Here is a 208,804-nt window from a genome sequence, read left to right as displayed (position 1 = left end):
AAAAGTTTAGCGAAGGCCGTGAGTCGTTCCACCGAGGATCCGTTTCTTCCGTACCGGCTTTATCCCCTTTCGATTGCTCACATGATGGCAGGTGATAAGCAACTCGCGATCGAAGCAATATCAGACGCTACTGAAATGCGCCCCTACTGCAGACACTTTTGGTTAGTGAAGGCGTGGATACTCAGGAAGTCCGGAATGCACCCCAAAGCAGAAACTGCTGCAGAACGTGCGGAAGCGCTGTCAGAAAAAGCGGATATCCTCGCACAAAATCTTCATCTGCCTGACCCCATCAGAGAGGCTATAGGGTTGCCAGGTGAACCGATCCAAGCATAGAGGCTTAGATGGGTTACTAGAGCGTAGGCTAATAATCGAATGGCAGATATGTAAGACGTTCTCGCCTTTCGATATTCTACCACGACCCAACCTAAAGCTCGCTATCTACATTCACCGCGGGCGACGAGTTGCGTCATTTTTCAGGGTCGCTTTGGGCTCGAAGCTGTCACCTGCCACTTTTTGTTGGATACGGGTTATCAATGCGGAGCGGATATTGCGGCGACGGGTTCAATTCACATTGCTGACTGGTATTCCCCAATTTAGGACCCTTCTTAGGCGGTTAAGGAAGCAGTTGGGGGCGAGACCCTCACAATCGAGACCAAATTGCCTAACAGCAAAACAAATATGGCAAAAGGCGGGGCATTCTTATCCCGGCAATGCTAAGCTTAAGGGACATCGCTAAGTCTTCCATTTTATCCGACAAATGAGCCTGTACATTGAGACGATTTCTTGCTTTCGCGGTGTTTTCAACTGCAAGTTCAACTAGTCCATCCAATGCTCAAAGCGTGGACCCTGATGCCTCTGAGGCTGCAGCGCGAGCGGCTTTGTCCGTCTTGAGTATCGCCGCCACCCCAAACGAGACTCTATCCTCGTTTTCTTTTCTTGATGCTTCCGGAGGTGCCAAGAGTCTACGCTCGACGCAACTGCGAGGAGGTTACAAGCCACTTGAAAACGGGCTGTATGTAGAGGGTCTTGTTGCCTATCAAAAATATAACCCGGTACTCTTCTTTCCAGAGATCGCCCCCGGCACTGAGTTGGATGTAACTTGGTCAAGCGTGGCAGCAACGGTCGGCATCGGTTGGGAATTTCCATTGGTAAACGAGTGGAAAGTTCGTCCGGTCGGACATCTTTCACTTGGCCAAGTGACTGCGGATGCTTTTCTTGGCGGCTTTCCATTGCTGCGTTCGGCATCTAGCTCCAACGATTTGATCGACGGAGACTTAAACGCATTCGGGGTTGGTGCTTCGCTTGGTATCTTCCGAGAGGCGCAATTTGGATCGTGGCAGGGGGAATATCGTATCCGTCAAACATTCTTGGATTTTAACCCGATCAACGAGCCTGAGGCTGGGAACGCAAGTGCGAGTTCAAACCAAACAACCCTGTTCTCACGTCATCGCTATCCGCTGGAAAACGTCAATCTCTTCGAACTCCCAACACAACTCGTTCTGGATGCTGGTGTTGTGCTGTATCACGGCGACAGTGCAACCGTTCTTGGCACCGATTGGCTGGCCACAGCTGGCGTAGGACTTGAGATTGATACTCGCCTGACCGGTCTGCCAGCCGTTCAAGCGGGACGTGTGATGTTAAACGGTGTAGTTGCCGAAGGATTTTCCGGTTTTTCGATAGGCTTCGGTCTGCGGTTCTAGGTCGGGGCCTGATCCTGTCACAAAAAATCGGTTGTCTGATGCTTAGCAATTATTTCACTCAAACGCGCCCAGCGATCATGTCGGCAGCTTTTTCAGCAATCATAATCACCGGCGCGTTGGGGTGTCCGGTGTTCATTTGCGGCATCACAGACGCATCGGCAACGCTCAACCCTTCAAGCCCGTGCACTTTCAAGTCAGGAGCTACGACGCAATCATCGCTTTGCCCCATCCTGCAACTGCCAACGGGATGAAAGGACGTCGACGAAATCTCACGAATGTCCGCAAGAAGTTCTTCGTCGCTCTGGGCGTCCGCCCCCGGAGATATCTCAACCGGATTAAGCTTCGAAAAGGCTTCCTGTGATACAATCTTCCGCGCTTCCTTGATGATCGAGCGCATCAGATCGACATCCGCCGGGTCGCTTAGATATCCAGGATCGATAATGGGCCGATCCAATGGGTCGTTTGATGCAATAGTCACACGCCCTCGACTCCAAGGACGGGTCGGAAAACCAGAGATTGTGAAACCGTGGCGATCCGGTGGGCGATACTCCGGGGCTCCCAAGCTTATGAAATATGGGATCATAAGCAGTTCTATGTCGGGAATATCGACATGGGGCCCGGATCTCAGAAACGCACCAGACTCAAAGTGGTTCGTTGTCAGGGGACCGCGCGACTCCTCCGAGTAGAGGCGCTCAACCTCTGCCGCTTGCTCTGCGCTTCGGCCATAGAAGGTCAAAGGCTGATCGATTTCCCAACGGGCGCGGTAATGGAAGTGATCCTGCAGATTTTCACCCACGCCGGGCAGGTCATGCTTTACCCGGACTCCGACATCGTTCAAAAGGTCTGCAGGGCCAACTCCTGAAAGTTGCAATATCTGAGGTGAGCCTACGGCCCCCGCCGCCAAGACGGTTTCCTGTGCAGTTGCATGGTTCAGTTCTCCCTTGGCAAGATAATTCACACCGGTCACAGAACTGCCCTTAAATTGCAACGACATAACCGTCGCACCGGTCACAACGGTCAAGTTGGGACGCCCCATCGCCGCGGAGAGGTATGTCTGCGCGGTGCTGCCCCGCCTGTTCTCTTGCAAGGTCGCGGGGAAATAACCACAGCCGTCCAGTTCCATGCCATTCAGATCGCCATTAAATGGAATCCCGGCCTGCTGGCAGGCTTCTATAAATGTCTCGGTTAAGGGCGACCGCTCGCCTGGCTTAGTCACAGTCAGCGGGCCGCCGTCCCCATGGATCGACGGATCTCCATCGATTTCCCAATTCTCAGCCTTCTTGAAATAGGGCAGCACACCGTCCCATCCCCAGCCCGTTGCGCCCATTTGGGACCACGTGTTGTAGTCTGCCGGATGCCCGCGCAGGTATATCATGTAGTTTATCGAACCAGTGCCGCCGATACATCGACCGCGCGGATAGGCGATCTGGCGTCCCGAAAGTTCGCCCTGCGGAGTTGTCCGAAAGGCCCAATCGAAACGTGTATTAGTGAGAGCGCCAAATTTTGCGGGTGTGGAAACCCGGGGGTCGTCGTTCGATCCACCGGCCTCTAATAACAAAACGGAACGCTTCACATCTTCGGTCAAACGAGCGGCGAGGACGCATCCAGCACTTCCGGCGCCAACGATAATAACGTCAAAACTATCCGTCATGACAAAACCCCAAACTACCAATCTGGAAAGAGTGGCGGACAGTCTGCCCTTTATCAAGCAACACATTTTGCGGAGGTTGGGTATGTCCGCTTTGGGCTCATAGCCGACGTACGCTGCTATCTGAAGCAATGACCGTTTGGAGCAATCTGCTGCACTTTCCAAAGTCTGCTTTCCGCGCATCTCTGCCGTTCGTGGCCAGCGCAGCAATTGCCCCTACTCCAGCACCTCATTTCCGTCGCGAGCAGCCGCACGCCTTTCGGCTAGACGTTTGGCCATGTTGTACTCGTCACTGCCGCGTTCGAAGCGGCTTTCATAGAAGTCGAGCACCATTGCGTTTTCCTTGGCGGTCAGCAAACCACCAGTAGAAAGCCCTTCAATAATGCTGCGACGTTGCTGGTCCGACATTTTCCCATAGTAGATTTCCGTGATTTTTTCGTTCGTATGGCCGAGGTTTAGGGACCAGGCTTTGCGGTCTTTGGGAGAGGTGCAAAGCTCATCCCCAAGTGCCTTGAGTGTATCACGAACGGAGTGCGGTGTGCATTTGCGTCCGATCTGGGAGGTGGCGAGATCAAAGGCACAACTCACGGCTGAGGAGGATTTCATAGGGGGTACGGGGCTGATCTCTGGACCTCGTTGTTTCAGATGTGCAAGCTCAGGGAAGATAGCGTCGTCTTGGGTGAAGCCCAGTACAAATAACTCCGAAAGCCAGGATACAAGGACCTCTTGGAAGGCTTCAGTACGCGGGAAGAAAACACTGCGAAAGCTCTTCCCATTCTTCGCGCGCATTTCTAAGGCGTCCTGAACCAGCTCCCCTTTATAAAGGTCAATATGTTTCAGTCTCAGGGTAGAGAGCGCTGCGGCACGTAACCCACTGGTGTAAGCACAAGCCACCATGGCACGATCACGACGCTCTGCAATTGTGCGATCTGGCATCTTCTCCAACATCTTTTCCGCCTGCTCGATCGTCAGATAGTCGCGATCATCACGCGGCAGGGTTTTGGCGTGTACCGCCTTTGGAAGCTCCAGATAGAGCGGGATGTTTTGACTCAAACGCTTGTAGCCATCCTGAAGCCGTAGCCATTCGAAGAACTGGCGAACCTGCGAAGCGTGGTGCCGGATGGTAGAGTTACCCAAACCGCCATGCTCTTTGAGCGTTTGGCCAAGATTGACCAAATGATCACGAAAGTCTGCGGCGTCCTTTGGCGTGACCTTGTCGAAGGCTTTGCCTCCTAGGAAAACCTCCAGCATGCGGATGCTCCGCAGATGGGCGCGTTTGGTCGAAGTCTCGAAGCGCCCAGCATAGATTTGCCACTCATGCACGATCCGATCGTTTGTCGGATACCAAACCGTCTCGCGAAAGTCGGGTTTATTCCCGGTATCAGCTGGGATCTCACAATTACTTTCGTCTATCAGAGCCAGGCTGGTACCCGACATTAGGCATTTTTCTATGCTGTCGTATTCTGACGCTTTCAGTAACTTTGTTACCTGGGCATCGCACGTAGCGCAGACACCCACCGCCATGAACCTATAACTGGAGGTTGTCATCAGCGAGATCGACTGAGGAGCGGGATAACCTGCGCTGCCGCAGCTCAAACAATTGAACTCACCCTGTTTTAGTTTAGCGAGCGGTTTGCGCTTCTGGCCATTGTGGTAGCGTTGCAGCTCAGCCCCACGAAAAACAAAAGGGCGCAGATCGTCTGATTTCCGCAGGCCGGATTTCATCCAGTCGGTGATGGCATTACGGCGAACATTGTAGATTTTGCATAGTTCATCTACCGAATAGACTTGGTCCTGGCAGACCTTCACCTTGTAGTGGGCCCGTGTCATGCTTCGTGCCCTGCCTTGCGACTTTTCTTTTTGGTTTGGCGTGATGCTTCAGCCAGTTTTTTCTCAAACGCGAGCAGGCTGGATAGGCGCCAGCGACTGCTGTTTGGGGGCAGTTTGATCGGTGCAGGTAGAACACCAAGCTCCACGCGTTTCCAGACTGTTTGGCGAGCGATGCCGAAGCGTTTGCCTGCCGTGAGTTGATGGAAAGCCATCCGGAATCTCTTGTTATTCGCCAGCAGGTGGAAGCGTTGGAAGACGCGATGCCAGACAAGCCTGGCATCGCCGTGTCCTTCTGCCGCACCCTGATCGAAACCACATGTAAAACCATTCTGGTAGATCGTGGCCAAGCACCAGATGGCGCTTGGGAAGCTCCAAAGCTCATAGCTGAAACAACCAAATTTCTACACCTCGGCATTCACGATGACGGGCACACTGACCCCACTTTGAAGAACGGAGCAGAGAAGCTGTTGCGTGGGGTCAACTCGATCATCGATGGCGTCATGGAAATCCGCAATGCCCATGGAGCGGCGGCTCATGGATCAGATGCCTACGCACCGATGCTCGACGCGCGCTATGCTGAAATTCTCGCCCGAGCGACAGATGCTGTCGTCGGGCTATTGTTCAAGACCCATCTAAACGGCTCAGGTAAAGCACCGCTGGCGCGTTTGCGATACGGCGATCACAACGACTTCGACGAATGGATCGACAGTGATTTCGGACCGTTCGAAGTGCTCGAAACGCCACTCGTCGCAAGCGAAGCTTTGTTTCGAACTGATAACAACGCCTATCGGGCAGCGCTTGTCGTCTTCAAACAAGAGCAGGACACCATCCAAGAACAGCTGGTGGAAAACCCTGATGGAGTGGAGGTCCAGGCATGAAGGAAGATATCGTCGAACAGGCCGCCCTAGGTTGGTTTGAATCTCTTGGCTACGATACCGCGCGTGGTGCTGATATCTCTGTTGGCGCAGACTACCCCTTGCGCGAGTCATACGAAGACGTCGTGCTTTTACCCCGTCTCAAGGCGGCGTTACGCAAACTGAATCCAAACTTGCCTGAGGATGCCATCGGACAGGCGGCGACGCTTGTGTCCCGCCCTCCAGAACCAACGCTTGAACAGAACAACCGCTGGTTCCATCGCTTGCTGGCGGATGGCGCGGACGTTGACTATCGAACTGTGGAAGGCGAAACGCGCGGCGACAAAGCGAAGTTATTCGACTGGCACAATTTGTCTGCGAACGACTTTCTGGTGGTTCGCCAGCTCACCGTAAGGAATGGTGAACATACCCGTCGACCCGATCTCGTGATCTTTTTGAACGGCCTGCCGGTCGCCGTGATTGAACTGAAAGACCCCACAAACGAAGAAGCGACTCTCTGGACAGCGTTTGATCAGCTCCAAGACTACAAATCCGCAGTCCCCGCGCTCTTCGCTTACAATGAAATCCTTGTCGTCAGCGATGGTGACCAATCGCGAGTTGGCTCTCTCACAGCCGATCAGGATCGGTTTACGCCTTGGCGTTCGATCAAAGACGATGGGTATCCAGGCGCGCCGACGCTGGAAACCGTGATCACAGGCCTGTTTCGCCGAGATGCTTTGCTGGACTACTTGGCTCACTGCATTGTTTTCGAAGAAGACGAACGTACCGGTCGTATCATCAAAAAGATTGGCGGTTATCATCAGTTTCGCGCGGTTCGCAAAGCGCGCGAACGGGTGACACTGTCCCTCAAGCCGGAAGGAGATGGACGTGGCGGCGTCGTCTGGCACACGCAGGGCTCCGGCAAGAGCCTGACCATGCTGATGCTCTCGGGCGCATTAATTGGGGATACAGCGGCCTGCTTCTCTTCGCCGAGCCCTGCCTCCGGCCCGACTGTGCCGGCCTTTTCTAGTCAATTCGAAGCGAACGTCAATCGGAGATGGGGCGTTTTGAGAAAAACTTGCGCTCCTCACTCCAATGTGGCCGCTGTGCTCTCGACCCTGTGTGGCCTGTTAGCTTGGTGAGACGGGATGCGCCCAGTTCAGAAATCCAGGCCTAGGTCGATTGTCCGGTAGGAATGGGTCAGCGCGCCGGAAGAGATATAGTCCACTCCGGTGGCGGCGATTGCTGCAACCGTTTCACGGGTTACGTTGCCCGACGCCTCGGTTACCAGACGTCCGTCGACCATCGCGACCGCTTTTGCCAGGGTTTCCACGGACATATTGTCCAAAAGAACCACATCCGCGCCACCCACATCCAGGACCTCGGACAGTTGATCCAGGCGGTCGACCTCGATCTCGACCTTCATCATGTGTGAGGCACGGGATTTCGTAGCCCGCAGAACGGCGGCGATCCCACCGGCGGCGGCAATGTGGTTGTCCTTGATCAGGATTGCATCTGACAGCGAAAAACGGTGATTGAAACCGCCACCATGCAGGACCGCCTGTTTTTCGACCAGACGCAGCCCGGGCGTGGTCTTGCGGGTGCAGGTGATGCGCGCCTTTGTACCTTTGGTTTCCGCCACAAGGGCCGCTGTTTTTGTCGCCACGCCAGTCAAACGTCCGGCAAAGTTCAGCGCGACGCGCTCTCCGGACAGGATCGAGGCGGCGCTGCCCCTGATTTCCATCAGCGTTTCACCTTTGGCGCACCGCTGACCGTCGACGACAAGCGAGGTAATCTGAAGTGATGGGTCGACCAGACGGAAAGCCAGTTCCGCGACCTGCATTCCGGAAACAACAGCGTCTTCGCGCGCGTTGAGACGGGCCGTGTACTGCGTTCCTGCCGGAATAACGGTCAGGGTGGTGATGTCGCCATTGGAGCCGAGATCCTCCATCAATGCAGCCCGGACAAGGGGCTCCAGGATCATGTCAGGCAATGTCGGGATTGTCATTGTAGAACCTTTGCGATGCGGTCGCGCAGTGTCACGGCTTCGCCGAGTGTCAAAGCTGATCGTTTGCCGGGGCCGGGATCTGTCTGTGGAAAATCGGACCGAAAATGCGCGCCGCGGCTTTCTTCGCGCATCAGCGCGGCTGCGGTAATCAGGGTGGCGGTTGCAGTCATGTTCAGAAAACTGGCCGATGCCGCGTTTTGGCTTTCGAGCCTGGCGATTTCGGACAGCGCCCGGTGCAATCCCTTGCCGTTCCGAACAACGCCCACGTACTCCGTCATTACCCGCCGCAGAATTGAAACCGCTGGGACCTCTGTTTTCGGGTCACCTTTAGCCGGGTCAATCGAGACCTCAGGGCAAGGCTCCGCTGCCGTATTCGCTGCGATGTCTTGGGCGCAGGTGCGGGCAAAGACCAACGCCTCCAGCAACCCGTTTGAGGCGAGGCGATTGGCTCCGTGCAGGCCCGTGGATGCGGCTTCGCCACACACCCAAAGCCCTGTGAGGGTGCTGCGGCCGTTAAGTTCTACTTCAACACCCCCCATGTGGTAGTGAGCTGCGGGCGTGACAGGGATCGGTTGGGAAACGGGATCCACCCCATTGCGAATACAGGCGTCGGTCACGGCCGGAAATTGCGTTGTGATTTCCACACCAATGGCCGCCCTTGTGTCCAGCGCAGGCTTCTTTCCGGATTGCGCCTGCAAGTAAACTGCCCGGGCAACAATATCTCGGGGTGCCAGATCACCATCGGCATGAACCCCTTCCATGAAGCACTTCCCGGCTTTGTCGATCAGAACCGCCCCTTCACCGCGCAATGCCTCGGTGGCCAGCGGCGTTGGATCTTCGCCGACATCCATTGCGGTCGGATGAAACTGGACGAACTCAGCATCAGCTATTCGCGCCCCGGCACGGGCGGCCATGCCGATCCCCTGCCCGCGGATACGCGCCGGATTGGTGGTTTGGGCGTATAACCCCGCGGACCCGCCAGTCGCCAGAACGTGTGCGGCCCCGCGCAGAAGCACTGGTTTGGCGCCGTTGTCGGCGGCAGCAGTCAGGTAGACGCCGCTTACATGTTTGCCGTCGCTTTCCAGCCCGATGGCCTGAACCCCTTCGATCACCTGAACCGACGGGGTCCGGCGCAATTCGGCAATCAGAGCACGCATGATTTCAGCGCCTGCCTGATCCCCTTTCACCCGCACCACGCGTGCAGCGGAATGAGCGGCCTCGCGGGATTGAATATAGGCCCCGTCCGGCGTGCGATCGAAATCAGTACCCAGATCAGTCAGATCCAGAACATGGTCGCGGGCAGAGCGGGTCACGTATTCGGCAACCTCACGCAGAGCGGACCCGGCCCCGGCACGGATGGTGTCTTCGGTATGGGCTTCAGGACTGTCACCCGGAGCCATGGCAGCGGCGACCCCGCCTTGTGCCCAAGCGGAACTGGCCCCTGACCCCAGCGGCTCGGGCGAAATCATGACAACGGGTCGTGGTGCCAGTTTCAACGCGGCGTAAACGGCGGCCAGCCCGGCGCCGATAACGACCACCCTTGGAGTCACAATTTCCTGCATCGGCTGGGTCAAATACCCAGCTTGCGGGACAGGTCGATCATTCGCTGCACGGACAACCGCGCCTTTTCGGCAATGCTCGCGTCAACCTCGACCTGACCGGTCATCGTGTCGAGTGCATAAAGCACCTTTTCCAGCGTGATCTTTTTCATGTACGGGCACATATTGCACGGCCCGACAAATTCGACTTCGGGCAATTCATCGGCGATGTTCGACGCCATCGAACATTCCGTGATCAGCAGTGCTTTCTCGGGCTTTTCTTCGGTGACATACTTGATGATGCCGCTCGTCGATCCGGAGAAGTCGGCCTCATTCACCACGTCCGGCGGACACTCAGGATGCGCAATCAGGCGCGTACCGGGATTCCATTCCCGGAAATCGCGCAGATCGCTGGCGCTGTATTGTTCGTGAACGATGCAGGACCCTTCCCACCAGACTACGTTCTTTTGCGGCACGTCACGTGCCACGTTCTGGGCCAGGTACTGGTCCGGCGTCATGATGACCGTTTCACTGTCCTGCGCGGCCACGATCTGCGCCGCGTTCGACGAGGTGCAGCAGATGTCGGATGCGGCTTTGACCTCGGCGGTCGTGTTCACATAGGACACAACCGGTGCGCCAGGATAGCGGCGGCGCATTTCCGCGATTCCCTCGGCTGTAATGGACTCGGCAAGCGAACATCCCGCCTCCATGTCCGGCATCAATACCGTTTTTTCCGGGCTGAGGATCTTGGAGGTTTCCGCCATGAAATGCACACCACATTGCACGATCCCATCTGCCTCGACCTCGGTCGCCTTGATCGCCAGTTGAAGGCTGTCACCCCCAAAATCCGAGATGCCGTGAAAAATCTCTGGCGTCATATAGTTATGGCCCAGGACGACCGCATTCCGCTTGGCTTTCAGATCATTGATCGCCTTCACGTAAGGGGCATAGATCGCCCAGTCCGCCGGGGACACAACGCGGGACATGCGCGCATAAATGTCTGCCATACTGGCGGCCAGTTCCGGCGATGGGCTGAGGTCATATTTTTCGGAAAGATGCGCGCGCTGCGCGGGTAGGTCGAACACGGGACTGTTTTTCTGCCTGATGACGTCGTGAAGCTCTGATTATTCGATTTTCTTCAGAATGGCTACCGTCAACGTGAACCGGCAAAACTGACCCAAATTTTCTGCGATGGATGGCCAAGGCGGTTGCCAATCGCCCGCAGTTTTCCTAGCCTGACGCAAAGGTAACAACCAACAAAAGGAGGGCACGAGCTGAACATGCGTATCATCCGCCGACTTCAGCACGGTCCCCGTTTCGCCCTGTAGATCCGTTTACAGGGCCGACCCGAGACACCTTTCATCGACGGTCTGCTCAAAGCCGCTGTGCGGCCATACCTTCTGGGTGCGAGATTTCCATGACTGTCATCAACATCAATGCCTTGGGCGTGACCCTTGGCGCGACTTTATTTTCTGACCTCAACCTGACCATATCGAAAACCGACCGGATCGGTCTGGTGGCCGCAAACGGACGCGGCAAGTCCACGCTGTTTGCATGCCTGTCGGGCGACCATGAGCCAACAACCGGAGAGGTTACCCGCGCTCGCGGCTTGCGAGCCGTACACGTAAAACAGGACATTCCGACCGGTGCGCTGGCGCACAGCTTGCACGATTGGGTCCTGGCGGGCCTGCCACCAGAGCAGGCGGTTTATGAAAGCTGGCGCGCGGATGTCGTGCTGGATGAGCTTCAGATCCCCTATGAGTTGCATCACAGGCCGCTGCGCGATCTGAGCGGCGGATGGCAGCGCACTGCCATGCTGGCCGCGGTCTGGATCACCAGACCGGACCTGCTGCTCTTGGACGAGCCGACCAACCACCTTGACCTTAACCGGATTGCGCTGCTGGAAAACTGGCTGGGCGCGCTGCCACGCGACGTGCCGGTTGTGATCGCCTCGCATGACCGGGCGTTTTTGGATGCCACGACCAATCGTACCTTGTTTCTGCGCCCCGAAAATTCCCGCGTGTTTTCGGCGTCATACTCATCGGCCCGTGCAGCCCTTGCAGAATCTGACGCAGCCGATGAGCGGCAGCAAGCCAATGAACTGAACAAGGCCCGGCAGCTTCGTCGTCAGGCGGCAAAACTGAAGAACGTTGGGGTGAATTCCGGCTCTGATCTGTTGCTGACCAAAACCAAACAGCTGTTACTAAGGGCCGACAAGCTGGAACAGTCAATCGGTCACGTTCACCACGAACAATCTGCAGGCGATATCCGGCTGGCGAACAGCGGCACCCATGCCAAGGCGCTTGTCTTTTTGGATGATGTGCCTGTTCGCTCGCCAAACGGGCAATTACTTTTCAAGACCGGCCGGAAGTGGATTGCGCGCGGGGACAGAGTTGTGATGCTTGGCGCGAACGGTGCTGGCAAGTCACGTTTAATCCAGATGATACAGGCAGCTCTGGCAGGGGCCGAAGATGGCATCAAATGCGCAGCGTCTATTGTTCCCGGCTTTTCCGATCAGCATCTGAGCCAACTGGATGATGCGGAAACTCCTTTGGCTATGGTGGTGGCACAGTTTTCCATCGGCGATCAGAGGGCGCGTTCGGTCCTGGCCGGGGCTGGAATTGACTACCAGATGCAAGACACAAAAATTGGAGCTTTGTCCGGTGGCCAAAAGGCCCGGCTGGCGATGCTGGTGCTGCGGCTAAAGGCACCTAACTTCTATTTGCTCGACGAACCGACCAATCATCTGGACATCGACGGGCAAGAGGCGCTTGAGGCCGAACTGACGGAACATGACGCAACCTACCTGCTGGTCAGTCACGACCGAAGTTTTCTGCGGAATGTAGGAAACCGGTTCTGGAGGATCAAAAACCGGAAACTTGAAGAAATAGACAGCCCTGACACGTTCCTGTCTGACCAAAGTCAAGGTGGCGCGGACGACTGACGAACATTCTATTTTGCGTGCGTTTCCACGGCGCGGCGCTGCACTGCAGCGCCGTGTTGGCTCGCAACGCGTTCAATTCGCTGGTTTTCGCCTGAATGCCTTCCCACAAGGGAGATTCCAGTTGTAGTTTTTGGGTTTATCAATAATAAAAGCCGGAAAGACAGACGCCTAGGAAAAGTATCGATAAAATGGATCAATCGACCCCCACCTGGACCCGCGAGGCCGCGCAAGCCTTGTACGACATGCCTTTGATGGATTTGCTGTTTCGCGCTCAGACGGTTCACCGCGAAAACTTTGATCCAAACAAGATCCAGACATCCAAGCTGCTCTCGATCAAAACCGGCGGATGCGCCGAAGATTGTGCATATTGTTCTCAGTCCGCTCGAAACGGCTCGAAGCTGTCGGCGTCAAAACTGATTGAGGTTCAGCGTGTTCTGAACGAGGCGCGCAAGGCAAAGGATGGCGGCGCGACTCGGTTCTGCATGGGAGCCGCCTGGCGCGAGCCCAAGGAACGGGACATGGACGCGCTTGTGGCCATGGTAGAGGGTGTGCGCGACCTTGGCATGGAAACATGCATGACGCTCGGCATGCTGGACGACAACCAGGTCGTCCGTTTGCGGGATGCCGGTCTGGACTATTACAACCACAATATCGACACGTCCGAACGGTACTACTCCGAAGTGATCACAACCCGCACTTTCGCGGACCGGATCGATACGATGAACCGGGTTCAGGAAGCCGGAATCAAGGTCTGCTCGGGTGGCATCCTTGGCATGGGCGAGGAAATTCAGGACCGCGTCGATATGCTGGTGACGCTGGCCAACATGTCCCCTGCGCCCGACTCCGTGCCGATCAACATGCTGATGCCACAGGAAGACACACCGTTGGCCGATGCCAAGCCAATCGATCCGATCGACTTTGTACGCGCAATTGCAACCGCCCGCATCATGATGCCAAAATCCTATGTGCGTCTGTCCGCTGGCCGCAGTGAGATGAGCGATGAGATGCAGGCGATGTGTTTCCTGGCCGGAGCAAACTCGATCTTTGTGGGCGAAACCCTGCTGACCGCTGAAAACCCCGAGGAAGATACTGACGCAGTCCTGTTTGCCAAACTGGGTTTGCAGGTCGAAACCGTGGCCGGGCAGAGCTGCGTGGAAGCGGCTGAATGAAGGCATTTGACCGCCTGAAATCCATGCTGGATGTTCTGAACAACCGGCACCGCTATAGGGTGCTCGCACCTCGTTGCGGCCTGGATTTCGCCTCCAATGACTATCTGGGGCTGGCGCAGTCTCCAATGCTGAAGGTGGCGGCGCAAGACGCGCTGGACCGCGGAGTTCCGCTGGGGTCCGGCGGGTCGCGCCTGTTGCGGGGCAATCACCCTGAGCATGAAGCGCTGGAACAGGAAGCCGCCGCTTTCTTCCATGCCGAATCCGCCTTGTTCATGGGCGGTGGGTTTCAGGCAAATCAGGCGATCTTTTCCACCCTGCCCGCCGCAGAAGATCTGGTTCTCTATGATGCATTGATTCATGCCAGCGCGCATGAAGGCATGCGCATGGGCCGCGCCACGACTCTGGAGTTCGCACATAACGATGTCGCCGATGCGCGGCGTGTCATCGCCGAGTGGCATTCGGCCGGAGGCTCCGGTCAGATCTGGATTGCCGTTGAAAGCATCTATTCCATGGAAGGCGATTTTGCGCCTCTGGCAGAGCTCTCGGAGCTGGCCCGCGCCAATGACGCGATCCTTGTTGTGGACGAAGCCCATGCCACAGGCGTATTCGGCCCGCAGGGCAAAGGGCTGGCGCATGGCTTGAACGCGGAACTGCTGACGCTGCACACCTGCGGCAAAGGGCTTGGTGTTGCCGGCGGGTTGATTTGCGGATCAAGGGTGATGATCGACGCCCTGATCAACCGCGCGCGCCCTTTCATCTTTGCAACCGCCCCCTCCCCCTTTAACGCAGCGCTGGTGCGGGCAATGATCAGCGTGCTGAAGGCGGATAGCTCGCTGATTGATGCGGCGCAGGAACGTCTGCGGCATGCCCATGCAGAAGCACGGCGTTTTGGCGTGCCGAACGACGTTCTGAACAGCCAGATCATACCCGTCATTCTGGGGGATGACGGGCGAACAATGGAAATGGCGGCCACGCTCGCAGAACACGGATTCGATGTGCGCGGTATTCGACCGCCGACCGTGCCGCGCGGCACTTCGAGATTGCGTATCTCTATCACCGGCAATGTCAGCAAGGCGGAAATCAGCGCCCTGTTCGAAACACTGAACCGTTACCAGAGGAAAGCGGCATGAGCGCTGTCATCGTGACAGGAACCGACACCGGCGTCGGCAAAACGGTCTTCGCCGCAGGCCTGACGGCGGCGCTTGGCGCCAGCTATTGGAAACCAGTTCAATCCGGGTTGGAGGATGCAACCGACAGCGAAATCGTTGCAACTCTCTCGGGGGCTGAAGTGCTGCCGGAAGCCTATCGGTTGAACATGCCTGCATCTCCGCACCTGTCCGCCGCGGATATGGGTGTCGAAATCGACCTGTCGCAGCTTGCGCTGCCGGAGGTTGACGGCCCGTTGGTTGTTGAGGGCGCAGGCGGGGTCATGGTGCCGCTAAACCGTAGGCATTTCTTTCTGGACCTGTTCACCCACTGGCAGGCGCCGGTGGTGCTTGTCGCGCGTACCGCGCTTGGAACGATCAACCATACGACCCTGTCCCTGATGGCGCTGCGCAACGCGGGCTGCACCGTGGTCGGCGTGGCCTTTATCGGCGATGCGGAACCCGAAGTAGAACAAACCATCGTCGAAATGTGTAACGCCCGCCATCTGGGCCGGCTGCCGCTAATCGACGATCTGTCACACGACACGCTGTCAGCGGCCTTTGAAGCCATCGATGTCAACGCTATCCGGAGCGTCATGTGACCCCACTGGAATTCGACGCACGCCATCTATGGCATCCCTACACCAATGTGTTGAACCCCGGCCCGATGCACCTCATCACCGGGGCCGAGGGCGTCTGGCTTACTCGGGAAGACGGCACACAGATGATCGATGCCATGTCGTCATGGTGGTGCGCAGTTCACGGACATCGGCACCCTGCCATTATCAGCGCAATGCAGGATCAGCTGGCGCGAATGCCGCATGTCATGTTTGGCGGCCTGACGCATGAACCCGCCGTGGAACTGGGCCGCAGGCTGATCAGCCTGTTGCCGGATGGTCTGGACCGCATTTTTTTCGGCGACAGCGGTTCGGTCGCGATCGAAGTCGCCCTGAAAATGGCTGTGCAATATCAGATGGCCATGGGTCGTTCCGAGCGCACGGAATTCGCCACCATTCGCGGCGGTTACCATGGCGACACCTGGAAGGCGATGAGCGTTTGCGACCCCGTCAACGGTATGCACGGGCTGTTTCGGGGCGCATTGTCGATACAGCATTTTTTGCCCCGCCCACAGATCACTTTGGATCAGGACTGGTCTGACGACACGGTCCTCAATGGCCTTGGCGCGCTTGAGGAGTTGCTGGAAACCAAAGGCAATCGAATTGCCGCACTGATCCTGGAACCGGTGGTTCAGGGCGCGGGCGGCATGTATTTTTATCACCCGATCTGGCTAAAGCGCGCGCGGGCGCTGTGCGATGCATACGGGGTTTTGTTGATTTTCGACGAAATCGCCACGGGCTTCGGCCGCACCGGCGAATTGTTTGCGATGCATCTGGCTGACGTCGTGCCGGACATTCTTTGTCTTGGTAAAGCGCTGACAGGTGGTCATATCACTCTGGCGGCCACGGTCGCCACTGAACCTGTGGCTCGTGGGATCGGTGAAAGCGAAGCCAGTGTGCTGATGCACGGCCCCACCTATATGGCCAATCCGCTGGCCTGTGCCGCCGGTGCCGCCAGCCTTGACCAACTTTCCCGGCGCGACTGGCGCGCCGAGGTGCACGCAATCGCACAGCAGATGGCACATGAACTCGCCCCCGCGCGGAATTTGCCCGGAGTGGCGGATGTCCGGGTTCTGGGCGCAATCGGTGTCATCGAGATGGAGAATTGGGTTGATCCCTCTATCGCGCACAGGAAGGCGCCGGAAACCGGTGTCTGGCTGCGCCCGTTTGCGCGGAATATCTATTGCATGCCACCCTACATCATCTCACCGGACGAGTTGAGCAAAGTCACCGCTGCGATGGTGGCGTTGGCCAGGGAATCGTAATGAAACGCCAGTGGTTATCCCGGTCGGAACAATCATCGCTGATCCTTGTTTTTGGTGGCTGGGCGCTGGGTGCGGCCCCGTTTGCAGAACTGACGGGACAGGACGACGTCCTGCTGGTGGATGACTACCGTCACTTGGATGATGCCCTGCCCGAACTCGCGCAATACGACCGCGTTGATCTGATTGCTTTTTCTTTCGGTGTCGCGTCCGCCGCGCATTGGATGGCAATGACTGGCTTTTCACCCGCGCGTCTTGTCGCCGTCAGTGGAACGCTGTCGCCAGCGGATGTGGAAACCGGAATAGCGCCCCAAATGATACGCGCGACAGCCGATGGCCTTACGGCAGACAGTTTTTCGAAATTTTGCCGTCGCGCCGGTTTGCAAGGCCCCGCTCCTGCCCTGAACATCGAGGCCGCACAGGCTGAGCTGCATTGCATCATTGATCGGGGTCCAGCCCCGGAACGTGCCTTTGATCGCGTCTGGATACCCGAAAAGGACCGGATCATCCCGACCGGCGCCCAAAAGGCAGCATGGGCGCGGCAAGGCAAGGCTGTTCGCCCCGTCTCGGGGCCACATGTTCCGTTTCGGGCCGGGCAAAGCTGGGCGGAGTGGATCACATGATGGCGCATTCGACAGACCGGGTTCAGCGCAGCTTCAGCCGTAGCTTTGACACCTATCACCAGGCCGCGGGTCCTCAGGGGCGGATCGCAGAGCGACTGGTAACGGACCTGCGCGATTGCGGCGCGCCGGGTCACTTTTCCTCAGTCCTGGAACTTGGCTGCGGTACCGGGCTTTTGACACAAAAGCTGCGCGAAGCATTTGTCATTGGGGACCTGACCCTCAACGATCTGGCGCCCGAAGCCGGGCTGACTGCACAAACGGCCGCCGCCACGTTCCTATGCGGGGACGCGCTGCAGGTAGACTGGCCCGACCGGCCTGATCTGATCACCTCTGCCTCAATGATCCAGTGGCTGGCGGATCCGGCTGCACTTTTGCGCAGAGCCGCAGACGCGCTTGCGCCGGGTGGTTGGCTGGCAGTCTCGGGCTTTGGCCCAAAGCAGTATCATGAGCTTGCTCAAATCGGCTCGTCCGCAGGGGCACCGGGTTTGTGCCGTTCCGAGGATCTGGTTGCTTCAGTCCAAACTGAAATGGAACTTGTGACATCGGGCGAGCATGTGCAGCAACTGCACTTCGCGTCACCGCGTCTTGCACTTAAACATCTGCGTCAAACCGGGGTCAACGGGCGGGCCAAACAGTTCTGGACCAAATCCGATCTGTTGCGGTTTTCAACAGATTACACCCGCCGGTTCGGGACCGACGCCGGCGTACCCTTGACCTATCATTCAGTCTGGATCGTCGCACGAAAACCGGTCTAAGTCACCTTTGTGCCCGGACCGAACAAGACAGATGGCCTAGATGTAGGAATTGGCAATCAATTGCTGGGTATAGGCATGATGGGCAGATCTGCTTCGCAGTTGCTCGACGCTCAGATGCTCGACGATCTGGCCAGCGTTCATCACGGCAATGTGGTCACACAAATGCCCGACAACCGCCAGGTCATGGCTGACCATAAGATATGTCAGGGATCGCTCGGCGCGTATGTCGGTCAACAGATTGAGAATCTCGGCCTGAATTGAAACGTCCAGCGCGCTGGTCGGCTCGTCCAGCAAAAGCACATCCGGCTCGGCCGCAAGCGCCCGTGCAATTGCAACCCTTTGGCGTTGGCCACCTGACAACTGATGCGGATACCGAAAACGAAACCTGTGGCCCAGATCCACATTGGCCAGAAGATCCTCGATCCGGCGGTCAATGTCGGTCATGCCGTGCAGACGCAGGGTTTCAGACAGAACCTGATCGACGGTCTGGCGGGGGTGAAGCGAGGCATAGGGGTCCTGAAAGACCATTTGAACCGTCTGATAGAACTCGCGCGAGCGATGTCGGCCCAGTTCGGCACCGTTGACATGCATTCTGCCGGACCAGCCGGGTACAAGGCCGGACAGCGCCCGCAATATTGTCGACTTGCCCGAACCGCTTTCGCCGACAAGGCCCAGGCTTTGCCCTTGTGCGACAGAAAGCGAGGCGCTGCGCAAGGCGTCCACCCGATCCCTTCCCGTTCCGAACCAGACGTTCAGATTGTGTATGTCAATCATGCTCATGACTTGACCTGTCCGCTGACTGAAGGCGCATCGGCCCAGGCTTCGTCCCTGTTCAGAACCGCAAGCCGTTCATGCGGCTCATCCAGCCGGGGCAAGGCATTCAGAAGTCCCTGAGTATATGGGTGTTTGGCCTCAGACAGCTTGTCGGCATCGCAGACTTCGACAATGCGCCCCGCAAACATGATCAGCACCCGGTCGCAGAATTCCGCCACCAGGTTCAGGTCGTGACTGATAAAGATCAGCCCCATTCCACGCTCGCGCACTAGATCGTCCATGATATTCAACACCTGACGCTGGACCGAAACATCCAGCGCGCTCGTCGGTTCGTCGGCAATCAGGATCTCGGGATTTGCGGCCAGCATCATGGCGATCATGATCCTTTGCCCCATGCCGCCGGACATCTCATGCGGATAAGCGCGAAGTACCCTTTCCGGGTCTCGGATTGCAACGGCGTCCAGCATTTCCAGACTGCGCGTTCGGGCAGTGGAATGCCCGGCGCCGGTGGATTGGCGATAGGCCTCGATCATCTGCGCACCGATGGTCATCACGGGGTTCAGGCTGAACTTGGGATCCTGCATGACCATGGAAATCTTGCTGCCGCGAACAGCGCGCATCTTGGGTTCGGACAACCTCAGCAGGTCAATGTCGTGCAGCTTGATATGGTCCGCCTCGACAAGACCCGGGCTGCGCACCAGGCGCAGGATTGCCCGCCCAGTCATGGACTTCCCGGACCCGCTTTCGCCGACGATCCCCAGTCTTTCCCGCCCAAGGCTGAAACTGACCCCGCGCACTGCGTCAAACACGCCCCTGCGGGACGGAAACCGAACCCAGAGGTTCTGCACATCCAGCAATTGTTCGCTCATCCCTGGCCCCCTTGTTTAGGGTCAAGAATGTCACGCAATCCGTCGCCCAGCAGATTGAAGGCGAGCGATACGATGAATATCGCCAGCCCCGGCATGGTGGCGACCCACCAGTGATCCAGGATGAAACGGCGCCCCTCGGAAATCATCGCACCCCATTCCGGGCTGGGCGGTTGCGCGCCGAGACCCAGAAATCCAAGACCGGCCGCCGCAAGAATGATCCCTGCCATATCCAGCGTGACCCGAACGATGAGTGAACTGATGCACAACGGCCAGATGTGGCGCGTGATGATCCGGAACGGACCGGCCCCTTGCAGCCTAATGGCGCTGATATAGTCCTGCGATCTGATCGTCAGCGTCTCGGCCCGAGCCAACCGTGCATAGGGCGGCCAGGCAGTGAGCGATATTGCAAGAACTGCGTTTTCGATCCCCGCGCCCAGACCGGCCACAAAGGCCAGTGCCAGAACCAGCCGGGGAAAAGCCAGAAATATATCGGTAATCCGCATCAGGACAAGGTCGGCGATTCCGCCGACATATCCTGCCACGGTGCCAACCAGAAGCCCAAGAACCGGCGCGATAAGAGCGACAAGTGCCACGATGTAAAGCGTTATTCTCGCACCGAAAATCAGGCGGCTGAGGATATCGCGCCCGAGGCTGTCCGTCCCCAGCAGATGTCCTTCTGTCCCAAGCGGAAGCAGACGTTTGCCAAGGTCCTGAACATACGGATCATGCGGTGCCAGAAGTGGCGCGAACAGGGCGGTCAGCACCAGCGCCACAATGATGACCAAACCGATCATAGCCATGACATTGCCGCGCAACGTGAGCCATCCGTTATATATGGAGGCGAGGCGGGCCTGTACCCTGCTTTCCGGTTCTTCCGAGAGAAGCCATTGTCGTAGCGTTTGAGTGGTCATTTGGCCCTCGGGTCCAGAACTTTGTAAAGCAGATCGCTTGTGACGTTCAGCAATATGAAGCAGAAGCCGACAACCACGGTTCCACCCAGAACGGCATTCATGTCCGCACTCAGAAGCGCCGTGGTGATATAGCTGCCGATGCCCGGCCAACTGAAGATGATTTCGGTCAGCACGGACCCTTCCAGCAATCCCGCATAAGACAGGGCTATGACGGTGATCAGTTGCACACGGATGTTGCGAAAGGCGTGACGCCAGATAACGATACGTTCGGGCAATCCTTTTACACGGGCGGTCAGGATGTATTCTGCGCTGAGTTGCTCCAGCATGAAACTGCGAGTCATGCGGCTGATATAGGCCAGCGAATAATAGCCCAGCAGCAGCGCGGGCAGGATAATATGGCTGACGGCATTCCAGAAGACCGTCATGTCGCCGGCAATCAGGCTGTCGACAAGGATCATACCCGTACGCGTCGGCACGATGTCCTCGTAGAAGATATCCAGACGCCCCGGGCCACCGACCCATCGCAACTTGCCGTAGAATATCATCAATCCCATCAGGCCCAGCCAGAAGATCGGCATTGAGTATCCCACCAACGCGATGATGCGGGCAATCTGATCGATCCAGCTACCCCGGTTGACGGCCGCGACAATGCCTAGCGGCACGCCGACCAGAATACCCGCCAGAACACCCAGGGTGGCCAATTCCAGTGTTGCGGGAAAAACCCGCTTGATATCTTCAATCACTGGGCGCGCGTTAAGATAGGAAATTCCAAAATCCAGCCGGGCGACGTCGGACAGGTAGTACCAGAACTGGACAAGCAAAGGCTTATCCAGCCCGAGCATTTCATAAGTTTCCTGATAAACTTCCTGCGTGGCGCGTTCACCCACTATCGCAATCACCGGGTCGACCGGCATCACCCTTCCGATGATGAAGGTCACAAATAACAATCCCAGCATCGTCACCAGAATCGATCCGATCGTCAGAACGGTTGTTTTTAAGACGTGAATGAGAGGCGCGAGCCCGCGCCTCTCGGAATATGTCATGTCGCTCATTACTTGGTTACGACAAAGTAACCGGCTTCGGACACCGCACCGCCAAGGTTCCAGTTGGTGACGTTGCCGCCGATCCCGGATCTCTCAGTCCTTTGGAACATGATTGCAAAGGGCGAAGTCTGGCGGAATATGGCCTGGATTTCCTCGTACATCTCGGCCCGTTTTGCCGTGTCGGGTTCAATCTTGGCCGCATCGGTCATTGCCGTCAGTTCTCCGGGGTTCCAGGAATTGCGCCAAGCAAGAATCCCGGTGGCCTTTGCTTCGTCCGAATTGTCAGGATTCCAGGCAAAGGTTCCGGCATTGGTCTGCGGATCGGGGTAATCCGGCCCCCAAGCGCCAAGATAGGCGTCCAGTTCACGGGCGCGATACCGGGTCAGCACCTGCTTGGCGGTCCCAACAGTGATCTTCATGGTGATCCCGGCCTCGGCCAGCGTGTTCTGGATGGACTGTGCGATCTCGATACGTTCCTGCGCCTCGCGCACACCGACTTCGAACTCAAACCCGGAAACACCGGCCTCGGCCAGCAACGCCTTGGCTTTTTCCGGATCATAGCTGAACGGATTGTCGTCGACCGATCCCATGTAGGTTGCCGGCAGGAAGTTCTGGTGAACCGCCCAGTCACCCTTGAGGAAACTATCGGCCATCGCTTCATAATCGATCAGGTACTTTATGGCCTCCATGACCTTTGGGTTCGACAGTTCGGGGTGTTTCTGGCTCAGCGAGAAATACATGATCTGACCGCTCAGGGCCGCGTACATTTCCAGATCGGCGTTCGACTCGACCGCGGCCATGTCTTCAGGGTTCAGGTTGCGTGCGATGTCGATATCGCCTGCCTCCAGCAACAACCGCTGCGACGCGCTTTCCTGCACATGGCGGGTGATGACGCGTTCCATGGCAGGGGCACCGCCATAGTAATCAGGGTTGGACTGCAGCGAATAGCTCTCATTCGGTTTCCAGCCTGTCAGCATGTAGGGACCGGAACCCGCCGAGTTTGTCGCCAGCCAGGTGTTGCCCATGTCGCCATCCACGGCGTTGGCTTCGACGGTCTTCATATCGACGATGGCGCCGACACCGGCTGTCAGGCAGTTCAGCACAAAGGATGTCGCGTATTTCTTGTCCGTGGTAATCAGCAGCTTGCCATCTTCCACGCGGATCATCTGATCAACGTTTTCAGGGGTGAAACCGAACTGAGTGAGGATGAAGGCCGGTGTCTTGTTCAGCTTGATGACACGGCGCAGCGAGTACGCCGCATCTTCCGCCGTCACCGGGTTGCCGGAGTGGAACTTGACGCCCTCGCGCATCGTGAAGGTGATCGTCTTTCCGTCCTCGGACACGTCCCATTTGGTCGCAAGATCCGGCTGATACCCGGCGTCCAGATCAAGCGGATCGTAATTGACCAGCTTGCCATAAATGTTGCGCGTCATCTCCATGCCGGTGAATTCAAACGACTGTGCCGGATCGGCTGTCGTGATGTCATCGATACGCATCGCCATGACCAGCATGTTGGGCGGCGTTTCGGCAAACGCGGCCGGTGCACCCACAGCCAGTGTCGCCGCAAAAGCTGCGGTGCCGACAAGTTTGGAAAATAACTTCATAGTCTAACTCCCTGTTGATTATGCTCGGGTCTACCCGCCCCAGGTGTCGGTCAGCACGCGCAGCCAGTTTCCGTTGGCTATCTTCGTGATCCGATCTTGTGTGTATCCATGGACCTCCATCGCATTCAGCAATGCAGGCAGCTTTTCTGCGCCGTCGAGGGCATTGGGCACCGTCGCCCCGTCATAGTCCGAGCCCAGGGCCACAGTGTCTTCGCCCATGACGTTGATCATATGATCGATATGGGCCAGAACCTGATCCAACGGCACATCCGGGTCGCGACGACCGTCTGCGCGCAGGAACTGGGCCGCGTAATTTATCCCCACGACACCGCCCTTTTCGCCAATTGCGCGCATTTGCGCGTCGGTCAGGTTCCTGGAATTTGCGCAAATGGCATGGGCACAGGAATGTGTGGCCACCAGCGGCGCATCCGACGTTTCGGCGACATCCCAAAACCCCGCTTCGGTGATATGCGACAGGTCCACAAGAACACCAAGCGTGTTGCACCGTGCGACCAGCGACCTTCCCGCTTCGGTCAGTCCACCACCGGTATCAGGTGATCCGGGAAAGCGGAACGGAACGCCGTCGCAAAAGATGTTGTTGCGGCTCCAGACCGGGCCAAGCGACCTGAGGCCAGCCGCATAGAACAGATCGAGCGCTTTCAGGTCCGGATCAATCGCCTCGGCCCCTTCCATATGCATGATTGCGCCGATTTCGCCGGACTCGCAGGTTAGGCGCAACTCCGCCGCGTTCTTGCAAATGCGCAGCGCCCCGCGTTGCTCAAGCTGAACAAGACTGCTTGCCAATGCAACCGATCGTCTCATCGCCGCATCTTGTGGCAATTCGGGTGGCAACGGCACGTCATAGGTCGCTCCGGCCATCAGGCCATCATAGTCGATCGTATCGTTTTCGGATGGCCCCCAAATGGCGAAGAAACCGCCCAGCAATCCGCCGGCCTTCATTCTTGGACGATCAAGATGCCAGTCCCCGTTTCCGGAACAAAAAAGCGCAAGAGGATCCGAGGCATTCGAACCGGCAATTTTGCTTAAAACGTCATTGTGCCCGTCAATGGCGAATGGCGGCATCTCGAAAACCCTGGACTACGTGTTCTGAGCATGGTTCCGCTGGTTAGTATCAATTTGCAACAAAAAAATCCAAAACTCCGGAAATGTCTTTCGGAGGGATTGCAATAAAATGAATGCCTTCTGGGGACGCCAACAGGTTATAGGGCGGTTTTTGCCTTTGTCTGCCCATCAGCCCTCGGATGCAGATCATCAATAATGATCACGTGCTGATGAGGCTCATCGCCCTGTAGATGTGGGTGATCCTGCGGCAAATCCGGGTGGTCGTGACGGACAGGTCGGCCGTCATCGGCCGGCCATAGTCGCACGGCCGCCAGAAGGCCGAACAAAGCCAGAGCAGACAGTGAGATCATGGCGACAACGGTGCCGAACACGGTGATCAGCCAGCCCGACGCAGGGTAAAATACCAACCAGCAGGCGTGGGACAATGTGAATTGGGCTGCAAAGATTGCCGGGCGGTCTTCAGGATGTGCTGACCGTGTAAGCAGCCGCCCTGTCGGTGTCAGTATTGCGGAATATCCCGCACCAACCAGAAGCCAGCCGACCATCAGAGCGGTTTGGGACAGCGGCGTTGCCAATGATGTCAGCGCCAACGTGAACAGGGTCAGATTGCTTAGCACCGCCCCTGACAGCATCACCTTTCGGTCGGGCACGCTGTTCAGCAGGCGCGGAAGGGTCAATGCGGTCAGCATTGAACCTGCCCCGAACGCCGCCAAGACAACCGCGACAGCGCTTTCCGACAGGCCCAGATCCCCACGCACGATGACAACAGTGTTGACGATGACCATCGCGCCGGTGGCCGAGGCGACCCAGTTCAGCGCCAGCAAGCCGCGCAGGCGCGGCGTTCTGAGATATAGCCGCATCCCGCGCGTTGTCCGATCGTAAATGCCGCGCGGCTTTGCCGGCTTTGGCGACGGCAGAAGCACCGAGACAACCAGAAGCGCCGAAGCGACAAACCCGATTCCGGTGCCCCAGAACAGGTTGTCAAAGCTCATCACGGTCAGCAGCGCCGCGGCGAGCATCGGGCTCAGCAGGCTTTCCATGTCAAACGCAAGACGGGACAGCGACAGCGCCTTGGTATAGTCTCGTTCATCAGGAAGAACGTCGGGGATCGTGGCCTGAAAGGCGGGTGTGAACCCGGCCGATGCCGATTGCAGGACAAAGATCAGAACGTAGACCTGCCAGACCTCTGATACAAATGGAAGGGTCATGGCAACCGCGGCCCGGATCAGGTCGAGGACCACCAGCATTCGTCTCCGATCGACGCGCTCGGCAAATGCCGCCGCAATCGGAGCGATCGTGACATAGGCCACCATTTTGATGGTCAGTGCGGTTCCCAACACCAGCGCCGCCGAATCCCCTGCCAGCTGGAATGCAAGCAAGCCAAGTGCAACAGTGGCCAGACCTGTGCCCGAAAGCGCCACGATCTGGGCGAAGAAAAGATGGCGATAGGTGCGATTTCTAAGAACTGAAAGCATCGGATTACAGGTACTTGCTGATTGTTTTCAACTCTTCCACGGCTCCTTCCGGATCGTCGCCACCCGTCAGACAATGATCGATATGATCATGGATCAAAGCTCGTTTGGCGTTTGTGATCGCTTTCTCGACCGCGTGCAATTGTTGGGCGATGTCGGAACAAGGTTGCTGCAGTTCCAGCATCGAAACCACTTTGGACAGATGCCCTTCGGCCCTTTTCAGTCGCGCAATGATTGCCGGATGGGTTGAGTGGATGTGTGTCATGTTGCGAACCTTATCCTCCCCCGGAGGATATCGTCAATCAATCTATCTTTCTTGTCGAACGGGTCCCGATACTTCGACAAATGGCCACCGTCGGAACAGTTGCGGGCCGTCGAACAACTTCATTTCCACTGTTGAATGCCCGCCTTATGGCTTCTTATGGCTCTGTCCCTGATGACACGTGAGCCCACCTGAAACGCGGCCCAAAATCCCGCGCTGCTCCACTATTTTCGTTGAGCTAGAAATTCTCAGCCGATAAGTCTCTTGCATCGCGAATACAAAGGTCAGTTTCTTGGCAAACCCACTCTATGACAGCCTGCTCGGAATTCATGCGGACAAAGACACACCGTTCCTGCATCTTGCGGATGGCAGGGTGGTTTCTTATCGCCGCTTTCTGAATACAGCGGCGCAGATCGCGAATGTCACTGCGCGGATGGGGTTGCAACCCGGTGATCGGGTCGCTGTGCAGGTCGAAAAAAAGCCCGAGGCGCTTGCCCTTTACGCTGCCTGTGTTCAGGCCGGGTTGGTGTTTTTGCCACTCAATACGGCCTACACGGTCGAGGAACTGACCTATTTCATCGAAAACAGCGGCGCATCTCTGGTCGTATGTGACGAACAGAACGAGGACCAACTGAAGTCTGTCAGTACTCCGATGGGGGCCAGCGTTGTGACCCTCAATGCCGATGGCGGTGGCACATTGATGGAACAGGCCGCCGCCATGCCGAACAGCTTTGCAACTGTGGATCGTACAGGAGACGACCTGGCGGTCTTTCTGTACACCTCCGGCACAACTGGCCGGTCCAAGGGGGCAATGCTGACGCAGAACAACCTGCTGTCCAATGCCCGGACGCTGGCAAAGGAATGGCGGTTCTCGTCTGACGATGTGTTGATGCACGCGCTGCCGATCTTTCACGCTCACGGGTTGTTCGTGGCGACCAATGTCTCTCTGATCGCTGGCAGCCGCATGGTGTTCCTGCCCAAGTTCGATCTGGACAACATCATCACACTGATGCCGACGACCACGACGATGATGGGTGTTCCGACTTTTTACACGCGACTGCTGAATGACCCGCGTTTCACCAAGGAACTGACCGCACATATGCGCCTGTTCGTCTCAGGATCGGCCCCGCTGCTTGCCGATACGCACGTTCAGTTCGAGAACCGCACTGGCCATCGCATTCTCGAACGCTATGGCATGACCGAAACCAGCATGAATACGTCCAACCCCTATGACGGTGAACGGCGGGCCGGGACAGTGGGTTTTCCACTTCCGGGGGTCGAGCTTAAGGTGTGCGACGCAGAAGGCAGTCCGTTGCCCCAGGGCGAGATCGGCGTGATCGAGGTGCGCGGCCCCAACGTGTTTTGCGGATACTGGCAGATGCCGGAAAAAACTGCCGCCGAGTTGCGAGAGGATGGTTTCTTCATCACCGGCGATCTGGGGCGGATTGACGAAGACGGTTATGTCCACATTGTCGGGCGCAACAAGGATCTGATCATTTCGGGAGGCTACAACGTCTATCCAAAAGAAGTTGAACTGGCGCTGGACGACCAGCCGGGTGTTCTGGAAAGCGCAGTCATCGGTGTGCCGCACCCGGATTTCGGTGAAACCGTGGTCGGTGTGATTGTTGCGGAACCGGACGCGCACCCCGATCTGGAAGCGATACAGGCCGCGATCAGCAGCGGTCTGGCCCGCTACAAACACCCACGAAAACTGATCCAACTGGATGAGTTGCCGCGCAATACGATGGGCAAAGTTCAGAAGAACGCGCTACGCGCGCAATTTAAAGACCTGTTCGCGGGCTTGTGACACGATCACCCCGCAAGAGCCCTAGGGGCCTTCGCGTACCATCGGCAGAACCTCAACCCAACCGCTGTGAAAAGAAGATTCTGAGGTCTTCAAGATGAGTCTGAACACCCCTCTCAGGTGATGTTGGGCACCACCATCGTTGGAATTGTCGAGCGTCTCAGCACCCGTTTGACGACCGTCCCGATGAAGGTGTGTCCGGTGCCCTGCTCGTGCGTGCCCATGACAATCAGGCCGCAATCCAGCTCGCGCGCGCGCTGCAGGATGGACTCGGCGGGATGCCCGTCAACCAGCTCCACCGAGGCGACAGACGCGTAAGCCTCCTTTCCTTCTTCGGTTAGGGTTTTCACGAACTTCTGCTGGTTCTCTTTCAGCAGTTCCTTCACCGAAGCGTGGCGGTCCCGGATCGCTTTTTTGCGCGATGCATCATCCTGAATGAACATTCGCATCGTCACGATGGCGTCCTGTGTCAGAGGCTCGGTCACGTGCAAAACATGGACTTTCGCCCCATGGGCGCGCGCCATGCTCAGGGCATGGCGCAACGCATTGTTGGCGTTTTCGGACAAATCCGTTGCGAACAGGATGTCTTTGATCTGAGGTAACATGGTTCAGTTCCTTTCTGTCCGCACTCAATACCCAAGCGCCCGCGGCAGCCATAGCGAGATTTCGGGAAAGAACGCTATGATGAAGATGGCGACCGTATTGATGAAGGCAAAGGGCAGCGCTGCAACGGAAATCTTCTCGATTGATATATTGGATATACCGGATGCGATGAAAAGGTTTTCGCCCAATGGCGGGGTTTGGAAACCGATCCCCAGCGTACACACCATCACGACACCAAAGTGGATTGGGTCGATGCCAACGCTGTAGGCCACAGGCAGCATCACCGGAACCAGGATAAGAATGGTTGCCAGCGTTTCCATGAACATGCCAACGAACAGCAGGAACAGGATGACCAGCGTCCAGATCACATAGATGTTGCTTGTGACGGAAAGCATGCCTTCGGCGATCAGCGCGGGGATCTGGTTTTCGACCAGAAGCCGACCAAACACCGTTGCCGTGAACATGATCAGCAACACGCGCCCCGTCAGCCATGTTGTGGTTTCAAGCGAGGTGAACAGCTTTTCCCAGCTGAGTTCGCGGTAGATGAATGCGCCCACAACCAGTGTGTAGAAGATCGCGACGATCGCCGCCTCGGTCGGGGTGAAGAAGCCCGAATAGATGCCGCCCAGGATCACCACCGGGGCCATCAGGGCCCAGAAGCCGCGATACATTTCGCACCAGATATGGCGCATGGACCAGCCCTCGGTCGTCCCCTTATAGCCGCTCTTTTTGGCCAGGATGTAGTTCATCAGCAAAAGGCTGCCAGCGATCACGAAGGCGGGCATGAAACCGGCGATGAACAGTTTCGGGATGGACACGGTCTGGAAGGTGCCATGTTCGGCAACAGCTTCTGGCGGGGCTGGCATGCCGAGCGCGGCAATGCCGAAGATGATCAGCGGGATGGACGGCGGAATGACAATCCCCAGCCCGCCGGACGATGCAGTGATCGCCGAAGCATAGTTGCGTCCGTATCCCCGATCTATCATGGCTGGGATCATCAGCATGCCGACGGCGGCGGTTGTCGCCGGGCCTGAACCCGATATCGCGCCGAAGAACAGGCAGGCAAAAACCGTTGCCGCCGACATACCGCCGGTGAAGGGACCAGCAAAGCTTTCGGCAACATTGATCAGTCGCCGTGACAGGCCCGAGGCTTCCATTAATGCGCCCGCCAGAATGAACGCCGGCAGGGCCATGAGCGGGAATGAACCCACGGACGTAAAGGCGATTTGGACAAATTTGATCGGATTCTCGTCCAGGACGAGAAAGGTGATCATCGTCGAAACGCCAAGCGCGACCGTTATCGGCGCGCCGATGAACAACAGCAACAGGAAGCCGCCGAACAGGATATATACGATTTCACTGCCCATTATTTTGCCTCCCCAATGTCAGTGTGGTCCACGTCAGCGCCCAGGTCTGCGCGGACTTCTTCCAGATCAATCGCGTCAGGATCACGCAGATCTTCGTCCAGAATGATTTTCTTGTAGTTCACCTGAAGGATACGAATGGTCATCAGGGTGAAGGTGATCGGCAAAACGATGTAGACCCAGCTTAGGTGGAACCCCAGGGTCTGGGATGACTGGAACCGGTTCATGCGGTTGAAGATGAAGTCGATCGCCAGGTAGACGAAGTAGACATTGAAGCAGATCCAGAACAGATCCGCGAAAGCCTCGATATATTTGATCGCGCGAGGGGGCAGAAACTTGAACTGAAACGTGACGCGGTTATGCGCACCCATCTTGGCCGCATAGCTGGCGCCGAAAAACACGAACCAAACGAACATATAGACGGACAGCTCTTCAACCCACGAGAAAGAAAAGTTGAATACTGTCCTTACGACCACCTGCAAAAACAAAAGACATACAAAGACTGCCAGAAGAAACCGACAGATGTAGCTTTCTATGTTGTCGACTATTCCCCAGAAGTTTTTCATCGGTCCCTCTCCCTCAGAATGGAAAGCGCCAGTCAGGCGCTTTCCTTTGTTTTATACTATTTTCATTCCGAAACGGGGTCGCGGCCGATGGCGGCCAGAACGGCGTTCAGCTTTTCAACACCACCGATGCTTTCATAGAACTTCGGCCAGACCGCTGTGGTTGCCAGTTCGATGAACTCTGCCTCGTCGTTTTCGGGAACATGAATTTCCATGCCCTTTTCGACCAGCAGCGCTTTGATCTCGGCTTCCTTGTCGCGCAGGAATTGGGCCGAGGCCTGGGTTGCATACTGCCCGGCTTCCAGTACGGCAGCCTGATCTTCGGCCGACAGACCCTGGAATACCTGCTCGGAAATGATCAGAGGCTCGATCGAGAAGATGTAACGGATTTCAGTCACATAGTCCTGAACTTCGTAGAACTTCATCGCGTTGATCGTGGTGTAGGGGTTGTCCTGACCATCAACAACCTTGGTTTGCAGACCGGCAAAAGTTTCCGACCAGGCCATCGGTGTCGGGCTGATGCCCCACGCCTTATAGGTGTCGATCATGATCTCGTTCTTGGGAACGCGGATGACCAGACCTTCCAGATCCGCAACCGATTTTACCGGCTTCTTGGAGTTCGTCAAAACGCGGAAACCGGTATAGGTCCAGGCGATGATGCGTACGCCTGCATCATTGATCGTGTTTTCGGTCAGTTCCTGCCCAATGGGGCCCTGGGTCAGGGTTTCGGCGTCCTCCAGGCTGAGGATGACGTAAGGCAGTGTGAACACACCTACGGTCGGCGAGAACGGCGTGACGTTGTTGATCGCCAGCAGCGACATGTCCAGCGTGCCGATTGCTGCTTCGTTCACGGTGTCCTGTTCGGACCCGAGCTGGCCGTTCAGAAACAGAGTTGCGGTGTGATTGCCACCCGACAGTTCCTCGAGTTTTTCCTTGAAGGCAAGGCCAGTTGCCTCCTGGCTGGAACCGCCGCTGTCGCCCACGGCAATCTTGAAGTTCTTCGCCATGGCCGGCGCGGCAAAGGTCGCGGCGGCAAACGTGGCAGCCAACGCGACAGATGAGAATGATTTGATGAGTTTCATAAGTCCTCCACCTTATTTGTGACGATGGCATCGCATTCCTACGCCTGTGAGTATGGCGCAAACTGGAGTCACCGGTGGGCGAGTTATAAGTTGCAAAAACGGTTGAGGTAATACAAAGTAATCTACGTAAAGTTCGACAAAAGGAAACCTTTCAATTCCAAAGAAACTCGCCATTACGCGCATCTCGGATGTGGACATTCGCTTGCTGCAGATTTTTCGTACCGTGGTTGCCTGCGGAGGGTTCACCGCCGCCGAATTTGAGCTCAACATCGGGCGTTCAACTATCAGCAAACACATCTCGGATCTCGAAACCCGCCTGAACCTGAAACTATGCCATCGCGGGCCCGCCGGGTTCTCGCTGACATCCGACGGCCAGCATGTCCTGAAGTCCGCAGACAGCCTGTTTGCCTCAATCGACAGATTTCAGAACATTATCGGTGAGGTTCGCGCCGAAATGGCGGGAAAGTTGAAGATTGCAATCTTTGACCGGTCTTCCTCCAACCCGGATGCCGAAATGTCCGAAGCTATTCGCCTGTTCCGAAACCGGGCGCCGGGCGTCACGCTAGATATTTCGGTCGAACCGCCCAACGTGATCGAAGAAGGTGTCATAAACGGTCGATTCAATCTGGGCATCGTCCCCTTGCACCGCCAATCGCCGATGTTGAACTATTCGCCCCTGTATACCGAAGACATGCGCCTGTTTTGCGGCCAGAATCACGAGCTGTTTCAGCGCGCAGAAACCGAGTTCAAGTTAAGTGAGCTTCGAAAGTACACCTACGCGGGCCTGAGCTTTAACTCACCCAACATGTCGATCCATCAAAAACTGAAACTGAGAAAGTCTGCCTTTGTCCAAAGCGAAGAAGCGTTGGCACTTCTCATCCTTTCCGGTTGCTATCTGGGCTTCTTGCCGACCCATCAGGCACAGCCGTTCGTGGAAGCTGGTCAAGTCCGGGAAGTCCGTTGCGAAGCTGCGGAATATATTTCAAGCATGGCCGCAATCGTGCGCAAAAGCGCTTCGCAAGGGCGCAGGTTGAACGTGTTTCTTGAGTGCCTGAAAGACGCTCATGACAGGTAGGCTATGAAATGCCGGTCCGGTTACTTTATTCGACCACCCAAAGTTAGCGGGATCGGATTCTTCACCATTGAGAGCACGGTGCCCGATTGGTTGGAGCAAGCAGTGTGTCAACTTGTTCAAAGCTCGGGCTCTTGGCATAATTTTATTTCGTTTCCGCCATAGTTGGCGAAACTTCATGACAAGGCTGGCGCAATAAGTTAAGTGTTCCCAAAAGACCAAAATACAATTTCCCGGTGAACTTTGTGGAACAAGTAACCTTTACGTTCGAGATGGGTGTGGTTTGCGCCCTGTTGGCCTTCACCGTTTTCCTGTTTGTCTCCGAAATCGTAAGAATTGACCTTTCCGCCATACTGGTTTTGGTCATCGTCGGCCTTCTCAGTTATGCGCCCGGGCTGGAGAACCTGGCAAATGTCTCTCGACTGTTCGACGGGTTCGCGTCCAACGCCGTTATTTCAATCATCGCGGTCATGATCGTCGGTGCCGGATTGGACAAGACCGGCATCATGAACAAAGTGGCCGCCGTCATCCTGAAATACGGCGGCACAGCCGAGAACCGGGTTTTGCCGATCGTGTCAGGCACTGTCGGAGTGATCTCGTCTTTCATGCAGAATGTCGGCGCGGCGGCCTTGTTTTTACCGGTTGTCAGCCGAATTTCCTCAAGGTCCGGCATTCCGCTGTCGCGACTGCTGATGCCGATGGGTTTTTGCGCCATTCTGGGCGGCACCATGACTATGGTCGGTTCTTCCCCACTGATCTTGCTGAATGACCTCATTCTGACGGCAAATGACGGGTTGCCCGAAGGGCAGAAAATCGAACCGTTTGGACTTTTCTCAGTCACTCCAATCGGTATGGCCCTGATCCTGACAGGTATCGCATATTTTCTATTGCTGGGGCGCTGGGTACTGCCGACTGAAGGCGCGTCTGATGCAACAGGGACCGGGCAAGGCACCCAGGAATATCTTCAAAGGGTCTACGGCCTCAAAGCAGACGTTTTTGAGGTCATCGTCCCCGAGGACAGCCCCCTGGTGGGGCAGATTCTGGCCGATATCAACCACGAGAACCACCTTTACATCATCTCGACATTCTATCGCGGGAAAACCTCGATGGTGCAGGTTCTGACCGCCGAGATTGCCGCACCTTGCCGGCTGGCCATCATCGGGCGTCGCTGGGTGGTCGAGGAGTTCGCGCAGAAGTTCGGTCTGACTGTTCTGCCTGAACTGGATATCTTCGTCGAAGAGTTTGCACCCACCAATGCCGGGATCGCAGAAGTTGTCGTGACCCCGGACAGCAAGCTGATCGGCAAATGCCCGCGCGAGCTTTTGTTCCGCAAGACCTATGGCATGTCGTTGCTGGCGATCCATCGCGGGGAAGAAACGCTCAGCCATGTCGAGACGGATGATCACGCGTCAACCCAAATCGGCCTTGAAGCATTTCACGCCGGTGACATGCTGGTCGCGCATACCCGATGGGACAACCTGATGCGGATCAAGCGCGATCCGGATTTTGTCGTTGTGACCACGGACTTTCCGCAGGACGAGTTGCGGCCGCAAAAGGTCGGTTGGGCGCTGGCCTTTTTCGCCATTTCCTTGTCGCTGATCCTGTTCACCGACGTCCGGCTGTCGCTATGCCTGCTGACCGGAGCGGCCGGCATGATGCTGACCCGCGTGTTGAGTGTGGACGAGGCATATCGCGCAGTTGGGTGGAACACCGTTTTCCTTCTTGCCTGTCTCATTCCACTTGGTCAGGCCGTACAGAATACCGGGACGGCCGCATGGATTGCGCAGCAGATCATGACCATTCTGGACGGCTGGCCCATTTGGGCGCTTCAGGCTGGGGTGGCAATACTGGCCACAGCTTTTTCGCTGGTAATGTCGAATGTCGGGGCAACCGTCTTGCTTGTGCCCCTTGCGGTTTCAATCGCGGTTGCCGCAGGGGGCAATCCGGGGGTCTTTGCGCTGACCGTTGCCATATCGACCTCGAACAGTTTCATCATTCCGACCCATCAGGTGAATGCGCTGATCATGGGTCCGGCAGGCTACAAGGTCATGGATTTCGTGCGATCCGGCGGAGTCATGACAGTCCTGTTCCTGTTCGTGTCTCTGTTCATGCTCAACGTCCTGTATTGATCTACGGGCATTTCAGTGACGGCCTTGCAGGTCTTTTTCCTCAGACGGACGTGATTTTGAACACAAGCACCTGCGACCACTGGATATGGCAGGATGTGGTTCGGAACCCATTTCGACGATACATATGCAGATCGTGTCGGGCTTTCTCGAAGCACTCCGTGTAAAATGGATCATTGGCGAAATGACCGATCACGGGGTTGAGCATGATCAGGATCGTCTTTCGGGTGATGCGGCAAAACTCGTCCAGTATCAGCATCCAGTCCTGAGGGTGGCAATAGTGCTCGATCGACTGCATGCAAATCAGCACATCCTTTGATTTGTCTGCCAATGGATAGGGCGTGCGCCCGGCGTCAAACAGAGTCATTGGAATATCGATTGCTTCGATAATCGGGCGATAGGGCCAGTCGTGTACCTTGTGGTCTTTTGGGATCTGAATGCCGTGATTGTCGGTTTCGCAGACAAACGTCTCGTCGTTCAGGCGACGATGCGTGGACGCCAGTTCAGTTTGTTTGTTGTTGAGCATGTTGGGAAAATCATTGCCCAAAACGGTATGGCCAAAGTGCCGGGCAACCTCGAGCATACCGCCATGCGCCGTCGACATCTCGAATATGTCCTGCGGTTCTTCGGGGTACATCAACTCGGGAAGGTAAAGCTGGAACCTGTTCCAGCACCTTCGGATGTTGTTGGCACGATTGATATATTTCCTTTGGACGCGGATCTGCTCAAGCTCGGTATTGTCACCATTGGAATACGGCGTGAGAAGTTCAGCGGGTACCGGATGGTCGAACAGATGGCCGTTATCGCCCATGACCCGTTCAGCACGAACTCGTTTTTCAAGCCTGCGCTTTTCTGCAGCCGTGAACTCTTCCGACATGTATTGGTCCCATCCTTCTGTACCGCGACCATTCGGGTGTTCTCGACGCCCGAGCGCCGGTACCCGCCCCATTTGGTACAGAACCCGTGCAGCAGACAACACCAAAACCCAGGTCGTGTGTGGTAGTTCTGAGGAATTGTCGCCGAGACGGCACGCAAAGCCGAACCGATCGGGTTCAGTGCCCGCCGAAATACGCTTCGAGCAGCCTTTTGTCGTTCCGCAGTTCGTCCGCAGTGCCGGACGTTTGCATGCGGCCGGACTCGAGCACGTAAATACGGCTGGCCAGCGACAGGGCGAAGTTGGCGTTTTGTTCGGTGATGACCACGGTCAGGCCGTATTCCTTGTTTAACTGACGCACGACCTCGGCGATCTCAAGGCAGATTTTCGGGGCCAGACCGATTGTTGGCTCATCGACCAACAGCAACTCGGGGCTGGTCATCAGGGCCCGTCCGAAGGACACCATCTGCCGTTCGCCGCCGGACTGGGTCGAGGTTTCCTGCCTTTCCCGCTCGGCCAGCCGTGGGAACAGCTTGTGGACCATGTCCAGATTGCTTTCGATATCCTCGCGGGCAGTATAGGCGCCCACCATCAGGTTGTCGCGCACCGACATATAGGGAAACAGGTTGAACCGCTCGGGCGCGTAACCGACGCCGTGGCGCACGATTTCGGCCGGTGATCGGCCTGCAAGACTGTGGCCGCGCAGCCGGATATCGCCTTCCGTTCTGACCATCCCCATTATGCTGTCCAGCAGGGTGGACTTACCCGCACCGTTCGGACCGACGACGGCAACGATCTCGCCCGGCTGGACCGTGATCGAGATGTCAGTCAGCGCCTGCGCCTTGCCGTAGAATGCGGACAGGTTTTCGATTTCCAGATAGGACATCAGGCGCCCCCCAGATACGAGGCCTGCACGGCCTTGTCATTCATCACTTCGGTGAATGTGCCTTCGGCGATCATCGTTCCCCGCTCAATTGCAATGGCACGGTCGATCAGGGGTTCAAGCGCGGGCAGATCGTGGCTGACGATCAGAAAAGTCATGCCGTCCTTGCGCATGGACTGGATGAGGTCCGAGATCTGCGCGATTTCCCCCACCGTCAAACCGGCAAACACCTCGTCCAGCAGCATCACACGCGGCGCGGTGGCCATGGTGCGCGCCATTTCCAGCTTACGCAGATCGCCCATGGCCAGTTCGGACGGTGTCCGTTGCAGGTCAGCCTCGGTGAAGCCGACGCTCAATGCCAGTTCCCGTTCCCGATCCGTGTCAGGGGATTTAGTGATCATGCGCCAGATGTTGTCAGGCATCAGGCCCACGCGGATATTCTCGGCCACGTTCATGTCGCCGAAGGGCCGCGGGATTTGATACGTGCGGCTGACGCCCGCCCGAATGCGCCGGGACGTGGGCAGGGCCGATATCTCCTGCCCGAAAAGTTCGATCGTGCCGCTGTTCTGTCGCAGCTCGCCCATGATCTGGCTGAACACGGTGGTCTTGCCCGCCCCGTTCGGACCGATCAGACCCAGAGATTCCCCTTCTTTGAGGGAAAAGGACAGACCATTCGTGGCCACCAGCCCGCCAAAGCGTTTGATCAGATGGGAAACTTCCAGCGCCACAGTCACGCCACACCCCCTTTCCGCAGCCGGGTGAATCCGCGCCGCACCAGTTCCACCAGCCCTTTGGGTTGGTACATGTAGAGGATCAGCGCGATGGCGCCGTAGACAAAATACCGCTCGGCCCCCGGCAGGACCGGCCGCAGGTATTCCAGCAGGAAGGTCATGAAGAATGCGCCGATCATCGGCCCAATGATGGTCGATGTACCGCCCAGCAGTGCGGCAACGATGATGGTAAACAGGAAGTTGATGTCAAACAGCGCACGCGGGGCCAGTGATCCCAGATAGTGCACATAGAAAGCCCCGCCCAGCCCTGCGATAAACGCGCTGGTCAAAAAGGCAAACGCTTTCAGCCGGGTGGTGCTGAGCCCCGAGCCGCGCACGCTTTCCTCGTTCATGCCGATCGCTGCCAGCGCTGTTCCCAGCCGGGTTTTCATCAGCAGCCACATGCTGACGGCGACGCTCAGCATCAGGGCGGTCGACAGGTAGTATCCGTTTGCTGCGCCCCGCGTCAGGGTCTGGATACCAGACATCCCGCGTGTGCCGCCAGTCAGATCCGGACGGATCACCTGCACCAGCTGATACAGCAGCTCCATGAAGGCCAGTGTAACCAGTGCGAAATAGCTTCCGCGAATACGCAGCGCAGGCAGCAGCACCAGCAGTCCGGCTGCCATGGTGACCAGCACCGCGACCGGGATCGAGATTTCAACCGGCACATCAAACCGTTTGGTAAGAATGGCGGTCGTGTACGCTCCGATGCCGATCAGGAAAGGGTGGCCAAAGCTCACATATCCTGTTCGCCCGGACAGCACGTCCCAACTGATCGCGAAGATCGCCAAGAAGTTGGCAAAGATCATCGTACGCAGTGTTCCGTTGGAAACGACCTGAGGCAACAGGAACATACCCGCAATCAGACCACCCCAGAGGGCAAAGTGAAACCAGCGCAGCCCCATCTTTATAACTCCTCACGGCCAAACAGGCCCTGCGGGCGGGTCACCAGAACACCAATGATCAGCAGCATGGTGAAGACACCGCGCAACTCGGGCGCAAGGGTCGCCACCACGATGACTTCAAGAAAGCCGACGATGTGTGCGACAACCAAGGTCCCGATGATCGACCCAATTCCGCCCACGATGACAACGGCCACCGAGATGATCAGCGGGGCGACCCACATGGATGGCGAAAGCTGCGTGTAACTGGCGAAGAACACACCCCCAAGTGCCCCCAATGCCCCCGAGATGCCCCAGGTGATCAGGTTGATCCGGTCCGGGTCGATCCCCGAGATAGCAGCCCCCTTGGCGTCCATCGAAACCGCCTGCATTGCCCGCCCGGTGTGGGTGAGCCGCACGAAAGCGTATAGCCCCAGAAGGATGGCCCAACTAATGAGCGTTGCAATCAGGATGTTGTATGTGACGGACGCTCCGGCAACGTTGATCACTCCGGGCACGATGGGCAGCAGGATCTTACTGCTGTCGCCAAAGACCAAAACGATCCCGGCCTGTATCACGACCGCAAGGATCAGCGTCGATATTTCGACCGCCACATGATCACCTTTGAGCGTCTTCACGATCAGGCGGTACTTCAGAATACCCATCAGAACGCCCAGTGCGGCGGCCACGACAACGCCCATGAGCTTGGGCATCCCCAGCGTTTGCGATACCCAGAAGTAGATGTACCCGCCGACCATCAGATAGGCGCCATACGCCAGATTCAGAACACGCCCTATGCTGAAGATCAGCGTGAAACCCATTGCGATAAGCGCATAGAGACCACTGAGCAAAAGCCCCTGGATCAGTATCTGCAACATTGAGGTATCCCTGGCTGCGGGCGCACGCTGTCGCGCGCCCGGTTCAAGCTATGTGAACGACCGGATCAGTTTTTGACCCAGCTGGGCAGGGTAAACTCGCCCGTCGCGTATTTCTCTGGATACACAACAGCGGCGGTTCCGTCCTCGTACCACTGCACGACAACCATGGACGGTGCGGCGTCATCAAACGGCTCGGACAGATCAAAGCGGATGTTGTGCGGATAGGTGCGGCCGGTCACGGGTTCGACCTCATCATCGCCCCAGAAGGCATAGCGCAACCACAGCTGACCATCCATCTCCAGAACCAGATCCTGCTTCTTCATCGCATCGGCCCAGCCTTCGACATTGTCGAAACCGCCAGCCTCTTCGGCAGCAGCCATGGCCTGCTTAAGACCGTGATAGGCGTTGAAACCGTTGAAATGCGGCAGCAGCGGGCGGCTGTCATACTTGGCCTGATAGGTGTCGACAAAAGCCTGGCTTGCCGGATCCAGCCTGAACCCGACCGAAGGGATCGGGGACAGGGTCGAAATGCCGCCGCCGGCGCCGCCCGTGTCTTCCCAATACTCCATTCCAAGCGCGGATACGTTGACGCCCGTCATCGCCATCGGCACTTGCAATTTCACATATTGCGACGACACAACCTGAGAGTTAACGGACGAAACCTGATAGATGAAGTCGGCCCCTGTATCCTGCGCACGGCTGAAGATCGGCGCGAAATCGACAGTGGCCACGTCATACGTAATGATATCCTTGACCTCGATCCCAGCGACCGGTGCAAGCGCTTCGGTCACAAGTCCGGTGATCGCTTCGCCAAAGGCGGTGTCCTCGGCCAGAATGACAACGGAATCCCAGCCCATCTTTTCCTTCAGGACATCCGCGCCGAAATTGATGTAAAGCGTGGCCAACGCCTCGTCCGAGGCGATGTTCATGAAATAGGGCGCCATGCCTTCGGGGTCTTCGACCACCATGTCGATGATGCCGATATAGGATGTCCAGGTGTCCAGCGTCGGAATGCGGTATTCCTGCATCCGGGGCAGCCAGCCAAGCGACACATCGTCGATCGAGCCCGATATGATGAAATCAACCTCTTCGGTCTCGGCCAGGTATTCATAAGCGCGCACGCCTTCGGTCGGATCCTGCCCGGTATCGGCAGAGACCAGTATGATCTGCTCGCCCATCACGCCGCCATTGGCGTTAAGCTCCTCAATCGCGACTTCTGCCCCGCGAAGGGTCGACAGCCCGGTGTCCGAGGAAAGCGACCCAATAAACCCAACCTTAATTTCTGCTCCGGCCGTCGAGGCCATGAGCGCGATGCATGTTCCGCTAAGTAGCGCTGTCTTGATCATCAGTTTTGCTCCCTGTGTCTCATTATGCCGTTCTTGTATTCTGTATACAGTACACAAGAAGATGGATCGATCAAATCCTTTCTTGAAAACTCATGTTCAGAATCCGCCGATTTTACCGCTTTCATCGTGGATCACGGCGTCCACATCGATTTCCACCATCAGACCGGGTTGGGTCAGGCCTGCCTGAACAGCGGTCAGAACCGGATCGATACCCTTGAAAATCTCTCCGTGCACACGCGCGAATTCACCCGCTTTTGACAGATCGGTCAGGTATGCGCGCACCCGGCCCACATGGCGCAACTCTGCCCCGACAGCCTTAAGCGCGTCTTCGGTACGGGACAGGATATACCGTGTTTGCGCGCCCACATCGCCCGGCGCATGAATACGCCCTGTTGGTTCAATCGCGGTCGTCCCTGCGACCCAGACAAATGGTCCGATCCGCTTTGCGCGGGAATACGATGCGACCTCTTCAAACCGCCCGCCGGACTTCCACGACCGAAGGGTCACAGACCCAGCCTCAGCCGGATCGCATCAGCTGCTTCTTGCAGCCCTGCCTGTTCCTGGTCCGTCAGGCGCAGTTCCTCGACCTCGACCAGTCCACTGGCGCCAAGATGTGCGGGCACGCCCAGCACCACGCCATCAATTCCATATTCGCCCTGCAACATCACAGACACCGGAACCGGACCGGACCGAGCGCCCCTGATGTGATCGATCAGTTCAATCGAGGCATGGGCCGGGGCAATCGTCGCCGAACCGGATTTCTTGAGCGCGACGACCTGCCCGCCGCCTGTGATCGCGTCCTGTACGCATGCTTCAATTTGATCCGGTGACAGAAAGACCTCAAGCGCCCGCCCCTTGATCCGGGCGCGGCTGGGGATCGGCGCCATTTCGTCACCGTGACTGCCAAGGGTAAAGGCCTCGACATCAGCGGGAGAGACCCCCGCGGCCATGGCAAGTGCGTTGCGGAACCGGCTGCTGTCCAGTGTTCCCGCCATGCCCAGAACCTGTTCGCGCGCGAAGCCTGTGGCCCGCAGCATCTCGACCGTCATTTCATCCAGAGGATTTGTTACGACAATCACGATGGCGTTTGGTGCGGCTGAACGGATCGCTTCTGCCGACTGGCGCATCACACGCGCGTTCACATCTATCAGGTCAGCACGGGTCATGCCCGGGCGGCGTGCGCGCCCGGCGGTTACGACGACCACCTCGGCACCTGCCACCAGATCCAGAGATTCCCCTCCGACGCATCGGACACGGGCACCAGTGATGCCGGATGTGTGATTGAGGTCCAGCGCTGTCGAAGCTGCCAGACCCGGAGCAATGTCGATCAGGGCGATTTCATCCGCGATATCCGCCATCGCTGCCAGATGTGCGATATTGCCACCAACGCCGCCTGCACCGATCAGCGCCAGCTTGCCCAGCCTGCGGGCCTTGCGCGGTGCCCGCGCAGGCGCAACCCATTTGGGTGAACGACGATAGAGCACGCGGCGCATGGAAACGGCGCCATCTGTACGTGGTGCCTGTGGCCGCTCCAGCGGTCCGTCCACCAGGGTGATGCCGATGCGCTCCGCCGTTTCCCGGGCCAGCGCCGTGACGATGTCGCCGGGCAGAACTTCGAACACGATCCTGCCACTTCGGCGCGCGTCCTCGACTGCGTCCGAGCCTATGACCCGCGAAGCAGCCATCAGCCTGCCTGCCCGTCCACCGCCTCGATGGCGCGGGTTGCCGCTTCGACGGCGGTTTTGACCGAGTTTTCCGACCCCGAGATGAACAGGCGGCCAAACCGGCCCACGGCGCGCACTTCGACGATGTCGATCTCGGCTGCCTTTTCCGCCTCGTTCGCGGCGATCGAGATGTAGGCGGCTGGCGCGCATTCGACGATCCCCAGTGTTTGTCCGGGAACGATGAGAGCGCCCTTGCGCCATTTGTTCAGCAATTGCGCCTGATAAGGTTCAACGCTTGTGATGATCTGAGTCGAACTGATTGCGGGTTTCAGACGGTCCGACATCGAAGCCCCAAGTTCGGCCAGCATCGCATCGCGGGCCGCAGACACCTCGGCATTTGAAGGTGAGCGCAGGATAAAAAACCCGAACTCTCGTTCCACCATCTGCGTTGTTGCCTCTACCGAAGACGCCTTGAGCGCGCGATCGATCAGCGAAAACACCCCGTTGCCCGGTGCAAACTCTCCGATCAGCACTGTGTCCCCGGACAAAGGCACCGAGCCCTGCACCGTCGCGCCGTTGTAGGCCGCGAATTTCGGTTGCAGGTTGTCGATCTGCATCAGCGCCCGGATCGTGATCTCGCTCATGCGCCATACTCCTCGTAAATGTCGCGCCAGGGTCTGCTTTCATAAGCAACCCGCTTGATGTTGATGAGATGCAGGGCCGTCACGTTGTCCGACGTGATCGACCCTGACCACGTGCCAGTGCCCAGCATGAAAGACGGCTCCAGATCTGTGGAATAGCCCATGCCACCCATGATCCCTGGCGTGTTCACCAGCACGCGTCCCGTGGGTACGGTGGCAAAGCGGGCGACAACCTCGGGGTCGTCCGAATGGATGACCGAAGAATGTCCCCAACCTTCGAACCGCGCGATGGACTGCGCCAGTTCGATGCCGTGGTCGGTGGATTTCGCCTCGTAGAAAGCCAGAACCGGGTTTAGTTTTTCCGCCGATAACGGGCGTTGCCAACCCACTTCGGTTTCTTCGGAAACCAGACAACGGGTGCGCGGCGGAATCGAGAAACCGGCGGCATCGGCCAGGGCCTGCGGGCTTTGCCCGACCCTATCGGGGTCCATTGCCCGCGCACCCTTGAAAATCACTTTCGCCAGTCGATCCGCCTCGGCAGGGGTGCAGAAATAAGCTCCCTTCAGCTTGAGTTCATGCCGCAGGTCACGGGATATTTCCGGGTCGGCCACCACGGCCTGTTCGCTGACACAGGCAGTGCCGTAGTCAAAGCTTTTCGATGTGACGATCATTTCGGCCACTTCCGCCAGATCGCGCGCCTTCGATTTGTGCACATAACACGGCACGTTGCCCGCCCCGACCGCCAATGTCGGCTTGCCGCTGGAATAGGCGGCCTTGACCATAGCCGGGCCACCTGTCGCCATAACAACCGACGTACGGCGGTGCTTCATCAACTCGGCCGTGCCCTGAATGGTCACTGCATCCAGGCATTGGATCAGCCCCTTGGGTGCACCCATCTGTTCGGCCACCCGCGCCATGATGCGGACGGTTTCGATCCCGCACCCCACGCCTCGCGGATGGGGCGCGCAGACAATCGCGTTGCCCGCTTTCACTGCTGACAGCACTTTGTAGATGATGGTTGAAGTCGGGTTGGTGACCGGAATAAGGGCGGCCACCACGCCCATCGGTTCCCCAAAGGCCGCGACCTTTGTGGCATCATCCCGCCACAACAAGCCCAAAGTCGTTACATCCCGCAAATAATCCGCAACTGACAAGGCGTTGAAAAGGTTCTTAACCCGTTTGTCCGGGACATTGCCGTATCCGGTTTCCTCGACCGCCAGCCGCCCCAGCCGTTCAGCCTCGGGTTCAATGGCACGGGCCATGGCGTCCACGATGGCATCTACCTGTGCCGGATCGGTCCCGAGAAAGGTCCGGTAAGCCTCGAACGCCGTTTCGGCAGCGCGCCGCGCGGCGGCGATGGATTTCAGATCTGCGTCCATCACGAGGCTCCAGTGGCAATAGTGTCAAAGATACGACGCGCCTGATCGACATCGCCTGCGGTTACTCCGATGGTTTCAAGCCGGCGCCCTGCCGCCGCGACGTCAGCGCCAAGAATACGGTCTGTCATGGTGATCAGACTCTCTGTCAAAGGAACGGGCTGACCGGCCAACCTTGCAGCAGACACCAGCGGGACCAGCGAGCCAAGCACACCGTCACGCATCAGGTGGCGTGCGGCCTGTCGATCCGGCACAGGCCGGGAACCCGACCCCCTTTCAGCCCCGGCAAAGGTGGCGATCCAGTCCGACGTTTCCGGCAGGTTTCGGACTCCAAATGCAGCCGCGACCTGTCTCCGTTCCTCGGCCAATCCTTCGATGACGGCGATCTGATCGGTGCCGATGAGCGAGGCAAAAGTCTGGTTTGCCTCCAGCGGAACGCCCCCCATCGGAACATCGGGGCCGCCGTTGCCCATCCCGTGCCCGCCAAGGGTCAGGGCAGGTATTTCCACGGCCGCGGACAGGTCACGAAATCCGGAAGCCAGGACAGAATCCACCGGGTGAAGGTTCGGCAGAAAACGGTTCAGAGCTTCAAGGATGTTGTTGCGGCCGCGTGGCAGCGTTGCCGCCGCCATTGGTGCGGCTGTGGACAGGGTCAGCCCAGCACCTTCGGCGTTGAACCAATAGGGCAAACCCAGAATTTCAACCAGCGTCACATCCGCCCGACACCCCCCGATGCGCAGCATCCAGGCGGCTTCAACAGCGCCCAGAGACCGGCCGGGGGCCAGTACCAAAACCTGGCCGTCACTCAGGTGATCGGCCAGAACCATGGCATAGGTACGCTGCTTGTGAACGGGTCCGGTCAGAAAGATCACTTGTGCGCCCCGAACAGCGGCATCCAGTTCCGCTGTTGTTTGCACCGATGGCCCGTCCCGGTTCACCTGGTAGGTGCCCACAGGACCGTCACCCCGGATACCAATGCCCGAGGATTGGGTCAGCAGCGAAAGCTCGGCTCCATAGGCCGAAAACAGTGTGACATCGGCCCCTTCAGCCAGACATAGCGCTGCCAAAAGGCGGGCATCCGGTCCGCCGCCCAGCACTGCGAAACGCTCAATGCTGGGCGCGGTAGGGGCGTCGCGGGTAGCGCCCCGCGTCACCGCACGGGTGAAATCCTCAAATCCGGCTGACATAATGTCTCCTTAGCGGCGATGGATCAGGCCGAAGATCCGGCTCCGAGCCCGTCGATAATGGCTTCAAGCTCATCATGCGGGCGCGCGATCACGTGGACCGACACCACTTCACCAACTTTGTTGGCTGCCGTTGCGCCCGCATCTGTTGCGGCTTTGACGGCGCCGACTTCGCCGCGCACAAGGGTTGTCACCAGACCGCCGCCAGCTTTGGTCTGGCCGACAATCGCCACGCTGGCCGCCTTGACCATTGCGTCCGCTGCTTCGATCGCCCCAACAAGACCGCGGGTTTCAATCATGCCCAGGGCCATCTGCCCTGCCACTGGTTTCGCCATTTTTCCTATCCTCCGAAGGCTATTGATTTGTGTGTTGTCTTTCAGCTCGTTGAAACGCGATCGACCACCGCGATAATCGCCAGATCCACCGGAGCGGTGGACAACCCCGCCGCCATTCGTGCGGCCGAGCCTGTCGCGATCAGCACCGTGTCACCCACGCCCGCACCGCATGTATCCGCTGCGACGCGCGCCGGGTCGATCAGATTGCCATCGCTGTCGATCAGGTCTGTCACCAGCAGTTTCAGACCGACCAATCTGGCGTCCTTTGCCGTTGCCGTAACCGTTCCCGCAACCTTGCCGAGTTGCATCAGAATGTCCTCAGATAGCGGTCAAGCTCGACCTGAGTGACCTGTTGATTAAAGAACTCCAGCTCGCGTTCGGCTTGCTGCAAGACCAACTCCCACAGCATCTCGCCCATTACGTCGCGCAGCCACTCGGACCCGCGCGCCAGTTCGATGGCGGTTGGCAGATCGGTCGGAATGGGATCACCAATGCCATCCTCGTATGCGTTGCCGGTTGTGGGGTCGGTTGGGGTCAGTCCTTGCTCGATCCCGTCCAGACCTGCGGCGATTTCGGCAGCGAGCAGAAGATAGGGATTGGCATCCGCACCGGCATCGCGTTTTTCGACACGCACGGCGCTGTCGGATCCTTCGATAATGCGGATACCGACTGTGCGGTTGTCGTATCCCCAGCTCGCGTTGATCGGACAGAAGGTATACGGCTGGCGGCGACGGTAACCATTGACTGTTCCGCTACCGCAGATCGCACTTTCGCACATCCGCTTCTGCAGCCCGGCGATGAAGGACTTACCTGTGTCGTTGATCTTGCCATTTTCGGCAAAGACGTTCTTTCCGTCCTTCCACAGCGAATAATGCGTGTGAAAGCCGTTGCCGGACTGATCAAAGAACGGCTTGGGCATGAAGGTCGCCAGATACCCGTGGGCGATGCCCAACTGGCGGATCAGCGACTTGAAGAGAACAACGCGATCTGCAGCAGCCAGCGCTTCGCCATAGCGAATGTTCACTTCGATCTGGCCCGCGGCATATTCCGGGTTCGACTGTTCGATCGGAATGCCGCATTCATTGATCTGCTGACGAATGGGCCCAACGATATGCTCCATTCTTGCCGCCCGACCCAAACCATAGACCTGAATTCCGCTGTCACGCGGCTGCCCGGTTTCAGGGTCCAGCAGATAGAATTCCAGCTCGGTGCCGACATTGACCTCGAACCCCATGTCGCGCGCGCGCTCGACCTGACGCACCAGAGCCTGGCGCGGATCAATGGGCACCGGCTTGTGGTCCATACCTTCGGCGCGGCCAAAGCAGACCGCCACGCCCGGCTCCCACGGAACAGCAACCGGTTTGGTCATCGGGAAAACATGCATGTCGGGATAGCCGTTGTCGAAATTGACATAGGGCGTGTCCCAGACATCGCAGGTCATATCGATTGCCATCAAGGCAATCGAGAGCGCATTGCCGCTGTTGCACACATGATCCCAATGGCTGGCCGGAATGCGCTTGCCCCGCATGATGCCATTCAGATCGCCGACGCCAAGAATGACGGTATGCGTGCCCTCGGGCAGATCAAACCCCGAACTCATTGATGCGCTCTCCCTGTTTTTTAGCTTTATAAATGCTGTATTCTGTATACAGTATTCACAAAGACAACCCAGAAACAAGGAAAATCTGCGTCATGTCCAAAAGCTCGGTCATCGTTGTCGGGGGCGGCATCGTCGGCGTCATGACGGCGCTCACACTGCAACGAAGGGGCGAGGCGGTGACATTGATCGACAGGTGGGAACCTGGTCATTCCCGTGCATCTTCAACGGATTACAACCGGGTGATCCGCGCCATATCGGGACGGGATGAGTTCTATACCCGATGGGCGCGCGAAAGCCGCCTGCGCTGGCTCGAGCTGCAGGCCGAAAGCGGACAGAACCTGATGTATGAATGTGGTGCCCTGATTCTGGCCACCGGCGGCCATTGTGACTGGGAAGACGCAACCGCGCAGACTTTCGACAAGGTTGGCGTGCCTTACTACAAGTTCGATCAGCACGAGATCGAATCGCGGTTCCCTCAGTTTCGGGTGTCCGATATCGAATATGCACTGTTCGAGCCCGAAGCCGGAATGCTGATGGCCCATCGCTGCGTGTTGACCGGACTGGATCTGTTTAGGCGCGCAGGGGGAATCGTGCAGCGGGGTCGTGTCACCACGGACGGCTCCGAGCGTCCGACGCTGGACGGCAAACCGCTTGAGGCTGATCTGATCGTCATTGCGACCGGCCCCTGGATGGCGGACATGTTCCCCAAAACGATCAAGCCGATATCGACGGTGGTTGGCGTCAATGTCCTTTACACCTCGACGCCAGATGGGTCCGAGGATTTTGACATGAGCCGAATGCCCTGCTGGATCGATCATGGTCAGGGGTCATTTGGCCTGCCCTCGTCCGAGGGGTCTGGTGTCAAGGCGGCTGTCGTGATCCCCGACAAGATCGACCTGGACAACGACGAACGCCTGATCCGTCAGGAAACGCTGGGTCGCACACGCAGCTATATTCGCCACCGTTTGCCGGGGCTGGAAGGCGAGCGTGTCGTAGATTCGAAGTTCAACCAGATCATCCTGACACCGGATACTCATTTTATCGTCGACTGGCACCCGGAACATGACAACGTGCTATTTGCCGGGGGATGCTCAGGGCATCTGTTCAAGCATGCGCCGGTCTTTGCCGAATTCGCTGCAGGTGTCGGCATGAAAGATTTTGGCACGGCTGACCGGTTCAGGGTCGCCGGACGCAGAAAACTCAGCCCAAAAGAAAGCCCAAGCGGCCGCTAAACTTCGGACAAGGCGCGGTACAAGCCGGCATTGGGACATTTTTCCTGCGGCAGCCGGGCTCCGGCCCGAATGGCGTCGCGGCATGTTTCCGCCTGCAGGCAATGGCCGCATTTTTCGGCAAGCTCCAGGCCAAGGTTGGCGTGCGCGTTCAGGTCATCTTCCGTCAACCCGAACTGCCGAGCCATCGCAAGGATGCGCTCGCGTGCCTGTGGCGCACCCGAGCGCAGCATCGCCAAATCCGCGCGGGAAAGCCCCAGATCTGACAACTCGCGATCATCCACATGTTCCGTGCGGGGCGCGCCAACGATCCGCGCAATGGACTGAAAGAAATCTGAGTAACCGGACATCTGACACCTCCTTTGCCCTGCCTTGTATTCAGTATACATGACAAGCTCACGGGAGAATTGATCAGGATCAAATGGTGCTGGCGGCTATTCGCGCTGCTGAGTCCGATATGTTCCCCGAAACAAGGCTGCAGCCTGCGACGCGGCCAGATCGCCCGGAACATTCGCTGTCCTGAGCGCTGCCAGGCCGGCATCCGCATCCTCTGGCGTCACAATGATGTCGCGACCCCGAATGAACAGGTCGCGCAAATGTTCCGCCGTGTATTCGGGATGAAACTGAACCGACCGGGCAGGAAACTCGTAATCGAGCGCCCCGACAGGACAGTGATCAGCCGAACCCGTAACCCGAGCCGTCGGAGGCACCTTGGTCACCTGATCCTGATGCCAGACATAAGCGTCGGGATTGCCGCCTCCGTAGTCAAAGGCGCGACAGCCAACAATGTTGCCGATCACCGCCTTTTCCGCCTTTCCGCCATAGACATCGGCCATGATCTGATGGCCGAAGCAAATTCCGAAGACAGGTTTGCTCTGGTCCCGACAGTCTTGCAGGAACAAGCGTAGGGGCTGCATCCACTCCGTATCGTCGTAAACGCCGAACTCGGAACCTCCGACAATGACCCCTTCAAAATCGGACAACGCCGGAAGAGCGGCACCATCCACGACATTCGCCACAAAGAACTCTGCTTCCGGCAAATGCGGTTCGATCCACTCGCGGATCTGCTGTGCGGTCCGTGGCAAACCCTCCAGCAGCGGCAGCGGGTGGCTGGTCATCTCAAGCAGGGCAATCCTCACCAGTCGAAAGCCCGGTCTATGCCCGCCATCTTGACCCCGGTGAAGGCCGACGCCTGAAAGCTGAGTGCGCGCAGGTCTTCGGTTTCCAGATTGTGGACCGAGGATTTGCCGCAAGCCTTGGCCAGCGCCGTGATCTCCATCGTCATAGCCGTCAGATACCGGGCGATACGTTCCGCACCGGCATGGGGGTTCATGCGCGCCTCAAGTTCAGGGTCCTGCGTTGCGACGCCAACCGGACAACGGCCTGTATGGCAATGGTGGCATGCACCCGGCGATGTCCCCAAAGCGGTATAGTCGTCGAGATACCTGGGGCTGTTGCACCCAAGCGCGACCATCGCTGCGTTGCCAATCATCACCGCATCGGCACCCAATGCCAGACACTTGGCTGCATCCACTCCCGAGCGGATACCCCCGGCTGCCACAAGTGAGACCTTGCCGGTCATACCACAATCGTCCAGAGCCTCGCGTGCGGCGCGAATGGCGCTCATGGTCGGAATGCCGGTGTGATTCAGCAGCAATTCGGGGGATGCCCCGGTACCGCCCTCTGCCCCGTCAACAACCACGACATCGGCGCCTGCCTTGGCCGCAACCGCCACGTCGAACCTGGGACGGGTCGCGCCCATTTTGATGAAAATCGGCACCTGATAATTGGTCGCGATCCGCAATTCCTCGATCTTCACCGCCAGATCGTCAGCTCCGAGAAAATCCGGGTGGCGGATGGTCGAGCGCTGATCCACCCCTTCGGGCAGTGTCCGCATCTGGCTGACCCGCGGGCTGACCTTCATGCCCAGCAGCAGGCCTCCGGTCCCCGGCTTGGCCCCCTGCCCCACGACGATTTCCAGCGCATCCGCGCGGCGCAGGTGATCCAGATCCACACCATAGCGGGCGGGCGACATCTGGTAGAGAAGGCGTTGGGAGGCTTCGCGCTCCTCCTCCAACATGCCGCCTTCGCCCGTGCAGGTCATGGTGCCCACTTTCGAGGCCCCATAGCCCAGCGATGCCTTGGCTGACGCCGACAACGCGCCGAACGACATGGATGCGATGTAGATGGGAATCTTGAGTTCCAGCGGGCGTTCGACAAGGCCGCGGCCACCACCCAGAACGGTCGTGGTGTCGCAGCTCTCACGATACCCTTCCAACGGCAGACGGGTCATGGTCGCCGGGACAAATGTCAAATCATCAAAGGTTGGCATCTGCTTGTTGAACGTGTTGTAGCCGCGAACCTGATAGCGGCCCAACTGCGCCAGCGCGTGCACCTCGGAAATCGCCTCGGGCGTCCATCGCGTCGATCCGCCTTCGTCATACGAGGACGGCACCCCAGCCGGGCGGCCTTCAATTGCGCCTGCGTCGCGAAACCGGACTTCCTCTTCCGAGGCTACATCGAACGGATAGTCATAGGGTTTACTCAGATCATGAGCCATGCGCTTGCATCCCTGCTTTCAAAATACCAAAGACGTTGACCGGACACCATTTTTTTCCAGTTCCGTGAACTGTCGACAAGCCCGAGCGGGTCAAGAATGGCGTCGACCTCGGCGACTTCCTCGGCCGTCGGTTCAAGTACATCGACATCGACGCCAAGGCTGTCGACCTCGCCCGCCACCCAAACCTCTCCTTGCCACAGGGCATCGGCACAGGACTCGCCCGCTCCGCCCAAGGCAATGATCCGCCCGGAATGCGCCATGAAACCGGATTGATACCCGATTTTGCCTTCGACCACGATGTTCCCGCCCTTCATGGCAACGCCGACGCGGGGCCCGGCGTCCCCTTTGACATGGATCGTGCCGCCAATCATTGCGGCCCCACAGGACATGCCCGCATAGCCGCCAACGGTTATGTGGCCCTTGGCCATTCCTTCGCCCACGGCCCAGCCGCAGTTGCGTTCGACCGTGATGTTTGCTCCGGTGTTCAATCCACCGCAGTAATAGCCAACGGACCCTTCGAACGTGATGTCCACATTGTCCGGCAAACCTACACCCAGATTATGCCGCGACAACGTATCGACCACCCGGATGGGACGCCCTGTGGCACACGCGGCCATGATGTCCTGATTCACTTCGCGAATATGCCGTTTCCCGACTTCGATGACGATCTCATCCATCTGCCTTGCTACCTCGCTCATGCCGCCAGGCTCCGGTTTCCGACACCCCAGATACCTGTCAGCGACGGGCCGTCGTAATTGATCACGTCGCATTCCTCAGTCATCACCCGACGCACCGCCTGCTCCTCGGTCGCGGCAGCAAGATCGCCGTTGCGATTGACGACGACAAGCGGCTTCATGGCGAAGCGATCCTTGGCAAAGCCAATCCCGTTCGGCGTTGCGATCATATATGTGAAAACCCCGTCGATCGAGGTGATCGACTTCTTCAGCGCCTGCTCCATCGTCAGGCCCGCCTTCATCTGGTCACTGACCCAGACCGCAATCAGTTCGCTGTCATTTTCGGTCAGAAAGCGATAACCCATCCGGGTCAGTCTGTCGCGCCACGTGAAATAGTCCGTGATCTGCCCGTTGTGGACAATCGCCACATCCGAGAAAGGCCGCGCCCAGAACGGGTGCGAAGCGTTTGGCAGAACCGAGCTTTCGGTGGCCAGCCGCGCATGCCCCAGCCCATGGGTCCCTACCATGTCGCGCACGCCGTGTTTCTCGGACACGGCCTCGGCTCCGCCGATATCCTTGATGATCTCGAGGCTGCGTCCGCAGGACTGAATTTCGATCCGGTCGGTCAATTCATCCGCATCACGGACCCATGCCTGCAAATGCGCAGGGTCCGAAATTTCCATCCGAAAGCAATAGTGCTGATTTTCATCCGTCAGAATTTTTGGGTCGGATAGGAACTCTGAGCCGTGTTCTTTCAATACCGCCTCAAACGCATCCAGATCCGAGCTTTGCCGGGATTTTTTGAACCCCATGCCCCGCAGAACGTATCCTGCTTCCCGTGGCGGCCCATAGATTGCAAACCCGGTGCTGTCCGCGCCGCGATGTTCCTGCGCGTCCATCAGGTCTACCAGGTCCGCCCCGACCTTACCGGGCGCAGCCAGAATCCTTCCAGCGATTCCACACATGAAGAGCTCCCTGTTCATTCGCGTCTGTATACTGTATACAGCACACGAACAATAGCAAGCCCAATCGCCTTGGCACCGGTTGCTTTTTTGAATACAGAATTCACAAAATGCGGAAAGAGAGGCTCCGAGTGGCTCTGAAAGAAATTAAAACTCAACGCAGAAGACTGGCTGACGAGGTTTACGATCAGCTGGTCGAGGCCATCATGAGCCGCGAGATTTCAGCAGAAGACCGGCTGGTGCAGGAAAAGCTGGCGGCGGAGCTGAATATCAGCCGCACACCGGTCCGAGAGGCATTGATGCGGCTGGAAACCGAAGGGGTATTGGAAGTTGCCGCCAGCGGCGGCTTCCGTCTGGCGCGCATGGATCAGGCCGAGGTCAGGCAGTTGTATCAGGCGCGTGCAGCCATCGAAGGGCAGGCGGCGCGCATTCTGGCGGTTCACGCGGGACCCGACGTGCTGGACCGGCTGCGAGACTTGATTCGCCGCGAAGAGGATTTGATCAACGGCTCGACCCGGGACTACTTCATTGCAAACCGGCGGATTCACCGTGCCTTCATGATTGAAGCGGGCAACAAATTCCTGCTGGATATGTTCGACATGATCTGGGGCAAGGCAATGGCCTTTCACCTGTTTTCCGCGATTGAAAACGTGGATATTTCGAAATCGCTGGGGGACCATCTGACGCTTGTCGATGCCATCGCAACGGGCGATGCAACCGAAGCGCTCGAGACATTCACCGCGCATATTCAGGCCGGCTTCGATCTGCAGATCGAGGGCCTGAAGGAAGCCAAATAGGGCTGCGTCACGGGCACAAGCTTAATCGGGAACGACAAGATCAATTTCGTTCAGCGCGAGCATTGAACGAATCTCCTGTGACGGCTGGGTGTCTGTGAAGAACAGATCGATTTTGCCTGATGCTTCCAAAGTGACCGGTGCGCGTTTGCCCAGTTTCTCTCCATCTGCCACCACCACGCGAACTTGTGCCCGGTCAATCGCAATACGGGCCAGGTTGGCCTCTTGCAGATCGTGCAGCATAAAGCCCAGATCCGCGTTGACCGCACCTGCCGACAGTACCGCAAACCTGACGTTCAGTCGCTTGATCAGGTCCTGAGCCTCCACACCAAACGCGCCGCCATCGTGGGGGCGCAACTCGCCACCGGCCATGAAAACCCTGTTGTTGTTTCTTGAGGCCAGTTCATTGGCGACGAAAACGGAATTGGTGACGATAAACAGACCCTTATGATCCCTGAGAGCCCTTGCGACATAGGCTGTGGTCGATCCGATATCAAGAAACACGGAATCCCCATCGCTGATGATCTTCGCAACGGCCTTGGCCAGTTTTTCCTTGGCGTCGACCTTTTTGTCCAGACGGCTTTCCAGCGTTGGTTCCAGGATGTCTTCGACCAGATGAACACCGCCATGGACCTTTCGCACGATACTGCGCTCTTCCAGATTGCGAACATTGCGTCTGATGGTTTCCAACGTGACGCCCAGTTGATTGGCCAGAAAGCTTACCCGGCACGATCCGCCGGCTTGAAACAGCTCTCGCAGGATCTCTTCTTCGCGTTGATTGGTCGTCTTTAGGTTCATGTTCTCGGGCATTGGATATCGATCTTGAGGTGGCATTCAGGCATATCACAACACCCACAGAAAGCAACGCTACACGAAAAATCAACGGTTTGAGCGGCGTGATTTGAGTATTTATGTGGCTTTACGTGGTTTTTATTGACACAAAACCCCACGATATGGTCGTCTAGAGAGAATACCACCGATTCACCAGAAAAAACCACGACAGGGAGATGGTATGATGAAACGCAATCTGGGACTCTGTGCACTTGCCTTGGTAGCTGCCGGCGTGACCTCGGCGGCATGGGCCGCAGAGTCGACCGACCCGATAAAACTGACACTGCACGACTGGTCCGGTCAGCTAATCAACACCAAGATCATGGGCTCGATCCTGCAAGAGGCGGGATACAACGTCGAATACGTTCAGGCGGACTACATCGCACAATTCGCAGGCCTGAAGACGGGCGACCTGCATCTGGCGATGGAAATCTGGGAAACCACCGGACGCGAGGCTCTGGACGAGGCGACCGCCACCGGCAATGTCGTCAATGTCGGCGAAACCGGCCTGATGGCGATCGAGGAATGGTGGTATCCGTCCTACATGAAAGACCGCTGCCCGGGTCTGCCCAACTGGGAAGCGCTGAAAGACTGTGCCGAAGAATTCGCAACGGCCGAGACTTCACCAAACGGGCGCTACGTTGGCGGCCCTGTAACCTGGGGCGGATTTGACGAAGAGCGTGTCGAGGCGCTGGAGCTTGAGTTTGAAGTTGTCCATGCTGGAACCGATGCGGCCTTGTTTGCAGAACTGGAATCCGCCTATCAGCGGGAAGACCCGATCATGCTGTGGGTTTACGTACCCCATTGGGCGCCCGCGAAATATGACGGCGAGTTCGTGGAGTTTCCGCCTTTCTCGGCCGAATGCTACAGCGATCCGTCGGTCGGTGTGAACCCGAGCCTGGCCTACGACTGCGGCAAGCCGCGTGGTCCGATCTGGAAAGCGGCCTGGTCCGGTTTGCAGGAAAAATGGCCCGGGGCTTATGACATCATCGAGGCCTACAATATCAACAACGATGAAATGAGCGCGATGGTCGGAAAGGCCGATCTGGAAGGCGTGGAAATCGATACGGTTGTTGCGGATTGGATGGATACTAACAAGGACCGCTGGTCCGGCTGGATCTCCAAGTAATCCGCCTTTTGCCGGAGCGGGCAAGCTCCCTCTCCCCACCCGTTCCGGCCTTTTCCATTCTCTGACTGGACACACCAGATGACCCCCAAGACAAAATTGTCCTGCCGTAATGTATGGAAACTGTACGGTCCAAATGCGGAATCGCTGCTGCGGCAACACCCGAACCCATCGGCGGATGAGATTCGCAACGCAGGCGTCATCGGGGCGGTGCGCAACGCCAATATCGAAATCACCGAGGGAGAGATTTTCGTCATCATGGGCCTGTCCGGATCGGGCAAGTCGACTTTGGTGCGATGCCTGTCACGGCTGATCGAACCAACGGGCGGAGAAGTTCTTTTCGATGACACCGATCTGCTGCGCGCCAACGAGAAAGAGCTGATAGAAATCCGCCGCCACAAGATGGGCATGGTATTCCAGCACTTTGCCCTGTTGCCGCATCTGACCGTTCTGCAAAACGTCATGTTCCCATTGACCATTCAGGCTAAACCAAAAGCCGAGGCAACGGCCAAAGCGCGCGACGTAGTGGAACTGGTGGGTTTGAAAGGACGCGAGGACTACTACCCGCGCGAACTTTCTGGCGGACAGCAACAGCGCGTCGGAATCGCCCGCTCGCTGGTGACGGAACCCGACCTGTGGTTTCTGGACGAGCCCTTCTCGGCCCTGGATCCGTTGATCCGGCGCGAGATGCAGGATGAATTCCTGCGTCTGCAGGAACGTCTGCACAAGACCATCGTCTTTATCACACACGACTTCGAAGAAGCCGTCCGTCTGGCCGACCGCATCGCCATCATGAAAGATGGCCAAGTGATCCAGATCGCCACCCCGGAAGAGCTGGTGATGCATCCCGCCACAGACTACGTGGCCGAATTCACCCGCCATATTCCCCGCTCAAAAGTGCTGACCGTCGGCGGCGTCATGATCGCGGGGGCCAGTGGCGATGGCGATCCCATACCGCAATCAACCCGTGTGTCAGACGTGGCAGAACGGATCATTGCATCGGACACCCCAATCCCGATTTCGGATGAAAACGGCCAGATTGTTGGCGCGATAGATCGCAAGGCCGTGGCGCGTGTGCTGTTCGGCGGCGGAGATGCGGCATGATCCGCCTGAACCGCAGCCAGATTGTCATCCTGACGCTTGTTCTGGTAACGATCCTGCTGGGTTGGTTCGGACGCGATCTGGGCAAGGTGATGGATGCCCGCTGGTTGACGAAATTTCCGTCGGCATGGGTGATCCCGTTCAAAACCTACATTTCCTCTGCCATGACCTGGCTGATTGAGGACGCGGCCATCGGGCCGGTTTCGTTCACCGATATCACACGTGCCATCGCCTGGCTGATTGAACAGCCTTACAACTTTGTTCTGGCGCTGCTTGCCAATGGGTTCGTCAGCGGTTTGGGCAATGACGCTCAGGTCATTTTGCCCGCCATCAGCTGGATCGTGGTGATCACCGCAGTGATCGCGTTGGGCCAGTATTGCCGCGACTGGGCACTGGCCGCGTTGGTTGGTAGCTGTTTCATCTACCTTGCGGTCTTTGGCCAATGGGACAGCGCAATGGTTACATTGGCTTCGGTTCTGATTGCAGTTCCGATCGGCGCGGGCGGAGGGTTGCTGACCGGCATCATCGCCTATCGCAACCCGACCTTCGAACGCATCATCTCGCCCATTCTGGATCTGATGCAGACGATCCCGATCTTCGCCTATCTGGTGCCGATCCTGTTCATGTTCGGCTTTGGCCCGATCTCGGCTCTGGTCGCGACGATCATCTACGCCACGCCTCCGATGGTTCGGATCACGACGCTGGCACTGAAAGCCGTTGACCCCGAGATTCAGGACTTTGGCCGCATGGCGGGCACGACACAGCGGCAGCGAATGTGGCGCGTTCTGGTGCCCTCGGCCAGTCACAGCCTGATGGTGGGTGTCAATCAGGTGATCATGCTGACGCTGAACATGGTCATCATCGCCTCGATGATCGGGGCCGGAGGGCTGGGGTTCGACGTCCTCGCCGCGCTGCGCCGTCTGGACATAGGCGCAGGGTTCGAAGCTGGCATCGCCATCGTTGTTTTGGCCATCGCGGTGGACCGGCTGAGCCAGGCTTTTGCCGAACGGATGGGGCAGGTGCATCATGAGGCGCCGGGCTCGTGGGTCGCCCGCCATCGGCGGACAGTTCTCGTGCTGATCCTGCTGGTCGTTACATGGGTTCTGGGCCAGTTTTCACCCCTGCTGCTGGAATATCCCGAAAGCCAGACGATCACCACGGGTGCCTTCTGGGACAACACTGTCGAATACCTGAACGTCAACTATTTCGACACGTTCGAGGCGATCAAGGTCTTTTTCCTGACCTGGTTCATGATCCCGATCAAGACGGTTCTGCTGGGCATCCCATGGCCCTGGGCCATTGCCATGCTGACGTTGCTGGGCTGGCACGCAGGCGGCTGGAGATTGGCGCTGCTGTGCGGCGGTATGGCCTCGCTGATCCTTGTGTCGGGTCTGTGGTCGAAGGCAATGGTGACGGTATACCTCTGCGGGGCATCGGTCATTCTGGCAACCCTGATTGGAGTGCCTCTGGGCGTGCTGGCGGCCCTGAACAAACGCGCCGGAACGGTGATCAATCTGCTGATCGACACGCTGCAAACTCTGCCCAGCTTTGTCTATCTGATCCCGGTGGTCATGCTGTTTCGGGTCGGCGACTTCACCGCACTGATCGCCATCGTGCTTTACGCATTGGCCCCAGCAGTGCGCTATGCCGCGCACGGTGTGCGTTCGGTCAGCGAAGACCTGATCGAGGCCGGGCTGGTTTCTGGCTGTACCCGCACGCAACTGCTGCGCCATATCCGCCTGCCGATGGCCCTGCCCGAAATCCTGCTGGGCATCAACCAGACGATCATGCTGGCCCTGTCGATGCTGGTCATCACCGCGCTCGTCGGCACCCGCGATCTGGGGCAAGAGGTCTATATCGCACTGACCAAGGCCGACACCGGTCGGGGTCTGGTGGCTGGTCTGTCGATTGCCTTCATCGCCATCATTGCGGACAGGCTGATCAATGCAGGTGCCCGGCAGGCCCGTATCCGCTTTGGACTGGAGAGCTAACATGAGCCATTCCGATCTGATGACCCGCATCCGCGATCTGCCGATCTGGCAAGGAAATATTGAGGCCACGCCTCTGACCGGCGGCATCACCAACATAAACTACAAGATCACCGACGATAGCGGTTCCTACGTGGTGCGTGTCGGAGACGATATCCCCCTGCATCAGGTGATGCGCTTCAATGAACTGGCGGCCAACAGGGCGGCCCATGCGGCTGGGCTTTCGCCTGCCGTGGTTCACGCCACAGGTCACCTGACGGTATTGGAGTTCATCGAAAGCCGCACCTTGTCCGAAGAGGACGTTCGCCACCCCGACATGCTGCCGCGTGTTCTGGACCTGGTGAAAGCCTGCCATATCGAGGTCCCCAAGCATCTGCGCGGCCCGTCGCTGGTGTTCTGGGTCTTCCACGTCATCCGTGACTACGCAGCTACACTCAAGGAACGCGGAAGCACCCATTCGGCTTTGCTCCCTGATCTGGTGAAAATCAGTGACGGGCTCGAAGCTGAGGCGGGACCATATGACATGGTTTTTGGCCACAACGATCTGCTCTGCGGCAACTTTCTGGACGACGGTGCCCGCCTCTGGTTGATCGATTTCGACTATGCCGGGTTTAACTCGCCGCTCTTTGACTTGGGCGGGCTGGCTTCGAACAACGGCCTTTCGCCCGAACAGGAAGACTGGGTGCTGGAGACATATTTTGAAACCCCCGTCACTGGCGATCTGCGCCATCGCTACACGGCCATGAAATGCGCCTCGCTGCTGCGCGAAACGATGTGGAGCATGGTGTCCGAAATCACTTCGGATATCGACTTCGACTACGCAGCCTACACAGCCGAAAACCTCGCGCGGTTCCGCGCGGCCCTGACAGACTTCAAAAACACCTGAGGACAGACATGACCGACCTTCCGAAAACAGCCAAAGCCGTCATCATCGGCGGCGGGATCATCGGCTGCTCGACCGCGTATCACCTGGCCAAGCTGGGCTGGACAGATACGGTACTGCTGGAGCGCAAGAAACTGACCTCGGGTACGACATTTCACGCGGCCGGTTTGGTGGGCCAGCTTCGATCGAACGCCAATATCACGCAGTTGCTGGGCTACTCGGTCGATCTATACAACAAGCTCGAAGAGGAAACCGGGCTCGGCACCGGTTGGAAGATGAACGGCGGCCTGCGGCTGGCCTGTAATGAGGAGCGTTGGACCGAGGTAAAACGCCAGGCCACAACGGCGCATTCCTTCGGTCTGGACATGCAGCTTCTGACCCCTTCCGAAGCGCAGGACCTGTGGCCGCTGATGGACGTCTCTGACGTGATCGGCGCGGCGTATCTGCCGACGGATGGTCAGGCGAACCCGTCGGACATCACTCAGGCGCTGGCCAAGGGCGCGCGCATGGCCGGAGCGAAGATATTCGAGGACACCGGGGTCACCGATATCGAAATCGAAGATGGCAAGATCCGTGCGGTGATTACCGAACATGGCCGGATCGAATGCGAAAAGGTGATCTGCTGTGCCGGTCAGTGGACCCGCACATTTTCGGGACGTTTTGGCGTCAACGTGCCCCTGGTGCCGATGGAGCATCAGTATATGGTGACGGAACCCTTTGACGTGCCTTCCAACCTGCCGACCCTGCGCGACCCGGACCGACTGACATACTACAAGGAAGAGGTCGGCGGGCTGGTCATGGGAGGGTACGAGCCAAACCCGATCCCCTGGGCAACCAAAGGCATCCCGCAGGGCTTCCACTACACGCTGCTCGACAGCAACTTCGATCATTTCGAACAACTGATGGAGCTGGCCCTTGGCCGTGTTCCCGCTTTGGAGAATGCGGGTGTCAAAACGCTGACCAACGGGCCTGAAAGCTTCACGCCCGACGGCAATTTCATCATCGGTGAAGCGCCAGAGTTGCGCAACTTCTTCGTCGGTGCGGGTTTCAACGCCTTCGGCATTGCAGCTGGCGGTGGGGCGGGCATGGCGCTGGCCGAATGGGTCCACAAGGGCGAGCCGCCTTTCGATTTGTGGGCCGCCGACATCCGCCGCTTTGGCCGCCCGCATTTTGACACCGACTGGTTGCGCACCCGCACAGTCGAGGCATACGGCAAGCACTACACGATGGGCTGGCCGCATGAAGAACACGACTCGGGGCGGCCCTGCCGCAAATCTCCGCTCTATGAAACGCTGAAAGATCAGGGCGCGTGCTTTGGTGAGAAACTGGGCTGGGAACGCCCGAACTGGTACGCCGATGCCTCGCTGGGTGAAACAGCCAAAGATGAGTACAGCTTCGGCCGTCAGAACTGGTTCAGTGCCGTGGGCCGCGAACACAAAGCCGCGCGCGAGGCGGCAGTGCTGTTCGACCAGACCTCTTTCGCCAAATTCGCCCTTAAGGGTCCGGATGCGCTGGCCGCTATGAACTGGATCTGCGCCAATGACGTGGACAAGCCCGTGGGCGCGCTGACCTATACGCAGATGTTGAACGACAAGGGCGGGATCGAGTGCGACCTGACCGTGGGCCGCGTCGCGCATGATGAGTTTTACATCGTCACCGGCACCGGCTTTGCCACCCATGATTTCGACTGGATCAGCCGCAATATCCCCGAAGATCTCAACTGTCAGCTTTTTGATATCACCTCATCCAATGCCGTGCTGTCGCTGATGGGCCCGAAAGCGCGCGATATTCTGGCGAAGGTCACGCGCGATGACGTTTCGAACGACCGCTTCAAGTTCGGCACGATTCGCACAATCGGCATCGCCGGGTGCCCGGTCAAGGCACTGCGCGTGACCTATGTAGGCGAGCTTGGCTGGGAACTGCACCTGCCGGTGGAATATGCCCAGACGGTTTATTCCGCCCTGATGGCTGCGGGCCAGCCGCACGGTCTGGTGAACGCAGGCTATCGGGCGATTGAATCGCTGCGGCTCGAAAAAGGGTATCGCGCCTGGGGTGCGGAAATCGGCCCTGACCACACGCCATTCGAAAGCGGGCTGGGCTGGGCGGTGAAGCTGCGCAAGAACGTCGACTTCAAAGGCCGGTCTGCGTCGGAAAAACAAAGGGCCGAAGGCGTCAAAAAGATGCTGGCCTGTTTCACCGTCGACCCGGATGTTATTCTGCTGGGCCGCGAGACGATCTATCGCGACGGCAAGCGCGTCGGCTGGCTGACCTCGGGTGGCCATGGCTTCACCGTGGGCAAATCCATCGGTTACGGCTATGTCCGCAACCCCGAGGGGGTTGACCCGGGATTTGTAACATCCGGCAGGTACGAGCTGGAGGTCGCTACCCAACGCGTTCCCTGCGAAGTCACTTTGCAGCCGCTGTACGATCCGAAAATGGAACGTGTCAAAGCATAAAAGCGACGATACCGGAAGGTTAAGACCTTGTGGTACCGGTAACGTAACAACAGAAGGGAACGGCCAAGCGCCGATACTGGCTTCAGACGGCGGAGTAACTTCCGCCGCGACGCCGGAACTTCATACTGAACTTTCGAGGTTGCTGAGCGACCAAAACCGAAAAGCCGATACCCGTCCGAACCGGAAAGACAGGCGACAAGTTTTGCATCAGAGTCGGTTCTCCTTCCTGGCGGACTGACCAATTGGAAGCGCTGGCAGCAAGCCGCCAATTGCGATCAGCCCTGCCCCGACCCATCCCCAGAAATCCGGCAGGTTGTTCCAGATCGCATAGCCAAAGATGATGGCCCAGATCATCCCGGAGTACTCTACCGGTGCCATCAAGCTGAGCGGCGAAACCGAGCACGCTTTCGTTCGACAATACACGCATAAGGCGCCGAACAGCCCGAGTAGAACAACAAGCCACAAATCCGGCGTCTCGGGCAGGTGGTCCCCAGTCGGAACCAGAAGGACAGCGACCAGAAAAATCGTCAGATATTCATAGCCCGTGATTGCTTCTGGCGTGTCGCGGCGGGACAGGGCGCGCGCCGCCGCAAGACCGAAGGCACTGCAAAAAGCCGCGGCCAGCGGCAGCAAAGCGGCCATGTTCATGCCGACGCCCGGCGGGCGAATAATGAGACATGCACCCAAAGCTCCGGCAACCACCGCTAAGACCTGCAGGACGCTCGCGTGTTCCCGAAAGAACAGGGAAGACAGACACATTGAAATGATCGGGGAAACCATGAAGATGATCGTCACCTCAGCCAGAGGCAGTACCTTCAGACCTGCGATGAAAAAATACATCGTTCCCAAGGTCAGCAAGCCTCGGCCAATCATCAGCGGCCACCGTGGCGACACCATCGAACGCCAGGTCGACGGGGCGATGATCCCGAAGAAAAACAGCAGCCCGAACACGCTTTCGAAGAATATGACCTGAAGCTCAGAATATGTCTGGGCCAGCATTTTTGCGACCGCATCCAGCGCGGACATGAAAAACACGCCCAGCGCAAACAAGATAACTCCGCGCGCGTTCCCTTGAAACTGACGAAGCATGGCGCTCATTGGCCGACCCGGTCGAAAACCGAAGTCCGTTCCAAATAGAACTGCGACGAAAACCTGCCCGGATTCTGCTTTAGGAAGTCCTTCATGAAGGTTAGCATTTCGACCGCATCAGCTTTCTTTACATCAACTTTCCCGTGGTCCAGCCAGTCTTCAAAACGGGCGAGTTCCTTTAGATCAAACCCTTTTTGACGACCGTATTCGATCATGTTGCAATAGGAACGGTGTGAGAAATATGTCCGGCTCATATGCGCTTCAAAAGCTGCTGCGGTTTCTTGTGAAATAACCCCGTTTTCCAACGCAGCCGCCAGCGTGGCCTTGATGTTCACCAATGGTTCAGACAATGCGGGATAACCCAGTTCGGCGGGTCCGTGGTTCAGGGCGACTTCGTCGTCCCGTGTAATCCGGCCAGTGCGGTAATCCTCGAAAACGCACCCGATCCCCTTCATGCCGAAATCGCAAAGCTCGGCGGCTCTTAGCGCTCCCATGCTGGCGCTGCCGAAAACGTGAACGCCTTGGTCAAGCGCCCAAAGTATTTCCTTGTGTAAGACCGAAGGTGTCAGCTGAAAGTACCCGTCAATGATACCGATGGCATGGGGGTTGCGCGCCATCACGGCCATCACATCCCCCTGTGCAGCAGGTGGCAGGTATTCAGCGTCAAGAATACTCAATGCTTCACTTTTCCGGATCGTGGGGCCGCAAAATACGAATATGGTCATTGGGCCGGTTCCAGCTGTCTTTGCGCCCGCACCCCCATTGCGTAGCGCGGGTCGTCGCTTGGACCTTCCAGTCCCGGAACAAGCACACGGACCACCGAAATATGTTTGGCCACATAGTCCGCGGTTATGTCGATGATGTATGCGTCGTGAAGTCCAGCATTCTGCAAGCCCGCTAATATCTGATCCAGATCATCATCCGGGGTTGCTGTTTCCTGCGATTTTCTTGACCCGAACTCAAGCTTTCCGGGCCTTGCGATTGTCTCGTGAAATTCCATTTCGCGATAGAACTCCCTGGACAAGTCATCGCGGGAACCGGTGATCAGCGTCAGCCGTTCCTGTGCGGCTTCTGTCAGCGCGCGGGACAATGCGATTTCGCGGCAAGGGTGACACCCCGCACCGACCGAGGGCCGCGGCAGCAAAACCGGCAGGTTTCCTTTCTCGCATGTCCAGACCAGATATGCAGGCACACCAATGTCCGAAGTGACGTCCCAGATCGCCACATCAATATCCGCGTCTTGGATTTTTTTCAGAATCGCAAGAAGTGAGCCGCCGCAAATCGTATCTTGGTCGATGCGTCGCGCGTCACGATCTGTCCAGGGCAATTGCGACCATAGCGCTATGGCGTCGCGTTCAATGACTTCGCACAAGGCGTGGCAGGCGGCTTCGGCAAAGGTGTTTCCTGACGCCAAGCCGTTGGAGCTTGAAAGGAAGAACCCACTGCCAGGCGGCAAAGGCCGTGTGTAATTTGTGTGTATCAGTTCATATGGCGCCCAGCCCCCGGAATTGCCCCCAAGCGATTTCATCTCCAGCCACAATATCGGCTGGAAGGGATCGAACTGTCTTCCCCTGCATTGCGGCAGAAGATCCGGCTCAACGACATTGTGCGTATACCGGATGTCCTCATAACAGGCGTGAATTACCGGAAAGACGATACGCTCTGCATGAAATATCTCTATGGACTCCATCACCGCCGAGGCGACGGCGGCATCATAAGTGGCCCCTTTTCCCTGCGATACAGCCATCGAGCGGGAATTTGGCCGACACACGACGATTGTCGGCAACCCAACCCGGTCGAGCCCGGTGACATCCGCGATGCGCGTTATCCCGAAAACGGGGAACAGATCGCGCATCAGGTCAACGGTCTGGCCCGGCGGGCGGACCCTGTGTGTGCCTTCGAAATACTGCTTCAAAACCAATCTCTGCCGGAAAGGACAGGGCCCGGGATCTGATCCAGGTTTTATTCCCGGGCCCGTTACCAGAACGCCGAGGTTGGCGTTCTGATCCAGCTGTTAGCCCTAGGCTGCCGGATCAATCTTGGCGCCGTGTTGTGACGGGTCGATCTTGGCTCCGCACTGGGTCGGATCGATTTTCGCACCATGCTGGGTTGGGTCGATTCTTGCACCAAATTGGGTGGGGTCAATCTTTGCGCCGTGCTGCGCCGGATCAATTCTCGCACCAAGTTGCATTGGATCGATCTTGGCGCCAACCTGAGCAGGACTGGAACGGGGCTTACTACCGTTGATTTCCGGTGATCTTGAAATTCCGGTCGATGCCTTGACCGGTGTTTCCACTTTTACACCTGTCCGACCGATTGAGATCAGCCTGCCATCTGGCGCGCGAACAATAGTCTGATTATCCAACATGAAGTAGCTCCTTGGGTTAATTTGGTCTCCTGATCCTTTGGATGTCACCCGGAATTGGCGACGCGCCCTATTACCACAAAATACTGCTAAAATCACGAATGGATCAGCAGCCAAGATCGGCCCGGATCTGGTCCGATTGACGGCTTGTATTTGTGCTGTCCACACCGAGTTGCCCCGCCTGCCCGCACTGGATGACCTGGCTGTTGGGATCAATCATCTCGGGCCTGTCGGTGTACGAAACAAGCCCGCTGCCGAGAACCGTGTAAAGACCACTTGGTTTCGGAACGGATAAATACCCCTGAACCTGCACAATCCCGACAGGACCATCAAACAAGCCAGTTTCGATCCTTTTGGCCTCGATCCCGTCCGACGTCGGCATACCGAAAACTCGGATCACATCGCCGGGTTCCAGGTGCATTGGTCTGATCCCGGTGATCTTGCTGCCTCCTATGACGATATCGCCATTTGGGTCCGGACCCAGATAGGTTCCGCTCAACCGGGCCTGATGATCCATGCCGTTTAACCGTTCGACCCGAGAGGCAAGCAGGCGCTCCCCTTGCCACAAACCGCTGATCGCGACCCAGTCTCCCACTTGCACGTCCGGTTTCTGATCTGGGACTTCAATCCGGGTGCCAAGCACGGTCAGGGTTCCGCTTTTGACATCCGACACTGGCCCGGCGACCGGCAGAACCTGCCGGATTTGCCTTGCGTTCCAACCATCGCCCCTACGCTCGGCTGTGATCGCGACCGTGTGCCCCGGTTGAAGTGACCCGGCGGCTATTGCCGGAACCGAACCTGCCACGGATGCCTGATCGTCAATCTGAATGCGTAACCCGTTCACATGGATACTGCCGAGATGCGTAATCGTTCCGGCGATACCGGTACCAATTATCCCGCCTTCCCGCTCTTCGCTACCCTCTGCGCCGGCGGGGGAGGCCAGTATCAGGATTGTCAGGATTGCGGACAAGGCACGGTGAAACAGGAACATGGTCACTCACTCTTATCCCTGCCTTTGTCCGGCAAGGGCATCACATAAGCGCCCGTCGCAAATCGGCCCGAGTGGCCCTTGCCCTGATCCTTGTCCTGCAGGGATCGGGCCAGCGCGTTAATTTCCTGCAACAACGCCTGTGCCTTTTCATCGGATACCTTGCGCAACTCTTCGATCGAGGCCTCTGAGAGATGTGAATACCGGACAGCGCGGTCGAAATTCCGCCGGGCGCCCGGCTCTGCCAGCAGGTTCTGCGTGGCGGCCAACAGATGTGCGGACAATGTTGCCTGGTACGCTGCGACCTGTTCCGCCCCGCCGCCCGATGGCAGAAAGGCGTGGGTCAAAAGACGCAAATCCCCATCCTGTCCTTGTTCGACGATATTCTGGTCAAGCAGGGTTTTCAGAACGGTACCCGGGGCCATGTCGATACGTGCAAGCCGAACCAGATCGTCAAATCCTGGCCCACCCTCGCTGCCCTTTCGCCGCAGTTTGCGCGGCTCACCGGAGTTGTCCTGAAACTCGGGCGATGTCGCCCAACGGCTGATCACCAACGCGGCCGCACTGCAACTGCGCTTTTCCGGCGCTTCATCATCAAGATTGCGCAGGCGTTTTACATCCTTGCGATGCAGCCCCGTCAAAAGGCTGGCGCGGCTGTCGCTCAGAGGTGTGTCTGAACTGTCTTCAACCGCTTTCAGCAACGCCTTTTTCAGCGCCTCGGTCGCGCTGCCAACAGTGACGCCATGTGCGACCATCGCCTGTGCCAAAGGCTCCAGCAAGGCTGGCAACGCGGATTCAAGAGGTGTCTTGGGGGTCGTCGACATTGCGCTACTCATTAAAGGCCTTTGGCGGATAACATCTGTCACGCATTAACACATTCAACGCTTTCGTGACTATTTCGTGATCAATCGTGAGTCATAATGGGAAATTTTCCCATTATCAATATTGCGTGACCCCTGAACCGATAGGAAATTGTCATGCAAGAAATCAACATCTCAGCTTCAAGCAATTTTACCCCTCTTAGCTCCTCAGAATTGCCCCTTCGACAACACCCAGATGTCCTCTGCCATCTCAGCCCTATGGATCAGGTCCGCTTCCGAAATTTCGGCTGGGGCCCCAAGGCGGAACCACGCCACGCCACAATTGCCGAAGCCTTGCAGCATCAAATGCAGCGGAACCCAAACGCGGTCGCCATCGACTGCGGTGGGCACGAGATAAACTACCGTACGTTGGACCAGGCATCCAACCGTCTGGCCGCCGTATTGCGCGCCCATGGTGTGAAACGCGGCGATGCAGTCTGCCTGTTTTTGCACCGCTCGATCGAAATGGTGGTTGGCATTGTGGCCGCCATCAAACTGGGTGCTGCGTATGTACCGCAGCATGTCGGCGTTGCGCCTCCCGAAACGCTCCGGCATGTGGCCGAAGTAACGCACGCGCGCGTTCTGCTCAGTCTCAGTGAACTGGCGGATCAGGTGCCCGTATCGGCAAACCAAACATTGATCACCATCGACACGGTCATGTTCGACCCGCTCCTGGATGCCCCAGCCCCGGATACCCGATACCGGGCGCGACCCAAAGATCTTGCGATGATCCTGTTTACATCAGGTACGACAGGTGTGCCCAATGGCGTTCAGGTCAGCCATGCCAATCTGGCGAATATCCTGCTGACCGCGCCCGGTGATCTGGGAATGCGCCCGGGCATGAAGGTTGGACAGGTTCTATCCATCGCTTTCGACATGGCCGCCTGGGAAACCCTGGGGGCGCTGTCAAACGGGGCAACGCTGGTTATTCGTGGCAAGTCCATTCAGGATACGGCGGAACAGGTGGACGTTCTGATCGCCACGCCGTCGATCCTGAACGCGCTGGATCATACACGATGCCAACAGGTCAAAGTCGCCGCCGTTGCCGGAGAACCCTGCCCACGCCCTCTTGCCGACAGGTGGTCGGCCTTTTGCACATTCTACAATTCCTGTGGTCCGACAGAGACGACAATCATCAACACGGCCGAGCCGCATCACCCCGGCAAACAGATCCTGTCCATAGGTCGTCCGACACCCAACAACACGGTCTACATTCTGGACGAAAACCTGCGCGCCCTGCCAATTGGCCAGAAGGGTGAGATGTGGGCCGGTGGGGATTGCGTGACAACCGGATACCTCGCCAACCCTGAGCTGACGGATGAGCGTTACCGCCCCGATCCGTTTCGCCCTGGCCATATGATGTTTCGCACCCGCGATCTGGGCCGCTGGACCGACGATGGAGAGCTTGAACATTTCGGCCGCGTTGATGATCTGGTCAAGATACGCGGCTTTCGGGTGGAACTGGACAGCGTCTCAGGCGCGCTCGAACAGTCGCCCTGCTGCCAACAGGCCGTGACGCTGCAATACGACAGCCGAAATCTGGTAAGTTTCATCTCGCCTGCTTCCGCTTGCCCCAAGCGTGCGGCGCGATCGGTTGCGGACCGTCTGCCCTATTATTGCTGTCCGGCTGTGGTGATGCCGATGGACGCCCTGCCACGGACAACACGCGGCAAACTGGACAAGCGCCTGCTGAAGCAACTCGCCCGTGACCACATCGCGCAAACCGGGACGGAGCTGAAGTGATGACAACTCAAACCACAAATCTGCAATCCCGGGGCCTGAACTGGCGGCGGGTCACACGGCACCCGGCGCTGATGGAATATCGGCGACTGGCGGCGCTGGTTGCCGTCGTCAATCTGGGTGTTTTCGTGATGGGGCTGCACCAGGGCAGGTGGTTTCATGATGGTGAGTACGCGCTGAACCTCATCGCGGACATGGCGTTGATCAACCTGAGCATCGGTATCCTGATCCGGCAGCAAAGGGCGGTCAACGCATTGTTCTGGCTGGCGACCCGGGTTCCGACATCCTGGCCTTTGTGGATTCGCTGGGGTGCCGGCAAGGTCTTTCATTTTGGCGGACTGCATTCAGGATGTACCGTTGCGGGCACGATCTGGTTCGGGTTCTTGCTGTTTGGAATGATCGCGAACAGGGGTGCAGGGGCGGATTCGCCCTCGGGCCTGACACTGACGCTAAGCGCCGCCATGGTCGTGTTGATGACCGTCATGGTGGTTTCAGCGTTGGGACCGATCCGAGCCCGATTCCATAATATGTTCGAGAAAATACATCGCTTCATCGGATGGACCGTCCTGGCGCTGTTCTGGGCACAGACGGTGTCAATAATTTCTGACACGGGCGATGCATTGTTGCACAGCACAGCGTTCTGGATGCTTTGCCTGATCACACTGTCGATCCTGTCTCCGTGGCTGACGCTGAAACAGGTGAAGGTTGATATTGTCAAACCGTCAAACCATGCGGTGATTGCCCGGTTCGAATACGGCGACACGCCGTTCCCCGGCAGTTCCAACGCCATCAGTCACACACCGTTTGGAGAGTATCACTCATTCGCCAATATCCCGGCCCCGAACCAGAAAGGCTACCGGCTGGCAATCAGCCGGGCCGGAGACTGGACAGGACGATTCATCGACAACCCGCCTGACAGGGTCTGGGTCAAAGGCATCACGACATCTGGCGTGGCCCGCATTGAGGTTTTGTTCAAAAAGGTCGTTTACGTCGGCACCGGGTCCGGAATTGGTCCGATCCTGCCTCATCTTCTGGCCGGTGACGTGCCGAACAGGCTGATTTGGTCGACCCGAAGCCCCCGAAAGACCTATGGGAACGCGTTGGTTGACGAGATCGAAGCGCATACTGACACCCCTCTGATCTGGGACACTGATAAACGGGGTAAACCGAACCTTTCCGCATTGGCTTTGCAGGCCGTGCGTGACAGCGACGCCGAGGCTGTCATCGTGATTTCGAACCAGAAGCTTACGCGCAAAGTCGTGCACGACTTGGAAAGCCTCGGCATCCCCGCCTATGGAGCAATCTGGGACAGTTGATCATATATGAGACAATTCAGACGGAAACTCACGGGCGTGTCGCCACAATCCGCTTCAACCGGACGGATCGGCTGAACGCCCTGAATTCGCAGGTCATGCATGAAGTGCTGGACGCGGCCACCATCTTCGAGGAAGATCCGGCAATCGGCTGCCTGATCCTGACCGGAAACGAGCGCGCCTTTGCGGCCGGGGCTGACATCGGCGAGTTGGCGGTTCAGACCTATGCCAGCATGCAGGCCAGCGACTTCTTTGGCGGCTGGGACCGGTTCGCCGCACTGAAACTGCCAAAGATTGCAGCTGTTGGCGGCTACGCGTTGGGCGGCGGGTGTGAGGTTGCCCTGATGTGCGACGTCATCCTGGCGTCGGACACCGCAAAACTTGGCCAGCCTGAAATCAAGATCGGCTGTATTCCCGGTATCGGCGGCACGCAGCGCCTTACCCGGCTGGTTGGACGCGCCAGGGCGATGGACATGATCCTGACCGGTCGAATGGTGGATGCGCAGGAGGCGCTTCAGATGGGTCTGATCAGCCGCGTAGTACCGTCCGAAGAACTTGAACAAACCGCACAGGATGTAGGACGAACCATTTCGGGCTATGCACCTGACATCGCAGAAATGGCTCGTGCCTGTGTAAACATGGCCGAACATAGCACGCTGGACTCCGGTCTTCGCTATGAGCGGCAGATGTACCACGCCCTTTATGGATTGCCGGCGCAACAGGAAGGCATGAATGCGTTTCTGGAAAAGAGAGAACCCCGGTTCCATTCCGCCTGAATTCCATCGAACGGGAAAGATCGGGATTGACTTTCCCAAAATTGTATACAGCTATGCGTACAATTGCATCCAGTGGGGCCACGCCATGCAGACCTGTTACGGTGGAAAAACGGTATACGGAGCCAACCTTGGCATTCTTATGCTTGAAACGCAGTTTCCGCGCATTCCCGGCGACATCGGAAATGCGCTGACCTGGCCTTTCCCGGTACAGTACCGCGTCGTGCGCAGCGCCACGCCCGAGTTGGTGGTGCGCAATGATGCACGGGAACTGGTTGACCTTTTCATCGAAGCCGCAAAAGACCTGGTTGCCTCAGGATGCGACGGTATCACGACAAATTGCGGTTTTCTTTCGATTGTTCAGGACAGGCTGGCCGAGGCGGTACGGGTTCCTGTTGCCACATCCTCTCTGATGCAGGCCCCCATGATTCAGGCAACGCTTCCCCCCGAAAAACGCGTGGGCATTCTGACGATCTCGAAAGAAACGCTGACGCCGGCCCATCTGGCTGCCGCGAATGTACCGGCTGATACTCCGGTCGTGGGCACCGAGGGTGGTCGGGCGTTTACCCGTGATATACTGGGAGATGCCCCCGAAATCGATTTTGCGGCATGCCGGCTGGATATGCTTGATGCGGCGCGGCAACTGGTGACAGAACATCCGGATGTCGGCGCAATTTTGCTGGAATGCACCAATATGACGCCTTACGCGGCGGACGTCCGCAAACTGACCGGGCTGCCAGTGTTCTCGATCTACACCTTCCTGAAATGGTTTCATGAATCGCTTGTACCGGATCGGTTTTCCCCGGAACTGGATGATCCACTGCTGGGGTTGGCGAGGTAGACATCGCACATCCTGACCCAGCTGCGTGACACAGTTGGGCAGGACTGTGGGTCTACAAGTTCCCCGGAACGTAGAGTTGGGAAAACGCCACGCGCACCAATTCGACCGTCTGTTCACTGCGGCGTTCAATGTGACGCCGTAAAGCTGCGATCGCGGCGTCTTTGTCCCGTGCCTTTACCGCATTCAGGATGATGCGATGCTGTGACAAGGAAGAGTGATCATAGTCAGGCGTATCCCGGCGATCACGCAGCAGCCGCAAGTTTATCATCCTTACATACCGGATGCGTTCGTTCACGTTGCACAGCAGCCGGACCAGTTCACTATTGCCCGACAGTGTCGCGAGCTTGACATGAAACTCTTCGTCCATGCGCAAAAGAACATTCAGATCGCTGCAAACAGAATAGGATTTCTCGGCCTCGTCCAGATAGGCGACAACCTCGGCGATTGCGTTGTCATCCGCTCCTTCAATGGTACGGATCAGCGCCTCGGTCTCAAGCGCGCATCGTAGCTGGTAAAGTTCCAGAATCTTGTCGGGGCTGAGTGGGCGGCAAAAAAACCCTTTGCCAAGCTCGAAAGTCAGGAACCCTTCGGCGGCAAGCCGGTTCAATGCCTCGCGCAGCGGGGTGCGGCTGACATCAAGGGTTTTTGTCAACGCGGTCTCGTTCAGGCGCTCACCGGGCATGAACTCGAAACTGATCGCCTTCTTGCGTAACGCCTCGTAGGCGCGTTCTACGCTTCCTTCGGATTTGGACATCTCATACCCAACAGTTCGGATTTTGCCCGTTCTATCAAAGCGCACGGGAAAAGAAACATTTGTCTTCACAGATTGCGACAGTACTGTATACAGGCTGGAATACGATGCAAGGGGCGATGATTCTCGCCGCAATGGGATGATATGACGTCTGAGGCTCAACAAGTCGTCGTAATTGGCGCCGGGATCGTCGGTGTCTCGACCGCTATCTGGTTGCGTCGCAAGGGCGCCGACGTCACCATTGTGGACCGCAACGCGCCAGGGGATAACAGGGCGACGTCATATGGCAATGCCGGGGTGCTGGCGGCATGCTCAGTCGCCCCTGTCACGGCGCCGGGACTGGTTCTCAAAGGTCCCCGAATGGCCTTGGACCCGAACTTCCCGCTGTTTCTGCGCTGGTCCTATTTGCCACGGCTTGTGCCATGGCTGACAAAATACCTGTCACATGCCAACGACAAGGACACCCGTAGAATTGCTGCCGGGCTGGCTCCGCTGACCTCGGACTCGGTCGAGCAGCACTTTGCCCTGACTAAGGGAACAGATGCCGCGCAATGGGTCCAAACCTCGGACTACAGTTTCGCCTATCCCGACCGCGCCGCCTTCGAAGCGGACAGCTATTCGTGGATGCTGCGTCAAACCGCAGGCTTTGAACCCGAGGTTTTGGAAGGGGACGCCGTTCGCGAGTTCGAACCGAACCTGACGGAAAATCTGAAACTTCTGGCCGTGATGCACGATCACGGATTTTCACGCAGCCCCGGATCATACGTGGCCGCGCTGGCAACCGAAGCCGAAAAACTGGGGGCTTCGATCCGTCAGGCCGAGGTTACAGATTTCGAGTTCACTGACGGTAAGGCAACGGCCGTTATCACCGACAGCGGCACACTGCCCTGCTCCAATATTGTTCTGGCGACAGGTGTCTGGTCCGGACCGTTGGCGAAAAAGCTTGGACTGTCCGTGCCACTCGAAACCGAGCGTGGTTACCACATTGAATTCGCGGGGGCGGAAAACGGGCCATCAACCCCGTTGATGATCACCACCGGCAAATTTGTCGCCACCCCGATGGCAAATGGGCTACGCTGTGCCGGTGTCGTCGAATTTGGCGGGCTGAAAGCCGGGCCTTCAAAAGCGCCGCTTGATTTGCTCAGGCGCAAGGTCGAGGAAAGCTTTCCGCACCTCAGGTTCGAAAACATGAACAGCTGGCTGGGCCATCGCCCTGCCCCGACCGACAGCCTGCCGTTGATCGGAGAGATTGGCCATAGCGGAGTTCTGGCCGGGTTCGGGCATCATCATGTTGGCCTGACCGCCGGGCCCAAAACCGGACGCATTCTGGCCGGGCTGGTGACCGGAGAGCGCAGCAATATTGATCTGACCGTCTACGATCCGCAGCGGTTCTGAAGAAACGACCATAAACGCCCCGGAAAATCAGGGGCCGAAAATAGGCAACAAGGGAGTTTGAAATGCCAAATACAATCACCAAAATTGCCGCTGGTGTCGCGGTAGCCACCGTATCAGCGGTATCGGCCAATGCTGAAACCTGGGATATGCCGATGGCCTATTCGGCCACCAACTTCCACTCGGCCACCGGTGCGATGTTTGCTGAATGCGTGACCACGGGAACGGCGGGTGAATTGACCATTCAAACCCACCCGGGCGGCTCGCTCTATGCGGGCGCGGAAATAAAACGCGCAATCCAGACAGGGCAGGTCAACATCGGTGAGCGTCTGTTGTCCGGTCACCAGAACGAAAACGCGCTGTTCGGCTTTGACTCTGTTCCATTCCTTGCGACCTCGTTCGAGGATTCCGAAAAGCTGTGGGATGTGGCCAAGGGCCCGCTGTCCGAACTGCTGGCGGAACAGAACCTTCATCTGCTCTATTCGGTACCGTGGCCGGGTCAGGGTCTGTATTTCGACCGCGAGGTCAACAAACTGGCCGATGCCGAAGGTCTGAAGTTCCGCGCCTATAACTCTGCCTCGGCCCGCATGGCCGAGCTTGCCGGGATGCTGCCGGTGCAGATCGAAGCCGCAGAAATCAGCCAGGCATTTGCGACGGGTGTGGCACAGGGCATGGTCTCGTCCGGGTCCACCGGTTACGACCGCAAAGTCTGGGAAAGCCTGTCGCATTACTACGGCGTGGATGCCTGGATGCCGCGCAACTATGTTCTGGTGAACATGGATGCCTGGAACGGCCTGGATGACGCGACCAAGAACGTTGTGAACGGCTGCGCCCTTGCCGCGGAATATGCAGGCGACTGGCGTTCGATCCAGTACACCGAGTTCACCGTGAACGAGCTGGGCAAGAACGGCATGACCACCGGCCCCGCAAGCGATGAACTGGCCGCTGAACTGCGCGCGATCGGCGAGACTATGACCGCCGAATGGCTGGAAGCTGCCGGCGAACAAGGTCAGCAAATCGTCGACGCCTTCAAGGCTGCCCAATAATCCTTGGCTGAAACAAGCCCCGATGCCGGTCCGGCGTCGGGGCGCAGAAGAGGAGAATTGCCGTGGCGCTGTTCAATCTGTTGCGCGTTGTTCTGGATGCTCTGTACCGCTGGGCCGGATATATCGCCGCTGTCTTTCTGATCCTGATCCTGTGTTTCGTCTCGATGCAGATGATCTCTCGATGGGTGGGTGAGGTTGTCGTGGGTGGACCAGATTTCACCGGCTATTGCATGGCCGCCGCGTCGTTTCTGGCGCTGCCCTATGCGCTGAACAGCGGCAGCCATATTCGGGTGAACCTGCTTTTGAACGCGCTTGGACGGTTCCGGCGATTTGGGGAAATCTGGTGTTGGGCAGTTGCCAGTTACCTGACATATCTGTTCGCGCGCTACGCCATCAAACTGACCTATGAAAGCTATCGCTTCAACGACATCAGCCAGGGGCAGGACGCGTGGCCCATCTGGATCCCGCAGATGTCGATGGTCATCGGCACGGTCCTGCTGGCAATCTGCGCCTTCGACAACCTGATCAGTACCCTTTTCACGGGTAAGGACAACATTCGATCCGCCGGGGTCGATGTGCACGCGGAGTAAGCCCAGTGGAACAATTCTACCTCGTCTCCATCTTTCTGTTCGCGCTGTTTGTGCTTTTGGGCACAGGCGTCTGGGTCGCCCTCGCGCTGTTTGGCGTGGCTTACCTTGGACTTGAGATGTTCACATCACGCCCGGCTGGCGACGCGATGCTGACCCGTATCTGGACCGGATCCTCAAGCTGGACACTGACGGCGCTGCCGCTGTTCATCTGGATGGGCGAAATCCTGTTCCGAAGTCGATTATCGCAGGACATGTTTCGGGGTCTGAGCCCGTGGATGCAACGTTTACCCGGTGGCCTGGTCCACGTGAATATCGTCGGCTGCACCATATTTGCTGCCGTGTCCGGTTCTTCAGCGGCTACGCTCACCACCGTCGGCAAAATGTCGATCCCGGAACTGCGCAAACGGGAATACCCTGAATATATGATCATCGGGACCCTGACCGGCGCGGCGACGCTGGGCCTGATGATTCCGCCATCTCTGACCCTGATTGTGTACGGGGTCGCCGTCGAGCAATCGATTTCGAAACTGTTCATGGCAGGCATCCTGCCCGGTATCGTGCTGGCCAGCATGTTCATGGCCTATGTCGCTGGATGGTCCTTTCTGCGCCGTGATGAAGTACCGGAAATCTCCGACCGTATGACCTTTGGGCAGAAACTGAACGAAAGCCGGTTCCTCATCCCGATCATCCTGTTGATCCTGGTTGTCATCGGCTCGATGTATGGCGGCTTTGCCACGGCAACCGAGGCTGCCGCTATTGGGGTTATCGGATCGTTCATTCTGGCGGCCATGCAGGGATCGCTGACCAAGGAGGCCTTCATAGAAAGCCTATTGGGTGCCACCCGAACCTCGGCCATGATCGCCTTTATCCTCATGGGTGCCATTGCCCTGACACTGGCGATGGGCTTTACCGGACTGCCGCGCGCGCTGGCGGAATATATCGAAGGGTTGCAACTGTCGCGCTTCTCTCTGCTGCTGGCGCTGATGCTGTTCTATATCATTCTCGGCATGTTTCTGGACGGCATCTCGTCGGTCGTCCTGACCATGGCGATTGTGCAGCCGATGGTCGAGGGCGCGGGCATCGATCTGATCTGGTTCGGAATCTTCATCGTGGTGGTTGTGGAAATGGCGCAGATTACACCCCCGATTGGTTTCAACCTTTTTGTTATGCAGGGGATCACCCGGCACGAGATGGGATATATCGCCAAGACCGCCCTGCCGCTGTTCCTGATCATGGTGGTGATGGTCTTTGTGATGATCGCTTTCCCGGAACTGGCCACCTGGCTGCCTGACAATATGCGGAACTCGGCTGGCCGGTAACCGGCCGGCCCCTTCCACACTTTATATTCGCCTGTCACAGCAGGGGGGACCCACGTCATGACCCGATCCAAAATACTCGCAGCCGTTGATCTTGTGCACAAAGACAGCGACGCCCACGTCGTTCACGAAGCGATTTCGCTGGCCCGATCCCATGACAGCACGGTCGAGGTGATCTTTGTCATACCGGATCAGGAGCTCAGCTATGTTCAGGGTTACATCCCGGCAGAAATGCACCAGCAGGTACTGATCGAGGCAGAGAATGATCTGGCCGCGTATTGCGCCGACTTCAATTGGCACGGCGTCGCACACAAAACCAGGGTGCTGCGCGGTGTCGTTTACGAGCAATTGATCAACCACGCCGACGATCAGTCAGCAAGTTTCGTCGTGATCGGTGCCAGCAAACCATCGGTCCGGGATTTTCTGATCGGACCAAACGCTGCCCGGGTGTCGCGATACGCCCGTTGCAGCGTGCTGGTCGTGCGGCCGAACTGACCACCATCAACTCTCACTTTCGGAGACATACGTGAGCGACCATAAAATCGAAACTCTGCGCGTTCATCGCATTTCGATCCCCGCCAAAGCTGTCCATTCGCATGGCAGCGGCGACGTAGCAGGTATCAACGTTGCGATATTGGAGTTGGTAACGGATACCGGCCTTACAGGCTGGGGCGAAGCCTCACCCTGGCCTGTCTTTACCGGAACCGCCGAGGCGAACGCCGCCGCCCTGCACGTGCACCTGCGCCCGCATCTGATCGGTCAGGACCCGGTCCAGGTCGAAAAGCACATGAACATGGCGGAGAAGGTGCTGATCGGCCACCCCGAGGCCAAGGCCGCGCTGGAAATGGCGCTGCTGGACATCACCGGCCAGATCACCGGCCTTTCGGTCTGCGAACTGGTCGGCGGTAAAATGCGTGACAGCATGGGGATGAGCTTTTCGGTCGCCAACCCAGATTTCGACGCGGACCTCGATGACATCGCCGCGATGTGGGAAGACGGCGTGCGCATCTTCAAGTTCAAGACCGGTTTTGCCGACCATCGGTTCGACCTTATGCGCTGTGAAAAACTGCGTGATATCTATGGCGACGAGGCGGACATCCGCATTGACTACAATCAGGGTCTTCCGGCCTATGACGCCGTGCGCTGCATCCGGGATCTCGAGGCGTTTCGCCCGACATTTGTCGAACAGCCCGTCAAGATGCACGAACGTGAAGCCCTGGCCCACATTGCGCATGTAATCGATACCCCGATCATGGCGGACGAAAGCGTGTTTGACCCCAAAGGCGCGCTTTACGGGGCGCAGATCCGGATCGCGGACATTTTCTCGCTCAAGATCATGAAATCCGGTGGTATTCGGCGGGCGCTGGAGGTGGCGGCAATCGCCCGTGCTGCCGGAATCGAGATCTATGGCGGCTGCATGTTCGAAACGGGACTGGCCCATGCCGCCGGTGCCCATCTGATGGCCGCCGTACCGGACCTGGTCCTGCAATGCGAATTCTACATGGCGACCTACTACGCCGCGGAAGACATTCTGACCGAACCCTTCCCTGTCAAAAACGGGCGGGTACACGTTCCGACCGGGCCGGGCCTGGGCGTTCAGGTCAATCCTGACATGCTGACAAAATACGCTGTCGCAGAACCTTTGACGTAATATCAAAAACTTCAGGTCAGCTGCATACAGCACTGTGTGCGGCAGCTGATCGGGAAAGGGAACCTACCCATGGAACACCAAGACAAAAAGCGCATGAACGGCGCCCAGATCATCCTGAAGATGCTCGAATTGCACGGCGTCCGCCATGTTTTCGGCCTGCCGGGGGAAACCACCATCGGCTGGTACAAGGAATGGCGTGAACACAGCAATATCGAGTTCGTCCTGACCCGCGATGAACGCACCGCATCCTACGCCGCCGAGGCCTATGCGAAGATCACCGGGCGCCCATGCGTTCTCGAGGCCCCCAGCCCCGGCGTCACTCATTGTTCGCCCGGCATCACCGAAGCTTTCCTCAGCTCGGTTCCGGTGATCTTTTTCAGTTCGGACATTCCGATCAATCAGGACAAAAAACACGGTCTGACCGGGGTCGATCAGACCAAACTCTACGACAGTATCTGCAAGGAAAGCTTTGTGCTGACGAACGCAAGGGAAATCCCGTTCCTGCTGCGCCGGGCCTTTCGTGTCGCAACCTCCGGTCGCCCTGCACCGGTGCATATCCGAGTGCCGATCAACATCTTCGGAGAAGAGGCGGAGGTTGACGATCTCTATGCCGAGGCGGAATACAGCCAATACCCGGCGCACCGCCCAGTTGCCGACCACAGCAAAATCCGCGCTGCAATCGAGATTCTTCTGGCTGCCAAAAAACCGGCCATTGTCTGCGGCCAGGGCGGGCTGATCTCAAAAGCCTCCGACGCAGTTCTGGAACTGGCGGAACTTCTGCAAATCCCCGTCGGCACAACAACGCCCGGCAAAGGCACCATTCCAGAGGATCACCCACTGGCACTGCGCGTCATCGGGGGGCGCGGCGGAATGGAGTATTCCAACCAGTACGTGTTTGAAGCTGACACGATCTTCTTTGTCGGGTCAAACACCGACAGCGCTGCGACCGACCACTGGAAGCTGTACGGGGACCCAAAATCCAAGACCTTTCTGCATCTGGATATTGCCGAGGCGCATGTCGGCAACAACTTTCCCGTCAAAGTGGGCATGGTCGGCGACGCGCGGGCCAGCATTGAATACATGGTCGAGATCATCAGGGCCGAGCATCCGAGCCTGAAGCGCGACAGGATCGATCTGAACCCGATGAAGAAAACCGCGCTCGACAATGTCTTCAACTCGAACATCCCGATGCCCGAAGGGACGATCTCGCCGGTCAAGCTCAGCCAAGCGCTGGACAAAATAATGCCGGACGACGCCGTGATCACGTCGGAGCCGGGCGTCAGCGCGATCTACCCGTCTGCCCTTCTGACGTTCAAAAAGCCGGGCCGGCGTTACATCACCAACTACTCCATGGGTGCGCTGGGATATTCGGTGCCTGCCTGTCTGGGGGCGTCCTATGCCAATGACGGCCCGGTGATTTCCTTTACCGGTGACGGGTCGTTCGGATTTGTCATTGGCGACATGGAGTCGATCAAGCGTTCCGGCAAAAACGTCACGATTGTCCTGACCCGAAACGACACATTCGGCTGGATCCGGGGCGAAGCTATCCTACTGGACGAAATAGATGAACCGTGGTCCACCGACTTCGGCCGTGTGGATTACTGCAAGGTTGCCGAGGGGTTTGGTTTCCGTACCGCGAAAATCACAAGTGAGTCAGAAATAGAGGCTGTTCTGTCTGAGGCGATCGCCAACCCCGGAGCGAACTTCATCGAAATCATGGTTCCGTCGCAGGACAAGATCGTCCCGTTCGTCCCGAACTGGGTGCGCGCCGCGCGGGCCAAAAACCTGCCGCACTTCTACTGACTCAAGCCGCGGCCCCATGGGCCGGGGGGCGTGCAAAACCCTTCTTATTCCGACAAGGACAGTAAGAAAGGTATTAGGTTGGCGCGTGCTGACATGCGCCAACACGGGCAACGAAATCGCCTCAGCCCCGGCACACGGCCTGAGCTATTTCAGTAATGGCATGATGGAGTGATTTGGCCGAGGATCGAGGGCCAAGGGCGGAGAAGGACGTTCCGGTCTCGTGGCACCACAGGTAGCAACCGATGTGGTGGATCGAGCATCGGGTTGCGGCACCGGATTGCATGGTTCGGGTGTCAACATTGCAAAGCCGTTCGAACAGATCGCAGGCGGCCGGGCCAGTAATGTCAAACCGGCACCAGCCGTCGGTTTGTTCGACAACCGAAGCAGTGTCTCCGACAGCGGCCTTGACCTCAACTGCCAGCATCTCGTGGCTTGCGTGATCGGCGTCGATCATCCAACTGTCCGGACCAATCCAGAATGCCGAAAAGGCCGATGTCGCCACCGATTGGCCCGGCGCAGGCAGAGCCGCACCTATCAACTCATTTGCCTTGGTGACACACGCTGCCTCATGCCCTTGACGTGCGGTCAGTGACGCCAGCGCCCGCGAGGTGTTTTCCGTGATCGTCAAGCCGGGAAAGCCGTCTGATCGGGGCTCGGCACATCCAAGCGGTGTGAGCGGTTTCAGTTTATGCACGCTGACGTCCTCCATCGGGATCGACAAAATGGGCGCTGACCACCTCGACCTTCACTTCGCTGCCCTCCAGGGGGTTGACCAGACGCAGAACCTCGCCCATCCGATCTGCACCGTTTTTCAGGAACCCGATGCCGATCGAACTGTGCAGGACCGGTGAATAGGCGGCCGAAGTGACATAGCCCTGGTCGTGGGCCGCATCGACCGGACCATCACTGGTCATCAAATGGCCCCCTGCGACCACGGGGTCGCCGGCATCCACCGGTTTGAAGCCCACCAGACGCAGAGCGTCTTCCTCGTTCAGCCCAGCGCGCTCGCTCAGGGTGTTGCCGATGCAGTCCTTCTTTTTACTGACCATCCGGCCCATACCAAGGTTCAGCGCCGTGGTGGTGCCGTTCAGCTCATTGCCGGTGGCATGCCCCTTTTCGATCCGCATGACGCCCAAGGCTTCTGTGCCATAGGGTACCACACCGAATTCCTCTCCCGCCTCCATCAGCGCGCGGATCATCGCATCGCCATAGCGTGTGGGCACGGCGATTTCATAGGCCAGCTCGCCGCTGAAAGAGATACGGAACAAACGCGCCCGGCAACCGCCGCAAACGGTGATCACGGCACAGGCCATGAACGGGAACGCTTCGTTCGATAGATCGAAACCCGGATCGACAATCTTTTCCAGCAACTTGCGGGAATTCGGCCCGGCCACGGCATACTGGGCCCAGGCCTCGGTGGTCGAGATCAACTGCACGTCCAGATCGGGCCACAGACATTGCCGCGCAAACTCCATCTGGCGGTAAACCAGAACAGCGTTGGCGGTGGTTGTCGTGACCACAAAGTGGTCGTCGGCCAGTCGCGCAGCGGTGCCGTCGTCATAGGCGATGCCGTCTTCACGCAGCATCAGGCCATAGCGCACCTTGCCAACCGGCAGTTTCGCGAACCCGTTGGCATAGATTCTGTTCAGGAACTCAGCCGCGTCCGTTCCCTGCACGTCGATCTTGCCCAGGGTGGTAACATCGCAGACACCAACAGATTTGCGGGTCTGCAGAACCTCGCGATCCACCGATTGCCGCCAGTGCGTCTCACCCTTTTGCGGGAACCATTGTGCCCGAAGCCAATCGCCGACTTCGGTGAACACCACGCCCTGTTCCGTTGCCCATTTGTGGCTGGGCGTCTCTCGGGTCGGATGGAAATGTTTGCCGACCGACCGGCCAGCCAGAGCACCCATCGCAACCGGCGTATAGGGCGGGCGGAAAATGGTGGTGCCGGTCTCCGGGATCGACTTGCCCGTCATCTCGGCCATTACCGCCAGGCCACCCATATTCGACGTCTTGCCCTGATCGGTGGCCATACCCAACGTGGTATAGCGTTTCAGATGTTCGACCGAGACATAGTTCTCCTGATGCGCCAGTTTGACGTCCTTGACGGTCACATCGTTCTGCTGGTCGATCCAGGCGCGACCCTTGCCCTCTTTCACATACCAGAAGGGTTGCAGGTTCACCGGTGCGTCCTCGGCCTGCGGCATATCCCCGACCTTCGCCGCAATCCCGAGGTCCGACAGTGCTGCCGCCGCCCCTTCTGCGCCGGTTTTCAGCGCGCCGTGGGTCGACATCAAGCCAGCCGCGGCCCCGGCGACCGACATGCCAACCGGTAACACGTCACCCGGAACAAACGCTGCAAGACCCTCGTTCCATTGCGGACGCCCGCGCTGATGACAGGTCAGGTGCACATTGGGGTTCCAACCGCCTGAGACAGCCAGACCGCCGCATATGATATCGCGGGTGAACCCTTTCGCTGTACGGACCGTCACCGACCCCAGACCCAGTCTGCCCTTGCTGTTGATCACCTGCGCACCGGCGAACAGTTCCGTCCCTTCGATGGCGGGTGCGTCGGCCCGCGTGTCGATCACGGCGGTGACATGTACACCTTTGGATATCAGGTCGGCAGCCGTGCGATGACCGTCATCGTTGTTGGTAAACACCGCCATATGTTCGTGCGGTGTCACTGCCCAGCGATTGGCATAGGCCCGGGTTGCCCCGGCCAGCATCACGCCGGGGCGATCATTGTTGGCAAAAGCGATGGGCCGCTCGGTTGCGCCGGCACATAACAACGCCCGTTTCGAATAAATCCGCCACATGATCTGCCGGGGCTGCCCGACACCGGGCGTCAGTACGTGATCGGCCACCCGCTCGACAGCGCCATAGGTGCCATGATCGAAAGCCCCGATCACAGTGGTGCGCGACAGCAGGCGTACATTGTCCATCGCCGACAGTTCTGCCACGGCCTGCGCTGCCCAGTCCGATCCGGCCATTCCGCCGACCTCGTAACTTTCGGCGTTAAGGCGCCCGCCCAGAACAAAATCCTCGTCCGCCAGAATGACCCGAGCACCTGCTCGGCCAGCTGTCAGCGCGGCCATCAGGCCCGCCGGACCGGCCCCGATCACCAGCAGATCGCAATGCAGAAAGCCCTTGTCGTATACATCAGGGTCGTCCTGTCCGGACACGCTGCCCAAACCGGCCGCGCGCCGGATCGCCGGTTCATAGAGCTTTTCCCAGAACGCCTTCGGCCACATGAAAGTCTTGTAATAAAAGCCTGCGGTCAGGAAGTTGCTGAACATGTCATTGACCGACAACACATCCCGCTTCAGCGACGGCCAGCGGTTTTGCGATTTTGCCTCGAGCCCGTCAAAAAGCTCGGCCACGGTGGCGCGGGTGTTGGGCTCCTGCCGCGCGCCCGAGCGGAGTTCGACCAGCGCGTTGGGCTCTTCGGATCCGGACGTCAGCGGCCCGCGTGGACGGTGATACTTGAACGACCGACCCATCAGCCGCACGCCATTGGCCAGCAGGGCCGAGGCCAGTGTGTCGCCAGGGTGACCCTGATATCTTTTACCGTCAAAGCTGAAGCTCAGGGGTTGGGTCTGATCGACAAGCCCACCATTCAACCGGTTGGTCTGTACACTCATTTGCTGCGCCCCCTTGCCCGGGCCACATCACGGGCCAGTTCGACGGATGTGATCTCATGCGTCAAGGTGTTGCGCGTCACCACCAACCAGGACCGGTCGCCTTGCTCGTGATACCACAACTCACGATGCTCTCCGGCCGGGTTGTCGCGCAGATAGAGATAGTCGTGAAAGGCGTCAGCAGCATTTTCGGCCTGCCAGTCGGGGCGGTCGATCAGGGCAGCGTCGCCGAGATAGACAAACTCCTGCGCATCGCGGGACCCAAGAAGCGGATGGTTGATAATCAAGGCATTGGCTCCTGTCGCATTTTCGAACCGCGGAACCGGTTACCGGTTTTGCAGAAAATGCTCATGTCTTCTTCAGTGCAGGTTGGGCTGCGCGCCCACCCCCTTCTCATCGATCATGTGGCCGGTGCGGAACCGGTCCAGGCGATAGGCGGTCGCGACATCATGCGGCCGGTCTGTGGACAGCAGATGCGCAAAGCACCAGCCCGAGGCCGGGGTCGCCTTGAACCCGCCGTAACACCAGCCGCCGTTGAAATAGAGCCCATCAATATGTGTCCGGTCGATGAACGGAGACCCATCCATCGACATGTCCATAACGCCGCCCCAGGCGCGCAGCAGACGCACCCGGCCTAGCGCCGGTATCAGCGCCACGCCGCTTTCCACAACATCCTCGATCACCGGCAGGTTCCCCCGCTGGGCATAAGTGTTGTACATGTCGATATCGCCACCAAAGACCAGTCCACCTTTGTCGGACTGGCTGCAATAGAAGTGGCCCGCGCCAAAGGTGATCACACCGTCAATCACCGGCTTCAGCCCTTCGGACACAAACGCCTGCAACACATGGCTTTCGATTGGCAGGCGCATCCCCGCCTTTTCCATCACGCGGCCTGAAGACCCGGCCACAGCCACGCCAACTTTCTTGGCCCCGATGAACCCACGCGAGGTCTCGACCCCCAGAACCTTGCCGTTCTCGATGCGAAAGCCAGTGACCTCGCAGTTCTGGATGATGTCCACGCCACGCTGATCCGCGCCACGCGCATAGCCCCAGGCCACCGCGTCGTGACGCACCGTGCCGCCGCGCCGGTGCAGAAGGCCGCCCTTGATCGGAAAGCGGCCGTTGTCGAAGTTCAGAAATGGATACATCGCCCTGACACCCGCTGTATCCAGCAGTTCAGCGTCCGAGCCGTTCAGGATCATCGCATTGCCCCGGCGCCGTGCCGCATCGCGCTGCGCATCCGTATGCACAAGATTAAGAATGCCGCGCTGGCTGACCATGGCGTTGAAATTGAAATCCTGCTCCAGCCCTTCCCAAAGCTTCAGGGAAAACTCGTAGAACGGCTCGTTCCCGTCCAGCAGGTAGTTCGAACGAATGATCGTCGTGTTCCGCCCGACATTTCCACCGCCGATCCAGCCCTTTTCCAGAACCGCAATCCGCGCCTCGCCGAACTCTTTAGCCAGATAGTATGCTGTGGCCAGACCGTGGCCGCCGCCGCCTACGACAACAATATCGTATTGGCCCTGAGGTTCAGGGTCGCGCCACGCCGGTTCCCAGCCCTTGTGCCCGGTCAGAGCCTCTTTGATGACCCGAAAGCCGGAATATCGCATGCTTTGCCTCGTTCTCGTTTGGAACGCCGTCTGGCGTTCCGCTTGGCCATACTCATCGAATCTAAGACCAACACATGTCATTCCGCGACATTGTTTTTCGTTTTCGGGTCAAAATTCAGAGAAGTCGGTTAGGAGACTTGACCTCCCGAGTATTCTAAATCGAGTGCTCGAACACAAGAAGCGGGCAATCGCACATGCGTCGTCAAGATGCTTGGTTCCATTCCGATCTGCAGATCTTAGCGCCAGAAACTGCATTCGCTGATGTTCGACCTGTGTTTCGGCGCGGTTCGCAGCAGCCGGGGAACATGAGCGTTTTTGAGAAGGGCGGGAGCTGTGGTATGATTTCACAATAAGACAAAGGATTTAGACATGTTTGAAGGTTTAAACCCCATAATTGCCTTCCGAATGTCCGAACGATTGCTGCTGACCGCAATAGTCATTGTCGTCGCTCTGGTTGTTCTTGTCGGATTCTGGAAAACCGTTCAAAAAATTACGGTGACTGACAGTGGCCCGCTGGGTGTTGCCGGGTCAATGGCCCTGTCCACACCGGTTTTCGCGCTGTTGGCGGTGATACTGTACGCGTGGGTCAGTCTTTCGCATCCCATTTCCTATTCCGACGCGGCACCGCAGAGCGCTGCGGAAGAACAAGTTGCCGAAGCATCAGGCAGCGCCCCCAGCAGTTTCACAGGATCTCTGAGCGAGCAGTCCCATCAAGTTGCGGCGTCCGAGATCGACGCCTATGCGCGCCAGCAGGCTCGCCATCAGATCTGGACCCTGAACTGCCTTGCGGATTCGACAACCGTTCGCCCTTCGGCACAGAGCGACCTGATCGGCATCAAGCTGGCGTTGATGAAACAGGTCTGGCAGGACGATTGGGGCAATCCGGTGCAATTCGAACGCTGGGCGCAAAATCCATCAGAAGGCGTTCGCCCTTCCGATGCAGCGCTTGAGGTATTTGAAGGCAGGCACACGGGATGTTGAGGCTGGTTATTCTCATCTACGTCCTTATGACCGGCAGTCTTGCGGCCGAAGTCGTCTACAGTCCTGCCGATCTTCAGCGCGTTCGCGACCGCGCAATTCCCACGATTCAATCCGTCATGTGGCAGGACATCGTGCCACGCCTGCCTGATCAGTTTCGAGACCGCGCCAGTGACGTGCAGCTGTTTTTCCCGGAACGCGGACCGGGGCCCATGTCATTCTATGCGTCACCCGCAAATGGCGAAATCTACATGCCATTGACCTCGTTACGGTTTTTCGATGATATCGCGACGCTTCACGCCTGGTTTGAATCCCAGGACTGCCCGACGGAATACATTCAGACCTACCTCGCAGGACTTCTACGGGCGGGCGAGGATCTGCCGGCCCCGCTTGTCGCTTTTGGTCTGGATCGTGACCGGCTCTTTGCCGACAACTACACCTATGACCTGAGCGGCAAAATTTATTCTTCGGCAATTCAGTTCATTCTGGTTCATGAACTGGGGCATGTTCTGCTGGATCATCAGGCCGGTGTTGAAGGCGCAGAAAGCCGTCAACAGGAAGCCGAAGCCGACAGTTTCGCACTGGATCATTTCGCACGGTTGGGTGGAAACCCCATGGGAATATTCTGGTACTATCAGGCCGCATGGTGGCACGACCCGGCCAGTGACCGTGGAAGGCGCGAAAACACCCATCCGGTTTCAGCGGAACGCATCCGGTCGATGGCGAACCGGTTGATCGAGAACCCGGGCGATTTCGCCCATGGCGAGGCCAACCCCGAGCGTGAAGCGGGCTTTGTCAGGCAGCTTGGCGTCATGACGGCCGCATTTGCCGATCTGATTGACGATGACACTTTTCTGACCTGGATGGCTCCGGCGATGTTCAACGACTATCCGCTGTCCAATCTGCGTCAGGCCTGCCCCCACCAATAGGTGCGGATCAAAACCTTGCCAGACCGCACAAATCCCGTTTGCGTTACTCGTGTTTCGCGGGCGATGTTCGATTGCGGAACCTGCGTCATCGCAACGTCGATATCATCGTTTTGAATATCCTTGCGAAAACAGATCTGATGGTGGCACACGTAGGATATGAAAATAACGTTCAAACAAATCGATGCGTTCCGGACAGTGATTTCAACCGGAACTGTGACCGAAGCCGCCGAGGTGCTCGGAATTTCGCAGCCTGCGGTCAGTCGGCTTGTCTCGGATCTGGAATCCGAAGTTGGATTTAGCCTTTTTCAGCGCTCTGGCAGGGCGCTTGTTCCGACGGAAGAGGCGCGGCTACTGGTGAACGAAGTCCGCCAGGCCGTCAGCGGCATGGAACATATCAAGCAATCTGCGACGGCGATCCGTCATTTCGGCCACGCGCGCCTCAGCCTGGTTACCACCCCGTCATTTGCGTCACAACTGGCTCCCGATCTTATCAAGGAATTTTCGGAAACCTGCCCCGAAGCGATGGCGCGCATGGAATTCGAAGCCAATGACGACACTGTCGAGTGGCTGGTGTCGCAGAACTATGATTTCGGCATCAAGACAAGCCCGCCGTCAAACCCGTCCTTTGAAAGCCTGAAGCTGTATGACGACGATGTTTATTGCGTGCTGCCCAAAGGTCATCCGCTTGCGACCAAGGAAGCCATCAAAGCCCGCGATCTGCAGGACGAAAGCTTTATCTCATACATGGGCCTGTCCCGCTTTCGCTTTGAAGTGGATCGGTTTTTTGAGGCCAATTCTGTTACGCGACGAATGAAATACGAAGCCCGGACAACGGACGGGATCTGCCGTCTGGTCGCGCGCGGCCTGGGCGTATCCATTGTCGGATCGTCCAGAGATTACCTGAAAACGATGCCCGGGTGCATTGCCCTGCCCTTTGCGGCGCCGCTTAGCTTTCAGGCCATCCTGTTCTGGTCCAAAAACGAGCCTTTGTCGGCGGTTGCAAAGATCTTCCTGGACCTCGCCCGGCAGAAGGCAAACTCAGCCTAGATCATGCTGCAATTGGCGGCGACATGGTCAGGTTGCGGAAATGATGACCTTTCGGAAGGTGGTCACTGCTCGGACCGCCTGAGTAAGGAAAGCAAAGAACGCATTCCTCGTCCGACATCAGGGTTCCAACCAACCTGGTGTCAAAGGCAAACACCCGGCCAAAGCTTGTTCGATAAGGCGCTCATCGACAGTGCCGCTAACAGACGACCTTCATTCAAACGTCTCCGATCCGTCCGGTTCGATGTGGGCGGCCTTGTTCATTTGCTGACGAAAGACTGCCAGTTCCTGATACATTCGCCGCCGCGCCCGGCTTTGGTTGCCTAGCGGGCGGTGGTCGGCCAGCGAGTGCCAGGGATTGATCCGCAAGTTCCGCGCGAAAGACATCTGGGCCGGAGTATCAAATTCCTGCTGCGGGATATGAATACGCGCGACGGGTATCCAGGGCGATTTGTCCTCGGGCCACAGCACCGAGGCATCCTCGACCGGCATCAGGTGCGGGTCGGACTGGATCTGCACCAGCATCTCAAATTCGGCCGGACCCGCGCGCAGGGCGCGGGACATGTTGTCCCGTAGGTAGTTCGGTGGCACGCGCCCGAACGGAACCCCGGGGATGGTCATCGGCACATCGGACAAAGGCTTGTAAGAGTACAGCATTGCCTGCCCTTCGCCCAAAAGGTACGGCACGCAACTGAAGTAGCGCTGGCCCAGCGGATTGTACTGGGTCTCGTTCCACAGACCCTGCATGAGGAAGTCAATCAGGTGTGAATCCTTTGGGTTCAGGAAATACCAGATCGGCTCGTCAATAGTGCTCCAGTATTGCAGCTTGGCATTCTCGCGCACGTCCGGCGTCACGAATGTCGGCGTGACGACGGCGGGCCAGTCCTGAGTGAATTTCTCCTCCTCCATCAGCTTCGGCCCCGGCACGTCCATCAGCTTGACTGACATCGACCCGAACCCGACATCCCGAATGTCTTCAGGCACATCCGGGCCGGGCCCGGCAAAGCGAATATAGGCCGGATAGCTTCGTTCGGTCGCAAATACGCCTTTACGCAGGTGTTCGGGCAAATCGGGATTCACCGTAAAGGTTGCGCGTACCAGCCCGTGTGTTTTGGTATTGCCACCGCGTTCGTAGGCACCGGGTTGAAAATGCAGGTTCATCTGCTCGCGCATCTCGTCGATGATTGTCTGCAGCGCCTCCTCTTCCCAGTCAAATATCTTCTCCTCGGCCAGGCCAAGCCCAAGGTTCGGGCGCTTGCGGTTCTTGAGACGCTGAAGAAAGCGCGCCGCAGGTGCGCGAACCAGGCGGTTTAGCTGCGGGCGGAAAAATGGCTCCAACCTGCGTTCGAAGTGCAACCCGATCTGAAGTAGTGAATGCAGAAAACGGCGGATGAAAAGAAGGATAGCGCGCATGAGGATCTCCTATTCCTTCTGTTCTGCGAGCAAGCGTAACGCGCGCAAGCCGGGCAGGAAGAAATAGCCGCCACCCCTGACGGTTACGAATTGCGGCAGGTGGTCCAGCCGCTCGGCGATACCGGTTGCACGCTGGATACTGAAACTGTCTGATGCCACGCCGCCGACGGGCTCGCGGCTGCCGACAATCGGGTCCGCCTCGCCGTGCAAACCATCGAAGGAAGGTGAAGACATCCAGGCGTTCTGCACAAATTCGAACTGGCGCGTGATATCGGCGCAAAGGCAGACAAAATGCAGCCCCCTTGCCTCTTGATCGGCCCCTTCGCCTGACAGCGCCTGTTCAGGCGACAGCGGCGGCCCGTATGCGCGCCCGCGACGGACAAGCCGGTGAAAGCGTGTCGACGCAACCAGATCATGCCGTCCCGGCAGCTTGTCCCGCCTGCGGCGGAACCCAAGCGTGCTGGTGATCCAGGCCCATCGGCTGGTGACACCGGGTGGCTGATCACCGGTTCTCGGATTGGCGCGCCTGATATGGGCGCCAACCGGGCAGACCACGCCATCGATGTCATCCTCGTAGGTGAAATTGTTTCCCTGACGCCCGCCCTCGATCTCGCGCCTGCCCTTTATCATCGGTGTGCCGTCCCGCGCGCGACCCACCATCGCCGTTGCCAGCGCTTCGCGGTGCGCGGCGTCGCCATGCGCCACCGAGTCGAGATGTCGCCAGAACCCCGGCACGTCCTGTTCAAGCTGGCGCATGACCAGATAGCTGCCATTGTGTCCAAAGCCGTTGTCCCCCGAGGCCGCGCCGGCATGCGCCGTTGATCCATCTTCGGCGGTGATCAGCAGACCGGAGGAGACTTCCTTGTATTCATTGACATGGCCCAGAACGACCTCGCCGGGTGCGATAAGATTGGAATACGTCTCTCGACCATGCTTGGGTGGAGGGCTTTTTCGGTCCCAATCCACTTTCGGCTCGCTGATACCATCGGCAAAACCGAAAGGCTCGATGCCGTCATTCAGGCGCGTCGGCAGTTCTTGGATGATGTCGAATGCATCGTGAAATGCGTGTTCAAGAATTGTCGACTTGAAAGGGCCGAGCCCGCGCTCGCGTGCATAGAGCATCAGCAGCAAATGGACTTTACCGCCTTCCCACATCCAGTTTTCCGGCGCGTTTCCACCGGAATCGCCAAGCCTTCGGATGCGGCTGTCTTCGCCCGCCATTCCGGCCAGAAATGGCTGCGAAAACTGCGCCAGAATCTTGTCCGGCAAACCAAGTGCGCGCAATCCGCCAGCCGTAAACGCAACCTGAAGCGCGACCTCGGGCGGGGTATCCAACCACTCGGCCGACGTTATGGGTGCGGATGCCAGCCAATCCCGGGCGGTCCGAGCATCCGAAACGGTCAGCAGCAGAAACTCGGCCTCGGGCAGCTTGCCATAACCAAACCGGATCAAGCCTTGCATGTCCGCGAAATCGACCTGTGTGGTCTGGATATCCTTGTTTTTGCTCATATCTTGGCCAGCCATTTGCGCAGCGCGCGAAGCCCGGACGGCCGCCGTTCCAGCCCGGCGCGTATTTGCGAATGCCTGTCGAGATCGACGGCAGTAAGACCGGGATAGGCCTTGTACCAGACCAATGTGGCTTGCTGGCGGTTCCGCAGGAAGCGTTTGAACTTGTGCTCTTGCTCGGCCCCATCCTTGATCAGAAACCGCGTACTGGGATAACCCACGCCGTTCGAAAACACGAGGTTGAGCCCCCAGGCAACTTTGTTGACGAAATCGTCCATGTAGCTTTCCAATGCGCCATCGTAATTGCTGCAGAACATCACACGGCGCTTGTCATCGAAATAGACCCAACGCGCGAAATGGATTGTCTGAACGCGGGTGAGGTAGCCACGCGAGAAGATGTGCCTTGCTGCGTAATTCAACAGATACAGCGCAACCGTTGTCACCGCGCGCCGGAATCCACCGGGCTTGAGATCGCCAACCGCCGAAAAGGGGTTGGTGACGTCGTGGTCGTCATAAGTGCCCATCGCAGCGATATGCGTGTCGTCCGGGCGCGGCAGGATTTCAGGATCCGAACGCTCCAGTCGTCGTAGGCGCCAGATCAGTAGCGGCGAGGCCAGCAGAACGAGCGGCGATATCGCCAAGAGCACCAACGGCACACCGAATTTTTCGGTCCAGTCGATGAAAACCCGCCGTAACGAAGGTGACCGCCTCGGCGTCAGGCGCAGGCGTCCTTCGCGCCGTTCGGCCGAGACAAATTCCTGCAACCGCTCGTGCAGCAGGATGGCATCTTTTGCCCCGTGGGCCTCAATAAGCGCGTGCAATTCCAATTTCAGAGCGTGCGCAAGCGCGGCTTCCTCGTGAATCTGCTGCACCGTGCGACCGCGCCTGTTTACGTAATTGGCGGCCTCGACCACATTGTGCCGGGCCATCCAATCACGCAGGTCCGTACCTTCACGGAAGTCCTCGCAATGCGAAAAGATGCGACGCAACCCTTCGCCCGCGTGATTTGCCATCTCAACCAGAAAGCTGTCCCGGTCTCCGTCCATATCGCCCAGAAACGCCAGATGCGGCGGGAAGGCGCGCGCTTCGACGCCATAAGCTTCAATGTCCCGCCATGTGTCGACTTGCGGAAGAAAGAACCGCGCGACGTGCAAACGATCGAAATCAGCGAAGGGCACGATCGGGTTCTTGGGATCCGCAAGCCCCGGTTTAAGCACCATCTCGGACAGCAGCGCGCGCAAATCCTCGATGCGTCCCTCCGCAATGGGGGCCAAAATCAGAAAGGTGCTCTGCTGTGTCATGGCGGGGCCAGTTTACCAGATTTAGGACGATATCGCGTCAGCATTGAAATCCAGCGCGAAGTCGATCAGGCGATTGTCGTCCCAATAGACCTTACCCAGATAGAGACCAGGACCGATGGCCCGGATTTCGTCGCGGATCCATTGTGCGAGAAGCGAAGTGTCGGAATAGTCCAGCACGATGCATTCCTTTCCATCGAGCCAGCTCTTGTCCTTGTAAACCTTGGCCAGTATGGCGTTAAGCCCAAACGGCAGGATCCGATTTCGCAGCACCCCTTTCGACTGGTCGAAAACTTTGCCTTGCCAGGCAAAACTGTTGATAAAGCGCGAGATCAGCGGTGTGAATTTCGTGCCCGGGGCGACAATGGCGGTTCCTTCGGCTTCGCCGTCGGGAATGTCCCCGGCCGGTACGCTGGAAAACAGTTCGTCCAGTTCTTCCTGACTCATATCCATGAGCGACTCGATGCTATGTGCCATAGTGGCCCCCTTTCTAGACAGTGACGTGTTTTGCATCCTCCAGAATGTCCTGGGCGGCTTTTTCGCCGACCATGTAAACAGAGGATGCGATGAAAAATCCCGGAATGCGCGGAAAGACCGAAGCGTCAGCTACCCGTAGCCCCTTTGTACCATGTACGCGCAGGCGGCTGTCCAACACGCCGCTGTCGGGCGGCCCGATGGCGCAACTGCACGACGCGTGATGCCCCCAACACTCGTCACGTACAAACTGGGCGATTTCCGTATCCGTTTTGACATCCGGGCCGGGAATTTCCTCGGCCTCGATCTGGCCGTCGCGGCGCAGCGGCTCGGTCAGGTTGCGAACAAATTTCACCCCTTCGACAACCGCTTGCAGGTCGTCGTCGCCGCCTTGCTTAAAGTAGTTGAACTCGATGAGGGGCCGGTCGCGCGGATCGGCCGAGGCCAGCCGCACGCGCCCCGTCGCATTTGCTGTATGGGCCTTCAGGACGGCCCAGCTCAGATGGTTGCGGCTGCGCGCCAGATCAGCAGCATAGCCGGGGTAGTAGCCAGCGAACCGCCCTAACAATGCCATGCAGAACAGATCAGGCAGCTTCTTGTCCGGGCTCGAACGCCGAATAACGCCCAGCGCCGCGCCGTTGGTTGAATACAGACCCTTACCGGTGTCCTGCCATTCCCGCCATAGCGGATCGCCGGATTCATAGCCGCAGTCGGTCAAGCTTTCCCAGCAATCCACCGCCATGCGGTTTACGACGGCAACTTCGTAGCGATCCTGCAGGTTGCGACCAACGCCGTCCAGCGCGATGCGTTGCGGAATACCCGCCCGCGCCAGTTCGTCGGCCGGACCAATTCCCGACAGCATCAGCAATTGCGGAGTGTTGAAGGCGCCACCCGCAAGAATAACTTCGTGTTTTGCCTGCGCGCGCCGTCGAATTCCCTGACTGTCGCTTGGGGTGGCATGTGCACGGTAAAGCCGCTCTCCCTTGAGGTATTCAACCCCGGTCGCGCGATTCTGATCATCAAACAGAACCCGGGTCGCAAGTGCGTCAAGCTCGACCGTCAGACAATCCGGATAACGCCGTGCGGTTTCGAGCACCCGCTCTCGTGTGCCGATACGCCGTCCGTTTTGCGTGGTAAGCGGCGTGTAAACCAGGCCCTCGGCGTTGCCGTCGATCCGGTCAAGGTCATTTGGATCTGCCGCACTCTTGAGCTGCCAGCGCAGGTGCCGCCATACCTTGTCTCCATCACCCAGCATTTCGCGAACGGATGCACGCAGCATGTCCATGATGTCGTCGTCGCGCAGGGCCGCACGCGGGATCGCCTTTTCCGTAGAAAGCCAACCGCGATAGCCGTGGCCGGTCCGGTCGATGCCAATTGCATTCAGCACCTTTTGCATCGGGCGATGGCGGCAGTTTTCGATCCGGCGGAAAATCTGATGCATCGCCTTCGGCGACCAACCGGCGTCGCCGGTAAGCTTCTCGATGTGGCGCCAATCATCGTGATGCGGGTAAACGAATATCATTGCGTTATGTGCCGTGCAGCCACCCAGCGTACCCGCCCGTGGGTACAGTACGCCATCCGGCCCCGCTTTTGGATCGCGCACCTGAAGGGCCGGGTCGTCATAGTGGTTGACATGAAAGTCCCAGCGCAGTGCTTCATTCTCGGTGGCGAAGGGATGAAATGCCGGCACGTCATAGTCATCGGGCAACCGGTTTTCCGCGCCCAATCCCCGCACTCCGCCTTGTGCGGAACGGGGATCGCCACCTGCCTCCAGAAGAAGCACGCGCATTCCCGCTTCGGCCAGTCGGGCCGCAACCGTGCCGCCGCCCGCGCCCGAGCCGACGACGACATAGTCATAAATGGGCGCGTCCACGCTCATACCTCAGAAACGTTTGAGGTAGGCGATCAGATCCTCCTTCTGCGGATCCGTCAGCCGGGTTCCGAAATAATGACCACGATTGACGACGAAGTCGGGGCATTTGCTGAGTTCGAGAAGCGGTTCGACCAGATCAGCGAACATGGCCCGCACCTGAGTATTGCTGGCATTGTCGGGCAAATCCTTCAGGTTCCGCTTGATCATGATGACAAGCCGGGCGAGCCTGAAATCATGTTCGATCCTTTCCAACAAGTCGGCGTTGTCGAGCCGTATGTTGAGATTGGCAAGCAGGTTGATCGGTGTTCCCGCAGGGATCGGGCCCAGTTCGATGTCGCCGTTTTCGCTGAAAAGCCAGGGCAGTTCGTCCCGGAAGGGTTCGAACAGGCGCATCAGGAAGTCGGGCTGGAAACCACGCGGGATCATCAGGTAGCTTTGCTCGGTCGTGCGATCGATTAGCCCGGGCACCTTGTCGCCCAGTTCGCTGTCACGCAGCCGGCGTTCTGGCCACAGCATCTTGCGAATACCATCGTCGAAGGTGCGCATCCTGGCTGCGACCGACGGGTCGGGTTCATAATAGCCCACCGTGTTGTTCAACAGATACGGCGCCGTCGACCAAAGACTGATCAGCGAAGGTACACGCGTGTAACCACGGCCGCCTGTAGGCATTTCGTACATGTAGGGTTCGCCGGTCACCGGATGGTGCACCTCGATCTCGCCGACCGACGGCAGCGCCTTGTAGGTCGAAGACGAAAAATTGTCCCAGATGTTACCCTCGATGGCGTTTGTCGCCAGCGGGCTGCAGGCGTTTGTCTCAAGTAGCGTGACCGGAATCCGCATCTCATTAGACAGATAGTTATTTTCCAGAAAATCGTCGGCATTGACGATTTCGGTCATCTCTGCCTTGAATTGATCCGTCTTGGTTAGCTCCCAGTAGTTCGACCAGCACTGCAGGTATCCCGGCCCCGAACATCCGCCTGGCATGGCCGCAAAGGCCGTTTCGGGCAACTTGGAGGAATGGCAGCGGGCGCAGTTTTCGGCAAACAGCGTCTTGCCCCGGTTCACCGTCTCGTCATCTTCGGTCAGGTGCTCTGCCCCGCCCGGCGCGTCAGCCAGGTAGTCCGGACGTCCGGCCTTGAGGAAATAGAGCGCAGTCAGCGGAGACTGCAGTTCCGTCGCGCGCCAATAGGCCGAATTCTTCTGCGCGGTTTCAATCTCGATGGGCGTGATCGTGCGGCCTCCGACAATCGGATTAAAGTGCCGCGTCCATTCTTCACTGAAAAGACCTATATTGAGATAAACCCGGTTTAGCGCCCCAAGCGCGCCAACCGAATCCGCGCCGTCCTTCAGGACGCGCGGGCTGAAGCTGATATCGGGCGGCTCAAAAAGCTGTGTCAGCGGACCCTGATCCACGAAATCCTGAAACTGCATGTTGTCGCGCTCGCCCCCGGTCAGGCGTTCCTCGCCCAGCCTTTCGGCTATGCGCAGACGTTCCTCCAGCAGATAGATCGCGTTCATTGTGCGCGGGTTGTTGATGTAGTCAGGCGACACCAGCGACGTATCAAGCGATCCGGGCCGCGCTGTGTGAATCAACTGAACCATGTACTGCCGGTCGTCCGGCTTCCACGCGAACACCCTGTCGAACCAGAAATACTGGGCGCCCACCGTCGCGTTGAGATTGCGCATCTCGGGGTTTTCGGGGTCCTCTGGCGGGTCGATCGGGCTTGGACCGACATGGCAGAAGGCGCAAGACATGCCAACGCGATAAGGCCGGACCAGATCCTTGTCGAAATAGTAATCGGGGTCGTTGTAGAAACGCTCGGGATCCCAACGCCGCTCAGCGCGTTCGTCGAAATCCGGGTTGGGGAATAACCGAAGACCCAGAACGCCGGTTGGTTCACCGTAATATGAGCCGACAGGCATGTTGCGGCCCCGCGCACCGATTTCAACGCCCGGATATTTTTCGGCGTTGTCAAATGGGTCGGCTGCGCAATCGTCACGCCGTTTGTCCAGCCAGAGCCCATAGCGTTCGGGATCCGGGCCAGTCGCCTGATCGAAACACGGTTCGTTTATCAGACCCAGATATTCGAACCGATTGGCGCGTTGCGCTGGCAGATCAGGATGCGAAGACAGGGTCTTGAGAAGATCAAATTGACCGAACGTGTCGCGCGTCAGGCGATCCCAAAGCAAATCGTTGCCGCCGGTCCAGACCATCCACATGTTGCGACCCTTGATTTCATCCGGGCCAAGCGGAATGCCGTTGTCAATCTCGGCGAAATAGTCCTCATCCGCAGGCGGAAAAGACGTCTCGTCTCGCCCGACCAGCATTGCCTCGTCAAGCGGGCCTGAAAAAAGCTGCGCCAGGGCGGCAACGGGCAGAAATGCGACCGGAAAAGTCAGCGAAATAATGCGACAAAACATCAGGCAAACTCCAATCTTCAGCTAGAAATTGGCATCAACCTCTCAGTTGGTACTGTCATATCAGTGTTGGTCCGAATCGAATTTATTGCAACCATGAAGGGAAAGCCGGGTATTTGCGCCTGGATCGAAGGGCCGAATTTTGCGGCTGAAGCGTTTTGGTGACCAGTTTCTGGCACCGTATGACAGTGTGCTCCGGTCGTCTGGCCAGCAAACCGGATGAGGATTTTAATTTTTTATTTCAAAATCTTAATGACATGATAATTTTTCACCGATGAGCCTACTGCCTCCTTCCGGCCACCGGTGCGCGAGGGAATTGATTAGTCCGAAGGTGCGTTATGGATGACCATGAAGACACAAAGACTGCAGCGGGCCTTCCTGAAGGGCGCAAACCGCGCACAGGACCGAACAAGCGGCTCATTGTGTTCGCTGACGGTACAGGCAACGCATTCGGCGGTCAGGCATCGAACATCTGGCGGCTTTATGAGGCCATCGACAAACGCGGGCTTAGTCCCCTGAAGTCCAGCCCGCAACTGGCGCGCTATATCCCGGGTGTCGGAACGTCATCGATTGGACTGGTGCGCTTGTTTGACGGTGCCACGGGGCTGGGCGTGCCGGGCAACGTGCAAAAGCTGTATCGATTCCTGTGCTGGAACTGGGAACCCGGTGACGAAATCTGGATGTTCGGCTTCAGCCGCGGCGCTTTTACCGTGCGTACGCTGGCTGGACTTATCAGTTCCCAAGGGTTGATGCCCCGGGAAGTCGACGGGACCACCGTGTCCGTCGCGGAAATGCATCGCAACTCGAAAGGCGCGTGGCGTGCCTACAGACGGCAGACCGCACCATTTCGCGATCCTCGCACAGGCAAAGTTCGCATGAGCCCGACCGTCTCGATCGGGCGCTTCATCCGGGATGCTTGCGTATGGGCAAAACGGACCATCAGCAGACAGAAGAAACATGTCCAGGTGACAGAGATTCTGCAAACCGAGCAACCAGAACGTTGCGCCGGTCAGATCAAAATCAGGTTCCTGGGCCTGTTTGATACGGTCGAAGCTTATGGAGTGCCGCTGGAAGAGCTGCGCGCGGTGTTCGATTTCTGGATTTGGCCCATCAGTTTTCGCAACCGTGTGTGCAGCCCGGTCGTAGAACATGTCTGCCACGCACTGTCCCTTGATGATGAGAGACGCACCTATCACCCGCTGCGATTTGATCAGACTCCACAACTCGATCTCAAGGGCTCAGGCAATCAGAAGGACGGGCCAAGGATCAAGGAGGTTTGGTTTGCCGGTGTCCACGCCGACATTGGTGGCGGGTATCCCGACGATGAAGCTTCGCTTGAGCCGCTGATCTGGATGATTGAGGAAGCCAGAAAGGATGGCCTGATCTTCATTGACGAAAAGGTCCACGAACTTGACAGCCGGCGCTCGAAAAACGCGTTGATTCACGATTCACGCAGCGGATTGAAATCGGCCTACCGCTACACGCCCCGACCCGTTGAAAGTGGTGAGGCATTTGGTGGCAAGCCTGTTGTGCACAGCTCGGTCGTCCAAAAGATCCTGACTGGCCGCGATGGCTATGCGCCAGTGATGATGAACGACGATTTCCAGCCGCACGATCAACCACAACAGGTTTCACTGCACCACAGCGCGGAAGTTGCCGAGCAGGTCAAGGCACTGGTCTTGTGGCGCAGGATCGCAAATATCTCGTTCATCAGCCTGCTTTTGTTCGCATTGGTCCTGCCATGGGCAGGCGAGCCCGTCCGGGCCATGTTGCAGCCCGGCCGACCGCCGGTCGGGTCAGATGGCGTCGTGCTACCTGACGCCATATCGTCCGTCGCACCCGGCATCGTTCAGCCCTGGATACAGTCCCTGTGGAAGCATCCAGTGCTTTCGATACCGCTCATCGTGGCAATTGTGGCGCTGTTTCTTTTCGGCGCGGCGCTTCGGGACCGGATAAAGGATACCGCCCGTCAGGCCTGGACCTCGGATCGCAAAACCAATTTGCAAAAACCGGCAGACCGGTTTCTGGTTCGAACGGGCAATTTGCTGCAATCCAGCCGAACGTTGAATGCGGCTTATGCATTTCTGGGTTCCAAGCTGGTGCAGGGCGTCTTGGCTGTGTTGATCTTGCTCGGCGTGTTCAAGCTTTTGCATGTCGTCAGCCTGATGTTCACCACCGTCAGCGGCAGTCTGTGCCCAGACACTGGCCCCGGACACGTGATCGAACCGGGAAGCACTTTTGTTCTGCAAGATGAGTTTTCGCCCCAATCTGTCTGCTGGCCGACTGGTGTCGATCTTGTCGAAGGGCAAACATACTGGATCAGGCTGGAGGAAACCGATCCATTCACCGACAAAGGCGCACGCGTTCCGATGACCGGGTTCCAGACCAACAAACGGGTGTATGTACTGGGCAGCCTGATACGACGTTCGAGCGCAAACTGGTTTCAACCGGTCGCGCAAATCGGGGCGAAGGGCCAATCGATTTTACCGCTTTTTGACTACACAGACAAAACCACGGCGTTCATTTCGTGCTTTGATGACATGGCCGCCGAAGACGGGCGCAATTGCGATCCGGTTGATGCACCCAAGGCGATGACGACGCGTATCCGGGCAGAGAGAAGCGGACCGCTGTTTCTGTACGTGAACGACGCGATCATCTGGCCCTTTGACGGTTTCTATGCCAACAACGGTGGCTCCGCCCGTGTCAGCATCCTTGCAGAGGAACCGCCGCTATAACTCTTGATGCAGCGGAACTGTTTCAAAGCTCTGACCGTCAACATGCGCTCCCTCCGCTTTTGCTGAAGTGCAGCAATCAAGACTGTCGCTAGTGCCTGGGTGCGGTGCCATCAGCCGCGAAAGGCAAAGTCCCAACTGAGTTACCGAGACCCAAAAGCGCGATGTCAGCCAAGACAGGATGCGATGACTCGAGACCTTCCGGACCATTCGGAAAACACACTTCGCGAACAATCCAAACGGCGCTCTTCTCGACAGTCGAATTTGACAAAGATCCAATGGCCGCCATAGTTTTAGGCCTGGCTGCTCAGTGTTTTTGAGATGTTTTGGTGTTGAAATGCGTGTCTTTGGCTGGGCATTTGCCCTTGAAATTTGTGCCGGACCGATCTTCGCGCAAAGTTTGCCCGCGAACTCAGTCTTCTGGTCGCAACCCGGTAGCACCGCCACATGCAGCGTGCAAAAACTGCACACCCTGCCTGACGAAAGAACAATCGTCACCCGCGGGGCTTTTGAACGGAAATCATCTGCGCAGCGCTTCACTCAGGCCAGCGGATCCAACATGCAATCTGCGATTGGCAGCCGAAGTTTTGATGTACGTGCATTCGCTCAGCAGTACATATCGCTGGCGCAAAAAGGCAGTTTGACCAAGCTGCCAGGCGTAGACCACGATACGCACCCGTCATTTCAGTCATCGGTGCTCCTGATCAACGCCGCTTTCGCGTTTTCATTGTTCGATTTGCGCAAGGCGTGGTCGGCACAGGAAAGGGCGTTGGTCATTGATTGGGGCAACAAGATCGAACGCAATCAATGGAAGTATGGCACCCCCTCAGTGGATTCCGTTGCAGCCCAGGGGGCGGCGGCAATGGCGTGGGGTGCTGCGACCCAGCAACCCAAGATCTACAAAAAAGGGTATCGCCGCTTCATCAGAACGTTCAAGCGGATAGACAAGAATGGCCTGTTCGAAAGCAACCTGCGCGACAATAACGAGACAATCGCCATGGTCATGCTGTCTGCGGAAGTTCAGCGAAGCAACGGGCTGTCGGGGTACAACATGGCAATGAATGGAAAGACCCTGCACGATGCGGTCAAGGCGCACGCGATCCGTACGTTGGAACTTGGACTGGTTGAAACACGGACACAAGCGGATGATGGCGGATCAGTCAGCTACTTTCGAACAAAAGGGTTCGCGGCGCATTTGGCATGGATTCCTATGTATCTTAGCCGGTATCCGTATGGCCCGGCCTCGGCGGATGTTAAAAGATTGAAGGCCGCAGTTGTCAGCAAAGGTGCGGGCGGGAGAAGCTTTTTTGGACGAAATATCGGAGGACCTACGGAATGCCTTTGGTAGTTCAAATCCCCGATTTGCCGGACCCCTTTCCAAGTCATCCGGTTCGGGGATCACCCCTTGGAAACTGAAGGATCATCTCCCGGCGGCCGCTCCGCTGTCCGCAGGAAACTGGCCGCAATTTTTGCTGCGGATGTGGTCGGCTTTAGCCGGCTGATGTCGCTGGATGAGGAAGGTACGCTGCTGCGGCTTGCCGATCACCGCGTGACCATGGATGCAATAATCTCAAAGCGTGGTGGACGTATTGCCAACACCGCCGGAGACAGCGTTCTGGCGGTGTTCGAAAGCTCCGTCGAGGCGGTGCGCTGCGCGGTCGAGGTCCAGGAAGCGCTGCGGTCCAAAAACGCGGGGGTGCCAGATGATCGGGTGCTGCAATTCAGGATCGGGATCAACGTTGGCGATGTGATGGTTCAGGGCGATGATCTGCTGGGCGATGGCGTCAACGTGGCCTCTCGGCTTGAGGCGCTGGCAGAGCCAGGGGGATTTGCCTTTCAAGCCAGGTACGCGAACAGATCGAAGGAAAACTGACCCTTGAATTTGTGTCGATCGGTCAAAAATGGCTGAAAAACATCCCAAAACCAGTTCAGGCCTACCGAGTTGCAGGAGAGCAAAGCAAGGTTTCGCGTTTCGTTGCGGTTTCAGGCTCTGCCCTCCGCAACAAGTGGGTTGTTCCATTGCTGGTCGCGCTTTCAATCGGACTGGCAGTCTTGGGCCTGACAGTATTGAACCTGTCCGCGCCCGATAACATGGCGACACCCGCTTCACCTGTTGTTGGAGATACCTTCAACCAACGGGATCTTGACGATTGGGCAACCCGTTCAATCAACTCACGAAAAATCCTGGAGCAGGCCACTTTTCAGGAACATGATTACGCACTGGTGCACGCCTGGGGTATTAAATGGGTAGAGGCCGAAGCAGAGGCCCGCGCCATGGGCGGATATCTGGCTGAAATTGGTTCACAGGCCGAGAACGATTTCCTCGTCGATCTGATTGCCGGTCAAGATGATGTCTGGCGGATGCGCGACGAAGGGGACCGTTGGCAGCGTTTCGGACCCTGGATCGGACTGGTTCAGAAGGAAGGTTCAAACGAACCTGCCGAAGGCTGGGAATGGTCCAACGGTGAACCCGTTGCCTTTACAAACTGGTTCTGGCACCAGCCCGACAACTATGACGGAAACGAGCATTTCGGAAGGTTTCGCCAGTTTTCAGACCAGCCCGGGATCAAATGGGATGATGCCCGGCATGTCTCGACCGCGCGAGGGTATCTGGTCGAATTCGAAGGTTCCTCGATCCAGAAGTGATGAGCTGGAGTTTTTTTAGCAGAAACCGGTTTTCTGTCTCAGGGAACTTTGACGGCATGCACTATATTCCGATATCGTCATAGCACACAGAGATGCGCTCGAAAGGCCCATCCGTTGGGGCCATTCCAGTTCTGCTACCACGCTCGTCTTTGAAACCTCAGGCGCGACTTCGCTCGGGAAACGGAGGATGGTTCTAACGGCTGACTTGCCAGTTCTCCTTCTCAACGAAGATCAACAGGCAACACGTCGCATGGTGCGTTCGCATCGGAGTTTCTGGGTCCAGGTCAGATTGCAGAAGAAGAAAAAGTTGGGCACGGATCGGCGGCAGTCGATTCTCCATCACACAAGCGTAATTTTTTGCATTAAGCTGTCTGGAGGTCTCCGACCTTTAGCTCTGACTATTTTCGACTGATCCGGGCCGCTGTCACAAGACTGTCGCCAATACCTTGCAGAAGACCTTCGAAACACGAACCCAACAGGTGTCCCATGACTATGAAAAACACAACGGCCCTTTCTCGCCGTCAGTTTCTTGCCACGACCACGGCTGGCGCAGCGCTTGTCGTGCTGCATCCCTACTCGGCATCGGCAAGTGGAAATCAGGCGCACCTGCGGATTATGGAAACCACGGATATACACGTCCACGTGTTCCCATATGATTACTATGCCGATAAGCCCCGCGACACGGTGGGTCTGTCGCGCACCGCTTCGATCATCAATCAGATCCGATCAGAAGCCACGAACTCCCTCCTGGTCGACAACGGCGATTTTCTCCAAGGCAACCCCATGGGCGACTACATCGCCTATGAGCGTGGAATGAACGAGGGCGACAGCCATCCGATCATAACGGCGTTCAACACCGTCGGCTATGACGCGGCCACCTTAGGCAACCACGAATTCAACTACGGCCTGAGCTTTTTGGAGAAAGCACTTGCAGGCGCGGAATTCCCGGTTGTTCTGGCCAACGTGGTCAAGGAAAAGGGTGCCGGCCCGCTGGGGGACAAGACGTTGGTTCAGCCCTATACCATCCTCGACCGCGAGATTGAGATGGGCGACGGCACCAAACACCCGATCAAGATCGGCGTCATCGGCTTTACCCCGCCGCAGATCATGAACTGGGACCGCAAACATCTGGATGGCAATGTCGAGACGCGCGACATCGTCGAAACCGCCAAAGCCTATGTCCCAGAAATGCAGGAACAGGGCTGCGATCTGATTATCGCCCTATCGCATTCGGGGATTGGCGAAGCCGACCATACAGACGGTATGGAAAACGCCTCGGTCGCACTGGCGGGGGTTGACGGGATCGACGCCCTTGTGACCGGGCACAATCACCTGGTCTTCCCGTCACCGACCTTTGCGGATCGCCCCGGTATCGATGTCGAGAAAGGGACGCTGATGGGAAAACCAGCCGTCATGGGCGGATTTTGGGGTTCGCATCTGGGCATTTTGGACCTGCTGCTGGAACGCGACGGATCCGAATGGCGTGTCGTCACCACCACTTCCGAAGCGCGCCCGATCTCGAAGCGGAACGAAGACCGCTCGATTACGGCTCTTGTCGGTGACGATCAGAAAGTGCTGGATTCGGTTGCCGTAGAACATGAAGAGACGCTGGCCTATGTCCGCCGCGCGGTGGGCAAAACCTCGGCTCCGCTGCACAGTTATTTTGCACTTGTGGCGGATGACCCTTCGGTCCAGATCGTCTCGATCGCGCAGAAATGGTATATTGATCAGATGTTGAAGGGGACCGAGCACGAAGGGCTGCCGATCCTGTCGGCAGCGGCACCTTTCAAGGCCGGGGGTCGGGGTGGACCAGATTACTACACCGATGTCCCGGTTGGTGATGTCGCAATCAAGAACGTGGCAGACCTGTATCTGTACCCCAACACCGTGCGGGCCGTGCGGGTCAACGGGGCGCAGGTGCGCGGTTGGCTGGAACGGTCGGCAGGCATGTTCAATCAGATCGAGCCCGGTGCCAAGGACGCGATCCTGCTGGACCCAAGCTTCCCGTCCTACAACTTCGACGTCATGGACGGCGTGACCTATCAGATCGACCTGTCTCAACCCTCACGCTTTGGTCCCAAGGGGGAAGAGGTCAATCCCGACGCTGCTCGGATTGTGAACCTTCAGTTCAACGGCGAGCCCGTGACAGACGACATGGAGTTCATCATCGCCACCAACAACTACCGCGCCTCGGGCGGTGGATCCTTCCCGGGCGCCTTGGGGGACACGGTTGTTTTCGAGGCCCCTGATACAAACCGCGATGTGATCGTTCGCTATATCGTCGAGCAGAGAACAATCGACCCCAAGGCGGACGCCAACTGGTCGTTTGCCCCGCTGGAGGGTACTACCGTCCTGTTCGAAACCGGGCCCAAGGCTCGTGATTATATGAACGATGTCAAAGGTGTAAGCATTGAAGACGCCGGCGACGGTGCCGACGGCTTCGCAGCGTTCCGTATCAAGCTTTGATGCGCAAAAGTTCAATCTCAAGGGCGGCCGATGGGTCGCCCTTTGTTTAATCTCGAAGCCTGCTCCGTCTCCTCGGTAACAGCTGCCTGCGTGAGGTCGTGCCTTGACTTCTCTCTACCTACTGATAGGTAGTTGCTTGTTGATTGATCCGCCCAAAGGGACATGCCTCATGAAATTCTATGACGTTGAAGGTTTCCCAAATCCTGCCTGTGCCTGTATCGCGCTTGCTGATAAACGGGCCAAGGACAGGGTTGAATTCGTCCCCGTGGATATGATGGGCGGCGAGCATTGCACGAAGGCGTTCAAGGCGAGGAACCCCGAGGCCGTGGTCCCCTGCCCGGAACTGGCGGGTGGCACATACATCTCGCACTGCCATGCGATCACCGAATTTATCGGCGCGGCCTTGGCCGATTTTGCAAAGGTAGACATTTCCGAAAGATTGAAAACCTGCAGTCTTGGCGCGCCAAACTTTCGAACCGCCCACCTGTAGCGGGTTGATCCCCGGGTCGTCGGCATCACACATCGCAGAAGGAATCGGACCAATGGAAATAAACTCGGACTTCTCAGATCGCGTTGTAGTTCACTCCGACCAGCTTGCGTGGCAAGCCTCGCCCATGAAGGGTGTAGAGCGCCGGATGCTGGACCGGATCGGAGACGAGGTTGCACGCGCCACCACAATCGTGCGCTATGCGCCGGGCTGTCATTTTTCCGCCCACACTCATACAGGAGGCGAGGAGTTCATCGTTCTTGATGGCGTGTTTCAGGACGAACACGGCGACTTTCCCGAAGGCACCTACGTTCGCAACCCCCCGACCACGCAACATACGCCGGGGTCGGAGCCCGGGTGCACCATCTTTGTCAAACTCTGGCAATTCGACATGGAGGACCGCAACCAGTTCCGCAAGACAATGGCGGATGAGCTGGCCGCGCCGGAAAACGGCGTCGCCACGGCGGTCCTGCACAAAGACGAGCGCGAGGTTGTCACCTATTGCCATCTGGATGCGGGCGCGACGCTGACGTCGGATGCCACAGGAGGCATCGAGGTTCTGATCATCGACGGCTCGGTCACAGAAAGCGGGGATGAACTGGTCAGGAACGACTGGTTGCGCCTGCCCGAAGGTCAAAGCCTGTCAGCCGTTGCAGGGCCTAGTGGCGCCAAAATCTGGATGAAGACCGGTCATTTGCCGTTTGCCCGGCCACCAGCGGCGTAACCGATGACCCAACAAAAACCCTTGGCGCTTGTCGCCGGAGCGGGAGCTGGCCTTGGCCAATCTCTGGTGTCGCGTTTTCAGGCCGAAGGCATGGAGGTGGTTGGTCTTGGCCGTAGCCGTCCGGAAAACTCCGTCGGCGTGTTTCACGAGGTCGATCTGTCCGACCCGGACCTGACCGCACCAATCATTGCAGACCTGATCGCGGAACACGGGCCGCCAAAGATTGTCGTACACAACACCGCAGAGCTTGTAGTCGCGCCTTTCGCAGAAACGACGCTGGATGACTTTCAGCGCACATGGACCTCGATGGTACAAACCCTGGTCGTGCTGGCGCAATCGGTGATGCAGCCGATGGTCCGTGGTGGCGGCGGTGCCCTGATCGTATCGGGGGCAACCGCATCGCTGCGCGGCGGGGCCCGTTTTTCGGCCTTTGCCTCGGCCAAGTTTGCCCTGCGCGGACTGACACAATCGCTGGCGCGCGAATACCAGCCGGCGGGTGTTCACGTCGCGCATGTCCTTCTGGACGGCATCATTGATACAGCCCAGTCGCGCGATCGCCACAGTCTGGATCCTACCAAGATGATGAAGCCTGAAGACATCGCGCAGGCCTATTGGCAACTGGCGCAGCAGCCGCGTTCGACCTGGACCCATGAGCTGGACCTGCGCCCCTTGAGTGAGGCGTTCTGAGGCATGCGCACGGATACGCTTATCATTGGTGCAGGGCTTTCGGGTCTCAGCCTGGCGACACAACTGATGGATCAGGGGCAGGACGTTCTGGTGGCCGAGGCACGCGCCCGTCTGGGCGGGCGCATCCTGACCGAAGCGCAGGGCGACGGCTATTTCGACCTGGGCCCGTCTTGGTTCTGGCCCGGTCAGCCCCGGATTGCAGCGCTGATCGGCCAGCTTGGATTGGACCGGTTCGAACAATTCAGCACCGGCGCGCTGAGTTTCGAGGATGAGCATGGCCGTGTCGAGCGCGGCCGGGGATTTTCATCGATGGAAGGGTCATTTCGCCTGAAAGGCGGCCTTGCCGCCTTGATCGATGCACTGGCAGCCCGAGTGCCTGCCGGAATGATCCACCTGTCCACCCGGATCACCGCGCTGACGCAATCCGAAAACGGAGTGCTGGCCACCACGCAATCGGATCAGCAGATCAGCGCACAGCGTGCGGTTCTTGCGTTGCCCCCGCGCGTCGCGGTTGAGCTGACTTATAATCCACCTTTACCCGAGCAAACTCGCTCCGCCATGCGCGAGGTCGCGACCTGGATGGCTGGACAGGCAAAGGCGATTGCCGTGTACGACACGCCCTTTTGGCGCGAGGCGGGACTATCAGGCGACGCCATAAGCAGGCGCGGGCCGATGGTGGAAATACACGACGCTTCGCCCGCCGAAGGCCGTACTTATGCGCTGTTTGGCTTTATTGGCGTTCCACCACACATGCGCGCGGATGAACAGACGTTGCGCCAGCAGGTTCTTGCACAACTGGTGCGCCTGTTTGGCTCAACGGCGGCAAATCCAAATGCGCTTTACATCAAAGATTGGGCATTCGACCCCTTCACCTCTACCGACCTGGACTTGCAACCTCTGTACACGCATCCGCGATACGGATTGCCGCAAGCCATGCGGGGCGTCTGGAGGGATCGGATCATTTTCAGCGGCACGGAAACAGCCGCGCAATTCGGGGGATATCTTGAAGGCGCGCTGGAAGCGGCAGAAACCGCAGCGGCTTTGGTGCGTAGGGAAAGGGTTTAGACGCCATGGAAACAGATACAAAGACGGCTCTGCTGAATTCTGCCGAGCGTGCCGCCCGCAGCAAAGGGTTTGACGGGTTCAGCTACGCCGACCTTGCCAAAGATGTGGGCATCCGCAAAGCCTCGATCCATCACCATTTCCCTACCAAAGACGCGCTGACGATTTCGTTGATGGTCCGCTACCACAGCGAGTTGTCCGGCCGCTGTGCCGAGATTGAGCGGCTGTATGACACGGCGGGCGAGCAGATAAGCGCGTTGATCGCGCTCTATCGCACAGCATTGAACGGCGGAAAAACCCTGTGCCTGTGTGTCTCGTTGATCAGTAGCCGGGAAAGCCTTTCACATGAAGTCACTGATAAAATTCGCGAATTCCGCAGCATGATGGTTTTGTGGATCGAAGGGGTCTTTACGTTGGGCAAGGCAGATGGGTCGATCTCGGGCGTTGGTGAACCAGAGGCGGAAGCGCGCGCCACATTGGCCTTGCTGGAAGGCGCCCACCTGGCCGCGCGGGCCGAGGAAAGCCCGCAAACCTTTGATGACGCAGTGGCAATACTACAGTCGAGATGCTGACACGGGCCTGGTCCTGATCGCACGGGCGCGGCAACGCTTCAATCAAACCACCCAGATGCGGTCGTCCACTGCCGGTGATCCAAACTAGCAACGACGGATTGTTTGGCCCGCAGGCCAAACAAACGCTTGAAACTCAGTCACCATCCGCGACCCCTTCGGCCCGGGCACGCGCGCGGCGGCGGCGGAAGCTTGGCAGCAACACCAGCAGCACGGCCAGAACCAGAAGACCCAAAGTCATCGGTCGTTGCCAGATAAAGCTCATGCCATCGTAAAGCTGCATCGCGCGCGAAAAGTTGTTCTCAAGCAAGGGTCCAAGAATGAACCCGATCAACAGAGGTGCCAGAGGATAATCGGCAAAGCGCAGGATCGTCGCGCAAACTCCAAAGCCGACCAGGATCAGCAATTCGGTCGCATTGTTCTGCCCGATATACGCCCCCATGAGCGTGAAGAACAAAATGAACGGGATCAGAAAGTTGCGCGGAACGGCCAGTACCTTGGCGATATAAGGGATCAGCGGCAGGTTCAGGATCAGTAGCACCAGATTTCCAAGATACATCGAAATGATGACGGCCCAGAAAATCTGCGGCTCGTCGATCATCAGGCGCGGTCCGGGGCTGACATTCAGCGCGATCAATGCCCCAAGAAGGATCGCTGTGGTACCCGACCCGGGAATGCCCAGCGTCAGAAGCGGTACAAACGACCCGGTACAGGCGGCGTTGTTTGCGCTTTCCGGTGCGGCGATACCCTTGATCTCGCCCTTGCCAAAGCGCTCCTGTTCTTCCTTCGGCGCGATGTTGCGTTCCACCGCATAGCCAAGGAAAGAGGCAATCGTCGCCCCGGCCCCCGGCAAAACGCCGATGAAGAACCCTTGAATGGACTGGCGTCCGATGACCGGGGCTATCTTTCTCGCCTCGCTGCGGTCAATTCTCAGGTTCGTGATTTCACCACTATCGCCATCCCCGGTTTTCGACCGGTTGGGGTCCAGAACAAGGTAGATCGCTTCCGGCAAAGCAAACATTGCCATGGCCAGCGTGATGAAACCAAAGCCCGACTGCAGGTCCATGATGCCCATGGTGAAGCGCGGCGCGTTGAACAGCACACCTTCGCCCACCGTCGCCATGATCAGACCCAGGAAGGTCATCAACAGCGCTTTGCTGACCTGCCCCGTTCCGGCAAAGGCGGCAATGGCCGAAAGACCGACGACCATCAGCGCGAAATACTCCGAGGAATGAAACAGCAGTGCCACCGAGGCCAGAGCCGGCGCAAAGACCATCAGCAGCACCGCCCCGATCGTGCCCCCGGCAAAGGACGAGATTGCGGCGACGGTCAGCGCCTTGCCTGCCTGCCCCGAACGGGCCAGCGGGTAGCCGTCGAAACTGGTTGCAACTGTCGAGGCCACCCCTGGCGCGTTGATCAGGATCGATGATGTCGATCCTCCGAAGACGGCGCCATAGTAGACACCGGCCAGCAGGATCAATGCGGCCGACGGGTCGCCGATGGTAATCGCGATCGGGATCATGATCGCAATGATCGACATCGGCCCCAGACCCGGCAGCATGCCAATGAACGTACCGATCAGGCAGCCGCCGATCACCATAAGAATGTTTGTGAACGTAAAGGCCGTCGCGAGGCCCATCATGAGTCCTTCAAGCATGTCAGCCTCCGTTTGCCATCGCGTTCAGAAATCCGGGAAACGGGCTGAGGAAAATGCCAAGTATCACTTCCACCAGATACCAGACCACCCCGGCGGCAATGGCACTGACAATGACCATCAGCACGTACCGGCGCTCGCCGAGAATGAAGCTTCCCACCGTGAGAAAGAGGAAGGTCGAGACCAGAAATCCAAGCGGACGCAGCAGCAGCGCATAACCGACCATCAAGGCCACCAGCAGAAACGCCTGACCCAACTTGTATTCATGCAGCTTCGCCAGATTGATGTCCGCCGCATCTTGTTTCTCAGGTGTTTTTTCCAACCCCAGAATAATGGACACCGACATCAGAATAGCACCTATGGCCAACACCTTGGGAAAGCTCGACGGCCAGATCGGGCTGCGCCGCATGATTGGCGGCAACAGGTCGTCCATGGTGAAATAGGCGGTATAGCCATAGGCCAGACAGATCAGAAGAATGACAAGTGCAATCCAGCGATCCAGTGCCATTTCCATCCCCTCCCCTTTTTTTGTTTGAGGTGTCCGGCACACAGCCGGGCACCCGTTTTTCAGGATATCGCAGACCGCGTCAGAGGAAGCCCAGCTTCTTCATCAGGTCGCCGATTTCCTGTTCCTGCTGCTCCAGGAACGCACGGAAATCATCACCGTTGTTGTGGATATCGACCCAACCGTTACGATCGCGGACTGCCACCCATTCCGGCGTGTCGTACATTTTGGTCAACGCATCCTGATACATGGCCAGCTTGTCTTCCGGCAGTCCGGGTGCGGCAAAGAACCCACGCCAGTTGACGAACGTGGTGTCGTTGCCCTGCTCTTTCATGGTCGGAGCATCGGGATAAGCGTCCACACGCTCGTCCGAGGTCACGCCGATTATGCGCACCTCACCGGCCTTGGCCAATTCCACCGCTTCCGAGAAGCCCGTCGAAACGGCCTGTACCTCACCCGACAGCAAACCGGCCATGGTCGCACCGCCGCCGTCATAGGGGACGTATTTCATGGCCACTGGGTCAGCACCAGCCGCCTGAAAAACCATGGCGGCGACCAGATGATCCATACCGCCGGGCACCGAACCACCACCCACGGCAACGCCGTTCGGGTCGGCGTTGAAGGCCTCGATCAACCCGTTCAGGTCCTGAATCGGGCCGTCTGCCGCGACCACAAGCGCCGCGTAGTCACCGATGGTCCCGGCCACAAGGGTCAGATCGCGGAAGTTCTGTGGGAAGATGCCCGTTAACGACCGAATCACGATTGGGGTCGAGTTGACCATAAGCGTGCCGTGGTTGCTGTCGGCGTTTTCGATCAGATAACCGATGGCCTTGCCACCGCCGCCGCCTGACATGTTCTCGTAGCTGGCCGATCCGACCAGCCCCGATTCCGTCAGTGCCTCGCCAGTACCACGCGCGGTACCATCCCAGCCGCCGCCGGCACCGCCGGGGATCAGAAAGTGGATACTTTCAACGACTTGTTCCGCGTGCGCCAGTGTCGGCGCGCCAAGTGAAACCGCCGCCACGGCGGCAGCCGCAAATGTCCTGCGGGTTAGATTGAATTTTGCCATGATTTCCTCCCATTGGCTGGCATTTCCTTGTTTTGTTTAAAGTGGTTCCTCCGCAATCAGGATACCGTCTTCATCGCAGTAGATGTAACTTCCGGGCTCGAAGAGCACGCTGCCAAAGGCAACCGGAACGTCTATTGCGCCGATCCCTGTCTTGGCGGACCGAACCGGAGTTACGCCCAGCGCTTTGATGCCAAGGTCGAGCTGCGCCAGACGCTTGCTGTCGCGGACAGCACCATTGATGACGATCCCGGCCCACCCGTTGGCGATCAACCTCTCCGCCATCATGTCCCCCAACATAGCTGTTCGGAGTGACCCACCGCCATCAACTACGATGACACCGCCATTTCCCTGTAAAGTAAAGAGTTTCTCTTGAATCAGACGGGTATCTTCCGCTGTCACAGCAGTATGAATACGCCCCGAAAAGCTGCGTTTTGCACCGTAATCGTTGAACCGTTGCAGTACAGGGCGCACCTTGTCCGGATGGGCATCACTCAGATCCGCCGTAGGTCGGCTGGTCTGGAAACTGGTCAATGCGCTTCCTCCATCAATTCGGATGGGTAAAGGACGGCCCCTTCCATAATTCGCCTCTGTGTGCGGAAAGTACCGGCCGATATTGCCTCGGGTCCCGACGGACCTGGCCGGACATCCGCGATGGTTGGCAAGTCACCCGATGGGTTTCCAATGCGTAACTCCTGACCCTCAGGTTGCGCGATCCTTTGCACCAGGCTGCCCGGTATCTGGGCTGCAACGGCGGTGCACATGGCCCCCGTCAGAGTAATCGCGCGATGAAAGTTGCCCATCGACACGAGCCGAACATTGATGTCATGGCTGTCCTTTTTGTGCAGGCTGCCATCCAGCGCCGTGAACTCAGCGGGCGCACCGAGCATCGCCACTTTCGGGCTGGAGCGTTTTACGTCCTTGCGCGACGGAGCCATTCCCATTGCAACAGCACCAGCAACGCGAATTTCTTCGACCAGAGCCATAAAGTCCGGATCACCATCCAGATCCTGGGGGCGTTCGGTGGCGGTTTTGTGCAGATCAGCAGCGCGGAAAAACACTACCGGATTGGCCGCGTCGATCAGTGAGACCTCCAGCGCTCCGAACCCTTCGATCTGAAGCGTATCCAGCGCATTGCCCGTCGGCAGCAGCTTGCCGGTTCCGGCCCCACCGGGTGCAAGGAAATCTATCGTCACTTTCGCCCCGGTTCCCGCCACACCGGGAATTTCAAGCGTGCCCTGTTCGACGGGCTGACCGTCCCGCACCGGAAAGCGCGCGTGATAAACGCCATTGGTATTGGTGCTGAATATGCGGACCAGCACCTCACTTTGATCCGCTGCAACCTGCACCATGCCTTCCTCAACCGCGAAAGGGCCGACGCAGGAGGACATGTTTCCGCAGGCCGAGCCGTAATCGGCGACCGGTTCGTCCACGGCGATCTGCACGAAGGTATAATCCACGTCCGCATCGTCACGATCCGAAGGCTCGACGATGACCACCTTGGACAATGACGACAACCCGCCACCCATGCCGTTCAGCTGGCGCCCGTTGGGGTCGGGGCTTCCCAGGACATGCAGGAAAATGCGATCGCGCGCGGCCCGGTCCCTGGGCAGATCTGCACCGTTGAACACTACAGCCTTGGATGTACCGCCGCGATAAAACGCGGCCCGTAAACGTTCCGCCATCACGCCGCCCCCGCCAGAAATCCGCGGAATGCACGCGGCAACAGACCGCCCTCGGCAAAGGTCGCACGCTCACCGTCATTGTACAGACGCAAATCCAGCGGCGTGGTATCCGTGCGACCATCCTTTCTGTGGATGGTCAGCTTGGCCTCGGTCAGATCATCGCTGAAGTCGATGTCAAAAGTCTCGGATCCGTCAAGTTGCAGCGTCCTGCGGTTCACGCCCTCCGGGAAACACAGCGGCGCAATCCCCATGTTTACAAGATTCGAGCGGTGGATCCGCTCAAAGCTCTCACAGATCACGGCGCGTATTCCGGCAAGCCAGGGGGCCTTTGCCGCCGTGTCCCGGGAAGAACCGCAGCCATATTCTTTGCCGCCGATCACCACCAGTTTCTGATCCCGGTCCAGATAGGTCTCAATCGCCTTGAAGACCGATTTAACCTCACCTTCAGGCTCGATCCGGGTCCACGAGCCTTCTTTGTCCGGGGTCATCTCGTTGCGCAGACGGTAGTTTGCAAAGGTCGAACGGATAACCACATCCGAACATCCACGGCGGGTCCCGAACGAGTTGAAGTCGCGTTCGGTGACACCCTTTGCCTGAAGGAACTGCCCGGCCTCAGAATCGGTCGTGATGATACCAGACGGCGATATATGGTCGGTCGTGACACTATCGCCCAGAATGGCCAGCGGACGCAGGCCCTGCAGCGGTTCGATTCCGGCGTTCTCGGGGCGAATACCCTTCACAAAGGGTGGAAATGAGACATAGGTCGAAGGCACCCATTCATATGTTCCGGTGCCAACCTCCATCGCGTTCCACTGGTCGTTCACATCTCCGATTGCAGCGTAGTTGTCGCGAAACTCGTCAGGTGTGACATAAGTCTCGACAATCCGCGTCACCTCATCCGCCGAGGGCCACAGATCATTCAGCATCACCGGCTTGCCGTCCCGGCCCACCCCCAGGGGCTCGGTCGTAATGTCCTTATGGATCGTACCCATCAGCGCATAGGCCACGACCAGCGGCGGCGAGGCAATCATGTTGCGCGAAGCCAGCGGGTGAATGCGCCCGGCAAAGTTCCGGTTTCCGGAAAGGACCGCGATCCCTTTGACATCATTGTCCTTGATCGCCGCTTCGTGATCTGGATGCAGCGGTCCCGACATGCCGTTGCAGGTCGAACAGGAAAATGCCGCAACTTCGAACCCGAGAGCGTCCAACGGCGCCTGCAGGCCGCTTTCAGCCAGGTATTTGGCCACCACCCGCGAACCCGGAGCCAGCGAAGTTTTGACATGTGGCTTGACGGTCAGGCCGCGCGCCACGGCGTTTCGGGCCACCAGCCCGGCTAGAACCATGTTGCGCGGGTTGGCGGTGTTGGTGCAGCTGGTGATCGCAGCGATGATCACATCGCCGTCACCGATGTCGTGATCGGCATTCGGGACCGGAACCCGACGGTCCGTTTCGCCCTCAAAAGTCAGACGCTCAGCAGCGGCGGACAGGTCAATCCGCTGTTCCGGCCGGGACGGGCCCGAAACGGACCGGCCAACCTTATCGAGGTTCAATTCAATCACCTGCTCGTATTCAATGGCCGCATCCGTACCATCGACCCACAGGTTTTGCGCCTTGCAGTAGCTCTCGGCCAGTGTGGCACTATCACTGCGGCCGGTCTGGCGCAAATACCCGATGGTGCGCTCGTCAACCGGGCAGAACACCATAGTGGAACCATATTCCGGCGCCATGTTTGCAATGGTGGCGCGGTCGGCGACGCTCAGCGCGGAATAACCGGTGCCAAACAGCTCAACAAAGGTGTCGACCACGCCGATGGCGCGCAGTTTCTCGGCGATGACCAGCGCAATGTCAGTGGCGGTGACATCGTCGGACGGGTTGCCCGTTACCTCAAGCCCGATGACGCGGGGCACATTGACCGGGGTGGTCTCACCGAACAGCAGCGCTTCGGCCTCTAGCCCCCCAATGCCCCAGCCCATGATCCCCAACGCGTTGATCATCGGCGTGTGGCTGTCAGTGCCAAGGCTGGAGTCCGGGATCAGAACATCGGGGGTCTCGTTGGATGGCAAAACAGTCTGCCCGAGATATTCCAGATTGACCTGATGGCAAATCCCACCCCCCGGCGGAATGACCCGCAGTCGGGGGAACCGTGCTTCACAGGCTTTTAGAAAAGCGAAACGCTCGCGGTTGACCTCAAACTCTCGGTCCATGTTCTTGGCCAGCGCAAACTTGTCCGCCCAATGGTTGATCGACATGGAATGGTCGATAACCAGGTCGACCGGCAGGCTCATATCAACCATGTCCGGATTTCCGCCCACCTCCTCCAGCCGGTTGCGCATGGCCATGATGTCGATCAGCGCCGGAATTCCCAGCATGTCATGCAGCAAAAGGCGTGCAGGACGGAACGGCACAGCCTCGCTAGAGCGCCGGAGCACATCCAGCGCCGCAGCGCCTCCTTCGGAATGACGCGCAGCATTTTCCGCCAGAACCCTTAGAGAATAAGGAAGCTTTCGAAATTCGGGACCCAATAGGCCGCAATAGTCCACGGCCCGCAAAGATGTGTTGGCGATCGGTTTGTAGGTTGCGATTGTCACGGTTGCCTCCTGATTTGCCGACAAGCTAGACATTGCGGCTGGATATCAGCAAGATCGATCTAACCCCGTTTCACCTGGCAGAATGCTATGCCCGCGAACAGAACCGAATCCGTCGAACGTGCCATGTCCATCCTCAGCGCCTTTTCGACACAGCGCCCAATCATGTCTCTTGCAGAGTTGGCCGAAGAGACAGGCCTGCACAAAAGCACGATCCTGCGGCTGACCAACTCGATGATGATCTATGGCTTCATCCAGCGCGATAGTGACGGTATGTTCAGTGTCGGCCCCAGCGTATGGCGGCTGGGGTTGATATTCCGGCGCGATTTCACCAAGCGCGAACACGTCGCGCCATCGCTAAAAATCCTGGCTGAAGCAACTGGGGAAACCGCCTCGTTCTATGTCCGCTCGGGCAATGAACGTATCTGTTTATACAGGGAAAATTCCCCTAACCTGCTGCGATTCCATGTTGAGGAAGGTATGCGCCTGCAATTGTCTACCGGGGCTTCCGGGCTGGTCTTGAGGCATTTCTCGGGCGAGGATGTCGGTGACCTGGCCAAGTTCAACAAGAACGGCACGGTCAGTTCAGTCGGTCAGACAAATCCCAACATCTCCTCTGTCGCGACCCCTGTTTTTGATGCAAACGGCGATCTCATCGGCGCCCTGACAGTGTCCGGTCTGGCCAACAGGTTCGATGCCGAGGCGCGGGCAAATACTGTCCCGCTGCTGGAAAGTCTTGCGCGCAGTCTGACCACGAGCTGACGGCACTGTTTCACCTGACAGAACGCAACTCACAGCAACTTGCCTCGTACCGCAGGCTTCGCTAGGCAGGCAGGCAGACCATTGAACCGGAGGGCGCGCCGATGATGAACCATGAGATCAACAAAGCATTCCGTGAACGCCTGAACACGGGCAAAGCCGTTCTGATGCCCGGCGCAGCCAATGCTCTTGCGGCACGCGTGATCGACCAGTTGGGGTTTGAAGCCGTCTATATCTCGGGCGCGGGGCTGACCAACACCTATCTGGGCATGCCCGATCTGGGCTTCATCTCGCTGCCCGAGATCGCCCAGCACACATCGGCCATCCGCAACAGCACCGAACTGCCCATTGTGGTTGATGCGGATACCGGTTTCGGCAATGCCCTGAACGTCCACCATACCGTGCGCACGCTGGAACGCGCCGGCGCCAGCGCCATTCAACTTGAGGATCAGGTTAATCCCAAACGCTGCGGTCACTTCTCCGGCAAGGATGTGGTCGATCTGACAGAGGCGCGCAGCCGTATCAAGGCCGCAGCAGACGCCCGCCACGACCCAAACTTCCTTATTGTCGCGCGCACCGATGCCTGTGCGACCCAAGGGTTCGACGCCGCCATTGAACGCGCGGAAGCCTTCATCGAAGACGGGGCTGACATCACATTTATCGAGGCACCGCGCAGCCTTGACGATATTCGCAGCATTCCCAAGCGGCTTGCAGGCACGCCACAGCTGATCAATCTGGTTGTAGGCGGCAAAACTCCAATCATCGAATTCTCTGGTCTGGACGAAATGGGGTTTGGCCTGGTCCTATATGCCAATGTCGCGTTGCAGGGCGCACTGAAGGGCATGAACGACGCGCTGTCGATGCTTCAGGCCAACGGCCGCATGGACGAAAGCGGACCCGTCGCCAGTTTCGAAATCCGTCAGAACGCAGTTCAGAAAGCACATTACGACGAGATGGAGATGCGCTACTCGGAATAAACCGCAAAAGCGGCGTGCCGTTTCTGATCGGCGTTTTGACCCGGTGCGTTACCAATCGTGCGAAAGGCTGCATCCGGACAAAAATAGTCAAACCAGCACCACCAAGCCCGGCTTTATTCTTCCCAGACGTCTGCGACGAAACCACCATCGGCGCGACCAAAGCGGCTTATCAGATACTCTGACAGTTTTTCCAAACCCTCCCGCAGCACATCGGGGTCATTGGCAAAACCGATGCGGACATCACCTTCCATGTCAAAGGCGTCGCCCGGGGTCAGCATCACTCCGGTTGTCTGCACCAATTCGACACAGAATTCGCGTGAGCTGATCGGTATGTCGAGTTTCAACATCGCGGTTGTCCCGGCGCGGGGTTTGACCCAATCAACGCGCGGCTGCGTGGCAATCCATGCGTTCAGCACAGCAAGATTCCCCCGCGTGATCCGGTGACTGCGGGCCAGAACCTTATGCTGGTTCTCCAATGCGATGGCAGCAAAGTGATCGTTGATCATACCGACCGAGATCGTATCGAAATCACGGTGGATCAGGATCTGCTCGGTCACCTCTTTCGGGGCCACCACCCAACCGACGCGCAACCCGGCCAGCGAAAACGCTTTCGATGTACTCGCCGTACTGATCCCCTTTTCGTAGATGTCCACAATTGAAGGCGACATGCCGTCGCCCTCCTGCCCGGTGCCGCGATAGACTTCGTCACACAGGACATATGCGCCGACAGAACGTGCAATCTCGGCAATGTCCAGCAACATTGGCCGTTCGATCAGCGCACCCGTCGGATTGTTGGGGTTTGTCAGGGCAATCAGTCTGGTTTCCGGTGTCACCAGTTCACGTAACCGGTCCAGATCAGGCAGGAATGCGTCTTCCGCGCGCAGTGGCAGAATCTGAACATCGGCTCCGATACTGGCGGGGATCGAATAGTGTTGCTGATAGGTCGGCACAATCGAAACCACCCGGTCCCCGCGCGAAACCACTGCCTTATGCACTAGCATATTGGCCGCAATCGTGCCGTGGGTAATGGTGATATCTTCGACGTTCCGATCGTCATAGAGATCTGAAATGGCCTGACGCAGGCGGATTGACCCTTCGATCGCACCGTAGGTCATTTTCATTGGCAGCAGTTCGGACAAGTCGTTTTGATTAAGTCCGGACAGTTGCAACAGCTGATCGATCGTGATGCTGGCCACGCAGGTTTCGGCAAGATTGTGGGTACAGCGGGTTTCCCACTCATTCATCCAGATTTCGACTTTGAACGGTTCGATGAACATGTGCGCTCTCCTCAGGCTGAAGTCTGGTCAAAAACGGCTTTTGCCACGGCGATGTCCTCCAGCCCCAACCCGACAGAGCGGAAGAAGACCGCAGCCCCTGCCTTTGGCCGCGGGCACCTGCCCGTACAGAGTTCCGCAAGATCGCCAAGGATCGCGGTCTTGCTCCAGTTGTGTCGTTCCACCGCAATCAGCATCTCGCCGGCCGTATCAGGGGTTGTTTCCCGGTAGTCGCAATAGACCTGCGCGGATGCCAGAAAGGTCGGATCAACTTCATGCGCACGGGCAACATTGGTGCTGATCGATGTCACCAGCGCATCGACCGCTATATCTTCCGTGGAAATGACCGGACTACCCGATGACGTGCACAGCATGACAACATCGGCCTGTGCAATAGCCTGCCTGGAACTCGAGGCCAACTTGGCGTCAGGGCACAGCATTTTCCATGTCGCCTGAATATCCGCGTTTTCACCCAAACCCGGCGAGTAGATGCGCACCTCTGCCCAGTCGCGCAGACCGGCCACATGGCGCATGTGCGCCTGTGCGACCTGACCTGTTCCGATGATGGCCAGCGTCAGCGGGCGGCCGGTCGGAGCCAGCTCATCCACCGCCAATGCGGTCGTGGCGGCCGTGCGCTCGGTGGTCAGCACGCCTGCGTCGATCAACGCCAATGGCCGACCATCTTCGATGGACATCAGAACAGTCCAGGCGGTGATGATGGGTCCATTGGCGCGCGGCAGGTAAGGCGACAACTTCGCCCCGAACACACCGGCCCCCTCAAGCGCACCGAGATAGGTTATGAAATCGCCGCCCCCCGGAAACTCGGTCACGGTCTGCGGTGGTTGTACCGCACGGGCTTCACCAAGATCGGTGAACAGCGTGCGCATCGCTTGGACCACATCCAGCTTGCCCAGGTGTTCTGAAACCGTTGTATTATCAAGGACAATCGGCGGGTTCGGCATATTGATACTCCTTTGCGGAGTTCGGTATCAGCAACATTATGGTAAAACCATCGTCCCAAGGGATGAGACAACGGTAGGAAGAAGGCCGGATTTGCAGTTAAAGGAGTTCAGCCAATCCATTTCTGAAGTGATCGACGGGCAGGCAAAAAGCGATGCCCTGATCCGGGCCGTCGAATACCTATTTCCGTGCGAGGCGGCATTTGCAGTGCTCAACCGACCTTCAGGGCCTCCGGTTTATCTGGCGGATAGCTACCCAAATCCAGCGTCCAAGGCCGCGGTTCAGCTGTATGTCTCCAGAACCTACCTGCTCAACCCGGTGCACAATGCGATCCGGGCAGGTATCGCCGCAGGGGTATACCGGATGGCCGATCTCGCACCGGATAACTGGGTCGTGACAACGCCGGATGTCATCTCGGATGAGAGCGAAGAGATCAAATTCAGGACGCCCGGCTGGCCCTTCGGTCTGCAGGAAGTTTCAGTCCTGGTCGACATGCCCCAGAGGATCATGGGTGAGGTAAGCCTGGCCCGCAAAGCCACGCCTAACGGTATCCCTCAGCAGGATTTGGAAGTTTTGCGATCCGTCCTGCCATTGATCCGGCTGGCGTTTCTACGGCTGTCCAGAGAGCAGACGCAAGCGTCGGGTCGTCCATCACCTTCACCGGAGTCTTTTGGGCGTGACGTTCTGACCGCGCGAGAGGCTGAAGTTGTCCAGATGATCCTGAAAGGCCATTCAAGTCTTTCGATCAGCAAGACACTGAGCATAGCGATGCCGACCGTGAAATCACATCGTCGAAATGCGTATGCAAAGCTTGGGATCAGCACTCAATCTCAGCTATTTCACGCCTTCGTCGATGGCTTGAACCTCGGGTTCAACGAATGAAGGCCATTGGCATTCAGGTGCCATCACAGCGTCAGTTATTGCACCGAAAATTCCGGGTTTGACGCGGATCCCGGTACTGAATTTCTGCGAGACGGATCAAAGGATGATCGACGACTTGAGACACGGTGCAGCCGCTTCCCTTGGCATTCTAAACTCGAACGTGAGGTTCGAATGCTTGCCTTTTGTCACTCAGATTTTGGAACCAAGCCGTTTGTGAATTAATTCTCAAAACGAACTTCGACCTGAATGATCTCAGGGTACCCTATTCGGATGGCGCGTCGCGTTTCAGTCACGCCGGACTGGTCAATCAGAGTAATTTAGCCGACACACAAGAAAATACACTGCAGAGTGGTTCAGTTTTCCAACATTCTTTGAAAGGTTGGCTGCATAAGACCACGATCTGTTTTTGCCCGCATTTGGCGAAATACAGGCTTCAGAGAACCGAGTCGAATTGATCTTTAATTAAACAGCCACTCACCCACCGGCGCCTATTCCGTTGACGGCCAACGCATTTCACCAGAACCAAGGCGGTGAACTTTTTCGAAGAACGACAAACGCAACCGACCGCTTCATGCCTTATGGTCTGGGCAAGACGGTTTGATTGATAAATCAGTCGCAGGCAGCGGTGACGATCATCTCGACCTTCAGAACATCGCGCGCCAGTTTGGCTTCGCCGCACGCGCGGGCCGGAGCGTGGCCCGCCGGTACCCAGGCATCCCAGACTTCGTTCATCTCGGCAAAATCTGCCATGTCCGCGAGCCAGATCGTGCATTGTAGCATTCGCGTCTTGTCACTGCCCGCTTTGGCCAACAGATCCTCGACCTTGGCCAGGATTTCGCGGGTCTGATCCGCCACAGTGGCCGCATCCGAAGTCTGCCCACACAGATAGGCAACACCATTGTGCTTGACGACCTTGCTCATGCGTTGGCCGGTTTCGATACGGGTGATTGTCATGTCGGATCTCTCCATCAAGGGACCTTGCGGTCAAATCGGTCAATGCGGAAGGGCGATAGATTGAAACGGCCTGCTCCGCCAGTCATCAAATCCGCCAGAACCTGCTCTACGACAGGAGCCATCTGTAATCCATGCGTTGAAATCCTGAAAGCGCGAAAGGCGCGCGGCGTATCCGCGGCCGATCCGATGACCGGCAGGTTGTCAGGCATGCAGGTCTCCAACCCGGCTCACCTTCGTTGCCTGCCAAATCTCTGTCGGCGCTTTCGGCAACGGCCACAACTGACATCAGGAGTGTCTGTTATTGTCTCCCATAGGCAAGCGCGCTTTCGTTTTCCTTTGATCGCGAAACAGGTCAGGTGATCGCGCCACCGCTACCTTTCTTCTTCTTTTTGCCACCCCGGCGAGATGTGATGTGAATTTTGACCCCAGCATCCTTCAAAGCCGCGGCAAAAGGTTCGGGCGGTGCAGCATCGGTCACCAGATCGGTGACCTGGTCAAACCGACAGGCCACATTGGCCGCTCTCTCTCCGAACTTCGTGTGATCCACCGCAACGATCATGCGCCGGGTGTTGTTATGCAACGCGCGCGTCAGTTCAGCCTCCAGCGGGTTTAGCGCAAGAACCCCTCCGGAAAGCGACAGGGCATCCGCGCCACAAATTACCGCGTCATAGCTGTACTGGCAGGCAAGCTGCTCGGCGGCACGACCGAAACTGCCGCGTTCGGATCGAATTACCTCTCCCCCGGCCAGAACCGCACGCGTTCCGTTGTGATCAGCCAGCGATGCGACAACCGACAGCGAATTGCTGACCACGGTCAAATTTTTCCGGTCGCGCAATTGCTCGGCGACATGCGTCATGGTTGACCCCACCGTAAGGAACAGCACCATGCCGTCCTCGACAATCTGACTGACTTTTTTCGCGATAAGCGTCTTTTCTTCCGCGTTGAGTTCCAGCGCCCCGGAAAACATTGGTGTATCCTGCGCACGCGACAGAAAGGTCCCGCCGTGCACCCTTTCAACCATGTTTTTCTTTGCCAGGCCTTTGACCAGTCGACGAACAGTTTCTTCCGAAACGTCCATGACCTGCGCAATCTGTGTATTGCGCGCCGAGCCTCCCAGCCGCGCCAGCACATCAAGCAGCTCTCGGCCGCGATGGGGGATGTTTTCGCTGTCGTCAGCCATCATCAAATTTCACCACAGTTTCGCCTAAAGTTCCACGTTGCAAGTAATTGTTCTGTGACAATTTCCGCCTTTTTGGTCGGCTACCCTCATTTACCAACAAATTCGTTCACTGGGCCGGGCTTTGTTCTTTAGCTACAAGTCGAGTGTCAGCATGACCGACCTTTGGTTCGGCTCTGTTTCGCTGTTACGCGCCTATGAATCCGAAACAAAGTGCGGGGTCCGTTTCAGATCACAACGCGGTGTTGAAGAGGTTTGCGAGGTTCTCTTACGTGTGTTCGATGGCGTTTCCGCTGCAGTGGGGGTCGATGAGGGCGCCCTGGCCGAGGTCGGGGATTGCTACTTCGGTGATACCCAGCTCGGAGAGCTTGCGCCGGATGCCGAGGCTGCTGTTGAGATCCTGTAAAAAGGCGCGGAAGCCGCCATCGACCGGTGCCGTCATCCATCGGCCTCTGTGTCCGCATCCTTTTCCATCCGCGGCATTTCTTCGATCAGGCGCGTTTCAAGCAATTGCCCGTTCCGATACAGGATCGGATAAGCCACGGCTGCGATGTGACTGTTGAACTCCCGGAACGCGCGCAATGTCTCCAGATGGATGTCGCTGGTCTCAAAGCTTTCCGTGCTGCCATGCTGCAAACGTCTGAGGTGGCGTTTGCGGCTGTCACGCTCAGCCCGCTTGATCTCGGTTTTTTCAAGGCTCAAAAGGCGGGCGCTTTCCAGATCGTCCGAGATCAACACATTTGAGGCCAATTTCAGATTGGCCAGGATGCCTTCGTGCATTTCGACCAGTTCCGACCATCCCTCTTTCGAGAATGAGGCCCCCTTTTTGCGCATGTCGGCGGCCAGAACAGTCAACCGCTTGGCAACCACATCGCCGGCGGTTTCCAGACGGATTGCGTATTCCATCAGATCCCGGGCCACCTTGGCGTTTTGCCTGCCGAACTCTTCGGCTGAAATGGCGGCCACGTATTTCCGGATACCCGACAGGCAGTCGTTCACGTCTTCATCCACCAGCCGAACAGCACGTATCTGCTCCTTGTCACCGCTGCGGTACAACTCCAGCGACGGCCTGAACATCGACTCGACCAGATCGCTCATCCGCAACAGCTCGCGCTTGAGACTGGAAAGCGCCTGACTGGGGCTGCCGCTATTGCGCATATCCAGCGCGCTGGTCGGACGGCCCGGCTGGACCATTGCCTCGGCTGATTTCGGTTCCGGAAAAAGCCGCTCGAACGGAGCACGCAAACGTCCGCAGAACGGCAAAGCCAACACCAGCAACGAGGCGTTGAACGCCAGATGCGCATTGACCAGCATCTGCCCGCCTTGCAGATCCCCCAAAACACCCGCACGCAAAGCCGCAGTAGCTGCAAACAGGGTGACCACGGCCCAACTGCCACGCAACGCGAGATTGGCGAACGGAATGCGCCTAGCTGGCAATTCCATCCCTCGCGTCAGCCAAACCGGTATGAAGGCCGAGCCGAAATTGGCCCCCAACACCAGCGACAGTCCGGCGGCAAACGGAATTGCGCCAATCTGAACCAGTGTCACACACATCAGGATCGCCGCGACCGATGAATGCATGACAAAGGCCAGCGCTCCGCCGACCAAGAATGCGGTTATGTAATCTCGGGCCAGATATTCTGCGACGGCGGGCAGAAAAGCACTGTCCCGGATCGGATCCATCGCCTCGCGCAGAAAGCGCAATGAGATCAGAATGAACGCAACACCCATCAGGATGCGACCCAGTTGCCGGGGCTTTTTGGACTCGGTCTTGACGAAGAGATACCCGCCAATCGCCAGCAGCAGCGGCACCAGCCAGTCCAATTTGAAGGACAGGACCTGGATAATCAGCGCCGACCCAAGATCGGCCCCCAGCACAATCGCGAGGCCGGTGGGAAAAGCCAGAAAACCACCAGCTGCAAAACCGGATGTCAGCAATGCGACCGCGGCCGAACTTTGCAGGACCACCGCCATTGCGAGACCGACCATTGATGCCTGCACATAACTGCGCTGGCCCGTCATGACCCGCTGGAAAGAGGCTCCGTAGCTGCGCTCGATCCCGGTGCGCACCATTCGCACCGCATAAAGCAGCAACATCGTGGCTCCGGCCAGACTGATGAGGAAGCTTACAATCGCCATGATCCTATCCGTTCACCATTTCCAGCATTTCCGCATGCAGCTCGGGCGTCGCCGCCGAAATCACACAACCATCCGAATTCAGGTCGAGTGGTTTGCCATCCCATTCCGTCATCACCCCACCTGCGGCCTCGATCACGGCCAGCACCGGCAGAAAATCATAAGGTTGCAGATCATAGTCTATCACTGCGTCCACATGCCCCGCCGCAAGAAGCGCGTGCGGGTAGCAGTCATAGGCAAACCGTCTGGTCTGACCGGACTGCATCAGCTTGGCGAATAACGCCGGATGATCACGATAGATCTTATCCCCTTCATTCACAAACAGGATGGACTGATCCAACCGCGTCTGGTTCGAAGTTGCGATCTCCTTGCCGTTCATTGTCGCGCCCTGACCGGATACACCAATGAAAACCTCATCTATCGCAGGCATGCCGATCACTCCGATATCCGGCTTACCATCGATCAGATGCCCAAGCAGAAAGCCAAAAAGCGGATGCCCCGAAAGGAAAGACCGGGTGCCGTCGATCGGATCGATTATCCAGACTTCGCGGCGGTTCTGCCCTTCAAACCCATGTTCTTCTCCAAAGATGCCGTGATCCGGAAAGTGTTGTTCCAGGTAGGCCCGAACCTGCGCCTCGACACCCTTGTCGGCCTGCGTCACCGGGCTCTCGTCGGACTTGAACTCAACACCAAGTCTGCCGCGAAAGTACCCCCGTGCCGCCTTGTTGGCCAATTCGGCAATCTTCACCGCGTGTGACACCAATTCGGCCGTTTCGAACGTTTGAGAGTTCTTTGGATTCAGCATCCGTTTCTGTCCTGTTTACTTTTGGAGTCTTGGCTCAGTGAAACAACAACTGCGAAAGAACCCGCCGAAGGTCCCATCCCACGCTACTTGGAACGTTTTTCACTACCGGACCCGCAGTCTTTTCCCGATTGCTGAAAGGGTCCTGTTGTTCGACGCACCATCTTGTGCCACGCACAACGCCAGACCCTTCGAAGAAACCATGGCTTTGCAGTGATCCGGGCAAACAAACCCTCCGCTCCCGAAGGTTATGACTATAGCGTATTTGCGGCATCAAAATCCCACATTTCGCGATCAATCCCCACAATAAACCCACAAATTCTCTCCAACACAAGTGAATAGTACTGTTTTTGTTTGTTTTCCGGACAACTGTGTGGGTGTTTGGGGATTTCACAGGCCTCTTTCCAACCGGCTGAAACAGCTTGCGTAGAAAATGGGGTGTAAACAACGCCCGCACCGTCGGCCACACCGATACGTCGCAAGCTCCACGCTTCTTTGACGCGTAAGATCCGGCGCTCTTTTCACCCGAAGCCGATCCCCATATTGGCCGGGTCGGACAACTCATTACCGAAAGCGAACGGTATAACAACGCTTCACAGGCCGTGACCGCGCAGATTACGTCGAAAGTGGGCCTGCGATCTGGCGCTAGTTTTACTTTTCAGAGCTCGAATTTGCCGATCTTCTGGCGCCCACGCGCCGGCAGCACGATCTGGGAACAGAGTTGGCCGATAGCGGCATGAAACTCGACCACCCGACCTGCATGTCAAACAGACCTTTTGCTGGTCTCTTCATTGATCATTTCGAGGATCTTGTTTCGCTGGATTTTTCCGGATGGCCCCTTTGGCAGGTCCTGCAAAACATGAACTTCATCGGGCGACTTGAAATGGCCCAGTTGAGCATTGCAAAGCCTGGACAATTCCAGTGGCGTCAAAGAGGAGCCTTCGCGAATTTTCACCGCCGCCTCGACAGTCTCACCATAACTGGCACAAGGTCGGGCGAAGGCGGCGGCTTCGACGACATCGGGATGAGAATAAAGCACCTCGTCAATCTCGCGCGGCGCAATGTTTTCGCCCCCTTTGATGATAAGTTCCTTCAGCCTGCCGGTGACATAGACGTAGCCATCCTCATCCATACGGGCGAGGTCTCCGGTCCGCAGCCAGCCATCGGATGTAAATGTGCCTGCGGTTGCGTCAGGGTTCTGGAGATATTCCAGCATGACATTCGGACCGCGTATGACCAGTTCACCCTCCGCTCCGCGTGGAACGGGCCGGAGGTTCTTGTCAAAGATATCCGCCTCATTTCCAAAGGGGATGCCCGGTGATCCGATTTTGCGAATGCCGGGCGGCAACGGATTGGACAGTATCTGCGCGGCGGTTTCCGTAAGCCCCATGGTCTCGACAATCGGGATTTCGAAACGGTTTTCAAACGCACGCTGCACGTCCGGCGCCAAAGCGGAAGATGCAGAACGGCCAAAACGCACACGATGGCGGGTCGGCGCATCCGGTTTTGTATCGGAATGCAGCAGGTGGGAAATGATGGTCGGAACCACCGAAAACCATGTCGCCTCGGCCTTCCCAAGGTTTTCCCAGAACCGGCTGGCGGAAAATCGTTCACACATGGCCAATGATCCGCCAGAGACAAGCGTTCCCATAACCGTCACGCACAGGCCGTTGATGTGGTAGATTGGCAGAACGCAAAACCCGCGATCAGCTTCGGACAGCTCATGTGCAACCACCGTGGTCCAGCCGCCCGCCAACAGGCTGGAATGGGTGTGAACGACGCCTTTTGGGCGCCCTGTTGTTCCGGACGTGTACATCAGAAGCGCGTGATCGCCCGGCGAAAGGTCGTGCAGATCGCCATCGGCATCTTTCGCATCTGAAATTCTCAACGCGGTTATTTTCGCTGGGTCGGCCGTACGTTCAAACAAATCCACCTGTTCGGGGTGCACAAAACCATAGCGCGCACCGCTGTGGTCCAGCGCATAGGCCACCGCGCTGTCCCCCGCGACGAGGTTTATCATCGTCGCCCGGAACCCGCCGTAAAGGACGCCGAAAAGGACCTCCAGCGCTTCGCGGCAATTGGGATAAAGGATGGCGACGCTCTCTCCTTTTTCGACACCCAATCCGGTCAACATGACCGCAATTCTTTGCGCTGTTTCGCGCAGCTCGGGCCAGCTCAGGTCGCTCGCGCCATCCGGAAAAACGAAACCGGTTCCGCCCTCGGCTGCCCGTTTGTCCAGCCAGTCACGGACGGTTCCTTTGGGCGGGTCGATCATTGCCCGGCCTCCGACCAGTACTTTCCGAAAATCTCTTCCAGCGCGGGCTCCCGCGGCGGAGTTTCACGCACGACTTTGGTGGTCTGGATGAAATGCCGCCAATGCAGGTTTGTGTCGATGGAGTTTCCCCCCCAGCTGCCACAGCCCATCGACAGGGAAAAAGGCATCCCGTTGGTAAAGCTACCGCCGGTGGCAAAGGTATGCGCCTGGTTTACGATAACACGACAGGTCGACAGATCCCGGCTCAACCCGATCGCGCGCGCGTCGTCCTTTGTATGAATGCCAACCGAATGCCCTGCCCCCTGATGTGCCAGAATGCGGGCGGTGATTGTCCGGGCCTCTTCGAAATCTGCCGCGCGATAGAGCGCGAGTACCCGGCTAAGCTTTTCTCCGGAAAGGGGATGATCCGGGCCGATCCCGGCAGTCTCAACTGCCAAATATCGGGTTCCCTCGGGCACCTTGCCCGCCATGCCCAGCGCTTCAAGCATCTTGTCCGCGTCCTGCGCGATGACGGAACGGCTGAGATGACCATCGGGCCAGAGCCGGGCGATGATATCACCTGCTTCCGAGGAACGGACCAGGGCACCACCCTCGGCGGCCATCGCCGCAACGAAAGCGTCGTAGACTGCATCCACCACGACCACCGCATTCTCGGAGGAACAGGAGGTCGCGTTGTCGAAACACTTTGAGGCGGTAATTTTTGCCGCTGCGGCCTGCAGATCGGCAGTCTCGTCGACAATCACCGTGACATTGCCAGCCCCAACGGCCACCGCCGGCGTACCGCAGGATTGTGCGCGATGAACGTTGTTTTGGCTTCCGGTGCAGATCACCCGGTCAACAGCCTCCATCAACCGTTGTGTCTTGGCCTTTGACCCGGGCGCAGGCAGCATCTGCACCAGATCGCGATTAAGCCCAAGCTTGTCGAATTCGGCATGTATGTAGCCAAGCAGCAATTCACAGGACGCAACACCTTTGGGGGACGGCGCCACCACGATGGCATTGCCACCCTTGAGTGCGTTGATGATGTTGTTGGCCGGCGTCGCGGCAGGGTTGGTCGACGGCACAACCGCACCAATCACGCCGATGGCGCGCGCGATCTCGGTGATACCTGTTGCCGGATCATCGCTGATAATCCCGTGCGTATTGGCGTCGGCTATATCGCGCAGCAACCCGAGCGTCTTGCGGTGGTTCTTGGTGATCTTGTCGGGCACGTTACCCAGGCCGGTGGTTTCCACGGCCAGTTCGGCAAGGGCCCGGTTGCGTTCTGGTTCCATGATCGCCCATCCCGCTGCAAGTGCCGCTTTGTCATATAGCGCCTGACTACCACTGGCTTCGAAAGCAGACTGAGCGGCACGCGCCCGTTCGACGATCCGGTCCACTTCGGCAATTTCGGGGGCAATCCCGTCCTGAGCGTTCATCTTGGTCCTCGATAGATTGACCGGGGCGGACCTGTTCCGCCCCATTTTAGAATGTCCGGGTCAGAGACCGGCCAGCAGTTCGTTCAGTGTTTGTTGACGCTGGCCCCACATCTCTATCACCTCGTCACGGGTCATGATGTGCATGGGCGACCCGCCGGCCTCCATCTTCTTGGCGACACGCGAATTGGCAAACATCTCAGGTACTGTCGCGGCCAGCTTTTCAATCACTTCGGGCGGTGTTCCTTTTGGCACCATAACACCCCGGAAATTGACCGACGAGTTGTCCACGTCCAGCCCCTGTTCCATCATCGTTGGAACATCCGGCAGAAACGCGTTGCGCTCAAGATCGGCGACACCCAGAATTTTGACATTGCCCGCTTCCTGCGCGCGGAATGCGTCGGACAGGTTGTTGATGCCGCCCATGACCTCACCGGCAATCACGGCCTTCATGGCCGCCGCGCCGCCACCCTTGGTCGGGATATAGGCCATCTTGGTTCCGGCTGCCTTGTCGATTTGCAGCGCCGCGATGTGGTGGCCCACAAACAATCCGGCACCGGATACCGTCAGCTTGCCCGGGTTTTCCTTGGCATAGGCAATGACATCCTGCATCGAGTTGAACGGGCTGTCGGCGCCCACGACAAATACCGCCGGATCCGCACCCCAGTTCGCGATAGGTTCGAAACTGTCGGTCGAATATTCCACGCCACCCTTGATCGACTGGGCGATGAAATGCGGAACATTGTAGGCCGCCAGCGTATAGCCGTCTGCATCCGCCTGCGTGGCGAACCAGTTCCAGCCCACGCGGCCACCCGCGCCGGGCTTGTTGATGATGGCGATGGGCATTCCCAGCGCGTCCTCGTTTCCGGCGGTCATGGTCACGATCCGCGCCTGAAAGTCTGTCGCGCCGCCAGCCCCGTAGCTGACCATCATCATGATCGGCCGCTCAGGATAGTCCTCGGCCGCCGCCGCACCCGTCAGGCTCATGAGGGCCAAAGCCGCCCCGGCAATCAATCGTTTCATTTTGCGTTTCCTCCCTGATTTGGTTCTTCCGCTGTTTGCGCGGTCAGAACAGAATTTCCCTTGGCGTGTAGACGTTCAGAAGCATGGAAAAGAGGCCGTACATCACCGCCACGAAGACGCCCGTGATGATCCCGCGCCGGATCCAGCTTTTGACGTCCGAATGCGGCGCCGGGTCATAGATCGACAGCAGGATGAAGAAGGCGATTGTCGTCGCGGTGTAAAAGCCCAGCGACTTGGCCGCCCAGAACACGTAGATCAGCGTCACGATCAAACCCGGCAGCATGTTGACAAACATGGTGCGCGTGACACCGTTGCCAACCTTGGACAATCCCATGACTGCCTTGCCAAACGTCCATCCGGCCAGAACCACAAAAACGGTTGCGATCAGACGCGGGAACAGGAACGCCTCGGCCGGTTGCTGGGTGTAGCTGACCCAGGTCACCCAAAGGCCGACCGCAAAGACAAGACCTGATCCGAATACATGCTGCGAACGGTTCATGCCTGTGCCTCCTCTTTGGTGGTGTAGCGACGGTGGCGCAGCTCCATCCAAACCGAATAGCCGACCGAGGCCAGCACAATGGCGATCAGGAACAGGTTCAACCCGCCACTCAGGAAGTATGCTGCCTTGCCCACGGTGGCGTCAGCAATCATTCCGCCCTGAATGAAGTTGGCTTCGGCGATGGGTCCCAGGATCAGGCCCAAGACCAGTGGCGCGGCGGAAAAACCGAACCGTTCCAGAAAGAACATGCCTATCCCCAGGCAAGCCATGACATAGACGTCACCCATCGAACCCTGAACCGAGTATGCTCCGAAAACGGACAGCGCCAGGACGATTGCAGCCATCACCGATTGCGGCACCTGCGCGACACGGGCTGCAAGACCGGCAACGTAAAGGCCAAAGATGCACATCAGCACCTGCCCGATCAGCATCGAGTTGATGAAGGTCCATGCCACGTCCGGGTGGTTGTCGAACAGGTCCGACCCCGGGAAGATGCCGTGGATCAGCAATCCGCCCAGCAGAACCGCAGCGGTGGGGCTTCCGGGGATCGAAAGGGTCAGCAGCGGCACCAGAGACGGGCCGACCATGGCATTGTTGGCGGATTCCGCGGCAATGACGCCCTCGGAATGACCGGTGCCGAACTTGTCTTTTTCGGATGAGAACTTCTTGGTCTGGTCATAGGCCACAAGGCCCGCGATCTGCCCACCGACACCCGGGATCAGGCCGATGATCGAACCTGTCAGGGTTCCGATGCTCAGGGCCCGCGTGCGGCTGAACAGCTCCCGGAAGGCGGCCATAATCGAATGGCGCTGTACCTCGATGACCTCGGCTCCGGCGTTGTGGCGCCCTTTGGCGAACATCGTCAGAACCTGCGGGATTGCGAAAAGTCCGATCAGGGCGGCAATGATGTTGATACCTCCGCCCAAGGCGGGATGAAAAATGAACCGCTGCGCGCCCATGATGTCGTCGAAGCCGATGGTCGCCAGCCACAGCCCGATGCAACCCGACAGCAACCCTTTGACAACCGACGCGGAATCCAGCGTTCCGATCACCGTCACACCCAGAATGGCCAGCCAGAACAGGTGCGACGGACCAAAGGCCAGCGCCCATTTCGCCAGAACCGGGGTCAGGAAGATCAGAAGCAAAACGCCAAAAATGCCACCCACGGCCGAGGCTAGAAAGGACAATTGCAGCGCCCGCGCTCCCTGTCCCTGTTTCGCCATGGTGTGCCCGTCCAGCGTTGTGGCGATATTGGCAGGCGCTCCGGGGATTTTCAGCAAAATGGCGCTGACCGCGCCGCCCGCAACGGTCGAGGTATAGGCAGCGCCCAGCAGGATCAGGCCCTGCGCGGCCTCAAGCTGGAAGGTGAACGGGATCAGCAACGCAACCGCCATCGTGGGTGACAGGCCCGGCGTCGCCCCAAGGATCAACCCGCCGATCGTGCCACCCAAAAGCAACAGGAACGAGAGCGGCGTGAACACATCTCCGAAGTAGTAAATGAATTCCATTCAGGGCCTCCCAACCCGTCGGTTCACACTTTTACTTTTGTTGACAAATCAGGTTAGGCGATGAAAATAGTATTGCAAATGTTTTCATAAAACCGACTGTGCGAGAGGGTTTTATGGCTAAATTTCAGAAGGATAAGGTGGATATCGTGGCCGTTGCAAAGGCCGCAAAAGTTTCACCCTCGACCGTTTCCCGCACCTTCAACCACCCCAATCTGGTCAACCCTGCGACTCGGAAAAAGATCAACCGGGCCGTTCAGCGATTGGGCTACATCCGCAACCGCGCGGCTCAGACGATGCATGGAAAACGGTCGGGCACGATCGGCCTGGTGGTGCCAACAATCAATCACGCCATTTTTGCCGAAGTCATTCAGGCTTTTTCGGATTCAATCGACAAGGCCGGCTTCAGTCTCTTGCTGGCGTCGCACGGGTATGACCTGGATCGGGAATACGCCATGGTTCGCAAGCTGCTGGAACATCGCGTCGACGGCGTGGCACTGGTTGGGTTGGAACATTCCGATGCCACCGCCCGACTGATCGAACAGCAGAAAATCCCGGCGCTTGCGATCTGGAACTATTCCGAGGATTCCGCCCTTCCCTGTGTTGGGGCAGACAATCGATTGGCCGGACGTCTGGCGACCGAGCACCTGCTGGCCTTGGGGCACCGGGACATTGGATTGATCTTCCCCAAAACGACCGGCAATGACCGTGCGCAAAACCGGCTGTCCGCCGTGCATGATGCACTTGAGGAAATGGGTGTATCCATCCCGAGCGAGCATGAGTCGGAAGCTCCGTACAGTGTGTCTCAGGCCAAGCAGGCCGCCCTGACCCTTTTGACGGAACAATCTCGTCCCACGGCCCTGCTTTGCGGAAATGACGTCATCGCGCAGGGCGCTTTGTTTGCGGCCCAGAGCCTAGGTTTGAAGGTTCCTGATGACCTCTCGATCATCGGTATCGGGGATTTCAAGGGATCCGCAGATGTCGAACCGGGGCTCACCACCATTCGAATCCCCGCCGAAACCATCGGCAAGCTCGCCGGTGAAAGGTTCACCGACTACATAACCTCGGACGAACCAGAGCCTTTCAGACTCTGCTGTGAACTGGAGTGCATTGTCAGGGGAACAACGGCCAGCAATCGTATTTCCCGAACTTGTTGAACGGTTTTTGCCCGTTACGACAAGACGTCCACGTGATCCCAGGCGGGCCTTGCTCAATCTGCCTTCGGCATGGGCAGGCAGCCTGTCAATCCCGCAGGCAGCACCATCCAGGCCCCCGACCGATACAATAATGGCACGAAGCCATCCTGCTCGGACGTGAGTGTAACGCTGACAACTGAAGCTGAGATCATCGATATTTCGTTCGGAAGGGACTGCAGAAACCCGTCGGTCGGGAACAAGACGACATAGGCCGGGGCCTCGTCCGTCAACAGGGCCGTCACCAGCATGATGACCAGCCAGCCGATCAGCATTGAAGGTACTGCAATCAGGACAGACCTAGTAGTCATGGATATGCTCCAGCTTCTGCTCTCCTATATCTAATGCACGGATCCGATTGGCCAATTCGGAAACTTTCACCACCATCAGATGCCGGTAATCGCCAGACCCTTGCCGTGACCGACTGTAGATCGCGCCGTCCATGTCCGGATCACCGGACAGAACTGTGAACAGGATGCCGTCATTCCCTGCGATCTCTACGAAATCCACTCCCTCACGCGCCCAGCGTTGCAGCAGAAGGGTCAACGCGCGGTAACGGGGGGTTTCAACTTCGATCCCCTGCGGATGCTCCGCCAGAACATGAACACCCTCCTCTGCGTCCAGCAGGGAACGGTCCGCATTTTCAACAATCATCCGCAGGGTCGGTTCATCCTGACCCACCTGCGCCACCGCATCGGCGATCACATCCGCATAAGCGGCCTTGACCCCGTATTCTATCCCCAGGGCGATCCGCCGCTCACGGTCCCGCAAATTGTCCGTGGCCTGTTCGTTCAATTCAGCCCGATCCTCGCGAAACCGCCATTTGTACCACGGAACCTGCTGCAAAAACCTGGCATAGCCAGCGGCTTGGCTGGCCGAGAGATCATCCAAAGGCGCCCGTGTCTGTCCGCGCAGCGCCGCGAAAACCCGGCCAAAGGTTTCCTCATAGGCGGCTTTGAGCAGCAATTCGACGGAAAAACTGACCCCGATCACATAGACCATTTGCTTGGTCGCGCCATCAACCTCGCCATGGGAACTTGCAGCAGCACTCAGCGCGCAAAGCGAGGACCAGAACCCTCCGACAGCGCGAAAATATCCGTACTCATGCGGATCACCGGATTGAATGACCGTGGCGTAATCCTCGTAAGCATGAACGATGTGCCATTCCGGATAGGTCATCAGGGTCCGGGTTTCGGGTCGGTGAAAGGCGGGATCGATCAGCGCCTCATAGGCGGCAGGCTGGCCCGACCCCCGGCACATGATTTCCACATAGGCAATCGGCGACAGCAATCCCGCAACGCAGATCACCATCACCAGAAACAGCCATTTGCAGTATCGCCACAGCCGTCTCACCCGCGCTCGGCTCCGCCGCGAAACCCGGCCCAGACGCCGATTCCCCCCAATGCCAGATGCGGCAGGTTCGCAAGGAACCGCGGCAGCGACCAATCGGTACCCAGCGATGCGTTGGTGAATATCCCCAGATCAAGGAACCCGTATCCGGTGAAGATGCCGAAAATCCCATCCCCAAGATAAGCCAGCCCGAAAAAGATCAGGAATGTCCGCGCCGCCCGATGGGAAAGTAGCCCCGCGATCAGCGCCCACAGGGCCGAAGCCACATGCAGGGCATCGTCGTAGATATCCAGCGCAAAGATGCCAAAAACCAGCCCATCTTCATCCGTCAGGCCCGGGATATAGTTCAGCGACGCCGCGATCATGAGCGCCACGAAATACCCCAAACACAGTTTTTGCAGATTGCTCATAGCTGCCCCAGATACTGATCCCAAAGATTGTTGCGCAGCACCAGATCGGGGTCCAGTTCCCGCTTGGCTTTCGCAAATTCCTCTGCCCTTGGGTAGGCGCCAATCAACTGGCCGATTGTGGCGTGCGGGCGGTAAGGCAGGTAATAGGCCCCACCGATCTCGACGATCCGGTCAATCAGCGCGCGGGTCATGCGCGCCATATCCGCTTCACCGCGTTGGGTCAGCTCCTGACTGAAGGACATGACGGCAGCAATCCGCGGTACACGGGCAAAGGACAACACAGACTGATCGTCCTGCGCCACATACCGAAGGGTCACGTTCAGGAACTCCTGATACGACGCCGGGATCACCTCGCGGCAGGCCTCGACAAAGCTGTCGAAGGCGTTAAACCCGACGAAATGCTCATGCAAAATGTCCGTCCGGTCGGGGTTGCGATCATCTAGTGTCACCACCGGTTCATTAATCAGCGAGTTGCGCGTCACCTCCCCCGACCCCAGAGCCGGGCCAACTCTGGTTTCATTCCACCAGCGGAAGGATTTGAACGTCTCATTGCCAAGCTGGGCGCGATAAATCCGGCTGGCCGCATGGGCCATCCATCCGGAACCGGAGGCCGCCGGCAGATCGTCTTGTTCTTCAGTCTCGCGATATGTGATCAGCAGCGCCTTTTGAAAGAACGACTCGCGTTCCACATTCAGCCGCCCATAGGCCATTGTCACTGTCGGATCCATGATTGCCGCCTTGAAACGGTCGGCAAATTCGCCGGTTTCCATCACATCAAATGCCGGAGACAGCCGGGCATTCCTGACCATCTCGATCTCCATGTCCACAATGACCCCGATAAGGCCGTATCCCCCCATCGCAAGGTTGAACAACTCCGTGTTTTCGGTTGGTGAACAGGTCACCAGATCGCCGGACGGCAACACCATCCGCAGGGACCGCACAGTGGATCCCATCGGTCCGAACGGCACCGGCCAACCATGCGCATTGACCGAATAGGTCGCGGCGAGGCCGAAGTCATTGTTGGATTGCATCACTTTGGGCGACCATCCCTGGGGGTCGAGCGCCGCAATAACATCCGACCACCGCGCGCCTGCATGGGCGCGATAGCTTTGATTGATCGTATCCAGTTCGATACGTGCATTGTCAAAAGTCATGGCCGTGCCATCACGCGGGATCGCTTGCCCCCCCATGGAATGACGCGCCGCGCCGACGTTCAGGGGCCGTCTTTCTGCACGCGCCTGTGACATTTCTCGCCGGATCACCGCAACCAGTTCCTGATCGCCCTCTGAAATCCGCAGATGTTTGTGGATCGGCGTCGCCGACAGACCGCTTGCATCGTTCAGGTAGTTCTCCCCGGTCGGCGCGACGATGCGGTTTGCACCTGCATAGGTGGGCAACTCCGCCCGAAACAGGCCTGCCAATCCCCATCCCGCCAAACCACCGGCACCGACCAGCGCGGCACGGCGTGTAAAATTCTTCATTATGTCTTCCTCCCACAGTCGGTGCGGAAACCCAAAACAATACTGAAATTAGCTGAGCTAATACCGTGTTTTGGAGGAGTTATCTCACAAAGTCATGGCTGCAGGGAAGGCACCGCAGAGAAATGAAACCAAGTGACAATTTCCGTGTGCGAAATGCCTGGAAGGAAACACGCCATTCCGCCCGATGACATGAAACTCTGCATCGGTCTCTCACGTTTTCGAACCCGCCGGTGGCGGCTTTCTGCGCGGATATTCAGACCGCCTTGGAACCAGTGATCAAAGCCGACCGACGAACATCACGACAGCTTCATGCAAGTGACGAACAATAACCGCACTGCTTGGTTCAGGCGTCGAAGTTCCAGATGTCGCGCTGAACCTTCCAGCCGTCGTTGCCTTTCTGGAAGTAGAGAATGTACTTCCCTGAGAGGTCCTGCCCTCCCATCGAGCCCGTCAACGTTCCCATGGTAACGGCAAAGTCTCCGCTGACATGCGCCCCGGTCGGGTTGGCCACGACGTTGCTTAGACCTCCGTCAATTGCGGCCTGCCAATACTCGCGGATCGCGGAGTGACCCGACATGGTCGGTGCGCCCGGCGGCATGATCGCGCCGTCTTCGGCATAGGGTGCGGTTGCCTTGCCGGCATCCTTTGCGTTGATCCCTTCAATGATTGCCGCATCGAGCGCTTTAACGGTGTCCAGAACTGACATCTTCTCCTCCCGAGTTTTCCCGCAGATGATCACAGACTACCACAGGTGCCCGAGTCGCTTCACATCTGCGATGCCAGGACCGGGTAAGCCCCGGGAAAAGCGGAAGGCGACGAAGGCCAATCGGCTCAGCTTAGGTCGCTTTGCCTCTGGTCCTCCATCGCCCGATTAGCGGCGGCAAACAAGCCCACGCCAATCTCAATCCGCTGCCAGTTCCGTGATCTCGCGGCGGAAAGGCAAGGCGTCTCCGATATCCGGCCCGTCCAGCTCGCGGGCGTATCGATGCCCGGCATAGGTTGCCCATGCAATCGGCCCCGGCGCATTGGCGTCTCCGATCAGCTTGACGGACTTGATGCCTGCCTCGGCCCAATAGGTCTCTTTCGCCTTAAGGGCGTTGTAGACGCCGTTGTTCTCAAGCCGGGATGCGACCATTACGACGGCATCGGCTTCGATCTTCCAGGTGCGGTCCGTATACACACAGTTCGATACCACGTGATCGGTGTGGATTTCCGCCACACCCTGATTGAGCACGATTTCGACCCCGGCTTCGACCAGTCGCGGGTGGATTGCGATCTGTTCCAGCGTGTTGTTCGTCCAGTCGCTGACATAGGCTGACGGCGTGACGAGCGTCACCTGCGCCCCGTTTCTCGCCAGCAACTCGGCCAGCACTCCGCCCATGTAGTAGTGGTCGTCGTCATACACCACCACGCGGCCCGAAGGGATCGTACCATCCATCAGGTCGTCAGGCGTATAGACCTTGGCGCCATCTGCAATCGGCATTGGCACGACATGCTGACGGGCAACACCGTCGCGACGCCATGTGGATCCGGTCGCGATACAGACGTTTTCGAATCCGAACTCAAGAATACTGTCGGCATCCAGTTCACTCTCGCGGTAGATCTCCACGTTCGGGCGCTGTTGCAACTGGTACTCCCGGTAGTCCACGACACGTCCCCAGGCACTGAGCCCCGGCAACGCGCGTTCGCGGGTGACACGTCCTCCGATCACGTCCCGCGCTTCGGCCACGGCCACATCGTAGCCGCGGCGGCACAGCGCCCAGGCCGCTTCAAGTCCCGCAGGACCAGAGCCGACAATCAGCACGTTCGAGCTGTCGCCCTTTTCGTTCATCTTCTCGGGGTGCCAGCCCTTGCGCCATTCCTCCATGAAGGTCGGGTTCTGGGTGCAGCGGCTGATCGACATGGTCATGTCGCCGGTGATGCAGATATTGCAGCCGATGCATTCGCGAATGTCGTCGATCCGGCCTTCCTCGATCTTCTTCGGCAGGAACGGGTCGGCAATGGATGGGCGGGCGCAGCCGATGAAATCCAGCGTTCCGGACTTGATCATCCTGGCCATCACATCAGGTGAAGTGAACCGCCCTACCCCGACAATGGGCTTGTCGGTGAGTTCATGAATGCCGCGCACAAGATGTTCCTGCGCCGCCTCTTCCTTGAACCGCGACGGGCCCGAGCAATCTTCCCATGTGCCCTGCGCCAGATCCCAGAGATCGGGTAGATCCTTGTTCATCTCGACATAGTCACGCACCTCGGCGTTCGAGAACCCAAGTTCGCCGATGGTTTCGTCCAGCGACACCCGCAGCGTGATCGCCATCTTGTCGCCCACAGCGTCGCGCATGTCAGCGATGACTTCCTGACTGAACCGGGCCCGGTTTTCCAGAGACCCGCCATATTCATCGCTGCGCTGGTTGGTGGCCCGGCTCAGGAAATGCTGAAAAATCCCGAACCCGTGTGCGCCATACAGGCAGATCAGGTCAAATCCGGCATCCTTCGACCGTTTGGCCGCATTCACGAACCATCGGCGCAGGTCCCGGATGTCCTGCTTGTCCAGTGCGCGCGCCTGAACCGGATCGTTGGTGAAAGTACGGATCGGCAATGCGGTCGGTGCCAGCGGTACCTCTTTCGTGTAAAGGTTCGGCCCGTTGATGCCCGAATAGGCCAATTGGATCCCGGCCAGCGCGCCATGTTCTTTCATTTTCTCGGACATCTTGCGCAGTTGCGGAATGTCCTTGTCTTCCCACAAACGCAATTCGATGAACGGCGTGATCTCCGAGGTATGGTGCATCTCGCACTGTTCGGTAAAGATCACGCCCCAGCCGCCCTCGGCCTTGATACCCCGCATCGCAGCAGCAGCCGAAGGATCACGATAGCCGCCGCCATTGCAGTGCGGCACCTGATAGAAGCGGTTCTTGGCGGTCAGCGGGCCAATCTTCATCGGTTCGAACAGAACATCATAGCGTGGATCGCGCATTGCTGGATCTCCCTTAGGCATCTGGCGGTATCGCCCTGTGGCGGGCCGAAATTCTGATGGTCAGAGCGTATTTCGCACTGGATATACCCCCTTATTTCGACAATCATGGTAGATCATGGATCATGAGGGGGTATATACCCCCAAAGAGGTATAGCGCCGTGGACCACATGCCCAAGCCAGAGCTTCTGGCAGACACAATCCTGTCCATAGGTACCACCGGGTTTGCCCGGCGATTGCAAAACTGGCTCGGCGCCTGCCTGCGTATCGATAACATGACCATCGTCGCTTTCTTCAAAAGCCGACAACCAGAGGTCTTTCTGACCCAAGCCAGCGAGAAGCGCGTTTTTGAACGTATGAACAGCCACTATGTAACAGGCGCTTACCTGCTGGACCCGTTCTATTCCCTGCACGCGGCAGACGCGGCAGATGGGATGTATCGGCTAAGCGACATTGCCCCGGACCAGTTTCATCGCAACGAGTACTACAAATCCTACTATCAACGCACCACGCTCGCCGACGAGATCGCATTCTTCTCGTCTCCGACGCAGGGCGTGTCGATAACCGTCTGTCTGGGGCGGGATGCGACCACCGCATCACGGTTTTCATCCCGTGATCTTGAACAGGCAAGGCAGCTGGCCCCGGTTGTAAACGCGCTGGTCAGGCAGAACTGGTCGGACCTCAGACCGCGGGGCTCAGACACGCCGGAAGATGTCGTCGATCTTTTGCGTCACCGACTGTCCTCGGAACTCGAGATCAGTTTGAGCGCAAGGCAAGCTGAGATCGCACTTTTGATCCTGCAGGGGCATTCGTCGGTTTCCATCGGCCTCACGCTTGGGATCAGCCCGCAAACCGTCAAAGTCATACGCAAGCAGCTTTACAGGAAATGCCAGATCTCTTCGCAGGGAGAGCTGTTTTATCTGATCGCACCGTACCTGTCCGATCACGGCCAACTGCAATCAAAACAAGCGTAAATCCTGCCAGATTAGCCAAAACCTAACTAAGGGTAAGCTAGACAGTAATTTCGCCCAATTCCAACTTGTGGAACGTTCCTCACGAAACGCGCAAGGCGTGCTGGATCGGCACGGAAAGCTGTAATCGCGAAGTGACCGTCGCCCGAACAATGGTCACTTTTACGACTGCACGCCGTCCTCCGAAATCGGTGACTACAGGGGCCTCCATATTTGGAGCCGTCTGTCAGACCCTATCCAGTTCAGCCAGGAGTTTGCCCGGCCATTTGTGTCGGACCGAGATACAGTCAAAGGGAAACGAAACATGCCCATCGAGAAAACGGACACACTGGTTGTTGGTGGCGGTCAAGCCGGTATCGCGCTCAGCGAGCATCTGGGAAACAACAATGTTCCGCATATCATTCTGGAAAAGAGCCGGACGGCCGAGGCATGGCGTACCGGTCGCTGGGATGCTCTGGTCGCCAACGGCCCGGCCTGGCACGATCGTTTCCCGAGCCTGCTGTTCAAGGGCGACGATCCGGATGCCTTTGTCTCGAAAGACCGGGTGGCCAACTATCTTGTCGAATATGCCGAAATGGTGAACGCGCCCATCCGCGAAGGTGTCGAGGCGCTCAGGGCCGAGCGTTTGCCCGGCGAGGGCGGCTTCCGTGTCGAAACTTCGGCCGGTGAAATCCATGCCAAGCGCATTGTTGCCGCTACGGGCGCTTTCCAGCATCCGGTGATCCCACCGATTGTGCCGGAAACGGAAGGTGTCGACCAGATTCACTCGTTTTTCTACAAGAACCCCGGCCAATTGGCCGAAGGTGCCGTGATGGTCGTCGGTGCCGGATCATCCGGCGCACAGATCGCGGATGAGCTGAACCGGGCCGGCCGCAAGGTGTTTCTGTCGGTTGGACCGCATGACCGCCCGCCGCGCCGCTACCGAGGCCGGGATTTCGTCTGGTGGTTGGGCGTTCTGGGCCTGTGGGACGTGGCCGCGATGAAGCCGGGAACCGAACACGTGACCATCTCGGTCAGCGGTGCCTATGGCGGGCACACAATGGATTTCCGTCGTCTTGGCAACGAAGGCGTCACCTTGGTTGGCATGACAAAAAGCTTCGAGAACGGCGTTCTGAGCTTTGCCGACGATTTGCAGCGCAATGTGGCCGCTGGCGATGCCAATTATCACGAAATGCTGGATTTGGCGGACGCCTATGTGGACCGCACCGGCCTTGATCTTCCGGAAGAACCCGAGGCCCGCGAAGCCTTCGCCGATCCCGACAGCCTGACCAATCCGCTCGGTTCGGTCGATTTCACCAAGGAAGGCATTACCACGATCATCTGGGCCACGGGTTTCCGTCAGGATTTCAGCTGGATCAAGGCCAATGCCTTCGACGACAAAGGCGCGCCGATCCATCAGCGCGGGGTTTCGGTTGAACCGGACGTGTATTTCCTTGGCCTGCCCTGGCAGTCGCGCCGCGGCTCGACCTTCCTGTGGGGCGTCTGGCACGACGCGAAATACATTGCCGATCAGATCGCGATCCAGCGGGCCTATGCCGATTATGACGGCGAAGCAGCCATCATTGCCCCCGCAGCAGAGTAAGAAGACAGGACCCCGACATGGCGCATACACGTATCCGCAAATTCAATACCTCCGACACCTACCCCGAGCAAAACCTCGACAACGACCTTTGCCAGGCCGTTGTGACTCAGGGTGGCAAGACCGTCTACCTGCGTGGCCAGTGCCCGCAGAACCTCGACGATGCGGTCAACATCGAAAGTCACGACCCGGTCGAGCAGACCCACAAGGTGATGCAGAACATCAAGCAGTTGATCGAGGAATGCGGCGGCTCGATGGAGCATCTGGTCAAGGTCGTCGTCTACATCACCGATGTCCGCCACCGCGAGGCCGTCTATCGCACCATGGGCGAGTACATCAAAGGCGTTCATCCGGTCTCAACCGGTCTGGTGGTTCAAGCGCTGGCGCGTCCGGAATGGCTGGTCGAAATCGACGGCACCGCCGTCATCCCTGACTGATCGTTTCGATCAGTCGACAGACCGGACCGCGTCCCTTTCTTGCTCTCACGCGCGGTCCGGTTGCTGTGATTCAAGGAGACCTGAATGACTTTTTCATTGGTTGCCCGCTGCGCTGAAACCGGAATGTTCGGCTTAGCGATTTCCTCCTCGTCGCCCGCCGTGGCGGCCCGCTGTTCCTTTGCCCGCGCCGGAGTCGGGGCAGTCGCAACGCAGAACGTGACGGACCCCAGCCTTGGCCCGCTGACGCTGGATCTGATGGAACAGGGCAAGACCGCACCCGAGGCTATCGAGGCCATGAAGGCCGGCGCAAAATTCATCGAATACCGTCAGGTGCTGGCTGTGGACACGGCCGGGCGCACCGCAATCCATTCCGGCCCGAACAGCCTTGGCATCTGGACACAGGCGCAGGCCGAGAACGTCGCCTCGGGCGGGAACCTGCTGGACAATGACGGCATTCCGCAGGCCATCGTCGACGGGTTCCTTTCCGCCTCGGGCCATATCGGCGACCGCCTGATTGCCGCGATGCGCGCGGGACTTGCTGCGGGTGGCGAGGCAGGTCCGGTGCATTCCGCAGGCCTGAAGATTGTCGACAAAGTTAGCTGGCCGGTGGCCGATCTGCGCTGCGACTGGACAGAAGATTGTCCCATCGAGGCCGTCGCAACCGCTTGGGACATCTACAAGCCACAACTGGACGCCTACATCCAGCGCGCACTCGACCCGCGCGAGGCGCCCTCCTACGGCGTACCCGGCGACCAGTAATCAGGGAGAGACAGAATGTTGGACTATTCACACGAAGACTGGAAAGCCCGTGCCGCCGGTCTGTCGTTCCGGGGGCAGGCCTTCATCAATGGCTCGTTCGTCGATGCTGCCTCTGGCAAGACCTTTGACAGCGTCAATCCGGCCACCGGTGCGGTTCTGACCAAAGTTGCGGAATGTGACGAAGAGGACGTCAACCGGGCCGTGGCCGCGGGACGCGCTGCGTTCGAAGATGGCCGCTGGTCACGCATGGCACCTGGGGACCGCAAGGCGGTGATGCTGAAGCTGGCCGATCTGATCCGGGACAATCTGGAAGAGATGGCGCTGCTGGACAGCCTCGACATGGGCAAGCTGATCACAGATGCCGCCACCATCGACGCGCCGGGGTCCGCGCATTTCTTCCAGTGGTATGCCGAGGCCATCGACAAGGTCTATGACGAGGTTGCCCCCACCGGTCCCGGCGATCTGGCACTGGTCCGCCGCGTCCCCCTTGGTGTCGTTGGCGCCGTTACCCCATGGAACTTCCCACTGGACATGGCCACGTGGAAAGCCGCCGCCGCGCTGGCCGCAGGAAACTCGGTTGTGTTGAAACCGGCCGAGCAATCGCCACTTTCGGCATTGCGCCTGGCCGAACTGGCCGCCGAGGCCGGTGTCCCGGACGGGGTCTTCAACGTCGTGCCGGGCTATGGCGCGACGGCCGGTCACGCGCTGGGTCTGCATATGGATGTGGATTGCCTGGCCTTCACAGGCTCGACCGCCATCGGCAAGATGTTCATGCAGTATTCGGGGCAGTCGAACCTGAAACAGGTCTGGCCGGAAACCGGCGGCAAAAGCCCCAATCTTGTCTTTGCCGATTGCGAGGATCTGGACACCGCCGCCGACATGGCCGCCTTTGGAATATTCTTCAATCAGGGCGAGGTCTGCTCGGCCAACTCGCGGCTGTACGTCGAACGCTCGATCAAGGATGCCTTCGTCGAAAAGCTGATTGAGCGGGCGCAGGCGACGCAGCCGGGCGATCCGCTGGACCCGGCCTCGAAAATGGGCGCCATCGTCGACGAAAAGCAGACGCAAGGCATTATCCGTTTCGTCGAAGAAGGCAAGAAATCGGCCAATCTGGTGACAGGCGGCGAGCGTGTCACCGTAGACGGCAAAGGCTGCTTTGTTCAGCCCACCATCTTTGACGACGTGAGCCACGACAACCCTCTGGCCCGCGATGAAATCTTTGGTCCCGTCCTGTCGGTCATTCCCTTTGACAGCGAGGATGAGGTCGTCGCCATGGCGAATGACTCGATCTACGGTCTGGCGGCCTCGGTCTGGACCGACAACCTCAGCCGCGCCTGCCGGGTGTCCGACAAGTTGATGGTCGGCACTGTTTCGGTCAACACCGTTGACGCCCTGTCTGCCCAAACGCCATTTGGCGGCATGAAACAATCGGGCTTCGGACGGGATTTGTCATTGCACTCGCTTGAAAAGTATACTGCTTTGAAGACCACGTGGATCAAGTACACGGCTTGATCCGCAACCACGCGGGGATGCGCCATTGCCTTTCAGATACACGCTGCGGCAGCTGGAATACTTTGTGGCCGTTGGAAAGGCAGGCAGCATCGCCGCTGCCAGCGACAAACTGAATGTCTCGTCGCCGTCGATCTCGGCGGCGATCACCCAGCTTGAGCTTGAGTTCGGCGTCAATCTGTTCGTACGCGAACACGCGCGGGGCCTGTCACTGACCAAGGCCGGGCACAAGTTCATGGAGCGCACCGAATTCGTTCTGCGCGAGGCCGAACTTCTGGCGACGCTGGCAGGTGAAATCACCGGCAAGGTTCAGGGCATCCTTTCTGTGGGTTGTCTTATGACCTTTGCGCAGATCGTCCTGCCCGGATTGCGGCGGGAATTCGAGATCACATACCCCGACGTCCGCATCGAGCAGCGCGAACTCAATCAGGCGGAAATCTTCAGCCAGTTGCGCCGGGCAGAACTGGATATCGCGCTGACCTATGATCTGGATATACCTGCCGATCTGGAATTTCGACCCCTTCACAAGCTGCCGCCATATGTCGTCCTGGGTGAAGGCCACCCGCTGGCCGACCACACAGAGCTGACGATCCCCGATCTTCAGGACAGCCCGATGGTGCTATTGGACCTGCCGTTCAGTGGTGAGTATTTCCTGTCGTTCTTCCGGGATGCCAATATCAAACCGAATATCGGGGAACGCACTGCCGACATGTCCGTGATGCGGTCCCTGGTTGCCAATGGCTTCGGATTTTCGATCGCAAATATCCGCCCCCTGAATGTGCTGTCGCCCGATGGCAAAAAGCTGATCTTCGTTCCTTTGGCAGGGGATCTCAGACCGATGCATCTTGGGTTGCTAACGGCACGGGCCGAGAATGAAACCAACACGGTGAAGGCCTTTGTCGAGCATTGTGAACAAGCCGAGAAGTCCGGCACGCTCCCGGGTCTCTGCAATCAGAAAGCGGGCTGATATCAGCTTCGTTTTATCCTAACCTCTGCTTCGCCAATCCCGGATTTATGTTTTTTGCAGGTCGTATAGGCTGTGCACAACACGGGTATTTTCATCCAAATCACAGGCACAAAGCGTATGACGTCCTCGCTGGAAATTCTGGAAAAGCTGGTCAGCTTCGATACGGTCAGCAAGAACTCGAACCTTGAACTGGCCAGCTATGTCGAAGCGTTTCTTGAGGCGCGCGGTTTTGCTGTTCACCGCATCACCGACCCCGGTGGGGAAAAAACCGGTCTTTATGCCGAAAAGGGACCGGACGGAGATGGCGTTTTGCTGTCCGCGCACACGGATGTCGTTCCGGTCGAAGGGCAAAGCTGGACCAAGGATCCCTTCCGGCTGACCCGCGAAGGTGACCGGCTTTACGGGCGCGGCACAACGGACATGAAGGGTTATGTGGCCTCGGTCATGGCTTTGGCCGACCGCACGGGCACCTCGAACCTGCGCGAGCCGCTCAGGATTGCATTGTCCTATGACGAAGAAGTCGGCTGCGTTGGCATTCAGCACATGCTGGAGCGGCTGGCACCGATGCTGGGTCAACCCCGCGCCTGCTTTGTGGGCGAGCCCACCGAGATGCAGGTCGCTGTCGGTCACAAGGGAAAAGCAGCATTGCGGGCTGTCTGCCACGGGCAAAGTGGTCATTCGGCGTTGGCGCCGAAATTCGTCAACGCGCTGCACCTGGCGACTGATTTCGTGAATGAGTTGCGCGCCCTGCAAAAAACCTATGCCGCAAGTGGAAACATCGACCCGGAATACTCCGTTCCCTACACAACCTTTCACGTCGGCATGATGTCCGGCGGCAAGGCTTTGAACATCGTGGCGGACCGCGCCGAGCTGACCTTTGAATACCGGCATCTGGCATCGGATCGCGGCAAAGATATCCTCGACCAGCTACAGGATGCGGCCCACAGAGTTGGTGCGGCGTATCAGAACCTATGCCCCGAGGCGCGCGTCGAGGTCGAACAATATAACGCCTATCCCGGTCTGGACGTGCCCGAGACGGATGCCGTCATCGGCTATGCCCTGAAGCTGTCGCAAAACAACGCGACCACCAAGGTCGCGTTTGGCACCGAGGCCGGGTTTTTCAGCGAGTTGGGCATTCCCACCGTCGTTTGCGGGCCGGGATCAATGGAAAGGCAAGGACACAAGCCGGACGAATATCTGGACCTCGGGCAACTCAGCGCCTGTGACGCGATGATGGACCGTATCCTGGCCGATATCAGCCACTGAGATCGAATATGGAATTGCTGCAGGACCTCACTCTTGTTGACGGAATCGGCCTGTTGGGGTCGGCAATTATCGTGTGCGTCTACTATCTGGCGACATGCAATGTCCTTCCCGCAAACAAGATACCCTTCAATGCCTGGAACATTCTGGGCGGATCACTGGTCATGATTTCCCTGATCCATCGGCCAAATCCGGGCGCAATCGTGATCGAGGTCATGTTCATTTTCATCGCCATTCTGGCGGTCTTGCGAAACTTGCGCGGCGCACGGTAACCCGCGCCGCGCGCCTGTCATTCCGCAATCATGTAAAACTTGCGCAATGTCTGCGTGATTTCCCACGTACAGGGCGTGCCTTTGGGTACAAAAAAGGTGTCTCCGGCCCCAAAAACCTGCGCCACCCCGTCCGATCCGGTCAGCGTGACCGAACCCGAGATCACGGTCATCATCTCATCCACCGGATAAGCCTCGATATCCTCGCGACAGGGCGCGCATTCCCATACCCCTACCGAAATCTTTTCATCCCGGCTTTCGAAAAAGCTGCTTATGGTCTCGGTCTTGTCCGAGCTGGTGAAATCACCGTCAGCCACTAGGGAAGACGGGACAAAGCCGGATTCGGGGTGGCCATCGGCCAGCAAGCGGATAGGTTTGGTCATGCTTTCCTCCTTTTTTAACTCAGTGGCATCGGCAGAATTTTCGGCACCGGGCTCTCGCTGCTATCCAGGTCCCGTGCCCAGCGGTGTCCGGCATGGAAGGCTGCCGCAAAGACCGACGGGGCCTCGCAATCGCCGATCCGGCTGACGGATTTGACGCCTGCGTCCTCCCACTCGTCCCCGCACACAATCAGGTTCTGATAGACCTGATCTTCGGGTTTTTTTGACGTCAGCGCAACAGCCGTGCCCAACGGCAGCGCCAAACCTGCACCACCATGGATGCAGCGTCGCGCACGGTCAAAAAGCGCCCATCGCAAGCTGGACATCATCACCGAGCGTGCGCTTTTCCTGCTGCTGCTCAAACTCGTCGCAGTACCGATAGAGTAAAAGACCGGGCGGCCTGGCCGCCCGGTAAATTGGTGCTTATTGCACGGGGAGAGTTTACTTCTTCAGATTTGTCCAGATCTGGTCATAGACGGCCTGAACTTCCTGCGAACAAACCTCGATAAAGACGCCCGGTCCGACTTTGTCGTGCGGGTTCTTTTCCGGTTGCGTCGCAAGCGCGGGGTTCAGGAACTCTTCGACACCTGCGACCCCCGCGTTATAGCGGGCAAAGTTGGTGACAGCGGCGATGTTTTCCGGCTCCAGCAGGAAGTCCATGAATTTCAGCGCGTTGTCACGGTTCGGCGCATCCTTCAGCAGAACGACATTGTCCATCCACGCGATATAGCCCTGGGTCGGATAGGCATATTCGACATTTGCGCCTTCCTCGCGCGCCTTGGCCGAGAACCCGTCATAGATCTGGCCGACCGCCGCATCGCCCGAGACCAAAACCTCTTTGGCGGTGTCCGAGTTGAAGGATGACCAGTGCTGCTTGGCCTCTTGCAGCATGGCGTTCAGCGCCTTGAGCTGTTCGCGGTCGGTGGAACACTGCGGGATGCCCATGTGCAGCGCCGCCATGGCCATGACCTCACCCTGGCTGTCCAGCATGTTGATCCGCCCCTGCAACTCGGCCGGCGGGTTGAACAGGATGTCGGTGGTCTGGATGTCGCCGGAATAGACATCGCGGTTCACGGCAAAGCTGGTCGAGCCCCACTGATACGGGATCGAATGTTTGCGGCCGGGGTCAAAGCTGGGATCGGCCCATTCGGGTTCGATATTGCCCTTGTTCTTCAGTTCGCCGTCTTCGATCGTGTCCAGCATGCCCTCGCCTGCCATGATCGACACCATGTAGTCGCCCGGCACCGAAACATCATAAGTTCCGATCCCGCCAGCCTTGAGCGAGGCGAGCATCGCCTCGTTTGAATCGTAGGTGTCCATGGTCACCTCGATGCCGGTTTCCTCGGAGAATTTGTCGATCAGCTCCTGCGGGATGTATTCGAACCAGTGATAGACAACCAGTTCGCCTTCGGCTGCTGCTGCATTTGCGCCCAAAGTCAGGGCCAGCGCGGCGACGCCGCTTTTCATCATATGTTTCATTGTGTTCTCCCTCTGTTGGTTATTTCGTGTTGTCAGTTTTGCTGACGAAGTAGCTTATCGTGACCATGATGACGGACACGGCCAGCAGCATGGTCGAAATCGCCATGATATTGGGTTTGAGACCCTGTTTGACCGAACCGAAGATCGCCGTCGGCAGGGTTTCGACACCCGCGCCTTTGACAAAGTTGGTGATGATGAAGTCATCCAGGCTGACGATGAAAGCCAGCAGGAAGCCCGAGATGATACCGGGCATCATCAGCGGCAGCAGAATCTTGGTAAATGCCTGCCGCTTGGTGGCATAAAGGTCCTGCGCGGCCTGTTCATAGCTGTCCTCGATCCCCTGCATCCGGGCCGAGATCGGCAAATAGGCAAAGGGAATGCAGAACGCGATATGAGCCAGCAGGATGGTCATGATGCCGCGTTCAAATCCGATCGAATTGAAAAAGATCAGGGTTGCAACGGCCGTCACGATCTCGGGCACCATCAGTGGCAGGCTGATCAGGCCGAATGACAGGGTGCGCAGCTTGAACCTGCCGCCCCGGACCATTCCGGTCGCCGCCAGTGTCGCAATTGACGTCGACACTGTGGCTGCAACGATGGCGATGATAAAACTGTTCTTGGCGGCCTGCTTGAACTTATCGCTTTCCGGTCCGGTGAACACGTCCGCATACCAGCGCAGCGACAGACCTTCCCAGTTTGTCAGTGATTGCGAGGCATTGAAGCTGTAGATCGTCACGACCAGCAGCGGCGCATACAGAACGATCAGACACAACAGGGTGATACCTTTGAAGCCGCGATAGGACTTGATGTCGAATTGCTTGCTTGCCATCGGTCAGCCCTCCGCTTTCTCGGCTTTGGCCTGTTGCCGTGCAAACAGCATCAGCAGGATCAGAACCATGGTCAGCAGGATCATCGACGCAGCCGCGCCAAACGGCCAGTTACCGGCATTGCCCTTGAACTGTTCCTCGATCAGCGAGCCGATCATAAAGTTCTTGGCGCCGCCCAGCAGGTCGGGGGCAAGGAAGGAACCCATTGAGGGAACGAACACAAGGATGCATCCGGCGATCACGCCGGGCTTCACCGCCGGAAGGAGAATGCGCCGCAAAGTCGTCCACTTGGTTGCATACAGATCCGCTGCCGCCTCGCTCAGCGCGAAGTTGTAGCGTTCCACCGCCGCGTAGATCGGCAGCACCATGAAGGGCAGATAGGAATAGAACAGGCCCAGTTGCACCGCGAAGTTGGTATTGACGATATGCAGGGGGCTGTCGATCAAACCGATGCTGATCAAAAAATCATTCAGCGGACCCTGGTCGCGCAGCAGGAATTTCATCGACACGGTCCGGATCAGCAGGTTCACCCAGTACGGGATCGTGATCAGGAACACCCAGACGGGCCGCATGTTTTCGGGCCGGGTGGCAATGAAATAGGCCGTCGGAAAGCCGATCACCAGGCTAAGCACCGTCGCCGCGCCCGCCTGCCAGATCGAACGCCAGAAGATGGTGAGGTAGGTCCATTCGATCTTGGGCGGTTCATCCCCGAACAGACCACGGTCAAAGAAGAACTGATCATAAGCGGCCAGCGAAAACTCCCAGATCACGCCGCCGCGGAACTCTTTCGTCAGGAACGAGTAGACCAGCATCATGAACACCGGTGCCAGGACCAAAATGCTCAGCGTCACCCATGCAGGCAACAGCAGCCAAGTGCGGGCCTCCTTATAGGTGTCGGTCGTTGCGCTGCCGCCGCTTGCTGCACCGGCGGCCATCAGTCCACCAGGAGGCGCGCGGCCCCCAGCTCCATGTTGACGAACATCTCGGTGCCCGGCTCGAAGATGCGCTTGTTGCCGCGATCAGAGTTCGACGTGCGCACCACGAAATCGGGTCCGTCCTGCAGATCCACGATCGTGGTGATGTCGGTGCCGACAAATATGTTGTCCTTCACGCGCCCCTTGAGGCTTTCGCTTTCGACCGGTTTGTCGGACATGTACAGACGCTCGGGTCGGATCGACATGTGAACCTTTGACCCCACCCCGACACCTTCGACCTGATCACAGGTCAGTTCGTGCCCGCCGCCCAGATGACAGATCGCGCGACCGTCCCGGAGCCCGTCGACGGATACTTCCAGCAGGTTCGTCTCGCCGATGAAATCGGCAACAAACATGTTGCGCGGTCGCTCATAGATATCCGTCGGCGCGCCCAGTTGCTGCATTTCACCTGCTGACATCACCGCAATGCGATCGGACATGGTCAGCGCCTCTTCCTGATCGTGCGTCACGAAGATAAAGGTAATCCCGGTTTCCCGCTGCAGGTGCTTCAGTTCAAGCTGCATGGCCTTGCGCAGCTTCAGGTCCAGGGCGGATAGCGGCTCGTCCAGCAACAGCACTTTGGGCTGTGGCGCCAATGCACGCGCCAACGCGACCCGCTGTTGCTGGCCGCCCGAAAGCTGGCTTGGTTTGCGCGCCGAAAACTGGCTGAGCTGCACCAGTTCCAGCATTTCACCGGCTTTCGTGCGCGCCTGAGACTTCGACGCACCGCGCATCTCAAGCCCAAAAGCCACGTTGCCCAGAATGGTCATATGCGGAAACAGCGCATAGTTCTGGAACACCGTATTCACCGGGCGCTTGTTCGGTGGCAGGTTTTCAATCTCATCGCCATACAGGAAAATGGCGCCTTCGGTCACGTCCTCGAACCCGGCAATCATCCGCAGCAAAGTGGTCTTGCCGCAGCCCGACGGCCCCAGAAGCGTAAAGAACTCATTGTCCATGATCGACAGTGAGATCCTTTTCAGCGCCGTAAAGTCGCCGTAGCGCTTGACCGCATCCCGCACGTCAATCGCGACATTTCCACTGTCAGACACATCCGCCTCCCTAAGCACCGCGAAATTTGGCACAGGTATATACGGAGCGGCGAAACCTCTGAAGAATTGAGTTCCTCACCAAACATTAGGCTAAACCTAATCATTTATTGTTTCCTGATGCGACGCAGGCATTTACCAATGGAATGCCTGGTCGTTGCCCCGTGGTTCGCGTGGCCCCTCACCTGCCAGAAATGCACCTTGGATTGCCGCTTGGTTTTGTACAGCCCAGGGCGGAAGACCCTCATCGCGTGCGGGGCAGACTAATTGCGACACAGCGTACCACAAGACACAAGCTAAATGGCCAAGACCGTTTTTCACACGGTTACAAGGAACCGTTGACCACCGGGCACGCGGCCATCGCCTTGAAGACAACGCCCGACATTTTCTTCGCGTAGTATCGTGACGGAAGCCGGCCATTTGGATCAACTGTAGTAAGAAGAAAAGCCCGGCGTGATTTGGCCATCTTGGACCATGTTGGCTGAGACGGGCCACGTACTACGGAACTTCCAGGTCTTTCCGGAAACATGCGTTACAGCTTCAGTCAGATACTGATACGCAAAAAACGGGCATTTTGCGCACCACCCATATTTGATTACTTTTCCACAAATACCCCGCATCGCAACCGCGATGTTCAGAAAACCTTCGTTTGGCGCAATCAGAGGCGACGCCGGTGACCCGTATGGTTATCAGCTGGTCTTGCCTGCCCTCGCTGACTTATTCCGCAGCGTCGATCCGCAGGGTTCGGACAGAAGGGTCCACACGCGCATACGCTGCCAAAACGCGGGTTGTCCATTTTTGCGAAATGTAATCCGCCATGAAACGGCTGGGCGCAATCAGGGTGGCCACCCCCCCTGCCCTGCCAGCCTCAACCAGATGCTGGAACCAACTGGACCAAAGCTCGGGGTCGCGTTCATACAGAAACGCCTGGACCGACCGCCAGACGTCATCGTCACCTGATTCCGGAGCCGGAGGTTTGGATTTGAACGGTATGATGTTGGTTTCTTCGGCCGGGGCCTGCCCCATCCTGTCCTGAAAATCCCTGCCAATAGTAGGCCAGATCTCTTCGGTGTCGATCATGATCTGCTTCAGATCCAGTTCATAGACCGCAACCCGCCCCCGTGCTGCCGGTCGTTTGACTGAAATCCACCCTCTGCCGCGCAGCTTGGCCATCTCGCGTTTGACGGTTCGTTCATCCACGGACCACAGGCGCGCAATTTCCTCGCGCCCGATTGACAGTTCGTTGTTGCGCCAGTTGTAGCGGGTGGTGATCAGAACCATTATGCGAAGAATGCTGCGCTGGCGATGCTTATCGCCAGACAGCGCGTGGACAGACAGCGCCGATAGAATGTCATATTTCAGGGCCGAGGCATTGCGCCCGACCGGTTTTGCAACCTGCATTTGTCCCTCACCGCTCTATCTGCCTCACGCGGTTGCTTACCGCCTCGCGCTTTTCCAACGCTTTTCGTGATGATGGCCCAATTAGCGTCCAGCTCATCGATTCTGTCAAGAGCTGTCTTGTTTTGGGCGGCTGCGGATCCAAATCCAGCATTCAAAAAATAAAAGAAATTGGTGAAGTATTGGTGATAGGGGACACCCTGTCTGTCCCCTTATTTGGGCACTTTGTCCCCCTAAATGCTGTATATCTGAACTTAGTGACCCCCTAATTCTGGAGCGTTCGCCCTGGCGAGCGCCTTCCCTCGTCAGCGTCGCGGATCGAATCGGCCCACGTGCCGATGGCCCTTGTTTTCTTACCCGTGGGTAAGATCGTCATCCCATCATAATTTCTTTTGCCAAAGCTGCAAATCAAGCGTAAATATGAAAACCACAAAATTTAACGTCCTAAGAAACGAGACCCGAGGCATGTACACGCACGAAGACCTGAATGCATTGCGTAATCAGTCGCTCAAATTGCAGGGCTGGATTCGCCAGCAGACCTTTAGCCCTGAGATGGAGAAGACCCTCCGCCGGTTCTCAAGCTGGGAGGTGTCGGAACTGATCTTTAAGGTCAACCAATCCACTTTTCGGGGCAAGCTGGCCTCGGACCCGACCCTGCCCAGTGGTGAGGTGGAGCCGGATGGCCGGCAGAGATGGTTCAGCCTGGAAGAAGTCAACGAGCTGCGTCGGCGGTTGAAGGTGAACCGCAAGACCCTTATGCCGCCCCGCCCGGCCGGTAAGCGCGCCATCCGTGCCGCTGTGGCGAATTTCAAGGGTGGCGCGGGCAAGTCAACGGTGGCGTTGCATCTGGCCCATGCCGCGGCACTGGATGGCTACCGGGTGCTGGTGGTGGATTTCGACCCTCAGGCGACACTGAGCCATTCGATGGGCCTGACGGATGTTGCCGAAGACTTTACGGTCTGGGGCATTATGGCGCGTGATCTTATCCGCGAGACCCAACGGATGAACAACCGCCCCGCCGCCGCCGAATCCGGGACCGCCCTGCCCCGCCGCGAGTTGCCGCCATCGATCACGGACATGGGGCTCGGCGATCTGCGGATCGGTGACTTTATCAAGCAGACGTCCTGGTCCAGCATCGACGCCATCCCGTCCTGCGCCAACGCCGCTTTTGTCGAGTTTGCCTCGGCTCAGTACCGGCACTTGAATCCTGAATGGTCGTTCTTTGCGGCAGTATCGCGTTATCTGGACCAGATCCCCGATGACTCTTACGACCTGATCCTGTTCGACTGCCCGCCTGCCATTGGCTACCAGTCGATGAACGCAGTGTTCGCGGCGGACATGCTGTATGTCCCATCCGGCCCGGGTTACTGGGAATATGACTCCACGACCTCGTTCATTGGCCAGCTTGCTGAAGCTCTGGAAGACCTCGCTTATGGGTTCGACAAAACATTACCCACGGGTAAGATCGGGCTTCCCAAGACCTTCTGTGAGTTGCGCTTTCTGCTGACGCGATATGAGCCCGGCAACGCCCTGCACCACGCCATGTTCGACGCATTTCGAAAAGTGTTCGGGGAACACGTGGCCGAGCACCCGGTCGAGATGACCCGCGCGGTCGAACAATCCGGTCGTTTCCTCAGTTCGGTCTACGAGATGGATTACCGAGAGATGACCCGGGAAACCTGGCGCCGCGCACGATCGACCTTTGACAACGTATATGAAGAGTTTCGGGGCGTCATGCTGTCGGCCTGGGATAAGCTGGAGGATGACGCATGACCCGCAAACGCAGAATGTTCGACATTGATATGCCTGCCATGGAAGACATACCCGTGGGTAAGGTTCCGGACCAAGTTCTGGAGAAGCGGCGGGGTCCGATGGCCGCAGCAATCTCGGAGAATGCTGGTGCTCTGCGCGATCAGCAATCGACCGAGGATGCCATTCGCGCAGAAAACGACAGGCTTGCGCATGAGCTGGTGAGCCTGCGGGCCGAAGGGCTGGTGACGGAACGTGTAGACCTGTCAGACGTCGTTACAGAAAAACTGACGCGCGATCGCAAACCCGGTCCGGATCCGGAATTGGAAGAGTTGAAAGCGTCGATCAGGGAAATCGGTCTTTCCAACCCGATCCGGCTGGAGCGTCGCGCGGACGGGCGATTTGACCTGATTCAGGGGATGCGCCGCCTTTCTGCTTATCGTTTGTTGCTGGAAGAAACCGGCGATTCCATCTACGCAAAAATTCCGGCAGGCATTTCGGACGCCGCTGATCTGGACAGCAGCTATCGGCGTATGGTGGATGAAAACCTGATCCGAAAGGACATCTCCTTTGCGGAAATGGGTGCGTTGGCCCGGGCCTACGCAGAGGATCCGGCCAATGACTGTGCGGATGTGGACAAGGCGGTTTCGATTCTTTTCAAATCAGCAAGCTACACAAAGCGAAGTTATATTCGGGCATTCGCGAGCCTGCTGACCAGGCTGGACAAGGTTCTGAACCACCCAAATGAAATCCCGCGAAATGTGGGGGTCGAACTGAAGCGCAAGCTTGATTCCGATCCGGGTTTGATCCGCGCAGTCAGCACTGCGTTGATGAGCGAACCCGACAGGGACAACGCACGAGAGGTGGCGATTCTCCGGTCTTTTTTGGGACAGGCCTCGGAAGCTGTTGCCAGGCCGAAACCGGACAGTCCCGGAAAGCCGCGCCGGGCGAAGACGACGTTTCAGGTGTCTGGCCGCGCGGGGATTGCAAAGTGTTCGGCCTCGAGTGGACGGTTGGAGATCAGGCACGATCTGGATTTTACGCGTGTTGATCGTGCGAGGCTGGAGGCCGCCATTGCAACGATGATTGAATACCTGCGAGAGGAGGATGATCTTACCCACGGGTAAGAATCTCCAGAAATCATGTGAAGCAACCGTGGGGTGTTGGACTAAAATCCAACACCCTTTTTTGTGTTAGCCCAAAAGGTCCGTAGCGGGATTTTCTGCGATATCGACGTCGTCGTAGTACTTCTGCGCCTGCGCGACCGAGCGGTGCAGGGACAGTCGCATGGCCGCCTGAATCGGGGCGCCGTCCAATGCGGCCTGGGTCAGAAAGCCCGAACGAAGACCGTGGGCAGAGGCAAAGTCTTCGGGCAGACCGGCCAGCTTCAATCGATGTTTGACGATCTGCGCTACCGCGTCGGGGGAAAGGCCGCGGTTCAGCACCCGATCAGCTTTCGAGATCGGGCGGAAGAGGGGGCCGTCCTTGATCTGCCCAACTTCGATCCAATGCACTAAAGCCTGCGCTGCTCGGCCTTTCAGCACCAGTCTGGGGGTTTCTCCCTTCTGGGTGGTCTTGGTTTCCAGCAGGGACAGCCAGATGACACCGCTCTTGCCGAATTCCTTAAGGGATACATCCTCGCGCATCAACGCCGTGATTTCCGAGCGGCGGCGCCCGCCGCTGGCCCAGCCCAGCATCAGGATCGCCCGGTCGCGGCAATCGCGACGACTGCCACGGCAGGTCGCCAACAGTTGCTCGAGCACATCGCGGGTGATGGGGTGGGCGGATTTTGGGGCAGGGGGACGGGCTGCGGCGCGGCGTGCTTTGGCCCGTGCTTGCTTCACCTGCGGCGCCTCAAACGGGCTGGGAAGGTTCTTCATCCGGTGGAAGGCCAGCCAGGAGGCGATACGCCGGTCCAGCGTTGAGGGGGCCGGGCAGGCCAGTGACTTGCGCAACCCTTGTGCAATCAGCGCTTCTGCCGTCTGGCGGGCGACATCCGTTTTCGGCGCGTCGTTCAGATCCCGGGCATGATCGAGGATGAAGGCGAGGGCGGTTTCTTCATTCTCGGGCCAGTTGAGGATCGAGCCTATCCGAGCGGCCTTCCAGGCCGTGATGTAGACCAGGTCACGCTCGTACGCTCGTAACGTGTTCTCCGGCGTGCCGCGGACATAGAGATCGGTCAGCGCGTCCTGATCTGCTGAGGACAGTGCAGGAGAAGAGGCTGGGAGATATGGGGCAGGGGTACTCATAGCGCGTATTCTGCGTCAATTCAGTTCGCTTTTCAATTGATCCGATAAGCGACACTTATCAGATATAAATGATCATTTAGAGTCACGCTGGAAGTAGTGAGCAAAACATTAAGATTTTGCGCATATGGTGAGAAGATGGAAATAGGACCAACAAGTATTCAAAAGCCGATGTATTGGAGCGAGACGACTATTTTGCCAATCGGGTGATACGACATGAATGACCGGAAAATTGTCGATCATCGCGATGTCATTCCGTGTCGGGGCAGGGCGGGCAGATTGGCGACAAACCCCAGCATGGAGGCAAGTCACGAACTGACTGGCACCTTGCCAATTCCCTAAATCACTCATCGCCAAGTTCACGAGTGCCAGCGGTCAAACAGTTTGCGACAGAAATCTGCGGCCCCCAAAAAAACAGGCTGGTCACGGGGTTCGCCTGAAAATAAGGTGATCAGACAGCTTACTCGGGAGAGATGCCCAATATGACTCCATTTGCGATCGCCGGTGTTCAGATGCACGTTGGTGCGCTTCATTCGAACGTCGAGGCGATGCGCCATAGAATTGAAATTCTTATGGCCCGGTTTCCATGGACTCAGATGGTTCTGTTTTCCGAACTTGCGCCGTATGGGCCACTGGACCGTTTCGCGCAGCCATTCCCGAATGACGCTTTGTTGCAGTTTCAGGAGGATGCGCGCCGCTTCGGTATTTGGCTGATCCCCGGGTCGATGTTCGAAAAAACCGAAGATGGGCGTATTCTGAACACTTCCGTCGTCATCAATCCCGACGGCGAAATTGTCGCCAAGTACTCGAAGATGTTTCCCTTCCGGCCGTATGAGGCTGGGATATCAGCCGGGACTGATTTCTGTGTTTTTGATGTCCCGAATGTCGGGCGTTTTGGCCTTTCCATCTGCTACGACATTTGGTTTCCGGAAACGACGCGGCAATTGACCAGTCAGGGCGTCGAAGTTCTTCTTCACCCGGTCCTGACCGGGACCACTGACCGCGAAGCGGAACTTGCCATTGCAAGGGCGACCGCGGCGCAGTTTCAGTGTTACGTTTTTGACGTGAATGGCCTGGGGGCCGGTGGTGTCGGTCGTTCGCTGGTGGTCGACCCATCAGCAACAGTGTTGCACCAGTCCGCCGGACAGGAAGACATGTTCCCGATCGAAATCGATCTGGACCAGGTACGGCGTCAACGGGAAACCGGTCTCAAGGGACTTGGGCAAGTTCTCAAGAGCTTCCGGGATCGCGACGCGGATTTCACGGTTTATGATCGCACAAGCGGTGCCGATGCTTACCTGAACACGCTCGGGCCGCTGGAGATTCCACGCCAGGGCTCGGATCGCGGTTTGCTGGCATCCGACCCAAGAACTTCGATTGAAGAAGCGGAAAGAGATTTGCTGACGCCGCCTAACATTTCTGTCTTACACGGAAAGACAGGTTCGGATTAATCGGATCAGAGGGCGGCACTGATCCGGACGCGACAGAAAGGAGGCAGGTATTGAACTTGCACTCGCAGAAGAAGAAGTTGCCGTCCCTACGAGATTATTACAGCGCCACGCAACTTCGCGCCGATCGATGGAGCGCCTTACGAGAGGCCGCTGAAGGCCTCGCCCTACATGGCCGGGAAAAACGCCAGAGCCAGAAGCTGATGTCGACGGCAGAGCATTTGTTCGATGTTCTGGAACCGATCGAGCTTTATTGGGCGTTCCCCGGAATTCACGCCTTTGAGCATCTGCGGCGTCTTCTGCAAAATGGCCATGTTCAGGATCTGTCGATCTGCGTTCGTCGTATTGCGCGGGCGCTGACCTCGGGCGCTTACCGGCGGCGGTCGATTCCGCTGTCTTCCGATGAAATAGACAATGAAGATTATGAAGACGAAGCCTCGCTTGCGCCAGAAGCCCGTGCATTGGGGCGGCCTTATTTTGAGGTGCTGATCGTCGATGATGTCACTGAACATCAGGAAAGGTTCCTGCGGCAAAACCTGCTGCGCATGCGTCGGCTGGAAGATTCGTTCATTTATGAACCGGTCATTGTTCCGTCGCTGGAGGATGCGCTGATCGGGGTTCTGTTCAACTACAACGTTCAGGCTGTGGTGATCAGGCCCGGCTTGTCGCTCAAGTCGAAGATCGATCTTCCGATCCTGAATCAGTACCTGACGCGTGTCAGCGAGGACGAGGATGTTGACGGTCTCGACCCGCATGAATACGGACCGGAAGCCTGTCGGCTTATCGAGAAAATCCGACCCGAACTGGACGCGTATCTTGTCACAGACCGTTCTGCCGAAGATATAGCCGGGCTGGATTTGGGCCGCTGCCGACGCGTCTTTTACAATCAGGAAGATTTTCAGGAATTGCACCTCAACATCCTTCGCGGCGTCGATCGCAGATTCAAAACCCCGTTTTTCTCGGCCCTGAAAGAATACTCGAAACAGCCAACGGGTGTTTTCCACGCCATGCCGATCAGCCGCGGCAAATCGATCAGCCGTTCGCACTGGATTCAGGACATGGGGGCATTCTACGGGTCGAACATCTTTCTGGCTGAAACATCCGCGACCTCGGGCGGGTTGGACAGCCTGCTGGAACCGCGCGGCCCGATCAAGGAAGCGCAGGACATGGCCGCCCGCGCTTTTGGGGCGAAACATACGTTCTTTGCCACCAACGGTACTTCGACGTGCAACAAGATCGTCGTTCAGTCGGTCGTTCGACCCGGCGACATCGTTCTGGTCGACCGGGATTGCCACAAATCGCACCACTACGGCATGGTTCTGGCCGGGGCGAGCGTCGTTTATATGGACAGCTATCCGCTGCACGAGCATTCGATGTACGGTGCTGTGCCGCTGAAAGAGATCAAGCACACCCTGTTGAAGCTGAAAGATGCCGGAAAGCTGGATCGCGTCCGGATGGTGCTGTTGACCAACTGCACCTTCGACGGGGTTGTCTACAACGTTCAGCGTGTCATGGAAGAGTGTCTGGCCATCAAGAAGGACCTGATCTTTCTGTGGGACGAAGCCTGGTTCGGTTTTGCGCGGTTTGACCCGACCTACCGCCAACGCACCGCTATGGGGGTGGCGAACGTGTTGCGGCAAACGCTGCGCACGCCGGAATCGGCAAGCGCCTGGGCGGCCCAGCAGGAAAAGCTTGAGGGTGCGAGCCACGAAAAGCTGCTCGGGACCCGACTGGTTCCGCCGCCCGATGCCCGCGTTCGCGTCTATGCCACGCAATCGACCCACAAGACCCTGACGTCATTGCGGCAGGGGTCGATGATTCACGTCAACGATCAGGACTTCAAAGGCGAGGTGGAGCAGGCTTTTCATGAGGCCTACATGACCCACACCTCGACTTCGCCGAACTACCAGATCATCGCTTCCCTGGACGTTGGTCGCCGACAGGTCGAACTGGAAGGGTTCGAGTTTGTGCAAAAGCAGATCGAGACCGCCATGTCGATCCGGCGCGCAATCTCGGACCATCCGGTTTTACAGAAGTATTTCAAGGTGGTAACCGCCGGCGAAATGATCCCGGAAGAATACCGGGAAAGCGGCGTACAGGCTTATTACGATCCCGATCACGGCTGGGTCGACAAATGGACAATGTGGAGCCAGGACGAATTTGTGCTGGACCCGACGCGCATTACGCTGGCCGTGGGTGGAACAGGCTGGGACGGCGACACGTTCAAGACCAAGATCTTGATGGACAAATATGGCATCCAGATCAACAAGACGTCGCGGAACACCGTGCTGTTCATGACCAATATCGGGACAACCCGATCCTCGGTCGCTTACCTGATCGAAGTGCTGGTCGAAATCGCCAATGATCTGGACGAGCTTCTGGACGATGCCTCGAAAATGGAACGCAGGTCATTTGAGAACCGGGTCCAGGCGTTGGTCGAAGACGTGCCGCCGCTGCCGGATTTCAGCCGGTTCCACGATGCCTTCAGGGATGGATCAGATACGCCCGAAGGAGATATCCGAACCGCGTTTTTCCTCGCTTATGACGAGGACAATTGCGACTTTATTCCGACCGATGACAAGCTGATGGCGCGTCTTGAAGCGGGTGAGGAGCTTGTCTCGTCCAGCTTCATCATTCCCTATCCGCCAGGCTTCCCGATTCTGGTGCCCGGTCAGGTCATCAGCCCGGAAATCCTGTCATTCATGCGGGCGCTGGACGTCAGTGAAATTCATGGTTTCCGCGAAGACCTGGGTCTGCGCGTGTTTACCCAAGAGGCCTTGGAGTCCGTCAAATAATAATATCAGGGGAGAGGTTAAATGCCCAAGAAGGTACTCAAGAACATTTCGGAAATCCGTCGTTACTTTCACACGAATTCGGACCCGATCTACTTTGTCTCGGCGACCAATTTCAACCTGCTCGGTCTGGATGAATGGGTCAAGAATTTCAAGTACATCTGCTACATGGATTGCTTTGACGGACGCCATCCCAACGTTCTGGTTCCTTCCGAACTTCCCCATGACGAGTTTCAGTCGATCGAAGACATCAACAACTATCTGCTTCAGCACAAGGAAGTTGTCGATTACGTCAAGGCGCGCGGCGGCAAACCGAAATTCGTTTTCCTGATGTTCGACGAAAAGACGGAAAAACTGGTCAAGGAACTGGGCGGCGAGGTCTGGTTCCCCAAGGCGAAGCTGCGTACCAAGATGGACAACAAAATCGAAACTGTCCGGGTCGGCAACAAGGCGGGTGTCCCGTCGGTTCCCAACACGCTGTCCAAGGTCGACAGCTATGACCAGTTGAAAAAGGTCTGCAAGAAGGCGGGGCTCGGCGATGATCTTGTCCTGCAAAGTGCGTTTGGCGATTCAGGCCACACCACCTTTTTCATCAAGTCCGAGGCCGATTTCCGCAAACACGAACATGAGATCGTGGGCCACGGCGAAATCAAAATCATGAAACGCATCGACTGCCGGGGTTCGGCGATCGAAGCTTGCGCAACATCCGAAGGCACGATTGTCGGGCCCCTGATGACGGAGCTTGTCGGGTTCAAGGAATTGACCCCCTATCGCGGAGGCTGGTGCGGAAACGAGATTTTCTCGACCGCCTTCCCGCCGAAGACGCGCGAGAAAGCGCGGGAACTGACGTTCAAATTTGGCGAACAACTTCGCAAGGAAGGATATCGCGGCTATTTCGAACTGGATTTCCTGATCGACAAAAAGACCGGCGACATCTGGTTGGGCGAGCTCAACCCCCGGATCACGGGCGCGTCCTCGATGACCAATCACGCGGCTTTTGCGCATGCAGATGCGCCGCTGTTCCTGTTTCACCTGTTGGAGTTCTCGAAAAAGCCGTTCAACCTGGGTGTCGAGGAACTGAACGCACGCTGGGCCGATCCCGACATGATCGATTCCTGGTCGCAAATGGTGATCAAGCACACCGAGGACACGGTCGATATCATCACCAACGCCCCGGAATCCGGGATCTACAAGATGTTGCCGGACGGGCAGGTGGTGTTCGACCGGTTCGACTATCACCGGCGCGCGGTGGAAAGCGAAAACGAAGCGTTCTTTTTGCGGATATCGAATGTTGGCGACTACCGGTACGAAGGGGCCGATCTGGGCATCCTGGTCACACGCGGCCGGTCGATGACCAAGGGTTTTCAGCTTACGGCTAAGTCGAAGCATTGGATCAATGGCATCAAGAACGCGTTCTCGGCACGTCCGCTGCCATCGGCTCAGGCATTTGAGGATCCGGCGTTTAAGATTATGTAGAGTGCATGAAACTAACCTTTCGCGCCGTAGAAGAAAAGAAACCCGGACAGAAACTGTCCGGGATTTTCTCCGAATATCGAAATGCCTACCTTAAATGGTGGGCAAGCGAAGGGTTGTCATCACGCCCGACATATTCCGAGTGCCGTCATGCGCTGAAAACATATATGCCGGAAATGCTCGAGCCGTATGACATGCTGTGCGCCGCCTTTGGCGCCGGCGATCTGGAGGCGCGGTTCCTGAGCTTCTTTTGCCCGCCGCGCTATCTGGCGGGGTGCAGCCAGGCGATTTGGCAGGGGCCAGAACCGTTGATGGTGCGGAACTACGACTACAACCCGTCGGCCTTTGATGGAATATTCCTGAAGACCGGATGGAACGGGCGTCAGGTCATGGGCACCTCGGATGGCTTGTTTGGATTGCTGGATGGCATGAATGATGCAGGGCTAACCGTTTCCCTGACATTCGGTGGCCGCCGCGCGGTCGGCGAAGGCTTTGGGGTTCCCCTGATCCTGCGATACCTGTTGCAGACATGTTCGACGCTGGAAGAGGCGAAGGAGGTTCTGCTACGGGTCCCGTGTCACATGAGCTACAACGTTACGGTCCTGAACCGGGACCGGCAGTTCTTTACGGCGTTTCTTGCACCGGACCGGCCAACGCTTTTTACACATGCGGCTGTTTCCACCAACCATCAGGAGCGCGTGGAATGGAAAAGCCATGCACGCCTTACCGCCACTGTCGAGCGTGAGCGTTTCCTGCTGCATCGCCTGACTTTGCACCCAGAGACGAAAGAGGTTTTTGTCGGGTCTTTTCTGAAGCCGCCGCTGTATTCGCTGGCTTTCGATCAGGGGTTCGGAACCCTTTACACCGCAGCCTACCATCCCCACGACCTAACAGCTGAACTGCTGTGGCCGGGCCGGAGATGGAAAAAGAGCATTGGTCAATTTCACACGGACAGCCTGCAGGTCATTTACCCACGGGATCCGGTCTGAAACTTGACAGATCGGACAGGGCGGGCAGTTCCAATACGGTACCACTGATCCCATCATCTATTCAGTTTTGACCCGGTAGACGGTCACCTGTTTCGACCGACCTTTCACATGGAAATCGCCGACATGTTCCAGCTGGAATGACGCGCTGAGGCGTCGCGCAGTTGCATCGCTGACCAGGATGTTGGTCGGCTCTTCCGTGGCAAGATCACCGGCCAAAGTCTCTATCCTCGCGCAGGTGTTAACCGTATCTCCGATCACGGTGTAATTCATCCGCTCGACTGCTCCGATATTCCCGACGATGAGCGGACCGGTGTGAATCGCAATCTTCAGGCCATAGCCAACTTTCGCCTCAGCCAGCGCCTGCTTGATGGCCACCGCTGTGCGGCAGGCCCGCTCGGCGTGGTCGACCTGTTCCTGAGGAGCGCCCCAAAACGCCATCGCGGCGTCGCCGATATACTTGTCGAGCGTTCCACCCTCGGCCTGGATGCAACGGTTCAAAATCGCGAAATGGCTATTCAACATGTCGGCCGTGGCCTGTGGTATCATCGTTTCTGACGCAGCCGTAAAGCCCACAATATCGGCGAACATGACAGTCAGCTCGACCTCGCGAGGCCGGACAACATCAGGGTCTCCGGAGTTCAACAATTGCCGCACCAGAGTGCGGGGCAGATAGGTTTCAAACCAGCGCAACCCATCGAGCATCTTGTTGAATGCCACGGCCTGCAGGTTTACCTCCTCAACGCGAGAGGGGGGAAGATAGTCGATCTGATCCAGATTGAGTTCGCTGATCTTGATGGCTTCTTCGGTTGATTTTTTGATTGGGGCCGAAAGCTTTCTGGCCAGCACAATCGCCGCAATCATTGACGCTATTAGGAACCCAATGCTGACAAAGGCAGTGTAGCTGAGGCGCTTCCATTGACTGCTCCAATCGCTTAGCGGGGAGTACTGGCCAATGACCCATGGTTCCGAACCGTACTCATCCAAATTACTGGTCAGAACCAAGTACTCACCGGTTGCGTTCTCCACTACGTAGCCGTCAAAAGAGCTGTCGCCCCCCTGAAACTCGGGGTCTTGTTTTAGGACTTGCGAGATCACCGCGTCATCGAGCGCAGCGATTGAATGCAAAGGCGTGTCCGGACTTAAGGAACTTCCGGACAGGTTCAGCAGCTTCGGATGTGCCAGGACGCGGTTGTCGCCATAGAGAATGAAACCGGTCGCGCCGAATTTGCTGCCCAACTCATCGATGATGTCCGAGAAATGATGCACGGTTGAAGACACAAATATGGCACCCAGGAACACATCGTCCCGATACGCCGGTACGGTGGCCGAAATATGCGTCCTGCCTTCTTCAAAAAACGGTTCGTTCCAGAACAGGCTCTCATAATTTTTGATATCTTCAAGATACCGCAATCGCCCATCCACCGGGGGCTCTGTGATGGTGACAAAGGAAATTCCGTCTGAATCGGCGATTTGACTGGTCACAAAAAGGCTGCCGTCCGGGTAAACAACGGCAAGGTCCGTCAGATAGGGGGCGGAGGCTGCGACGCCCTTGAAATATGCCTTCAGAAAGTCAGTGTTGGACAATTCGACGTCGCCCGAACTTGCATCTTTCTGGAGAGAGTTCGCCAATTCCTCGATAGGGGTCGTCAGGCTAACGACCCTGTCCTCAATTGACTCGACGATCATCGACGCTGAGGTGTTCCACAATTCAGTCGTGTTTTGAACATTGGCGTAGGTTGATACCAGAAGCACCGCGCTGACCGAAAGCGCCACCAACCCGCCTATGGCCAGCGCCAGAAGCGTTGACATTCCAATTCGGACTTTTGATTGCTGGCCAGCTTTGGGCATTTGCTAAACTTGTAATGGGTAGGTGTCTGTTTTGACGAACGGTTTCTTTCAGGAATTACCGATGTCGAGCATGATCGCAAGACAGCGCAATGGATAGGGCTGTGTCGGCATCAAGATAGAGCGTTGGCGTCGGGGCCACTTGACACGGGGCTAAAACTATTTAATTGTCATAAAAGACAATTTAATAGGATCTACCTAAATGGACTTCCTCAACACGTATGTCAGCGACTTCCAGATCAGCTATTGGGAGACGATGATCGACGACTGGTTTTTCGTCTTTGCGATCGGTTTTCTGGTGTTTGAACTTGCGCGTTACGCGATTGGCAAAAAGCTGACCTTCGAGATGGTGGGCGATACCGTCACCAACTTCATCACGCTGGGCTTCTTCCTTGCGATCACTTTTGTTTTGATGGCCGGCTTCTACGTCGGAGCCTATGTCTGGGCGTCTCAATATGCGTTCTTTGACATCCCCACCACATGGGCTTCGTTCCTGATTGTGCTGATCCTCGCGGATTTGGCCTATTATTGGGAGCATCGTATCCTGCATCGGATAAACATCTTGTGGGCCACACATTCGGTGCACCACAGCTCACCCTTCTTCAACATTTCGGTAGCCTACCGGCATGGTCCGCTGGATGGGTTTTGGCCCTTGTTCTTTCATATTCCCCTGGTGCTTTTGGGCTTCAATCCATTTGTTGTCCTGGTCGCGGAATTGCTGGTGCAACTCTACCAGACCGCTTTGCACACCGAAGTCATCGGCAAGCTTTGGAAACCCATTGAATACATAATGAACACGCCGTCGCATCACCGTGTGCATCACGGGTCCAACCGCAAGTATCTGGACAAGAATTACGCCGGAATCTTCATCATCTGGGACCGCATGTTCGGCACGTTCGAAGAAGAAAAAGAAGAAGTCACTTACGGTCTGGTTACGCCGATCAATTCGGTCAATCCGTTTGTAGCCTTTTTTCATGGCTTTGCCCGCGCCTTTGGCGACGCCTGGCGAATGCCGGGGTTCCGAAACAAGCTGGGGGTTCTGTTTGGTCCGCCGGGCTGGCGACCCCAAAAACAAGGCGCCAACGCTTCGGCAAGCGATAAACGGGGTTAAAGCCATGCCTTCAAATTCACAGAGAATGGTCGCGGCGCTGGTAACAACGGCCCTGTTCGTCGGCGGAGCTTGGATGGCCTCGGGATTTGGTACGGACATCCCCCGGACATCGGCATCCTCGACCGGTACGTCTTCGGACAGTGGGTTGGTGATTAACCTGCACAGCGCGCGCAATGACAGAGGCCAGTTTGTTGTCATGGCTTTTGACAATGCGGCTTCCTTTGACGCGCTTGATTTCAACACGGCGGCTGGCTACGTCACGCTTCCCGCCAGCACGGAACCGCAGCGCGTCGATTTCCCGGACCTGAATGACAACTACTACAGCGTGGTGGCTTTTCATGACGAAGACAGTGATTATCAGATGGGTCTCGATGAGAGTTGGACGCCAACGGAAGGCTATGCGGTTTCCGGATTGAATGATCTCTACGATGACCCTGTATTCGAGTACTCACTGATCAGCCCGGGTATTCCGGTGGATCTGGCGTTCTTTTACTGGCCAGATCAGTATTTTACGGGTTGGTTCTGATCATCCTGCCGGTAGGTTATGGTTGTCTTGAACCGGGGCATTTCGGTGTAGTGACGCCGCTTTGCCCCGGGGTCGGGCTGCCAATCAGCGGGTCAGGGCGCTACTCACTTTCCTCGGGTATCTGCGGGGCTTGCAAATGCCTAAAGGCAGGCGGCAAAATGCACATACGCCAGCTTTGCGCTTGATGAAAAATAGCTGGAAAAAGCATAGTTCCGGTATGCCAGACACTGGGCAGTTCAGAATAGTTGACGGCCTGTTTGGACGGATCCGCCCGGTTCGAAATTGAAGAGACGGAGAAATACCAATGGGGCGTCCCTCGGTTCAGAAACAGCGTAAAGCCGAAGTGCTGGATGCATTCATGACGCTGGTGGCCCGTTTCGGGGTTGAGGGCGCAACGCTTGAGAGAATTGCGGAGGAATCCGGACTTAAGCGGCCATTGATACGGCACCATCTTGGAAACCGGGACGAGATGGTACGCGCCTTGGCCCTGCATGTTGTGGAAGAACAGCGCATCTCTTTGGAGAATTTGCGAACAGCTTTGCAGGATTATCCGGGGCTAATGAACTTTGTGGACGCCCTGTTCAGCGAGGACAGCGAAACTGATACACGACTGAACAACGCTTATCAGGCTTTGGTTATGGTCGTGGAACAGTACCCGGACCTCAGACAAATTCTGACGGGTGTTATGGCTGAGTTCTACGCGCTTGCCCGCCAAATTGTCCAGAAAGAGTATCCGTCGGCGGACCCGGAGGATGTCCAGACAGTGGCGCACGGAGTCGTCGACCTTTATCTTACGGCCGATGCCCTGTCGCCGCTGAACCCCCCGCCCGATTGGCGTCGATCGGCCTTTCTGGGGGCTGTGAAGTTGGCGCAGTCGCTTGGAAGCCCTTGAGAGGGACAGCATCGAAATAAAGGGAGGTTCACGGGAATTCGGGTGCCAGCTTACCAAAGTCAGGCACCGTATTCGTTGGTCGGGGCTGCTGATACCTGATCGTCCGATAAAGCATGAAAAATGCAAAGGCATTGCCCATTCATTTTTTGTGAGAAAACTGGGCCCGCGAACAATATATGTCAGACAGAAGTATTTACACGGATGAGTCCCCATGCCCGAGATCAACACACCGCTGCTTGAGCAGATCCGCGATCGCTTTGCCCAGATCGACCATTGCCCGCAACAGGGACCCCGGATTTTCTTCGAAAACGCTGGCGGCGCGCTGACGTTGAACTCAGTGGTGAAAACCTCGCAGGACTATGCGGCCATTCCCGACAATCAGGGGCGTGACAACCCGGGCAGCCATGAGCTGGTGCGCGTGATTAACACGGCCAAGGAAGATATGGCCGTGTTCATGAATGCGCCGGGCGGGCAGTTCTTTGTGGGCGAAAGTGGCACCGAATTGCTGTTCCGCCTGATCATGAACGCCTGTCTGGGCACCGGCGCGGGTCAGGTTCTGGGGACGACCCTGGAACACCCGGCCACCCGCAGCGCCTGTGACCGCTGGGCGCGTATCGCCGGGCAGAACCATGTACTGGTCGCGCATGACAATGCCACTGGTACCGTCACTGCCGAGGCTTATGCCGCAAAAGTCACACCCGACACCAAGGTTGCAACCATCGTACATACTTCACCCGTCACCGGCATGGGTGTCGACGTGGCGGCCGTGGCCGCAGCCATCCGGGCGGTTGCGCCCGAATGCTACATCATCGTCGACGGCATCCAGCACGCCGCGCATGGTCGGATCGACCTGACGGCCTATGGTGTGGATGGCTATGTGATTTCGCCCTACAAGGTGTTTTCGCGCCATGGCTATGGGGTTGCCTGGATCTCGGACCGGCTGACGGCGCTGCCGCATAACAGCCTGCTGGATGGCCCTGCCGACAACTGGGAGATGGGGACCCGCGACACCGGATCTTACGCCACCATGTCCGACGTGGTCAGCTATTTCGAGTGGCTGGGCGAGCAGGTCAGCGACGCCACCGACCGGCGGGCCAAGTTCGTTGCGGCGGGCGAGGCGATCCACGCGCAAGAAAAGGCGCTGACGGATGCGATGATCCACGGCACCGGCAACCTGCCGGGTCTGGCCGAGATGGAGAAGGTGACCATTCTGGGCGGCATCGACAACCCGGCGCGCGAAGGTCTGGTGTCGCTGCGGGTCGAGGGTGTGCCTTCAGTCGATGTGGTGCGAATGCTGAACGAGCAGGGTATCCGAACGCATCTGCGCAAGGCAGATCACTACTCTGGCAATATCCTGACGCCGCTTGGCATGGACAGCTGTGTGCGCGTGTCAATGTGCCATTACAACAGCGTTGCCGAAGTCGCCCAGTTCCTGGGCGCAATGAAATCCATCGCCGCCTGAATCCGCAGGCGGGAACGCCCTTTGAAAACGCATGCCTGGGCAGCAGTGATCGGGGCAGGCCTGGTTTGCGCTCGTTTGGAGCGCGGTGCGCTGGAATGAAGCCCTCAAAACGCCCGTATCTGACCTGCCTTCACCCCTTTGCGCGTTCCCCTTGTCCTATGCGCAACCGCCCGGCCAAAGGACTATTTCAGTGCATTGCTTGCCAGGAACCGGGCAAGGTTTGCGACGGCTCGTCCCCGGGCCTTGGCGATGTTGGTGCTGTTCAGCGGTTCGCCGATTGGCTCAACCAGTTCAAACAGCCCCGACCGTTCTCGCCCCCCGTCGAGCCGACCCAGGAAATACTGCCCTGAGACAAAAAAGGTGCCGTCGGCCCGTGCCACGAAGGATTCAAACCGCAGGTCCAGAATTCCTGCAGGCGGTTCCTCGAATGGCCACGGTGAGGATGCAATCCGAGTTCTGGTCAGGCCGGTAAGATGACGGGTCAGTTCCAGCGCAATCGCGCGTGAAGGTTTGTCCGCCCAGAGAACCGACCCTTCGGTAACCAGCAGACCGCCTTCGCCTTCGATCGAAATCTCGTCCGCCACGGCGTAACCGGGCAGCGACGGCTCTTTGATCTCGAGCGACGAAACGCCTATTCTGACACGGCCTTCCAAAGTTGGTTCATTGACCGAAACCCGGTCGTTCAGCCCGCCGCAGCCCGCCAACAGCACCAGGCTCAGGCACTTGAGGAATTTTTGTAGCGGCATGTCTATCGTCCCTTGATCAATATGCTTGGATCGCGTTCCAGCGTTCGAAGCAGCGCCGCAAGCGCATTGGCCGCCTGCTGAATGTCGCGCAGCGCCGCTCGTGCATCGCGGCTGAGTGCTTCACCCTTGTTGAAACCACTGATGGTGGCAGATGCCTCGTCCATCAGTTTGCTGGCTCTCTCGGCCAGAGCGGGCAGTTCGCTGGTCGAGCTGGCAATCGCGTCGGCGGCATTGCGCGCCGAGGTCAGGGTTGCGTTTACGTTGTCGACCGCGCCACCCTCGCGCAAATCGACCAAAGCGGCGTTGACTTCGGCCAGTGTCGCATTCAGTTGCACAGGCAGGTCCTGAACGCCTTCGGTTTGAATGAGCTCATCCAATGTTGCGACAATCCCGGTCAGTTCGGTGACCAACTGGTCCAGGGGCAAAGCACCGGCCCTTGAAGCCAGAGTGTTCAGGCTCGACAACAGCTCTGGAAGGCCGGCAATGGATGTGTCCACGGATTCCATGGCGTTTGTCGCCGCATCCACGGCGCCGAGCAGGCGCTGTGTGACCTGCTCGGTCCTGAGTTCGGTCAACATTGCATCGACCTGATCCAGCAGTTTATTGATATTCCCCGCGACCGAGCGAACGTCGTCAGATTCAACCACGGCCGTGGCTGCCGCCAGCAGCTTACGCAGGTCTTCGGGCGTTTCCCGGATTGCGTCGCTGGCCACAAAAGCGCGGGCAGTGTCAAGAAACGCGACGGCACTGGACATCAACTCTTCGACCGGAAGCGCCTGGATACGCGTCAGAACACGCTCGACCGAGGCTTCCCCCGACTGGATTTCGCTCTGGGTGGTAGGCAGGATTGTTATCCCTTCGGCGGTTTCATTCCAGTCGAACGGATCATCATCGGTGTTGTCGACAAATTGCACTTTCAAGCCACCGGAAAGCAGGCTGGCAGAGGCCAGTTGCGCGCGCATCCCCTCATCGGCCCGCGTTTTCAGAAACTCAAGCGCGGCAGCGGGTGAAACTTCATCTGGCAGGCCAAGACGCGTCGGTTGTATGGCCAGGACCGCATTCAGGCGCACCCGGTTGTCCCCGAAGGCCTCCTCATCAATAAGACCGATGACGCTGTTCACCGTTCCAATCCTCAGACCCGCCAGTTCGACGGGGGCGTCCACACTGAGGCCCGAGATGTTGTCGTCAAAGATCACACTGACAAACAGTTCATCGACCTGCGACTGGTTGAAGATGCTGTCCCGTGCGGCTTCGGAGTCTTCATAGACCTGGAACAACGTACCGTCAGATACGGCCGAGCCTCCTGACACGAACGTGTCGAATGTGATGCCTCCTGCCACGAGGCTGGCTATGGAAGTGAAATCGACAGATGCACCGGCCGCGCCGACAGAAATGCTGAAACCGGACGTGTCCCAGAACCGCGTCGTGTCATTGATGAGACGTTGGTGCGGATTGTAGATGATCGCCTCGGCCACGGCAAAATTTCCGCGCGGATCGATCGAGGCTTTGCCGACCCGTCCAACCTCGATGCCACGAAAAAGAATGGGCGCATCATCCGTCAACTGGCCACGGGCCGAGCTGCGCAAGGTCAGCTGCAATCCGGGCTTGTCTGCCCGGAACAAGGGCGGCTGCGGTCTGCCTTTGAAGAGTTTGGTCGGCTCGCCCGGATTCGCATCCCAGCTGCCTTCAATGTAGACGCCGCTTAGAACCGTTTCGAGTCCAGACACGCCTTGGGTGGTGAGTTCAGGCCGAACCACCCAGAACTGGGCAGAAGCATCGACATATGGCGAAATCTCCTTGCTCAGACGGATTTGCGCCTCGACGGCCTTAAGCCCTTCGGTCAGGCCGACTTTTTCGACCAACCCGACAGCCACGTCCCGAAAGCGCAGCTCGGTCGAATTTGCGACAAGGCCCGCGCCGTCCTCGAATGTGACATGAATTACCCGGCCCTGACTGGAAAGAGACTGCCAGGCAACCGCCAGCGCGACCGCAACCGCGGCAATCGGGATGACCCATATCAGCGATACACGGTCCCATATCCGGCGCGGTTGCTGTTCGATCGGTACATCGGGAATATCGTTCATTTGGCTTCCTGACGTTGGCGTGAATCCCAGATCAACCTTGAATCAAAGTTTTGGGCGGAGAGCATGGTGAATATCACCGAGAGTGCAAAAAAGAGACTGGCGGTGCCGGGTCTGATCGATGCCAGGCTGCTGAGCTGAACCAGAGAGGACAGGATTGCAACTACAAAAATGTCGATCATCGACCAGCGGCCCACGTATTCCACGACCTCGTGCACCAGTCGGAGCTGCGTCATGGAGAGTGAAGACCGGCGGGATATGCTGAGCGCCAATAGGGCGATGGCGGCAAACTTGCCCAACGGAATGGCGACGCTGGCCAGCAGGATTATGGCCGCAATTCCGAATGCGCCGTGATGGATCAGATCCACGGCCCCACCCACGATGGTGTCTGCTTGCCGGGTGAAAAGCGTGCGTGTTTCCAGCATCGGGTACAGATTGGCCGGGATGTACGCCATGACGCCGACCAACCACCATGCCCAAACACGCTGGATCGCCAATTCATCACGCGACCGGAGTTTTCGCCCGCATCTTTGACAGGTGCGGGTTTCGCCCATGCGATGCACCTTTGTGCAGGATCGGCAGGCGACCAGCCCAAGCTCGCGCGCGCTGACTATTTTCTGGGATGAATCAGAGAGTTCCATACAGACCATCTACACAGAAGACTGTCCTGCACGATGACGAGCAGGACAAGTGCGGTGAACATCCAGAAGGCGGCGCCGAACTGAATTTCGGCGACGTCAGCAACTTTGGTCAGCGCAACGGCGCAGCCCAACACAAAGATCTCGGCCATGGACCAGGGGCGCAGCGCTTCGACCCATCGAAACGCGGGCTTTGCCCCGGGAAGCAAAGGGCGTTCCAGCACGATCGGCAGAAGTACATAGATGCTGAGGACTGCGCGGGCCAGCGGGATCAGAACGATCAGCAGGATCATGGCCAACACGAGAGGGCCGTAAATGCCGCCTCGGAACGCCAGCGCGGTGCTCATGATCGACACCGAGTTGTGAACGCCACCCGCCCGGACGGTGAGAAACGGAAAGAACATTGCAGCGACCACAAGTACAGCGACCGAAATAGCCAGGGCAATGATCTGCATACCGGCCTTCCGCTTCGGAGTAATGAGCACAGTGTGACATCTGGCGCATCTGGCACGCTCGGCGAATTCGGGCTTAACCAGCCGAAATGCGGCATCACAGTTCGGGCACACGATCACATCCGTCGGGGTGACAGGTTCATGAGACGCGTTTGTTATCTGACCTTCTCCCCCAATGCTTGCCTTGGGACGGACCAAAAAAGGTGCACCTAGGATGTGTGCTTTAGATCATATTGATTTATCCTGACAGATGTTTTTTTGAAATCGGTCAGCTTAAATCACTTGGTCAGCTTTCGCGGAGCTGACTTTGAACACGACTGCGTGGATAGGCTGATGCCTTTGCCATGAGGCCGATGTGCCTGTCTTGTCAATCGAGCGGCGTCTTCCCGCTGTTCTCTTCGGGACGACTTGCGCAGGTCCGCGGATATGACTATGCGTGCTCGTTCATTAGGATCGGGATCGTTCGCCAATCCTCAGTTTCCTGCAAGCTGATTTACTGATTTTGCAGTCATGTTGATCGGGGGATGCGCCCAGTTGTCATCGGGCGTGAACGGAACTCAAGCTCTGCCGCTTCCCGATCTGGCAATTTCGCCTTCTGCAATCGCTGCAGGATGTCTGCCGGAATCGGTGCAGCATGAGGGCTTGGTATTTGCCGGACGTGAAGCTCCATGAACTCGCAAACGGCCGATAGCTCACCTTTGTTAAGCATCTTCATGTGCAGATGAAAGCGTTTTTCATCACAGTCCAGAACTCGGGTTTCAATGCGAAGCCGGTCCGCTTCCTTGACTTCTCGCAGGAAAAACTTGTGATCTTCCAGCAGGTAGATCGTACATCCGGTGCGCGCGCGATAATCGGCATCAAAGCCGACCTCATCCTGCATTGCATCGACGGCAAGGCTGAAGACCAGCCCGTAATAGGCATCCCGCATGTGGCCGTTGTAGTCGATCCACTCGGGCCTCACGGTAGTTTCAAAGATGAATATCATGCCGTTGGGGCCTTCAGGTCATAAAACCGCGCGGCAGTATCATGGAATACGGCCGCCTGAACCTCAGCCGGAATCAGATCACGGTAAGCCTGCACCAGCGTCGCGTAATCGCTGTAGAGTTTGTCGACCGGGAAGTTCGATCCGAACATGACCCGCTCTGGTCCGAATTGTTCAAGACAGACTTCCACGATGGGGTGAATACTGTCGGTGGTCCAGGTGTGATCGAACATGCCCAGACCGGACAGCTTGCAGGTTACATGCGGCAAGTCGGACAGGACGCGCAATTGTAATGCCCAGTCTTTCAGGCCCGTTGGGCTGCGGTCATGGGGCGATCCGGCATGGCAGAGCGCAATCGGCGTCTCCGGCGCCTGCGAAAGAACGCGGGCGGTCTTCTCCATCAATTCAGGAATAAGTTGCAGATCGAAGCTGAGCTTTCGTTGTCCGGCTTCTTGCAAGCCAGCCAGGAAGTGTGGATCGTCCAGCAAAGCATTGGTGCCGGTTTGCGCGTCCTCTCCGGGCGCGCGACCGACGATCTGGCGCACGCCGCGCACAGTCGGCAGGGTCTGAAATGTGTCCAGTCGGTCAGACAGATCGGACGACGTCAGGTCACAGAACACAACCTGCGCCATCGGCCAGTCCGGGGAGGCGTCGGCGACGGATTGAACCCATCTGGCTTCGTCCAGACCGTTCTCGGCCCCCACCTGGATATGCACCGAAGCGCGGGTGCCGCAGGCTGCGGCGTCTGCGCGAAATTCGGTCAACTGGTAATCCCGCTGAATGGGTGTCGGGTCACCAAAGAACCTGTCCACCCCGCGCGCCATCAGCCATGGGTAATGCACCGCGGTAAGATCCCAAAGGTGGTGATGCGCGTCAATCCAGCCGGTCATGTTCGCGGTACCCTTGCCATGCGCCCCAGAATGTCGACACCCTGTTGTTTCCAGAAATGCAGAAGGTCGATGAAAATCCAGTTCTCGGCAAGTTTATCCCCCTTGCGGCGATAGATGTCGATCACCCGGAACTCGGCAGCTTTGTCGGTGGCAGGCATCCCCATAAACCCGCCGGTGGGACGGGCCGTGAAATTCGGCCATCCGAAAAACCCGCCATAACACCCTTCCGCCATCCGACAAATGTGCTTGGTTTTCGACCGGTCCGCGAAGCCTGCGCGGAAGGGGCCTGAATGCTGCTGTGCGTAGCGTTCGATTGTGTAGGTTGCACCGATACCGGACGGACCCCACCAGATCATGTCTTCGCACCATGTGCGCCGCAGCTCGTCCTCAAGGCTGAGACCGCTATCCCATTGGCCCAGATCGGAAATCATTGCGTTGATGGCCGCCAGGGTCCGTTCTCCTTCCTCGGCGGGTTGGGGTCCGAACATCAGACCGTCGTGCGTCATCGGCCCGGGCTGGACAAGCTGAGCTGCGGTCTGCGGCGGGAATGGCTGCAACCCGGCCTGCATCATGAGATGAGGAATATCGAAATACATCGCCGTCTCGGTGATCTTGCCGTTCTCGACCTTGTTGAACTCGCAATATCGCAGAAACGCCATCTTGCCTGTGGGGGCGATGCCCAGCCACGCATTGTCGAACAGCCCCATCAGATGGCCCATGGAAACAACCCAAACCGAGGAAAATCCGTCCATCTCGTTTCGGCCGGCCATGAACACGTCCATCCGTCGCTGCATATGCCGCAGGCTGTGCCTTAGAGGTTGCCAGAATCTCTGTGCCACTGCGTCCGTGCCATGCAATTCATCAAACGGATGAAATCCGCGCCACACGTAGTCTTCTGCGCAGAACTCGGACATCGCGTCAGCGGCGGCCGATTCTCCGTTCTTGCTGAGTGCTTCGTAGTACTCGACGACGACGGCTTTTTGGGCTTCGTAGGACATTTTCAATTTCTTTCAGTGCTCTAAGCGCTGGGATGGAGCTGTATGCCACGGATGGCAAGGGGTGATTTTGCATGCGCATGCAAAAAAAACTTGCCAGATGTTTCTTTTGCTGTCTATGCTTTTTGCAAACGTATGCACGTTGGGTCCAGCTGGGAGGTCAGAATGGCCGAAATTCAACTTCGCAATGTTGGAAAGCGTTGGGGTTCTTTTGTGGGGGTTGATAATTTTGACCTGACGATTTCCGACAAGGAGTTTCTGGTTCTTCTTGGCCCGTCAGGCTGCGGCAAGACGACAACCATGCGCATGATCGCCGGTCTGGAAGATGCCAGCGAGGGCGACATTCTGATCGACGGGACCCGCGTGAACAACATGGAGCCCAAGGATCGTGACGTGGCGATGGTGTTCCAGTCCTATGCACTGTACCCGAACATGAACGTTTACGAGAACATCCGGTTCCCGCTGAAGGTCCGCGGAATCGACCCGTCCACGCATGACGAAAAAGTACGCCGTGCATCGGCGATGGTGGAACTGGACGACTTCCTGCATCGCAAGCCTGCGGAATTGTCCGGTGGTCAGCGTCAGCGCGTCGCGCTTGCCCGCGCCATCGTGCGCGAGCCGAACGTATTCCTGATGGACGAGCCGCTGTCCAACCTTGACGCCAAACTGCGCGTGTCCACCCGGGCACAGATCAAGAACCTCAGCCACGAACTGGCGGTGACCACGATCTATGTGACCCACGACCAGATCGAAGCGATGACGCTGGCCGATCGTGTTGTGGTCATGAAACAGGGCGTGGTGCAGCAGGTTGGTAGCCCGACCGACATTTACGACACTCCGGCCAACACTTTTGTCGCCAGCTTCATCGGCAACCCTGCGATGAACCTGATGGAAGGTGAGGCACGGGGCGGCACCTTCACGGCCAAAAACGTTGAAATTTCCGGGCTGAACGCGCCGGACGGCCCGCTGACATTAGGCTTCCGGGCCGAAGATGCCGGCCTTGCTGCCGAAGGGCAGGGGCAGATCAACGCCCCGATCTACACGCAGGAATTGCTGGGGGACGCCACTATGATTTCGGTTCGCGTTGGCGGTGCCCTCATTTCGGTGAAGGCAGACAAGAATTTCCGGGCAGAGATCGACGACATGGTTTCAATCTCGGTTCCGGCCGAAATCTGCCATCTGTTTGATGGCAAAACCGGTGCCCGGATCTGAACACGGCCCTGCTCAATGATCGGGGCGAACCCCGGCAACAAAACTTCATGCGCGAACGGGCCTCGCGCTCAAATTCTCAAAACAACAGGGAGACAGAAATGTTCCTAAGAAAAATCGCTACAGCAACCGCCTTTGTGGGCCTGATGAGCTCGGCAGCTTATGCCGCCAATTGCGGCCCCGAGGGGCAATCGATCCGCATTCTGGCCAGTGACTTTCCGGCGATCCACGCCGTCGCGGGAGCCGCCGAAGCCAATTGTGGTGGGGCCGCGGCTGAATTCAACACCAACCACACCACCGAAGCGCGCTCGATCATGAACGCCGCTCTGACCCCGAACCCGTCGGAATATACATCGGTGATCCTGGCCAACTCGACTTTGACCCAGCTGATGAACGACGGTCTGGTGCGGCCGCTGAACGATCTGGTCGAAAAATACAAAGACAGCATCCCGCCGAACCTGCTGATCACCATCGATGGCAATGTCATGGCTGTGGCCTTCATGGCGAACTCGCAGCACCTGTTCTCGCGCAAGGATATCCTGGAACAAGCTGGTTTCGACGGCATCCCGGCCACCTATGAAGAGGTTCTTGAAGCCGCTGAGAAAATCCGTGCTGCCGGTATTATGGAACATCCGATCGCAATGAACCTTCAGACCGGATGGAACCTGGCCGAGGTGTTCAACATGATCTATCTCGGTCATGGCGGTGAGTTCTTTGTACCGGGGTCGGCCGAGCCGTCGATCAACAACGAAAAAGGCGTGGCCGCACTGGAAGTCATGAAGGCTCTGGCGGAATACGCCCACCCCGACCACCTGACCCACGCGTCAAACGAAACGCAGGGCCTCTGGGAATCTGGTCAGGCGGCTCTGGCCGTCATGTGGGGTTCGCGCGGCGCGCCAATTCTGGATGATGAAGGGTCCACCGAAGAGGTGACCTCGAATACTGTTTTGTCGGCTGCACCAACCGTTGGCGGCGGATCGATCCCATCTGCCACGCTGTGGTGGGACGGTATAACGATCGCATCCAACGTGTCGGATGAAGAGGCCGAGGCATCCTTTGCTGCACTGATCAGCGCCCTGACCCCGGAAATGGTTGCAGCAAACAACGATGATGCCGTCTGGCTGATTGACGGCTTCCAGCCCGGACCGGCTGCAGCAGGGGTTGCAGAGACCGTTAGCGGTGGTGCGAAACCCTATCCGATGATCCCGCAAATAGGCCTTCTGCATGCGGCACTTGGTGCGGAGCTGGCGGATTTTCTGAAGGGTGACGAAAGCGCTGAACAGGCGTTGGCGGATGTTGAAGCCGCCTACCGGACGTCGGCCAAAGAAGCCGGCTTTCTCAAGTAACACTCCCCGACTTGAGGGGGCGCAATCTGCCCCCCTCATCTTTTTCCGGACTAAAGACTGGGACGTACGCCATGAAGCACCGCACCTTTTTCTGGTTCATTCTGCCCACGCTTTCCGCGATGATCCTGTTCATCGCTCTGCCGATCGTCTCGGTTTTCGTCCAATCGCTCTTTGTCGAGCATGAGCAGGTTCTGCTGGTTTCCGAAAGCTGCGGGCCATTTGGGTGTACCCCGACCACCACGGTCGACACCGAGGCCACTGCAAAGCTGCGCGCAGAACAACCCCTTGGGCGGTTCAACGGTCTGGGCACATATATCAACCGTTCACACCTGGCTTTTGCCGAGATCGGAGAAGCGTGGGCAAGCTCTGAAAGCCTGGGTGATTTTTGGGCTAAGGTGTATAACCTGCCGTTCTACAGCGCCCTGACATTCACCCTGGCCTATACCTTTATTGTCACGCCGTTGGTGTTGGCCCTTGGGCTGGCCATTGCCGTAGGCGTCAACAATCTGCCCCGCGCGCTCAAAGGGGTTGCGATCTTCATTTCGCTTCTGCCGTTTCTTGTTACACCGCTTGTCGGCTCGCTGATTCTGTTCTGGATGGTCGATGGTGATGGTGTAATCGGCGCCACCATTCAACGCATATTCAATGATCCGACACTCAGTCTGAAGGCGTCGACGGCGCTGACATGGACCATGCTGATGGTTTACGGCGTGTGGCATACCCTGCCGTTCAGTTTCATCACCTTCTACGCGGGTTTGCAAACCGTCCCCGATGATACGATGGAAGCGGCACAGATCGATGGCGCGACGAAGTGGCAGCGCTTGATCCATGTGATCGTTCCACACCTGATGCCGCTGGTTTCGTTTGTGACGCTCATGCTGATCATGGATAACTTCCGCGTTTTTGAGCCGATCGTCAGCTTCAAAGCCGAGGCCCACGCACAGTCGCTCAGCTGGATCATCTACAATGATCTGCGCGAAAGCGGCAATCCGCTCTATGCCTCAGCAGGTGCGACTTCGCTGATAACTATCATCCTTGCGGTCATCCTGATGTCACCGGTGCTTGTTCGCACCTGGCGCGACTTTACCCGTAAATCTCACTGAGGACACGACATGGCGACCAAAGCACAATCCCGCATGACCCCGCTAAAGCTGTTCTCTTACGGTTTCGTGGCCCTCTGGCTGCTGATCGCTGCCTTCCCGTTCTTCTGGACCTTCTGGGGCAGCTTCAAGGTACAGGCCGACTTCTTGTCCAAGGCCAACTGGATGAACGCCCTGACTGGCGCCAACACGATTGAGCAAACCGGCAGCGCCTTTACCGGTGCTGGCTATCATGGGGCGTGGGTTCTGGAAGATTTCTGGTTCAACTTCAAGAACACCGGCATTGTGGTCTTCTTCACCGTGCTGATCTCGCTGACCTTCGGAACGCTGGGGGGATATGCGTTGGCGCGGTCCGGTTTCCGCTATGCGTTCTGGATCCTGATGGCAGCGCTGGTGTTTCGCGCGATGCCGCATATGACGCTGGTCTCGGGTTACCTGCTGTGGTTCTTCGAGTGGAATGTCTGGGGCATCCTGCCGACCACCATCATCGTGCTTGTGGCGATCAACCAGCCCTTTACCCTGTGGATGCTGCACTCGTTCTTCAAGAACATTCCCAAGGACATGGACGAAAGCGCCATGGTTGATGGCTGCACCCGGTTTCAGGCCTTCCGGCATGTTATTGTCCCGGTCATGTGGCCCGGCGTGATCACCACAGGCCTGTTCAGTTTCCTGCTGGCCTATAACGACTTTACCGTGGCCGTAATGCTGCTGAGTGAAGAGAACGAGACCATCATTCCCGCCATCAACAGCTTCATGGGCACCACGCAGGTTGAAGGCAAGGTCATGTATGCCGTCGCAGCCGTGGTTTCGGCCACTGCCCCGTTGTTCGTCCTGATCCTGTTCTTCCAGCGTCAGATCGTCAGCGGTCTGACAGCAGGGGCGGTCAAGGGCTGATGAGTGCATCTGCAAGACATAACGCCATTGCGCGCCACCCGGCGCTCAACCGGATGCCAAGGGATTTTCTGACGGCCGACTAACCCTCCCCGTCCACACAGAAAACCTCTTGGCAACCAGATAAGGAATAGAGACATGAAGGGTTCCCGCCCTGAACAGGCCGTGCTGACACGCGACACGGACATGAGCAAAACCGAACAAACCCGGGCCGTGATCGAGGGTATGGTCGACGGTTTGAACGACCATCGCATCGACGATATCGGCGAGTTTTTCGCGGAAGGGTTCCGTTGGCTGGGCAACCAGGGCTGCGGCACCAAGACCGGGTTGAAGGAATTTCAGGAAAACTGGCAGCGCCCGTTTCAGGCGGCGTTTTCCGACAAGACCTGCATCGACGAGGCCCGGCTGTATATGGGCGAGTGGGCCGCAGCCTTTGGCCGGCAGGAGGCGACACATTCGGGCGAGTTTCTGGGCATCGCTCCCACCGGCAAGCGGGTCGAGATCCGCTACATGGACTTCTGGAAAGTCGTTGACGGCAAGATCGTCGACAATTGGGTGAATGTCGATTTTGCCCACGTTGCCGCGCAGCTGGGCGTTGATCTGTTCAATGGCGAAGGCTGGGAAGCATTTGACCGGGGAGAGAAGGTTCCGCCCCGGCCCGAAAACTGAGGATTAGGACAATGGCAATTGAACACCTGAAACGCGGCAAACCCGAGGCTGACCGGGCCGACGACGATGCCAAAACCCGCGCCGTTGTCGAGGCAACGCTGAAGGACATCGAAACCCGAGGCGATACCGCGGTTCGCGAGTTGTCGGAGAAATTCGACAGCTACTCGCCCGATAGCTTTCGCCTGAGCCAGCAACAGATCGACGAACTGATTGCGTCTTTGTCCGAGCGTGAACTGGCCGATATCAAATTCGCCCAGAAGCAAGTGGTGAATTTCGCACAGGCGCAGCGCGACTCGATGCTGGATATCGAGATTGAAACCCTGCCCGGCGTGATTCTGGGGCACAAGAATATCCCGGTGCAGTCTGTGGGCTGCTACGTGCCCGGTGGCAAGTTCCCGATGGTCGCTTCGGCGCATATGTCGGTAGCAACGGCAAAGGTTGCGGGTGTTCCCCGGATCATCGCCTGCACGCCGCCATTTCAGGGTAAGCCGAACGCGGCCGTAATCGCGGCGATGCATCTGGGCGGTGCGCATGAGATTTATGTCATGGGCGGCATTCAGGCGATTGGCGCTATGGCGATTGGTACGGAAACCATCGATCCGGTTCACATGCTGGTTGGACCCGGCAATGCCTTTGTTGCCGAAGCCAAGCGCCAGCTGTTTGGCCGCGTCGGCATCGATCTTTTCGCGGGTCCGACCGAGACGATGGTCATCGCCGATGAAACCGCAGCCGATGCCGAGCTTTGCGCCACCGATCTGCTGGGGCAGGCCGAGCATGGCTATAACAGCCCCTGCGTTCTGGTCACCAACTCGCGCAAGCTGGCCGAAGACACGCTGAGCGAGATCGACCGTATCCTCGGCATCCTGCCCACCGCTTGTACCGCCAAGGTCAGTTGGGAGGAATATGGTGAGGTCATCCTCTGCGATACCTATGACGAGATGCTGCAAGTGGCTGATGACATCGCGTCCGAGCATGTTCAGGTCATGACCGACCGCGATGACTGGTTCCTGGAAAACATGACCTGCTACGGCGCGCTGTTCCTCGGGCCACGCACCAACGTGGCCAATGGCGACAAGGTAATCGGCACCAACCACACGCTGCCGACCAAAAAAGCGGGTCGATATACCGGTGGCTTATGGGTGGGCAAGTTTCTGAAAACCCACAGCTATCAGAAGGTTCTGACGGACGAGGCCGCAACAATGGTCGGCGAATACGGTTCGCGGCTTTGCATGCTGGAAGGTTTTGTCGGCCACGCCGAACAGTGCAACGTCCGCGTCCGCCGTTTTGGCGGCGTCAACGTGCCATATGGCGAGGGTGCTGTGTATCGCGAGACTGCCGAGGCCTCCTGAAAGGCGCGGCGGAAATCGCTGTCAAACCAGCGCCCGGGGTTGGCTCGGGCGTCACGGAATTTCTGAAGCAAGCAGTAGAAGCAATGCGAGATTTCGCAATGGACAAACACTCTACCCACAAGGCCCTGATCGCGCCTCTGCGCGAGGCCATGTACAACTTCGATGAAACCGGCGTTCGCGCGGCATTGGGTGCGGTGATCGCGCCGAATGCCATCGTTCACATGCCGCACCCGTTTGGTGACCTAACCGGACCGCAGGAACTCTATGACACCTGTTATGCGCCGCTGCTGAGATCCATGCCCGATCTGGAGCGTCGTGACTGGATCGTCATGGGTGGCGGGACCGAACAGGGCAATGATTGGGTCGGCTGTGGCGGCCACTACGTTGGTACCTTCGTCGCCCCCTGGCTGGACATCCCGCCGACGGGGCATCTGACCCATATGCGGTTCCACGAATTCTACCGCTTCGAAGGCGACAAGGTTGTGGAAATCCAGACGCTCTGGGACATCCCCGAAGTGATGATGCAGGCCAAGGCCTGGCCGATGGTTCCGTCACTGGGGCTGGAGTTCTGTATTCCCGGCCCAGCGACGCTGGACGGGATGGTGCCAGGTCCGTGGGATGAAGCGAAGTCAAACACCTCATGCGCCCATATCGTCGACATGTTGGACCATCTGAAAAAACACCCCAGCCAGGGTGGACCCGAAGTGATGGAGATGGAGAAGTTCTGGCATCCGCGCATGAACTGGTACGGCCCCGCCGGGATTGGAACCGGGCGCGGCATCGCGGGTTTCCGCAACTGGCACCAGATCCCCTTTCTGAACGGTATGCCCGACCGCGGCAAATACGTCGATGAAATCACCTACCACTTCTTTGGCGATGGTGATTATGCCGCCGTGACCGGTTGGCCGGACATGATCCAGACCGTCACGCATGATGGCTGGATGGGAATTGCGCCGTCCGGCAAACGTATCACCATGCGCAGCCTTGATTTCTGGCGGCTCGAGGATGGCCTGATCCGAGAAAACTGGGTGATGGTCGATCTGCTGGACGCCTACCGCCAACTGGGCGTAGATGTCTTTGCCCGCCTGCGCGAGTTCAACAAGGCACGTGTTCCGGGCACAATTCCGTTCCCGGTCGGCGAGGTCTGATATGCCCCAATTCCCCAGCACCCCAAGTTTCAGTCTGAGCGGCAAGCGCGCTCTGGTCGCCGGCGCCTCATCTGGCATCGGCATGGCCTGCGCTGTAGCCCTTGCGGAACATGGTGCTGAGGTCACATTAGCAGCGCGCCGCGTTGGCGCGTTGCAAGACATCGCGAATGAGATGTCAGCGCGCGGATGGGCAGCCAAGACACTTGAGCTGGACGTCTCGGACGTTGCAGCCACTGCAGCGGCCGTGGCGCAAAACGGACCTTTCGACATTTTGCTGAACTCGGCGGGCCTTGCCCGCCACAGCAAGGCTGTGGACACGCAACCGGATGATTTTGACGCCGTCATGGGCGTTAATGTCAAAGGGGCCTATTTCCTGACCCAAGCCGTTGCCAAAGGGTTGTTAGAAGCCGGCCGCCCCGGTTCGCTGATCAACATCTCAAGCCAGATGGGTCATGTCGGGGGCCGCGAACGCGCCGTGTACTGCGCGTCGAAATTCGCGGTCGAGGGGTTTTCCAAGGCGATGGCACTGGAGTTCGGGGCCGCAAAAATCCGCGTTAACACCATCTGCCCCACATTCATACTGACCGACCTGACCAGGTCCACGTTCGACGATCCGGACAAACGAACCTGGATTCTGGACAAGATCAAGCTGGGCCGCCCGGGTGAGATTGAGGACATTATGGGGGCGGTGGTCTACCTGGCGTCGGATGCATCGGCCTTGGTGACCGGCACGGCGCTGATGGTTGACGGGGGTTGGACGGCGGACTGATGGCGACACACAAGGTTACATCACTGGAAGTCGCCCGCCTCGCAGGGGTCAGCCAGTCTGCGGTCAGCCGGGTTTTCACCCCTGGTGCATCGGCATCAAAGAAAACCGTGGAAAAGGTGCGCAAGGCCGCCAAGGAACTGGGGTATCGCCCGAACGTTCTGGCCCGCGCCGTGGTGTCTGGGAAAAGCCGGATCATCGGGCTTGTTGTCGCCTATCTGAACAATCAGTTCTACCCCGAAGCGCTTGAAAAACTGACAAACACGCTGCAGGAGCGTGGGTACCACGTGCTGATTTTCATGGCCTCGCATCAGGCTGGAAATATCGACAACGTGGTCGAGGAAATACTCGACTTTCAGGTCGACGGGATCATCGCGGCCTCGGTTGCACTGTCGTCGGATCTGTCCGACCGCTGCCGAACCGCAGGCGTACCGATGGTGCTTTTCAATCGGGCGCAAGACGATACTGCCATGTCGTCAGTTACGTCCGACAACGTGGCCGGAGGACGAAAGGCCGCCGAGTTCCTGTTGGCCGGCGGGCACCAAAAGATTGGTTACATCGCCGGATGGGAAGGTGCTTCGACCCAGAGGGATCGCGAAGCAGGGTTCGTGGCGGCCTTGAAGGAGGCTGGGGTCACGCTGCACGCCCGCGAAGTCGGGAATTTTGTGGCCGAAGAAGCCCGGCAAGCGACGCTTAAGATGTTCAACTCCGATGCGCCTGATGCGGTGTTTGTCGCCAACGATCACATGGCCATTTCCGTGATGGACACGCTGCGGTTCGAGTTGGGTTTGAATGTTCCGGGCGACGTTTCGGTCATCGGATATGACGATGTCGCCGTGGCGTCATGGCCGGCGTACAACCTGACCACCATTCGCCAACCCGCCAACCGCATGGTCGCTGAGACCGTCGATATTCTGCTCAGCAAAATCGAAGATCCTGATGTCAGTCCGCGCCGGGTCGAGATTGACGGACCTCTTATTGTTCGCGGCTCGGCCCGCATACCTGAAGGATGGAAGACATGAAGGGGTTTGATCCCAAATTCAAAGACTTTCCCGATTACATCATTGGCATCACCAAGGAGATTTGGGAGGATCGCGGCATAGCCACGCTGCATCACTATTACGCGCCGGACATCGTGGTACGCTCGCCGGGATCGGTCGTGGTTGGCAATCAGGGTGTTATCGCGGCCACGATGGCCACCCTTGCCGAGTTTCCCGACCGTACGCTTCTGGGCGAGGATGTGATCTGGTCCGGAACCCCGGAAGAAGGGATGCTGTCCTCGCACCGGTTGCTGTCAACGGCGACCCATCTGGGCGATGGCGTTTACGGTAAAGCGACCGGGAAAAAGCTGGTTTACCGAATTCTTGCCGATTGCCACGCCATCAACAACCAGATCAACGACGAATGGCTGATCCGCGACCAGAGCGCGATTGTCCAGCAGATGGGCTGGGATCCCAAGGAATACGCCCGAGACCTGATCGCCCGTGAAGGTGGGCCAGACGCCTGCGTGCAACCCTACACGCCCTCAAACGACAAGCCCGGCCCTTACAAAGGGCGTGGAAATGACAACGAGTGGGGTCAGAAATATGCTGATATCCTGAACCGTATCATGAATGCCGACATGGGTGTGATCGAAGCAGAGTATGACCGCGCCGTCCTGTCGGAATATCCCGGCGGCACCACAGGACATAGCTGGGGTCCGGTGGACCGGTTCTGGATGGGCCTGCGCGCCTCGTTCCCGAATGCAGAATTCAAGATTCACCATCAGATTGGCCGCGACGATCCGATGATGCCGCCGCGCGCCGCGATCCGCTGGACGCTGCACGGTAAGCACGACGGCTGGGGTGTCTTTGGCGTTCCAACCGGGGCCGAGGTCTTTGTTCTGGGTATCAGCCAGGCCGAGTTCGGCCCCTGGGGTCTGCGCAGGGAATACACCCTTTTTGACGAAACATCGATCTGGAAACAGATCCTTTTGAAAACCGGCGATCTCTAGCATGCCGTGCCGTATCTCAAATCTGGATGCCGGGCAGGCGATGCGGCGTTACCACGCCCACCGCGCCAGCCTGCGCGCCCGGCGGCTGAACAATCGCCCGCCGGGTGGAACGGTTTGATCCGATCAAACCCACCGCAAAAGGAACAAAGATATGAGTACCATCGAAAGCCGCATTGTCCGCTATGGCGAGCTGAAACCCTGTAAAACCCCGTTCATCGACGCCCATACGCCGGGCTCGGACCAGAAAGAGAACTTTACCATCATCGGCGGCGGGGTCAGCGAAAGCCCGGACCAGCACGTCCACATAACCGACAAGATCGGGTTCAACATCGGCGCGGCTGGGCAGCCCCCGAAATGCCGCAACTCGTTGCACAGTCACACCACGGCCGAGGTTTTCTTTGTTGCCAAAGGCCGGTGGCGGTTCTTCTGGGGCCGTTATGGCACTGCAGGCGAATTCATCGCCGAGGAAGGTGACATCTTCAACATCCCGACGGGCATCTTCCGCGGCTTCGAGAATGTGGGCCAGGACTATGGGATGATCATGTCGATGCTGGGTGGCGACGATGCCGGTGGCGGCGTGACCTGGGCACCGCAGGTGATCGAGGACGCGCAGGCACACGGTTTGATGCTGGGCAATAACGGTGTTCTGTACGACCGCAAGAAGGGCGAGGACCTGCCGCACAACGTCCAGCCTATGCCGCTGCTGACCGAAGAAGAACTGAAAGCGTACCCCGAGGTTCCCGTCGACGCGGTGATCGGCAAGTATGTCGCCCGCTACTGGGACCTGATGGCACTGGCGGCGCACAAGCCGGCGGTTGTGATCGGCGAAAAGGGTCTGATCAAGGACAAGCCCGGGTTCGAGGTTGATTTTCTGACACGCGGCTCGGCCGTGACCGAGGCGGTCGTGGCTGAAAAACCGGTCGTATTGATGCCCGCAAGCGGTCACTGGCGCATCCGGATCAACGATGTTGAGACCACCCTGTCGAACGGCGACACTGCCTTGGCCTTGCCTGGCGAAAGCTACAGCGCCGAGCCTTCGATGACCGGCGAAGCGGGCCTGTACCGGATCACTGCAACCGATGATCCGGCCGGGGCGACCTGGACGGGTGCTTAATGGTGCCAGCGCGCGTTCCCCTTCCGGTTGGGGCGCGCCAAATAGAACCTGCGTCGGGCATCCGTCCCGGCGCGGGACGGAGTTTCGAAGGGAGATGAACAAATGACCCGCATATTGACCACCCACGTGGGAAGCCTGCCGCGTAGTCAGGAGGTCGTGGACTTCATCTTCGCACGCGAGCGGGAGGAGCCGTTCGATCAGACCGAATTTGACACCTGCATGACCGCAGCCGTGTCCGATACCGTGCGCAAACAGGCGGCGGCCGGGATTGATATCGTATCGGACGGTGAAACCTCGAAAATCTCGTACGCCACCTATGTCAAGGACCGCTACACCGGCTTTGCCGGTGACAGCCCGCGCAACGCGCCAGCGGACCTCAAGATGTTTCCGGGCTTTCTGCAGCGGCTGGCGAATGACGGCGGAACCCCGCAATATGCCCGGCCCATGTGTGTGGGCGAGGTGCGTTCAAAAGGCCAGGATGAGTTGCAGAAGGATATTGCCAATCTCAAGGCGGCGATGGCCGAACACGGGGTGGCGCGCGGCTTCATGAACGCGGCCAGCCCCGGGGTGATATCCCTGTTCCTGCAAAACGACTTTTACCCAACGCGCGAGGCCTATCTGGCAGCGCTGGCCGACGCGATGAAGGCGGAATACGAAACCATAGTTGGTGCCGGTCTTGATCTGCAACTGGATTGCCCCGATCTTGCGCTGTCGCGGCATATGCTGTTCACCGGTCTGTCCGACGATGAGTTCCTGAAAATCGCCAACATGCATGTCGAGGCGCTGAACCACGCGTTGCAAGATGTGCCGGCCGACAAGGTGCGTGTTCACATTTGCTGGGGCAATTACGAAGGTCCGCATTGCTGCGATATCGGCATGGACAAGGTGTTTTCGACACTGATGTCGACAAAGTCGCGCTATGTGCTGTTCGAAACCTCGAACCCGCGCCATGCCCACGAATGGACCGTGTTTCGTGACCGCAAAGCCGAAATTCCAGCCGACAAGATTCTGGTGCCGGGCGTCGTCGACACCACGACGAACTTTGTCGAACATCCCGAACTGATCGCGCAGCGGGTTGAACGCTTTGCGGATATCGTAGGGGGCGACCGGGTGATTGCGGGATCGGATTGCGGCTTTGGCACTTTTGCCGGCTTCGGTGCGGTCGACCCGGACATAGCCTATGCCAAGCTGGGCGCGCTTGCCGAAGGGGCCGCATTGGTCAAATGACACCGCTTGTTCTGTTGCCCGGAATGATGTGTGACGCGCGACTTTTCAGCGCCCAAATCGCGGCTTTGTCGGGCAGGGTTCCAATTCTGACTGCGCCAATCGGGGGCCGTGACACGATGGCGGCTCTTGCCAAAGACGTGCTGGCCTGCGCGCCGCAACGGTTTACTGTGGCAGGGCTCTCAATGGGCGGTATCGTGGCTATGGAAATCCTGCGGCAGGCACCGGACCGTGTGGTGGGCCTGGCGCTGATGGACACCAACCATTTGGCCGAAACGGATGAGGTCAAAGCCAGGCGCGGTCCGCAGATAGCCGCTGTCGAACGAGGAGACCTGCGCATCGTGATGGCGGACGAGATGAAACCCAATTATCTGACCGATGGCCCGGACAAAGCTGCAATTCTGAACCTTTGCATGGATATGGCAGAGGGTCTTGGTCCCGATGTCTTTGTCAATCAATCCAAAGCGTTGCGAGATCGGCCAGACCAAAGCGAAACGCTGCAAAACTTCCACGGTGAAGCCCTTGTTCTGTGTGGGCGCGACGATGCCTTATGTCCGGTATCGCGGCACGAAATGATGCACGCGCTGATGCCGCAGAGCCGGCTCGAGGTTATCGAACGGGCTGGTCACCTGCCGACTTTGGAACAACCGCAACAAACCACGGCGGCTCTGACCCGCTGGCTGGAGGCGATATGAAGAAGTCCCTGCTGGACCTGCTGAAAAAGGTCGATACCCCCACGGTTTGCAACGCCATCGAAGTGGCGCAGGGCAAACGTGGGTTCAATGATTTCACCCGGGGCACGATGTTGTGCTCTGATCCCGGTGCGGGCGCGATGGTGGGATATGCACGCACCGCGAAGATTGCCGCCGTGAACCCGCCGACCGAGGCTCCGGAGGTGATCCGAAAGCGCCGGATGGACTACTACCGGCACATGGCTTCGGGGACCGGTCCGGTCGTGACCGTGGTCGAGGATACGGATTACCCGCATTGCATCGGCGCCTATTGGGGTGAGATCAACACCACGATCCACAAGGGTTTTGGCATCAGTGGCGCATTAACCAACGGGGTTATGCGCGACCTCGGCGATTTGCCCGACGGGTTTCCGGTTGTGGCGGGCTCGGTCGGGCCAAGCCACGGTTTCGTGCACGTGAAAGAGGTTGGAACGCAGGTGTCGATCTTCGGACTTTCAATCAGGGACGGGGACCTTGTGCATGCAGACCGGCATGGCGCATTGGTGGTTCCGCCCGAGGTGGTGGACGTGCTTGAGCAGGCGATCATCAAGTTACTTGAAACTGAGAAGCTGATCCTGGTGCCCGCGCGTCAATCTGGGTTCGATTTCAACGCCTTTGAAAAAGCGTGGGTGGCGTTTGAAGCCTCTCGAACCTAGGAGGCGCAAGGGACGGGTTATCCGTCCGTGTCACCTTGAGCAGATGAGCGTTAGCCGACGGTTGTTTCATCAAGCCATTTCAAGGCATCGCTCACGTCAATTGTATGCTCTCCGCCCGTGACCGTTTGCAAAACGGCACGAAGATCGGAAGTGGGAATGCCAGCTCGTCCGTTTATTTGGCAGTGCTTGACATAGTCCAATGCCGTTCGAAGTTCGAACATCTTTGCATTCTGTTGTCGCGCCACGTCCAAAGCCACACGAAACTCGTTTTCAGCGACCCCATTCTCTGAAGATGCGAGGGCATAGACCCGTTCCGTCTCAGCTTGGGCCCATCCCTCATTGGTCAGTCCGTGGTGTTTGCGTGCTTCGGCGAGGCAATCCAGCGCACCTTCCCGGTTGCCGGATTTCAGCGTGAGCTCCGCAACCAAGGTAAGAAAGAACGGCTTGTAGTTTCCCGCGCCGCTGGCCCACCATGCTTCTGATGCCTTGCGTAATGCGCGGATCGTTTCCGGCTGGGGTGAAATATGGGCATCCACCCAGCTTCGCCAGAGGGATGCCGTCAAAGACATGAATGTGAAAGAGTGCTTGGAGGAAAGCTGCTCAAGTTGATCAGTAACCTCGATAACCTGTTCCGGTTCGCGGCGCAGAAGATGCAGCATGCACAGGTAGGTCAGCGACTGCGCGATGCTGTGGGCGTGCTGAAGGTCCTTTGCGGCAGCGACCGCTTTTTTCTGGACTTCAAGCGCCTTGTCCGGCGCACCACGCATCCAGATCGCAAGGCTCAGGAAACATGAGGTAATCGCGGCGTGGTCCGATCCGTAAATGAATGCCAGATGCCCATCGCGTTCCCGGCTGTAGAGTTCCAGCGCCTTGCTCAGATGCGTGTAGGCCGGGTCCAGTTCCCCGATATGGAACAGCACCGCGCCCATCGCCCGGTGCGCCACCATTTGATGTTGCGTCTGGCCAGTCGAATGCGCCAGATCCAGCGATTGCCCGGCAACATTTCTGGCCAAATCATACTCGGCACGCACCAAATGAAAGGAATACAAACCGTTCAAAACCGGGAACAAGTGTTCTGTCTCTTCAACGCGTTCACAAAGGTCGCGTATTCTTGAGTAGACAGAACCGGTTTCATCAGCGGCAATACCAGCCGTTGATCGCAAAACACCTGCCCTGAGAACCTGTATCTCGATTTCTTTTCGGTCCCGATCGGTGCTTTGGCTCAGTTCCGCCAACTGCTCAATCGCCAGGGACAATTGTGTACCTGCCTCGATGTTGGCGGATCGTTGAACCGCGCGCTGGCCCGCAAGATGCCGGTAGTCGATTGCTTCCTTGTTCATGCCCGCCATCGTGTAGTGGTGTGCCAGAATTTCCGGGCTGGCATCACCCGAATGAACCTCCTTGTCTTCCAGTCTTCGGGCAACACGAGCGTGCAAAACACGGCGTTCGCTTTTCAGAAGACTGTTGTAGGCGGTGTCGCGAATAAGCGCGTGACGGTAGCTGAAGGTTTCATGATCATCGGCATCAGAAACCGTGACTATCCCTGCATCCAACAAAAGCTCCAAACCCGCGCGCAACGCGGTATCTTCAATGCGGGCCACCTTGGCGATCAACGGATACGAAAACTGAGGTCCGATGACAGCTCCGATCTGGGCCACTTCCTTGGCCGAACTCAACCGGTCAAGGCGCGCCATCAACGCATCGTGCAAGGCACTGGGAACCGAGTTCGCCGGAGAAACCAGACCCATTGAATACGTGTCTGTTCCTTCGGTCAAACCGCCGGATTCCAGAAGGTCTTTGGTTACTTCTTCCACGTATAGAGGCACACCGTCGGATCTGGCCGCAACCACCTCATACATCTCGTCCGAGATCGGCTGGCCTTTGGCGACTTCATCCACAATGTTCTTGACCTGATGGAAATCCAACTGCTTCAAAACCACTTTCGAAAGATTTGATTGCAGCGCCCAGCCCGGGTCGAACTCGGGTCTGAATGTCATGACAACCAGCACCGGAAGGTCATAAATCCGGTACACGATCCGATCCAGCAACAGCTTGGTCGTCGGATCAATCCAATGCGCATCCTCGAACAGGAACAGCAGCGGTTTTTCTCCGGCCACTGCCGTCAGATTGCTCAGCAGCATTTCCAGCGTCTGCTCCATGAGATGCTGCGGAGTCAGATTCAACGGGCCCAATTGATCTTCAAATGGAACGGACAGAAGCGATGCTGCCAACTTCAAGGCATGGTCAGTCTGATCGCCAAGAACGGCAGAGATTTTTTTCAATTTTACGTCGCTTGAATCGTGGGAACGGAGTCCCGCCGCAATTTCGAGTTGGCGAATGAGGGGATAAAATGCACTTGCGTAATGGTAAGGCGAACACTGGTATCGAGTTTGAGTGTGCGGCACCCCCGCAATACTCTGTCGTAATTCCTCAACCAATCGCGACTTGCCAATTCCAGGCTCGCCTGACACCAGCACAACCTGTCCCTGACCGTTCCTGGCCAACTGCCACTTTTCGTTCAGGGTCTCAAACTCTGCGGTGCGGCCGACCAAAGGCTTGAGCAACTCGTCATCCAAGGCCAAAAAGCGGCTGACGGTTTCCCGCGTTCCGGTAACCTGCCAGGCTTCAACCTCCCTGGCGAAACCCTTGAGTTTGAATGCGCCGCGCAGAACGTAGTTGAAAGCGTCGCCCGCCAATTGTTGCGTGCTAGGAGCGACGATCAGCGTTCCCGGGTCCGCCATAGTCTGCAGACGGGCGGCCAGATTGGGCGTCTCGCCCATGGCGGTTCCATCCTCAAACATTTTTTCGCCGCGCAAATCACCAACGACGACCAATCCGGTCGCTATCCCTATTCTGACATTCAGTTTCGCGTGGGTGCGGATATCCGGCACTTCCTGGATAATGCGAAGCCCCGCACGAACGGCACGCTCTGCATCATCTTCATGGGCGTGAGGAAACCCGAAAAAGACCATGATTCCATCGCCATAATAACTTGCAATATGGCCGTCAAAGGCCGCAACGGACGCAGCGCATGTTTCCTTGAAAAGCCGAAGTACCTCCGCCAGATCTTCGGGATCGACGCGCTGGGCAATTTCAGTTGACCCGACCAGATCGATGAACATTACGGTAAGCTGCCGGCGCTCGGCCACGATTGTCGGGCCGTCAGGACCCTTGGGCTGGCTTTGCCCGGCCTCTGCATCGACACGAACCGCTTTCAGGAAACGCCGTCTCGGACCAAGGGGAAGTCCGATCGTGACAAGATCCTGGTCCGTTAATTCGGATAGATCGCTTAGCTCGATTTCATGCTCGGCAAACGCCTTGGCGTACTTGGTCAAACTGTGTTTCTCAAGCCAAAGCGCAATATCGGACATTCGATGGTTTCACTTGCCGTCTTGGCAGGGCGCAATGTCTGCGCTCCAACAACAGGCATCTCCCTGTTAGCTTAGCTTTCAACACACTCGTTACAATTTACGGTGACATCCTAGGAAATATTCTTTCAATGAAGAAGCCCACTTTGTTAACGGGTCAAGGGCTTCGATGCGCCTTTTTAACCCGGCCCAACATAAACTTCTCGGCGGCGCGCTTTGGCGGCCCTTGTAATGGTTGCCGTAATCATTGGATGCCTGCGCTTCATCCGGAAGCGTTTCATAGGCCTGACGTATCACCAATATAGGATCGGCGAAACAATGCCGCCGTTCAGATCGTGTGCTTGAACACAGGCTTCCGTATCAGAAGTCCCGCCGTGCAAGGTTGGTCCAAAACGCAATTCCATGGCGGATAGCATCATCGTTGAAATCATATGACGGGTTGTGAAGCGGCATCGCATTGTTCCCCTCAACCCCGTTACCCATCAGGATGAATGCCCCCGGACGATGTGCAAGAAACCCGGCAAAGTCTTCCGAAAAACCGACCCGGCCATAAGTATCGTTTATTCTACCAACGTCACGGGCCGCGCCTGAAATACAATCGGTTGCCCTGTCGTCGTTCACCAGCGGCCGGAATGAAGTCGAGTAATCAACTTGCGCCTCTGCAGCATGCGCCGCGCTGACACCGGCCACAATCGCGCGCATTCTGCGTTCTATGCTTTCAGACACATCCCCGGTGAACCCTCGGCAGTCCCCGCGCAGTGTTACATTGCTGGGTAGGATATTGCGCGCACCATCGGTCAGGAATTCGGTGATGGAAACCACGGCGTGTTCGCTGGCTGGAAGCGAGCGAGAGACGATCGATTGCAATTGCTGCACAATCGCGGCCCCGACCACAATCGGATCGATGCCTTTTTCGGGCATGGAAGCGTGCCCGCCCCGACCCTGAATATGGATTTCGAAATTATCCTCAAACGCACAGAATGGCCCTGCCTGCGTGGCGAAATGACCAAGCTCCATTCCCGGCATGTTGTGAAGGCCGAAGATTGCGGCCATGGGGAAGCGGTCGAACAAATCGTCCGCAATCATCGCGGCGGCCCCATTTCCATTTTCTTCGTCCGGCTGAAAGATGAAGTGAATGGTCCGACTAATATTGGGATCCGCCGCAAGTTCCAGCGCGGCCCCAAGCAGCATGGTACTGTGACCATCGTGCCCGCATCCATGAAACTTGCCGTCCGCTTGCGAGCGATAGGGCAAGTTTGTCGCCTCATGTATCGGCAGGGCGTCCATATCGGCACGAAAGCCGATCGCAGTTTCATCGGGACCCCGTCGCAGGGTCGCGACGAGACCAGCCCGGCCAACCCCACGGGTGACTTCAAGCCCTGCGTCTTCCAACGCTGCTGCGATCTGTCCAGAGGTCCGGTCAAGATCGAAACCGGTTTCCGGGTTGGCATGCAAATCCCGACGAAATGCGGTGAGGTCAAGCATCGGCCACACTTCCTTCGGACAGGATGATCAGCGGCAGGTCGGCTTCAACCATCAAGCAGGCTGCCAAACCTGCCGCACCGGAAGGTGTCGTAGAGAAACCCAGGTCCTGGGCCTGTTTTACGGCGTCCAAAGCCTGTTGGTCACTGACCGTAACCCAATCATCGGCGCACTGTTTCAAAATATCCAGGGCCAACATGGACGGCGTCTTGCAATCCAGCCGCCCCATGTTTGACACGGGTCCTTCGACAGTGAAGATCTCACCCGCCATGACGCTTTTCTTGAGGCAAGGCGCGGCATCCGGTTCGACGACTATGATCTTTGGCTGAACCGGCCAGTTGGACCGGATCATGTAAGCGACCCCTGCGGCCAGGCCGCCAACGCCAGCCTGCAAAAATACATGGCTGGGCCAGGTTCCGGCAGTTTCCAGCGCGTGCTGTATTTCTTCGGCAATGACGGTATAACCTTCCATGACCAGCCGGGGAGGTTCGGTGTATCCGGGCCAGGAGCCGTCGGCGAGGTGGATGGCGCCGGTTGCCTCGGCATCGGCAATGGCTTCCGCAACACTTTCCTCGTAGTCGTCGCCGGACCGAACTACCTCTGCGCCCTTGTCCCGTAGACGAATGGCGAAGTCCTCGGGCACCGTTTCGGCGAGGTGAATGCGGGCCTTTGCTCCAAACAGACGCGCGCCAGCGGCCACAGCCATGCCGTGATTACCTGCGCTGGCACAAACAAAAGTCATCGAGCGTGCGATGTCCTTTACAATGTCGTCCAGAAAGGCGTTTGCTTCTACGGGGTGGCCAACGCGCGCTTCGATCAGCTTGGCGACAGCATAAACACCACCGAGGGCTTTGAACGCGCCCAAGCCCATTCTGCCGGTTTCGTCCTTGATCAGCATCGGTCTTCCCTGGAAACTGCGGGTCTCCAAGGGGCTTGGTCTGTAGGCAGGGCATGCAGCAAGCAGAGCCAGCGGTTTTGCGACGTCGAGTATCTTTGAGTTTTTCATGGAGAGAGTTGTACGCGCAAACGATGATCTATTATGGTCAAATTTGCCAAATTTGCGGGAAATTTTCTCTAAATGATGAAGGTGTGGTGTGAAACTCGATCAGTTTGACCGAAAGCTGCTTCAACTGATGCAGGCCGATGCAAAGATGGGCCTCGAAGCCCTTGCGTCAGAGACGGGCTTGTCTGTCGCATCCGTACAACGGCGTCTGAAGGCGCTCAGATCCTCGGGGGCCATTCTGTCCGAAGTGGCGATTGTTGACGCTAAAAAACTTGGCGTCGCGATGAGCTTCATTGTCATGGTTGAACTGGAGCGGGAACGTCAGGATCAGATAGACGCGTTCTCACGACAGGTGCAGTCCGAGCCCATGGTCCAGCAGTGCTATTACATCACAGGAGACGCCGACTTCTGTCTGGTCTGCACTGCAAAGGACATGGATGATTTTCAAGAACTTACGAAGCGCCTGTTTTTCGACAATTCAAACGTCCGTCGCTTTCGAACATCTGTGGTCATGGGACGGAAAAAAATCGGATTAGGTATTCCGGTTGATGGGGACGGGCTGGGGTGACGAAAACCCTCGTGAAGTCGTTCACTCTGTACGGCACGGCTTTGGGCGACCTTTGTTGAAATCTCTTGCCTTATAGACGCGTAAGTCACGCCAAAAGCTCGGAAGCGAACTCGGTTTTCATCGCCGGCTTCGATCAGCCACCGCAAATACCGCTTATATCGCCGTCGTTTTGCTTTGGACGATGAATGGAGTGGTTTGCGACCCTGTTGCAGACTGGCGGTTCGAACACGCCGCTTGCCAAGTACGCAGTGGACGACGTTGCAAAGGACGGTGTCCGATTGGGCAATCTCTGCGACTTCCGGACGTTCAGCCGGGCAATTAACATGACGGCCTGAACGCTGACCAACGGCGGTTGTTATGTCGGATTTGACCACGGAATACCCGGCAGCCATTCCTTCATGGCTGCCAGGGATGCGCGTCCGCCTTGATCGGCATGTGTAAACAACCAGACATCCAGGAATATCGGTGCGGTTTCCGGTATCTCGTCTGTGTCAGACGACAGCCTTTGCGACCCAAATGTCAGTGCGAGAACGTGTAGCAAGGCAAGGCATGTCAAGTTTGGTGAAGACGGTTGAAACCAGTCCAAGTCAAAACAATACTAACTGGTTTTTGCCGCATAGAACGAACAACCATTTGAATCGCGTCCGCTGATTGCCAGTTTTTGGTCCGCGACAACGCCGTTGCTGCGAACACGCCCCAGCAGGAAGCCATAATTTATCTCACCCGACATTCGACGCCCCGACAGTCGGCCGTTGAATCGCCCAGTAAACCCTTGCGAGGTTTTCACCTGACCCGTGTAATTGCCGCCACCGACATGCCTGACCTTCATTGCGCCCGTTATTTTCTGCTGTCCGATTTTGCTGCGGGTTCCGCAAGTTGTTGTGAAACGCCAGTTCCCCGACATTTCCGTTGGCCCAATCGGAATCGGGGGCGGAGGGTTGTAGAGGTCGCTGTTGTCGGGAAACGCCAGCCAGGATTGCAATTGCGCTTCCGACTGGATCCTGAGTGCTACCAGTTGGCTGGCTGAAAGGTAACCCGTTGCCGGAAAACCCCGGCTTGCCTGCCATGCCTGAATTGCCCCTCTGGTCCCACGACCCATAACACCGTCTATTCCATTCGGATCATGGCCCAGAACACTCAGCCGGGCCTGAATGTCGCGGATCGCCTGTTTGTCCAGCGCCAAAGCAGTTTCCGATTCAGCTGTACCATTTTCCGGCACCGGTTTCAGCGGTGGCAGCGGTCTAAGCGGCGGAAGTTGTTTCAACGCAGGCGGGGTTTCCTGGAGCAATGCGGACTGTGCGGCTGGCGCACCGGTTATGGTCAGGTTGCCCTGGCTGTACGTGGCTTTGTATTGTTTGCCCTCTAGGCCGTCACGGTACGGCGCGCAACCCTCCAGCGCAGACGCGAAGAAAAAGTAGAACTGACGATGCGCGGACCGGGCAGCCGCCGGCGCGGTCATCACCGGCAGTCCCACGATGTCGCCGGCTGGACCAACTTCGAATTCAATCTCAACGCCGATCTGAGGATTCCCTGAGATCGCTTTTCGGATGCAATCCGCAGCGGCCGCCAACTGCGTGGGGTCGTTAACCTGAGCGGTGGATACCCCATGAAAGCAAACCCAAAGCAGCAGGGCATAGGCCAGAGTTGAAACTCGTCTTTGCGGGGTCTTGTCACACGTCAGATTTGGCATTCGTCTCCGCAAGAAGGTCTCCAAGGTTCGGCAGCTTTGCGTTCAGGGTAGCCGATTGTTCGCCTTGCAGCGATGCAAATCCGCTCTGTGGGACACTCTGACTTCGATTGTCTCTGCTGAGGCCAGGTGTTCTTTCGGGGTGGGGTGGCCCCTCCAGACCGGATTTGTTTCCGAGGGCCTGCCGTGAACACGCAAACAGGTTTTGCCCATCTGTCAGGATCATAACCGTCCTGATGTGCGCGACTACTTTTGTGTTTCAGCGAAAGCAGCCGACACTTGTAACGTCGCCATCTCGTGCTTTTGGGCACGTCCAACAGCGTGCCTTTTGACTTTTAAGACCAGGGCATGATCCCTGAATACGAACTGCGCGTGCTTACGGAATGCGCCATCTGTGCCAGTGTCGTCAGATCAAAAACGGGAAGCTGTAGTTCTTCCTGAATCCGCGCGGCATAGGGCGGCAGATCGGTGCATTCCAGAACCAATGACCGGATGCCCGGGTCCCGCCGCTTCAGGTTGCGAACCGCTTGCATGACTTCATCATCGATCAGATCAGTGTCCATACGCGTTCGCGTGTTGCGCAGGATCACTTCGGCAAATTCGGTACTGTCCTCCAACCCTTGTACCGCGACGGGGATGCCCGCGGCACCTACACCTTCGAAATGTTTCGGCGTTAGTGCCGACGCATCTGCGGTCAGCACGCCCACTGGGGCATTCGCGCCGGTCATGTGAAACGCCAATGGCACCTGTATCAGACTGGATGCAAAGACCGGGACGGAAACAGCAGCCGCCAGTTCCTTTTGAAAGAGCGCCAGAAAACCGCAACTGCCGGTGATGGCCCGTACACCCTCGGCCTCAAGGCGCCGTGCCCCGGCGATAAAGGGGTCCAGCAGTTCAGGGGTCGGGTTTTTCAACAGGGTCGGGACGGTAACGCCATCTATCATTTCGTACAGCACCGAAAACGGCAGGCTGGACGGGTTCTTGATATGACCCGGAGGTTTGGGGAAATAGCTCTCTAGGCATAAAACGCCTATCGAGGCCCCACAGATGTTCTGGCCGCCTTCGTAAATTGGCATGGTCGTCAGCTCCTTTCGGATCAGAGGTTCAAAACCGGGCCAGTGAAAACGGGTCCAGGTCGATATTTGGGCTGCGGTCGGAGATGATGTCGGCCACAAGCTCGCCGGTTTTCGGTGCCATCATCAACCCATAGTGGGAATGGCCAAACGCGGTGTAGAGGCCATCTTTTCCGTTCAAAGGTCCAATTGCTGGAAGGCTGTCCGGAAAGGACGGACGCCGCCCCATCCAGAACCTTGCGCCGCTTGTATCAAGGTCCGGAACCATGGACTTGGCTTGCGCGGTCAGTGTCTTTTCCTTTCCGGGATCGGCGGGCGCGTCGACGCTTGCGAACTCGGCTGTTCCCGCGACACGAAGGCCACCCTGCATCGAGCTTGCGACAACTTTTGCGTCCACATCCATGACCGAATTGTTCAGACTGGCGGAAGGCGTTGGAAACTCGACATGATATCCGCGCTCGGCGACCAGCGGGATCGACAAGCCAAGGGGTTTCAGGATTTCGGCTGACCAGACTCCGGCGGCCAGAACGACCTTGTCGGCATGAAGGAGCCCTTGCGCGGTGGCAAGCTGCCAGCCGCCATCCTGCGCACGGCTCAGCCCTTTTAGCTCGGTTTGGACGATTTCTGCGCCCTGTATTCTGGCCTTGTCGGCCAGAACCGCAGCCAACCGTCCCGGAGATGTGACGCGTGCCTGACCCTTGATCACAATGGCAGCCTTGAAATCACGGCTCAGCGCAGGTTCGATACGCCGCAATTCGACGCCATCGATGCGGTCGAGGTCGCCTCCCTTTTCCCGCCGAATGAGGTAGTCCAGCCCATCCAGGTTGGCCTGTTCCGGATGGCGGAACGCGTGGACATAGAGGCTGTCGGTGATCAGATCCTCGTGACCGGTGCCCTGCAGATGCCGCCGGTACAGATCAATGGAAGGACGGCACAACAGCTCCATCGCATCCGAGATCTCACGCACCGTCTTTTCGCCGGAGTTACCCAGAAAGCGCATCCCCCAGGGAACCATCTTTGGCCAAAACGAAAGCCGGACAGACAGCGCGCTTTTTGGGTTCAGCAGCATTGCCGGAAGCTTTTTCCAGATCCCCGGCACGGCTTGCGGGATGATCGACCACGGAGAGACAACGCCCGCGTTTCCGAACGAGGTTTCCTGCCCCGGTTCGCTTCTGTCCAATAGCCGGACGGGAATGCCGCGCTCCTGCAGGGACAACGCGCAACAGATGCCGACGATGCCAGCGCCGATGATGGTGACTTCTTTCGCCATGTTGTTATGCCGGGGAATGACTGCGGTTGCGGGCGATCATCTGAGTGACGATGACCGGAGAGGCCACGGCCAGCGCGATCAGATCAGCGGTCAGGCTGGGCGCGACAAAGATAACGCCTGCCAATGCCATCAAGATACGCGAGGCTATGTTCAGCGGCTTTAGCCAATATCCCACCACGGCGGCGGACAGGGCGATGACCCCTGCAATGCAGCTGGCGGCAGTGTAGGTGAACTCCCACAGATTGAACCCGGTTGACGACACGAACAGCAGAACCGGTGCATAGACAAAGGCCATGGGCGCGATGACTTTGCCAAGCCCAAGTGTAAAGGCGGACAGCCCGGTTCGGAACGGGTTGGAATTGGCAATGGCCGCGGCCGCATAGGCCGAAGTGCAGACCGGCGGCGTGATCTCGGACACGACACCGTAGTATAGCACGAACAGGTGGCTGGCGATGGGCGGCACGCCCAATTGCGCCAGCGCGGGCTGTGCGACCGAAACCAGCATGATGTATAACGCTGTGGTCGGGATGCCTGCGCCCATCAGGATGCAGACGATGGCGATGAACACCAGCGAGATGAACAGCTGCAGGTCTTCCATAGCAAACAGTTGGAAGCTGCCGAACGAGATCATGTTGTACAGATCCGCCGCCAGGTTGCCCGCGCCCTGCGTCACCATGAAACCGATGCGGAACCCGATGCCGGTGGTATTGATGACACCCACCACGATGCCGACAGCGGCCGCAGCGGCCCCCACGGCCAGCGAGTATTTCACGCCCAGTTCGACCGCGGCCAGCATCTCGGGAATTTCGATCCGTTTCTGGGGGTTCAGTGTAGCGATCACTGACAGGCCGCAAAGAATGGCCGTCATGGTCAGATCGAAGCCACCATCCGAGAACTTCCAAAGCACGAAGGCAAGGAACGCCGCCGCATAGATCAGTGTCGGAGGTTGCTTCAGGCGCGACATGCCCGCGATCACGGCAAGGGAGATACCGCAAAAGGCGGACATGAACGGCGTGTAGCCCGTGAACAGCACTACCAACAGGCCGATCAGAGGCACGATGTTGGCCCAGCCTTCGGCCCAGACAGCCTTGAGCTGCGGCAGTTGCTCTGTCGCCAGACCCTTCAGGTTCAGCTTGCGCGCCATCAGGTGCACGACAGCAAAGACACCGACATAGTGCAGGATGGCCGGGAAGATCGCCGCGATCACGATGGTTGTATAGGGAACCTCGAGGAACTCGGCCATGATGAAGGCGGCCGCCCCCATGATCGGCGGAGTGATCTGGCCACCGGCCGAGGACGCGGCCTCGACCCCGCCTGCAAAATGGCCGGGGTATCCCAGGCGCTTCATGTTGGGAATTGTCAGCGCGCCGGTCGAAACGGTGTTGGCCACCGAAGAACCCGAAATCGTGCCGAAGAACGCCGAGGATACCACCGACACTTTTGCCGGACCGCCGGTATAACGGCCCGCCAAAATGGTTGCGTTGTCGATGAAAAGCTGTCCCAGCCCTGTGCGCTGGGCAATGACGCCAAACAGCACAAAGTGGAACACAATTGTGGAAACAACCCAAAGTGTGACGCCGTAGATGCCTTCCTGCGGGAAGTACATCGACGATACGAAAGTTTTGAAATTCACGCCGGGATGCTGCAGCAGGCCGGGGAAATAGGGACCCAGCAGGGCGTATGAGATAAAGACACAGATGATCAGCGGCAGCACCCAGCCCAAAGTACGGCGCGCGATGTCCAGAACCAGCAGGATGATGATTACGCCCAAAATCACGTCGTACGTGTTGGGGTTGCCCATGCGGAACGTCTGTTCCTCGATCCCGAGAAACGGAATGCCGCGCCATGCGAGTCCGACATACAGCGCAGCGATGATCCCCAGCGCCATGAAGACCAAGTCGTAGAGTGGGATGTTACCGATGCGGAAGCGGCTTACTTTAAGCGCATAGAGGCTTTTGGCCCCGATAATCGGGATTGTTGCATAGACCAGAATGAACAGCAGCGCCAGGTAGATGCCCATGTGCCAGTGATCGGCGGGCAGGCCGAAACCGGCGGTGAAGAATTCATAGAATGCAAAGATCAGAGCGACGACTCGCAGAACCTTGGCGGTTGCGGGCGACACTTGCCGGACGGCGGCGCCTTCGTCGAATTGTTCTTCGATGGCAGCCAGTTCCTCGGCTGTCAGCTCGTGGTCATCAAGTTTCAGTGTCTCGGACATGATGGCCCCCCTGATTACGCGTATTTCGAGAACCCGGTGTCCCTTGCGGGGCACCGGGTGTTTGTGTTTCCTGAGATCGGATTACTGAAGAAGTCCGGCTTCTTTGTAGAACTTCTCAGCACCTGGATGCAGCGGAACACCCAGCGCCTCGACACCGTCCAGCGCCGTGTCGGGTGTGATCTGCTTGCCTTTGGCATGGCCGTTGTCCAGCAACTTGCGGGTGTTGTCGTTCCACAGGGCCTTGGTCAGTTGATAGACCAGATCTTCAGACAGGTCCGAGGATACAACCAGCATCGCGCTGACCGCAGGGGTTTTGGTCTCGGCGTCGATGCCTTCATACACGCCGCCCGGAATGGCCGAGGGGATATAGGCCGGGATGATCTCATTGATCTTCGCCAGATCCTCGTCCGAGAAGGAATGCAGGTTCATGCCTTTGGTCGAGGACAGCTGCACCATCGCGGCGACCGGCCAGCCTGCGGCATAGAAGTAGGCGTCCAACTGACCATCAGCCAGACGCTCCGCGCTCTGGCTGTTGTTCAACTCGGCCTCGTCCATGTTGTCGCGGTTGACGCCCCAGGCGTCCAGCATCTGCAGAACGGCCACCTGAGTGCCCGAACCCGCCTGCGCGATACCAACACGTTTGCCTTCCAGATCGCCCAGATCATTGATCGTCTGACCTGCCGGCAGAACCAAATGCAGGTCCTCGGGGAAGAGATTGGCTACGATGCGCAGGTTAGGATGCGGTTTGCCTTCGAACTTGCCTTCACCCAGAAACATCGAGCGCGTGACGTCGGCGGCGGCCAGGCCGGCCTCCAACTCGCCGTTTTGAACGGCCGCATTGTTAAAGACAGACGCAGTGGTGGATTGCGCAATCGCGATCAGACCGGGCACGCCGCACTGGCCGCCTTCTTCACACGGGCGCGAACCCGGAGGGGCAGAAATCCCGTTTGCGATTGTGCCGCCGATGGGGAAGTAGGTTCCGCCAGCCCCGCCGGTACCGATGCGGAAAAAGGTCGGGTCCTGTGCCAGCGCCGGTGCGGCCAGCGCGCCAGCCAGAGCGATGCCTGCCAGGCATTTCGATAGTCTCATCGTTTCCTCCAAGTTGTGGATCATCGGATTCGGTTTGCCCGAAATTTGATCCCGCCAGCGTAGAGGGAATTCACATAAATACAAATTTGTTATATTTCACAAAACTTAAATTTAGCTTATATATAGCGCATGAATCTTACCCAACTGGCCGTATTTCGCGAAGTGATGGAAACCGGTTCCATTTCTCAGACGGCGAAAAAACTGAACCGCACGCAACCAGCGATCAGCCTGGCATTGAAGAACCTTGAAAAGAACTTGGGTCTTACGTTGTTCGAACGCAAAGGGCGGCGTCTGGTGCCGGTTCCGGAATCGCATTACCTTCTGGCGGAAACTACGGGTATCCTGGATCGGCTTTCGACGATTTCCAGTACCATGGAAGGGCTGATCAAAGGGCATTCCGGCAGTTTGAACATCGCCACAATGCCTGGTCCTTCGGCGTTTCTGTTCCCGCGGTTCATCAGCCAGTCGGTCGGGGAAAACCCCAATATACGCATCACGCTGTCCACACGCAGTTCGCCCCAGATCATGGAGCTTGCAGGTACCCAGAATATCGATTTTGGTTTCGCTGATTTTGAACACTCTGCCGGCAGAAAACCGCAGTATTCAGCCGAACTCATCCGGGCTGACTGTTTTTGCGCCATAGACAGCGCACACCCTCTGGCGTCCCGGAAAAGCATAACGATTTCTGATCTGGACGGGATCCCCATGGGCGGGTTGCACGAAACCCATCCGTTCCAGCGTAAGATCCGGCAAGAGTTTCAGGACGAATCTGCAAACTACAAACCGACGGTCACCTGCCAGTACTTTCTTCCGTTGATCCCCTTTGTAAGTTCGGGTCAGTGCTGCACCATCGTTGATCCGCTGACCTTTGCCACCGAACGTGAATTGGGGCTGTCTCAGGGGAAGGTTGCGTTTTTGCCGTTTGAAAACCCGCTCAGATATGAATACGCGATCCTTCAGCCTGACCACCGACCGGCGTCACAGCTCGCGCTCAACATCAAGGCAGGCTGGAAAGCCGAAGTTTTGAAGAAACTGGAGGAAGTGGGGGCCAATCCCCGTGCAGAATGGGTTGATGAAACCGAAGGCAAGCAAGACTGAATAATCGTGATCATCAAAGGCGGGCGTCGAGATACCTTGCGACGATCACGCCGGTTTTCTCTTCATCGTGCTCTGCCGGTTCAGGCGACAAGCTGTCATGTTCAGGAGTTAGGAAAGGCATTACTGAAGGCACATAACGGGTTCTGATCGGCCGCTGAGACCGCTAGGCTGATGTGCAGACGAGACTTTTCGAACGGTGAGAGCGAGAATGAATGGTGCAGAAAGCCTGGTCAGAACACTTCTTGGGGCGGGTGTGGACACTTGTTTTGCCAATCCCGGCACCAGCGAGATGCATTTCGTGGCGGCTCTGGATCAGATCCCGGGGATGCACTGCGTTCTTGGCCTGCAGGAGAACGTCGTCACTGGCATGGCAGACGGCTATTTCCGGATAGCGCGCAAGCCAGCCTCGACCTTGCTGCATTGCGGTCCGGGATTGGCCAATGGAATGGGCAACCTGCATAATGCCCGCAGGGCGCGGTCGGGGATAGTCAATATCGTGGGCGATCAGGCCACCTATCATGCCAGGCACGATGCTCCGTTACAGGCCGACACGGACAGTATGGCGCGCACGGTGTCGAACTGGGTGCATACCAGTTCGCGATCCGATCAGGTCGGGGCCGATGCGGCCCGTGCCATTCAGGCAGCAAAAACTATGCCGGGGCAGATCGCCACACTGATCCTGCCTTCGGATGTCAGCTGGGATAAGGGCGGCAGGGTTGCCCATCCGCTGCCGGTTCCAGTCCCGGCAAAGATCGATCCTGCGGCTGTCGCTCAGGCCGCCCGCACCCTGCGGGATGACGAAAATGTCCTGATCCTGCTGGCAGGCCACGGTGTGCTGACCCCCGCGCAGAGCCTGGCCTGGCGGGTGGCGCAGGCGACCGGCGCGGCGCTGATGGCAGATTTCGTCACGCCGCATCTGGCGCGGGGACGCGGGCGTCTGCCGTTGGTGCGGGTGCCCTATGACACCGACCTGGCGCGCGAAACGCTTGCGAATTTCAAGACCATCATTCTGGTCGGTGCCAAACCTCCGGTGGGGTTTTTTGCGTATCCGGGGAAATCCTCGACCCAATATGCCGACGACGCACGTTTCATTCGTCTGTCGCGCCCGGATCAGGACGCCGAAGCCGCGCTTCAGGCACTGGTGGATGAACTGAACGCGCCCGCCGTCGCGATCCCTGATCCTGGCCCTCGACCCGAGGCCCCTTCGGGCGCTTGCAGCCCGGAAGGTCTGGCGCAGGCAGTTGCGGCTTTGATGCCCGAGAATGCGATCATTTCGGATGAAAGCGTGTCCTATGGACGGGCTTTCTATCCGCACACCTTCGCGGCCCCAGCCCATGACTGGCTGCATCTGGCCGGAGGGGCCATTGGCGATGGCCTGCCGGTGGCCACCGGGGCCGCCATCGCGGCTAAAGGTGAACGCCGGGTGATCAGCTTGCAGGCCGACGGCTCGGCGATGTATTCGCTTCAGTCGCTCTGGACACAGGCGCGCGAAGGGCTGCCCTGCACGACGATCATCATCTCGAACCGCAAGTACCAGATATTGATCGGCGAATACGGCAATGTCGGTGCAACGCCGGGCCCTACGGCGATGGACATGCTGGACCTTGGCAAACCGGATCTGAACTGGGTCAATCTGGCCAACGGCATGGGGGTCGAGGCCGCAGTGGCCACCGATCTGGACCAGCTTGGCGATCTGATGCAGGCCAGTTTCGCAAGACTCGGTCCATTCTTGATCGAGCTGATCGTCTGATGGTGCCCGATACGTCGCCGCGCCTCGGGAGAGCAATAAGAATACGACATCTTAGAGCGCGGTGTTTGACCCTGTTGGGTCTAAGGCGTGTTAGGCGAGGGTAGAACAGAGCGAGAAGAACCGGTGGCGAACAGCGGTTTCGAACCTCAAAAACATACCCCTCGGGACATGCCAGATATACTGCAACCACCGTGGCAGAACGGCAGGCTGCAATGCGCGCCCCGATTGCAATCGAAGTATTAATGAACTAGTGACGCGCCATCTGTAGACATGGTGGATAGCTTAATGAAGATTCTGATCACGGGGGGCGCGGGTTTTATCGGGTCGCGGCTGAGCGCTGAACTTGTTCAGCAAGGGCATGACGTCACGGTTTTCGACTCTCTGCACCCACAGGTTCATTTCCAGAACGAGACCAATTTCAGGATCGCCAAATCCTCGGGCGCGGGG

At 57.9% G+C, this 208,804-nt stretch carries 191 protein-coding genes; 87 read left to right on the top strand and 104 right to left on the bottom strand.

From position 1 onward, the window contains the following. A partial coding sequence (locus tag AC2FIR_RS10015; protein WP_496762266.1) for a hypothetical protein occupies window positions 1-333 on the top strand: 333 nt, incomplete at its 5' end. A 437-nt stretch (window positions 334-770) separates the two neighbouring features. Next, window positions 771-1,700: a hypothetical protein gene (locus AC2FIR_RS10010; protein WP_170619879.1), complete on the top strand. Its 930-nt coding sequence runs from the start codon at window positions 771-773 to the stop codon at window positions 1,698-1,700. A 58-nt stretch (window positions 1,701-1,758) separates the two neighbouring features. On the opposite strand, the gene AC2FIR_RS10005 is transcribed toward AC2FIR_RS10010, so the two are convergent. The 3 genes from AC2FIR_RS10005 to AC2FIR_RS09995 are packed head-to-tail and all read right to left on the bottom strand — an operon-like array spanning window position 1,759 to window position 5,390. Further along, window positions 1,759-3,531, bottom strand: a complete 1,773-nt coding sequence (locus tag AC2FIR_RS10005) for a GMC family oxidoreductase (RefSeq protein WP_496762263.1) — start codon at window positions 3,529-3,531, stop codon at window positions 1,759-1,761. A 33-nt stretch (window positions 3,532-3,564) separates the two neighbouring features. Next, entirely contained in the window at window positions 3,565-5,178 is a 1,614-nt protein-coding gene (locus tag AC2FIR_RS10000) for a site-specific integrase (RefSeq protein WP_496762260.1), read from the bottom strand. Then, the gene (locus AC2FIR_RS09995; RefSeq protein WP_496762258.1) at window positions 5,175-5,390 is read right to left on the bottom strand and encodes a helix-turn-helix transcriptional regulator; all 216 of its coding nucleotides are present in this window, start codon (window positions 5,388-5,390) and stop codon (window positions 5,175-5,177) included. The genes AC2FIR_RS10000 and AC2FIR_RS09995 overlap by 4 nt, the downstream gene beginning before the upstream one ends. Between AC2FIR_RS09995 and AC2FIR_RS09990 the strand changes: the two genes are divergently transcribed. Then, on the top strand, window positions 5,379-6,056 hold the full coding sequence (locus AC2FIR_RS09990; RefSeq protein ID WP_496762257.1) for an abortive infection family protein: 678 nt from the start codon (window positions 5,379-5,381) through the stop codon (window positions 6,054-6,056). The genes AC2FIR_RS09995 and AC2FIR_RS09990 overlap by 12 nt on opposite strands. Then, window positions 6,053-7,174 carry a type I restriction endonuclease gene (locus AC2FIR_RS09985; protein WP_496762256.1) on the top strand — a complete coding sequence of 374 codons (1,122 nt, stop codon included), beginning with the start codon at window positions 6,053-6,055 and terminating at the stop codon, window positions 7,172-7,174. The genes AC2FIR_RS09990 and AC2FIR_RS09985 overlap by 4 nt, the downstream gene beginning before the upstream one ends. A 17-nt stretch (window positions 7,175-7,191) precedes the next feature. On the opposite strand, the gene nadC is transcribed toward AC2FIR_RS09985, so the two are convergent. The 3 genes from nadC to nadA are packed head-to-tail and all read right to left on the bottom strand — an operon-like array spanning window position 7,192 to window position 10,663. Then, on the bottom strand, window positions 7,192-8,040 hold the full coding sequence (gene nadC / locus AC2FIR_RS09980) for a carboxylating nicotinate-nucleotide diphosphorylase (protein WP_496745993.1): 849 nt from the start codon (window positions 8,038-8,040) through the stop codon (window positions 7,192-7,194). Continuing rightward, the gene (locus tag AC2FIR_RS09975; RefSeq protein WP_496762255.1) at window positions 8,037-9,602 is read right to left on the bottom strand and encodes an L-aspartate oxidase; all 1,566 of its coding nucleotides are present in this window, start codon (window positions 9,600-9,602) and stop codon (window positions 8,037-8,039) included. Before AC2FIR_RS09975 ends, nadC begins: the two co-directional genes overlap by 4 nt. Window positions 9,603-9,610: 8 nt before the next feature. Further along, window positions 9,611-10,663 (bottom strand): quinolinate synthase NadA, encoded by a 1,053-nt coding sequence (nadA, locus tag AC2FIR_RS09970; RefSeq protein ID WP_496762254.1) that lies wholly within the window; start codon window positions 10,661-10,663, stop codon window positions 9,611-9,613. A 332-nt stretch (window positions 10,664-10,995) separates the two neighbouring features. Between nadA and AC2FIR_RS09965 the strand changes: the two genes are divergently transcribed. The 7 genes from AC2FIR_RS09965 (at window position 10,996) to AC2FIR_RS09935 (ending at window position 18,093) form a co-directional block, all read left to right on the top strand. Next, a complete protein-coding gene (locus AC2FIR_RS09965) occupies window positions 10,996-12,522 on the top strand; it encodes an ABC-F family ATP-binding cassette domain-containing protein (protein WP_496745987.1) in 1,527 nt (508 codons plus the stop codon). A gap of 188 nt (window positions 12,523-12,710) precedes the next feature. Then, complete coding sequence (gene bioB, locus AC2FIR_RS09960) at window positions 12,711-13,691, top strand: biotin synthase BioB (protein ID WP_496745985.1); 981 nt, start codon at window positions 12,711-12,713, stop codon at window positions 13,689-13,691. Then, window positions 13,688-14,821: an 8-amino-7-oxononanoate synthase gene (locus tag AC2FIR_RS09955; protein WP_496762252.1), complete on the top strand. Its 1,134-nt coding sequence runs from the start codon at window positions 13,688-13,690 to the stop codon at window positions 14,819-14,821. The genes bioB and AC2FIR_RS09955 overlap by 4 nt, the downstream gene beginning before the upstream one ends. Beyond that, window positions 14,818-15,438: a dethiobiotin synthase gene (bioD, locus tag AC2FIR_RS09950; RefSeq protein WP_496745981.1), complete on the top strand. Its 621-nt coding sequence runs from the start codon at window positions 14,818-14,820 to the stop codon at window positions 15,436-15,438. Before AC2FIR_RS09955 ends, bioD begins: the two co-directional genes overlap by 4 nt. Beyond that, complete coding sequence (gene bioA / locus AC2FIR_RS09945; protein WP_496745979.1) at window positions 15,435-16,718, top strand: adenosylmethionine--8-amino-7-oxononanoate transaminase; 1,284 nt, start codon at window positions 15,435-15,437, stop codon at window positions 16,716-16,718. Before bioD ends, bioA begins: the two co-directional genes overlap by 4 nt. Then, on the top strand, window positions 16,718-17,338 hold the full coding sequence (locus AC2FIR_RS09940) for a pimeloyl-ACP methyl esterase BioG family protein (protein WP_496762250.1): 621 nt from the start codon (window positions 16,718-16,720) through the stop codon (window positions 17,336-17,338). The genes bioA and AC2FIR_RS09940 overlap by 1 nt, the downstream gene beginning before the upstream one ends. Continuing rightward, entirely contained in the window at window positions 17,335-18,093 is a 759-nt protein-coding gene (locus AC2FIR_RS09935) for a methyltransferase domain-containing protein (protein ID WP_496745977.1), read from the top strand. Before AC2FIR_RS09940 ends, AC2FIR_RS09935 begins: the two co-directional genes overlap by 4 nt. Window positions 18,094-18,129: 36 nt before the next feature. On the opposite strand, the gene AC2FIR_RS09930 is transcribed toward AC2FIR_RS09935, so the two are convergent. From AC2FIR_RS09930 to AC2FIR_RS09895, 8 genes are all read right to left on the bottom strand, one after another. Continuing rightward, entirely contained in the window at window positions 18,130-18,873 is a 744-nt protein-coding gene (locus tag AC2FIR_RS09930) for an ABC transporter ATP-binding protein (protein WP_496745975.1), read from the bottom strand. Continuing rightward, window positions 18,870-19,736 (bottom strand): ABC transporter ATP-binding protein, encoded by an 867-nt coding sequence (locus AC2FIR_RS09925; protein ID WP_480812848.1) that lies wholly within the window; start codon window positions 19,734-19,736, stop codon window positions 18,870-18,872. The genes AC2FIR_RS09930 and AC2FIR_RS09925 overlap by 4 nt, the downstream gene beginning before the upstream one ends. After that, a complete protein-coding gene (locus tag AC2FIR_RS09920; protein ID WP_170611779.1) occupies window positions 19,733-20,647 on the bottom strand; it encodes an ABC transporter permease in 915 nt (304 codons plus the stop codon). Before AC2FIR_RS09920 ends, AC2FIR_RS09925 begins: the two co-directional genes overlap by 4 nt. Beyond that, window positions 20,644-21,699 carry an ABC transporter permease gene (locus AC2FIR_RS09915; protein WP_496745973.1) on the bottom strand — a complete coding sequence of 352 codons (1,056 nt, stop codon included), beginning with the start codon at window positions 21,697-21,699 and terminating at the stop codon, window positions 20,644-20,646. Before AC2FIR_RS09915 ends, AC2FIR_RS09920 begins: the two co-directional genes overlap by 4 nt. Beyond that, the gene (locus AC2FIR_RS09910) at window positions 21,699-23,294 is read right to left on the bottom strand and encodes an ABC transporter substrate-binding protein (RefSeq protein ID WP_496745971.1); all 1,596 of its coding nucleotides are present in this window, start codon (window positions 23,292-23,294) and stop codon (window positions 21,699-21,701) included. Before AC2FIR_RS09910 ends, AC2FIR_RS09915 begins: the two co-directional genes overlap by 1 nt. A 30-nt stretch (window positions 23,295-23,324) precedes the next feature. Then, a complete protein-coding gene (locus AC2FIR_RS09905) occupies window positions 23,325-24,377 on the bottom strand; it encodes a dipeptidase (RefSeq protein WP_480913557.1) in 1,053 nt (350 codons plus the stop codon). Between the two features lie 137 nt (window positions 24,378-24,514). Next, the gene (locus AC2FIR_RS09900; protein WP_480492220.1) at window positions 24,515-25,852 is read right to left on the bottom strand and encodes an MFS transporter; all 1,338 of its coding nucleotides are present in this window, start codon (window positions 25,850-25,852) and stop codon (window positions 24,515-24,517) included. Between the two features lie 4 nt (window positions 25,853-25,856). Then, a complete protein-coding gene (locus tag AC2FIR_RS09895) occupies window positions 25,857-26,114 on the bottom strand; it encodes a metal-sensing transcriptional repressor (RefSeq protein WP_170611769.1) in 258 nt (85 codons plus the stop codon). Window positions 26,115-26,403: 289 nt separating this feature from the next. Here AC2FIR_RS09895 and AC2FIR_RS09890 point away from each other — a divergent pair, with 289 nt between their 5' ends. Further along, a complete protein-coding gene (locus AC2FIR_RS09890; RefSeq protein ID WP_496762248.1) occupies window positions 26,404-27,918 on the top strand; it encodes a malonate--CoA ligase in 1,515 nt (504 codons plus the stop codon). Window positions 27,919-28,031: 113 nt separating this feature from the next. Here the strand turns inward: AC2FIR_RS09890 and AC2FIR_RS09885 are convergent, their stop codons facing one another. From AC2FIR_RS09885 to AC2FIR_RS09870, 4 genes are all read right to left on the bottom strand, one after another. Continuing rightward, complete coding sequence (locus AC2FIR_RS09885) at window positions 28,032-28,520, bottom strand: universal stress protein (RefSeq protein ID WP_170611758.1); 489 nt, start codon at window positions 28,518-28,520, stop codon at window positions 28,032-28,034. A 24-nt stretch (window positions 28,521-28,544) separates the two neighbouring features. Beyond that, the gene (locus AC2FIR_RS09880; protein ID WP_170611756.1) at window positions 28,545-29,885 is read right to left on the bottom strand and encodes a TRAP transporter large permease; all 1,341 of its coding nucleotides are present in this window, start codon (window positions 29,883-29,885) and stop codon (window positions 28,545-28,547) included. Further along, the gene (locus AC2FIR_RS09875; RefSeq protein ID WP_170611754.1) at window positions 29,885-30,448 is read right to left on the bottom strand and encodes a TRAP transporter small permease; all 564 of its coding nucleotides are present in this window, start codon (window positions 30,446-30,448) and stop codon (window positions 29,885-29,887) included. Before AC2FIR_RS09875 ends, AC2FIR_RS09880 begins: the two co-directional genes overlap by 1 nt. Window positions 30,449-30,510: 62 nt before the next feature. Next, window positions 30,511-31,527, bottom strand: coding sequence for a TRAP transporter substrate-binding protein (locus tag AC2FIR_RS09870; RefSeq protein ID WP_170611752.1), 1,017 nt, complete (start codon window positions 31,525-31,527; stop codon window positions 30,511-30,513). Between the two features lie 202 nt (window positions 31,528-31,729). On the opposite strand from AC2FIR_RS09870, the gene AC2FIR_RS09865 reads away from it, so the two are divergent. Continuing rightward, window positions 31,730-32,602, top strand: coding sequence for a LysR family transcriptional regulator (locus AC2FIR_RS09865; RefSeq protein ID WP_170611749.1), 873 nt, complete (start codon window positions 31,730-31,732; stop codon window positions 32,600-32,602). Window positions 32,603-32,871: 269 nt separating this feature from the next. Beyond that, on the top strand, window positions 32,872-34,728 hold the full coding sequence (locus AC2FIR_RS09860) for an SLC13 family permease (protein ID WP_170611855.1): 1,857 nt from the start codon (window positions 32,872-32,874) through the stop codon (window positions 34,726-34,728). 40 nt (window positions 34,729-34,768) lie between these two features. On the opposite strand, the gene AC2FIR_RS09855 is transcribed toward AC2FIR_RS09860, so the two are convergent. The 14 genes from AC2FIR_RS09855 to AC2FIR_RS09790 all read right to left on the bottom strand — a co-directional run bounded on the left by AC2FIR_RS09855 (window position 34,769) and on the right by AC2FIR_RS09790 (window position 47,160). Continuing rightward, a complete protein-coding gene (locus tag AC2FIR_RS09855) occupies window positions 34,769-35,602 on the bottom strand; it encodes a hypothetical protein (RefSeq protein WP_496745966.1) in 834 nt (277 codons plus the stop codon). Between the two features lie 175 nt (window positions 35,603-35,777). Next, window positions 35,778-36,485 (bottom strand): ABC transporter ATP-binding protein, encoded by a 708-nt coding sequence (locus AC2FIR_RS09850; RefSeq protein ID WP_496745965.1) that lies wholly within the window; start codon window positions 36,483-36,485, stop codon window positions 35,778-35,780. Continuing rightward, window positions 36,485-37,216: an ABC transporter ATP-binding protein gene (locus AC2FIR_RS09845; protein WP_480525894.1), complete on the bottom strand. Its 732-nt coding sequence runs from the start codon at window positions 37,214-37,216 to the stop codon at window positions 36,485-36,487. The genes AC2FIR_RS09850 and AC2FIR_RS09845 overlap by 1 nt, the downstream gene beginning before the upstream one ends. Further along, window positions 37,213-38,160 (bottom strand): branched-chain amino acid ABC transporter permease, encoded by a 948-nt coding sequence (locus AC2FIR_RS09840; protein WP_496745962.1) that lies wholly within the window; start codon window positions 38,158-38,160, stop codon window positions 37,213-37,215. The genes AC2FIR_RS09845 and AC2FIR_RS09840 overlap by 4 nt, the downstream gene beginning before the upstream one ends. Before the next feature lie 2 nt (window positions 38,161-38,162). Beyond that, window positions 38,163-39,014, bottom strand: a complete 852-nt coding sequence (locus AC2FIR_RS09835; RefSeq protein WP_170611739.1) for a branched-chain amino acid ABC transporter permease — start codon at window positions 39,012-39,014, stop codon at window positions 38,163-38,165. A gap of 65 nt (window positions 39,015-39,079) precedes the next feature. Next, a complete protein-coding gene (locus AC2FIR_RS09830; protein WP_480525890.1) occupies window positions 39,080-40,360 on the bottom strand; it encodes an ABC transporter substrate-binding protein in 1,281 nt (426 codons plus the stop codon). A 96-nt stretch (window positions 40,361-40,456) separates the two neighbouring features. Next, window positions 40,457-40,867: a Rid family hydrolase gene (locus AC2FIR_RS09825; protein WP_496745960.1), complete on the bottom strand. Its 411-nt coding sequence runs from the start codon at window positions 40,865-40,867 to the stop codon at window positions 40,457-40,459. Then, window positions 40,864-42,045 (bottom strand): malate dehydrogenase, encoded by a 1,182-nt coding sequence (locus AC2FIR_RS09820; RefSeq protein WP_496745958.1) that lies wholly within the window; start codon window positions 42,043-42,045, stop codon window positions 40,864-40,866. The genes AC2FIR_RS09825 and AC2FIR_RS09820 overlap by 4 nt, the downstream gene beginning before the upstream one ends. Beyond that, window positions 42,045-42,668 carry a BMC domain-containing protein gene (locus AC2FIR_RS09815; protein ID WP_170611731.1) on the bottom strand — a complete coding sequence of 208 codons (624 nt, stop codon included), beginning with the start codon at window positions 42,666-42,668 and terminating at the stop codon, window positions 42,045-42,047. The genes AC2FIR_RS09820 and AC2FIR_RS09815 overlap by 1 nt, the downstream gene beginning before the upstream one ends. Then, window positions 42,665-44,044 carry an aldehyde dehydrogenase family protein gene (locus AC2FIR_RS09810; protein ID WP_496762246.1) on the bottom strand — a complete coding sequence of 460 codons (1,380 nt, stop codon included), beginning with the start codon at window positions 44,042-44,044 and terminating at the stop codon, window positions 42,665-42,667. Before AC2FIR_RS09810 ends, AC2FIR_RS09815 begins: the two co-directional genes overlap by 4 nt. After that, window positions 44,044-45,228, bottom strand: coding sequence for a hypothetical protein (locus AC2FIR_RS09805; protein WP_496762243.1), 1,185 nt, complete (start codon window positions 45,226-45,228; stop codon window positions 44,044-44,046). Before AC2FIR_RS09805 ends, AC2FIR_RS09810 begins: the two co-directional genes overlap by 1 nt. Window positions 45,229-45,251: 23 nt before the next feature. Beyond that, window positions 45,252-45,560, bottom strand: a complete 309-nt coding sequence (locus tag AC2FIR_RS09800; RefSeq protein ID WP_117869464.1) for a BMC domain-containing protein — start codon at window positions 45,558-45,560, stop codon at window positions 45,252-45,254. A 41-nt stretch (window positions 45,561-45,601) separates the two neighbouring features. Continuing rightward, a complete protein-coding gene (locus AC2FIR_RS09795) occupies window positions 45,602-45,868 on the bottom strand; it encodes a EutN/CcmL family microcompartment protein (protein ID WP_496762240.1) in 267 nt (88 codons plus the stop codon). Further along, window positions 45,868-47,160 carry a glutamine synthetase family protein gene (locus tag AC2FIR_RS09790; protein WP_496745953.1) on the bottom strand — a complete coding sequence of 431 codons (1,293 nt, stop codon included), beginning with the start codon at window positions 47,158-47,160 and terminating at the stop codon, window positions 45,868-45,870. The genes AC2FIR_RS09795 and AC2FIR_RS09790 overlap by 1 nt, the downstream gene beginning before the upstream one ends. Window positions 47,161-47,252: 92 nt before the next feature. Between AC2FIR_RS09790 and AC2FIR_RS09785 the strand changes: the two genes are divergently transcribed. Next, window positions 47,253-48,392 (top strand): FAD-dependent oxidoreductase, encoded by a 1,140-nt coding sequence (locus AC2FIR_RS09785; protein ID WP_496745951.1) that lies wholly within the window; start codon window positions 47,253-47,255, stop codon window positions 48,390-48,392. Here the strand turns inward: AC2FIR_RS09785 and AC2FIR_RS09780 are convergent. The 5 genes from AC2FIR_RS09780 to AC2FIR_RS09760 form a co-directional block, all read right to left on the bottom strand. Further along, on the bottom strand, window positions 48,389-48,739 hold the full coding sequence (locus tag AC2FIR_RS09780; RefSeq protein WP_496745950.1) for a hypothetical protein: 351 nt from the start codon (window positions 48,737-48,739) through the stop codon (window positions 48,389-48,391). The two genes, AC2FIR_RS09785 and AC2FIR_RS09780, sit on opposite strands and share 4 nt — an antisense overlap. Window positions 48,740-48,823: 84 nt before the next feature. Continuing rightward, window positions 48,824-49,507 carry a type 1 glutamine amidotransferase gene (locus AC2FIR_RS09775; RefSeq protein WP_496762236.1) on the bottom strand — a complete coding sequence of 228 codons (684 nt, stop codon included), beginning with the start codon at window positions 49,505-49,507 and terminating at the stop codon, window positions 48,824-48,826. Between the two features lie 17 nt (window positions 49,508-49,524). Then, window positions 49,525-50,949, bottom strand: a complete 1,425-nt coding sequence (locus tag AC2FIR_RS09770) for an FMN-binding glutamate synthase family protein (RefSeq protein ID WP_496745946.1) — start codon at window positions 50,947-50,949, stop codon at window positions 49,525-49,527. Further along, window positions 50,934-51,647, bottom strand: coding sequence for a GltB/FmdC/FwdC-like GXGXG domain-containing protein (locus AC2FIR_RS09765; protein ID WP_496745944.1), 714 nt, complete (start codon window positions 51,645-51,647; stop codon window positions 50,934-50,936). Before AC2FIR_RS09765 ends, AC2FIR_RS09770 begins: the two co-directional genes overlap by 16 nt. Beyond that, the gene (locus AC2FIR_RS09760; RefSeq protein ID WP_496762234.1) at window positions 51,644-52,588 is read right to left on the bottom strand and encodes a class II glutamine amidotransferase domain-containing protein; all 945 of its coding nucleotides are present in this window, start codon (window positions 52,586-52,588) and stop codon (window positions 51,644-51,646) included. The genes AC2FIR_RS09765 and AC2FIR_RS09760 overlap by 4 nt, the downstream gene beginning before the upstream one ends. A gap of 128 nt (window positions 52,589-52,716) precedes the next feature. Here AC2FIR_RS09760 and AC2FIR_RS09755 point away from each other — a divergent pair, with 128 nt between their 5' ends. Then, the gene (locus AC2FIR_RS09755) at window positions 52,717-53,382 is read left to right on the top strand and encodes a GntR family transcriptional regulator (RefSeq protein WP_496745940.1); all 666 of its coding nucleotides are present in this window, start codon (window positions 52,717-52,719) and stop codon (window positions 53,380-53,382) included. A gap of 21 nt (window positions 53,383-53,403) precedes the next feature. On the opposite strand, the gene AC2FIR_RS09750 is transcribed toward AC2FIR_RS09755, so the two are convergent. Then, the gene (locus AC2FIR_RS09750) at window positions 53,404-54,213 is read right to left on the bottom strand and encodes a DeoR/GlpR family DNA-binding transcription regulator (RefSeq protein WP_480536255.1); all 810 of its coding nucleotides are present in this window, start codon (window positions 54,211-54,213) and stop codon (window positions 53,404-53,406) included. Window positions 54,214-54,394: 181 nt separating this feature from the next. Between AC2FIR_RS09750 and AC2FIR_RS09745 the strand changes: the two genes are divergently transcribed. From AC2FIR_RS09745 to AC2FIR_RS09725, 5 genes are all read left to right on the top strand, one after another. Further along, entirely contained in the window at window positions 54,395-55,339 is a 945-nt protein-coding gene (locus AC2FIR_RS09745; RefSeq protein WP_496715371.1) for an ABC transporter substrate-binding protein, read from the top strand. A gap of 78 nt (window positions 55,340-55,417) precedes the next feature. Continuing rightward, complete coding sequence (locus AC2FIR_RS09740) at window positions 55,418-56,440, top strand: quaternary amine ABC transporter ATP-binding protein (RefSeq protein WP_480492202.1); 1,023 nt, start codon at window positions 55,418-55,420, stop codon at window positions 56,438-56,440. Beyond that, window positions 56,437-58,428, top strand: coding sequence for an ABC transporter permease (locus tag AC2FIR_RS09735; RefSeq protein WP_496745938.1), 1,992 nt, complete (start codon window positions 56,437-56,439; stop codon window positions 58,426-58,428). The genes AC2FIR_RS09740 and AC2FIR_RS09735 overlap by 4 nt, the downstream gene beginning before the upstream one ends. A gap of 1 nt (window position 58,429) precedes the next feature. Further along, the gene (locus AC2FIR_RS09730; protein WP_496762230.1) at window positions 58,430-59,311 is read left to right on the top strand and encodes a phosphotransferase; all 882 of its coding nucleotides are present in this window, start codon (window positions 58,430-58,432) and stop codon (window positions 59,309-59,311) included. 8 nt (window positions 59,312-59,319) lie between these two features. Beyond that, window positions 59,320-61,764: a GcvT family protein gene (locus tag AC2FIR_RS09725; protein ID WP_496762225.1), complete on the top strand. Its 2,445-nt coding sequence runs from the start codon at window positions 59,320-59,322 to the stop codon at window positions 61,762-61,764. 207 nt (window positions 61,765-61,971) lie between these two features. On the opposite strand, the gene AC2FIR_RS09720 is transcribed toward AC2FIR_RS09725, so the two are convergent. From AC2FIR_RS09720 to AC2FIR_RS09695, 6 genes are all read right to left on the bottom strand, one after another. Next, window positions 61,972-62,862: a DMT family transporter gene (locus tag AC2FIR_RS09720; protein ID WP_496745932.1), complete on the bottom strand. Its 891-nt coding sequence runs from the start codon at window positions 62,860-62,862 to the stop codon at window positions 61,972-61,974. Beyond that, on the bottom strand, window positions 62,859-63,578 hold the full coding sequence (locus tag AC2FIR_RS09715; RefSeq protein ID WP_496745930.1) for a TfuA-like protein: 720 nt from the start codon (window positions 63,576-63,578) through the stop codon (window positions 62,859-62,861). Before AC2FIR_RS09715 ends, AC2FIR_RS09720 begins: the two co-directional genes overlap by 4 nt. Further along, entirely contained in the window at window positions 63,575-64,768 is a 1,194-nt protein-coding gene (locus tag AC2FIR_RS09710; protein ID WP_496762223.1) for a YcaO-like family protein, read from the bottom strand. Before AC2FIR_RS09710 ends, AC2FIR_RS09715 begins: the two co-directional genes overlap by 4 nt. A 105-nt stretch (window positions 64,769-64,873) precedes the next feature. Then, complete coding sequence (locus AC2FIR_RS09705) at window positions 64,874-65,335, bottom strand: hypothetical protein (RefSeq protein WP_480492193.1); 462 nt, start codon at window positions 65,333-65,335, stop codon at window positions 64,874-64,876. Then, entirely contained in the window at window positions 65,325-66,209 is an 885-nt protein-coding gene (locus AC2FIR_RS09700) for a DUF5666 domain-containing protein (protein ID WP_496745995.1), read from the bottom strand. The genes AC2FIR_RS09705 and AC2FIR_RS09700 overlap by 11 nt, the downstream gene beginning before the upstream one ends. Window positions 66,210-66,211: 2 nt before the next feature. Then, window positions 66,212-67,030, bottom strand: a complete 819-nt coding sequence (locus AC2FIR_RS09695) for a DUF6502 family protein (protein ID WP_496762221.1) — start codon at window positions 67,028-67,030, stop codon at window positions 66,212-66,214. Window positions 67,031-67,372: 342 nt separating this feature from the next. Here AC2FIR_RS09695 and AC2FIR_RS09690 point away from each other — a divergent pair, with 342 nt between their 5' ends. From AC2FIR_RS09690 to AC2FIR_RS09675, 4 genes are all read left to right on the top strand, one after another. Continuing rightward, window positions 67,373-68,809 carry an amino acid adenylation domain-containing protein gene (locus tag AC2FIR_RS09690; protein WP_480812823.1) on the top strand — a complete coding sequence of 479 codons (1,437 nt, stop codon included), beginning with the start codon at window positions 67,373-67,375 and terminating at the stop codon, window positions 68,807-68,809. Further along, entirely contained in the window at window positions 68,809-70,122 is a 1,314-nt protein-coding gene (locus tag AC2FIR_RS09685; protein ID WP_496745926.1) for a hypothetical protein, read from the top strand. Before AC2FIR_RS09690 ends, AC2FIR_RS09685 begins: the two co-directional genes overlap by 1 nt. After that, entirely contained in the window at window positions 70,119-70,895 is a 777-nt protein-coding gene (locus tag AC2FIR_RS09680) for an enoyl-CoA hydratase-related protein (protein WP_496762219.1), read from the top strand. Before AC2FIR_RS09685 ends, AC2FIR_RS09680 begins: the two co-directional genes overlap by 4 nt. Window positions 70,896-70,980: 85 nt before the next feature. Continuing rightward, window positions 70,981-71,733, top strand: a complete 753-nt coding sequence (locus tag AC2FIR_RS09675) for an aspartate/glutamate racemase family protein (RefSeq protein WP_170611847.1) — start codon at window positions 70,981-70,983, stop codon at window positions 71,731-71,733. A 52-nt stretch (window positions 71,734-71,785) separates the two neighbouring features. Here the strand turns inward: AC2FIR_RS09675 and AC2FIR_RS09670 are convergent, their stop codons facing one another. After that, window positions 71,786-72,487 carry a GntR family transcriptional regulator gene (locus tag AC2FIR_RS09670; protein WP_170611684.1) on the bottom strand — a complete coding sequence of 234 codons (702 nt, stop codon included), beginning with the start codon at window positions 72,485-72,487 and terminating at the stop codon, window positions 71,786-71,788. A 141-nt stretch (window positions 72,488-72,628) separates the two neighbouring features. On the opposite strand from AC2FIR_RS09670, the gene AC2FIR_RS09665 reads away from it, so the two are divergent. From AC2FIR_RS09665 to AC2FIR_RS09635, 7 genes are all read left to right on the top strand, one after another. Further along, window positions 72,629-73,879: an NAD(P)/FAD-dependent oxidoreductase gene (locus AC2FIR_RS09665; protein WP_496745922.1), complete on the top strand. Its 1,251-nt coding sequence runs from the start codon at window positions 72,629-72,631 to the stop codon at window positions 73,877-73,879. 62 nt (window positions 73,880-73,941) lie between these two features. Further along, window positions 73,942-74,922, top strand: coding sequence for a TRAP transporter substrate-binding protein (locus AC2FIR_RS09660; protein WP_170611680.1), 981 nt, complete (start codon window positions 73,942-73,944; stop codon window positions 74,920-74,922). A 62-nt stretch (window positions 74,923-74,984) separates the two neighbouring features. Continuing rightward, entirely contained in the window at window positions 74,985-75,512 is a 528-nt protein-coding gene (locus AC2FIR_RS09655; protein WP_480492186.1) for a TRAP transporter small permease, read from the top strand. Window positions 75,513-75,517: 5 nt separating this feature from the next. Continuing rightward, the gene (locus tag AC2FIR_RS09650) at window positions 75,518-76,831 is read left to right on the top strand and encodes a TRAP transporter large permease (RefSeq protein WP_170611677.1); all 1,314 of its coding nucleotides are present in this window, start codon (window positions 75,518-75,520) and stop codon (window positions 76,829-76,831) included. Between the two features lie 57 nt (window positions 76,832-76,888). Next, window positions 76,889-77,323, top strand: a complete 435-nt coding sequence (locus tag AC2FIR_RS09645) for a universal stress protein (protein ID WP_170679100.1) — start codon at window positions 76,889-76,891, stop codon at window positions 77,321-77,323. 31 nt (window positions 77,324-77,354) lie between these two features. Further along, window positions 77,355-78,479 carry an enolase C-terminal domain-like protein gene (locus tag AC2FIR_RS09640; RefSeq protein ID WP_496745919.1) on the top strand — a complete coding sequence of 375 codons (1,125 nt, stop codon included), beginning with the start codon at window positions 77,355-77,357 and terminating at the stop codon, window positions 78,477-78,479. Window positions 78,480-78,548: 69 nt separating this feature from the next. Then, a complete protein-coding gene (locus AC2FIR_RS09635; RefSeq protein WP_496745917.1) occupies window positions 78,549-80,282 on the top strand; it encodes a thiamine pyrophosphate-binding protein in 1,734 nt (577 codons plus the stop codon). Window positions 80,283-80,403: 121 nt separating this feature from the next. On the opposite strand, the gene AC2FIR_RS09630 is transcribed toward AC2FIR_RS09635, so the two are convergent. The 4 genes from AC2FIR_RS09630 to AC2FIR_RS09615 form a co-directional block, all read right to left on the bottom strand. Beyond that, window positions 80,404-80,976, bottom strand: a complete 573-nt coding sequence (locus tag AC2FIR_RS09630) for a sarcosine oxidase subunit gamma (RefSeq protein ID WP_496762217.1) — start codon at window positions 80,974-80,976, stop codon at window positions 80,404-80,406. Further along, on the bottom strand, window positions 80,969-83,929 hold the full coding sequence (locus tag AC2FIR_RS09625; RefSeq protein ID WP_496762215.1) for a sarcosine oxidase subunit alpha family protein: 2,961 nt from the start codon (window positions 83,927-83,929) through the stop codon (window positions 80,969-80,971). The genes AC2FIR_RS09630 and AC2FIR_RS09625 overlap by 8 nt, the downstream gene beginning before the upstream one ends. After that, window positions 83,926-84,213 (bottom strand): sarcosine oxidase subunit delta, encoded by a 288-nt coding sequence (locus AC2FIR_RS09620; RefSeq protein ID WP_480913618.1) that lies wholly within the window; start codon window positions 84,211-84,213, stop codon window positions 83,926-83,928. The genes AC2FIR_RS09625 and AC2FIR_RS09620 overlap by 4 nt, the downstream gene beginning before the upstream one ends. A gap of 72 nt (window positions 84,214-84,285) precedes the next feature. After that, the gene (locus AC2FIR_RS09615) at window positions 84,286-85,536 is read right to left on the bottom strand and encodes a sarcosine oxidase subunit beta family protein (protein ID WP_170611663.1); all 1,251 of its coding nucleotides are present in this window, start codon (window positions 85,534-85,536) and stop codon (window positions 84,286-84,288) included. Window positions 85,537-85,905: 369 nt separating this feature from the next. On the opposite strand from AC2FIR_RS09615, the gene AC2FIR_RS09610 reads away from it, so the two are divergent. The 3 genes from AC2FIR_RS09610 to AC2FIR_RS09600 all read left to right on the top strand — a co-directional run bounded on the left by AC2FIR_RS09610 (window position 85,906) and on the right by AC2FIR_RS09600 (window position 88,490). Further along, on the top strand, window positions 85,906-86,517 hold the full coding sequence (locus tag AC2FIR_RS09610; RefSeq protein WP_496745911.1) for a hypothetical protein: 612 nt from the start codon (window positions 85,906-85,908) through the stop codon (window positions 86,515-86,517). After that, the gene (locus AC2FIR_RS09605) at window positions 86,511-87,443 is read left to right on the top strand and encodes a phage exclusion protein Lit family protein (RefSeq protein ID WP_496745909.1); all 933 of its coding nucleotides are present in this window, start codon (window positions 86,511-86,513) and stop codon (window positions 87,441-87,443) included. The genes AC2FIR_RS09610 and AC2FIR_RS09605 overlap by 7 nt, the downstream gene beginning before the upstream one ends. A gap of 156 nt (window positions 87,444-87,599) precedes the next feature. Then, window positions 87,600-88,490, top strand: a complete 891-nt coding sequence (locus tag AC2FIR_RS09600) for a LysR substrate-binding domain-containing protein (RefSeq protein WP_170611658.1) — start codon at window positions 87,600-87,602, stop codon at window positions 88,488-88,490. A gap of 210 nt (window positions 88,491-88,700) precedes the next feature. Here AC2FIR_RS09600 and AC2FIR_RS09595 read toward each other — a convergent pair whose 3' ends face one another. From AC2FIR_RS09595 to AC2FIR_RS09570, 6 genes are read right to left on the bottom strand one after another with little or no spacing between them, the layout of a single operon-like run. After that, window positions 88,701-89,900: a catalase family protein gene (locus AC2FIR_RS09595; protein WP_496745907.1), complete on the bottom strand. Its 1,200-nt coding sequence runs from the start codon at window positions 89,898-89,900 to the stop codon at window positions 88,701-88,703. 9 nt (window positions 89,901-89,909) lie between these two features. After that, the gene (locus AC2FIR_RS09590; RefSeq protein ID WP_170611655.1) at window positions 89,910-91,409 is read right to left on the bottom strand and encodes a Dyp-type peroxidase; all 1,500 of its coding nucleotides are present in this window, start codon (window positions 91,407-91,409) and stop codon (window positions 89,910-89,912) included. Further along, a complete protein-coding gene (locus tag AC2FIR_RS09585) occupies window positions 91,406-92,707 on the bottom strand; it encodes a hypothetical protein (RefSeq protein WP_496762213.1) in 1,302 nt (433 codons plus the stop codon). The genes AC2FIR_RS09590 and AC2FIR_RS09585 overlap by 4 nt, the downstream gene beginning before the upstream one ends. A gap of 21 nt (window positions 92,708-92,728) precedes the next feature. After that, window positions 92,729-93,181 (bottom strand): hypothetical protein, encoded by a 453-nt coding sequence (locus AC2FIR_RS09580; protein WP_170611651.1) that lies wholly within the window; start codon window positions 93,179-93,181, stop codon window positions 92,729-92,731. A 13-nt stretch (window positions 93,182-93,194) separates the two neighbouring features. Next, window positions 93,195-95,051 carry a GMC family oxidoreductase gene (locus tag AC2FIR_RS09575; RefSeq protein ID WP_496745902.1) on the bottom strand — a complete coding sequence of 619 codons (1,857 nt, stop codon included), beginning with the start codon at window positions 95,049-95,051 and terminating at the stop codon, window positions 93,195-93,197. A 9-nt stretch (window positions 95,052-95,060) separates the two neighbouring features. After that, a complete protein-coding gene (locus AC2FIR_RS09570; RefSeq protein WP_496745900.1) occupies window positions 95,061-97,472 on the bottom strand; it encodes a c-type cytochrome in 2,412 nt (803 codons plus the stop codon). A 335-nt stretch (window positions 97,473-97,807) separates the two neighbouring features. On the opposite strand from AC2FIR_RS09570, the gene AC2FIR_RS09565 reads away from it, so the two are divergent. From AC2FIR_RS09565 to AC2FIR_RS09520, 10 genes are all read left to right on the top strand, one after another. Continuing rightward, the gene (locus AC2FIR_RS09565; protein WP_496745898.1) at window positions 97,808-100,204 is read left to right on the top strand and encodes a T6SS phospholipase effector Tle1-like catalytic domain-containing protein; all 2,397 of its coding nucleotides are present in this window, start codon (window positions 97,808-97,810) and stop codon (window positions 100,202-100,204) included. A gap of 556 nt (window positions 100,205-100,760) precedes the next feature. Beyond that, window positions 100,761-101,549, top strand: a complete 789-nt coding sequence (locus AC2FIR_RS09560) for a hypothetical protein (protein WP_170815997.1) — start codon at window positions 100,761-100,763, stop codon at window positions 101,547-101,549. A 57-nt stretch (window positions 101,550-101,606) separates the two neighbouring features. Beyond that, window positions 101,607-102,074: an adenylate/guanylate cyclase domain-containing protein gene (locus AC2FIR_RS09555; RefSeq protein ID WP_170611641.1), complete on the top strand. Its 468-nt coding sequence runs from the start codon at window positions 101,607-101,609 to the stop codon at window positions 102,072-102,074. 146 nt (window positions 102,075-102,220) lie between these two features. Beyond that, on the top strand, window positions 102,221-102,847 hold the full coding sequence (locus AC2FIR_RS09550; protein WP_496745896.1) for a lectin-like protein: 627 nt from the start codon (window positions 102,221-102,223) through the stop codon (window positions 102,845-102,847). 486 nt (window positions 102,848-103,333) lie between these two features. Beyond that, entirely contained in the window at window positions 103,334-105,313 is a 1,980-nt protein-coding gene (locus tag AC2FIR_RS09545; protein WP_496745894.1) for a bifunctional 2',3'-cyclic-nucleotide 2'-phosphodiesterase/3'-nucleotidase, read from the top strand. Window positions 105,314-105,482: 169 nt separating this feature from the next. Further along, a complete protein-coding gene (locus AC2FIR_RS09540; protein WP_480913644.1) occupies window positions 105,483-105,803 on the top strand; it encodes a thioredoxin domain-containing protein in 321 nt (106 codons plus the stop codon). Window positions 105,804-105,855: 52 nt separating this feature from the next. Beyond that, window positions 105,856-106,524, top strand: coding sequence for a cupin domain-containing protein (locus AC2FIR_RS09535; protein WP_496745891.1), 669 nt, complete (start codon window positions 105,856-105,858; stop codon window positions 106,522-106,524). Window positions 106,525-106,527: 3 nt separating this feature from the next. Then, window positions 106,528-107,211, top strand: a complete 684-nt coding sequence (locus AC2FIR_RS09530) for an SDR family NAD(P)-dependent oxidoreductase (RefSeq protein WP_496745889.1) — start codon at window positions 106,528-106,530, stop codon at window positions 107,209-107,211. Window positions 107,212-107,214: 3 nt separating this feature from the next. Next, window positions 107,215-108,276 (top strand): flavin monoamine oxidase family protein, encoded by a 1,062-nt coding sequence (locus AC2FIR_RS09525; RefSeq protein WP_496745887.1) that lies wholly within the window; start codon window positions 107,215-107,217, stop codon window positions 108,274-108,276. Between the two features lie 5 nt (window positions 108,277-108,281). Further along, on the top strand, window positions 108,282-108,845 hold the full coding sequence (locus tag AC2FIR_RS09520) for a TetR/AcrR family transcriptional regulator (RefSeq protein WP_496745885.1): 564 nt from the start codon (window positions 108,282-108,284) through the stop codon (window positions 108,843-108,845). Window positions 108,846-108,978: 133 nt separating this feature from the next. On the opposite strand, the gene AC2FIR_RS09515 is transcribed toward AC2FIR_RS09520, so the two are convergent. From AC2FIR_RS09515 to acnA, 6 genes are all read right to left on the bottom strand, one after another. Then, window positions 108,979-110,499, bottom strand: a complete 1,521-nt coding sequence (locus AC2FIR_RS09515) for a tripartite tricarboxylate transporter permease (protein ID WP_170679147.1) — start codon at window positions 110,497-110,499, stop codon at window positions 108,979-108,981. Window position 110,500: 1 nt separating this feature from the next. Then, on the bottom strand, window positions 110,501-111,004 hold the full coding sequence (locus AC2FIR_RS09510) for a tripartite tricarboxylate transporter TctB family protein (protein WP_480913651.1): 504 nt from the start codon (window positions 111,002-111,004) through the stop codon (window positions 110,501-110,503). 79 nt (window positions 111,005-111,083) lie between these two features. Continuing rightward, a complete protein-coding gene (locus AC2FIR_RS09505) occupies window positions 111,084-112,070 on the bottom strand; it encodes a tripartite tricarboxylate transporter substrate binding protein (RefSeq protein WP_480913652.1) in 987 nt (328 codons plus the stop codon). Window positions 112,071-112,106: 36 nt separating this feature from the next. Beyond that, complete coding sequence (gene rraA / locus AC2FIR_RS09500) at window positions 112,107-112,601, bottom strand: ribonuclease E activity regulator RraA (RefSeq protein ID WP_496745882.1); 495 nt, start codon at window positions 112,599-112,601, stop codon at window positions 112,107-112,109. Further along, entirely contained in the window at window positions 112,598-113,752 is a 1,155-nt protein-coding gene (locus AC2FIR_RS09495) for a 2-methylaconitate cis-trans isomerase PrpF family protein (protein ID WP_496745880.1), read from the bottom strand. The genes rraA and AC2FIR_RS09495 overlap by 4 nt, the downstream gene beginning before the upstream one ends. Further along, window positions 113,752-116,340 (bottom strand): aconitate hydratase AcnA, encoded by a 2,589-nt coding sequence (acnA, locus tag AC2FIR_RS09490; RefSeq protein WP_496745878.1) that lies wholly within the window; start codon window positions 116,338-116,340, stop codon window positions 113,752-113,754. The genes AC2FIR_RS09495 and acnA overlap by 1 nt, the downstream gene beginning before the upstream one ends. 87 nt (window positions 116,341-116,427) lie before the next feature. Here acnA and AC2FIR_RS09485 point away from each other — a divergent pair, with 87 nt between their 5' ends. Together AC2FIR_RS09485 and AC2FIR_RS09480 are read left to right on the top strand one after the other, a co-directional pair. Then, window positions 116,428-117,099 (top strand): IclR family transcriptional regulator, encoded by a 672-nt coding sequence (locus tag AC2FIR_RS09485; protein ID WP_170806780.1) that lies wholly within the window; start codon window positions 116,428-116,430, stop codon window positions 117,097-117,099. Between the two features lie 101 nt (window positions 117,100-117,200). Beyond that, window positions 117,201-118,073, top strand: coding sequence for an isocitrate lyase/PEP mutase family protein (locus AC2FIR_RS09480; protein ID WP_170611610.1), 873 nt, complete (start codon window positions 117,201-117,203; stop codon window positions 118,071-118,073). Window positions 118,074-118,186: 113 nt separating this feature from the next. Here AC2FIR_RS09480 and AC2FIR_RS09475 read toward each other — a convergent pair whose 3' ends face one another. Then, entirely contained in the window at window positions 118,187-119,350 is a 1,164-nt protein-coding gene (locus tag AC2FIR_RS09475; RefSeq protein WP_496762210.1) for an aminotransferase, read from the bottom strand. Window positions 119,351-119,361: 11 nt separating this feature from the next. Then, window positions 119,362-120,309, bottom strand: coding sequence for an ornithine cyclodeaminase family protein (locus tag AC2FIR_RS09470; RefSeq protein ID WP_496745874.1), 948 nt, complete (start codon window positions 120,307-120,309; stop codon window positions 119,362-119,364). 91 nt (window positions 120,310-120,400) lie between these two features. Between AC2FIR_RS09470 and AC2FIR_RS09465 the strand changes: the two genes are divergently transcribed. Beyond that, window positions 120,401-121,189 (top strand): helix-turn-helix transcriptional regulator, encoded by a 789-nt coding sequence (locus AC2FIR_RS09465; RefSeq protein ID WP_496745872.1) that lies wholly within the window; start codon window positions 120,401-120,403, stop codon window positions 121,187-121,189. A 609-nt stretch (window positions 121,190-121,798) separates the two neighbouring features. Here the strand turns inward: AC2FIR_RS09465 and AC2FIR_RS09460 are convergent. From AC2FIR_RS09460 to AC2FIR_RS09450, 3 genes are all read right to left on the bottom strand, one after another. Beyond that, the gene (locus tag AC2FIR_RS09460) at window positions 121,799-122,143 is read right to left on the bottom strand and encodes a RidA family protein (RefSeq protein WP_496745871.1); all 345 of its coding nucleotides are present in this window, start codon (window positions 122,141-122,143) and stop codon (window positions 121,799-121,801) included. A 14-nt stretch (window positions 122,144-122,157) separates the two neighbouring features. Continuing rightward, window positions 122,158-122,352, bottom strand: a complete 195-nt coding sequence (locus tag AC2FIR_RS09455; RefSeq protein ID WP_170611600.1) for an FAD-binding oxidoreductase — start codon at window positions 122,350-122,352, stop codon at window positions 122,158-122,160. A 143-nt stretch (window positions 122,353-122,495) separates the two neighbouring features. After that, window positions 122,496-123,326, bottom strand: a complete 831-nt coding sequence (locus tag AC2FIR_RS09450; protein ID WP_480441482.1) for a DeoR/GlpR family DNA-binding transcription regulator — start codon at window positions 123,324-123,326, stop codon at window positions 122,496-122,498. 148 nt (window positions 123,327-123,474) lie between these two features. On the opposite strand from AC2FIR_RS09450, the gene AC2FIR_RS09445 reads away from it, so the two are divergent. After that, on the top strand, window positions 123,475-123,726 hold the full coding sequence (locus AC2FIR_RS09445; protein ID WP_480525783.1) for a hypothetical protein: 252 nt from the start codon (window positions 123,475-123,477) through the stop codon (window positions 123,724-123,726). A 32-nt stretch (window positions 123,727-123,758) separates the two neighbouring features. Here the strand turns inward: AC2FIR_RS09445 and AC2FIR_RS09440 are convergent, their stop codons facing one another. The 8 genes from AC2FIR_RS09440 to AC2FIR_RS09405 form a co-directional block, all read right to left on the bottom strand. Next, window positions 123,759-125,459, bottom strand: coding sequence for a Na/Pi cotransporter family protein (locus AC2FIR_RS09440; RefSeq protein ID WP_496745868.1), 1,701 nt, complete (start codon window positions 125,457-125,459; stop codon window positions 123,759-123,761). A 4-nt stretch (window positions 125,460-125,463) separates the two neighbouring features. Then, window positions 125,464-126,261, bottom strand: coding sequence for an inositol monophosphatase family protein (locus AC2FIR_RS09435; protein ID WP_480913665.1), 798 nt, complete (start codon window positions 126,259-126,261; stop codon window positions 125,464-125,466). A 251-nt stretch (window positions 126,262-126,512) separates the two neighbouring features. After that, the gene (locus AC2FIR_RS09430) at window positions 126,513-126,740 is read right to left on the bottom strand and encodes a hypothetical protein (RefSeq protein ID WP_170611594.1); all 228 of its coding nucleotides are present in this window, start codon (window positions 126,738-126,740) and stop codon (window positions 126,513-126,515) included. A 281-nt stretch (window positions 126,741-127,021) separates the two neighbouring features. Then, window positions 127,022-128,533, bottom strand: a complete 1,512-nt coding sequence (locus tag AC2FIR_RS09425; RefSeq protein WP_480890867.1) for a class I adenylate-forming enzyme family protein — start codon at window positions 128,531-128,533, stop codon at window positions 127,022-127,024. After that, entirely contained in the window at window positions 128,530-129,951 is a 1,422-nt protein-coding gene (sauS, locus tag AC2FIR_RS09420; RefSeq protein WP_496762208.1) for an acylating sulfoacetaldehyde dehydrogenase, read from the bottom strand. Before sauS ends, AC2FIR_RS09425 begins: the two co-directional genes overlap by 4 nt. Window positions 129,952-130,011: 60 nt before the next feature. Next, window positions 130,012-130,971 (bottom strand): Bug family tripartite tricarboxylate transporter substrate binding protein, encoded by a 960-nt coding sequence (locus tag AC2FIR_RS09415; RefSeq protein WP_152459978.1) that lies wholly within the window; start codon window positions 130,969-130,971, stop codon window positions 130,012-130,014. 43 nt (window positions 130,972-131,014) lie between these two features. After that, window positions 131,015-131,470 carry a tripartite tricarboxylate transporter TctB family protein gene (locus AC2FIR_RS09410; RefSeq protein ID WP_170679178.1) on the bottom strand — a complete coding sequence of 152 codons (456 nt, stop codon included), beginning with the start codon at window positions 131,468-131,470 and terminating at the stop codon, window positions 131,015-131,017. Then, on the bottom strand, window positions 131,467-132,978 hold the full coding sequence (locus AC2FIR_RS09405; protein ID WP_480913669.1) for a tripartite tricarboxylate transporter permease: 1,512 nt from the start codon (window positions 132,976-132,978) through the stop codon (window positions 131,467-131,469). Before AC2FIR_RS09405 ends, AC2FIR_RS09410 begins: the two co-directional genes overlap by 4 nt. Window positions 132,979-133,091: 113 nt before the next feature. On the opposite strand from AC2FIR_RS09405, the gene AC2FIR_RS09400 reads away from it, so the two are divergent. Continuing rightward, complete coding sequence (locus AC2FIR_RS09400; protein ID WP_496745865.1) at window positions 133,092-134,132, top strand: LacI family DNA-binding transcriptional regulator; 1,041 nt, start codon at window positions 133,092-133,094, stop codon at window positions 134,130-134,132. A 53-nt stretch (window positions 134,133-134,185) separates the two neighbouring features. On the opposite strand, the gene AC2FIR_RS09395 is transcribed toward AC2FIR_RS09400, so the two are convergent. The 6 genes from AC2FIR_RS09395 to AC2FIR_RS09370 all read right to left on the bottom strand — a co-directional run bounded on the left by AC2FIR_RS09395 (window position 134,186) and on the right by AC2FIR_RS09370 (window position 140,380). Next, window positions 134,186-134,479 carry a hypothetical protein gene (locus tag AC2FIR_RS09395; protein WP_496745863.1) on the bottom strand — a complete coding sequence of 98 codons (294 nt, stop codon included), beginning with the start codon at window positions 134,477-134,479 and terminating at the stop codon, window positions 134,186-134,188. Continuing rightward, window positions 134,469-135,521: a hypothetical protein gene (locus tag AC2FIR_RS09390; RefSeq protein ID WP_496762206.1), complete on the bottom strand. Its 1,053-nt coding sequence runs from the start codon at window positions 135,519-135,521 to the stop codon at window positions 134,469-134,471. The genes AC2FIR_RS09395 and AC2FIR_RS09390 overlap by 11 nt, the downstream gene beginning before the upstream one ends. Next, the gene (locus AC2FIR_RS09385; RefSeq protein ID WP_496745860.1) at window positions 135,518-135,928 is read right to left on the bottom strand and encodes a DUF4383 domain-containing protein; all 411 of its coding nucleotides are present in this window, start codon (window positions 135,926-135,928) and stop codon (window positions 135,518-135,520) included. The genes AC2FIR_RS09390 and AC2FIR_RS09385 overlap by 4 nt, the downstream gene beginning before the upstream one ends. Continuing rightward, window positions 135,925-137,409 (bottom strand): FAD-binding oxidoreductase, encoded by a 1,485-nt coding sequence (locus tag AC2FIR_RS09380; protein ID WP_496745859.1) that lies wholly within the window; start codon window positions 137,407-137,409, stop codon window positions 135,925-135,927. Before AC2FIR_RS09380 ends, AC2FIR_RS09385 begins: the two co-directional genes overlap by 4 nt. A 343-nt stretch (window positions 137,410-137,752) precedes the next feature. Continuing rightward, complete coding sequence (locus tag AC2FIR_RS09375; RefSeq protein WP_480492158.1) at window positions 137,753-138,115, bottom strand: YybH family protein; 363 nt, start codon at window positions 138,113-138,115, stop codon at window positions 137,753-137,755. A gap of 195 nt (window positions 138,116-138,310) precedes the next feature. Next, the gene (locus AC2FIR_RS09370; RefSeq protein ID WP_496745857.1) at window positions 138,311-140,380 is read right to left on the bottom strand and encodes an oxidoreductase; all 2,070 of its coding nucleotides are present in this window, start codon (window positions 140,378-140,380) and stop codon (window positions 138,311-138,313) included. Window positions 140,381-140,547: 167 nt separating this feature from the next. Here AC2FIR_RS09370 and AC2FIR_RS09365 point away from each other — a divergent pair, with 167 nt between their 5' ends. The 8 genes from AC2FIR_RS09365 to AC2FIR_RS09330 all read left to right on the top strand — a co-directional run bounded on the left by AC2FIR_RS09365 (window position 140,548) and on the right by AC2FIR_RS09330 (window position 148,134). Beyond that, window positions 140,548-141,351, top strand: coding sequence for a helix-turn-helix transcriptional regulator (locus AC2FIR_RS09365; RefSeq protein WP_496745855.1), 804 nt, complete (start codon window positions 140,548-140,550; stop codon window positions 141,349-141,351). A gap of 301 nt (window positions 141,352-141,652) precedes the next feature. Then, a complete protein-coding gene (locus tag AC2FIR_RS09360; protein ID WP_496762204.1) occupies window positions 141,653-142,930 on the top strand; it encodes a flavin-containing monooxygenase in 1,278 nt (425 codons plus the stop codon). 17 nt (window positions 142,931-142,947) lie between these two features. Then, on the top strand, window positions 142,948-143,364 hold the full coding sequence (locus tag AC2FIR_RS09355; protein WP_170611570.1) for a RidA family protein: 417 nt from the start codon (window positions 142,948-142,950) through the stop codon (window positions 143,362-143,364). An 84-nt stretch (window positions 143,365-143,448) separates the two neighbouring features. Next, entirely contained in the window at window positions 143,449-144,123 is a 675-nt protein-coding gene (locus tag AC2FIR_RS09350; protein ID WP_480812777.1) for a DUF1028 domain-containing protein, read from the top strand. Window positions 144,124-144,138: 15 nt separating this feature from the next. Further along, complete coding sequence (locus AC2FIR_RS09345) at window positions 144,139-145,635, top strand: aldehyde dehydrogenase (RefSeq protein WP_496745850.1); 1,497 nt, start codon at window positions 144,139-144,141, stop codon at window positions 145,633-145,635. A gap of 25 nt (window positions 145,636-145,660) precedes the next feature. Beyond that, a complete protein-coding gene (locus AC2FIR_RS09340; protein ID WP_496745848.1) occupies window positions 145,661-146,599 on the top strand; it encodes a LysR substrate-binding domain-containing protein in 939 nt (312 codons plus the stop codon). 117 nt (window positions 146,600-146,716) lie between these two features. After that, window positions 146,717-147,865 (top strand): acetylornithine deacetylase, encoded by a 1,149-nt coding sequence (argE, locus tag AC2FIR_RS09335; RefSeq protein ID WP_496745846.1) that lies wholly within the window; start codon window positions 146,717-146,719, stop codon window positions 147,863-147,865. An 8-nt stretch (window positions 147,866-147,873) separates the two neighbouring features. Then, the gene (locus AC2FIR_RS09330; RefSeq protein WP_496745844.1) at window positions 147,874-148,134 is read left to right on the top strand and encodes a CBU_0592 family membrane protein; all 261 of its coding nucleotides are present in this window, start codon (window positions 147,874-147,876) and stop codon (window positions 148,132-148,134) included. Window positions 148,135-148,151: 17 nt separating this feature from the next. On the opposite strand, the gene AC2FIR_RS09325 is transcribed toward AC2FIR_RS09330, so the two are convergent. The 7 genes from AC2FIR_RS09325 to AC2FIR_RS09295 form a co-directional block, all read right to left on the bottom strand. Then, window positions 148,152-148,514 (bottom strand): cupin domain-containing protein, encoded by a 363-nt coding sequence (locus tag AC2FIR_RS09325; protein ID WP_496745842.1) that lies wholly within the window; start codon window positions 148,512-148,514, stop codon window positions 148,152-148,154. Window positions 148,515-148,528: 14 nt separating this feature from the next. Next, a complete protein-coding gene (locus tag AC2FIR_RS09320; protein WP_496762201.1) occupies window positions 148,529-148,843 on the bottom strand; it encodes a hypothetical protein in 315 nt (104 codons plus the stop codon). Window positions 148,844-148,952: 109 nt separating this feature from the next. Next, entirely contained in the window at window positions 148,953-149,990 is a 1,038-nt protein-coding gene (locus AC2FIR_RS09315; protein ID WP_496762199.1) for an extracellular solute-binding protein, read from the bottom strand. Between the two features lie 19 nt (window positions 149,991-150,009). After that, window positions 150,010-150,819, bottom strand: coding sequence for an ABC transporter permease (locus AC2FIR_RS09310; protein ID WP_170611552.1), 810 nt, complete (start codon window positions 150,817-150,819; stop codon window positions 150,010-150,012). Between the two features lie 3 nt (window positions 150,820-150,822). After that, window positions 150,823-151,752: an ABC transporter permease gene (locus AC2FIR_RS09305; RefSeq protein WP_170611550.1), complete on the bottom strand. Its 930-nt coding sequence runs from the start codon at window positions 151,750-151,752 to the stop codon at window positions 150,823-150,825. Beyond that, window positions 151,752-152,843, bottom strand: a complete 1,092-nt coding sequence (locus tag AC2FIR_RS09300; protein WP_496745838.1) for an ABC transporter ATP-binding protein — start codon at window positions 152,841-152,843, stop codon at window positions 151,752-151,754. The genes AC2FIR_RS09305 and AC2FIR_RS09300 overlap by 1 nt, the downstream gene beginning before the upstream one ends. Before the next feature lie 714 nt (window positions 152,844-153,557). Further along, entirely contained in the window at window positions 153,558-154,241 is a 684-nt protein-coding gene (locus tag AC2FIR_RS09295) for a DnaA N-terminal domain-containing protein (protein ID WP_170679209.1), read from the bottom strand. A gap of 462 nt (window positions 154,242-154,703) precedes the next feature. Between AC2FIR_RS09295 and AC2FIR_RS09290 the strand changes: the two genes are divergently transcribed. Together AC2FIR_RS09290 and AC2FIR_RS09285 are read left to right on the top strand one after the other, a co-directional pair. Beyond that, window positions 154,704-156,011, top strand: a complete 1,308-nt coding sequence (locus AC2FIR_RS09290) for an AAA family ATPase (RefSeq protein WP_170611545.1) — start codon at window positions 154,704-154,706, stop codon at window positions 156,009-156,011. Then, window positions 156,008-157,114, top strand: a complete 1,107-nt coding sequence (locus AC2FIR_RS09285) for a ParB/RepB/Spo0J family partition protein (protein ID WP_480525744.1) — start codon at window positions 156,008-156,010, stop codon at window positions 157,112-157,114. The genes AC2FIR_RS09290 and AC2FIR_RS09285 overlap by 4 nt, the downstream gene beginning before the upstream one ends. Window positions 157,115-157,180: 66 nt before the next feature. On the opposite strand, the gene AC2FIR_RS09280 is transcribed toward AC2FIR_RS09285, so the two are convergent. Beyond that, window positions 157,181-158,236 carry a tyrosine-type recombinase/integrase gene (locus AC2FIR_RS09280; protein ID WP_496745835.1) on the bottom strand — a complete coding sequence of 352 codons (1,056 nt, stop codon included), beginning with the start codon at window positions 158,234-158,236 and terminating at the stop codon, window positions 157,181-157,183. Window positions 158,237-158,715: 479 nt separating this feature from the next. Here AC2FIR_RS09280 and AC2FIR_RS09275 point away from each other — a divergent pair, with 479 nt between their 5' ends. From AC2FIR_RS09275 to AC2FIR_RS09260, 4 genes are read left to right on the top strand one after another with little or no spacing between them, the layout of a single operon-like run. Then, on the top strand, window positions 158,716-159,684 hold the full coding sequence (locus AC2FIR_RS09275) for a carbon-nitrogen hydrolase family protein (protein ID WP_496745833.1): 969 nt from the start codon (window positions 158,716-158,718) through the stop codon (window positions 159,682-159,684). 50 nt (window positions 159,685-159,734) lie between these two features. Continuing rightward, complete coding sequence (locus AC2FIR_RS09270) at window positions 159,735-162,476, top strand: aminotransferase class I/II-fold pyridoxal phosphate-dependent enzyme (protein WP_496745832.1); 2,742 nt, start codon at window positions 159,735-159,737, stop codon at window positions 162,474-162,476. A gap of 21 nt (window positions 162,477-162,497) precedes the next feature. Further along, window positions 162,498-163,949: a biotin carboxylase gene (locus tag AC2FIR_RS09265; RefSeq protein ID WP_496745830.1), complete on the top strand. Its 1,452-nt coding sequence runs from the start codon at window positions 162,498-162,500 to the stop codon at window positions 163,947-163,949. 5 nt (window positions 163,950-163,954) lie between these two features. Continuing rightward, window positions 163,955-164,935 (top strand): C45 family autoproteolytic acyltransferase/hydrolase, encoded by a 981-nt coding sequence (locus tag AC2FIR_RS09260; protein ID WP_170611535.1) that lies wholly within the window; start codon window positions 163,955-163,957, stop codon window positions 164,933-164,935. A 57-nt stretch (window positions 164,936-164,992) separates the two neighbouring features. Here the strand turns inward: AC2FIR_RS09260 and AC2FIR_RS09255 are convergent, their stop codons facing one another. After that, window positions 164,993-166,744 (bottom strand): adenylate/guanylate cyclase domain-containing protein, encoded by a 1,752-nt coding sequence (locus AC2FIR_RS09255; RefSeq protein ID WP_496745828.1) that lies wholly within the window; start codon window positions 166,742-166,744, stop codon window positions 164,993-164,995. Window positions 166,745-166,982: 238 nt separating this feature from the next. Between AC2FIR_RS09255 and AC2FIR_RS09250 the strand changes: the two genes are divergently transcribed. The 4 genes from AC2FIR_RS09250 to AC2FIR_RS09235 all read left to right on the top strand — a co-directional run bounded on the left by AC2FIR_RS09250 (window position 166,983) and on the right by AC2FIR_RS09235 (window position 170,771). Beyond that, entirely contained in the window at window positions 166,983-167,891 is a 909-nt protein-coding gene (locus tag AC2FIR_RS09250; protein WP_496745826.1) for a sterol desaturase family protein, read from the top strand. A gap of 4 nt (window positions 167,892-167,895) precedes the next feature. Beyond that, window positions 167,896-168,417: a DUF2141 domain-containing protein gene (locus tag AC2FIR_RS09245; RefSeq protein WP_496745825.1), complete on the top strand. Its 522-nt coding sequence runs from the start codon at window positions 167,896-167,898 to the stop codon at window positions 168,415-168,417. A 304-nt stretch (window positions 168,418-168,721) separates the two neighbouring features. Continuing rightward, window positions 168,722-169,309 carry a TetR/AcrR family transcriptional regulator gene (locus AC2FIR_RS09240; RefSeq protein ID WP_496745823.1) on the top strand — a complete coding sequence of 196 codons (588 nt, stop codon included), beginning with the start codon at window positions 168,722-168,724 and terminating at the stop codon, window positions 169,307-169,309. 211 nt (window positions 169,310-169,520) lie between these two features. Further along, entirely contained in the window at window positions 169,521-170,771 is a 1,251-nt protein-coding gene (locus tag AC2FIR_RS09235) for an aminotransferase class V-fold PLP-dependent enzyme (protein ID WP_170611525.1), read from the top strand. 182 nt (window positions 170,772-170,953) lie between these two features. On the opposite strand, the gene AC2FIR_RS09230 is transcribed toward AC2FIR_RS09235, so the two are convergent. From AC2FIR_RS09230 to AC2FIR_RS09200, 7 genes are all read right to left on the bottom strand, one after another. Then, window positions 170,954-171,517: a PqiC family protein gene (locus AC2FIR_RS09230; protein ID WP_496745821.1), complete on the bottom strand. Its 564-nt coding sequence runs from the start codon at window positions 171,515-171,517 to the stop codon at window positions 170,954-170,956. Window positions 171,518-171,519: 2 nt separating this feature from the next. Next, window positions 171,520-173,601, bottom strand: a complete 2,082-nt coding sequence (locus tag AC2FIR_RS09225) for a PqiB family protein (RefSeq protein WP_496745819.1) — start codon at window positions 173,599-173,601, stop codon at window positions 171,520-171,522. Next, on the bottom strand, window positions 173,598-174,239 hold the full coding sequence (locus tag AC2FIR_RS09220; protein ID WP_496745817.1) for a paraquat-inducible protein A: 642 nt from the start codon (window positions 174,237-174,239) through the stop codon (window positions 173,598-173,600). The genes AC2FIR_RS09225 and AC2FIR_RS09220 overlap by 4 nt, the downstream gene beginning before the upstream one ends. Further along, entirely contained in the window at window positions 174,209-174,691 is a 483-nt protein-coding gene (locus AC2FIR_RS09215) for a paraquat-inducible protein A (protein WP_480492140.1), read from the bottom strand. Before AC2FIR_RS09215 ends, AC2FIR_RS09220 begins: the two co-directional genes overlap by 31 nt. Window positions 174,692-175,196: 505 nt before the next feature. Further along, a complete protein-coding gene (locus tag AC2FIR_RS09210) occupies window positions 175,197-175,673 on the bottom strand; it encodes a thioesterase family protein (RefSeq protein WP_170682665.1) in 477 nt (158 codons plus the stop codon). Further along, entirely contained in the window at window positions 175,670-176,560 is an 891-nt protein-coding gene (locus AC2FIR_RS09205) for an amidohydrolase family protein (protein ID WP_496745815.1), read from the bottom strand. The genes AC2FIR_RS09210 and AC2FIR_RS09205 overlap by 4 nt, the downstream gene beginning before the upstream one ends. Then, window positions 176,557-177,558, bottom strand: coding sequence for a nuclear transport factor 2 family protein (locus AC2FIR_RS09200; RefSeq protein ID WP_496745813.1), 1,002 nt, complete (start codon window positions 177,556-177,558; stop codon window positions 176,557-176,559). The genes AC2FIR_RS09205 and AC2FIR_RS09200 overlap by 4 nt, the downstream gene beginning before the upstream one ends. A 162-nt stretch (window positions 177,559-177,720) precedes the next feature. Between AC2FIR_RS09200 and AC2FIR_RS09195 the strand changes: the two genes are divergently transcribed. The 14 genes from AC2FIR_RS09195 (at window position 177,721) to AC2FIR_RS09130 (ending at window position 191,751) form a co-directional block, all read left to right on the top strand. After that, the gene (locus tag AC2FIR_RS09195) at window positions 177,721-178,767 is read left to right on the top strand and encodes an ABC transporter ATP-binding protein (RefSeq protein WP_496762196.1); all 1,047 of its coding nucleotides are present in this window, start codon (window positions 177,721-177,723) and stop codon (window positions 178,765-178,767) included. Between the two features lie 98 nt (window positions 178,768-178,865). Next, window positions 178,866-180,110, top strand: a complete 1,245-nt coding sequence (locus AC2FIR_RS09190) for an ABC transporter substrate-binding protein (RefSeq protein WP_480812745.1) — start codon at window positions 178,866-178,868, stop codon at window positions 180,108-180,110. Window positions 180,111-180,181: 71 nt separating this feature from the next. Beyond that, a complete protein-coding gene (locus AC2FIR_RS09185; RefSeq protein ID WP_170611510.1) occupies window positions 180,182-181,213 on the top strand; it encodes a carbohydrate ABC transporter permease in 1,032 nt (343 codons plus the stop codon). Window positions 181,214-181,222: 9 nt separating this feature from the next. Next, window positions 181,223-182,104, top strand: a complete 882-nt coding sequence (locus AC2FIR_RS09180; RefSeq protein WP_170463829.1) for a carbohydrate ABC transporter permease — start codon at window positions 181,223-181,225, stop codon at window positions 182,102-182,104. Window positions 182,105-182,239: 135 nt separating this feature from the next. Continuing rightward, window positions 182,240-182,770 carry an ester cyclase gene (locus AC2FIR_RS09175; protein ID WP_170682669.1) on the top strand — a complete coding sequence of 177 codons (531 nt, stop codon included), beginning with the start codon at window positions 182,240-182,242 and terminating at the stop codon, window positions 182,768-182,770. An 11-nt stretch (window positions 182,771-182,781) separates the two neighbouring features. Beyond that, window positions 182,782-184,119, top strand: coding sequence for a histidinol dehydrogenase (gene hisD, locus AC2FIR_RS09170; protein ID WP_496762191.1), 1,338 nt, complete (start codon window positions 182,782-182,784; stop codon window positions 184,117-184,119). A gap of 98 nt (window positions 184,120-184,217) precedes the next feature. Continuing rightward, entirely contained in the window at window positions 184,218-185,267 is a 1,050-nt protein-coding gene (locus AC2FIR_RS09165; protein ID WP_170463823.1) for an ester cyclase, read from the top strand. Window position 185,268: 1 nt separating this feature from the next. Beyond that, window positions 185,269-186,036 (top strand): SDR family NAD(P)-dependent oxidoreductase, encoded by a 768-nt coding sequence (locus AC2FIR_RS09160; RefSeq protein WP_496745809.1) that lies wholly within the window; start codon window positions 185,269-185,271, stop codon window positions 186,034-186,036. After that, on the top strand, window positions 186,036-187,055 hold the full coding sequence (locus tag AC2FIR_RS09155; protein ID WP_170817123.1) for a LacI family DNA-binding transcriptional regulator: 1,020 nt from the start codon (window positions 186,036-186,038) through the stop codon (window positions 187,053-187,055). The genes AC2FIR_RS09160 and AC2FIR_RS09155 overlap by 1 nt, the downstream gene beginning before the upstream one ends. Continuing rightward, window positions 187,052-188,026 carry a nuclear transport factor 2 family protein gene (locus AC2FIR_RS09150; RefSeq protein ID WP_170817124.1) on the top strand — a complete coding sequence of 325 codons (975 nt, stop codon included), beginning with the start codon at window positions 187,052-187,054 and terminating at the stop codon, window positions 188,024-188,026. Before AC2FIR_RS09155 ends, AC2FIR_RS09150 begins: the two co-directional genes overlap by 4 nt. Window positions 188,027-188,177: 151 nt before the next feature. Next, window positions 188,178-189,140 (top strand): cupin domain-containing protein, encoded by a 963-nt coding sequence (locus tag AC2FIR_RS09145; RefSeq protein ID WP_496762189.1) that lies wholly within the window; start codon window positions 188,178-188,180, stop codon window positions 189,138-189,140. 102 nt (window positions 189,141-189,242) lie between these two features. Continuing rightward, window positions 189,243-190,367 carry a cobalamin-independent methionine synthase II family protein gene (locus AC2FIR_RS09140; protein WP_480812741.1) on the top strand — a complete coding sequence of 375 codons (1,125 nt, stop codon included), beginning with the start codon at window positions 189,243-189,245 and terminating at the stop codon, window positions 190,365-190,367. Further along, window positions 190,364-191,059: an alpha/beta fold hydrolase gene (locus AC2FIR_RS09135; RefSeq protein ID WP_496745806.1), complete on the top strand. Its 696-nt coding sequence runs from the start codon at window positions 190,364-190,366 to the stop codon at window positions 191,057-191,059. Before AC2FIR_RS09140 ends, AC2FIR_RS09135 begins: the two co-directional genes overlap by 4 nt. Continuing rightward, window positions 191,056-191,751: an RraA family protein gene (locus AC2FIR_RS09130; protein ID WP_170682677.1), complete on the top strand. Its 696-nt coding sequence runs from the start codon at window positions 191,056-191,058 to the stop codon at window positions 191,749-191,751. Before AC2FIR_RS09135 ends, AC2FIR_RS09130 begins: the two co-directional genes overlap by 4 nt. A gap of 50 nt (window positions 191,752-191,801) precedes the next feature. Here the strand turns inward: AC2FIR_RS09130 and AC2FIR_RS09125 are convergent, their stop codons facing one another. The 3 genes from AC2FIR_RS09125 to AC2FIR_RS09115 form a co-directional block, all read right to left on the bottom strand. Then, on the bottom strand, window positions 191,802-195,122 hold the full coding sequence (locus tag AC2FIR_RS09125; protein ID WP_496745802.1) for an ATP-binding protein: 3,321 nt from the start codon (window positions 195,120-195,122) through the stop codon (window positions 191,802-191,804). 357 nt (window positions 195,123-195,479) lie between these two features. Further along, window positions 195,480-196,604, bottom strand: a complete 1,125-nt coding sequence (locus tag AC2FIR_RS09120) for an amidohydrolase (protein WP_496745800.1) — start codon at window positions 196,602-196,604, stop codon at window positions 195,480-195,482. Then, the gene (locus AC2FIR_RS09115) at window positions 196,597-197,607 is read right to left on the bottom strand and encodes a pyridoxal-phosphate dependent enzyme (protein WP_496715300.1); all 1,011 of its coding nucleotides are present in this window, start codon (window positions 197,605-197,607) and stop codon (window positions 196,597-196,599) included. The genes AC2FIR_RS09120 and AC2FIR_RS09115 overlap by 8 nt, the downstream gene beginning before the upstream one ends. Window positions 197,608-197,695: 88 nt before the next feature. Here AC2FIR_RS09115 and AC2FIR_RS09110 point away from each other — a divergent pair, with 88 nt between their 5' ends. After that, on the top strand, window positions 197,696-198,172 hold the full coding sequence (locus tag AC2FIR_RS09110; RefSeq protein ID WP_496745798.1) for an Lrp/AsnC family transcriptional regulator: 477 nt from the start codon (window positions 197,696-197,698) through the stop codon (window positions 198,170-198,172). Between the two features lie 185 nt (window positions 198,173-198,357). Continuing rightward, a complete protein-coding gene (locus tag AC2FIR_RS09105) occupies window positions 198,358-198,507 on the top strand; it encodes a hypothetical protein (protein WP_496745796.1) in 150 nt (49 codons plus the stop codon). Window positions 198,508-198,770: 263 nt separating this feature from the next. On the opposite strand, the gene AC2FIR_RS09100 is transcribed toward AC2FIR_RS09105, so the two are convergent. From AC2FIR_RS09100 to AC2FIR_RS09080, 5 genes are all read right to left on the bottom strand, one after another. Then, window positions 198,771-199,862: a peptidoglycan-binding domain-containing protein gene (locus AC2FIR_RS09100; protein WP_496762186.1), complete on the bottom strand. Its 1,092-nt coding sequence runs from the start codon at window positions 199,860-199,862 to the stop codon at window positions 198,771-198,773. Window positions 199,863-200,194: 332 nt separating this feature from the next. After that, window positions 200,195-200,935 (bottom strand): aspartate/glutamate racemase family protein, encoded by a 741-nt coding sequence (locus AC2FIR_RS09095; RefSeq protein WP_496745792.1) that lies wholly within the window; start codon window positions 200,933-200,935, stop codon window positions 200,195-200,197. 28 nt (window positions 200,936-200,963) lie between these two features. After that, window positions 200,964-202,202, bottom strand: coding sequence for an NAD(P)/FAD-dependent oxidoreductase (locus AC2FIR_RS09090; protein ID WP_170611475.1), 1,239 nt, complete (start codon window positions 202,200-202,202; stop codon window positions 200,964-200,966). Between the two features lie 4 nt (window positions 202,203-202,206). Continuing rightward, entirely contained in the window at window positions 202,207-204,420 is a 2,214-nt protein-coding gene (locus AC2FIR_RS09085; RefSeq protein WP_496745790.1) for a TRAP transporter permease, read from the bottom strand. 81 nt (window positions 204,421-204,501) lie between these two features. Further along, complete coding sequence (locus AC2FIR_RS09080) at window positions 204,502-205,509, bottom strand: TAXI family TRAP transporter solute-binding subunit (RefSeq protein WP_496745788.1); 1,008 nt, start codon at window positions 205,507-205,509, stop codon at window positions 204,502-204,504. A 129-nt stretch (window positions 205,510-205,638) separates the two neighbouring features. Between AC2FIR_RS09080 and AC2FIR_RS09075 the strand changes: the two genes are divergently transcribed. The 3 genes from AC2FIR_RS09075 to AC2FIR_RS09065 all read left to right on the top strand — a co-directional run. Further along, entirely contained in the window at window positions 205,639-206,607 is a 969-nt protein-coding gene (locus AC2FIR_RS09075; protein WP_496762184.1) for a LysR family transcriptional regulator, read from the top strand. A 208-nt stretch (window positions 206,608-206,815) separates the two neighbouring features. Further along, window positions 206,816-208,357, top strand: a complete 1,542-nt coding sequence (locus AC2FIR_RS09070; protein ID WP_496745785.1) for an acetolactate synthase large subunit — start codon at window positions 206,816-206,818, stop codon at window positions 208,355-208,357. Window positions 208,358-208,627: 270 nt separating this feature from the next. Further along, window positions 208,628-208,804 (top strand): NAD-dependent epimerase/dehydratase family protein (locus AC2FIR_RS09065; protein WP_496762268.1); only part of this gene is annotated, 177 nt, incomplete at its 3' end.

The organism is Ruegeria sp. CDSB136 (assembly GCF_059610965.1).
The sequence above is the reverse complement of the archived record's forward strand: the minus strand, read 5'-3'. Positions and strand labels throughout refer to the sequence as shown.

Bases quoted from the DNA above. Each gene is read 5' to 3' on its own strand.
- AC2FIR_RS09495 (WP_496745880.1), bottom strand. From the start codon at position 113,752: ATGGCGGAACGTTTACGGGCCGCGTTTTATCGCGGCGGTACATCCAAG.
- AC2FIR_RS09735 (WP_496745938.1), top strand. From the start codon at position 56,437: ATGATCCGCCTGAACCGCAGCCAGATTGTCATCCTGACGCTTGTTCTG.
- AC2FIR_RS09785 (WP_496745951.1), top strand. From the start codon at position 47,253: ATGTCCAAAAGCTCGGTCATCGTTGTCGGGGGCGGCATCGTCGGCGTC.
- AC2FIR_RS09795 (WP_496762240.1), bottom strand. From the start codon at position 45,868: ATGCAACTCGGCAAGGTTGCGGGAACGGTTACGGCAACGGCAAAGGAC.
- AC2FIR_RS09695 (WP_496762221.1), bottom strand. From the start codon at position 67,030: ATGTCGACGACCCCCAAGACACCTCTTGAATCCGCGTTGCCAGCCTTG.
- AC2FIR_RS10000 (WP_496762260.1), bottom strand. From the start codon at position 5,178: ATGACACGGGCCCACTACAAGGTGAAGGTCTGCCAGGACCAAGTCTAT.
- AC2FIR_RS09665 (WP_496745922.1), top strand. From the start codon at position 72,629: ATGACGTCTGAGGCTCAACAAGTCGTCGTAATTGGCGCCGGGATCGTC.
- AC2FIR_RS09435 (WP_480913665.1), bottom strand. From the start codon at position 126,261: ATGCTGAATCCAAAGAACTCTCAAACGTTCGAAACGGCCGAATTGGTG.
- AC2FIR_RS09255 (WP_496745828.1), bottom strand. From the start codon at position 166,744: ATGTCAACGCTTCTGGCGCTGGCCATAGGCGGGTTGGTGGCGCTTTCG.
- AC2FIR_RS09160 (WP_496745809.1), top strand. From the start codon at position 185,269: ATGCCCCAATTCCCCAGCACCCCAAGTTTCAGTCTGAGCGGCAAGCGC.
- AC2FIR_RS09805 (WP_496762243.1), bottom strand. From the start codon at position 45,228: ATGTCAGCCGGATTTGAGGATTTCACCCGTGCGGTGACGCGGGGCGCT.
- AC2FIR_RS09105 (WP_496745796.1), top strand. From the start codon at position 198,358: ATGGAGTGGTTTGCGACCCTGTTGCAGACTGGCGGTTCGAACACGCCG.
- AC2FIR_RS09285 (WP_480525744.1), top strand. From the start codon at position 156,008: ATGACCCGCAAACGCAGAATGTTCGACATTGATATGCCTGCCATGGAA.
- AC2FIR_RS09830 (WP_480525890.1), bottom strand. From the start codon at position 40,360: ATGATCAAGACAGCGCTACTTAGCGGAACATGCATCGCGCTCATGGCC.
- AC2FIR_RS09515 (WP_170679147.1), bottom strand. From the start codon at position 110,499: ATGCTTGAAGGACTCATGATGGGCCTCGCGACGGCCTTTACGTTCACA.
- AC2FIR_RS09345 (WP_496745850.1), top strand. From the start codon at position 144,139: ATGTTGGACTATTCACACGAAGACTGGAAAGCCCGTGCCGCCGGTCTG.
- AC2FIR_RS09295 (WP_170679209.1), bottom strand. From the start codon at position 154,241: ATGCAGGTTGCAAAACCGGTCGGGCGCAATGCCTCGGCCCTGAAATAT.
- AC2FIR_RS09965 (WP_496745987.1), top strand. From the start codon at position 10,996: ATGACTGTCATCAACATCAATGCCTTGGGCGTGACCCTTGGCGCGACT.
- AC2FIR_RS09230 (WP_496745821.1), bottom strand. From the start codon at position 171,517: ATGCCGCTACAAAAATTCCTCAAGTGCCTGAGCCTGGTGCTGTTGGCG.
- AC2FIR_RS09440 (WP_496745868.1), bottom strand. From the start codon at position 125,459: ATGGCGATTGTAAGCTTCCTCATCAGTCTGGCCGGAGCCACGATGTTG.
- AC2FIR_RS09595 (WP_496745907.1), bottom strand. From the start codon at position 89,900: ATGCGCGCTATCCTTCTTTTCATCCGCCGTTTTCTGCATTCACTACTT.
- AC2FIR_RS09455 (WP_170611600.1), bottom strand. From the start codon at position 122,352: ATGCCTGACAACCTGCCGGTCATCGGATCGGCCGCGGATACGCCGCGC.
- AC2FIR_RS09635 (WP_496745917.1), top strand. From the start codon at position 78,549: ATGGAACACCAAGACAAAAAGCGCATGAACGGCGCCCAGATCATCCTG.
- AC2FIR_RS09990 (WP_496762257.1), top strand. From the start codon at position 5,379: ATGGAAAGCCATCCGGAATCTCTTGTTATTCGCCAGCAGGTGGAAGCG.
- AC2FIR_RS09100 (WP_496762186.1), bottom strand. From the start codon at position 199,862: ATGCCAAATCTGACGTGTGACAAGACCCCGCAAAGACGAGTTTCAACT.
- AC2FIR_RS09860 (WP_170611855.1), top strand. From the start codon at position 32,872: ATGGGTGTGGTTTGCGCCCTGTTGGCCTTCACCGTTTTCCTGTTTGTC.
- hisD (WP_496762191.1), top strand. From the start codon at position 182,782: ATGGCAATTGAACACCTGAAACGCGGCAAACCCGAGGCTGACCGGGCC.
- AC2FIR_RS09740 (WP_480492202.1), top strand. From the start codon at position 55,418: ATGACCCCCAAGACAAAATTGTCCTGCCGTAATGTATGGAAACTGTAC.
- AC2FIR_RS09775 (WP_496762236.1), bottom strand. From the start codon at position 49,507: ATGACCAGCCACCCGCTGCCGCTGCTGGAGGGTTTGCCACGGACCGCA.
- AC2FIR_RS09530 (WP_496745889.1), top strand. From the start codon at position 106,528: ATGACCCAACAAAAACCCTTGGCGCTTGTCGCCGGAGCGGGAGCTGGC.
- AC2FIR_RS09525 (WP_496745887.1), top strand. From the start codon at position 107,215: ATGCGCACGGATACGCTTATCATTGGTGCAGGGCTTTCGGGTCTCAGC.
- AC2FIR_RS09590 (WP_170611655.1), bottom strand. From the start codon at position 91,409: ATGAGCAAAAACAAGGATATCCAGACCACACAGGTCGATTTCGCGGAC.
- AC2FIR_RS09800 (WP_117869464.1), bottom strand. From the start codon at position 45,560: ATGGCGAAACCAGTGGCAGGGCAGATGGCCCTGGGCATGATTGAAACC.
- AC2FIR_RS09400 (WP_496745865.1), top strand. From the start codon at position 133,092: ATGGCTAAATTTCAGAAGGATAAGGTGGATATCGTGGCCGTTGCAAAG.
- AC2FIR_RS09600 (WP_170611658.1), top strand. From the start codon at position 87,600: ATGAAAATAACGTTCAAACAAATCGATGCGTTCCGGACAGTGATTTCA.
- AC2FIR_RS09415 (WP_152459978.1), bottom strand. From the start codon at position 130,971: ATGAAACGATTGATTGCCGGGGCGGCTTTGGCCCTCATGAGCCTGACG.
- AC2FIR_RS09080 (WP_496745788.1), bottom strand. From the start codon at position 205,509: ATGAGACTATCGAAATGCCTGGCAGGCATCGCTCTGGCTGGCGCGCTG.
- AC2FIR_RS09625 (WP_496762215.1), bottom strand. From the start codon at position 83,929: ATGAGTGTACAGACCAACCGGTTGAATGGTGGGCTTGTCGATCAGACC.
- AC2FIR_RS09190 (WP_480812745.1), top strand. From the start codon at position 178,866: ATGTTCCTAAGAAAAATCGCTACAGCAACCGCCTTTGTGGGCCTGATG.
- AC2FIR_RS09330 (WP_496745844.1), top strand. From the start codon at position 147,874: ATGGAATTGCTGCAGGACCTCACTCTTGTTGACGGAATCGGCCTGTTG.
- AC2FIR_RS09675 (WP_170611847.1), top strand. From the start codon at position 70,981: ATGCAGACCTGTTACGGTGGAAAAACGGTATACGGAGCCAACCTTGGC.
- AC2FIR_RS09070 (WP_496745785.1), top strand. From the start codon at position 206,816: ATGAATGGTGCAGAAAGCCTGGTCAGAACACTTCTTGGGGCGGGTGTG.
- AC2FIR_RS09405 (WP_480913669.1), bottom strand. From the start codon at position 132,978: ATGGAATTCATTTACTACTTCGGAGATGTGTTCACGCCGCTCTCGTTC.
- AC2FIR_RS09150 (WP_170817124.1), top strand. From the start codon at position 187,052: ATGAAGGGGTTTGATCCCAAATTCAAAGACTTTCCCGATTACATCATT.
- AC2FIR_RS09750 (WP_480536255.1), bottom strand. From the start codon at position 54,213: ATGCCACCTCAAGATCGATATCCAATGCCCGAGAACATGAACCTAAAG.
- AC2FIR_RS09480 (WP_170611610.1), top strand. From the start codon at position 117,201: ATGATGAACCATGAGATCAACAAAGCATTCCGTGAACGCCTGAACACG.
- AC2FIR_RS09125 (WP_496745802.1), bottom strand. From the start codon at position 195,122: ATGTCCGATATTGCGCTTTGGCTTGAGAAACACAGTTTGACCAAGTAC.
- AC2FIR_RS09565 (WP_496745898.1), top strand. From the start codon at position 97,808: ATGGATGACCATGAAGACACAAAGACTGCAGCGGGCCTTCCTGAAGGG.
- AC2FIR_RS09425 (WP_480890867.1), bottom strand. From the start codon at position 128,533: ATGATCGACCCGCCCAAAGGAACCGTCCGTGACTGGCTGGACAAACGG.
- AC2FIR_RS09225 (WP_496745819.1), bottom strand. From the start codon at position 173,601: ATGAACGATATTCCCGATGTACCGATCGAACAGCAACCGCGCCGGATA.
- AC2FIR_RS09505 (WP_480913652.1), bottom strand. From the start codon at position 112,070: ATGGCAAAATTCAATCTAACCCGCAGGACATTTGCGGCTGCCGCCGTG.
- AC2FIR_RS09660 (WP_170611680.1), top strand. From the start codon at position 73,942: ATGCCAAATACAATCACCAAAATTGCCGCTGGTGTCGCGGTAGCCACC.
- AC2FIR_RS09780 (WP_496745950.1), bottom strand. From the start codon at position 48,739: ATGTCCGGTTACTCAGATTTCTTTCAGTCCATTGCGCGGATCGTTGGC.
- AC2FIR_RS09925 (WP_480812848.1), bottom strand. From the start codon at position 19,736: ATGAGCGAACAATTGCTGGATGTGCAGAACCTCTGGGTTCGGTTTCCG.
- AC2FIR_RS09165 (WP_170463823.1), top strand. From the start codon at position 184,218: ATGGACAAACACTCTACCCACAAGGCCCTGATCGCGCCTCTGCGCGAG.
- AC2FIR_RS09955 (WP_496762252.1), top strand. From the start codon at position 13,688: ATGAAGGCATTTGACCGCCTGAAATCCATGCTGGATGTTCTGAACAAC.
- AC2FIR_RS09715 (WP_496745930.1), bottom strand. From the start codon at position 63,578: ATGACCATATTCGTATTTTGCGGCCCCACGATCCGGAAAAGTGAAGCA.
- AC2FIR_RS09445 (WP_480525783.1), top strand. From the start codon at position 123,475: ATGACCGACCTTTGGTTCGGCTCTGTTTCGCTGTTACGCGCCTATGAA.
- AC2FIR_RS09470 (WP_496745874.1), bottom strand. From the start codon at position 120,309: ATGCCGAACCCGCCGATTGTCCTTGATAATACAACGGTTTCAGAACAC.
- AC2FIR_RS09365 (WP_496745855.1), top strand. From the start codon at position 140,548: ATGCCCAAGCCAGAGCTTCTGGCAGACACAATCCTGTCCATAGGTACC.
- AC2FIR_RS09920 (WP_170611779.1), bottom strand. From the start codon at position 20,647: ATGACCACTCAAACGCTACGACAATGGCTTCTCTCGGAAGAACCGGAA.
- AC2FIR_RS09380 (WP_496745859.1), bottom strand. From the start codon at position 137,409: ATGAAGAATTTTACACGCCGTGCCGCGCTGGTCGGTGCCGGTGGTTTG.
- AC2FIR_RS09350 (WP_480812777.1), top strand. From the start codon at position 143,449: ATGACTTTTTCATTGGTTGCCCGCTGCGCTGAAACCGGAATGTTCGGC.
- AC2FIR_RS09370 (WP_496745857.1), bottom strand. From the start codon at position 140,380: ATGCGCGATCCACGCTATGATGTTCTGTTCGAACCGATGAAGATTGGC.
- AC2FIR_RS09905 (WP_480913557.1), bottom strand. From the start codon at position 24,377: ATGCCGCCATTCGCCATTGACGGGCACAATGACGTTTTAAGCAAAATT.
- AC2FIR_RS09570 (WP_496745900.1), bottom strand. From the start codon at position 97,472: ATGTTTTGTCGCATTATTTCGCTGACTTTTCCGGTCGCATTTCTGCCC.
- AC2FIR_RS09130 (WP_170682677.1), top strand. From the start codon at position 191,056: ATGAAGAAGTCCCTGCTGGACCTGCTGAAAAAGGTCGATACCCCCACG.
- AC2FIR_RS09410 (WP_170679178.1), bottom strand. From the start codon at position 131,470: ATGAACCGTTCGCAGCATGTATTCGGATCAGGTCTTGTCTTTGCGGTC.
- AC2FIR_RS09115 (WP_496715300.1), bottom strand. From the start codon at position 197,607: ATGAAAAACTCAAAGATACTCGACGTCGCAAAACCGCTGGCTCTGCTT.
- AC2FIR_RS09310 (WP_170611552.1), bottom strand. From the start codon at position 150,819: ATGGCAAGCAAGCAATTCGACATCAAGTCCTATCGCGGCTTCAAAGGT.
- AC2FIR_RS09815 (WP_170611731.1), bottom strand. From the start codon at position 42,668: ATGAGCGAGATCACGATCCGGGCGCTGATGCAGATCGACAACCTGCAA.
- AC2FIR_RS09215 (WP_480492140.1), bottom strand. From the start codon at position 174,691: ATGCAGATCATTGCCCTGGCTATTTCGGTCGCTGTACTTGTGGTCGCT.
- AC2FIR_RS09175 (WP_170682669.1), top strand. From the start codon at position 182,240: ATGAAGGGTTCCCGCCCTGAACAGGCCGTGCTGACACGCGACACGGAC.
- AC2FIR_RS09895 (WP_170611769.1), bottom strand. From the start codon at position 26,114: ATGACACACATCCACTCAACCCATCCGGCAATCATTGCGCGACTGAAA.
- AC2FIR_RS09095 (WP_496745792.1), bottom strand. From the start codon at position 200,935: ATGCCAATTTACGAAGGCGGCCAGAACATCTGTGGGGCCTCGATAGGC.
- AC2FIR_RS09395 (WP_496745863.1), bottom strand. From the start codon at position 134,479: ATGACTACTAGGTCTGTCCTGATTGCAGTACCTTCAATGCTGATCGGC.
- AC2FIR_RS09510 (WP_480913651.1), bottom strand. From the start codon at position 111,004: ATGGCACTGGATCGCTGGATTGCACTTGTCATTCTTCTGATCTGTCTG.
- AC2FIR_RS09540 (WP_480913644.1), top strand. From the start codon at position 105,483: ATGAAATTCTATGACGTTGAAGGTTTCCCAAATCCTGCCTGTGCCTGT.
- AC2FIR_RS09135 (WP_496745806.1), top strand. From the start codon at position 190,364: ATGACACCGCTTGTTCTGTTGCCCGGAATGATGTGTGACGCGCGACTT.
- argE (WP_496745846.1), top strand. From the start codon at position 146,717: ATGACGTCCTCGCTGGAAATTCTGGAAAAGCTGGTCAGCTTCGATACG.
- AC2FIR_RS09850 (WP_496745965.1), bottom strand. From the start codon at position 36,485: ATGTCCTATCTGGAAATCGAAAACCTGTCCGCATTCTACGGCAAGGCG.
- AC2FIR_RS09315 (WP_496762199.1), bottom strand. From the start codon at position 149,990: ATGAAACATATGATGAAAAGCGGCGTCGCCGCGCTGGCCCTGACTTTG.
- AC2FIR_RS09745 (WP_496715371.1), top strand. From the start codon at position 54,395: ATGAAACGCAATCTGGGACTCTGTGCACTTGCCTTGGTAGCTGCCGGC.
- AC2FIR_RS09485 (WP_170806780.1), top strand. From the start codon at position 116,428: ATGCCCGCGAACAGAACCGAATCCGTCGAACGTGCCATGTCCATCCTC.
- sauS (WP_496762208.1), bottom strand. From the start codon at position 129,951: ATGAACGCTCAGGACGGGATTGCCCCCGAAATTGCCGAAGTGGACCGG.
- AC2FIR_RS09790 (WP_496745953.1), bottom strand. From the start codon at position 47,160: ATGAGTTCGGGGTTTGATCTGCCCGAGGGCACGCATACCGTCATTCTT.
- AC2FIR_RS09730 (WP_496762230.1), top strand. From the start codon at position 58,430: ATGAGCCATTCCGATCTGATGACCCGCATCCGCGATCTGCCGATCTGG.
- AC2FIR_RS09260 (WP_170611535.1), top strand. From the start codon at position 163,955: ATGAAACTAACCTTTCGCGCCGTAGAAGAAAAGAAACCCGGACAGAAA.
- AC2FIR_RS09140 (WP_480812741.1), top strand. From the start codon at position 189,243: ATGACCCGCATATTGACCACCCACGTGGGAAGCCTGCCGCGTAGTCAG.
- AC2FIR_RS09520 (WP_496745885.1), top strand. From the start codon at position 108,282: ATGGAAACAGATACAAAGACGGCTCTGCTGAATTCTGCCGAGCGTGCC.
- AC2FIR_RS09450 (WP_480441482.1), bottom strand. From the start codon at position 123,326: ATGATGGCTGACGACAGCGAAAACATCCCCCATCGCGGCCGAGAGCTG.
- AC2FIR_RS09360 (WP_496762204.1), top strand. From the start codon at position 141,653: ATGCCCATCGAGAAAACGGACACACTGGTTGTTGGTGGCGGTCAAGCC.
- AC2FIR_RS09240 (WP_496745823.1), top strand. From the start codon at position 168,722: ATGGGGCGTCCCTCGGTTCAGAAACAGCGTAAAGCCGAAGTGCTGGAT.
- AC2FIR_RS09290 (WP_170611545.1), top strand. From the start codon at position 154,704: ATGTACACGCACGAAGACCTGAATGCATTGCGTAATCAGTCGCTCAAA.
- AC2FIR_RS09305 (WP_170611550.1), bottom strand. From the start codon at position 151,752: ATGGCCGCCGGTGCAGCAAGCGGCGGCAGCGCAACGACCGACACCTAT.
- AC2FIR_RS09820 (WP_496745958.1), bottom strand. From the start codon at position 42,045: ATGGCTGCTTCGCGGGTCATAGGCTCGGACGCAGTCGAGGACGCGCGC.
- AC2FIR_RS09145 (WP_496762189.1), top strand. From the start codon at position 188,178: ATGAGTACCATCGAAAGCCGCATTGTCCGCTATGGCGAGCTGAAACCC.
- AC2FIR_RS09880 (WP_170611756.1), bottom strand. From the start codon at position 29,885: ATGGGCAGTGAAATCGTATATATCCTGTTCGGCGGCTTCCTGTTGCTG.
- AC2FIR_RS09690 (WP_480812823.1), top strand. From the start codon at position 67,373: ATGCAGCGGAACCCAAACGCGGTCGCCATCGACTGCGGTGGGCACGAG.
- AC2FIR_RS09185 (WP_170611510.1), top strand. From the start codon at position 180,182: ATGAAGCACCGCACCTTTTTCTGGTTCATTCTGCCCACGCTTTCCGCG.
- AC2FIR_RS09900 (WP_480492220.1), bottom strand. From the start codon at position 25,852: ATGCTTTCAGTTCTTAGAAATCGCACCTATCGCCATCTTTTCTTCGCC.
- AC2FIR_RS09090 (WP_170611475.1), bottom strand. From the start codon at position 202,202: ATGGCGAAAGAAGTCACCATCATCGGCGCTGGCATCGTCGGCATCTGT.
- AC2FIR_RS09195 (WP_496762196.1), top strand. From the start codon at position 177,721: ATGGCCGAAATTCAACTTCGCAATGTTGGAAAGCGTTGGGGTTCTTTT.
- AC2FIR_RS09250 (WP_496745826.1), top strand. From the start codon at position 166,983: ATGGACTTCCTCAACACGTATGTCAGCGACTTCCAGATCAGCTATTGG.
- AC2FIR_RS09375 (WP_480492158.1), bottom strand. From the start codon at position 138,115: ATGTCAGTTCTGGACACCGTTAAAGCGCTCGATGCGGCAATCATTGAA.
- AC2FIR_RS09325 (WP_496745842.1), bottom strand. From the start codon at position 148,514: ATGACCAAACCTATCCGCTTGCTGGCCGATGGCCACCCCGAATCCGGC.
- AC2FIR_RS09940 (WP_496762250.1), top strand. From the start codon at position 16,718: ATGAAACGCCAGTGGTTATCCCGGTCGGAACAATCATCGCTGATCCTT.
- AC2FIR_RS09460 (WP_496745871.1), bottom strand. From the start codon at position 122,143: ATGACAATCACCCGTATCGAAACCGGCCAACGCATGAGCAAGGTCGTC.
- AC2FIR_RS09085 (WP_496745790.1), bottom strand. From the start codon at position 204,420: ATGTCCGAGACACTGAAACTTGATGACCACGAGCTGACAGCCGAGGAA.
- AC2FIR_RS09870 (WP_170611752.1), bottom strand. From the start codon at position 31,527: ATGAAACTCATCAAATCATTCTCATCTGTCGCGTTGGCTGCCACGTTT.
- AC2FIR_RS09245 (WP_496745825.1), top strand. From the start codon at position 167,896: ATGCCTTCAAATTCACAGAGAATGGTCGCGGCGCTGGTAACAACGGCC.
- AC2FIR_RS09810 (WP_496762246.1), bottom strand. From the start codon at position 44,044: ATGGACGCAGATCTGAAATCCATCGCCGCCGCGCGGCGCGCTGCCGAA.
- AC2FIR_RS09725 (WP_496762225.1), top strand. From the start codon at position 59,320: ATGACCGACCTTCCGAAAACAGCCAAAGCCGTCATCATCGGCGGCGGG.
- AC2FIR_RS09835 (WP_170611739.1), bottom strand. From the start codon at position 39,014: ATGTTGCAGATACTGATCCAGGGGCTTTTGCTCAGTGGTCTCTATGCG.
- AC2FIR_RS09235 (WP_170611525.1), top strand. From the start codon at position 169,521: ATGCCCGAGATCAACACACCGCTGCTTGAGCAGATCCGCGATCGCTTT.
- AC2FIR_RS09995 (WP_496762258.1), bottom strand. From the start codon at position 5,390: ATGGCTTTCCATCAACTCACGGCAGGCAAACGCTTCGGCATCGCTCGC.
- AC2FIR_RS09760 (WP_496762234.1), bottom strand. From the start codon at position 52,588: ATGTGTGGAATCGCTGGAAGGATTCTGGCTGCGCCCGGTAAGGTCGGG.
- AC2FIR_RS09645 (WP_170679100.1), top strand. From the start codon at position 76,889: ATGACCCGATCCAAAATACTCGCAGCCGTTGATCTTGTGCACAAAGAC.
- AC2FIR_RS09720 (WP_496745932.1), bottom strand. From the start codon at position 62,862: ATGAGCGCCATGCTTCGTCAGTTTCAAGGGAACGCGCGCGGAGTTATC.
- AC2FIR_RS09765 (WP_496745944.1), bottom strand. From the start codon at position 51,647: ATGAGCGAGGTAGCAAGGCAGATGGATGAGATCGTCATCGAAGTCGGG.
- AC2FIR_RS09210 (WP_170682665.1), bottom strand. From the start codon at position 175,673: ATGATATTCATCTTTGAAACTACCGTGAGGCCCGAGTGGATCGACTAC.
- AC2FIR_RS09915 (WP_496745973.1), bottom strand. From the start codon at position 21,699: ATGAGCGACATGACATATTCCGAGAGGCGCGGGCTCGCGCCTCTCATT.
- AC2FIR_RS09280 (WP_496745835.1), bottom strand. From the start codon at position 158,236: ATGAGTACCCCTGCCCCATATCTCCCAGCCTCTTCTCCTGCACTGTCC.
- AC2FIR_RS09605 (WP_496745909.1), top strand. From the start codon at position 86,511: ATGTTGAGGCTGGTTATTCTCATCTACGTCCTTATGACCGGCAGTCTT.
- bioB (WP_496745985.1), top strand. From the start codon at position 12,711: ATGGATCAATCGACCCCCACCTGGACCCGCGAGGCCGCGCAAGCCTTG.
- AC2FIR_RS09205 (WP_496745815.1), bottom strand. From the start codon at position 176,560: ATGACCGGCTGGATTGACGCGCATCACCACCTTTGGGATCTTACCGCG.
- AC2FIR_RS09985 (WP_496762256.1), top strand. From the start codon at position 6,053: ATGAAGGAAGATATCGTCGAACAGGCCGCCCTAGGTTGGTTTGAATCT.
- AC2FIR_RS09700 (WP_496745995.1), bottom strand. From the start codon at position 66,209: ATGTTCCTGTTTCACCGTGCCTTGTCCGCAATCCTGACAATCCTGATA.
- AC2FIR_RS09910 (WP_496745971.1), bottom strand. From the start codon at position 23,294: ATGAAGTTATTTTCCAAACTTGTCGGCACCGCAGCTTTTGCGGCGACA.
- AC2FIR_RS09975 (WP_496762255.1), bottom strand. From the start codon at position 9,602: ATGCAGGAAATTGTGACTCCAAGGGTGGTCGTTATCGGCGCCGGGCTG.
- AC2FIR_RS09770 (WP_496745946.1), bottom strand. From the start codon at position 50,949: ATGGCTCATGATCTGAGTAAACCCTATGACTATCCGTTCGATGTAGCC.
- AC2FIR_RS09265 (WP_496745830.1), top strand. From the start codon at position 162,498: ATGCCCAAGAAGGTACTCAAGAACATTTCGGAAATCCGTCGTTACTTT.
- AC2FIR_RS09615 (WP_170611663.1), bottom strand. From the start codon at position 85,536: ATGCGATATTCCGGCTTTCGGGTCATCAAAGAGGCTCTGACCGGGCAC.
- AC2FIR_RS09120 (WP_496745800.1), bottom strand. From the start codon at position 196,604: ATGCTTGACCTCACCGCATTTCGTCGGGATTTGCATGCCAACCCGGAA.
- AC2FIR_RS09535 (WP_496745891.1), top strand. From the start codon at position 105,856: ATGGAAATAAACTCGGACTTCTCAGATCGCGTTGTAGTTCACTCCGAC.
- bioD (WP_496745981.1), top strand. From the start codon at position 14,818: ATGAGCGCTGTCATCGTGACAGGAACCGACACCGGCGTCGGCAAAACG.
- AC2FIR_RS09545 (WP_496745894.1), top strand. From the start codon at position 103,334: ATGACTATGAAAAACACAACGGCCCTTTCTCGCCGTCAGTTTCTTGCC.
- AC2FIR_RS09685 (WP_496745926.1), top strand. From the start codon at position 68,809: ATGACAACTCAAACCACAAATCTGCAATCCCGGGGCCTGAACTGGCGG.
- AC2FIR_RS09935 (WP_496745977.1), top strand. From the start codon at position 17,335: ATGATGGCGCATTCGACAGACCGGGTTCAGCGCAGCTTCAGCCGTAGC.
- AC2FIR_RS09275 (WP_496745833.1), top strand. From the start codon at position 158,716: ATGACTCCATTTGCGATCGCCGGTGTTCAGATGCACGTTGGTGCGCTT.
- AC2FIR_RS09075 (WP_496762184.1), top strand. From the start codon at position 205,639: ATGAATCTTACCCAACTGGCCGTATTTCGCGAAGTGATGGAAACCGGT.
- nadC (WP_496745993.1), bottom strand. From the start codon at position 8,040: ATGACAATCCCGACATTGCCTGACATGATCCTGGAGCCCCTTGTCCGG.
- AC2FIR_RS09180 (WP_170463829.1), top strand. From the start codon at position 181,223: ATGGCGACCAAAGCACAATCCCGCATGACCCCGCTAAAGCTGTTCTCT.
- AC2FIR_RS09220 (WP_496745817.1), bottom strand. From the start codon at position 174,239: ATGGAACTCTCTGATTCATCCCAGAAAATAGTCAGCGCGCGCGAGCTT.
- AC2FIR_RS09840 (WP_496745962.1), bottom strand. From the start codon at position 38,160: ATGGGGCTGCGCTGGTTTCACTTTGCCCTCTGGGGTGGTCTGATTGCG.
- AC2FIR_RS09610 (WP_496745911.1), top strand. From the start codon at position 85,906: ATGTTTGAAGGTTTAAACCCCATAATTGCCTTCCGAATGTCCGAACGA.
- AC2FIR_RS09875 (WP_170611754.1), bottom strand. From the start codon at position 30,448: ATGAAAAACTTCTGGGGAATAGTCGACAACATAGAAAGCTACATCTGT.
- AC2FIR_RS09585 (WP_496762213.1), bottom strand. From the start codon at position 92,707: ATGACACAGCAGAGCACCTTTCTGATTTTGGCCCCCATTGCGGAGGGA.
- AC2FIR_RS09385 (WP_496745860.1), bottom strand. From the start codon at position 135,928: ATGAGCAATCTGCAAAAACTGTGTTTGGGGTATTTCGTGGCGCTCATG.
- AC2FIR_RS09580 (WP_170611651.1), bottom strand. From the start codon at position 93,181: ATGGCACATAGCATCGAGTCGCTCATGGATATGAGTCAGGAAGAACTG.
- AC2FIR_RS09670 (WP_170611684.1), bottom strand. From the start codon at position 72,487: ATGTCCAAATCCGAAGGAAGCGTAGAACGCGCCTACGAGGCGTTACGC.
- AC2FIR_RS09155 (WP_170817123.1), top strand. From the start codon at position 186,036: ATGGCGACACACAAGGTTACATCACTGGAAGTCGCCCGCCTCGCAGGG.
- AC2FIR_RS09475 (WP_496762210.1), bottom strand. From the start codon at position 119,350: ATGTTCATCGAACCGTTCAAAGTCGAAATCTGGATGAATGAGTGGGAA.
- AC2FIR_RS09355 (WP_170611570.1), top strand. From the start codon at position 142,948: ATGGCGCATACACGTATCCGCAAATTCAATACCTCCGACACCTACCCC.
- AC2FIR_RS09885 (WP_170611758.1), bottom strand. From the start codon at position 28,520: ATGTTACCTCAGATCAAAGACATCCTGTTCGCAACGGATTTGTCCGAA.
- AC2FIR_RS09855 (WP_496745966.1), bottom strand. From the start codon at position 35,602: ATGTCGGAAGAGTTCACGGCTGCAGAAAAGCGCAGGCTTGAAAAACGA.
- AC2FIR_RS09560 (WP_170815997.1), top strand. From the start codon at position 100,761: ATGCAATCTGCGATTGGCAGCCGAAGTTTTGATGTACGTGCATTCGCT.
- AC2FIR_RS10005 (WP_496762263.1), bottom strand. From the start codon at position 3,531: ATGCGCGGAAAGCAGACTTTGGAAAGTGCAGCAGATTGCTCCAAACGG.
- AC2FIR_RS09200 (WP_496745813.1), bottom strand. From the start codon at position 177,558: ATGTCCTACGAAGCCCAAAAAGCCGTCGTCGTCGAGTACTACGAAGCA.
- AC2FIR_RS09930 (WP_496745975.1), bottom strand. From the start codon at position 18,873: ATGAGCATGATTGACATACACAATCTGAACGTCTGGTTCGGAACGGGA.